Source organism: Roseateles noduli (assembly GCF_050626985.1).
Lineage (GTDB): Bacteria > Pseudomonadota > Gammaproteobacteria > Burkholderiales > Burkholderiaceae_C > Roseateles > Roseateles noduli_A.
In genome coordinates this window covers 5,196,973-5,425,264 of the sequence record NZ_CP192463.1, presented here as the reverse complement: position 1 = coordinate 5,425,264, position 228,292 = coordinate 5,196,973, and the positions used below count along the sequence as shown (strand labels likewise).

The 228,292-nt window shown below is 67.8% G+C and carries 198 protein-coding genes, 4 pseudogenes and 2 riboswitches (2 of these 204 running past the window's edge); of the genes and pseudogenes, 96 read left to right on the top strand and 106 right to left on the bottom strand.

Translation table 11 applies throughout. The features are described 5' to 3' along the window. Nucleotides 1-1,761, bottom strand: the 5' portion of a protein-coding gene (locus ACQ4L4_RS23620) for an ATP-binding cassette domain-containing protein (RefSeq protein WP_431101284.1). The gene continues 117 nt to the left of window position 1, outside the view; the window shows 1,761 of its 1,878 coding nt (coding positions 1-1,761); the start codon lies at nt 1,759-1,761; the stop codon falls past the left edge of the window. 114 nt (nt 1,762-1,875) lie between these two features. Next, entirely contained in the window at nt 1,876-2,808 is a 933-nt protein-coding gene (locus ACQ4L4_RS23615; RefSeq protein WP_431101283.1) for a helix-turn-helix domain-containing protein, read from the bottom strand. Nucleotides 2,809-3,056: 248 nt separating this feature from the next. On the opposite strand from ACQ4L4_RS23615, the gene ACQ4L4_RS23610 reads away from it, so the two are divergent. After that, complete coding sequence (locus ACQ4L4_RS23610; RefSeq protein ID WP_431101282.1) at nt 3,057-4,484, top strand: cytochrome P450; 1,428 nt, start codon at nt 3,057-3,059, stop codon at nt 4,482-4,484. 203 nt (nt 4,485-4,687) lie between these two features. Here the strand turns inward: ACQ4L4_RS23610 and ACQ4L4_RS23605 are convergent, their stop codons facing one another. Both ACQ4L4_RS23605 and ACQ4L4_RS23600 read right to left on the bottom strand, forming a co-directional pair. Further along, nucleotides 4,688-5,269: a helix-turn-helix domain-containing protein gene (locus ACQ4L4_RS23605; protein WP_431101280.1), complete on the bottom strand. Its 582-nt coding sequence runs from the start codon at nt 5,267-5,269 to the stop codon at nt 4,688-4,690. A 20-nt stretch (nt 5,270-5,289) separates the two neighbouring features. Beyond that, the gene (locus ACQ4L4_RS23600) at nt 5,290-5,469 is read right to left on the bottom strand and encodes a hypothetical protein (protein ID WP_431101279.1); all 180 of its coding nucleotides are present in this window, start codon (nt 5,467-5,469) and stop codon (nt 5,290-5,292) included. On the opposite strand from ACQ4L4_RS23600, the gene ACQ4L4_RS23595 reads away from it, so the two are divergent. Continuing rightward, nucleotides 5,422-6,642 carry an MFS transporter gene (locus tag ACQ4L4_RS23595; protein WP_431101278.1) on the top strand — a complete coding sequence of 407 codons (1,221 nt, stop codon included), beginning with the start codon at nt 5,422-5,424 and terminating at the stop codon, nt 6,640-6,642. The genes ACQ4L4_RS23600 and ACQ4L4_RS23595 overlap by 48 nt on opposite strands. Here the strand turns inward: ACQ4L4_RS23595 and ACQ4L4_RS23590 are convergent. Together ACQ4L4_RS23590 and ACQ4L4_RS23585 are read right to left on the bottom strand one after the other, a co-directional pair. Continuing rightward, complete coding sequence (locus tag ACQ4L4_RS23590; protein ID WP_431101277.1) at nt 6,564-7,559, bottom strand: Bug family tripartite tricarboxylate transporter substrate binding protein; 996 nt, start codon at nt 7,557-7,559, stop codon at nt 6,564-6,566. The two genes, ACQ4L4_RS23595 and ACQ4L4_RS23590, sit on opposite strands and share 79 nt — an antisense overlap. A gap of 135 nt (nt 7,560-7,694) precedes the next feature. Continuing rightward, entirely contained in the window at nt 7,695-8,207 is a 513-nt protein-coding gene (locus ACQ4L4_RS23585; protein WP_431101276.1) for a MarR family winged helix-turn-helix transcriptional regulator, read from the bottom strand. Between the two features lie 72 nt (nt 8,208-8,279). On the opposite strand from ACQ4L4_RS23585, the gene ACQ4L4_RS23580 reads away from it, so the two are divergent. Together ACQ4L4_RS23580 and ACQ4L4_RS23575 are read left to right on the top strand one after the other, a co-directional pair. Next, complete coding sequence (locus ACQ4L4_RS23580; RefSeq protein ID WP_431101275.1) at nt 8,280-9,566, top strand: flavin-dependent oxidoreductase; 1,287 nt, start codon at nt 8,280-8,282, stop codon at nt 9,564-9,566. Between the two features lie 147 nt (nt 9,567-9,713). Then, the gene (locus ACQ4L4_RS23575; RefSeq protein WP_431101274.1) at nt 9,714-10,802 is read left to right on the top strand and encodes a Uma2 family endonuclease; all 1,089 of its coding nucleotides are present in this window, start codon (nt 9,714-9,716) and stop codon (nt 10,800-10,802) included. A gap of 18 nt (nt 10,803-10,820) precedes the next feature. On the opposite strand, the gene ACQ4L4_RS23570 is transcribed toward ACQ4L4_RS23575, so the two are convergent. From ACQ4L4_RS23570 to ACQ4L4_RS23545, 6 genes are all read right to left on the bottom strand, one after another. After that, the gene (locus ACQ4L4_RS23570) at nt 10,821-11,558 is read right to left on the bottom strand and encodes a metallophosphoesterase family protein (RefSeq protein WP_431101273.1); all 738 of its coding nucleotides are present in this window, start codon (nt 11,556-11,558) and stop codon (nt 10,821-10,823) included. 43 nt (nt 11,559-11,601) lie between these two features. After that, a complete protein-coding gene (gene fghA, locus ACQ4L4_RS23565; protein WP_431101272.1) occupies nt 11,602-12,462 on the bottom strand; it encodes an S-formylglutathione hydrolase in 861 nt (286 codons plus the stop codon). A 61-nt stretch (nt 12,463-12,523) separates the two neighbouring features. Further along, nucleotides 12,524-13,507, bottom strand: coding sequence for a glutathione synthase (gene gshB, locus ACQ4L4_RS23560; RefSeq protein ID WP_377158368.1), 984 nt, complete (start codon nt 13,505-13,507; stop codon nt 12,524-12,526). A gap of 23 nt (nt 13,508-13,530) precedes the next feature. Further along, nucleotides 13,531-14,697 carry a benzoate/H(+) symporter BenE family transporter gene (locus ACQ4L4_RS23555; protein ID WP_431101271.1) on the bottom strand — a complete coding sequence of 389 codons (1,167 nt, stop codon included), beginning with the start codon at nt 14,695-14,697 and terminating at the stop codon, nt 13,531-13,533. Nucleotides 14,698-14,707: 10 nt separating this feature from the next. Continuing rightward, entirely contained in the window at nt 14,708-16,591 is a 1,884-nt protein-coding gene (locus tag ACQ4L4_RS23550) for a potassium transporter Kup (protein ID WP_431101270.1), read from the bottom strand. Between the two features lie 116 nt (nt 16,592-16,707). After that, complete coding sequence (locus ACQ4L4_RS23545) at nt 16,708-19,719, bottom strand: TonB-dependent receptor domain-containing protein (RefSeq protein ID WP_431101269.1); 3,012 nt, start codon at nt 19,717-19,719, stop codon at nt 16,708-16,710. A 103-nt stretch (nt 19,720-19,822) separates the two neighbouring features. On the opposite strand from ACQ4L4_RS23545, the gene ACQ4L4_RS23540 reads away from it, so the two are divergent. Continuing rightward, a complete protein-coding gene (locus tag ACQ4L4_RS23540) occupies nt 19,823-20,785 on the top strand; it encodes a LysR family transcriptional regulator (RefSeq protein WP_431101268.1) in 963 nt (320 codons plus the stop codon). Nucleotides 20,786-21,170: 385 nt separating this feature from the next. Next, complete coding sequence (locus tag ACQ4L4_RS23535; protein WP_431101267.1) at nt 21,171-21,479, top strand: hypothetical protein; 309 nt, start codon at nt 21,171-21,173, stop codon at nt 21,477-21,479. On the opposite strand, the gene gshA is transcribed toward ACQ4L4_RS23535, so the two are convergent. Next, complete coding sequence (gene gshA, locus ACQ4L4_RS23530; RefSeq protein WP_431101265.1) at nt 21,470-22,765, bottom strand: glutamate--cysteine ligase; 1,296 nt, start codon at nt 22,763-22,765, stop codon at nt 21,470-21,472. The genes ACQ4L4_RS23535 and gshA overlap by 10 nt on opposite strands. A gap of 161 nt (nt 22,766-22,926) precedes the next feature. Here gshA and ACQ4L4_RS23525 point away from each other — a divergent pair, with 161 nt between their 5' ends. After that, nucleotides 22,927-23,886: a hypothetical protein gene (locus ACQ4L4_RS23525; protein WP_431101264.1), complete on the top strand. Its 960-nt coding sequence runs from the start codon at nt 22,927-22,929 to the stop codon at nt 23,884-23,886. Here ACQ4L4_RS23525 and ACQ4L4_RS23520 read toward each other — a convergent pair. The 7 genes from ACQ4L4_RS23520 to ACQ4L4_RS23490 form a co-directional block, all read right to left on the bottom strand. Continuing rightward, nucleotides 23,865-27,518: a hydantoinase B/oxoprolinase family protein gene (locus tag ACQ4L4_RS23520; RefSeq protein ID WP_431101263.1), complete on the bottom strand. Its 3,654-nt coding sequence runs from the start codon at nt 27,516-27,518 to the stop codon at nt 23,865-23,867. The two genes, ACQ4L4_RS23525 and ACQ4L4_RS23520, sit on opposite strands and share 22 nt — an antisense overlap. Before the next feature lie 114 nt (nt 27,519-27,632). Further along, the gene (locus ACQ4L4_RS23515) at nt 27,633-28,871 is read right to left on the bottom strand and encodes an MFS transporter (protein ID WP_431101262.1); all 1,239 of its coding nucleotides are present in this window, start codon (nt 28,869-28,871) and stop codon (nt 27,633-27,635) included. 28 nt (nt 28,872-28,899) lie between these two features. After that, the gene (locus tag ACQ4L4_RS23510) at nt 28,900-29,712 is read right to left on the bottom strand and encodes a putative hydro-lyase (protein WP_431101261.1); all 813 of its coding nucleotides are present in this window, start codon (nt 29,710-29,712) and stop codon (nt 28,900-28,902) included. Between the two features lie 123 nt (nt 29,713-29,835). Beyond that, nucleotides 29,836-30,780, bottom strand: coding sequence for a LysR family transcriptional regulator (locus ACQ4L4_RS23505; RefSeq protein WP_431101260.1), 945 nt, complete (start codon nt 30,778-30,780; stop codon nt 29,836-29,838). A 94-nt stretch (nt 30,781-30,874) separates the two neighbouring features. Continuing rightward, nucleotides 30,875-32,419 carry an ammonium transporter gene (gene amt, locus ACQ4L4_RS23500; RefSeq protein WP_431101258.1) on the bottom strand — a complete coding sequence of 515 codons (1,545 nt, stop codon included), beginning with the start codon at nt 32,417-32,419 and terminating at the stop codon, nt 30,875-30,877. A 123-nt stretch (nt 32,420-32,542) separates the two neighbouring features. Continuing rightward, nucleotides 32,543-32,881 (bottom strand): P-II family nitrogen regulator, encoded by a 339-nt coding sequence (glnK, locus tag ACQ4L4_RS23495; protein ID WP_067279313.1) that lies wholly within the window; start codon nt 32,879-32,881, stop codon nt 32,543-32,545. A 10-nt stretch (nt 32,882-32,891) separates the two neighbouring features. Beyond that, nucleotides 32,892-33,614, bottom strand: a complete 723-nt coding sequence (locus ACQ4L4_RS23490) for a TorF family putative porin (RefSeq protein WP_431101257.1) — start codon at nt 33,612-33,614, stop codon at nt 32,892-32,894. A 236-nt stretch (nt 33,615-33,850) separates the two neighbouring features. On the opposite strand from ACQ4L4_RS23490, the gene ACQ4L4_RS23485 reads away from it, so the two are divergent. The 4 genes from ACQ4L4_RS23485 to ACQ4L4_RS23470 all read left to right on the top strand — a co-directional run bounded on the left by ACQ4L4_RS23485 (nt 33,851) and on the right by ACQ4L4_RS23470 (nt 36,769). Then, a complete protein-coding gene (locus ACQ4L4_RS23485) occupies nt 33,851-34,486 on the top strand; it encodes an ImmA/IrrE family metallo-endopeptidase (RefSeq protein ID WP_431101255.1) in 636 nt (211 codons plus the stop codon). 35 nt (nt 34,487-34,521) lie between these two features. Further along, on the top strand, nt 34,522-35,055 hold the full coding sequence (locus ACQ4L4_RS23480; protein WP_377158386.1) for a hypothetical protein: 534 nt from the start codon (nt 34,522-34,524) through the stop codon (nt 35,053-35,055). Nucleotides 35,056-35,624: 569 nt separating this feature from the next. Beyond that, nucleotides 35,625-36,431 carry a metallophosphoesterase family protein gene (locus tag ACQ4L4_RS23475; protein WP_431101254.1) on the top strand — a complete coding sequence of 269 codons (807 nt, stop codon included), beginning with the start codon at nt 35,625-35,627 and terminating at the stop codon, nt 36,429-36,431. After that, nucleotides 36,428-36,769, top strand: coding sequence for a hypothetical protein (locus ACQ4L4_RS23470; RefSeq protein ID WP_431101252.1), 342 nt, complete (start codon nt 36,428-36,430; stop codon nt 36,767-36,769). The genes ACQ4L4_RS23475 and ACQ4L4_RS23470 overlap by 4 nt, the downstream gene beginning before the upstream one ends. A 64-nt stretch (nt 36,770-36,833) precedes the next feature. Here ACQ4L4_RS23470 and ACQ4L4_RS23465 read toward each other — a convergent pair whose 3' ends face one another. The 4 genes and pseudogenes from ACQ4L4_RS23465 to ACQ4L4_RS23450 all read right to left on the bottom strand — a co-directional run bounded on the left by ACQ4L4_RS23465 (nt 36,834) and on the right by ACQ4L4_RS23450 (nt 38,802). Beyond that, entirely contained in the window at nt 36,834-37,028 is a 195-nt protein-coding gene (locus ACQ4L4_RS23465; RefSeq protein WP_431101251.1) for a hypothetical protein, read from the bottom strand. Between the two features lie 317 nt (nt 37,029-37,345). After that, on the bottom strand, nt 37,346-37,792 hold the full coding sequence (locus ACQ4L4_RS23460) for a hypothetical protein (RefSeq protein WP_431101250.1): 447 nt from the start codon (nt 37,790-37,792) through the stop codon (nt 37,346-37,348). A gap of 132 nt (nt 37,793-37,924) precedes the next feature. Further along, nucleotides 37,925-38,111, bottom strand: a pseudogene (locus ACQ4L4_RS23455) (IS30 family transposase); the annotation flags it as partial. A 127-nt stretch (nt 38,112-38,238) separates the two neighbouring features. Then, on the bottom strand, nt 38,239-38,802 hold the full coding sequence (locus ACQ4L4_RS23450) for a hypothetical protein (protein WP_431101249.1): 564 nt from the start codon (nt 38,800-38,802) through the stop codon (nt 38,239-38,241). Between the two features lie 429 nt (nt 38,803-39,231). Between ACQ4L4_RS23450 and ACQ4L4_RS23445 the strand changes: the two genes are divergently transcribed. From ACQ4L4_RS23445 to ACQ4L4_RS23425, 5 genes are read left to right on the top strand one after another with little or no spacing between them, the layout of a single operon-like run. After that, a complete protein-coding gene (locus ACQ4L4_RS23445) occupies nt 39,232-40,173 on the top strand; it encodes a Ku protein (protein ID WP_431101248.1) in 942 nt (313 codons plus the stop codon). 2 nt (nt 40,174-40,175) lie between these two features. Then, nucleotides 40,176-40,985: a tetratricopeptide repeat protein gene (locus tag ACQ4L4_RS23440; protein ID WP_431101246.1), complete on the top strand. Its 810-nt coding sequence runs from the start codon at nt 40,176-40,178 to the stop codon at nt 40,983-40,985. Between the two features lie 45 nt (nt 40,986-41,030). After that, the gene (locus ACQ4L4_RS23435) at nt 41,031-41,231 is read left to right on the top strand and encodes a DUF3606 domain-containing protein (protein WP_431101244.1); all 201 of its coding nucleotides are present in this window, start codon (nt 41,031-41,033) and stop codon (nt 41,229-41,231) included. Beyond that, the gene (ligD, locus tag ACQ4L4_RS23430) at nt 41,182-44,637 is read left to right on the top strand and encodes a DNA ligase D (RefSeq protein ID WP_431101243.1); all 3,456 of its coding nucleotides are present in this window, start codon (nt 41,182-41,184) and stop codon (nt 44,635-44,637) included. The genes ACQ4L4_RS23435 and ligD overlap by 50 nt, the downstream gene beginning before the upstream one ends. Further along, nucleotides 44,634-44,981 (top strand): hypothetical protein, encoded by a 348-nt coding sequence (locus ACQ4L4_RS23425; protein WP_431101242.1) that lies wholly within the window; start codon nt 44,634-44,636, stop codon nt 44,979-44,981. Before ligD ends, ACQ4L4_RS23425 begins: the two co-directional genes overlap by 4 nt. 245 nt (nt 44,982-45,226) lie before the next feature. On the opposite strand, the gene istB (ACQ4L4_RS23420) is transcribed toward ACQ4L4_RS23425, so the two are convergent. Both istB (ACQ4L4_RS23420) and istA read right to left on the bottom strand, forming a co-directional pair. Continuing rightward, nucleotides 45,227-46,018, bottom strand: coding sequence for an IS21-like element helper ATPase IstB (gene istB / locus ACQ4L4_RS23420; RefSeq protein WP_431100837.1), 792 nt, complete (start codon nt 46,016-46,018; stop codon nt 45,227-45,229). After that, on the bottom strand, nt 46,008-47,549 hold the full coding sequence (gene istA, locus ACQ4L4_RS23415; RefSeq protein WP_431100838.1) for an IS21 family transposase: 1,542 nt from the start codon (nt 47,547-47,549) through the stop codon (nt 46,008-46,010). The genes istB (ACQ4L4_RS23420) and istA overlap by 11 nt, the downstream gene beginning before the upstream one ends. Nucleotides 47,550-47,951: 402 nt before the next feature. Here istA and ACQ4L4_RS23410 point away from each other — a divergent pair, with 402 nt between their 5' ends. Then, nucleotides 47,952-48,332 carry a response regulator gene (locus tag ACQ4L4_RS23410; RefSeq protein ID WP_431101241.1) on the top strand — a complete coding sequence of 127 codons (381 nt, stop codon included), beginning with the start codon at nt 47,952-47,954 and terminating at the stop codon, nt 48,330-48,332. A gap of 213 nt (nt 48,333-48,545) precedes the next feature. On the opposite strand, the gene ACQ4L4_RS23405 is transcribed toward ACQ4L4_RS23410, so the two are convergent. Both ACQ4L4_RS23405 and ACQ4L4_RS23400 read right to left on the bottom strand, forming a co-directional pair. Further along, on the bottom strand, nt 48,546-48,746 hold the full coding sequence (locus ACQ4L4_RS23405) for a hypothetical protein (protein ID WP_431101240.1): 201 nt from the start codon (nt 48,744-48,746) through the stop codon (nt 48,546-48,548). A gap of 285 nt (nt 48,747-49,031) precedes the next feature. Next, on the bottom strand, nt 49,032-50,000 hold the full coding sequence (locus ACQ4L4_RS23400; RefSeq protein ID WP_431105003.1) for an AbfB domain-containing protein: 969 nt from the start codon (nt 49,998-50,000) through the stop codon (nt 49,032-49,034). A 562-nt stretch (nt 50,001-50,562) separates the two neighbouring features. Here ACQ4L4_RS23400 and ACQ4L4_RS23395 point away from each other — a divergent pair. Both ACQ4L4_RS23395 and ACQ4L4_RS23390 read left to right on the top strand, forming a co-directional pair. Further along, a pseudogene (locus ACQ4L4_RS23395) lies at nt 50,563-50,757 on the top strand (IS5/IS1182 family transposase); the annotation flags it as partial. A 392-nt stretch (nt 50,758-51,149) separates the two neighbouring features. Further along, nucleotides 51,150-52,844, top strand: coding sequence for a methyl-accepting chemotaxis protein (locus ACQ4L4_RS23390; protein ID WP_431101239.1), 1,695 nt, complete (start codon nt 51,150-51,152; stop codon nt 52,842-52,844). A gap of 828 nt (nt 52,845-53,672) precedes the next feature. On the opposite strand, the gene ACQ4L4_RS23385 is transcribed toward ACQ4L4_RS23390, so the two are convergent. Beyond that, nucleotides 53,673-54,083 (bottom strand): response regulator, encoded by a 411-nt coding sequence (locus ACQ4L4_RS23385; RefSeq protein ID WP_431101238.1) that lies wholly within the window; start codon nt 54,081-54,083, stop codon nt 53,673-53,675. 938 nt (nt 54,084-55,021) lie between these two features. Here ACQ4L4_RS23385 and ACQ4L4_RS23380 point away from each other — a divergent pair. After that, nucleotides 55,022-55,261 (top strand): hypothetical protein, encoded by a 240-nt coding sequence (locus ACQ4L4_RS23380; protein ID WP_431101237.1) that lies wholly within the window; start codon nt 55,022-55,024, stop codon nt 55,259-55,261. Nucleotides 55,262-55,949: 688 nt separating this feature from the next. On the opposite strand, the gene ACQ4L4_RS23375 is transcribed toward ACQ4L4_RS23380, so the two are convergent. The 4 genes from ACQ4L4_RS23375 to ACQ4L4_RS23360 all read right to left on the bottom strand — a co-directional run bounded on the left by ACQ4L4_RS23375 (nt 55,950) and on the right by ACQ4L4_RS23360 (nt 62,629). Then, nucleotides 55,950-59,057: an efflux RND transporter permease subunit gene (locus tag ACQ4L4_RS23375; RefSeq protein WP_431101236.1), complete on the bottom strand. Its 3,108-nt coding sequence runs from the start codon at nt 59,055-59,057 to the stop codon at nt 55,950-55,952. Beyond that, the gene (locus tag ACQ4L4_RS23370) at nt 59,054-60,184 is read right to left on the bottom strand and encodes an efflux RND transporter periplasmic adaptor subunit (protein ID WP_431101235.1); all 1,131 of its coding nucleotides are present in this window, start codon (nt 60,182-60,184) and stop codon (nt 59,054-59,056) included. The genes ACQ4L4_RS23375 and ACQ4L4_RS23370 overlap by 4 nt, the downstream gene beginning before the upstream one ends. A 28-nt stretch (nt 60,185-60,212) precedes the next feature. Continuing rightward, nucleotides 60,213-60,995: a MipA/OmpV family protein gene (locus tag ACQ4L4_RS23365; RefSeq protein ID WP_431101234.1), complete on the bottom strand. Its 783-nt coding sequence runs from the start codon at nt 60,993-60,995 to the stop codon at nt 60,213-60,215. 170 nt (nt 60,996-61,165) lie between these two features. After that, the gene (locus ACQ4L4_RS23360) at nt 61,166-62,629 is read right to left on the bottom strand and encodes an efflux transporter outer membrane subunit (RefSeq protein ID WP_431101233.1); all 1,464 of its coding nucleotides are present in this window, start codon (nt 62,627-62,629) and stop codon (nt 61,166-61,168) included. Between the two features lie 184 nt (nt 62,630-62,813). Here ACQ4L4_RS23360 and ACQ4L4_RS23355 point away from each other — a divergent pair, with 184 nt between their 5' ends. Next, nucleotides 62,814-63,506, top strand: coding sequence for a response regulator (locus ACQ4L4_RS23355; protein WP_431101232.1), 693 nt, complete (start codon nt 62,814-62,816; stop codon nt 63,504-63,506). 62 nt (nt 63,507-63,568) lie between these two features. Then, nucleotides 63,569-64,699, top strand: coding sequence for a sensor histidine kinase (locus tag ACQ4L4_RS23350; protein ID WP_431101231.1), 1,131 nt, complete (start codon nt 63,569-63,571; stop codon nt 64,697-64,699). A gap of 7 nt (nt 64,700-64,706) precedes the next feature. On the opposite strand, the gene ACQ4L4_RS23345 is transcribed toward ACQ4L4_RS23350, so the two are convergent. Beyond that, nucleotides 64,707-65,393: a glutathione S-transferase family protein gene (locus ACQ4L4_RS23345; protein ID WP_431101230.1), complete on the bottom strand. Its 687-nt coding sequence runs from the start codon at nt 65,391-65,393 to the stop codon at nt 64,707-64,709. A gap of 161 nt (nt 65,394-65,554) precedes the next feature. Here ACQ4L4_RS23345 and ACQ4L4_RS23340 point away from each other — a divergent pair, with 161 nt between their 5' ends. Then, nucleotides 65,555-66,160: a TetR/AcrR family transcriptional regulator gene (locus ACQ4L4_RS23340; protein WP_377154980.1), complete on the top strand. Its 606-nt coding sequence runs from the start codon at nt 65,555-65,557 to the stop codon at nt 66,158-66,160. A gap of 122 nt (nt 66,161-66,282) precedes the next feature. Here ACQ4L4_RS23340 and ACQ4L4_RS23335 read toward each other — a convergent pair whose 3' ends face one another. Together ACQ4L4_RS23335 and ACQ4L4_RS23330 are read right to left on the bottom strand one after the other, a co-directional pair. Then, nucleotides 66,283-67,149, bottom strand: coding sequence for a helix-turn-helix domain-containing protein (locus ACQ4L4_RS23335; protein ID WP_431101229.1), 867 nt, complete (start codon nt 67,147-67,149; stop codon nt 66,283-66,285). A gap of 1,610 nt (nt 67,150-68,759) precedes the next feature. Beyond that, nucleotides 68,760-69,383 (bottom strand): tyrosine-type recombinase/integrase, encoded by a 624-nt coding sequence (locus ACQ4L4_RS23330; RefSeq protein ID WP_431101228.1) that lies wholly within the window; start codon nt 69,381-69,383, stop codon nt 68,760-68,762. Nucleotides 69,384-69,692: 309 nt separating this feature from the next. Here ACQ4L4_RS23330 and ACQ4L4_RS23325 point away from each other — a divergent pair, with 309 nt between their 5' ends. The 3 genes from ACQ4L4_RS23325 to ACQ4L4_RS23315 are packed head-to-tail and all read left to right on the top strand — an operon-like array spanning nt 69,693 to nt 71,172. After that, on the top strand, nt 69,693-70,208 hold the full coding sequence (locus ACQ4L4_RS23325) for a hypothetical protein (protein ID WP_431101227.1): 516 nt from the start codon (nt 69,693-69,695) through the stop codon (nt 70,206-70,208). A gap of 1 nt (nt 70,209) precedes the next feature. Continuing rightward, nucleotides 70,210-70,617, top strand: a complete 408-nt coding sequence (locus tag ACQ4L4_RS23320; protein WP_431101226.1) for a hypothetical protein — start codon at nt 70,210-70,212, stop codon at nt 70,615-70,617. Between the two features lie 30 nt (nt 70,618-70,647). Further along, the gene (locus ACQ4L4_RS23315; RefSeq protein ID WP_431101224.1) at nt 70,648-71,172 is read left to right on the top strand and encodes a hypothetical protein; all 525 of its coding nucleotides are present in this window, start codon (nt 70,648-70,650) and stop codon (nt 71,170-71,172) included. A gap of 528 nt (nt 71,173-71,700) precedes the next feature. Here the strand turns inward: ACQ4L4_RS23315 and ACQ4L4_RS23310 are convergent. The 4 genes from ACQ4L4_RS23310 to ACQ4L4_RS23295 form a co-directional block, all read right to left on the bottom strand. Next, nucleotides 71,701-72,225, bottom strand: coding sequence for an SMI1/KNR4 family protein (locus ACQ4L4_RS23310; RefSeq protein WP_431101223.1), 525 nt, complete (start codon nt 72,223-72,225; stop codon nt 71,701-71,703). 90 nt (nt 72,226-72,315) lie between these two features. Continuing rightward, nucleotides 72,316-73,899, bottom strand: a complete 1,584-nt coding sequence (gene tnpC / locus ACQ4L4_RS23305; protein WP_431101222.1) for an IS66 family transposase — start codon at nt 73,897-73,899, stop codon at nt 72,316-72,318. Nucleotides 73,900-73,954: 55 nt separating this feature from the next. Beyond that, nucleotides 73,955-74,320: an IS66 family insertion sequence element accessory protein TnpB gene (gene tnpB, locus ACQ4L4_RS23300; RefSeq protein WP_431101220.1), complete on the bottom strand. Its 366-nt coding sequence runs from the start codon at nt 74,318-74,320 to the stop codon at nt 73,955-73,957. Next, nucleotides 74,287-74,652, bottom strand: a complete 366-nt coding sequence (locus tag ACQ4L4_RS23295; protein WP_431101219.1) for a transposase — start codon at nt 74,650-74,652, stop codon at nt 74,287-74,289. The genes tnpB (ACQ4L4_RS23300) and ACQ4L4_RS23295 overlap by 34 nt, the downstream gene beginning before the upstream one ends. A 173-nt stretch (nt 74,653-74,825) precedes the next feature. Here ACQ4L4_RS23295 and ACQ4L4_RS23290 point away from each other — a divergent pair, with 173 nt between their 5' ends. Together ACQ4L4_RS23290 and ACQ4L4_RS23285 are read left to right on the top strand one after the other, a co-directional pair. Then, nucleotides 74,826-75,923, top strand: coding sequence for an IS110 family transposase (locus tag ACQ4L4_RS23290; RefSeq protein WP_431101218.1), 1,098 nt, complete (start codon nt 74,826-74,828; stop codon nt 75,921-75,923). A gap of 247 nt (nt 75,924-76,170) precedes the next feature. After that, nucleotides 76,171-76,536 (top strand): hypothetical protein, encoded by a 366-nt coding sequence (locus ACQ4L4_RS23285; protein ID WP_431101217.1) that lies wholly within the window; start codon nt 76,171-76,173, stop codon nt 76,534-76,536. Nucleotides 76,537-76,921: 385 nt separating this feature from the next. On the opposite strand, the gene ACQ4L4_RS23280 is transcribed toward ACQ4L4_RS23285, so the two are convergent. Genes ACQ4L4_RS23280 through ACQ4L4_RS23265 form a run of 4 tightly spaced genes read right to left on the bottom strand, consistent with a single transcriptional unit; the run spans nt 76,922 to nt 78,782 of the window. Beyond that, nucleotides 76,922-77,125, bottom strand: coding sequence for a transposase domain-containing protein (locus ACQ4L4_RS23280; protein WP_431101216.1), 204 nt, complete (start codon nt 77,123-77,125; stop codon nt 76,922-76,924). Next, nucleotides 77,059-77,433, bottom strand: a complete 375-nt coding sequence (gene tnpB / locus ACQ4L4_RS23275; protein ID WP_431101215.1) for an IS66 family insertion sequence element accessory protein TnpB — start codon at nt 77,431-77,433, stop codon at nt 77,059-77,061. Before tnpB (ACQ4L4_RS23275) ends, ACQ4L4_RS23280 begins: the two co-directional genes overlap by 67 nt. 49 nt (nt 77,434-77,482) lie before the next feature. Next, entirely contained in the window at nt 77,483-77,803 is a 321-nt protein-coding gene (locus ACQ4L4_RS23270) for a DUF1330 domain-containing protein (RefSeq protein WP_431101214.1), read from the bottom strand. Nucleotides 77,804-77,837: 34 nt separating this feature from the next. Next, the gene (locus ACQ4L4_RS23265; protein WP_431101213.1) at nt 77,838-78,782 is read right to left on the bottom strand and encodes an NADP-dependent oxidoreductase; all 945 of its coding nucleotides are present in this window, start codon (nt 78,780-78,782) and stop codon (nt 77,838-77,840) included. A gap of 102 nt (nt 78,783-78,884) precedes the next feature. Between ACQ4L4_RS23265 and ACQ4L4_RS23260 the strand changes: the two genes are divergently transcribed. From ACQ4L4_RS23260 to ACQ4L4_RS23245, 4 genes are all read left to right on the top strand, one after another. Next, on the top strand, nt 78,885-79,340 hold the full coding sequence (locus tag ACQ4L4_RS23260; protein ID WP_431101212.1) for a winged helix-turn-helix transcriptional regulator: 456 nt from the start codon (nt 78,885-78,887) through the stop codon (nt 79,338-79,340). Between the two features lie 294 nt (nt 79,341-79,634). Then, entirely contained in the window at nt 79,635-80,306 is a 672-nt protein-coding gene (locus ACQ4L4_RS23255) for a TetR/AcrR family transcriptional regulator (RefSeq protein WP_431101211.1), read from the top strand. 414 nt (nt 80,307-80,720) lie between these two features. Beyond that, nucleotides 80,721-81,632 carry a zinc-dependent alcohol dehydrogenase family protein gene (locus ACQ4L4_RS23250; RefSeq protein ID WP_431105002.1) on the top strand — a complete coding sequence of 304 codons (912 nt, stop codon included), beginning with the start codon at nt 80,721-80,723 and terminating at the stop codon, nt 81,630-81,632. Nucleotides 81,633-81,689: 57 nt separating this feature from the next. Next, nucleotides 81,690-82,460 carry an SDR family NAD(P)-dependent oxidoreductase gene (locus tag ACQ4L4_RS23245; RefSeq protein WP_431105001.1) on the top strand — a complete coding sequence of 257 codons (771 nt, stop codon included), beginning with the start codon at nt 81,690-81,692 and terminating at the stop codon, nt 82,458-82,460. Between the two features lie 597 nt (nt 82,461-83,057). Here the strand turns inward: ACQ4L4_RS23245 and ACQ4L4_RS23240 are convergent. Beyond that, nucleotides 83,058-83,399, bottom strand: a complete 342-nt coding sequence (locus tag ACQ4L4_RS23240; protein WP_431101210.1) for a hypothetical protein — start codon at nt 83,397-83,399, stop codon at nt 83,058-83,060. A gap of 363 nt (nt 83,400-83,762) precedes the next feature. Beyond that, the gene (locus ACQ4L4_RS23235) at nt 83,763-84,425 is read right to left on the bottom strand and encodes a hypothetical protein (protein WP_431101209.1); all 663 of its coding nucleotides are present in this window, start codon (nt 84,423-84,425) and stop codon (nt 83,763-83,765) included. A gap of 77 nt (nt 84,426-84,502) precedes the next feature. Here ACQ4L4_RS23235 and ACQ4L4_RS23230 point away from each other — a divergent pair, with 77 nt between their 5' ends. Together ACQ4L4_RS23230 and ACQ4L4_RS23225 are read left to right on the top strand one after the other, a co-directional pair. Then, nucleotides 84,503-84,772, top strand: a complete 270-nt coding sequence (locus tag ACQ4L4_RS23230) for a helix-turn-helix domain-containing protein (protein WP_431101208.1) — start codon at nt 84,503-84,505, stop codon at nt 84,770-84,772. Nucleotides 84,773-84,843: 71 nt separating this feature from the next. Next, nucleotides 84,844-85,197 (top strand): H-NS family nucleoid-associated regulatory protein, encoded by a 354-nt coding sequence (locus ACQ4L4_RS23225; protein ID WP_431101207.1) that lies wholly within the window; start codon nt 84,844-84,846, stop codon nt 85,195-85,197. Nucleotides 85,198-85,564: 367 nt separating this feature from the next. Here ACQ4L4_RS23225 and ACQ4L4_RS23220 read toward each other — a convergent pair whose 3' ends face one another. The 3 genes from ACQ4L4_RS23220 to imuA form a co-directional block, all read right to left on the bottom strand. Beyond that, nucleotides 85,565-88,654, bottom strand: coding sequence for an error-prone DNA polymerase (locus tag ACQ4L4_RS23220; protein WP_431101206.1), 3,090 nt, complete (start codon nt 88,652-88,654; stop codon nt 85,565-85,567). Nucleotides 88,655-88,799: 145 nt separating this feature from the next. Then, nucleotides 88,800-90,116 carry a Y-family DNA polymerase gene (locus tag ACQ4L4_RS23215; protein WP_431101205.1) on the bottom strand — a complete coding sequence of 439 codons (1,317 nt, stop codon included), beginning with the start codon at nt 90,114-90,116 and terminating at the stop codon, nt 88,800-88,802. Further along, nucleotides 90,046-90,792, bottom strand: a complete 747-nt coding sequence (gene imuA / locus ACQ4L4_RS23210; RefSeq protein WP_431101203.1) for a translesion DNA synthesis-associated protein ImuA — start codon at nt 90,790-90,792, stop codon at nt 90,046-90,048. Before imuA ends, ACQ4L4_RS23215 begins: the two co-directional genes overlap by 71 nt. A gap of 240 nt (nt 90,793-91,032) precedes the next feature. Between imuA and ACQ4L4_RS23205 the strand changes: the two are divergent. Both ACQ4L4_RS23205 and ACQ4L4_RS23200 read left to right on the top strand, forming a co-directional pair. Further along, a pseudogene (locus ACQ4L4_RS23205) lies at nt 91,033-91,668 on the top strand (NAD-dependent dehydratase); the annotation flags it as partial. 75 nt (nt 91,669-91,743) lie between these two features. Beyond that, complete coding sequence (locus ACQ4L4_RS23200; RefSeq protein ID WP_431101202.1) at nt 91,744-92,169, top strand: response regulator; 426 nt, start codon at nt 91,744-91,746, stop codon at nt 92,167-92,169. A 207-nt stretch (nt 92,170-92,376) separates the two neighbouring features. On the opposite strand, the gene ACQ4L4_RS23195 is transcribed toward ACQ4L4_RS23200, so the two are convergent. Genes ACQ4L4_RS23195 through ACQ4L4_RS23185 form a run of 3 tightly spaced genes read right to left on the bottom strand, consistent with a single transcriptional unit; the run spans nt 92,377 to nt 94,700 of the window. Next, on the bottom strand, nt 92,377-92,685 hold the full coding sequence (locus ACQ4L4_RS23195; RefSeq protein WP_431101201.1) for a hypothetical protein: 309 nt from the start codon (nt 92,683-92,685) through the stop codon (nt 92,377-92,379). A gap of 3 nt (nt 92,686-92,688) precedes the next feature. After that, a complete protein-coding gene (locus ACQ4L4_RS23190) occupies nt 92,689-93,495 on the bottom strand; it encodes an SDR family NAD(P)-dependent oxidoreductase (protein ID WP_431101200.1) in 807 nt (268 codons plus the stop codon). A 29-nt stretch (nt 93,496-93,524) separates the two neighbouring features. Then, nucleotides 93,525-94,700 (bottom strand): zinc-dependent alcohol dehydrogenase, encoded by a 1,176-nt coding sequence (locus ACQ4L4_RS23185; RefSeq protein WP_431101199.1) that lies wholly within the window; start codon nt 94,698-94,700, stop codon nt 93,525-93,527. A gap of 132 nt (nt 94,701-94,832) precedes the next feature. Between ACQ4L4_RS23185 and ACQ4L4_RS23180 the strand changes: the two genes are divergently transcribed. Beyond that, nucleotides 94,833-95,294, top strand: coding sequence for a DUF421 domain-containing protein (locus ACQ4L4_RS23180; RefSeq protein WP_431101198.1), 462 nt, complete (start codon nt 94,833-94,835; stop codon nt 95,292-95,294). A 1-nt stretch (nt 95,295) separates the two neighbouring features. Here ACQ4L4_RS23180 and ACQ4L4_RS23175 read toward each other — a convergent pair whose 3' ends face one another. The 8 genes and pseudogenes from ACQ4L4_RS23175 to ACQ4L4_RS23140 form a co-directional block, all read right to left on the bottom strand. Beyond that, entirely contained in the window at nt 95,296-95,754 is a 459-nt protein-coding gene (locus tag ACQ4L4_RS23175; RefSeq protein ID WP_431101197.1) for a cysteine hydrolase family protein, read from the bottom strand. Between the two features lie 36 nt (nt 95,755-95,790). Further along, nucleotides 95,791-96,582, bottom strand: a complete 792-nt coding sequence (istB, locus tag ACQ4L4_RS23170) for an IS21-like element helper ATPase IstB (protein WP_431100837.1) — start codon at nt 96,580-96,582, stop codon at nt 95,791-95,793. Next, nucleotides 96,572-97,450 (bottom strand): annotated as a pseudogene (locus tag ACQ4L4_RS23165) (Mu transposase domain-containing protein); the annotation flags it as partial. The gene istB (ACQ4L4_RS23170) and the pseudogene ACQ4L4_RS23165, both read right to left, overlap by 11 nt. 214 nt (nt 97,451-97,664) lie before the next feature. Beyond that, the gene (locus ACQ4L4_RS23160) at nt 97,665-98,858 is read right to left on the bottom strand and encodes an ATP-binding protein (RefSeq protein WP_431101196.1); all 1,194 of its coding nucleotides are present in this window, start codon (nt 98,856-98,858) and stop codon (nt 97,665-97,667) included. Next, nucleotides 98,855-101,116 (bottom strand): hypothetical protein, encoded by a 2,262-nt coding sequence (locus tag ACQ4L4_RS23155; RefSeq protein WP_431101195.1) that lies wholly within the window; start codon nt 101,114-101,116, stop codon nt 98,855-98,857. Before ACQ4L4_RS23155 ends, ACQ4L4_RS23160 begins: the two co-directional genes overlap by 4 nt. Next, a complete protein-coding gene (locus ACQ4L4_RS23150; RefSeq protein WP_431101194.1) occupies nt 101,116-101,811 on the bottom strand; it encodes a TnsA endonuclease N-terminal domain-containing protein in 696 nt (231 codons plus the stop codon). The genes ACQ4L4_RS23155 and ACQ4L4_RS23150 overlap by 1 nt, the downstream gene beginning before the upstream one ends. A 486-nt stretch (nt 101,812-102,297) precedes the next feature. Beyond that, nucleotides 102,298-102,498, bottom strand: a complete 201-nt coding sequence (locus ACQ4L4_RS23145; RefSeq protein ID WP_431105000.1) for a DNA-binding protein — start codon at nt 102,496-102,498, stop codon at nt 102,298-102,300. Nucleotides 102,499-102,812: 314 nt separating this feature from the next. Beyond that, a complete protein-coding gene (locus ACQ4L4_RS23140) occupies nt 102,813-104,111 on the bottom strand; it encodes a TniQ family protein (protein ID WP_431104999.1) in 1,299 nt (432 codons plus the stop codon). Between the two features lie 161 nt (nt 104,112-104,272). Between ACQ4L4_RS23140 and ACQ4L4_RS23135 the strand changes: the two genes are divergently transcribed. Continuing rightward, complete coding sequence (locus ACQ4L4_RS23135) at nt 104,273-105,733, top strand: YifB family Mg chelatase-like AAA ATPase (protein WP_431104998.1); 1,461 nt, start codon at nt 104,273-104,275, stop codon at nt 105,731-105,733. Between the two features lie 150 nt (nt 105,734-105,883). Here ACQ4L4_RS23135 and ACQ4L4_RS23130 read toward each other — a convergent pair whose 3' ends face one another. Continuing rightward, entirely contained in the window at nt 105,884-106,552 is a 669-nt protein-coding gene (locus ACQ4L4_RS23130) for a glycine zipper 2TM domain-containing protein (RefSeq protein ID WP_431101193.1), read from the bottom strand. Nucleotides 106,553-106,715: 163 nt separating this feature from the next. Continuing rightward, nucleotides 106,716-109,418 carry a methionine synthase gene (gene metH / locus ACQ4L4_RS23125; RefSeq protein ID WP_431104997.1) on the bottom strand — a complete coding sequence of 901 codons (2,703 nt, stop codon included), beginning with the start codon at nt 109,416-109,418 and terminating at the stop codon, nt 106,716-106,718. A 162-nt stretch (nt 109,419-109,580) separates the two neighbouring features. Further along, a riboswitch (S-adenosyl-L-homocysteine riboswitch) is annotated at nt 109,581-109,685 on the bottom strand. A 167-nt stretch (nt 109,686-109,852) separates the two neighbouring features. Between metH and ACQ4L4_RS23120 the strand changes: the two genes are divergently transcribed. Then, complete coding sequence (locus ACQ4L4_RS23120) at nt 109,853-111,058, top strand: hypothetical protein (RefSeq protein ID WP_431101192.1); 1,206 nt, start codon at nt 109,853-109,855, stop codon at nt 111,056-111,058. Between the two features lie 91 nt (nt 111,059-111,149). Here the strand turns inward: ACQ4L4_RS23120 and ACQ4L4_RS23115 are convergent, their stop codons facing one another. Genes ACQ4L4_RS23115 through ACQ4L4_RS23100 form a run of 4 tightly spaced genes read right to left on the bottom strand, consistent with a single transcriptional unit; the run spans nt 111,150 to nt 114,726 of the window. After that, entirely contained in the window at nt 111,150-112,226 is a 1,077-nt protein-coding gene (locus ACQ4L4_RS23115) for a homocysteine S-methyltransferase family protein (RefSeq protein ID WP_431101191.1), read from the bottom strand. A gap of 22 nt (nt 112,227-112,248) precedes the next feature. Continuing rightward, nucleotides 112,249-112,974: a pyridoxamine 5'-phosphate oxidase family protein gene (locus tag ACQ4L4_RS23110; RefSeq protein WP_431101190.1), complete on the bottom strand. Its 726-nt coding sequence runs from the start codon at nt 112,972-112,974 to the stop codon at nt 112,249-112,251. Continuing rightward, nucleotides 112,971-113,648, bottom strand: a complete 678-nt coding sequence (locus tag ACQ4L4_RS23105; protein ID WP_431101189.1) for a DUF4197 domain-containing protein — start codon at nt 113,646-113,648, stop codon at nt 112,971-112,973. Before ACQ4L4_RS23105 ends, ACQ4L4_RS23110 begins: the two co-directional genes overlap by 4 nt. Continuing rightward, nucleotides 113,629-114,726, bottom strand: coding sequence for a fumarylacetoacetate hydrolase family protein (locus tag ACQ4L4_RS23100; RefSeq protein ID WP_431101188.1), 1,098 nt, complete (start codon nt 114,724-114,726; stop codon nt 113,629-113,631). Before ACQ4L4_RS23100 ends, ACQ4L4_RS23105 begins: the two co-directional genes overlap by 20 nt. Nucleotides 114,727-114,760: 34 nt before the next feature. Between ACQ4L4_RS23100 and ACQ4L4_RS23095 the strand changes: the two genes are divergently transcribed. From ACQ4L4_RS23095 to pssA, 18 genes are all read left to right on the top strand, one after another. Continuing rightward, complete coding sequence (locus tag ACQ4L4_RS23095; protein ID WP_431101187.1) at nt 114,761-115,645, top strand: hypothetical protein; 885 nt, start codon at nt 114,761-114,763, stop codon at nt 115,643-115,645. A 218-nt stretch (nt 115,646-115,863) separates the two neighbouring features. Continuing rightward, the gene (locus ACQ4L4_RS23090; protein WP_067279348.1) at nt 115,864-116,169 is read left to right on the top strand and encodes a BTH_I0359 family protein; all 306 of its coding nucleotides are present in this window, start codon (nt 115,864-115,866) and stop codon (nt 116,167-116,169) included. A 319-nt stretch (nt 116,170-116,488) separates the two neighbouring features. Then, a complete protein-coding gene (locus ACQ4L4_RS23085) occupies nt 116,489-118,822 on the top strand; it encodes an ATP-binding protein (RefSeq protein ID WP_431101185.1) in 2,334 nt (777 codons plus the stop codon). A 145-nt stretch (nt 118,823-118,967) separates the two neighbouring features. Next, a complete protein-coding gene (locus tag ACQ4L4_RS23080; RefSeq protein WP_431101184.1) occupies nt 118,968-119,951 on the top strand; it encodes a TraB/GumN family protein in 984 nt (327 codons plus the stop codon). A 112-nt stretch (nt 119,952-120,063) separates the two neighbouring features. After that, the gene (locus ACQ4L4_RS23075; RefSeq protein ID WP_431101183.1) at nt 120,064-120,735 is read left to right on the top strand and encodes a MarC family protein; all 672 of its coding nucleotides are present in this window, start codon (nt 120,064-120,066) and stop codon (nt 120,733-120,735) included. Nucleotides 120,736-120,861: 126 nt separating this feature from the next. Further along, entirely contained in the window at nt 120,862-121,584 is a 723-nt protein-coding gene (locus ACQ4L4_RS23070) for a PhaM family polyhydroxyalkanoate granule multifunctional regulatory protein (protein WP_431101182.1), read from the top strand. Nucleotides 121,585-121,613: 29 nt separating this feature from the next. Next, complete coding sequence (locus tag ACQ4L4_RS23065) at nt 121,614-122,753, top strand: FIST signal transduction protein (RefSeq protein ID WP_431101181.1); 1,140 nt, start codon at nt 121,614-121,616, stop codon at nt 122,751-122,753. Further along, nucleotides 122,753-123,694 (top strand): substrate-binding periplasmic protein, encoded by a 942-nt coding sequence (locus tag ACQ4L4_RS23060; protein ID WP_431101179.1) that lies wholly within the window; start codon nt 122,753-122,755, stop codon nt 123,692-123,694. The genes ACQ4L4_RS23065 and ACQ4L4_RS23060 overlap by 1 nt, the downstream gene beginning before the upstream one ends. A 120-nt stretch (nt 123,695-123,814) precedes the next feature. Continuing rightward, on the top strand, nt 123,815-125,341 hold the full coding sequence (locus ACQ4L4_RS23055) for an FAD-linked oxidase C-terminal domain-containing protein (RefSeq protein ID WP_431101178.1): 1,527 nt from the start codon (nt 123,815-123,817) through the stop codon (nt 125,339-125,341). Between the two features lie 74 nt (nt 125,342-125,415). Continuing rightward, nucleotides 125,416-126,504: a glycolate oxidase subunit GlcE gene (gene glcE, locus ACQ4L4_RS23050; protein ID WP_431104996.1), complete on the top strand. Its 1,089-nt coding sequence runs from the start codon at nt 125,416-125,418 to the stop codon at nt 126,502-126,504. A 95-nt stretch (nt 126,505-126,599) separates the two neighbouring features. Beyond that, nucleotides 126,600-127,856: a glycolate oxidase subunit GlcF gene (gene glcF, locus ACQ4L4_RS23045; RefSeq protein WP_431101176.1), complete on the top strand. Its 1,257-nt coding sequence runs from the start codon at nt 126,600-126,602 to the stop codon at nt 127,854-127,856. 407 nt (nt 127,857-128,263) lie between these two features. Continuing rightward, complete coding sequence (locus ACQ4L4_RS23040) at nt 128,264-129,967, top strand: alkaline phosphatase family protein (RefSeq protein WP_431101174.1); 1,704 nt, start codon at nt 128,264-128,266, stop codon at nt 129,965-129,967. Between the two features lie 123 nt (nt 129,968-130,090). Beyond that, complete coding sequence (locus ACQ4L4_RS23035) at nt 130,091-132,067, top strand: ABC transporter ATP-binding protein (protein WP_431101173.1); 1,977 nt, start codon at nt 130,091-130,093, stop codon at nt 132,065-132,067. Between the two features lie 178 nt (nt 132,068-132,245). Beyond that, nucleotides 132,246-132,920, top strand: a complete 675-nt coding sequence (locus ACQ4L4_RS23030) for a hypothetical protein (protein WP_431101172.1) — start codon at nt 132,246-132,248, stop codon at nt 132,918-132,920. After that, on the top strand, nt 132,920-133,261 hold the full coding sequence (locus tag ACQ4L4_RS23025) for an HPr-rel-A system PqqD family peptide chaperone (RefSeq protein WP_431101170.1): 342 nt from the start codon (nt 132,920-132,922) through the stop codon (nt 133,259-133,261). The genes ACQ4L4_RS23030 and ACQ4L4_RS23025 overlap by 1 nt, the downstream gene beginning before the upstream one ends. After that, the gene (locus ACQ4L4_RS23020) at nt 133,258-134,172 is read left to right on the top strand and encodes an HprK-related kinase A (RefSeq protein ID WP_431101169.1); all 915 of its coding nucleotides are present in this window, start codon (nt 133,258-133,260) and stop codon (nt 134,170-134,172) included. The genes ACQ4L4_RS23025 and ACQ4L4_RS23020 overlap by 4 nt, the downstream gene beginning before the upstream one ends. Then, on the top strand, nt 134,169-135,311 hold the full coding sequence (locus ACQ4L4_RS23015) for a nucleotidyltransferase domain-containing protein (RefSeq protein WP_431101168.1): 1,143 nt from the start codon (nt 134,169-134,171) through the stop codon (nt 135,309-135,311). The genes ACQ4L4_RS23020 and ACQ4L4_RS23015 overlap by 4 nt, the downstream gene beginning before the upstream one ends. A 162-nt stretch (nt 135,312-135,473) precedes the next feature. Next, on the top strand, nt 135,474-136,091 hold the full coding sequence (pssA, locus tag ACQ4L4_RS23010; RefSeq protein WP_431101167.1) for a CDP-diacylglycerol--serine O-phosphatidyltransferase: 618 nt from the start codon (nt 135,474-135,476) through the stop codon (nt 136,089-136,091). 93 nt (nt 136,092-136,184) lie between these two features. On the opposite strand, the gene ACQ4L4_RS23005 is transcribed toward pssA, so the two are convergent. The 3 genes from ACQ4L4_RS23005 to ACQ4L4_RS22995 form a co-directional block, all read right to left on the bottom strand. Then, entirely contained in the window at nt 136,185-138,257 is a 2,073-nt protein-coding gene (locus ACQ4L4_RS23005) for a S41 family peptidase (RefSeq protein ID WP_431101166.1), read from the bottom strand. 171 nt (nt 138,258-138,428) lie between these two features. Continuing rightward, complete coding sequence (locus tag ACQ4L4_RS23000) at nt 138,429-140,105, bottom strand: S41 family peptidase (RefSeq protein WP_431101165.1); 1,677 nt, start codon at nt 140,103-140,105, stop codon at nt 138,429-138,431. Nucleotides 140,106-140,225: 120 nt separating this feature from the next. Continuing rightward, nucleotides 140,226-140,456, bottom strand: a complete 231-nt coding sequence (locus ACQ4L4_RS22995) for a DUF2917 domain-containing protein (RefSeq protein WP_377158460.1) — start codon at nt 140,454-140,456, stop codon at nt 140,226-140,228. A 257-nt stretch (nt 140,457-140,713) separates the two neighbouring features. Between ACQ4L4_RS22995 and ACQ4L4_RS22990 the strand changes: the two genes are divergently transcribed. Beyond that, the gene (locus ACQ4L4_RS22990) at nt 140,714-142,186 is read left to right on the top strand and encodes a PLP-dependent aminotransferase family protein (RefSeq protein ID WP_431101163.1); all 1,473 of its coding nucleotides are present in this window, start codon (nt 140,714-140,716) and stop codon (nt 142,184-142,186) included. 88 nt (nt 142,187-142,274) lie between these two features. Here ACQ4L4_RS22990 and ACQ4L4_RS22985 read toward each other — a convergent pair whose 3' ends face one another. The 5 genes from ACQ4L4_RS22985 to ACQ4L4_RS22965 form a co-directional block, all read right to left on the bottom strand. Next, on the bottom strand, nt 142,275-143,348 hold the full coding sequence (locus ACQ4L4_RS22985; protein ID WP_431101161.1) for an alpha/beta hydrolase family protein: 1,074 nt from the start codon (nt 143,346-143,348) through the stop codon (nt 142,275-142,277). After that, entirely contained in the window at nt 143,345-144,331 is a 987-nt protein-coding gene (locus ACQ4L4_RS22980; protein ID WP_431101159.1) for a DMT family transporter, read from the bottom strand. Before ACQ4L4_RS22980 ends, ACQ4L4_RS22985 begins: the two co-directional genes overlap by 4 nt. Nucleotides 144,332-144,352: 21 nt before the next feature. Further along, the gene (locus ACQ4L4_RS22975; protein WP_431101158.1) at nt 144,353-145,180 is read right to left on the bottom strand and encodes an AraC family ligand binding domain-containing protein; all 828 of its coding nucleotides are present in this window, start codon (nt 145,178-145,180) and stop codon (nt 144,353-144,355) included. Between the two features lie 79 nt (nt 145,181-145,259). Further along, complete coding sequence (locus ACQ4L4_RS22970; RefSeq protein ID WP_431101157.1) at nt 145,260-146,411, bottom strand: AraC family transcriptional regulator ligand-binding domain-containing protein; 1,152 nt, start codon at nt 146,409-146,411, stop codon at nt 145,260-145,262. After that, nucleotides 146,408-147,349 carry a GGDEF domain-containing protein gene (locus ACQ4L4_RS22965; protein ID WP_431101156.1) on the bottom strand — a complete coding sequence of 314 codons (942 nt, stop codon included), beginning with the start codon at nt 147,347-147,349 and terminating at the stop codon, nt 146,408-146,410. The genes ACQ4L4_RS22970 and ACQ4L4_RS22965 overlap by 4 nt, the downstream gene beginning before the upstream one ends. A 132-nt stretch (nt 147,350-147,481) precedes the next feature. Here ACQ4L4_RS22965 and ACQ4L4_RS22960 point away from each other — a divergent pair, with 132 nt between their 5' ends. The 4 genes from ACQ4L4_RS22960 (at nt 147,482) to ACQ4L4_RS22945 (ending at nt 154,389) form a co-directional block, all read left to right on the top strand. Continuing rightward, nucleotides 147,482-149,146 (top strand): hypothetical protein, encoded by a 1,665-nt coding sequence (locus tag ACQ4L4_RS22960; RefSeq protein WP_431101154.1) that lies wholly within the window; start codon nt 147,482-147,484, stop codon nt 149,144-149,146. A gap of 156 nt (nt 149,147-149,302) precedes the next feature. Beyond that, nucleotides 149,303-151,936 carry a TonB-dependent receptor gene (locus ACQ4L4_RS22955; protein ID WP_431101153.1) on the top strand — a complete coding sequence of 878 codons (2,634 nt, stop codon included), beginning with the start codon at nt 149,303-149,305 and terminating at the stop codon, nt 151,934-151,936. A gap of 23 nt (nt 151,937-151,959) precedes the next feature. Further along, nucleotides 151,960-153,822, top strand: coding sequence for a phytase (locus tag ACQ4L4_RS22950; protein ID WP_431101152.1), 1,863 nt, complete (start codon nt 151,960-151,962; stop codon nt 153,820-153,822). Nucleotides 153,823-153,927: 105 nt separating this feature from the next. Next, nucleotides 153,928-154,389, top strand: coding sequence for a GNAT family N-acetyltransferase (locus ACQ4L4_RS22945; protein WP_431101151.1), 462 nt, complete (start codon nt 153,928-153,930; stop codon nt 154,387-154,389). 47 nt (nt 154,390-154,436) lie between these two features. Here the strand turns inward: ACQ4L4_RS22945 and ACQ4L4_RS22940 are convergent, their stop codons facing one another. Beyond that, nucleotides 154,437-155,021: a diguanylate cyclase domain-containing protein gene (locus ACQ4L4_RS22940; protein ID WP_431101150.1), complete on the bottom strand. Its 585-nt coding sequence runs from the start codon at nt 155,019-155,021 to the stop codon at nt 154,437-154,439. 315 nt (nt 155,022-155,336) lie between these two features. On the opposite strand from ACQ4L4_RS22940, the gene ACQ4L4_RS22935 reads away from it, so the two are divergent. Genes ACQ4L4_RS22935 through ACQ4L4_RS22925 form a run of 3 tightly spaced genes read left to right on the top strand, consistent with a single transcriptional unit; the run spans nt 155,337 to nt 159,086 of the window. After that, on the top strand, nt 155,337-155,891 hold the full coding sequence (locus ACQ4L4_RS22935; RefSeq protein ID WP_377158483.1) for an ECF-type sigma factor: 555 nt from the start codon (nt 155,337-155,339) through the stop codon (nt 155,889-155,891). Nucleotides 155,892-155,948: 57 nt separating this feature from the next. After that, nucleotides 155,949-158,675, top strand: coding sequence for a serine/threonine protein kinase (locus tag ACQ4L4_RS22930; protein WP_431101149.1), 2,727 nt, complete (start codon nt 155,949-155,951; stop codon nt 158,673-158,675). A gap of 30 nt (nt 158,676-158,705) precedes the next feature. Continuing rightward, nucleotides 158,706-159,086 (top strand): hypothetical protein, encoded by a 381-nt coding sequence (locus ACQ4L4_RS22925; protein WP_377158485.1) that lies wholly within the window; start codon nt 158,706-158,708, stop codon nt 159,084-159,086. Between the two features lie 139 nt (nt 159,087-159,225). Here the strand turns inward: ACQ4L4_RS22925 and ACQ4L4_RS22920 are convergent, their stop codons facing one another. Next, nucleotides 159,226-159,828, bottom strand: coding sequence for a hypothetical protein (locus tag ACQ4L4_RS22920; protein WP_431101148.1), 603 nt, complete (start codon nt 159,826-159,828; stop codon nt 159,226-159,228). Nucleotides 159,829-159,891: 63 nt separating this feature from the next. Here ACQ4L4_RS22920 and ACQ4L4_RS22915 point away from each other — a divergent pair, with 63 nt between their 5' ends. The 4 genes from ACQ4L4_RS22915 (at nt 159,892) to ACQ4L4_RS22900 (ending at nt 163,348) form a co-directional block, all read left to right on the top strand. Then, nucleotides 159,892-160,416: an outer membrane protein assembly factor BamE gene (locus tag ACQ4L4_RS22915; RefSeq protein WP_377158488.1), complete on the top strand. Its 525-nt coding sequence runs from the start codon at nt 159,892-159,894 to the stop codon at nt 160,414-160,416. A gap of 154 nt (nt 160,417-160,570) precedes the next feature. Beyond that, a complete protein-coding gene (locus ACQ4L4_RS22910) occupies nt 160,571-160,810 on the top strand; it encodes a hypothetical protein (protein ID WP_431101147.1) in 240 nt (79 codons plus the stop codon). Further along, nucleotides 160,803-161,315 carry a putative toxin-antitoxin system toxin component, PIN family gene (locus ACQ4L4_RS22905; RefSeq protein WP_431101145.1) on the top strand — a complete coding sequence of 171 codons (513 nt, stop codon included), beginning with the start codon at nt 160,803-160,805 and terminating at the stop codon, nt 161,313-161,315. Before ACQ4L4_RS22910 ends, ACQ4L4_RS22905 begins: the two co-directional genes overlap by 8 nt. Nucleotides 161,316-161,371: 56 nt before the next feature. Then, entirely contained in the window at nt 161,372-163,348 is a 1,977-nt protein-coding gene (locus ACQ4L4_RS22900; protein WP_431101144.1) for an RDD family protein, read from the top strand. An 88-nt stretch (nt 163,349-163,436) separates the two neighbouring features. On the opposite strand, the gene ACQ4L4_RS22895 is transcribed toward ACQ4L4_RS22900, so the two are convergent. The 8 genes from ACQ4L4_RS22895 to glpD form a co-directional block, all read right to left on the bottom strand. Then, nucleotides 163,437-163,913: a TerB family tellurite resistance protein gene (locus tag ACQ4L4_RS22895; protein ID WP_431101142.1), complete on the bottom strand. Its 477-nt coding sequence runs from the start codon at nt 163,911-163,913 to the stop codon at nt 163,437-163,439. Nucleotides 163,914-164,024: 111 nt separating this feature from the next. Next, a complete protein-coding gene (locus ACQ4L4_RS22890; RefSeq protein ID WP_067279460.1) occupies nt 164,025-165,761 on the bottom strand; it encodes an ABC transporter substrate-binding protein in 1,737 nt (578 codons plus the stop codon). A 99-nt stretch (nt 165,762-165,860) separates the two neighbouring features. Continuing rightward, the gene (locus ACQ4L4_RS22885) at nt 165,861-166,169 is read right to left on the bottom strand and encodes a DUF2160 domain-containing protein (RefSeq protein ID WP_431101141.1); all 309 of its coding nucleotides are present in this window, start codon (nt 166,167-166,169) and stop codon (nt 165,861-165,863) included. A gap of 118 nt (nt 166,170-166,287) precedes the next feature. After that, a complete protein-coding gene (locus tag ACQ4L4_RS22880; protein WP_297526369.1) occupies nt 166,288-167,100 on the bottom strand; it encodes a carbohydrate ABC transporter permease in 813 nt (270 codons plus the stop codon). Then, nucleotides 167,093-167,980: a carbohydrate ABC transporter permease gene (locus ACQ4L4_RS22875; RefSeq protein ID WP_431101140.1), complete on the bottom strand. Its 888-nt coding sequence runs from the start codon at nt 167,978-167,980 to the stop codon at nt 167,093-167,095. Before ACQ4L4_RS22875 ends, ACQ4L4_RS22880 begins: the two co-directional genes overlap by 8 nt. Next, entirely contained in the window at nt 167,977-169,152 is a 1,176-nt protein-coding gene (locus tag ACQ4L4_RS22870) for an ABC transporter ATP-binding protein (RefSeq protein WP_431101139.1), read from the bottom strand. The genes ACQ4L4_RS22875 and ACQ4L4_RS22870 overlap by 4 nt, the downstream gene beginning before the upstream one ends. Continuing rightward, nucleotides 169,152-170,222, bottom strand: a complete 1,071-nt coding sequence (locus ACQ4L4_RS22865) for an ABC transporter ATP-binding protein (RefSeq protein WP_431101138.1) — start codon at nt 170,220-170,222, stop codon at nt 169,152-169,154. The genes ACQ4L4_RS22870 and ACQ4L4_RS22865 overlap by 1 nt, the downstream gene beginning before the upstream one ends. 105 nt (nt 170,223-170,327) lie before the next feature. Then, nucleotides 170,328-171,911 carry a glycerol-3-phosphate dehydrogenase gene (gene glpD / locus ACQ4L4_RS22860; RefSeq protein WP_431104995.1) on the bottom strand — a complete coding sequence of 528 codons (1,584 nt, stop codon included), beginning with the start codon at nt 171,909-171,911 and terminating at the stop codon, nt 170,328-170,330. Between the two features lie 255 nt (nt 171,912-172,166). Here glpD and ACQ4L4_RS22855 point away from each other — a divergent pair, with 255 nt between their 5' ends. The 4 genes from ACQ4L4_RS22855 (at nt 172,167) to ACQ4L4_RS22840 (ending at nt 175,340) form a co-directional block, all read left to right on the top strand. Beyond that, nucleotides 172,167-172,931 carry a DeoR/GlpR family DNA-binding transcription regulator gene (locus tag ACQ4L4_RS22855; protein ID WP_431101137.1) on the top strand — a complete coding sequence of 255 codons (765 nt, stop codon included), beginning with the start codon at nt 172,167-172,169 and terminating at the stop codon, nt 172,929-172,931. 56 nt (nt 172,932-172,987) lie between these two features. After that, the gene (glpK, locus tag ACQ4L4_RS22850; protein ID WP_431101136.1) at nt 172,988-174,481 is read left to right on the top strand and encodes a glycerol kinase GlpK; all 1,494 of its coding nucleotides are present in this window, start codon (nt 172,988-172,990) and stop codon (nt 174,479-174,481) included. A gap of 131 nt (nt 174,482-174,612) precedes the next feature. Continuing rightward, the gene (locus ACQ4L4_RS22845) at nt 174,613-174,873 is read left to right on the top strand and encodes a hypothetical protein (protein ID WP_067279481.1); all 261 of its coding nucleotides are present in this window, start codon (nt 174,613-174,615) and stop codon (nt 174,871-174,873) included. Next, nucleotides 174,870-175,340 carry a PIN domain-containing protein gene (locus ACQ4L4_RS22840; RefSeq protein WP_431101134.1) on the top strand — a complete coding sequence of 157 codons (471 nt, stop codon included), beginning with the start codon at nt 174,870-174,872 and terminating at the stop codon, nt 175,338-175,340. Before ACQ4L4_RS22845 ends, ACQ4L4_RS22840 begins: the two co-directional genes overlap by 4 nt. Here the strand turns inward: ACQ4L4_RS22840 and ACQ4L4_RS22835 are convergent. The 3 genes from ACQ4L4_RS22835 to ACQ4L4_RS22825 form a co-directional block, all read right to left on the bottom strand. Continuing rightward, entirely contained in the window at nt 175,262-175,840 is a 579-nt protein-coding gene (locus ACQ4L4_RS22835; RefSeq protein ID WP_431101133.1) for a TMEM165/GDT1 family protein, read from the bottom strand. The two genes, ACQ4L4_RS22840 and ACQ4L4_RS22835, sit on opposite strands and share 79 nt — an antisense overlap. A gap of 78 nt (nt 175,841-175,918) precedes the next feature. Next, a riboswitch (yybP-ykoY riboswitch) is annotated at nt 175,919-176,052 on the bottom strand. Next, nucleotides 176,032-177,444, bottom strand: coding sequence for a M16 family metallopeptidase (locus ACQ4L4_RS22830; protein ID WP_431101131.1), 1,413 nt, complete (start codon nt 177,442-177,444; stop codon nt 176,032-176,034). (Overlaps the previous riboswitch by 21 nt.) Next, nucleotides 177,441-178,856 carry a M16 family metallopeptidase gene (locus ACQ4L4_RS22825; RefSeq protein ID WP_431101129.1) on the bottom strand — a complete coding sequence of 472 codons (1,416 nt, stop codon included), beginning with the start codon at nt 178,854-178,856 and terminating at the stop codon, nt 177,441-177,443. Before ACQ4L4_RS22825 ends, ACQ4L4_RS22830 begins: the two co-directional genes overlap by 4 nt. A 199-nt stretch (nt 178,857-179,055) precedes the next feature. Between ACQ4L4_RS22825 and ACQ4L4_RS22820 the strand changes: the two genes are divergently transcribed. Further along, the gene (locus tag ACQ4L4_RS22820) at nt 179,056-179,439 is read left to right on the top strand and encodes a VOC family protein (RefSeq protein ID WP_431104994.1); all 384 of its coding nucleotides are present in this window, start codon (nt 179,056-179,058) and stop codon (nt 179,437-179,439) included. A 40-nt stretch (nt 179,440-179,479) separates the two neighbouring features. Here ACQ4L4_RS22820 and ACQ4L4_RS22815 read toward each other — a convergent pair whose 3' ends face one another. Beyond that, nucleotides 179,480-180,787 carry an NAD(P)/FAD-dependent oxidoreductase gene (locus ACQ4L4_RS22815; RefSeq protein ID WP_431101128.1) on the bottom strand — a complete coding sequence of 436 codons (1,308 nt, stop codon included), beginning with the start codon at nt 180,785-180,787 and terminating at the stop codon, nt 179,480-179,482. Nucleotides 180,788-180,849: 62 nt separating this feature from the next. Here ACQ4L4_RS22815 and ACQ4L4_RS22810 point away from each other — a divergent pair, with 62 nt between their 5' ends. Then, the gene (locus tag ACQ4L4_RS22810; RefSeq protein ID WP_431104992.1) at nt 180,850-181,542 is read left to right on the top strand and encodes a helix-turn-helix transcriptional regulator; all 693 of its coding nucleotides are present in this window, start codon (nt 180,850-180,852) and stop codon (nt 181,540-181,542) included. An 85-nt stretch (nt 181,543-181,627) separates the two neighbouring features. Here the strand turns inward: ACQ4L4_RS22810 and ACQ4L4_RS22805 are convergent, their stop codons facing one another. After that, nucleotides 181,628-182,722 carry an acyltransferase family protein gene (locus ACQ4L4_RS22805; RefSeq protein ID WP_431101127.1) on the bottom strand — a complete coding sequence of 365 codons (1,095 nt, stop codon included), beginning with the start codon at nt 182,720-182,722 and terminating at the stop codon, nt 181,628-181,630. A gap of 168 nt (nt 182,723-182,890) precedes the next feature. Then, a complete protein-coding gene (locus ACQ4L4_RS22800) occupies nt 182,891-183,460 on the bottom strand; it encodes a CoxG family protein (protein ID WP_431101126.1) in 570 nt (189 codons plus the stop codon). 67 nt (nt 183,461-183,527) lie between these two features. Between ACQ4L4_RS22800 and ACQ4L4_RS22795 the strand changes: the two genes are divergently transcribed. Next, the gene (locus ACQ4L4_RS22795; RefSeq protein WP_431101125.1) at nt 183,528-184,535 is read left to right on the top strand and encodes an XdhC family protein; all 1,008 of its coding nucleotides are present in this window, start codon (nt 183,528-183,530) and stop codon (nt 184,533-184,535) included. 37 nt (nt 184,536-184,572) lie between these two features. On the opposite strand, the gene ACQ4L4_RS22790 is transcribed toward ACQ4L4_RS22795, so the two are convergent. The 3 genes from ACQ4L4_RS22790 to ACQ4L4_RS22780 all read right to left on the bottom strand — a co-directional run bounded on the left by ACQ4L4_RS22790 (nt 184,573) and on the right by ACQ4L4_RS22780 (nt 187,002). After that, entirely contained in the window at nt 184,573-185,829 is a 1,257-nt protein-coding gene (locus tag ACQ4L4_RS22790; protein ID WP_431101124.1) for an acyl-CoA desaturase, read from the bottom strand. Between the two features lie 14 nt (nt 185,830-185,843). Further along, the gene (locus ACQ4L4_RS22785) at nt 185,844-186,251 is read right to left on the bottom strand and encodes a metalloregulator ArsR/SmtB family transcription factor (protein ID WP_431101123.1); all 408 of its coding nucleotides are present in this window, start codon (nt 186,249-186,251) and stop codon (nt 185,844-185,846) included. A 136-nt stretch (nt 186,252-186,387) separates the two neighbouring features. Beyond that, entirely contained in the window at nt 186,388-187,002 is a 615-nt protein-coding gene (locus ACQ4L4_RS22780; RefSeq protein WP_377158518.1) for a DUF6515 family protein, read from the bottom strand. Nucleotides 187,003-187,302: 300 nt separating this feature from the next. On the opposite strand from ACQ4L4_RS22780, the gene ACQ4L4_RS22775 reads away from it, so the two are divergent. Further along, entirely contained in the window at nt 187,303-187,965 is a 663-nt protein-coding gene (locus ACQ4L4_RS22775; protein ID WP_431101121.1) for a glutathione S-transferase family protein, read from the top strand. Nucleotides 187,966-188,032: 67 nt separating this feature from the next. On the opposite strand, the gene ACQ4L4_RS22770 is transcribed toward ACQ4L4_RS22775, so the two are convergent. The 8 genes from ACQ4L4_RS22770 to ACQ4L4_RS22735 form a co-directional block, all read right to left on the bottom strand. Further along, entirely contained in the window at nt 188,033-188,917 is an 885-nt protein-coding gene (locus tag ACQ4L4_RS22770) for a hypothetical protein (protein WP_431101120.1), read from the bottom strand. After that, nucleotides 188,914-191,352: a penicillin acylase family protein gene (locus ACQ4L4_RS22765; RefSeq protein ID WP_431101119.1), complete on the bottom strand. Its 2,439-nt coding sequence runs from the start codon at nt 191,350-191,352 to the stop codon at nt 188,914-188,916. Before ACQ4L4_RS22765 ends, ACQ4L4_RS22770 begins: the two co-directional genes overlap by 4 nt. Further along, nucleotides 191,349-191,945 carry a response regulator gene (locus ACQ4L4_RS22760; protein WP_431101118.1) on the bottom strand — a complete coding sequence of 199 codons (597 nt, stop codon included), beginning with the start codon at nt 191,943-191,945 and terminating at the stop codon, nt 191,349-191,351. The genes ACQ4L4_RS22765 and ACQ4L4_RS22760 overlap by 4 nt, the downstream gene beginning before the upstream one ends. A gap of 219 nt (nt 191,946-192,164) precedes the next feature. Continuing rightward, nucleotides 192,165-193,688, bottom strand: coding sequence for an ABC transporter substrate-binding protein (locus tag ACQ4L4_RS22755; RefSeq protein ID WP_431101117.1), 1,524 nt, complete (start codon nt 193,686-193,688; stop codon nt 192,165-192,167). A 9-nt stretch (nt 193,689-193,697) separates the two neighbouring features. Further along, the gene (locus ACQ4L4_RS22750; RefSeq protein ID WP_431101116.1) at nt 193,698-194,459 is read right to left on the bottom strand and encodes an ABC transporter ATP-binding protein; all 762 of its coding nucleotides are present in this window, start codon (nt 194,457-194,459) and stop codon (nt 193,698-193,700) included. A gap of 41 nt (nt 194,460-194,500) precedes the next feature. Then, the gene (locus tag ACQ4L4_RS22745; RefSeq protein WP_431101115.1) at nt 194,501-195,523 is read right to left on the bottom strand and encodes an ABC transporter ATP-binding protein; all 1,023 of its coding nucleotides are present in this window, start codon (nt 195,521-195,523) and stop codon (nt 194,501-194,503) included. Further along, entirely contained in the window at nt 195,520-196,329 is an 810-nt protein-coding gene (locus ACQ4L4_RS22740; protein ID WP_431101114.1) for an ABC transporter permease, read from the bottom strand. Before ACQ4L4_RS22740 ends, ACQ4L4_RS22745 begins: the two co-directional genes overlap by 4 nt. Before the next feature lie 10 nt (nt 196,330-196,339). After that, nucleotides 196,340-197,317 (bottom strand): ABC transporter permease, encoded by a 978-nt coding sequence (locus ACQ4L4_RS22735; RefSeq protein ID WP_377158532.1) that lies wholly within the window; start codon nt 197,315-197,317, stop codon nt 196,340-196,342. Nucleotides 197,318-197,541: 224 nt separating this feature from the next. Between ACQ4L4_RS22735 and ACQ4L4_RS22730 the strand changes: the two genes are divergently transcribed. Next, entirely contained in the window at nt 197,542-198,282 is a 741-nt protein-coding gene (locus tag ACQ4L4_RS22730) for a cistern family PEP-CTERM protein (protein WP_431101113.1), read from the top strand. 53 nt (nt 198,283-198,335) lie between these two features. On the opposite strand, the gene ACQ4L4_RS22725 is transcribed toward ACQ4L4_RS22730, so the two are convergent. From ACQ4L4_RS22725 to ACQ4L4_RS22710, 4 genes are all read right to left on the bottom strand, one after another. Continuing rightward, nucleotides 198,336-200,576, bottom strand: coding sequence for a S8 family serine peptidase (locus ACQ4L4_RS22725; RefSeq protein WP_431101112.1), 2,241 nt, complete (start codon nt 200,574-200,576; stop codon nt 198,336-198,338). Between the two features lie 222 nt (nt 200,577-200,798). Continuing rightward, nucleotides 200,799-202,178, bottom strand: coding sequence for an MATE family efflux transporter (locus ACQ4L4_RS22720; protein WP_431101111.1), 1,380 nt, complete (start codon nt 202,176-202,178; stop codon nt 200,799-200,801). A gap of 201 nt (nt 202,179-202,379) precedes the next feature. Next, nucleotides 202,380-202,643, bottom strand: a complete 264-nt coding sequence (locus tag ACQ4L4_RS22715) for a hypothetical protein (RefSeq protein ID WP_431101109.1) — start codon at nt 202,641-202,643, stop codon at nt 202,380-202,382. Between the two features lie 92 nt (nt 202,644-202,735). Then, entirely contained in the window at nt 202,736-203,944 is a 1,209-nt protein-coding gene (locus ACQ4L4_RS22710) for a phospholipase A (RefSeq protein ID WP_431101108.1), read from the bottom strand. Between the two features lie 98 nt (nt 203,945-204,042). Between ACQ4L4_RS22710 and ACQ4L4_RS22705 the strand changes: the two genes are divergently transcribed. From ACQ4L4_RS22705 to ACQ4L4_RS22625, 17 genes are all read left to right on the top strand, one after another. Beyond that, complete coding sequence (locus ACQ4L4_RS22705; RefSeq protein ID WP_431101107.1) at nt 204,043-205,446, top strand: hypothetical protein; 1,404 nt, start codon at nt 204,043-204,045, stop codon at nt 205,444-205,446. A gap of 226 nt (nt 205,447-205,672) precedes the next feature. Then, nucleotides 205,673-206,566 (top strand): N-acetylmuramic acid 6-phosphate etherase, encoded by an 894-nt coding sequence (locus ACQ4L4_RS22700; RefSeq protein ID WP_431101106.1) that lies wholly within the window; start codon nt 205,673-205,675, stop codon nt 206,564-206,566. A 98-nt stretch (nt 206,567-206,664) separates the two neighbouring features. Further along, nucleotides 206,665-207,966, top strand: coding sequence for an MFS transporter (locus ACQ4L4_RS22695; RefSeq protein WP_431101104.1), 1,302 nt, complete (start codon nt 206,665-206,667; stop codon nt 207,964-207,966). Further along, nucleotides 207,963-209,141: an acyltransferase family protein gene (locus ACQ4L4_RS22690; RefSeq protein ID WP_431101103.1), complete on the top strand. Its 1,179-nt coding sequence runs from the start codon at nt 207,963-207,965 to the stop codon at nt 209,139-209,141. The genes ACQ4L4_RS22695 and ACQ4L4_RS22690 overlap by 4 nt, the downstream gene beginning before the upstream one ends. A gap of 53 nt (nt 209,142-209,194) precedes the next feature. After that, complete coding sequence (locus ACQ4L4_RS22685) at nt 209,195-210,709, top strand: glycoside hydrolase family 10 protein (RefSeq protein WP_431101102.1); 1,515 nt, start codon at nt 209,195-209,197, stop codon at nt 210,707-210,709. A gap of 619 nt (nt 210,710-211,328) precedes the next feature. Continuing rightward, entirely contained in the window at nt 211,329-213,725 is a 2,397-nt protein-coding gene (locus ACQ4L4_RS22680) for a TonB-dependent receptor (RefSeq protein ID WP_431101101.1), read from the top strand. Between the two features lie 220 nt (nt 213,726-213,945). Next, nucleotides 213,946-214,953, top strand: coding sequence for an N-acetylglucosamine kinase (locus ACQ4L4_RS22675; protein ID WP_431101100.1), 1,008 nt, complete (start codon nt 213,946-213,948; stop codon nt 214,951-214,953). Beyond that, nucleotides 214,950-215,798 (top strand): N-acetylmuramoyl-L-alanine amidase, encoded by an 849-nt coding sequence (locus ACQ4L4_RS22670; protein ID WP_431101099.1) that lies wholly within the window; start codon nt 214,950-214,952, stop codon nt 215,796-215,798. Before ACQ4L4_RS22675 ends, ACQ4L4_RS22670 begins: the two co-directional genes overlap by 4 nt. Before the next feature lie 45 nt (nt 215,799-215,843). Beyond that, a complete protein-coding gene (locus ACQ4L4_RS22665) occupies nt 215,844-216,848 on the top strand; it encodes an ABC transporter permease subunit (protein WP_431101098.1) in 1,005 nt (334 codons plus the stop codon). Nucleotides 216,849-216,936: 88 nt separating this feature from the next. After that, on the top strand, nt 216,937-217,848 hold the full coding sequence (locus tag ACQ4L4_RS22660; protein ID WP_431101097.1) for an ABC transporter permease subunit: 912 nt from the start codon (nt 216,937-216,939) through the stop codon (nt 217,846-217,848). Further along, complete coding sequence (locus tag ACQ4L4_RS22655; RefSeq protein WP_431101096.1) at nt 217,848-218,792, top strand: ABC transporter ATP-binding protein; 945 nt, start codon at nt 217,848-217,850, stop codon at nt 218,790-218,792. The genes ACQ4L4_RS22660 and ACQ4L4_RS22655 overlap by 1 nt, the downstream gene beginning before the upstream one ends. Further along, a complete protein-coding gene (locus tag ACQ4L4_RS22650) occupies nt 218,789-219,775 on the top strand; it encodes a peptide ABC transporter ATP-binding protein (protein WP_431101095.1) in 987 nt (328 codons plus the stop codon). The genes ACQ4L4_RS22655 and ACQ4L4_RS22650 overlap by 4 nt, the downstream gene beginning before the upstream one ends. Before the next feature lie 118 nt (nt 219,776-219,893). Further along, nucleotides 219,894-221,492 (top strand): ABC transporter substrate-binding protein, encoded by a 1,599-nt coding sequence (locus ACQ4L4_RS22645; RefSeq protein ID WP_431101094.1) that lies wholly within the window; start codon nt 219,894-219,896, stop codon nt 221,490-221,492. Between the two features lie 105 nt (nt 221,493-221,597). Next, entirely contained in the window at nt 221,598-222,497 is a 900-nt protein-coding gene (locus ACQ4L4_RS22640) for a LysR family transcriptional regulator (RefSeq protein WP_431101093.1), read from the top strand. Between the two features lie 42 nt (nt 222,498-222,539). After that, nucleotides 222,540-223,181 carry a M15 family metallopeptidase gene (locus tag ACQ4L4_RS22635; RefSeq protein ID WP_431101092.1) on the top strand — a complete coding sequence of 214 codons (642 nt, stop codon included), beginning with the start codon at nt 222,540-222,542 and terminating at the stop codon, nt 223,179-223,181. A 98-nt stretch (nt 223,182-223,279) separates the two neighbouring features. Beyond that, nucleotides 223,280-224,371, top strand: coding sequence for a S66 peptidase family protein (locus tag ACQ4L4_RS22630; RefSeq protein WP_431101091.1), 1,092 nt, complete (start codon nt 223,280-223,282; stop codon nt 224,369-224,371). Nucleotides 224,372-224,440: 69 nt separating this feature from the next. Continuing rightward, nucleotides 224,441-225,070: a hypothetical protein gene (locus tag ACQ4L4_RS22625; protein ID WP_431101090.1), complete on the top strand. Its 630-nt coding sequence runs from the start codon at nt 224,441-224,443 to the stop codon at nt 225,068-225,070. Between the two features lie 13 nt (nt 225,071-225,083). On the opposite strand, the gene dacB is transcribed toward ACQ4L4_RS22625, so the two are convergent. Next, a complete protein-coding gene (gene dacB, locus ACQ4L4_RS22620) occupies nt 225,084-226,517 on the bottom strand; it encodes a D-alanyl-D-alanine carboxypeptidase/D-alanyl-D-alanine endopeptidase (protein WP_431101089.1) in 1,434 nt (477 codons plus the stop codon). 236 nt (nt 226,518-226,753) lie between these two features. Here dacB and ACQ4L4_RS22615 point away from each other — a divergent pair, with 236 nt between their 5' ends. Next, nucleotides 226,754-228,292 carry the 5' portion of a TonB-dependent receptor domain-containing protein gene (locus ACQ4L4_RS22615; RefSeq protein WP_431101087.1) on the top strand. 1,323 nt of this gene lie beyond the right edge of the window, so 1,539 of the gene's 2,862 nt are visible here — the first part of the coding sequence; its start codon is at nt 226,754-226,756; its stop codon lies off the right edge, out of view.

The window sequence follows — 228,292 nt, the reverse complement described above, 5'->3', positions numbered from 1 at the left end:
GCTGTTGAGCAGCGCCTGCAGGTGCTTCTGCTCGGTCTCGAGCGCACCGATCTGCTTGGGGATCTCGTCCAGCTCGCGCTGTTCCTTGTAGCTGAGCTTGCGCTTCGTCGCGACGACCGGAGCCGGTGCGGGCGCCGGTGCGGGGGCCGGCGTCGGCGCGGCAGCCGGGGCCTGGCGCGCCTTGATCTCGGCGGCGCGCTGCGACTGCTGCAGCCAGTCCTCGATGTCGCCTTCGTACTCGCGCCACTTGCCGCCGCCCTCGCTGACGATGGTCGAGGTCACGACGTTGTCCAGGAAGCGCCGGTCATGGCTGACCAGGAACACGGTGCCGTCGTACTCGGCCAGCAGTTCCTCGAGCAGTTCCAGCGTCTCGATGTCCAGGTCGTTGGTCGGTTCGTCCAGCACCAGCACGTTGGCCGGCCGTGCGAACAGGCGTGCCAGCAGCAGCCGGTTGCGCTCGCCGCCGGACAGGCTGGACACCGGCGATTCCGCCCGCGCCGGCGAGAACAGGAAGTCGCTCAGGTAGCTCTTGACGTGCTTGCGCTGGTTGCCGATCTCGATCCACTCGCTGCCCGGGCTGATCGTGTCGGCCAGCGTCGCGTTGAGGTTGAGCGCATCGCGCATCTGGTCGAAGTAGGCGACCGACATCTTCGTGCCCAGGCGCACCGCGCCGCTGTCGGGCGGCAGCTCGCCGAGGATCATCTTCAGCAGCGTCGTCTTGCCGGCGCCGTTCGGGCCGATCAGGCCGACCTTGTCGCCGCGCAGGATCGTGCCGGTGAAGCCGTCGACGATCACGCGATCGCCGAAGCGCTTGGAGACGTTCTCCAGCTCCGCCACGATCTTGCCGCTCGAGTCGCCGGTGGCCACGTCCAGCCGCACCTTGCCCTGCACGTCGCGGCGGGCCTGGCGTTCATTGCGCATCTCGTGCAGCCGCTGGACGCGGGCCACGCTGCGCGTGCGGCGCGCCTCGACGCCCTTGCGGATCCAGACTTCCTCCTGCGCCAGCATCTTGTCGAAGCGCGCGTTGGCGAGCGCCTCGTTCTCCAGCTCGTAGGCCTTGGCCGCCTGGAACGCGGCGAAGTTGCCGGGATAACCGCGCAGCTGGCCGCGGTCGAGTTCGACGATGCGGTTGGCGACGTTGTCCAGGAAGGCGCGATCGTGGGTGATCAGCAGCAGCGAGCCCTTGAAGCCGTTCAGCAGCTCTTCGAGCCAGCGGATCGCGTCGAGGTCCAGGTGGTTGGTCGGTTCGTCGAGCAGCAGCACGTCGGGCTGCGCGACCAGCGCGCGGGCCAGCGCGACGCGCTTCTTCAGCCCGCCGGAGAGTTCACCGATCTTGCGTCCGCCGTCCAGGTCCAGGCGGTGCAGCGTCTCGTCGACGCGCTGCTCCCAGTTCCAGGCGCCGATCTGCTCGATGCGCTCCTGCACCCAGCCGAGGTCGTCGTTCTCGTCATGCGCCTCATAGCGTTCGCGCAGCGCCTTCGCTTCGGCGACGCCTTCGCTGACGACGTCGAAGATCGTGGCCTCGGGACGCAGCTCGGGCTCCTGCGGCACGTAGACGCTGGTCAGCCCCTTTTCGAGCTGCAGCAGCCCGTCGTCGAGCTTTTCGATGCCCGCGAGGACCTTCAGCATCGAGGACTTGCCGGTCCCGTTGCGACCGATCAGGCCGACGCGATCGCCGGTTTCGAGGGAGAAATTCGCGCCGTCGAGCAGCGGCACGTGGCCGAAAGCGAGGTGGGCGTTGGAGAGGGAAAGGACAGCCATGGGGCGATTGTCCTCGATGGCGCGAAGGGCCTCCGCACTGCCACCGCCGCTGGCCCTCACCCCTGCCCTCTCCGGCAAGCGGGAGAGGGAGAAATGCGGCGGTGGCGGTCTGGTTCAGACCCAGACGCGATAGGCCCAGAACGCTTCGTCCTGCGCGACGCGGCGGCGCAGCTCCTCGGGGCTGAAGCCGCTGAGCCGGCGGGTCTCGCGGCACAGGTGCGCCTGGTCGGCATAGCCGTGGTCCTGCGCCAGCGCGCTCCAGATCACGGCGCCCTCGTCCTCGTCGAGCTTGCGCACCTGCTGGAAGGCGGCCTCGGCGCGGCTGACGAGACGCAGCGCGCGCAGGCTCTGGCCGCTCCACTGCTTGATGCGACGTTCCGCCTGCCGGACGCTGCGACCATGACCCGCCGCGATCGCGCGCAGCGCCAGGTGCTGCATCCAGCCGGCGTAACCGCGCGGGGGTGGATCCTCCGACAGCACCTCGTCGCGCACCGCGCGCCAGCGCGGCAACAGGAACTCCTCCAGCGTGCGCCGGGCCGTCTGTTCGTCGCGGGCGCTCAGCATCGCGGCGTCGAGCGCACGCCACGCCGGATCGTCGATGAACGACAAAGGCAGCATGCGGTCCTTGAGCAGCGCGAGATCGATGCCCGTCATGGCCCGCAGCGCCTCCGGCCGGATCGCGACCATGAACGCCCGGCAGTCGGGCGTCGCCTGGAAGCGCTTGGGGCCGCCACGCGGACCGCCGATGACGCTGGCGGGCAGCCATAGCTCTGCGTCACCTTCGCCTTCGCCTTCGCCATCGCCATCGCCATCGCCGGCATCCTGCATCCCGACGTCGAGTTCGCGTACGCGCCCGCTCAAGGTCCAGCTGAGGCCGCACAGCGGCGTCGCGGGAAACCAGCTTTGGCATTGCGCATCGGTCAAGGTTTCGCCGTTCGCGGCCGCGGTCGACAGGTCCCGCCACAGACAGGCGTAGAGGCAGCCCTCCAGCGCGCGAGGCGGAATGTGCAGGCGGGCGACGGTGCCGGGATGCAGGGGAGCGTCCATGCGTCGCAGTCTAGGCGCTCGACGATCGGCGAGCTGGTGCCCGCGGCTTCCGTACTTCCACGGCCGCTGGCCCTCACCCCTGCCCTCTCCCGCAAGCGGGAGAGGGGGTAAGAAGGGAGCCGGTCGGACTCCCTCTCCCGCTTGCGGGAGAGGGTGGGGGTGAGGGCCAGCGGCGGGGGCAGTACGAGCCCGGACGATGTCGCTTCGATTCAAGACGTCTCGGCAAGACACGGAGACGATGCGACATCATGAGCCACGTCCTTGCGATCCCCGACACCGTGCCAGGTCCGCGTCCGCGCTGGGCCGGCCTGCCCGAAGTCCTGTCCATGCGCCGCGACTACCTCGGCCACATGCGACGGCTGCACGAGCGCTACGGCGACGTCGTCCACCAGCGGCTGCTGGGCCTGGACGACTTCAACTTCTTCCATCCCGACCACGTCCGCGAACTGCTGATCGCCGGCCACGACGGGATGATCCGCTGGGAACGCGCGACGCAGGTCTTCGCCGACGCGCACGGCCAGAGCGTGCTCGTCGCCGAAGGACCGGCATGGCAGCGGCAGCGCAAGCTGCTGCAACCAGGCTTCGCGCCGCAGCGTGTGCAGGGCTTCCTGCCCTTGATGGTGGACGCCGCTCATCGCGCGCTGGACCGCCTGCCCGGCGCGGCCGCGGGCGGCACGGGAACGGCGCGCGGCATCGGTGGCGTCGACCGCGCCGATGTTGTCGACATCGACTTCGAGCAGCTCATGACGCTGCTGACGATGGACGTGATCCTGCGCACGCTGTTCTCGACCGGCGACGGCGAGGCCGTCGTCGCCGAGGCGTCCTGGGCGGTGCACGAGCTCGGCAAGGTCGCGATGGGCGAGATGTACGTGCCGGCCAGCGCGCCGCTGTGGGCACCGTGGAAGCGCGGCAAGCGCCGCGCGTTGCGCGCGCTGGACACGCTGATCGGCGGCCATCTCGCCGCACGCCGCGATTGCGCCTCACGCGGCGAGCCGTTGCCCGACGACCTGCTCGCGATGCTGATGTCGCTGCGCGACGCCGATGGCGCGGCGCTCGACGACACGGCGCTGCGCGACGAATGCATGACGACCTTCCTGGCCGGCCACGAGACCAGCGCGGCCGCACTCACCTGGTGGGGCTGGTGCATGGCCGCGCATCCGGAGGCACAGCAGCGCGCGGCCGACGAGGTCGACGCCGTGCTCGGCGGCCGGCCGCCGACGGCGGCGGACCTGACGCGGCTGCCATGGCTGAGCCTGTGCATCAAGGAGACGCTGCGCCTCTACCCGCCGGCGCCGGCGCTGTTCACGCGCCAGCTGACCAGCGAGCTGGAAATCGCCGGCCTGCGGCTCCCGCGCGGCGCGATGCTGCGGCTGACGCCGGGCGTGATCCAGCGCGATGTCCGCTGGTTCGACGAACCGGATGCCTTCCGCCCTGAGCGCTTCGATCCCGCGTCCGGGCATCGCGAGATCCCGCGCGGCGCCTGGATGCCGTTCGGCGCGGGACCGCGGGTGTGCCTCGGCAGTCACTTCGCGCTGATGGAGATCACGCTGATCGCGGCGATGGTGCTGCAACGCCACCGGCTCGCACCGATGCCCGATGCACCGCCGCCGTTGCCGGTGCTCAACATCACGCTGCGTCCGGCGACGTCATTGCGGCTGCGGCTGCTGCCGCGCTGAATCTTTTATTCGTGGACGACGGGCGAGGCGGTCCGTAGCCTCGCAGCATGACCGCGTCACGTCCCCACGGCAGTCGTCGCCGAGACCACGGGCTCGGCCCAGGCCTCAGCCTCAGCCGAAACAGCAACAGCAACAGCAACAGCAACAGCAACAGCAGCAACAGCAGCAGCAGCAGCAGCAGCAGCAGCCGAAGCCGCCCCCGGTCACGACATCTGGCCTTCCGAGATCGTCTCGGTCAGCCGCACGAAGCTCCCGTCCGACAGCTGGAAGCGCACCCAGCGCATCCGGCTCGGGACGATCGGCATGTCCTGCTCCACCGAGGCGCCGGTGTCGAACTCGACCGCGCCGGGCGCCGGCTCGTACCAGCCGAGCGCGTCGAGCCGCGCTTCCTGCGCGACGATCTCCGGCGTCGCGTAGCACCACAGCGCGCGTCCGATCAATTCGGAGCGTGGCAGACGGCAATGGCGCTCGCGTCCGCGCGACATCGCCAGCAGACGATGGCTGAGATCGCAGATCAGGTGCACCGCGCCGGGTGCGCGCTCGACCAGGCGGCCCAGCTCGAAGTCGGCGGCGCTGTCCAGCCGCGCGGCCATCAGCCGGCGCAGGGTCTGCTGCTCGTCGAGCGAGGGCGCGGCCATCCCCGATTCCCAACGCGATACCGTCGTCTGCGACACACCCAGCTCGCCCGCCACGCTCCCCTGCTTCAGACGGCGCAACGTGCGCCACAGGCGCAGGCTGCGGCCGAGCTGGCGGGCATCGCAGGAGAGCAGCGGCGAGTCGTTCATGGGGCGGCGTCGGGCAGGAGTCAGGACGAGGGCGCGATGTCGAAGTCGATGTCGATGTCGAAGTCGAAGTCGAAGTCGAAGTCGAAGTCGAAGTCGAAGTCGAAGTCGAAGTCGAAGTCGAAGTTCAGGATGAACGGAAACGAGGGATCGAAGTGAGGATTCTGCTGTACTACCTCTGCGGCGTGTTCGCCGCGGCGCAATTGGGCAAGCTGGCGGCCCTGTCGCCGCCGATCGCCCGCGAGCTCCAGCTCGGACTGGCGGCGATGGCCGCGTTGACCTCGCTGCTCGAGGTTTGCGGCGCCACGCTCGGCGGCGTCGCGGGTCGTTGGCTGCCGCGCATCGGACTGAAGCGCGCGCTGGCCGCGGCGGTGCTGGCGCTCGCCGTCGGCGCGGCCGCGGCGGCCTTCGCCCACGGCGTGCTCCTGCTCGCGCTGGCGCGGCTGGTCGAGAGCCTGGGCTATCTCGCCATCGTCGTCGCCGCGCCCGTGCTGATCGCCCGCGCGGCCGAGGGTCGGCGCCAGGCCGCCGCGATGGCGCTGTGGAGCACCTTCCTCCCGGTGGGCATGGCGATCGGCGCGTGGGCCTTTGCGCACGCGGCGGGCTGGGCCGGCTGGCGGCCCGCGCAAGCGTTGAGCGTCGCGGGCGGCATGCTGCTGTGGCTCGGGCTGCGATCGATCCGCGTGGACGACGACCCGCACGCCATCGAATCGCGGCATCCACCGGGGCCGACCGGCGCGCTGCTCTGGGCGCTGGTTGCCGCCTTCGGTACGTACGCGATCGCGGAGGTCGGCCTGCTCGCGCTGCTGCCCAGCCTGCTCACGCAAGGCGGCATGCCCTTGAGCGCGGCCGGTACCTGGACCGCCGCGGCCGCGCTGGCCAATGTGCCCGCCAGCGCCCTCGGTGCGTGGCTGCTGCGACGACACGGTGCGCTGTCGCGCGCGATCGCCGTCGGCATGGCGGTGTCGCTGGGCGCGTCAGGGCTGCTCTATCTCGGCGTGATGCGGGACGGGGGCGATGCCTCGTGGCAAGCGATGCTCGCGATCGGCATCAACGCGGCCTCGGGCGTGTTCCCGAGCCTGGTCTTCGCGCTGCTGCCGCTGGCCGCGCGCACGCCGGAGCGCCTGTCGCTCGCCAGCGGCCGCCTCACGCAGTTCGGCGCCTCGGGCGCGCTGCTCGGGCCGCCGCTGATGGGCACGGTCGTCGAACGCTGGGGCTGGAGCGCGGCGGGCGGCCTGTCGCTCGCGTTGTCGCTGCTGGCGATCCCGCTGGCGCTCTTCGCGTGGCGGCGGCTCGCTCAATCGTCCGACGAGAACCCCGACGCCGCCACGATCGGTCCCCATTGCGTGCGTTCGGCCGCGAGCCGGCGCGCGTAGTCCGCCGGCGGCATCGCCAGCGGTTCGCAGCCGAGCTTGGCCAGGCCCTCGACGACCTGCTTCTCGCGCAGCGCGACGCGGACCAGGTCGAAGACCTTGTCGACGATCGCGGCCGGCGTCTTCGGCGGCAGGAAGAGGCCGTAGGTCTCCACGCCGATGATGCCCTTGAAGCCCTGCTCGCCGAAGGTGGGCACCTCCGGCGCGAAGCGCGAGCGCTCGTGATCGGTGACCCCGAGGATGCGCACCCGCCCGCCCGCGACGTAGGGCAGCAGGTCGCCCAGGAGGAAGCAGCCCGATGCGATCTGCCCGCCCATCAGGTCCTGCAGGCCGGGCGCGGCGCCGCGGTACGGCACGTGCGTGAGCGAGATGCCGGCGGCGCGCTTGAACTGGTCGCCCAGGAAGTGCGGCATCGCGCCGGCCGCGGGCGAGGCGTAGGACGACTGTTCCGGATGCGCCTTGGCCCAGGCGGCGAAATCGCCCATCGTCTTCACCGTCGCCGGCACCATCGGCCCGACGCCGAAGCCGCAGGTCGCGTTGGCCATCGGGGAGACCGCGATCGCGTCGGTCTCCGGCTTGTAGGCCAGCTTGCGGTAGACGTGCGGATAGATCGTGAACATCGACGACGGACTGACCAGCATCGTGCCCCCGTCGGGCGGCGCGTCGCGCAGCGCGGTCACCGCGAGCCGGCCGCCGGCGCCGACGCGCTGCTCGACCAGGACGTTCTCCGCCAGGCGTCCGCGCCACGCTTCGGCGAGGCGCCGCGCGCTGACGTCCACCGAGCCGCCGGCGGGGAAGCCGACGAGGATGCGCGGCATCGCCGCGGTCTGCGCGCGCAGCGGTCCGGCGAGGCCGGCCATCGCAGCGCCGAGCAGCAGGCCGGCGTCACGCCGGGTGAGCTTCCGATCGAGGTCGTTCATCGCTTGTCTCCGTCGTTGTTGTCTGTCGTCGTTCTCTGTCTTCGGCATCCGTCGCCGGAATCTGTCCCCGCCATCTGTCGCCGTCATCTGTCGTCGTCGGCTGTCGCCGTCATCTGTCGCCGTCGGCCGTCAACGCTATCGGCCGTTGTCGTCCGTCGCGGCGATCTCCGCCAGGCGCTCCAGGTCCGCCTTCAGGCGCGCGGCGCGATCGCCGAGCCGGCTCATCAGGCGCTCGTCGTGCCCGCGGACGCGCCGCTCCAGCACCGTGAGCTGACGCTTGCCGGCCGGCGTCAGGAACAGGCCCCAGCGACGCGCGTCCTCGGCGTCGTCACGCCGCTCCACCCAGCCGCGGCCGGTGAGCCAGTCCGTCAGACGCAGCGCGCCGCTGCGGTGCAGGCCCATCGCCTGCGCGAGCAGTCCCTGCCGCATGCCGGGATTGCGTCCGACGAGGACCAGGGCCGCGAAACGCTGCGGGCTGACGTCGAGCTCCGCGGTCGCCCGGTAGAAGTCCAGGTAGAGCGCATTCTGGGCGCGCCGCAGCGCGTAGCCGAGCAGGTCGTCGAGGACGCCGTAGTCCAGGCCGGGAACGGGCAGCAGCGGCGCCTCGGGCGGCTCGGGGACGGCGTTCGGCAGCTTCGTTCGGCTCATGCGGATCAGCTTAGATACTGTTGCATAGCGCAACTATCTCGCTTACCCTGATCTGATCGATTGGAGATTCCCATGGCCCTCGACATCCTGATCGCCGGCGGCGGCATCGGCGGACTGACCACGGCGCTGGCGCTGCAACGCGACGGCCACCGCGTGACCGTCTGCGAGGCCACGGCGGAACTCAAGCCGCTGGGCGTGGGCATCAACCTGCTGCCGCACGCGGTGGCGGTCCTCGACGGGCTGGGGCTGATGCCGACGCTGCAGACGATGGCGGTGCCGACTTCGGCGCTGATCTTCGCCAACCGGCACGGCCAGACGATCTACGAGGATCGCCGAGGACTGGCCGGCGGCTACAGCCATCCGCAATTCAGCGTGCATCGCGGCGAGCTGCAGTTGATGCTGTGGCGCGAGGCGGTGGCGCGGCTCGGCGCGGAACGCGTCGTCAGTGGCTGGCGCACGACCGGCGCGCACAACGACGGGGACGCGGTGATCGTGCAGGGCACGGACGCGAGCGGTGCACCCGTGCAACGTCGCGCGGACCTGCTGATCGCGGCGGACGGGATCCATTCCGCGATCCGTCGCCAGTTCCATCCCGACGAAGGGGCACCGCGCTGGAACGGGATGATGATGTGGCGCGGCACCTCGCTCGCGAAGCCCTTCCTCGACGGACGGACGATGGTGCAGGCGGGACACCGGCGCGCGAAGTTCGTCGTTTATCCGATCGCACCGCCGCGGCCGGACGGGCTGCAGCTGATCAACTGGATCTGCGACCGGCGCCTGCGCGAGGACGGCCTCGGCGGCGGCCTGACCGCGCCGGGTCGCGAGGACTGGAACAAGCCTGGCTCCATCGATGATCTGCTGCCGACCTTCGGCGGCTGGCGCTTCCCATGGCTCGACGTGCCGGGCGTGATCGGCGGCGCGACGCAGCTGCTGGAATGGCCGATGGTCGACCGCGATCCGTTGCCGAGCTGGCGGCACGGCCGCATCACGCTGCTCGGCGACGCGGCGCATCCGATGTACCCGATCGGCTCGAACGGCGCGACGCAGGCGATCCTCGACGCCGAAGCGATCGCACGGGCATTGCGCGAGGAACCACGCGTGGAGACGGCGCTCGATCACTACGAGGCCGAGCGCCGGCCCATGTGCGCGCGGATCGTCGAGCTGAACCGGCAGGAGGGCCTGGACTACATCCTCGACATGGTCGAGGAACGCGCGCCGGACGGTTTCGGCCGGCTGGCGGATGTGATCGATCCGGCGGAGGTGGATGCGTTCGTCAAGCGCTACAAGGCGGCGGCGGGACATCGCCAGACGGCGGTGGCGGACGAGCCGCCAGAGGCATCTCCGGCGCCCGCGCCGTAGCATCCGGAACCGCCCTGCTCATCTCGGTCACCCAGTCTCCTTGGATCGGGGACTGCGCCTGGATTTCATGCCGATTGAGGTGAGAGACGTCAGGCGACAGGCTTCGAAGAATCACCACCTTCCCTCACGAAGTTGCAGGAGTGGTGAATGTCCTCCTTATTCAAAGAGCTGCTGATGACCGCCGACCACTTCTTGCAGTGGCAGACCGATCAAGAGGACCTCCACGAGCTCGCTGGCGGCAAGAAGTTTTCGCTGCCGCTCCGCGACCCGGCCTTCTTCCGGGTGCTGGTGAACATCACGACGGCGGTGAAGCGTCATCTCGACGGCGGGGACCTGGCGTCGTTCATTCGAGGGCAGGCGGTCGTGGTCGACGACTACACCGTCATCCATCCAGATGCGATGGTCGCAGAGCGCTTCGCGGCCCGGCCCGCTCCAGTGCTCGTGTTCGAGTTGGTGGGGAGCGAGCCGCGCGCCGCGGACATCGTGCGCCGCTCGATCGCCGCCAGGCGACTGCCGACGGTACGGGAGCTTGTCAGTGTCGACATGGCGGCGCGTTCCATCGAGGTCCGCGGTCGGGACAGCGACGGTCACTGGAAAACGCAGACCTTCCGCGAAGGCGAGACGGCCGAACTGGTGTCGATTGATCTTCGGCTCGACGTAGCGTCGGCATTCAAGGGACTGGACGCACCGGACCCCAGGCTGTCCGCGCAGGAATTCCTCGACTGGGACACGGACGAAGACTGCAAGCACGAGTTCATCGACGGTCGGATCGTGACGATGACGGGCGCCACGTTCGGCCACGTGACGACCTGCATCAATCTGTCCACCGCGTTGAATCTCCACCTGCTCAATACGCCATGCCGTGTGGTGATGGCCGACTTTCGTTTGCAAGGTGCCGGGCAGAACTACTACTTCCCCGATGTATCCGTCACTTGCGAACCCTTGACGGCGGACCACGTGGCGATGCGGTCGCCGCTCTTGCTCATCGAGGTGCTCTCCAAGTCGACCCGAGCCAAGGATCGCGGCGTGAAACGTCAGGAGTACCTCAGGATTCCATCATTGCGAGAGTATGTGCTGGTGGACTGCCTGAAGCGCCGCATCGACATTCATCGCCGTGGGCCGGATGGCGCATGGAGCCTGCATCAGTTCATCGCTGATGCGCCGCTGCGGCTGGAGTCCGTCGATCTGGAGATTCCCTCGGCCTTCGTATTTGCGAACGTTCCGATAGCAGCATGAATAGCGGTGATTGGCGAATCAGGCCCACCCCGTCCTCAACCACCTCGCCCAATCCTCGCGCCCATTCCTTGAAGCGATGCTCGCCATTGCTTCATGGTCGTACGGCACGCTGATGGACTCGGTCATCCAGCCCTGCGCAGTCCGCGCCACGATCGCGTAGCGCGCATCGGGGGAGCCGTTCTCCGCGACATAGCGGATCGGATGGTCGTCGTCCCACGCTTGCAGTCCGACGCTGCCGGGATTCACCAGCCACTGTCCTCGCGCGCTGCGCAGCACGCGCGGGACGTGCGTGTGCCCACAGCAAACCAACATGGATGCCTGCTCGCCGAGCCGATCGGCGATCTCCGACGCCGTCGCCATCCGCAAGCGCGGACCGTCCTGCGTGTCGAGGAAATACTCGATGTCGCTGCGCGGCGTGCCGTGGCAGAGGAAGACCTCATCGGTCAGCTGCAACGTCTTCGGCAGCGCGCGGAGCCAGTCCAGCTCCGCCTCCCCCAGACGCTCACGCGCGAAGCGGTCCGACGCCCCGCCCGGCTTCTCCGCCGTGATCGCGAGCAGCTGCCGCTCGTGGTTGCCGGCGATCGTTGGCCAGTCTTGCGCCATCAGGTACTGCGCCGTCTCCAACGGCTGCAGCGGCCCGGACAGGATGTCGCCGAGGTTCACGATCTGGTCGACGCCTCGTCGCCGCGCATCGGCCACGACGGCCTCCAGCGCGAGCAGATTTCCGTGGATGTCGGACAGCAAGGCGATGCGCATGGCGGCCTCGTGAGTGGCAGCGCAGCGGCGCCTGATCGAGCGTTCAGCCCGCCAGCTGCCGCGCGTGATGCATCAGATGATCGTCGATCACCGTCGCGATGAAGTAGTAGCCGTGGTCGTAGCCGTCATGGCGGCGCAGCGTCAACGGCTGGCCGATCGACGCGCACGCCGACTCCAGCGCTTCCGGATACAGCTGCTCGACGAGGAACTTGTCCGCCAGGCCCTGGTCGACCAGGATGCCGTGCGGAAAAGGCGCGCGCTCCTGTGCCTGGAACAGCGCGCTCGCGTCATGCGCGGGCCAGGCGTCGCGGTACTCGCCCAGGTAGCCGGTGAACGCCTTCACGCCCCAGGGGCAGCGGCTCGGCGCCGCGATCGGCGCGATCGCCGACACGGACGCGAACGCGCCCGGATGCCGCAGCGCCAGCGTCAGCGCGCCGTGGCCGCCCATCGAGTGCCCCGCGATGCCCGTCTTCGTCGCGTCCAGTCCCAGCGACGTCTGCACCTGCGGGATCAGCTCCCGCATCAGGTAGCTCTCCATCCGCCAGTGCGTCGCCCACGGCGCCTGCGTCGCGTCGAGGTAGAACCCCGCCGCGACACCGAAGTCCCACGACGCCGTCGCGTCCGGCAGCGCGCTCACCGCCTCGCCGCGCGGACTCGTGTCCGGCATCAGCAGCGCGAGTCCCAGCTCCGCCGCCTTGCGCTGCGCGCCGGCCTTCATCGTGAAGGTCTCTTCGCTGCAGGTCAGCCCCGCCAGGAACACCAGCAGCCCCTTCACCGCCCGCGCGCCACCCGGCGGCAGGAACAGCGCGAAGCGCATCGGCAGGCCGATCTCGGCCGAGTCATGGCGATGGAAACGCTGCACGCCGCCGAAGCTGGCGTGCTCGCTGATCAATTCGAAAGTCATGTCGATGTCCCGGTGCGGCTCACGATCACGTCGGTGACCGGAGCGGAGATCCTTGTTGCGATCAGCGCGCCGCGGCGACCGCCGCTTCCAGCGCGTCGATGAACACGGCGCCGACGTCGAAACCCGTCTGCTCCATGATTTCCTGGAAGCAGGTCGGGCTGGTGACGTTGAGCTCCGTCATCCTGTCGCCGATCACGTCCAGGCCCACCAGCAGCAGCCCGCGCGCCGCCAGCACCGGGGCCAGCGCCTCGGCGATGCGGCGGTCGTCGTCGGTCAGCGGCTGCGCGACGCCCTTGCCGCCCGCGGCCAGATTGCCGCGCACCTCGGTCCCCTGCGGGATCCGCGCCAGCGAGTACGGCACCGGCTTGCCGCCGATCAGCAGGATGCGCTTGTCGCCCTTGACGATCTCCGGCACGAAACGCTGCACCATCACTGACTGCGCGCCGTTCTTGTTCAGCGTCTCGATGATGCTGCCCAGGTTCAGCGCATCCGCCTTGACGCGGAAGATGCCCATGCCGCCCATGCCGTCCAGCGGCTTCAGGATGATGTCCTGGTGCTCCGCATGGAACGCCCGGATCGCCGCCGCCGAGCGCGTCACCAGCGTCGGCGCGATGAACTGCGGAAACTCCAGGATCGCGAGCTTCTCCGGATGGTCGCGCAGCGAGGCCGCCTTGTTGAAGACCTTCGCGCCTTCGCGCTCGGCCTGCTCCAGCAGGTGCGTGGCGTAGAAGAACTCCGAATCGAACGGCGGATCCTTGCGCATCAGCACCGCGTCGACGTCGGCCAGGGCCAGGTCTTGCGTCGCGGTGACCGCGTGCCATACCGCCAGCTTCGTGCCGGCCTGGCTGGCGACGGCCTCCGGCGTCAGCGTCAACCGCTGTGCCGCATGCGCGGTCACGCGCCCGCCGCTGACCCACAGCAGGTCCGGCACCTCGCAGACCCAGAGTTCATGGCCGCGCCGGGCCGCTTCGCGCATCATCGCGAAGGTGGAGTCCTTGTAGGTGTTGAAGGTCGACAGCGGATCGGCGACGAACAGCAGTTTCATGGGCAAGGCTTTCAGCAAGGAACTCAACGAGCCTTGAAGTGTTGCACCAAAAGAGAAACCGCACCGGCGACCACGCCCCAGAACGCCGACCCGATGCCCAGCAGGCTCAGTCCCGACAGCGTCACCAGGAAGGTCAGGATGGCGGCGTCGCGGTGGTGCTCGTCCTTCAGCGCGGCGGACAGTCCGCCGGCGATCGTGCCCAGCAGCGCCAGGCCGGCCACGGCGGCGATCAGCTCCCGCGGGAAGGCCGTCAGCAGGCCCACGACCGCGCCGCCCGCCAGGCCGATCGCGAGGTAGAACACCCCCGCCATCGCCGAGGCCATGTAGCGCCGGGCGGGATCCTCGTGCGCTTCGCGCCCCATGCAGATCGCCGCGGTGATCGCCGCCAGGTTGAACGCGTAGCCGCCGAATGGCGCGAAGACGATGGATGCGAAGCCGGTTGCCGCGATGCTCGCCGACACCGGCGTCTGGTAGCCCGACGCCCGTTGCGCCGCGACACCGGGCAGGTTCTGCGAGGCCATCGTCACCAGGAACAGCGGCAACGCCACGCCGACCAGCGCGGTCACGGAAAACGATGGCGTGACCCACACCGGCGTCGCCCAGCTCCAGTCGACGGCCTCGAGATGCAGCCGCCCCTGCGAGGCCGCGACAGCCACGCCCGCCAGCAGCACCAGCGGCGTCGCATAGCGGGGAAGGAACCGGCGCGCCAGCACATAGGTGAGCGCCATCGTCAGGACCATCGCTGGCGCGGTCTTCGTGGCGAGCACGGCGTCCAGTCCGAAGCGCGCCAGCACGCCGGCCAGCAGCGCGGAGGCGATGGCGATCGGGATGCGGTCCATGATCCGTTCGAACCAGCGCGTCGCGCCGGCGATCAGGATCAACACGCCGCAGACGATGAAGGCGCCGACGGCCTCGGACATCGAGATGCCGGAGACACCCGCGATCAGTGCCGCGCCCGGCGTGGACCACGCGGTCAGCACCGGCTGGCGGGTCCACAGCGACAGGCCGAGGCTGGTCAGCCCCATGCCCAGCCCGAGCGCCCAGATCCAGGAGCTGATCTGCGCGGACGTTGCGCCGAGTGCCTGCGCGGCGTGGAACACGATGGCCACCGAGCTGGTGAAGCCCACCAGCACGGCGACGAAGCCCGCGACCACGGCGGACAGGGACAGGTCTTTCAGCCAGCGATTCATGGCGCGGGGGTCAGATCTCGACCTTCGACCCTAGCTCCACGATCCGGTTGGCCGGCAGGTGGAGGAAGTCCGCCGCCGCCGCCGCGTTGCGGTGCATCGAGGCGAAGAGCTTCTCCCGCCACAACGCCATGCCCGAGCCGATCGTCGGGATGACGATGTCCCGCGACAGGAAGTAGCTGGTCTCCATCTCGTCCAGATGCACCCCGCGCTGCTCCAGCAGCTTGAGCGCGTCCGGCACGTCGGGCTCGTTCTTGAAGCCGAAGTGCAGCGTCACCTGCCAGCAGTCGTTGTCCAGGCTCTCGACCTCGACCCGCTTCTCGAAGCCGATCCACGGCACCTCGTGATGCTTGACGCTGACGAACAGGTTCTGCTCGTGCAGCACCTTGTTGTGCTTGAGGTTGTGCAGCAACGCGTTGGGCGTCGTGCCCTGCTCGGCCGACAGGAACACCGCGGTGCCCTGCACCCGCGTCGGCGGGTTGATGAACACCGCCTCGAGGAAGCTCTTCAGATCGATCGCGTCCTCGCGCAGCTTGTCCGACAGCAGCCGGCGGCCCTGCTTCCAGGTCAGCATCAGCGTGAACATGCCGAAGCCGATCAGCAGCGGGAACCAGCCGCCGTGCAGCACCTTCAGCAGGTTGGACGCCAGGAAGGTGGCGTCGATGACGAAGAACGCGCCCGTCGCCAGCACGCACAGCCACAGCGGGTACTTCCAGCCGAAGCGGATCACGAAGAAGGTCATGACCGTGGTGATGGTCATGTCGATGGTCACCGCCACGCCGTAGGCGCCGGCCAGCTTGCTCGACGACTCGAAGAACGCCACCGCCATGACGACGAAGGCGAACAGGCCCCAGTTGACGAACGGGACGTAGATCTGGCCGATGTCGCGCACCGACGTGTGCACGATGCGCATGCGCGGCAGCAGCCCCAGCTGCACCGCCTGCTTGGTGACCGAGAACGCCGCCGTGATCAGCGCCTGCGACGCCACGATCGCCGCCAGCGTCGCCAGCACGAACAGCGGGATCTCCGCCCAGCTCGGCGCGAGCAGGAAGAACGGGTTCTTGATCGCCTCCGGCCGGTCCAGCAGCAGTGCGCCCTGGCCGAAGTAGTTCAGCGTCAGCGCCGGCATCACGAAGCTGTACCAGGCGATGCGGATCGGCTGCTTGCCGAAGTGGCCCAGGTCGGCGTAGAGCGCCTCGCCGCCGGTCACCACCAGCACCACCGCGCCCAGCGCGACGAAGGCGATCCAGCCGTAGTGCGTGCAGAAGTCGATCGCCCACATCGGGTTGATGGCCTGCAGCACATGCGGATTGCCGATGATCTTGGGCACGCCCAGCAGCGCCAGCGACGTGAACCACACCAGCATCACCGGCCCGAAGGCCTTGCCCACCCCGCCGGTGCCGAAACGCTGGACCGCGAACAGCCCCGCCAGCACCACCAGCGAGATCGGCACCACCGCGTCGTGGTACTGCGGCGCGTAGACCTCGATGCCCTCGACGGCCGAGAGCACCGTCATCGCCGGCGTGATCACCGCGTCGCCGAAGAAGATCGCCGTGCCGAACAGCCCCACCAGCATCAGCCCGCGCCGCAGCGTGGGCTTCTCGCGCACGGCCGTCGTGGCCAGCGCGAGCATGGCGATCAGGCCGCCCTCGCCGTTGTTGTCGGCGCGCAGGATCAGCAGCACGTACTTGAACGAGACCACGATGGTCATCGTCCAGAACAGCAGCGACAGCACCCCGAGGATGTTGTCGTGCGTCATGGGGACATGCGCGCCGTGGAAGACTTCCTTGAGCGCGTAGAGGGGACTGGTGCCGATGTCGCCGTAGACGACACCGAGGGCGCCGATGGTCAGGCCGGCCAGGGCGGCCGGCGAACGGGGCGCGTGATGTGAACTCACAAGGATCGCGGCGGCCACCCGGGCCGCCGGAAGTCGAAAACGCGTATTGTCTGCCTTCCGTTGTGCGGTGCGTCAATGGCCCCCGCCCCCGTCACGGGGGCGGGGGTTGACGGCGATCACTGGAACACGTAGCTCGCCCCGACGTTGAAGCGCCGGCCCAGCACGTTGGACGCGCCGCTGTCGTAGTAGCTGAACACGGTCGGGATGCCGTTGGCGCGGTCGTAGTCGTTGGTGACGTTGATGACGCTGGCCGACAGGGTCAGGCCCTTGATGCCGCTGTACGAGGCGCCCAGGTCGATCGTGCGGTCGCGGCCCACGCGGCAGCGGTTGAGGTTGCTCAGGAAGGCCCGCTGCGCCGCGGTCAGCGACGAGCACACCGTGCTCGACAGCGGATCCGCGTGGTTGAAGCGGATCCAGCCCCGCGCCCGGTCCGTGTCCCACTTGAACGTCGCGCTGGCGCGGGTCTTGGAGATGTCCGACGCCGTGGTGCCGACCTGGTGCTGCACCTCGCCGCCCTTGAGGATCAGCTGGTCATAGCGCGCCGTGTAGGTGCCGTTGACGTTCATGCTGAACTTGCCCCACGCCATCGCCGGCAGGCGGATGTTGAGGTCGTAGTCGATGCCCGAGGTCTTGGTCCACTCGTTGTTGCCGTACTGGCGCACCAGCATGATGATCGGGCCGCTGTTGGCCACGCCCGGCAGCCAGGTCTCGGGATTGGGATCACGCACGACCTGCACGTTCCCCGAGTTCGGGTTGGCGTTGTAGTCGTCCATGATGTCCACGCCGCGCTGCGAGCGGATCTCGTTCTTGCGGTGGAAGTACCAGCCGTCGATCGCCAGGTCCGCGTACTTGCTCGGCGTGAAGATCATGCCGGCGGTGAACGAATTGGACTTCTCCGGCTCCAGGTTCGGGTTGGCGCTGATCACCGTCGGGATGCTGCCCGGGTTGGTCGTGCCCGACGGCACCGCGCTGAAGCCCAGCACGTTGCAGTCGCGGTTCACCGACACCGGCGCCTTGCTGACCGGGGCGTTAGGGTTGCTGGTGTCGCAGCGCAGGCTGTCGAAGACGCGGCGCTCCTGGAAGCTGTGGAAGGACAGCGCGAACGAGTTGCCGATCTGCGAGATCGCCGGCGCGCGGAAGCCCGTCGCCGCCGTGCCGCGGAACACCATCAGCGACGGCAGCGCCGTCCACTTGAAGCCGGCCTTGCCGGTGGTGCTGTTGCCGAAGTCGTCGTAGTGCTCGTAGCGCGCGGCGGCCTGCAGCTCCAGCTGCTTCACGACGGGCAGGCTCAGCTCGGTGAAGGCGGCATACGACTTGCGGCTGCCCGAGGCGCCGTTGGCCACCAGGCCGATGTAGTCGCCGGTGCCGTAGACGTCGTCGGGGATGGCGTCGAGCTTCTCCTTGCGCAACTCCGTACCGACGGCGATCGCGGCCGGGCCGCCCGGCAGCTGGAACAGCTCGCGGCTGCCGCGCAGGTCCCAGGACACCAGCTGCGACTTGCCTTCGTTGTAGGCCGTCGACGACACGCTGTTGATCGCCTCCTGCGAATTGGTCTTGCCGAAACGGTAGGTGCCGTTGGCGATCGCCGCGTTCAGCAGCGAGCTGCGCACGCGGCCTTCCTGGAAGCGCTCGTTGTTGTTCTGGCTGACCAGGATGGCGGTGTCGAAGTCCCAGCCGAAGGCGGTGCCTTCAAGGCCCGCCGTCAGGCGCGTGGAGCGCAGGATGTTGATGTCGCCCCGGGGCAGGTCCTCGAAGCGGTAGATCAGCTGCACCTGCTGCTGGTTGGCCGTGCCGTTGGTCGGGTTGTCCGGGTGGCCGACGGGCAGGATGATCGCGTTCTGACGCAGGAAGGTCCCGTCCAGCTTGGGCCAGGTCGTCGCGACCGGATTGCCCGAGGTCACCAGCGACGTCGTCATCGCGTACGGCACGCGCTGCTCGGTCGTCTTGGTCTTCGAGTACATCAGGTCGGCATACGCGGTCAGGTCGTTGTTGATCGCGAAGGTGCCGCGCACCATGCCGCTCTGGCGGTCCTGCTTGGCGACGATCTCGTCCGCGTCGTCGAGGCTGAAGCGGCACAGTCCCGTCGGCAGCGAGCCGGTCGTGGGCAGGAAGCCCGCGGGCCGGTTCGGCACGCCCTGGCCGACGGTCCGGTCCGCCGGGCAGCCCGACAGGGTGCCCAGGTAGTTGGCGCCCGACAGGCTGTTGTTGGCGACGCTGATGCCGCCGATCGTGGTGGAGCCCGTCAGGCTGGTCGGCACGCGGTAGTAGTTGCCATAGAACGATGCCGACGAGTCCGGCGTGAAGCGCGCCAGCGAGCCGTTGGACGTCAGGTACTGGTTCTGCAGCGCGAGGTTGCCGCGGTCCTTCAGCTCGTTGGCCATGACGCTGTCGCGCTTGGAGACTTCCAGGCCGCCGAAGACGTTGAAGCGCTGCGTGGCCAGGTTGCCGAAGCCGAAGGTGATCGCGCCGTTCTTCGTCGCGCCGACGCCCTGGTCGTTGGCGCCGTAGGAGGCGCTGCCCTCGATGCCCTGGTAGTCCTTGCGCAGGATGTAGTTGATGACGCCGGCCATCGCGTCCGAGCCGTACATCGCCGAGGCGCCGTCCTTCAGGATGTCGATGCGTTCGATCGCCTCCTTGGGGATGGTGTTGACGTTGATCATCGTGCCGCGGCCGAAGTTCACGTCCACCGCCGCGACCGGCGCGGTGCGACGACCGTTGATCAGGATCAGCGTGCCCTGCGAGCCGAAGCCGCGCAGCGAGATCGTCGACAGGCCGCCGACGAAGCCCGATGCGGCGCCGTCGCCGATCGAGCCCAGGTCGACGGCGGAGTTCGCACGCAGCAGCTCCTCGACGTTGGCATATCCGGAGTTGCGGATGTCTTCGCGCGTGATACTTTGGACGACCGACGGCGTCTCCTTGTCGGTGCGCTTGATCAGCGTGCCGGTGATCTCGACGCGCTCCAGCTTCTTCGAGTCATCCGCCGAAGGGGACGTGGCCGCGGCCGATGCGGCGGCGGCGGGGGCCTGCTGGGCGTGGGCCTGGCTGGCCAGCGCGAGGGCGACGGCAGCCGCAAGCTGCAAGGGCTGCACCGGAAGCAGGCGCTGCGGACGGGAAATTCGACGGACCATGAAAGAACACTCCTGTGACGGGACTCGGGGGAGACGGGGTCACGGTAAGGAGGGGCGTCTTTCAGGCCATGATGCTTTGTGATGGACTTGTGAAACTTTGGTTATGAATGCGTCATCGACGTCGCCCGAGGCCGCCGAACACTTCGTCATCCGACGCATGTCGCTGCGCCACGCACGGGTGCTGCTGGCCCTCAACGACACCGGCAGCATCAGTGCTGCCGCCGATCAGCTGCATGTGACGCAGCCCGCCGTGAGCAAGACGCTGGCGGAGCTGGAGCAAGGGCTGGGACAAACCCTGTTCCTGCGGCGCGGACGCAACATGCAGCCCACGCCGCTGGGGCGTCGGCTGCTGACGCTGGCGCGCAAGCTCGATGCCGACCTGCAACGCGCCGCGGGCGACGTCGCCACGATGGTGCGCGGCGCGTCCGGCGAGGTGCGCATCGGGGCGACCAACGCATCGCTCGCCCGCCTGCTGCCCGTGGCCATCACGGCGATGAAGCGCGAGAACCCCGGCGTCACGCTGAGCGTGCGCACGCATGCGTTGCGCTCGCTGTTCGCGGAACTGCAGGCGGGGACGCTGGACCTGGTCGTCGCCCGCGCGATGCCGCAGGACGAGCCGCTCGGGCTGGCGCGCGTGTCGCTGCTGCCGCAACCCGAGGTGCTGACGATGAGCGCGCAGCACCCGCTGGCGCGCACGCCCAAGCTGAGCTGGGAAGTGCTGAGCCACCAGCGCTGGATCTGGCAGTTGCCGGGCACGCGCACGCGGATGCTGATGGACCGGCTCTGGCAGGAGATGGGCCTCGCGCCGCCCGCCGACCTGATCGAGAGCGGCGACGCGATGCTCGCGCTGAGCCTGATGCGCGAGATGCCGCTGGTCGCCGTCATGCCGCACGACATGGCCATGACCGCTGCGAAGCAGGAGGTGGTCGTGATCCTGCCGCACGCCGTCGATCTGGGGCTCGGCCCGATGAGCGTCTGGCACCTGCCCGAAACGCAGGTCGAGGCGGTGGAGCGCTTCAGGCAGCTGCTGGTGGAGACGGCGGGCGCCGAGAGCGGCAAGCACTGACCCGCCTGCCAGGCCCGTGGAGGCGCCGGACAAAAATCGGGCGACCGGTGGAACCAGGGATGCCCGCTGACAACTGAGCCTGACAACCATGAGGTGGTCTCATGGATCGAAGGTCTCCATGTTCCCCCCCATTCCCCCCCAGCGCGTCCACCGCAACGTATCGGGCGCTTCGTACGCAGGGCGTCCCGACAACGCGCGACTGCTGGATCCGGCCCAGACCCGATTCACCGAGCGCCTGTTGAATCTTCCGACCGCCCGCACCGCCCACGGGCTGTCCCCCGCCTCGGGCCAGCGGAGCAACAAGGGTCCGGCCCCTCAGCCGCCGCGATGGCAACAGCCATGGACGCCCCCCGCGGTACTGCGCCTGGAATCCGTGAATGCATCAGTGAACGCATCCGTGAACAAGGCGCGGCCCCAGTCAAGCGGTTGGAAGGAAGTGAGCGAGGGAGAGGCCCGATCGCTGCTGCGTCCCGGCCAGGCGCCGGAGACCCCCTCGGCTCGCGCACCGCACCCTCTCGGGGGCGCGCTGCCATTGCATCTGGCGGATCCGCCGCCCACCCGGTACCAGCGCGTCAAGCGGCGCCTGGCGCAAGCCGTCCCGCTGCCGCTGCGTCGGGCCTGGCGCGCTGTCGACGCCGCCGTGCATCGGCTGATCGACCGCCTGCGTCCGCAGGCGGCCTCGGCTCAGGCGTAGTCCTCGGCGTCCGGATCGGTCGTCTCCAGCTCGTAGCTCGCCGCGAGCATGGCGAGGCGGCCGATCACGCCGTACATGTAGAAGCGGTTGGGCGCGCTGGCGCCGGGCTTCTCGCCCGGGGCGGGCAGGTGCGACGAATGCGCGAAGGCCAGCGGCACATAGCTCGAGCCCGGCGCGTTGAGGTTCTCGTCCTCGGCGCGGTCCGCGTGCACGCGGTAGAAGCCGCCGACGACGTAGCGGTCCATCATGTACACGACCGGCTCGGCGACCGCCTCGTGCATGCGCTCATGCGTCACGACGCCTTCCTGCACCAGCACCTGCGACAGCGCGGGCACGCCCTCGAGTCTGGCCAGCTTGTCGCGCGCCTTGATCGCCAGCACGTCCAGGTCCTTCGCGTCGCGGATCGTCATCACGCCCAGGCCGTGCGTGCCGGCGTCCGGCTTGACGACGACGAAGGGCTTCTCCTGGATGCCGTATTCCTTGTACTTGCGGCGCGTGCGCGTCAGCGTCGCGTCGACCTGCGCCTGCAGCGCGTCCAGGCCGGCACCCGTCGCGAAGTCCAGCCCGTCCACCGCCACCGAGTGCGGATAGATCAGCCACGGGTCCATGCCCAGCAGCTTGGCGAACTTCTTCGAGACTTCCTCGTAGGCGCGGAAGTGCTGGCTCTTGCGGCGCTGCGCCCAGCCGGCATGCAGCGGCGGCAGCAGGTACTGCTCGTGCAGGTGCTTCAGCACGTCCGGCGTGCCGGACGACAGGTCGTCGTTCAGCAGGATGGTGCAGGGATCGAAGTCCTTGAGCATCAGCCGCGAGCGCTGGCGGACCAGCGGCTCCAGCGTCAGCGAATTGCCGTCCGGCAGCGCGACCGTGGTCGGCTCCTTGACCGACTCGTCCAGCGAACCCAGGCGCACGTTCAGCCCCGCCATCGAGAAGATGCGGACCAGCGTCGCCAGGTTCGACAGGTAGAAGCTGCCGCGGTTCTTCGCTTCCGGGACCAGCAGCAGGTTCTTGGCCTCGGGGCAGATCTTCTCGATCGCCGCCATGGCCGCCTGCACGGCCAGCGGCAGCATCTCCGGCGTCAGGTTGTTGAAGCCGCCGGGGAACAGGTTGGTGTCCACCGGCGCCAGCTTGAAGCCGGCATTGCGCAGGTCGACCGAGCTGTAGAAGGGGGGCGTGTGCTCCATCCACTCGAGCCGGAACCAGCGTTCGATCGCCGGCATCGACTCGAGCACGCGCTGCTCCAGTTCATTGATGGGCCCGGTCAGGGCGGTGATGAGGTGAGGGACCATGATGGGCAGCGGCCGCCGGGAGGCGGACCTGAGGGGAGTAAGCCGATTCTAGGCATGCGCAACTGGGGGCGACATGCCGCAAGTCAAGAGGCTGCGTTCCGTCCCTCGAACTCAAGAGGTCCGGCGACAACTCATCAGGCGACACCACTTCGCAAATCCCCATGCTGAACTCCCTGCTGCCGAACTTCTTCACCGCTCGATCGGAGCCCACACTGCCGGCCGAGATCCCGTCGGCGGATGACACGGTCGTCGTCTACGCCAACCCCCAGCGCGGGCGTCGCCTGTACCAGGAACTGGAGCGCCGGACCGGCTTCTCCGGGCCGCCAGGTGGCACTGGCGACGTCGGCCGCCTGCCCGGCAAAGCGGCGTTGTCCCTGCATACCCCTCGACCAGGCGGGACCGATGCGCCGCTGCGCGGCCATCTCATCGATAGCCACACGCTGGTGCTGCGGGCGCCTGATGTCGATGACGCCAGCCGGGCCCGCCTGATCGGCGCGCTGATGCATCACAACGTCGGCCTCATCGTCGACCTGAGCACCGGGGAGTCCTGCCGCACGGGCCCCCACGGCCTGTCCTCCACCTGGGACGGCGAGTTGCCCACCGGCGAACGGGCGGACATCTGTCGGGTCGACACGCCGCCGGCGCAGGGCCTGCCCGAGCGCGCAACGACCGTTCAGCTCGATCTGATGCTGGCTCCGCCGGCATGCCATGGCAAGGCCGCGGCACGGACGCAGAAGTGCAGCATCGATCTGGTGGAACTCGGTCAGGCGGACCCAAGCGACGCCCTGACGGTGGCAGAGGCGCTCGCCCTCGTCCGCCATTGCCAACGCCACCGCCAGGACTGCCCTGACGAGCGGATCGCCTTCCTGTCCGTCGACGGACGCGGGCCTGCCGCCGCGCTGGCCGGCATGGAACGCATCTTCGGGGACTGGACCGGGCACCGGCTGCGCCCTGCCGAAGTCGACGCCGTCACGCTGCGTCACGCCCGTGATCTGACAGCGCTATGCGGCGCCTTCTCCCTGATGGAGAAGGATCTGACGACGATGGCCGACTTCACCGAATACCTCGCCGCAAATCCCCTGAGCGGCGCTCCGGACGATCAGCGCCGGTCCGCGCCGTAACCCCCGCCGCCGGGCGTGCGGATGACGAAGACATCGCCGGGCGCCATCGCCACCTGGCCGATGTGGCCCAGCGGCTCGATCCGGCCGTCGGCGCGCTCGACGAGGTTCTCGCCGACCGCCCCCGGCTGGCCGCCGGCCATGCCGAAGGCGCCCGACGTCCGCCCGTTGCTCAGGATCGAGGCCGTCATCGGCGTCAGGAAACGGATGCGGCGTTCCCCGCCCTCCCCGCCGGACCAGCGGCCCGCGCCGGCCGACCCCTGCCGGATGGCATAGCTGTCCAGCCGCACCGGGAAGCGGAACTCCAGCACTTCGGGATCGGTGAGCCGGGAGTTCGTCATGTGCGTCTGCACGACCGAGGTGCCCGCGAAGCCCGGCCCGGCGCCGGAGCCGCCCGAGATCGTCTCGTAGTACTGGTGCGTCGCGTCGCCGAAGGTGAAGTTGTTCATCGTGCACTGGCCGGCCGCCATCACGCCGAGCGCGCCGTACAGCGCGTTGGTCACGCACTGCGAGGTCTCCACGTTGCCCGCCACCACCGCCGCCGGATGACGCGGATTGAGCATGCAGCCCTCGGGCACGATCACGTCGATCGGCTTCAGGCAGCCGGCGTTCAGCGGGATCGCGTCGTCGACCAGCGTGCGGAACACGTAGAGCACCGCCGCCATGGTGATCGACTTCGGCGCGTTGAAGTTGTTGGGCTGCTGCGCGCTGGTGCCGGTGAAATCGACGGTCGCGCGGCGCGCCGCCGTGTCCACGGTCACGGCCACCTGGATGCGGGCGCCGTTGTCCAGCGGCAGCGTGAACGCGCCGTCCTTCAGCACCGAGATCACGCGCCGCACCGAGGCCTCGGCGTTGTCCTGCACGTGCTGCATGTAGGCCTCGACGGTGGTGCGGCCGAACTGGGCCACCATCGCCTGCAGCTCCTGCACGCCCTTCTCGTTGGCGGCCACCTGGGCGCGCAGGTCGGCCAGGTTCTGCGCCGGATTGCGACTGGGATGCGGCCCCGAGCGCAGCAGGGCCTGCAGCTCGGCCTCCCGAAGCCGGCCCTGCTCGACCAGCTGGAAGTTGTCGATCAGCACGCCCTCCTCGGTGATGTCCCGCGAGAACGGCGGCATCGAGCCCGGCGTGATGCCGCCGATGTCGGCGTGGTGGCCGCGGCTGGCGACGAAGAAGCCCGGACTGGCGTCGTCCTCGTCCAGGAACACCGGCGTCACGACGGTGATGTCGGGCAGGTGCGTGCCGCCGTGGTACGGGTCGTTGAGGACGTAGACATCGCCGCGCTGCATCGACGGGTTGCGCTCGATCACCGAGCGGATCGATTCGCTCATCGAGCCCAGGTGCACCGGCATGTGCGGCGCGTTGGCGATCAGTTGGCCCTGCGCGTCGAACAGCGCGCAGCTGAAGTCCAGCCGTTCCTTGATGTTGACCGAATGGGCCGTGTTCTGGAGCCGCAGGCCCATCTGCTCGGCGATGTTCATGAAGAGGTTGTTGAAGACCTCCAGCACCACCGGGTCGGCCTCGGTGCCGAGCGCCCGCGTGCGGGTGCGTTCGCGGACGCGGGTCAGCAGCAGGTCGCCCGAGGACTGCAGCTCGGCGCGCCAGCCGGCGTCGACGACCGTGGTCGCGTTGCGCTCCGCGACGATGGCCGGACCGTCGATGCGCGCGCCCGGGCGCAGCGATTCGCGGTGGTGGAGTTCGGCGTCGCGCCAGCCGGCGGGCGACTCGTCGGCCAGGCAGTACATGCGCACGCGCTCCAGCGGCTCGGGGCGATGCGCGCTCGCGATGGCGGCCTCGACGGGCGCCTCCAGCGACGCGCCGGCGGCCAGCGCTTCCACCGAGACCGCCTCGATCACCAGCGCGCGGTCCGGCATCAGGAAGGCGAAGCGCCGCCGGTAGGCCGATTCGAAGGCTTCGCGGATGGCGGCGATCGCGGCCGGCGCCGACCCGTCGAGCGGCAGCGGACAGGTGAGCGCCGTGTCGGTGCCCTGGTAGCGGACCTGCGCCCGCGCGATGGTGCGCAACGCGCCGGCGGAGACGCCCTGCGACGCCAGCTCGCCGCCGGCCTGCGCGGCCAGCGACGCCGCCGTCTCGCGCGCGGCGGACAGGCCGTCGGCATCGAGCGCACGCTCGATCGAGGCCTCGCGCATGGCGGTCTGGTCGGCCAAGCCCATGCCGTAGGCGCTGAGTACGCCGGCGAACGGATGCGCCAGGATGCGCGTCATGCCCAGCGCGTCCGCCACCAGGCAGGCCGCCTGGCCGCCCGCCCCGCCGAAGCATTGCAGCGTGTAGCCGGTGACGTCGTAGCCGCGCGCGACCGAGATGCGCTTGATCGCGTTCGCCATCGCGCCGACGGCGATCTGCAACGCGCCGGCGGCGGCGTCCTCCGCCGTCATCGGCTTGCCCGCGGCGGACATCTGCGCGGCCAGTTCGGCGAAGCGCGTCTTCACGACCTCGCCGTCCAGCGGCTCGTCGGCGCCCGGACCGAAGACCTTGGGGAAATGCGCCGGCTGGATGCGGCCCAGCATCACGTTGGCGTCCGTCGTGGCGAGCGGGCCGCCGCGGCGGTAGCTCGCGGGACCGGGGTTCGCGCCGGCCGAGGCCGGCCCGACGCGCAGCCGCGCGCCGTCGAAGGCGATCACCGAGCCCCCGCCCGCCGCCACCGTGTGGATGCTCATCATCGGCGCACGCATGCGCACGCCGGCGACCTCGGTGTCGAAGGCGCGCTCGAACTCGCCGGCGAAGTGGCTGACGTCGGTCGACGTGCCGCCCATGTCGAAGCCGATGACCCGGTCGTGGCCGGCCGCCTCCGCCGTTCGCACCATGCCGACGATGCCGCCGGCCGGGCCGCTGAGGATCGCGTCCTTGCCCTGGAAGCGGCGTGCCTCGGTCAGGCCGCCGGAGCTCTGCATGAAGAACAGCCGCACGCCGGGCATCTCGGCCGCCACCTGGTCGACGTAGCGCCGCAGGATCGGACTCAGGTAGGCGTCGACGACGGTCGTGTCGCCGCGCGGGATCAGCTTCATCAGCGGACTGACCTCGTGCGAGACCGAGATCTGCGTGAAGCCGATATCCTGCGCGAGGCGCTTGGCCGCGAGCTCATGCGCCGGCGCGCGCCAGCCGTGCAGGAACACGATCGCGCAGGCGCGCAGGCCGGCGTCGAACGCCGATTGCAACTCGACGCGCAGCGCGGCGTCGTCCAGCGGCGCGATCTCGCAGCCCTGCGCGTCGACACGCTCGTCGGCCTCGACGACGCGCTCGTACAGCAGCTCGGGCAGCTGGATGTGGCGCTCGAAGAGCCGGGGCCGCGCCTGCGTCGCGATGCGCAGCGCGTCGCGGAAGCCGCGCGTCGTCACCAGCAGCGTGCGGTCGCCGCGGCGCTCCAGCAGCGCGTTGGTCGCGACCGTCGTGCCCATCTTGACGCAGTCGACCTGCTCCGCCGTGATGGGCTCGCCGGCCTTCAGGCCGAGCAGACGGCGGATGCCCTCGACCGCCGCGTCGCGGTAGTGCTCGGGGTTCTCCGACAGCAGCTTGAGCGTGTGCAGCGTGCCATCGGGCGCGCGTCCGACCAGATCGGTGAAGGTGCCGCCGCGGTCGATCCAGAACTGCCAGCGATCGGGGGAAGGGGTGGCTTGCATCGTGAGGTCCAGAAGTCGGAGAGTCGTCGAAAGGTCGTCCGGAGGTCGCCCAGAGGTCGTCGAAAGCGCGTCGGGAGCTCGGCGTCGGCAGGTCGTCGAAGCGGCGCGGCGGGATCAGGCCGGGGCGGGAGTCAGCTCACGACCCCGGGTCTCGGGCAAGGCCAGCGCCGCGACGATCACGAGGCCGTAGCAGAGCGCCGCCATCCATCCCAAGGTCTGCCCGAGAGGGTACTGCGTGCTGAAGTGTCCGATCAGCGCGGGACAGGCCGCGCCGAACGCCCGTCCGATGTTGTAGCAAAAGCCCTGACCCGATCCCCGCACGTCGCTGGGGAACAGCTCCGACAGGAAGGCGCCCATGCCGGAAAAAATGCCCGAGAGGAAGAAGCCCAGCGGAAAGCCCAGCACCAGCATCAGGCCGTCGGTGATCGGCATCTGCGTGTAGGCCAGCACCAGGATGCCGCCCATCAGCGCGAACAGCATGAAGCAGCGGCGCCGGCCGATCGCGTCGCAGAGCCACGCGCTCGTCAGGTAACCGGCGAAGGAGCCCGCGATCAGTACGAGCAGATAACCGCTGGTGCCCAGCACCGACAGATGGCGCTCGGTCTTGAGGAAGGTCGGCAGCCAGGTCGTCACCGAGTAGTACGCGCCCTGCATGCCGGTGGCCAGAACGCTGGCGAGCACGGTGTTGCGCAGCAGCTCTGGCGAGAAGATCCGCAGGAAGTTCGCGCGCTCGCCGCGGGCCTTGGCGCGCGCCTGCTCGGCCAGGTAGACGGGCGGCTCGTCGAGGTTGCGGCGGATGTAGAGGATCAGCACCGCCGGCAGGATGCCGATCCAGAACAGCACCTTCCACGCGGTCTCCGGCGGCAGCACCGAGTACAGCCCCCAGAACGCCAGCGCCGACGCCGCCCAGCCGATGGCCCAGCTGCTTTGCACCAGGCCGGCGGCCTTGCCGCGATGTTTCGCCTTGATCGTCTCGGCGATCAGCACCGAGCCGACGGCCCACTCGCCGCCCATGCCGAAGCCCTGCATCGCGCGGGTGAAGAAGAGCTGCTCGAACGAGGTCGTGAACCCGCTGAGGAAAGTGAACAGCGCGAACCACAGCACCGTCCACTGCAGCACGCGGACGCGGCCGAAGCGGTCCGCGAGGACCCCGGCCGCCCAGCCGCCGACCGCCGAGGTCAGCAGCGCGCCGGTGGCGATCGCGCCGGCCTGTCCCTTGCTCATGCCCCAGGCCGCGATCAGCGTGGGGATCAGGAAGGTGTAGATCATGTAGTCGAAGCCGTCGACGGCATAGCCGGCGAAGGTCGCGGTGAGCGTGCGCCGTTCGGTCGGCGTGGTGTCTCTGAGCCACATGGTGTCGTTCCTTGTTGTTGGGCCGCGATCAGGCCGCGATGAGGTCGCGGTTCAGGAGGTCGGTGACGAGCATGTGCCCCGGCGCATGCGTGATGCAGAACGGCGGACGGGCCGTCGCGATCGCCGATTGCGGCGTGACGCCGCAGGCCCAGAACACCGGCAGCTCGCCGTCCCGGATGTCGACGGCGTCGCCGTAGTCGGGCCGGGCGATGTCGTCGATGCCGATGCGCGACGGATCGCCCAGATGCAGCGGCGCGCCGTGCACCTGCGGGAGCTTCGACGTGATCTGCACCGCGCGGATCGCGTCGGCGGCGGTCAGCGGCCGCATCGACACCACGGTCGGTCCGCGGAAGACGCCGGCCGGCGCGGTCTCGATGCTGGTGCGGTACATCGCGACGTTGCGGCGCTGCTCGACGTGACGCAGTGGAATGCCCTCGGCCAGCAGCGCGTGCTCGAACGAGAACGAACAGCCGATGACGAAGGCGACCAGGTCGTCGCGCCACCAGCGCGTCACGTCGGCGGGCTCGTCGACGAGTTCACCGTCCCGCCACACGCGGTAGCGCGGCACGTCGGTGCGCAGGTCCAGGTCGGCGCCGAGCGCGGCGAGCGTCGGATCCCCAGGCTCGGTCACGCCGAGCAGCGGGCAGGCCTGCGGGTTCAGCGCGCAGTAGCGGCGGAAGTCCGCGGCCAGCGCCGCCGGCAGGATGGCGAGATTCGCCTGCACGAAGTCGCTGGCCAGGCCGCTGGTGTGGCCGGTGAAGCCGCCGCGACGGGCGGCGAGTCGGACGTCGAGCGCGCTGGACGACGCGTCGAGATCGAGGGAATCGGTCGGGTGGCTCATGGCGGGATCGCGAAGGCTGTCTGACGATGCGGCGGATTGTGGAAGCCGCCCGGCCTCGCGATCCAACGGAAATTTTCCGCCTCGCCTCATCGATTTTTTCGATGAGCCCAGCAGTGCTTCCGCTTAGCGCGGGGTCGACGTTCCGGCCATGCGGGCTTTCCCGGAAGCCCGCGCCGCGCGCTGCTGCCGCGCGACGAAGTCCAGCGCGGAGTCGAGCACCGTCTCGGTGAGCTGCGAGCTCGGATCCTCGCGGTAGCTCGCGTGGATCGGCAACGCCACCAGGTCGGTGTCGCTGCGCAGCACGCGCAGCGAGAGCCGCTTCGCCAACTGCTCCGCCACCGCCACCGGCAGCGTGGCGATGCCGAAGCCCCCCTCCACCAGCTGCACCATCGCGGAGATCGACGAGATCGCGTGCACGCGCGGCAGCGGCAGGCCGGATTCCTGGAACATCTGCAGCAGCGCTTGGTGCGGCTGCGAACCGCGCTGGAAGGTCAGCAGGTCGTGGCCCGCCAGGTCCGACAGCCCGTAGCGGCGCTTCGTGTGCAGGTCCGACCGGCCGACGAAACCCATCGGCATCGACGCCATCGCCCGCGTGCGCACGCCGCCGGCGTCGGCCGCGGGGATCGCCGCGAAGACCAGGTCCTGCGCGCCCCGCCGCACCTGATCGACCAGCACCGGCGAGGTCTCCACCGTCAGCTCTAGCTCGAAGTCCGGATTCGCCGCGCGCATCTCCTGCAGCCAGCCGGTGAGCCAGCTGTGCACCACCGACTCGATCGCGCCGATGCGCAGCACCACCGGTCGGCCCGCGCCGCCGGCGCCGCCCATCTCCTCCTTCACCTGCCGCTGCACGTCGAGCAGCCGCTGCGCCAGCGTCTGGAAACGCTGGCCGGCCACGGTCAGACGGAACTGCTTGTCGCGACGGTCCAGCAGCACCACGCCGAGTTCCTCCTCCAGCGACGCGATGCGGCTGGACAGCGCGGACTGCGTGATGTGCAGCTTCTCCGCCGCGCGCGTGACGCTGCGCAGCGAGGCGGCCCAGTGGAAGGCTTCGACAAAGCGGAGGTTCATGGCGGCGGATTATGGGGATGCACCGACGAAAAAAAGCCGCCCCGAGGGGCGGCTTTGAGCATTGCAGGAGACTGGAGATCTACTTGTCGAACGCTTACTTGTGATACGCGGTTTCGCCGTGCGACGCGATGTCCAGGCCCTCGCGCTCTTCCTCTTCGGAGACGCGCAGACCGATCACCAGGTCGACCACCTTGAACGCGACCACCGAGACCACGCCCGACCACACGATGGTCAGCAGGACGGCCTTGAGCTGCGTGAAGACCTGCGAGCCGATCGAGTAGGCGTCCGGCGCGATCGTCGCGGCGGTCACCCAGTCGCCGACGGCCGAGGGGCCGCCCAGGCTCGGGGAGTTGAAGACACCGGTCAGCAGCGCGCCGACGATGCCGCCCACGCCGTGGACGCCGAAGACGTCCAGCGAGTCGTCCGCGCCCAGCAGCTTCTTCAGGCCCGACACGCCCCACAGGCAGGCGAAGCCGGCGACCAGGCCGATCACCAGACCGCCGCCGATGCCGACGTTGCCGGCAGCCGGCGTGATCGCGACCAGACCGGCCACGGCGCCCGACGCGGCACCCAGCATCGAGGCCTTGCCCTTGAGCAGCGCTTCACCGACGCACCAGGCCAGCACCGCGGCGGCGGTGGCGAACAGCGTGTTGATGAAGGCCAGCGCGGCGAAGCCGTTGGCTTCCAGCGCGGAACCGGCGTTGAAGCCGAACCAGCCCACCCACAGCAGCGAGGCACCGACCATCGTCAGCGTCAGGCTGTGCGGCGTGAACGCTTCCTTGCCGTAGCCGATGCGCTTGCCGACCATGAAGGCGCCGACGATGCCCGCGACGGCGGCGTTGATGTGCACCACGGTGCCGCCGGCGAAGTCCAGCGCGCCCCATTGCCAGATCAGGCCGGCCTTGCTGTTCATCTCATCGACGACCGCCGCCGAGGCGTAGGCGTCCGGACCCATCCAGAACCAGACCATGTGGGCCATCGGCGCGTAGCTGAAGGTGAACCACAGGACCATGAACAGCAGCACGGCGCTGAACTTGATGCGCTCGGCGAAGGCGCCGACGATCAGGCAGCAGGTGATGCCGGCGAAGGTGGCCTGGAAGGCGGCGAACACGATCTCGGGGATGTAGACGCCCTTGCTGAAGGTCGCCGCCGGCGCGAAGGTGCCGGCCACGTTGTCCCAGATGCCCTTCATGAACAGCCGGTCGAAGCCGCCGATGAACTTGTTGCCTTCGGTGAACGCCAGGCTGTAGCCGTACAGGGCCCACAGCACCAGGATCAGCGAGAAGGTCACCATCACCTGCATCAGCACCGACAGCATGTTCTTGCTGCGGACCAGGCCGCCGTAGAACAGCGCCAGGCCGGGAACGGTCATGAGGATCACCAGCAGGGTGGAGACCATCATCCAGGTGGTATCACCCTTGTTGGGGACAGGCGCGGGAGCGGCGGCGGCCGACGCGGCATCGGCGGGGGCCGAGGCGGCGGGCGCGGCGGCCACGGGCGCCGTCGGCGCGGGGGCCTGGGCGGTCGTCTCGCTGGCGACGGCGGCGGGCGCGGAGGCCGCATCCTGCGCCATGGCCGCGGGGGCCAGGCTGGTGAAGGCTGCCGCGGCCAAGGCCAGGCAGGCGAGTAGTTTCTTCATGATCGGGACTCTCTTCGTTGGATCTTGATCGGCGCACGCGCGGAACTGCTGCGCGCGGGGACGGCGAAGGACTGCTGCGGAGTGCGCGGCCTCCCTCGGGGGCCGCGGCGGATCAGGGGGCGATCAGAGGGCGTCCTGCCCGGTCTCGCCGGTACGGATGCGGATCACCTGGTCCAGCGGGGAGACGAAGATCTTGCCGTCCCCGATCTTGCCGGTGCGGGCGGCGTTCTCGATCGCCTCGATGACCTGCTCGACCACGGTGTCGGAGACCGCGGCCTCGATCTTCACCTTGGGCAGGAAGTCGACGACGTACTCCGCGCCGCGGTACAGCTCGGTATGGCCCTTCTGGCGGCCGAAGCCCTTCACTTCGGTGACGGTCAGGCCCTGGACGCCGATGGCGCTCAGCGCCTCGCGCACTTCATCCAGCTTGAAGGGCTTGATGACGGCAGTGATCAGTTTCATGCGTAGCTCCTCAGAAGACCTTCTTGACGGACACGACCACGCCGTTCTTGCCGAGGTCCTTGCCCTTGCCGCCGATGTAGGCGTCCGTGTTGGTGGCGACGAAGCCGGCGCCGAAGGTGAAGCCGGACCAGTCCTTGTTCACCATGAGCGAGTAGTCCGTGTAGCTGAAGTCGCCGTTGTTCTTGACCTTCTGGTGACCGATGTGCGGGGTCAGGGTGAAGCCGCCGCCGACGTCGAAGGTGGCGCTCAGGTCGAGGTAGCCGCTCTGCTTGGAATCGGCGAAGCCGAACAGGTTGCTGATCGAGTGCGAGTACTTCAGCGTGGCGGGGCCGAAGGACACCGCGCCGTACAGCTCGTTGGTGTTGGCGCTGGTGGGCAGGTCGTTGCCGGGATAGTTGTAGCGCAGGAAACCGACGTCGACGGTGACGCCGCCGCCGACCTCGGTCTTGTAGCCGGCGTAGGTGTCGATCTCGATGTCGGCGTCGCCGCCGCCGTCCTTGATCCACTTGATGGTCGAGGCCCAGGCGCCGATGTAGAAGCCGCTCGAATGGACGTAATCGACACCGCCTTGCAGGGCGGGCTTGAGGCGGGTCTGCGAGATCCCGCGATAGCGGTAGTCGGAGGTGACGCTGACGTTGAAGGACAGCGGGTTGGCCTCCTGCGCCAGCGCCGGGAGGGCGATGGCGGCGATGGCGGCGACGGCTGCGGCGCGGACGACGGCGATGGGATTCATGCGCGGGGGCTCCTGATTGTTTGGGGCGACTCTGGGCGACTGCTTCCGGACGAGGCTTTGCAGCTTTTGTGCCAAGCGGTCCCGGGCGAGTCCCTTCCCCCATGAAGGGGCCCCATTCCGGCTCACATCGCCACGAACGGTTGCCGATCACGCCCCGTCAAGCGTCAAAGCGCACCAAATGCATGCACAAGCGGGGGAGTGGTTAACCCTGGAAACGCCCCAACAGGGTGCTAGGCGTGAAATCGTTCGCTGCGGACACTGCGGAGCTCATGAACCGAAGGGGTGCGGAAGGAATGCAGATGCAAGGCGACGGATCGAACGAGAGGTCGAACGGCGGGTCGAACGGCGAATCGAGCGGCGAATCGAGCAACGTGACGGTGCGGTGGCCGGTGGACCTGTCGCACCTGCGGCCGGAGGACGCGGCGGAGTGGGTGGTGGCGCGGTACGGCGATGGCGCGATGCCGATCCTTCCGGAGAAGATTGCCGAGCAGATGGGGATCCGTGTGTGTGCCCTGGCTGATCACCATCGCCACTCGGTGTACGCGGGTCCGGACGGTGGACTGCGGATCGTGATCGACACGAACGGCAGCAACCATCGCAAGCGTTTCGCGGTGGCTCATGGCCTGGGGCATATCCTGCTGCGTCACGAGCATCCGCCGCTGGAGGCGTGGAACTCGTTCGGAAACCACCCACCCGACCCGCGGGACCATGCGGCCAACATGTTCGCGGCCAGTCTGCTCGTGCCCACCGAGAAGCTGCGGTGGTGCGTCACGAGCGGCTGGATGAGAAACGTCGACCACATCGTCAAGACGCTCTGGGTTCCATTGGAACTCCTCGAATTCCGATACCAACAGCTGCTCCGACGTCGTTGACTCGATGACGCCGCCTGCTGCTCAAGGAGCTGCAAATGTCCCAACTTCCCTCGGAGCACGCACCGGACCGACAAGGGGAGGCGGAGGCCGCGATCACACCCGAGATCCCGCTCCTCCGCGTCTCTGACGACTCGATCGAAGCGCGCGCCCGCATGTGCTTCCGCGCGTTGTCGCTGTGCCTCGCCGCCATGGTGCTCGTCCTCACCACACTCGGCCTCCACGCCGTGATATCCGGCTTTGTCAGCGATGTGCATGCCGGGCAGTACGACGCTCCACATGCGACACCCGCGAGCCTCGACACGGCGACCGACGTGGACGCCACCAATGGTTCACCGGCCCAAGCCTGGCCGCACGCCGTCGTTGCCGTGATCTCGATCCTGTTGATTGGCGAGGTTGTCCTGGCGATCGGACTGGTCCGCGCAACGTTCTCGATGAAGGTCAATACGGATGTGCCTTCAACGCCCGAGAAAGAGACCTCCTCCGCAGGCGGCGGTCTTCCCGGCATCGAGCTGCTCAAAGCCGCGACAGACACCATTGAGATGGTGCTCAAGGGCCTGCCCAAACGCTGACGCTGGGCGACGTCACATGGCGATGTCCCTCTCCATCATCCACAGCCGCGCGCTGGACGGCCTATCCGCCGCGGCCGTCGAAGTCGAGGTCCATCTGGCCAACGGGCTGCTGTCGTCAGCAATTCAGTCCGAACAGATAAGGCTAAGAAATCATGGACTTACGCGCGCACTTAAGCCATGAAACTCGGCAGCAACTCCGAACGTTTCTGTTCGGAGTCGATTGTCGAGCACCATTTCAACAATTGATCCCGCGCCGAGGCTGCGGCCAGGCGTCTTTCGCTGGCGATGCGTCTTCGTAGCGACATCCACGACGTGACCGCGGCCTGACTCTTACGAACCCGCGACCTTTTTTCGCTTGCTCAGTTTCCTTACCAGCTCAATCGCGAGCGCGTGAGAGACATGACGCATCCTGTGACTACGTTGTTCGGCACCGGTTTAGCTGTTAGAACATCGTAGCTATCTCGCCCCTCACCATCGCCTCGAGCGCGGGCATGCAGTCCAGCAAGGGATGCACCTGTTGGCCGGCCTTAATACCAAGCGCGTAGAAAGCGAAGCGCAGCGCCTGTCTCATGACCTTTCGACCCATCCTGCTTTGCGGCGATCCTCACGGGCAGTTCGCACACATTCTCGAGGCGACAAGCAAGATCGATCCCGTCGCCGTCATCCTCCTAGGAGACATGGAGCCGGACGGTCCCCTGGAGACGGTCCTCGCTCCGGTGGCCGACCGCGTGTGGTGGATCCCTGGGAATCACGACGCGGATCGGATCGTCTACATCGAGCGCACCTGGCAAAGCGGGCTCGGTGGCAGGAACTTGCATGGTCGCGTTTTGAAGCTCGATGACGGGCGAAGGATCGCCGGCCTGGGGAACGTGTTCCGCGGGAGTGTCTGGCTGCCCAAGGGACCGGGCGGTGCCGCCGGCGCGCATCCAAGCTTCAGCAGCATGCGCCAACACGCGCGGTCAACGCCTCGGCAGGATCGCTACGGCGACGGTCCCCACTTCAAGCACTGGGGCACTATCTACCCCGAAGACTTCGAGCGGCTCAAGCGGCAGCGGGCAGACATCCTCGTGACCCATGAGGCGAGCGGATATCACCCTTATGGGTTCGCCGTCCTGGACGACTTGGCGCGCGCCCTAGGGGCGAGTTTGCTCGCGCACGGACACCTTCACGATGCGCGGTGGCGGTTCGAGGATCAGTCGCAGGCGTGGCGATCTCAGGGCTTCAAGTCCGTAGGAGTGGGCTTGCGTGGCATCACGGCGATCCGCGGGGACGGCGAACTGGAGGTGGTTGTGCCTGGCGAGCTCGACGAGGCAAGCGCACCTCGCTCCAGTCGGGTAGCCGCGACCGCGCATTTTTTTGAAGGAGCGAAGCCATGACCCTTGCCGTTCCAGACGACTTCCCTCACCCTCCCTTCGGCGGATCGCTGTCTGGTATGCAGCTTAAGTTCAGCCTGACGCGAGGGCCCGATGGCCGATTTCACGAGCCTGGCTCCTTGCCCGAGGATCGCGCTGAGGATTTCCTGCGCTGTTGCGAGGTGTTGGACTGGGCCATGCGTTTCCTTCGGGAGAAGGCGCTCAAGCCCAAGTACGCGGCTTTTACGTCGGAGCAGATGCTGGAAAAACTCAAGGTCAACCTGGCCAGTGACTTCGAGATGCCCGAGACCTACCGTTCGTGGATTTTGGCTCGGCTGGCTGATCGCATGGGTCAACGGTAATGCCCGCTCCGCAAACCGGCGGAATGCTTCGATGGCAGGCTGGCTACGCGATGCTCTTTGCCGCTCAGCGCCTGCCGCGCCGAATTTCGTCGCCTAGCTCGGTCAGCCAGCGCCGACCGTCCTCGCGCGGCGCGGTGGCGAAACCCTTTTTCTCAAGCTGGAGCTGCAGGTCCTCCGGGACGAGCTTCCCGCCGACGGCCGGGGGTAGGAAGTAGAGCGCGGCTCGCTCGTCGTTGCTGATGTCCAGATCCTGCGTCATGCTCAAATTTTAGGCCGGGCAACGGCATAAACGTCACGGCCAGCGCTCACCCGCGTTGCATGCCGGCGCCGTGGCAAGCACGGACGGCTTCAACCCACGGCGCCCCAGCCGCCCTGACCGCTATTTGGCACGACGTTGCCGCCAGAACGTCCACACTAGGGCGCAACCCACGGCAAGCCCGCTGGCCAAGCCGATCCAACCCAGCCTCCACCCCTCGTCAATCGTCACCTCGGGGTTTGACAGCAGGATGATCAGCATGCCTACGAAAGCGCACGCAAGCGGTACCGCGACAGACAAGATGAGGAGAAAGGCTCGCTTCACTTGAAGCGCTCCAGCGTGGGGCAGTTTAGGTAGAGACCTGCGGTGCTGCCGCCGGCCTGAACAACCTCCTCGAGGAAGCTGGCGCAGTTGTTTGGCGCCATGAGCCATAGCCACTTCTTGGACATCAGCTGGTCGAGCTTGAATTGGGCGGCGTCGGGCTTGGTGATCTTCACCGGGCGCTGCGACAGCACCACCTTGCGGTTTTCGCGCAGGTACCGGCGGAAGTCGAGCTCCCGCATGAAGTGGGGGCGCATGTACGGGCCCGCGACGTGGAAATAAAAGGGGGCGCCGTCGCCCACCTTGAGCAGCATGTGGCCACATGGATTCCAGCGGTCGCCGCTGACAACGACTGCCGTCGTGTGGGACCAGTCAAATGCCTGTGGTAGGCACATGCTCAGTTCCTCGCCGTCATAGGGCGGCGAAGGCTTCTTCTTGTCGGCCATGGAATCGCACTCCCTGCGATGAACTTTGTTGCGCAAAGTCTAGAACTGGTCTGCGGCCCTCCTGTGTCCGAAAGTCACTGAGGATCCGCTGCCCTTCTGCGACACCCCCCTTCTAGCCGAGAGCGCCACGAAGGACAGGTCCGTGCCCTTGGGCAGGTGCTGGCGCAGCAGCCCGTTGGTGTTCTCACATGATGAGCTGCGTTGCCACGGGCTGGCTGTGCGGGTCGCAGAAATACACGCGCACGCCGGTGGCCCGCACGAGATCGGCGTGCCGAGCCATCTCCTCGCCCTGGTCGTAGGTCAGTAGCTTTCGCATCGGCGCGGCCACTGAGTTGAGCTTGACCGTGAACGCGACCAGACCGCCTGCAGTTGAACCGGGGGCAACGAAGGCGACGCCCCCCGACAGACGGCGAGCGCGCGGGGCAGCCCTCTGCAAGCGCGGGCGGTCAGGCCCGCAAGCGCCTGCACTGCCACATCGACCATCCGGCCGCGGCGCTTATGCACAAAGAGCGGGCGAGGTGCGCCAATTGCAGTTGCTCGAAGGCTGCGTCGCTGAAGCCATGATCGTGCATGTCGTCTTGCGCACCGGCGGCCCATGGTGTGCAAGCCACGGAGAGCAGCCACAGCGTCGCCACACCCCACAACGCTCGCCGCGAGACGCCCGTCGGCGCGCTCCACAGTGCCAGCGCGGCGGCCAGCGCGCCTGCGCCATAAGGCAGGACGACGACGGGCAGCCGGGTGGTGTAGCCCCGGGCGAATGTCAGGAAGGCGATGTCGCTCAGGGCAGCCATGTCAACGTGGATGCGATAGACATTGAAATACAGCAGCCAACTCACTCCAAAGTTGATCCACGCCAGTCCGAGATGCAGGGTCTGTAAACCGTCGGCTGCGCGCCCCCCAATAAGTGTTGGCAGCGGCCTTCGAGATAGGGTCGATGCGCCCAGCGCGCTCGCATAGAACACCACGGCCGCGCCGAGCATGGCCAGAAACAAGACGAAGTAGACCGGCATTGGAAGGTTCCTTGTTCGGCGGGGCAGCGTTCGATCGCCAACCCGACGGACGGTGCCGTCGAAGGAGGTCTTTGGCGCGCTCGCAACTTGCATCCGGGACATCAACATTCCGTCCCTGGGTAAACACGACCGTGATCGTCAGGTGGCAGGCGCTCGGTCGGCGGCGCTTGCTACTTGATTGAACGAGGTGGCGGAGCCAGAACGGACACCGCCGCCGAAATTGTTTCGGCTGGCAGATCCGGATCTCTGCATCCCTTCGCCGTAAATCGTGGTCCTTGAATGCGCCACGCGGGTCCCCGCGACTCCTTATCCGTAGGCGTCGATCTCTTACTTCCAGCCGATGCGGCGCCGTCCTACATCGCAACGCGTGGTTCGGCGCATGCGATGCGCATGCAGGCGGAGTAACTTCGCTCAAAGCCTGGAGCCACCATGGTCACCTCCGCCCGTTCCATCGCCTCGCTCACGTTGAGCTTTGGGCTGGTCAATGTCCCTGTCCGGTTGTTTTCTGCGACCGAGTCGGGCTCCGAGATCCGCTTCAATCTGCTCGACAAGGACGGCTCGCGCCTCAAGCAGCAGTACGTCAACGAGCGCACCAAGAAGGTCGTCGAGCGCAAAGACATGATGAAGGGCTACGAGGTGGAGAAAGACCACTTCGTACTGTTCACCCCCGATGAGTTGAAGGCCCTCGAAGAGGGCAGCAGCCACGTCATAGAGATCGTCAGCTTTGTCCCACAGGCTTCGATCGACCCGCTGTTCTACGACAAGAGCTACCTGCTCGCCCCGGACAAGCGCGGCGCTAAGCCCTATGCGTTGTTGGCTGAGGCGATGCGCCGCTCCGATCGCTGCGCGCTGGCGAAATGGGCGTTCAAAGCCAAGCAGTACATCGTCCAGGTACGAGCCAACGAAGACGGCCTCATTCTTCAGCAGCTGCGTTACGCCGAGGAAGTCCGGTCGCTCGCGGACCTCAACATCGAGAAGGCTCCGGTGTCCAACTCGGAGCTGCAGCTCGCGCTCAAGCTCGTGGACACGATCGCGGAGGACGACTTCAACCCAGAGGACTTCCAAGACGAGGAGAAGGCGCGCATGCTCACTGCGATCGACGAGAAGGTCGCTGGCAAGGAGATCGTGGCCTCCAGCCATTCCGAGGACGAAGTCGTCGCCGGTGGCCAGGTGATCGATCTGATGGAAGCCTTGCGGTCGAGCCTTGCTAAGAAGCCTGCCGCGAAGGCAACCAAGCCCTCAGCCAGCGTGACCAAGCTCAAGCCGGCAAGCGCAGCCTCGCCCACGCCAACTCGCAAGCCTGCCAAGCGCGCGGTCGTCGAGCCTGAACCCGCCGCGGCGCCAGCTCCGAGAAGTAGGGCTCGCAAGTGACCATGGCGCCTGAGGAGGCCTTCTATAGCTCGCGCCAGGTAGAGAAGCTGGTCGGGCTTACGAAAGCGTTCATACAGAGCTTGACCGACGCGGGCATCGTCGTTCCTCAAGACGGTGGACGGTTCACCCTGCAGGATCTGGTGGTGCTCCGTACGGCAAAGGGTCTTCGGGATGCGCGGGTGCCGCATCGCAAAATCATCCAAGCGATGAAGAATGTCAGAGCGGGGTTGCCGGGACCTGCGCATCTGGCCAGCGTCCGCGTGCGGGCAAATGGCAAGAGCGTAGAAGCTGCCGATCAAGCCGGAAAACGTGATGCGGTATCTGGTCAGCTGCTGTTACCGCTCGATGGCAGCGGGGTTCCCACCGACCCAGTGCCGGCTCCCCCGGTGGCGCGCGATGCGCGGTACTGGTTCCAGCAGGCCGTGCGACTGGAGGCCACCGACACCACCGCTGCGGAGCGCGCCTACCGGCGAGCGATTGCCCTGGATCCTTGCCATGGCGTGGCTTACGTGAACCTCGGCGCCATGCTGTGCGAGGCCAAGCGCTGCCTGGAAGCGGTGGCGCTGTATGACGATGCGATCGCCCACTGCGGCGACACGCCGCTAGTGCACTTCAACCGCGGCGCGGCTCTGGAAGATTCTGGACGTCCGGCGCTCGCCGTCGATGCCTATCGGCGCGCGCTGGAGCTGGACTCGCAACTGGCGGATGCCCATTACAACCTCGGCGTCCTCATGGAGCGACTGGGCGATACCCAGTCTTCTCTTCGTCACTTCAGCGCCTACCGTCGCCTGCATCGGGAAGAAAGTGTCTAGGCGAGGCGCTTGCCAGATCCGTTCACCATCAAAAAGGAGTTCTACATGTCTGACGACAAGAGCAAGTCCGGCGGCCAGGACCGCACCAGGATCAACGTCAACGAGGACTACGAGCTGCGCGACTGGTCCAAGAAGTTCGGTGTGACGCCCGAAGAGCTGAAGCGCGCGGTGAACGCGGTCGGTACCAGCGCTGCAGATGTCGAGGCTCATCTCAAGGGCGGCCAGGCCAAGAACCAGACGCGGTGATGCCGTGCTGGTCGCGACCTGGAACGTCAATAACGTTCTCAAGCGGCTCGACCAGCTCCTGGCTTGGTTGGATCACCGCAAGCCAGACGTCGTCGCCCTTCAGGAACTGAAGGCAACGACGGTCAGCTTCCCCTTCGACGCACTTCGCGCCGCGGGATATGAGGCGCTGGTCGTCGGGCAGCGCACCTGGAACGGCGTGGCGCTGCTGGCTCGCGGACACGAGCCGCTTTCGGTCGCCACATCCCTGCCCGGAGATTCGAAGGACAAGGAAGCCCGCTACCTGGAAGCAGCGATCAACGGCGTGCTCTACGCCTGCCTGTATCTCCCGAACGGCAATCCCCAGCCCGGCCCGAAGTTTGAGTACAAGCTGCGATGGTTCGAGCGATTGCGTCAGCGAGCCCAAGCTTTGTGGGCAACGGGACAGCCGGTGGTGATGCTTGGCGACTGGAACGTCGTCCCTACCGACCAGGACATCTACAAGCCCGACACGTGGCGAGACAACGCCCTCCTGCAGCCGCAAGCGCGCGACGCGTTCGCCGCGATCCTCGACCAGGGTTGGGTCGACGCGTTGAAGACGGTGCGTCCAGACGAAAAGATGTTCACGTTCTGGGACTATCGACGTCAGCGATGGGAGCGCAACGCCGGGCTTCGCATCGACCACATCCTTGTCGGTGGCGCGCTGAAAGTCATCAATGCTGGCGTGGACCGCGAAGAACGCGCGAGCGAGAACCCGAGCGACCACGCGCCGGTCTGGGCCGAGGTCACCCCCGCGAAGTCTAGGAAGCCGACGAAATCGGCGAGCTCGAAGGCCAAGACTGCGGTGAAGGGCGGCAAGCCGGACACTGCGGCCCCGCCAACCTTAGCGGCCCCCCTAGCCCGTTATAACCAGAAGCGGGACTTCAAGAAAACAGCAGAACCGCCTGGCGCGCTGCCGGCCGTCGCCGCCGGTTCGCGCAGTAAAGGTCAAGCGCTGGGCTTCGTCATCCAGAAGCACTGGGCGAGCCGCCTCCATTACGACTTCCGACTGGAACTTGACGGTGTGATGCTGTCGTGGGCAGTGCCCAAGGGGCCATCCTTCGACCCCGCCCGCAAGCAGATGGCGATCCACGTTGAAGACCACCCGGTCAGCTACAACGAGTTCGAGGGCGACATTCCCAAGGGTGAGTACGGCGGCGGGACAGTCATCGTTTGGGACCGAGGCTCCTGGGAGCCAATCGGCGATCCGCGCGAAGGCAGGAAGGTGGGCAAGCTCCTCTTCAAGCTCCATGGGCAGAAGCTCGCGGGTCTGTGGGAACTCGTGCGCATCTCCAAGCCGGGCGAGAAGAAACAGGATCAGTGGATCCTGTTCAAGAAGCGTGGTGACGCCTGGGTCAGACCTGCGGCCGAGTACGACGTCATCACGGCGTTACCGGACAGCGTGGTAACCAAGCCGCTCGGCCTGCGGGAGGAACGCGAGCCGCGGGAAGTCGTGCCACGGCCTGCCCGACGTGTGGCCGATGAAGACATGCGAGCAGCGAAGAAGGCACCGCTGCCGGTAAAGCTGGCGCCGCAGCTGGCTACCTTGGCCTCCTCGGTGCCCGATGGCGATTGGATCGTGGAATCCAAGTTCGATGGCTACCGACTTCTCGCTCGCGTGGAAGATGGCGAGGTGCGGCTGTTCACGCGCAACGGCAACGACTGGACTGCCAAGTTCAAACCGCTCGCAGCGGCCATCGCAGATTTCGGGTTGGAGAGTGCCTGGCTGGATGGCGAGATCGTCGTGATGGGCGATGCAGGGGTACCGGACTTCAACGCGCTGCAGAACGCCATCGACAACGCGCGGAACAAGGACATCGAGATGTTCCTGTTCGACGTGCCGTTCCTCGGCGGGATGGACCTGCGCGATGTTCCGTTGGCCACGCGCAGGAACGTACTCCGGGAGCTTCTCGAAGATCGGTCATCCGACATGATCCGCTTCAGTGAATCCTTCGAAGCGCTGCCGCATCAGATGCTCAACGCGGCGTGCCGTATGGGGCTCGAGGGAGTGATGGTTAAGCGCGCTGACTCGCCGTACGCATCTGGCCGCACCGAGACTTGGTTGAAGCTCAAGTGCCAGCAGCGGCAGGAGTTCGTCGTCATCGGCTTCACCGATCGGGCCGGATCCACGACGGAAGTGGGCAGCCTGCTTCTCGGCTACTACGACGAAGGACAGCTGCGAAGCGCAGGTTCCGTCGGCACGGGATGGAGCGCCACCACCGGTAAGGAGCTCCACGCGATGCTCAAGAAGCTGGCGTCATCCACACCGACGGTGGATCACGCGGAAGTGAAGCCGGGTCGATGGTCGAAGCGCTCGCCGGGAGCCGAGCGCTGGGTCAAACCGAAGACCGTTGTAGAGGTGGCGTTTTCCGAATGGACGCCCGACGGGCAGATTCGTCATGCCTCATTCCGCGGCGTGCGGACCGACAAGCCGGCTAGCGCGATCGTCAGGGAGCGTCCGAAGGAACTCGGTGCGACATCGACTGCCATCGCTTCTGGCGGGAAGAGCAAGATCGCTCCAGCCGTCAAGGTCACGAATCCCGAGCGGGTGATCGATCCCTCCACCGGGTTCAAGAAAGTCGACCTGGTGCGTTATTACGAATCGGTGGCCGAGTGGATCCTGCCCCACCTCAAGGGTCGGCCGATTTCCCTAGTGCGCGCGCCCCAGGGCATCACGGGTCAGCTGTTCTTCCAGAAGCATCCTGAGATCAAGATGCCGGGCCTGACCGAGCTGGATGCTGATCTGTGGCCCGGCCACGCCGCGCTTATGAGCGTGGACACGCCGGAGGCATTGCTCAGCGCCGCGCAGATGAACACGGTCGAGTTCCACACTTGGAACTCCCTGGCCAAGAACATCGACCATCCAGATCGCGTCATCTTTGACCTCGACCCTGGGGAAGGCGTGACCTGGACGATGCTTCAAGAGGCCGCCGTGCTGATGCGCACGCTTCTGGGAGAACTGCAGTTGGAGAGCTGGCTCAAGACCAGCGGTGGCAAGGGCCTGCACGTTGTGGTGCCGATAACTCCCAAGCTCGCCTATGACGAGGTGAAGCGCTTCTCCCAGATCGCCGTGCAGCACATGGCTAAGACAATCCCGTCGAGATTCGTGGCGAAGTCCGGCGGCGGCAACCGCATCGGACGCATCTTCATCGACTACCTGCGAAACGGACACGGTCAGACCACCGCCGCAGCGTTCTCCGCTCGATCTCGTCCTGGCATGGGCGTATCGATGCCTGTGGCTTGGGAGCAGCTCAAGGAACTGAAGAGCGGCGCCCAGTGGACCATCGCCACTGCACGCGAGTACCTGTCGTTCCAGCGAACAGATCCCTGGGCAGCCTACTGGAAAAGACGTCAGACCCTGAGCAAGGCGATGAAGGCGCTCTCGCCGTGAGCGCTCCGAAGATGGTCGGCGCGGGGTACCCAGTGACGCCCGACGGTCGGTACTTCGTGGTGCGAGGAAGGCTGTGGCGGACAGCCAATCCCGCACTCAGCGAGGATCAACGAAGCGCGCTGGTCAGCGCCTTGATGTCCGCACGCAGCAGGCTTCGAACGAGCGCTGCAGGCTCTGCTGCGCGAGCGGCCGCTCGGCAGGCAATCGAGACCGCAAAGGTTCATCTTGGTGAACGCGGTCCGGTGTGGTGGATGGATGGCGCCCCCGACTACAACAGGCGTATGGTGAAAAATTCGCCCTATGCCGGCTGGTATGAAGCGCTTCCGATCGCCGAACAGCTGTGAACGTCGCGCCGGCCGACGCATATGTCTAGCCTAACGAGATCAGTCTGCGGCGGCCTGCTAGAGGGGGAATCGACGTATCCGTCCGGCAACTCACCTTAATCGAAACACATCCGGGGACGGGCTTTGCAGCGATTGCTGCCGGTCAGCCAACATGCCGTCGAAGATGGCGGTCTGTTCAGTTCCGCGTACGTGTGACCCACCATTTCCATCGAATCTTGACCCACCCTTGTTGAGCCACTGACGGCTCAGGCTGTGGGTAACTTTCTGGACTTGGGCTCCTTCTTGGTGGGTTGGGCTGAGCTGTTCTTGAACCGATAGCTATCGTTGCCGGTCTCAAGGATATGGCAGTGGTGCGTGAGCCGGTCCAGCAGCGCCGTGGTCATCTTGGCGTCGCCGAAGACACTGGCCCATTCGCTGAAGCTCAGGTTCGTCGTGATGACGACGCTGGTGCGCTCGTAGAGCTTGCTCAGCAGGTGGAAGAGCAGCGCCCCGCCGGAGGCGCTGAAGGGCAGATAGCCCAGCTCATCAAGGACCACCATGTCGGCGTGGGCGAGGCGATGAGCCATCTGGCCACTCTTGTTGCAGAGCTTCTCCTGCTCGAGCTGGTTGACCAGGTCCACGGTGGAGAAGAACCGAACACGCCGGCGCAGGTGCTCGACTGCCTGCACGCCAAGTGCTGTGGCCAGGTGGGTCTTGCCAGTCCCTGGACCGCCCACCAGCACGACGTTCTGAGCCTGCTCCATGAAGTCACCGCGGTGCAACTGACGGACCAGCGCTTCGTTGACTTCGCTGTGCTCGAACTGGAAGCCAGCCAAGTCTCTGTACGCCGGGAAGCGAGCTTGCTTGAGTTGGTAGGCCACGGCTCGTACCTCCCGCTCAGCGGTCTCGGCCTTGAGTAGCTGCGCCAGCACGGGCTGAGCGGCCTCATAGGCCGGTGCACCTTGCTCGGCCAGCTCGGAGATGGCCTGCGCCATGCCGAACATCTTGAGCTCGCGCAGCATGATGACGAGCGACGCCGCTGCTGGGTCATGACGCATATCCCACCTTCCTCTCTGGGCCGCGCAGCGCGTCGTAGCGCGTCACGTTGGCTTCTGGTTCGTTGATGAGCTGAAGTGCCTGAGGGGCGCTGACGGGTGGAGGCGTGCTGCTCTTGCCGTCGACGAGGCGATGCAGCAGATTGACCACGTGCATCTTGGTTGGCACACCCGTCTCCAGCGCAAGCTCGACGGCCGCGAGCACGGCCTGCTCGTCATGCTGGAGCACCAGGGCAAGCACCTCCACCATCTCCCGGTCGCCTCCGGGCTGCTTGAGCAACGCTCGCTGGAGCTGGCGAAAAGCATCCGGCAGCTCCACGAAGGGTGCGCCGTTGCGCAGCGCGCCTGGCTTGCGCTGAAGCACTGCGAGGTAATGACGCCAGTCGTAGACCGTGGTGACGGGCACGTCGTGTCGACGGTCGATGACGCGCGTGTGCTCGCAGATGATGTTGCCCTCGGCTGCCACCACGATGCGGTCTGCGTAGGCGCGCAGGCTCACCGGTCGGTTGGCATAAGACGCCGGCACGCTGTAGCGAGTCCGCTCGAACGTGACGAGGCAGGTAGGCGAGACGCGCTTGGTGTGCTCGACGAACCCGTCGAAGGGACGCGGTGCTTGCATCAACTGCGGGCGCTCCACGGCCCAGGCCGCCGCGACGGAGCCCTTGAGCTTGCCGTGCGGGATGTCAGCCCACAGCGCCTGGCAGCGGTCTTCCAACCATGCGTTGAGCGCAGCCAGGTCAGGGAACTCGGGCGTGGGCTGCCAGAGGCGGTGACGTGCGTCTCTGACGTTCTTCTCGACCTGGCCCTTCTCCCAGCCAGACGCCGGATTGCAGAACTCAGGCTCGAACAAGAAGTGGCTCACCATGGCGCTGAAGCGCACATTGATGTCACGCTCCTTGCCGCGCCGCACCTTGTCCACGGCGGTCTTCATGTTGTCGTAGATGCCGCGCCGCGGCACACCGCCCAGCACGCGGAATGCGTGGTTGTGGGCGTCGAAGAGCATCTCGTGCGTCTGCAGCAGATAGGCCCGCACGATGAAGGCGCGGCTGTAGCTCAGCTTGGTATGCGCTACCTGCAGCTTGGTGCGCTCGCCGCCGAGCACGGCCCAGTCCTCGCTCCAGTCGAACTGGAACGCCTCACCGGGACCGAACGCCAACGGGACGAAAGTGCCACGGCCAGTGGTCTTCTCAGTCTCCTGGCGCTTGGCCAGCCAGGTCCTGGCGAAGGCGGCCACACGGTTGTAGGAGCCGTCGTAGCCAAGCGCCACCAGGTCGGCGTGCATCTGCTTGATGGTGCGCCGCTGCTTGCGGGATTTGCTGCTCTCGGTCTTGAGCCAGCCCGCGAGCTTCTCTGCGAACGGGTCGAGTCGACTGGGACTGACTCGCGGCTTGTGTTGCGGAACCTCGGCGCCGGCGCGGAGGTACTTGCGGATGGTGTTGCGAGACAGGCCCGTGCGCTTGGCTATCTCGCGGATGGACAGCCGCTCACGCAGTGCCCAACGTCTGATGACACTCAGTGTCGCCACGTCAATCACTCCTGTACCCCTGCTGCAAATAGCAGCAGGCTAGGGTTGATACGTGGGTCAGATTTAGATGGAAATTACCCCTAGGGGTGGGTCACTTCGACGCGGAAAACAACACCGTTCGTGGAAAAACTTCTCCAATAGCGCATGCCAGGGTTGTACGGCAGCGCAATGGGACGCGCCATCCAGGAGACGATGAAAGTCGTGTAGGTCGATATCGGACAGGAGATCGCGAGTCGGGCTGCGGACCGGTCCGCCAGTCGCGCGCCGTCCCCTCGCTCCCTTCGGCGCAGGTCCTGGCTGTAGGCGTTCGACCGACACCATCCCTGCGACCTGACTCACGTGGCTCTACGGCACCGACTTCTGGGCGGCAGAGGTGAGTCAGGCGAGGATGTCAGTCGAACGGAGACAAACATGAAAATCGCCTTGGTAGAAGATTCCGCGATGCTGCGCCGCCTGATGGTTTCGCGCCTGGAACAAGCCTGTGCCTCCATCGACGTAGTTGCGCAGGCCGCCACCGAGAGCGCCGCTCTAGGAGCTATTGCACTTAGTTGTCCTGACACCGTCCTCGTCGACCTCCACCTTCAACATGGATCGGGCGTGGGCGTCATCAGATCGCTCCGAGCTATGAATTTTGCTGGTCGAATATTCGTCTTGAGCTCAGAGGACCGAGCTACGTATGAGCCGATAGTGCTGGGTTTCGGCGCGGACGGCTTTTACGACAAAGCACTCGACTTCGAGACACTGATCAACGACCTCTCGAACCATGCGAGAAGCTCCTTGATGGCAAATTAAGCCGATGGGGCCGCGCAGAGGTGGATCACCACCCCCGGTCTGCCGGCGCCTTTCAACCACCTGCAACTTCTCTTGTGACTCGCGTCGGGCCACACTGCTTTCTGAATCCCTCGCGGACGCCGACCCCGTTCTCCTGCGATGTTCCGCAAAGCGCTGCCGCGCCCAGTCGAAGACCAACCGATCGCAGGTTCAAGCGCGTCGGCGACGCGCAGGCTATAGCGGCTTGGGGAGCACGCCGCCAGCGACCTGTTCGAGGTACCGGTAGTAGCTCTGCCGGGCTGCATGCGACAGCTGCGCCAAGTGCGCCATCTCATCAGCGTCCACGAACACACCATTCTTCACCTTGGCATACATCGCTCGATAGGCCGCGTTACAGGCGGCTTCCGCGCGCTGCCATTCCTGGAGCAGGTCCATGGCCGGCATTGGGCACCTCCCGGTGCACTTGCTGGCTGATGGGCGCGAGCGCGCGGGGACAGGGCACTAAGGAGCCCCCGCTCAGTTGGAACTTGATAGTACGCCCTTCCCTCACAGAACTCCGTAGGGCGTTAGCGAGTGAGTCACTAATCTTATTCTTGGGGGTTCCAAGGCGGGGCATCTGCTTCTCGCCTGAACCGGGCCAAGGTCCAACGGGTCATACCTTCGTCAAAATCTTAGGCGCCGCCGATCTCTGTGACCAGTGGTGCTAGATCGCTGGCTAGTTCAAGGCGTCGGCCTGTCCGGTCCGGCGATGCACTGCGCCATTAAGGCCTGGAACGTGGCTTTAGGGAGGCCGCGGTCGAGAGCTTGGCGGGCCCGCTCGCAGCGGTCGGGGGAGGCCTTGGACGCGATGCAGCGCTGCAAAAGCATAGCGACCGTGTTGTATGGCACGCGGCCGGGCGCTGCAAGAGCCGCTTCGCAGATCGGCTTGGTCGGAGCGGTGGGCTGCCGTTCGCGGCGCGGGAGCGGTCTCCCCGGCGTGTCCAACCGGCTCGATTGCGCCGGGACGAACGCATCTTCCTGCGCGAAGCTTGCCGAGGACTTGAACGCCGGCGTGCCATCGTCGGCGGTGACGCGGAGTTCGTTGCCGATAAACCGCAGGAAGTGGCCCGGGCGTTCGTTGACCGCTTCAAAGCTGAGGAACTGGCTCAAGGGCTGGGCGCCGAGGGGCGCCCTAGCAATGAAGGACGCGCCGCGCCAGAACCGTGGAACGTCTTCGATGCGCCGCACGACGATACGGCCGCGATCGTTGACGAAGTAGTGGTTGGGGACGGCGGTCGACTCGAAGCTGACAGTGTTCTCGCCCTTATCTAACCCGGGGCGTAGGATGAAGGAGGCGTGAGCGGCGGCCTCGGGGTTTCTGACGTTGTCGACGAAACCCATCCAACCACTGTGCATCATGAAGCGGTCGTCCAGCGTGCGAAATCTTGCTTCTACGCCGCGTGCGCCGGCGGTGACCGGCGCGCTGCAGATTGCGTTGACGGGATTCTTCAAACACAGGCGGTAGGCAGCGCTCGACGGCGGCTGGCGGTCCACGTAGTTTCGAATTTCCCCCGAATGCAGCGGCACTCCATTGCGTTCTAACGAAGGGCTGTCCGCATTAATCCGCTGGGCGTCGGTCCAGGGGTTGATCCAGCGTAGTTCCACGACGATCGCACCGTTGGCCGGTCGGCGGAATGCCAAGGCTTTCATGACCGGGCTGTGCAGCGCCTGGTCGCGCGGAGGCAGTGGCGCGGTGGGTGGGGGAGGCGCGACCGGAGGTGGCCGGCTTTCGGGCGGCATGGTGGTAAGTGCGACGTAATCGCCATCATTCGAGCAAACCCGGTTGGAATCGAACACTGCGCAGACGCGATAGGCGTACCGGGTAGCTGGCCGCAATCCAAGGGCGGGAAAATAGCGCACATCCGGTCCGAGCGAAGCCACCGGACCTGTGGCCTGTTCTTCAACGATAAAGCCGAAGACGTTGACGCCGGTGTGGCTCCAGCCGATCGTGATTCCGCCGGGTGCGTTCGAGAATGCGCTGGTGATGATCGGCGGCTCCGACCCCTGCGCCAACGCCGCTGCGGTGAGCGTGGCAAGCGTAGTTAGTGCGATCAAATGTCGTGCCGCTACTTGAGTGCGCAGCTGGGACGGCCTGGAACAAGCTGCACGATCGCTCGGTAGATCCTCACGACTATTAAGGCTCCGCTGATCAATTTTTCGACCGGCATGCAGCATGCATGACCGAGGGCGTCGAAGAGCAGGTGGTGAGTCGATGAAGCGACTCAGCTTTACGAGTGCTGGGCAGGCGGCAAAGAAGCGGAGCACGCGGCGCGAAAAGTCCTGGGTCGAGATGGAAGCGTTGGTGCCGTGGTCTCGGCGGTAGGCGGTGATCGAACCTCCGTATCCCACGAGCGGGCGCGGGGCCCGACAGCCGATCGGCGTGGCGAAGATGCTGCGCATGTACTGCGGCGCGGTAGTCGACGTCAGCTTACCGTTGAGCTGTTCCATGTCATTCCCTCTGCGGCGTCCGCGTCTGTGCGATTGGGCTCAGATGAGTTCTACCCCTTTCGAGGTTGCACTTCTATTGCCAGATTGGGGATGGCGGAGGAACGCTGACGGTGCCCCTTGCAGCGCCCCCCGACGCGCCAGAGCCGCTACCGCTCACACTGGAATAGGCTCGGCGTTACGCCCCGGGAGGATGTCGTTCAACTGCAAGCGCGAGCCAGTTCATGTAGGCAAAGCTCCTTCACCAGAAAGCGGAGACTCCGACTTTCCGAATGTTGTCGTACGGCACACACTTGCACCCATCAGTCCTGCGACCGCGCAGGTTTCCCTCTGCCAACTTGATCGGGTGTGCCAATGTCGCGTTTATCTGTGAAGCAGCTTCTGATGCTGGCGTTCGGTCTGCTGGCGGCGTGTGTGACCGCTGTGTCCCTCCTGGCACTTCACGATCTTGGTGCCACGAGCGGCCGTTTCACCGACTTTGTGAACGGTATTGCCCAACGGGAAGGGCTGGCGGTCGACCTACGAATCGAGGCGAACCGCCGCGCGATCGGGGTGCGGGACATGGCCATCGCTCAGTCCCCCGGCGAGTTGCAGGCAGGCAAAGAGATGGCGCTCAGTGCGCATGCGGAGCTCGGTAAAACGCTTGAGAAGCTGAAGAGCACCGTCCAGCGCTCCTCCACGAGCGATCGGGAGCGCGCAATCCTGGCACGCATCCTGGAAATCGAGGCCAAGTACAGCCCGGTGGCTGCCGGCATCGTTGCGATGGCGGATGCCGGCAAACGTGAGGAGGCCACGCTGGCGATCAGCCGGGACTGCCGCCCGCTGCTCTCGGCCCTTCTTGCAGCGGCGCACGAATACGTCGATGTGACGCGCGCCCAGGGCAATGAGAACGTGCGCTCGGCAGAAGCCGACTACGCGGCCCAGAGCTGGCAGCTCGGGATCGCAAGCGCACTGGCCATTGCAGCCGCGATCGCGCTCGGACTCTTCATCACCCGGCGCATGCTGCGAGCGCTCGGCACGGAGCCCGCCGTGCTGAGCGAGGTCGCGCGGCGCGTGGCACAGGGGGATCTGAGTACCGTCAGCGGTGCCGACTCAGCACCTCAGGGCAGCGTGCTCGCGTCGATGGGCCAAATGCAGCAGCAACTCGTCACCCTGATCGGTCAGGTGCGCCAAGCTGCGCACACCATCGCCGGCGCCAGCCAAGAGATTGCGCACGGCAACAACAATTTGTCGAGCCGCACCGAGGAGCAAGCATCCGCACTTGAGGAAACTGCTTCTTCCATGGAGCAGCTCAGCGCCACCGTTCGGCAAAACGCCGACAACGCCGTGCAAGGCAGCCTGCTAGCTCGGGGCGCCAGTGACGTGGCGGGCCGGGGCGGCGAGGTCGTCAGTCAAGTAATCGGGAAGATGCGAGGCATCCAGGACAGCAGCAAGCGGATCGGCGACATCATCGGAACCATCGATGGGATCGCGTTCCAAACCAACATCCTGGCACTGAACGCGGCCGTGGAGGCTGCGCGCGCAGGTGAACAAGGGCGCGGATTCGCAGTTGTGGCGTCGGAAGTTCGCAGCTTGGCTACGCGCTCGGCACAAGCGGCAAAGGAGATCAAACAGCTCATCGAGGACAGTACCACCCGTGTTGAGGAGGGTACCGCCCTCGTGGATAAAGCTGGCGCCACCATGGATGAGGTAGTTGCCGCGATCCGGCGCGTGACCGACGTCATGTCCGAGATTAGTGCGGCAAGCGCAGAGCAGAGCACCGGCGTATCCCAGATCGAGCAAGCGGTCGCACAGATGGACCAAGCCACCCAGCAAAACGCCGCGCTCGTTGAAGAGTCCGCGGCTGCCGCGGATAGCCTGAGGGAGCAAGCCCATCGGATGGTTGAGTCGGTCGACGCATTCAAGATCGATAGCAGCGAAACGCACGGGGCCGCTGCTGCGCAGGCGGGGGGAAGCATGCGTCATGCGTCATTGACCTCGTCAGGGCATGCGGCACGGAGGGTCTCCTCGGTGCCGTCGACCAGCGATGGCGTGTGGGCCGTCATCTGATCGGCGTAGGGGCGTCTCACCGCGCGATGGGCGAAACCGGCCGCGGCACTTTTCAGCAAGCTGCTCGTGGATGTGCCCACCGCAGCGCGGAGGCTGCTGCGGCGCGCTGTGTGCGGACTTGGCACCTGTAAGCGACACCAGCGTAAGGGTCCCGGCAAGTCATGTTGACCCGCTGAGCCGTGCCTAGGGTGCTCGCATCCATCAACGACTGAAATGCCCCTGGTGGAAATCTCATGTTGGCGGGCGTGCGCGGCTGTTTTTAAAATGCACGTATGCCGACCGGACATCCGACTTCCCGGACGCTGCCGAAGCTGTCGCGGCTTGGCTTGAACTTGAGGGATGGCGAGCGATTTGCGTGCTCACGATTGAGCAGGCACTCATGAGCCTCGCCCAAGAGCATGTAGACGCAGTTGTGATGGAACCGTATCTGCGCTCTGGCAACGCGATGGCGGTCACTGTGGCAGCTCGAACCGGCTTCGGCCCTCCTTTGATGGTGTCGCTGAGTGCAAGCGGCCGAACTGGCGATCAGACTTCGTACGAGCCGACACTTTTTGACGTCGACCTTATCAAGCCCGTCTCCATGGTGCAGCTAGGCGAGATCCTCGCTTTGCGGTGCGGCCACGACCGCCAGCGCGTCCGTCAAAGCTCAGCCTGTCAGCCGGTGCGATAGCAGCAGCCTCATCGGACAAAAATGCGCCAGCATTGCCGACTGTGCCGTGGCGTCAAAAGTTCATCGCGTCTCGTCTAGCCGCACGCTTAGGGAGGAAGTGTGTGGCGCTTGGCTCGGGCGGACGATACCGCGAGTTTCTGCTCGACTCCCGGGAGGCCTCAATCGGGACGCTCCGCCCGTCGTAGCAGATCCCCCAGCTCACGATGGAGCCGGGAAAAGTCAACCGGTTTGATCCAATAGGCCGAAGCACCAGCTTTGATGGCCGCGCGAACATCCTCGGCGGCTGCGTCGCCGGTCAACAGGGCGATCGGAACCTCACGCCGTCCCTCGGCCGCCAGAAGGCGTCTGAGGACCTCCGCGCCGGGGAGATCGGGTAGATGCATGTCCAAGATCACTGCGTCCGGCCTAACCCGCTCAAACACCTCGATACCAGTCTGCCCCGTCTCAGCTATGAGTAGTTCCAGACCAGGCACCTGGTCAGCCCAACATTGCATGAGTCGCAGGTTGGTCGGGTTGTCCTCAATGTAAAGGACTCTCCCAGCAGTCGGAAGGTGGTTGCCGCTGTCCATAGGCCTTACTCCCAGAGCATCGAGTGCGTGCGGCGACTCAGCCTACTTCGCCGGCCGGCGTCCCTCAACCGACGACAGGGCAAAGCCCGCTCCCAACGAAAAGGCGGTGGCGTCGCTCTTGGATTTCCGATACCCGTCGATACGGCACAGACGTCGATCAATTAATCGGAAGCGAGGGCGCCGCACTCTAAATCGCACCACCTCGAACGACGAGCGCGTTCTCGCCAGCTGTGGCGGCGCCACGGGCCTTGAGCGTTCCGCCACACGACGGCTCGATCGTGGCCAGGCCGTCAGCAACTGATTGCACGGTGCCGATCTGCCAAGGTCGTCCGGGATCAAGTCCAGGAACGCGGGGAGCGGGCTACGCATGGGGGCTCCACCTCCTCGAACGGCATCACGGGCTGGCACGAAGCAGACCGCGATCGCCGTCAGAGCCTACACATAGACGTAGCCCGTAGCGAGCACAAGGCAGATCTCTGTCAGTCGCACACGGCGCGGGACTGCAGGCGCTCAAGCGTAGGGGCCAACATTTGGCGCTTATTACATAAAGCACGCAATCAACTCCGGCCTCGACGGGCGAAAAAGATCGCCCATGAGGCTGCCATATTCGTGCTCCAATCATCGCCACTGACCTGCACGTCAGTGCGGCCACATCCCGCGTTCGCGAGCTTCTATGTGCGGCTTCTCAGCCGTCTCGGCGCTCAAAAAAATATGCGGTGCAACGAAGCCATGACATCTCTGTCGGAGGAGATTGGTCATTCCTCGACATTGGTAGGCGCCAGCGCGGCGAGCGCTCGTCATCGACCTGCCGCTCAAACTCGAGCGCTAGACAGTGAAAGGCATCCAGGACCAACTCGATCCCAAGGACTGGAGCGCGCCTTGGCCAACTTGATGGTCGCCGCGGCCAGGCGTTCATCGGCCATTTCGCAGGAGTAACGATGACCACGTTCAAGGGTATCGACTTTCTCTACGGGTGCATCGGTGCCGGTCCAGTGTTCAAGGTCTCGGTGGATCTTGCCCGGCTCGGGGACTCGCTCACGTGGTTCGCCACGATCAACTGCGATCCGGAGTTCCTGGAACTCCGCGGTAACGCCTGTCGCGGCCACAACGAATCGGAGCGCGCGGCGGTGGTCAGATCGGTTTCCACCGCTATCGATATTGCGCTCGACGCCGGCTAGGAAAACGCTTGCCAGAATCGCGTTTACCGGCCTGATCAGCCCTGCCGCACTGGCGATCTAAGCTCTCCGGGCGGCCTCTGCAAGGAGTACCGCGGGCCACATGCCCGGGTGACTGCAGCCGCGCTCTTGACTGCAGGCGACAAGGGTCCCGACCACCACGATTCGTTCTCCCCGCCAGCGTCGACAGATCTGCTCATCGAGGCCGTGCGCTCCGCTGCCGGTGCTCAGCCAGATGGTCGACTCGGCGTGGTCTTGATGCCCAGCTTGTGGATTGTCGGAAATACCGGGCGTGTCACGGTCAAGGAAGAAGATGCCTGTGACGGACAGGCGCATGCCGCTGAGCGTGTCCAAGTGCTCAAGTGCCCGGATGACGGTGAAGAGACTGCCCATGGCGTCGCAGCGTACTCCTATCTGAAGCTTTGCTGTCTTTGCTTCGGTCGCCTTCAAGCATTAGCCTCATCGTGGGCATCATCACGGCTACGTCGTCTGGCCCATGCTTGCTTCGGCATGGTCACGGCAGAACGCAGGAGGTCAGCAGCGAAAGAGGCTCCGGCCGTGGCTCCGCGAACTGCTCATCACCATCGGTGGCAATCGCAGCGAAGACGAATGGCGACCGATGAAGCGCAACTCTTGGCCTGGATCAGGCCCGATTCAAACGCTCCTTGGAGTTTGGCTGGATAGCGAGAAGCTATTTCCCCTCCATCTGGCCACCCGCATGTTGGCGGGCCGAGCGGTCGACCTCCGTGCGCATGACCCGCCAACGAAACAGGAGGTCGTAGAGCGCCGGAATCAGCCCGAGCGTCACCAGCGTGCCCAGCGCCAGTCCGCCGATCATCGTGATCGCCATGCCGGTCCACAGCGGTCCCGCGAACAGCATCAGCGGGATCAGGCCGACGATGCAGGTCAGCTTGGTCATCACGATGGGCCGCAGTCGCTTGACCGCCGCGGCAACGACTGCCTCGCGCCGACCGAGACCGGCGGCGCGTTCCGCCTCGATGCGCTCCAGCAGCAGGACCGCGTTGTTGACAATGATCCCGGCCAGCGCCAGCAGGCCGAAGGTCGCCATGAAGCCGAACGGATAACCGGTCAGCAGCAACGCGAGCGTCGCGCCGATCAGCACGAAGGGCACGCTGGCGACGATGATGAACAGCTTGCGGAACGAGTTGAACTGCCAGATGAAGAGCAGCAGGATCGCGATCAGCGCATGCGGCATGAACTCGAGCAGCGCCTGATTCGCCTCGGCCGAGTCCTCGATCTCGCCGCCCAGTTCGATGCCGTAGCCCGGCGGCAGCGCGATGGCGGCGATCCGCGGCGCGATCGCCTGCACCAGCTCGCTGGTGGTCCGCGTCGGGTTGTGCCCGGTGACGGTGAGCGTGCGCACGAGATTGCGACGCACGAGTGTCGACGGCTCGGTGTCGCTGGTCACCGAGGCGATGGCCGACAGGGCCACCGGCGCGCCGCCCGCGGACGGATACACCAGCGTGTCGGCGGGCGAGCCCTTGGCGGCGCGTTCGGACGCGCCGCCGCGCAGCACGATGGGCGCCGACACGCCGTTGTCGTGAACGACCGACGCCGCGACGCCGCCGTAGCGCATCTGCAAGGCCCGGGCGATGTCGTCGCTGGAGACACCCGCCTGGCGCGCCCGCGCCTGATCGACCTGGATCACGCGCCGCGGCACGCGCGTCATCCAGTCGTCGTAGACATCGACGTTGCCGGGCACCGAGGCCAGCGCGGCCTGGATCTCGCCGCCGATGCGCCGCAGTTCAGCCTCGTCGGGCCCCGACACGCGATAGATCGCGACGCCGGCCTCCGTGCTGCCGAGCGAGAAGCGCTTCGGCTCCGCTCGCAGCTCGGGAAAGTGCAGGCGCATGTGCCGCTTGGCTCGGGCGAGGACGTCGTCGATCCGCGTCCCCGGCTGCACGCTGACGGTGAAGTACGCAATGTTGGCCGCTGGCAGCGGTGGATTCAGCCCGAGGACGATGCGGGGGCCGCCATCGGCCACATAGCCGATGCTGTCCACGACCTCGGGATTGGCGTTGCGGTCGGCCAGCCAGCGGCTCATCGCCTCGACGGTACGCAAGGTCTGGCGGGAGTCGCTGCCCGGCTGCAGCGTCACCGGCATCTGGAACTGCAGCCGGTCCGACTTGGGGAGGAAGTCGTACGGGATGTTCGACAGCACCGCGCCCGCCGCGATCAGCAACGCGACCATGCTGCCGATGAACAGCGCCTTGTGATCGAGCACCCATCCGATCAGCGCGCGATAGCCGCGATAGAAGCGCGATCCGCCCTGATCGTCCGAGGCGCCATGAGTCGCCGGCACGTGAGCGAAGTACAGGCACAGCAGCGGCGTGACGGTGAGGCTCAACACCCAGGAGCCGAGCAGCGTCACCGCCAGCACGACCGCCAGCGAGCGCAGGTACTCGTTGGTGGCCGTCTGGCCGAAGAAGAAGGGGGAGAAGGCCAGCACGATCACCAGCGACGAGCTCAGCAGCGGCACCGCGAGCGTGCGGCCGGCCTCGATGCAGGCGTGGCGGCGTTCCTCGCCGGCGACCAGGCGGCGTTCGATGTCCTCGGCGATGACGATGCCGTTGTCCACCAGCAGGCCCAGCGCCAGGATGATCGCCGCGATCGACACCGTCTGCAGCTCCACGCCGAGCGCGCGCATCGCGATCAGCGCGCCGAGGATGGTCAGCGGCACGATGGCGCCGACGATCAGTCCGGTGCGCCAGCCCAGGAACAGCATCACCACGGCCATGACGATGACCACCGTCTCGCCCATGACGTGATGCATCTTCCCCATCTCGCGCTCGACGACGTCGGCTTGGAAGGTGACCACGTGCTGCTCGAAGCCCACCGGCAGCAGGCGCTGGGTCTCTTCCAGCTTTGCCCGCAGTGCCTTGCCGAAGGCGGCGATGTTGCGCCCCTGGGCCATCGACACCGCCACGACAACCGCCGGCTGCCCTTGATAGACCGCGGCGCTCTCCGGCGGATCGGCCGGCAAGACCTGGATCCGCGCCAGTTGGCCGAGCGGCACCTGACGACTGCCGGCGGCCGCCGGCACCGCGACGAGGAAGTGGCGGAGATCGTCGAGGCCGCGGATCTCGCCCGAGGTCGCGACCGTCATGGCGAGTCCGGACGCCGAGATCAGCCCGCCGGGCGCGATGACGTTCTGCGCCTGCAGTTGCTGCGCGATCGCGGCCGGCGCCACGCCGGCCTCGACCAGGCGGGCGCGGTCGAAGTCGACGTAGACGCGGTCCTCGCGCAGGCCGTAGAGCGACACATGCTCGACGCCCGGGAGCGCATAGAGCTGCTCGCGCAGCCGGCGCAGCGGCTCACGCATCTCGCTCATGCCGAAGCCTGGCGCCGTGACGGCGATCGACGCGACGGCGACGCGGCCGAAGTCGTCCTCGACGAACGGGCCCACCGTGCCGGCGGGCAGCTCGGCGGCGGCCTCACCGGCCTTGGCACGCACGCGCTGCCAGAGCGCGGGCAGATCGCTCACCCGGTCGTAGGCGGTGAGCTGCAGCACGGCGCTGCCGGGCCGCACCGTGGTGACGATCCGCTTGAGGTCGCCGATCTCGCGCAGGCGCTCTTCGGTGGGTTTGGCGAGCAGTTGCTCCACCTGCTCGCTGGGCATGCCGGGGAAGGCGACCGATACCAGCGCGTCGCGCACGGTGACGGAGGGCTCTTCCTGCGAAGGGAAATCCAGGAAGGTCGCCACGCCGGCCAACAGCAGCAGCACGGCGGTCAACAGGGTCAGCCGGCTGGCCCCCAGGGCGGAGTGCGTGAGCTTCACAGGGGGCCTCCGTCGGCGAGGCGCGATGCCACGGGCAGCGGCTGGACCGCCTGCCCATCGCTCAGGAAGGCCGACCCCGCCGTCACGATCTGCTCGCCGGGTTTCAGGCCGGCGCTGATGACGAAGCGCTCACCGGCAATCGGGCCGAGGGTGACCGGGCGACGGGTGACGCGTCCGGCCGCCTGCTGATAAACGAAGACGGCGGCGTTGACGCCGCGGGCGTCGGCGATCACCGCCGACAGCGGCACCGTGAGCGCTCCGGCCGGGGCGCCAGCGGGCGCATCAATCAGGTCGAGCGACAGGCTGTCGCCGCTGCGCAGTGCGTTGGCGGCGCCCTGAAAGTCGAGGATCACCTGGGCGCTGCCGCCGGCGTCCAGGCGCGACGAGACACCGCGCAAGCGCAGCGAGAAGGGCTCGGCGGCACCGGCACGCCGCGCGCGCACCAGCGCGCCCGGCTGCAGCCCGCTGGCGATGTCCCCCGGGAGGACGGCCACTGCCTGTGGCCGCCCGAGGCCCTCCAACTGCAGCAAGACCTGGCCCGCCGCCGCATCGCCCTGCGGCTGTGCCAGCCGCGCGACCACGCTGCCGTCGAAGGGCGCGCGGATCTCGCTCTGATGCACCGTGCGCCGCGCCAGCGCCAGGTCGGCTTCCGCCGTCTGCCGCTGAGCAGCCGCGGCATCGAGGGCGGCCTCCGCCGCCGTCAGCGTCGCGCGCGACGTTGCCCCGTCATCGAACATGGCCTGCTGCCGCCGCCATTGGCTGTCGCGCTCGCGCCATTGCGCGGCCGTGGCACGCAGCTGCGCCTCGGCCTGACGCAGCTTCAACAGCATCGGTGCCGGGTCCAGCCGTGCCAGTACCTGGCCCTGGCGCACGCGGTCGCCGACATCGACGGCAATCGCCGCAATGCGACCGCCCTGTTCGAAGGCGAGGTCGGCACGCTGCTCCTGCCGGACCATGGCGATGAAGCGGGTGTCGCTGCTTGCAGCGCCGATGCCGGCTGTCTCCAGCTTCACGGTGCGCGGCGCAGCGGGTGGCGCCACGTTCGCGCGGCCGCAGCCGGCAAGCACCGTGGCCGCCACGGCCAGCAGGCAGGCACTCGCGACGCGACGGGAAGGGCGTGTGCTCAAGGGCAATTTCATCGTTGCTTGCATCGAATCAGTAGGCGTAGGTGACTGCCAGGGTGGTCGACACGGGATTGCGGCGTTCGACGACCGGGCTGTGCGCCGCGTTGTCGAAATAATGCGTCCCGCGCAGTTCCAGCGATCCCGTCCAGTGCGGGTCGAAGCGGTGCTCCCAGGTGGCCGCCACGCTGCCCGCATACAGGCCTCCACCGGCCTGGAAGGCGGCGAAACGGCTGCTGGCCGCCTGCGCCGCCGTGACGCCGAAGTACGCCTGGTTGTAGCGGCGGTCACCCCACAAGGCGTCGACGTCCAGCGTCACGTGTTCGCGCCCGGCCTTCAGCACGTCGTACTCGACGCCGGTGCGGTATCGGTTCCGGCGCGCGCCATCGCGCAGCGCGAATTCCGCCTCGACGCTGGCCGAGAGGCCATGGCCCAGGTTCTGCACGAGCAGGCTGCGCGTGGTCAGCGAGCCCCGCACGTCGCCCATGCCGGCCAGGCGGCGGTCGCCGGGGCGCCAGTCGCTGTCACGTTGCAGGCGCCCGAAGTCGTAGAACATCGACTGCGATCCATACAGCCCCCAGTCCGTCTGGAACTGCAGGCCGGCGCCGCGCGTCGTGTCGAGGAAAAACACGCCGCGCTGAACGACCAGCACGGGGGCCGGCTGCAGCCGCGTGCGGTCCGCGCCTGCGTAGCGTGGCGCGAGCTGCGCGGCGGCGCCGACGGTGATCTCGGTCTTGTCGCCGAGCAGCGAGGAGGGCGTCGGGCCGTCTGCGGCGATGGCGGCGCCCGAAGCGGTCATCGACGCGACGACTGCCACGCCGGTGCGCGAGAGAAGGAGGGAAACGTGATGAGGCAGATGAGACAGATGAGACAGATGAGACAGATGAGGCATGGGTGCTCCAGGGAGGCGAACAGGGAGGCGAACAGGGAGGCGAAACAGGGAGGCGAAACAGGGTGGCTGATGCGCCGGGCGCATCGGGGGACGGTTCAAAGGGCGGCGGCGGAAGCGGGCAGCGCGACGCCATAGAAGGCTCGGAACAGCAGCACCCGGTTCAGCGCCACATCGCGCTGCGTCTCGAGCCGCGCCAGCGCTGATTGCCCGGCCGCGATGCGCTCGGCCAGCAGGTCGGCGCGATCGACCCAGCCAGCCTCGGCGCGGGCGGTCGCGCGTTGCGCGCGGCGCTGCGTGCGATCGTCCTGATCCGCTTGACGGCGCTCGGCCTCACGCCAGGTGGACTGCGCGTCGAGGGCCTCGAGCACCTCCCGGAACGCGCGTTGGACGGCCTGTTCGTAGCTCACGACGCCCGCCTCGCGCCGCAGCTGGGCCAGATCGAGCGCGGCCTGGCGACGGCCGTGGTCGAACAGCGGCAGCGTCAACTGCGGCATGAAGCTCCAGACGCCGCTGCCGCTCGCGAAAAGACCGCGCAGGCCCTCGCTGGCCGTGCCGATGCCGGTGCTGAGGCGGATCGATGGGAAGAACGCGGCCCGTGCGGCACCGATGTCCGCGTGCGCGGCACGCAATTCGGCCTCGGCCTGCTGCACGTCCGGACGCTGAAGCAGCAGTCGCGAATCCAGGTCGCGCAAGGCGGCCGGCTGGCTTGACGCGTTGGCGAGCGGCGCCAGCGGCCCCACCGGCGCGACATCCGACCCGGTCATCAGCCGCAACGCGCGCAGCAGGCCGAGATGCGACTCGCGCGACTGCGCCTCGGCCACGGCCGCCCGGTCGTCCTGCGCCCGAAGGCGGTCGACGTCGTCGTCGGAGGCAAGGCCCACCGCGCGTTGACGCTGCCCGAGGGCCAGCAGGTCCGCGCTGTGGGCATGGAGCGCTGCCGCCACATCGAGCGCCTGCGCCGCGCTGCGTTCCAGGATGTAGAGCCGGAGCACCTCGGCGACCAGCGCGCCTCGCACCGCCTGTTGCCCGTGGGACGAGGCGAGATAACGCTCGCGTGCCGCATCGGACAGCGACTTCAGCCGGCCGAAGAGGTCCAGTTCGTAGTCGTCGAGACCGAGGGTGGCCGAGACCTGCTTCTGGCCATACCGCGCGTCCTGCTCCGTGCTGTCGAAACGCTGGCGCGACTGGGTCGCCGAGACGCCGACCGTCGGCCACCGATCGGCCTGCTGCAGCCGGTACTGGGCCCGGGACTGGTCGACCTGGAGCACCGCCAGCCGGTAGTCGGTGTTGGCCGCCAGCGCTCGCGAGACCAGCGGCGCGAGGTCACGGTCGGGGGCCAACGCAGCGATGAAATCACGCTCCTGCGGTGTGAGGGCCACGTCCGGGCGGGTCTGCGTGCTCAGCGGGATCCCGTCGTCGGACAGGCGGGCCGGCAAGCGCATCTCGGGACGCTGGGCAGGCGGGGCGAGGGCACATCCCGCCACGGTCAGCGCGATCAGGCCGGCCGCGGCCGTGCGTTGAACGCGATGCCCCGGGCGGAGGGCGAAGTGTGGAATCATGCGCGAGCGCTCGAAGGTGTCCATGCCCCGAAGCGTCGACGAGGAGTTTCAAGGCACGTTCGGCGAATCATCAAGATTTCATCAAGGACCCTTGGGGATGCCACCCCTCATTCCGCCGTCGCCCCGCCACCGTTGCCGTGTTTCCACGGCGTCTTTCCTTTCCTCAATTCGCTGACCCATCGTGATGACCGACAAGAAGGTGCTCGTCGTCGAGGACGACCTGGACAGCGCCAGCATCCTGGAGGCCTACCTGCGCAAGGACGGTTTCGCCGTGACGCTGGCGCATGACGGCCATCGGGCCGTGCAGCTGCATGCCCAATGGCGACCGGACATCGTGCTGCTCGACGTGATGCTGCCGCGGCTCAGCGGCATCGAGGTGCTGTCCAGCATCCGCCGTGCCGGCGACACGCCCGTCATCATGGTCACCGCCGTCGGTGACGAGCCTGACAAGCTCGGCGCGCTGCGTTACGGCGCCGACGATTACGTGGTCAAGCCCTACAGCCCCAAGGAGGTCGTCGCCCGCGTCCATGCGGTGCTGCGTCGCTCCTCGCCGGCGCGAGTCGCCGATGGCCCGTTGCGCCACGGCCGCTTGAGCGTCGACGTCGACGCCGTGGTCGCCGCGGTCGAGGCCCCGGACGGCAGTTCGCGCCAGCTGCTCGACCTGACCCCGACCGAGTTCAACCTGCTGGTGACGCTGCTGAGGACGCCGTTCAAGGCGTTCACGCGGGGCGAGCTGCTGGAGGCTTGCCTGCCCGACAGCGACGCGCTCGAGCGCGTGGTCGACACCCACGTGCACAACCTGCGCCGCAAGCTCGAGCAGCAGGGCATCACCGGGGTGCTGGTCACCGTGCGGGCCGTCGGCTACCGCTTCCAATGATGCGGCGCCTGTTCCCGGGCCGCGCGGGGCCCATGCCCTTGTGGTTGTGGATGGGCTTGCGCATGAGCGCCCTGGCTTTCGGCGCCATCGCGGCCGTGGCCATCGGCATGTGGGGTTACTTCAGCCTCCACGACCAGGCGATCCTGAACCGCCTGCCGCCGACCGCGCGCGAGGAGATCCTTCGACTGCGCGCGCAGCCCCAAGGCAACGAGGAACGCCTGTGGTCGCTGATCCAGCAGCACTATGCGGTCGAGCAGTTCGTGCCGGGCCTGTCCAATCCCGATTGGCTGATGGTCGGCGCGTTGGCCGCCTGCGAGCTGCCATTCCTGGTGCTGTTCGGCGTCCTCGCGTCGCGGACCTTGTCGCGCCAGTTCGGGCAGGTGGCGCGGTCGGCTCGCCGCGTCGCGGGCGGAGACTTCCGCGTGCGCGCGACGGTCCATGGCGCACCGCCTCGCGAGATGGTCGAGTTGACGGGGGACTTCAACGACATGGCGGCCAAGCTGGAGCAATACGAGCGGGAGTTGAGCGAGTCCAGCGCCATGTTGGCGCACGAGTTGCGCACGCCGCTGAACGCCGCGATGGGACGTGTGCAGGGCATGCTGGACGACGTGTTTCCGCGCGACATGGCGCAACTGGCATTGGTCCACCGGCAGCTGGCGCAGATCAATCGACTGGTCGGTGACCTGCATCTGTTGTCGTTGGCCCGGGCCGGGCAGTTGCGGCTGGCGCATGAGCCGTTCAGCCTGGCCGAGCTGGTCCGCGAACGCGTGTCCTGGCTGGAAGTCGCGATGAAGGAAGCGGGCGTCCTCGCGACAGCGACCTTTGAAGGCGACCTGACCCTCCACGGTGACCGGGACCGCGTGGGTCAGGTCTTGCTCGTCCTGATGGAGAACGTGGTGAGGCACGCCGCCGTGGGCGGCGTGCTGGAGATCCGGGCGACAGCCGTCGATCGGAGCGTGGAGCTGGTCGTGGCCGACCGCGGATCGGGCGTTGCCGACGAGGAGTTGCCGCGCCTGCTCGACCGGTTCTGGCGCGCGGACCAGTCCCGATCCAGGGACTCCGGCGGCTCGGGCCTCGGCCTCGCCATCGCGGAGGCGATCTGTCGTGCCCATGCGGGCATGCTGGTGTTGGCGCCGCGCGAAGGCGGCGGGCTGCGGGCTGTCGTCACGCTGCCGAAAAGCTTCAACGGCTGAGGGCGGATCAGAAGCCCATGCGGGTCAGGTCCTCCTGCACGAACTGCTGGCCGCTGCGTTCCCGGACGCTGGGCAGCGCCGCCACGCGCCGACGCCACGCCTGAAGGGCCTGGTGGTCTTCAGGTGCCGGGATCCCCGCCGCGTCGGCAAACATCAAGCCGGCGAAGAGCGTGATGTCCGCCATGGAGAAGTGATCGCCGGCCAGGAACGGGCGGTGCTGGAGCAGGTCGTCGAAGTACCGGTAGCCCTGCACCACCTTTTGGGCCTCCTGCAGGCCCATTTCCTTGCGGGCCGACCAGTCGGGGCTCTTGTAGACCTGCAGGGCCGCGCCGAGGCCAGGCGTCGCGTGGTGGAAGTAGAGGCCGACGGGATCGAGCACGAAGGACTCGGCGCGCCGCTGCATCATGTGGATCAGCGCCTTCTCCCTGGGGGTGCGGCCGGTGAGCGAGGGGCGGCCGTCGAGGTTGTCGAGGTATTCGGTGATGGCCGTCGATTCCGAGATCAGCGTGCCGTCGTCCAGTTCCAGCACGGGCACGATGCCCGCCGGGTTCTTGGCCAGGAAGGCCGGCTGCTTGTGCTCGGCGGCCATCAGGTCCACGGACACGAATTCCACCTGGTCGTCCAGACCCTTTTCGGCCAGCACGATGCGGATGCGGGCGGGGTTGGGGAAGCCGGGGCGGTCATAGATCTTCATGGTTCATCCTTGTCGGTTGACAGTGCTGGTTGACATTGTGGGTCAAGATGCCTATCTATCTATCGATAGATAGATGAGCATGGGAGCGGACTCTAAGGGCTCGCCTGACTTTGTGTCAAACTAATCTATCGATAGATAGATTCAACTGTGAAAGGGCGCCGATGTCCTCGAAGAGCCACACGCAAGCGGCGGACGCAGGTGCCGCCAAGACGGATACCCGGGAGGAACTCCTGGCCGCCGCCCGCTTGGCGGTGCAGGCCCACGGCTACAACGCGCTGAGCTTCCGGGAGCTGGCCAAGGAGGTCGGCATCAAGAGCGCCAGCGTCCATTACTACTTCCCCACCAAGGGCGACCTGGCCGCGGCACTCGCCGGCCGCTACGCGGACGAGGCGGAGGCCTTCCTCGGCGAGCTCGGCGCCAGCGGCATGCCGCATGACGATCTGATGCGCGCTTACGCAGGGGCCTTCCGCGTGGCGCTGGAGAACGACAACCGCATGTGCCTGTGCGGGATCATGACCGCCGAGTACGACGATCTGCCCGCGCAGGCCCGCACGGAGGTGGACCGCTTTGCGCAGATCAATGCGGAGTGGCTCGCCGCCACGCTGAGGCCGCGCCACCGCAAGGCGCCGCCCGCCGAGCTGGAACAGCGCGCGGTGGCCATCTTTGCCGCCATCGAAGGCGCGCAATTGATCGCACGCGGACGCAAGGACGTCGGTGCCTTCGATCGGATCATCGACACCTACCGCAGCGTCGGCCTCTTCAGTTGAAGTCGGTGCGTCCGTTGCGTGCGCCAGCCTGCTCGCCCGCTACTCAGATTGCCGAGAGTGGTCCTCAGCCGATTTCAAAACGAGTTGCAACGGATCGACGGCCTCCTTGGCTCAAGGTGTGACTAGATCTCTGAACGACGACGGAAGCTCGCGCGGAACTCCGTCGGCACGACACGCTTTAGGCGCAGGAACTGCCGGTTGAAGTGGGCCAGGTTCCTGAACCCCGCTTCCTCTGCAACCGCCCTTACGCTGAGTTCGGTGTTGATGAGCAGCTGGCAAGCCGTGCCGATCCTTAGTTGGCTGATGTAGGCCAGCGCGGTCATGCCGGCGTGCCGCTTGAACCAACGATGAAACGCTCCGACCGACATGGCGGCGGAAGCCGCCAGTTCGGGCACGCTGGGGGCGTTGCGTGCGTCGGCATGGATACGCGCCAGCACCAGCGACAGGCGTGTCTGAGCACGGTCATCGCTCGTCACGGATGCGTGGCTCGCCAGAGATGTCATCCCGTCGTCTTCCGCCAGCGTCGCCAGGATCGTGAGCAGCAATGGCAGACGTCGGGCCGCATGGGTCGTAGGGAGCGACAGCATGAGGGGCCGCACCTTCAAGGAAATCTTGCGGGAGAAGCGGATGCCGCGGTTTGACGCCCGGCGAAGCACCTCCAACGACATCATCTCCGGCCATTGCTCCACCAGTCGATCCAGCCAGTGCAAGGAGAACCAGGCGACCACCGCCTGGATTGGAAGGGCTGCCTGCAGACGCCCGTTCGAGGCCCAGCTGTGTGGCTGGTTGGGCCCGATCATCACCAAGTCACCCGACTCGAACGGCTCGACGCTGTCACCGACGTATCGCTGCCCGCACCCGTTCATCACCAGCGTGAGTTCGAACTCGGGGTGGTAATGCCACAGGAAAGGAATCTCCGCGAAGTCCTTGCACTGTAGTGACCAGGATTCCCCCGGATTGATCCTTATGTGCTCAAAGAAGGCTCTCAACCGACTCCCCCGGTGTATTGGTCAGAATCGTACCAATCGCCTTCGACGTAGGATTACCCGGCACGTGAGCCGCCAGAAAAATATGTCGGGTGTGCCCCCCTCCTACCCATGGCCCCATCCTCGTCGCCGCAGCATCCCGGGCAGGCGCCGTCGCACTCGCCAATTCACTGGTGGCGTGGGGGTTCGATGTACTGCTAACCGCGGCATGGTCAGAGGCTGACGTGATGCGGACCAAGGCTTGGTGCTCGGTCGCCGTGTTGGACGCGCAGACGAAATGCGAGTCGGTGCTGCCACTCGTCACCGTCCTTCACTCGGCAAGCCCTGAGCTTCCGATTCTGGTGTTGTCGCATCAGGCCACGGCAGCGTGTCGCGTGGCCGTACTGCAGGCCGGTGGAGACGCCTGTCTCAGCACCACTGGAGACGAGCGGGGACTGGAACTGGAGGCGCGGCTTCAGGGACTGTGCCGCCGGGGGCTTTTGCTGCCCGACACGAAACCACGTCTACTCGCTCGGCATCACTTGGCAGATCACCGACGCGGTCACTCTGGTGGCAAACCTCGTGCATGACAAGCGGACGCATCCGGAAGGCCGGCAGCCGGAAGGTGCCTATTGAAACGCTCGCAGCAGAAATGGGCGCGCGCGTGCGCCCGAGCGATCTTCCTTCTCTTGCTAACCAGACGTGAGTTGTTCGATCAGAGGCTTGTTGGCCAGAGCAAGACCGGCAGCGGAGACCGGGGAAGCTCGGGGAAGCACGAGACCAGGCTGAACTGCGCGGGGCCGGACCCCTATCGCGGCTTGGGAGTGCATTCCCCTCTGGCTCGAAGAACTGATCACAGTGCCCCGCGGAATGTGCAACAACAGCCTTGCTTAGCTCAAGCCGCATTCTTATCGGTACAGCTAAACAAGCTGTTTAAGCTAAGCATACGCGGCGCGTTTGTCAATCAAGAGGCTGGTCCGCACCGTGCGGTCGTCGGAAAGGCCCGACAAACTACCTTGCCGAGAGGCTCGCAGCCACGGAAGTTTTGCCACTAGATGCTGGCGTATGCCGCTGCCGGTGCCTTGATCGCCACCAAGACCATGATTACTAAGGCCTTGGTAGCTTCATGCAGTAATGACGTTCATTCGCACTTTTTGATGTTCATTCGCAGCTATTGTTGGAATTGACACCATGGCAGGTGCACGTCGCGCCAAACGCGCCGCTCTTCGTCAGACTCAAACGTCCGCCTCTTCATGGCCTCAAGGTCTGGGATGAATGGCGTGGGGGGCTTTCGGGTGATCGACTCGCCGTAGGCCTCGAACCAGTGCTGCTTTGCGTGCGCGCCGCAGTTGGGGCATGCGAAGTCGGTCTCAGAGACCGAGGCGAGGGGAATTTCTCGTGCCATCTCTCTAGCTCCCCTGCGCCGCTTGCCGGCCCCTCGTATCTGCGGCGACGACTTCAACTCCGGCAAAGTCTTGATCTGGTCTCATCGTGATAGCCTACTCGAAGCAGAACCTCACCGATGACAACTTCTGGCCGGGACTGCCAGTTCAGTGCGGCACCAGACAGCCGACATCTAGGAAGGCCGCGCCGACAACGCGGACGGTCAAGCGGCGCAGCCGTGGTCGACGACTTCAAATTTCCGTCTGTTCGGAGATCTCCAGGGCGTCATCGACCTCGATGCCGAGGTACCGCACCGTCGACTCAAGCTTGGAATGCCCAAGAAGCAGTTGGACAGCGCGCAAGTTCTTGGTACGCCGGTAGATCAGTGTCGCCTTCGTCCGTCGCATTGAATGCGTCCCGTAGTCGGCGCGGTCAAGTCCCAACTCGTCCACCCAGTGTCCGAGGATCCTGGCGTACTGACGCGTGCCCAAATGAGGTGAGTCGTGCAGTCGGCTTGGGAAAAGGTAGTCCTCGGATTTCAGGCCAGCCCGCTTGATCCACGCTTGCACGGCGTCTCGAGCGGCCGGCGTAATCTCGAATTGAACCGGGCGCTGAGTCTTGTGCTGGACAACGATCGCGCGTGAGGCCACCTGGTCGCCGTGGCAGACGTCGCGGACCTTGAGGCCGACCAGGTCGCACCCACGCAGCTTGCTGTCGATACCAAGGTTGAAGAGTGCCAGTTCGCGAACCCGGCCCTCCATCTGCAGGCGGACGCGCAAGGCCCAGATGTCCTTAAGCTTGAAGGGCGCCTTCTGTCCAACCAGCTTGCCCTTGTTCCACGGCTCGCGAAGAACGATATTGCCTGTGGTGCCCATGATGGTCTCCCATCGAGTTGAGGGCCTTGCAGGATGCGCCTAGCGCAGCATGTCAGCTTTGAAGTGACCGATCGAACTGCCGGACTCGGCCAAGAGCTGACCGTTGCTAATGTCGGGTTCTAGCTAAGCTTGCGGTCCGTTGAGCTTGAACGCCCTAACCCTTCGCTCGAGTGGATGCGCTACGGGAAGGCGATTGGCCCTTGAAGCCGTGGTTCATATCATCGGACTCGCTGACCAAGCGCCGTACCTGCGTGTACCCCTCAGCTCAAACGTTTGGCCTCAAAAGGCGTCCTCAGCTATGCTCGAAACATGAAGAAGAAGATTGCCGATGCAGCGTTTAGCCTAAGTGGGCTTTCCCTTTCAGTCGGCGCGCTCGGCTTCCTCTCAGGTGTCGTGCAACTCTTCATCGACACGTCAATTCAGCTGTCGGTCAAGTGGTCCCTTGCCCTCGGGTGGCTGTCGCTCTCCATCGTTCTCGTGTTGCTGAAGGTGATCTACGATCTCCACAGCGAGAAGAAGCCTGCCCCGCCCTTTGAGACTCCAATCAAGTACTTGCCAGATCAACAGATCCTGGTGATTCGTCGGAACGACAATTTTCTCAACAACATTGTTGTTGGCTGCTATTTCCAGTACGAGGAGATCGACTCTTTGGCCTGTCTCGGTGTCGTCCACATCGTCCAGGAAAAGGTGATCCAGATCCGGATCGTAGGTGGTTTCATTGGGCAAGCCACTGCTCCAACCTCGACTGACTCCCTATCAAGGCTGGTCGTCCGGCCGGTCGTCCCGATAGACGCGCTGAACCAGCTTCCAAGTGCAGGCACATGAAATGAATGAACGATACTTTGCCAAAGTCGTGAAGGTAATTGATAAGCACACCATCGTTGTCAACGCAGGTGCGGACAAGGATCTCAAGGTCGGCAAGCAATTCCTGATCGTTGGCCTTGGCGAAGCCATTGTCGATCCAGACACGAAGGAATCACTTGGTCAACTTGAGGTGGTCCGCGGCAAGGCGCGTGTCACGCATGTGCAGGAGCGAATCGCTACCTTAAAGTCCGCTGAGTACGAAAAGCAACCGGACTTCAAGGAGATCAAGAAGGTGAGCACGGCGGGGAAAGGTGGCCTCGCGAACATTTTCGGTCCTCAGGAAACCGTTACCGAGTCAATCAAGCCAGCCGAGCCGGTTCCGAAGCCGTTTGTAGAGGTCATGGTCGGCGACCTTGCGATTGAAGCCTGACTCGCGGTGGACGTCGCAACCCACCCGTATATGCATCCCGACCTTCTTGCATCGATTGAGCGTTTCCGAGCAGAAATGGAGACCGTCGATGAGGTGGCTCATGTCCTGCTCAAGGGGCACCTCCTCATTGAGGAGTCTCTGTCGGCGGTGATGGATCAGTATGTCTATCACCGAGAGCACCTCGAAGAAGCTCGGCTCACGTTTGCTCAGAAGACGCAGCTCGCTCGTGCCCTATGCCTTCGCAAGAACATGCTGGGGGAGTGGGATCTCATTTCGGCGATTAATTCGCTTCGCAATGACCTGGCGCACAGATTAAATTCTTCTGAACGCGGCAAGAAGCTAGCAAAAGTGAAAGACCTCTACTTCCGTGAGACGGCCGGCTTTGCAAGGATCGAAGAAGTCAAAAAGGAGTCCGACGTAGTAGTGCTTTCTAACGCATGTGCACATTCGGCCGGTTTCTTGTCAACGTTTCTCGCAGACTCACGAGGGTTTCGCCAGATGGTGCATACGCTGGATAGGCAACTCAATCCCGACTTGCCGCCCTTTGAGTTGTGAGCATGACGATGCCTAAAACCCTTTGTATGTCAACTTTCCGGTGAGATGATCAAGGTGGCCGAAGGTCCGCAAAGGGTCGAGAGCTGCGTCTCGCTGCTCGCTACGGCAGCCATTCGACTAGCCAGCAACGGACGGCGGTCCGGATCGCTCGGGCGTGACTGAGCCAACCCAAAGTGCTGCGCGGGTGAAGGTCTCCTTTCGGTCCGAGCTGTCGTCCGGCCGCCGTCCCTTACCGACCGCAACCAGCCTGAAGCCGATGTCGGCTTGCCGTAGTAGGCAAACGACCGCACCCGCCGCAAAGCGGAGACGGCATCCTGATCGCGGCTATGGAAGAGCTCTGGGCGTGCAAGCGTTGCGCCAGTTCAGGCAAGCGGCGTGGACGTGGCCTGCGCTTGGAGGGAGTCGGAAGGTACCGCACTAGATCCCACGCTGGACTCGATGACGTTGGTGAACGCGCTCGCGCACTGGTCTGACCAAGGTAAGCGTGCTGGGATGTCAGGTTGACGTCGGGCCCTGCGACGCTGCAGTTCACACGATGCTGGAAGGTTTGGCCGCGTAGTTCGCCATGAACTCTTTGAACGACGCTGACATCTGTTCGCCAGGAGTGTCGCTGGCCGTGACCCGGTAGACAGGCGCGGGTTGCTTTGGGTCGGCTGTTAGCTTGACGGCGTACAGCCACGAATTGACGAGGTAGTCTGCGAAGACAAAACAGTCTGGGTAGGCGTATCGGTCCGGGTAAATGACGCCACCCCGCTCGTCCAGTTCCTCGTGAACCGGGACCAATTCGCCGAGCGGCCAGAAGCGGAATAGGTCATCGTCCATGTGGCCATCGCTACTCCCGTCGACGGTCATAAGGTACGCCAGCACGTCAGCTGGAAGTGCGACTCCGTATTTGAGTTGAAATGCCTCGACTTCCGCCGCGGAAATTCCAGGCCGAATGGCGATGCCTGATCGCCGCCAATACTCAACGATAGTTCTCCACGGGCCATCACTGGACTTCGTCCCATCTTCGGATTCCAGAGCTGGCTTGGTACGTCGAAGCAATCCAAACATACGTGTCCTCCACGAGAGCCGCCGGATGGGCAAGGTGGACCTGCGATCCGCTCTCGGCCTTCCGAGCACCCGCTCAGTCACAGTATGCGGTCATTGTGCGCTTGAGGGCGCCCAACGGTGAGGCAGCAGGTCCGAGAGGTCGCGTGCCCTCTGCGTCGGAAGACGCGTCAGCACGTCGCGCATGTATGCATACGGGTCGTGGCCGTTGAGCTTCGCTGTCTGGATGAGGCTCATGATGGCCGCGGCGCGCTGCCCGGCGAGCAGTGTCCCAGCGAAGAGCCAATTCTTCCGTCCCGTGGCCCACGGCCTGATCTGCTGTTCGTCGAAGTTGTTGTCGATGGGCAAGGCAGGGTCGCCAAGGTAGCGCGTGAGTGCCGCCCAGCGGTGCAGGCTGTAGTCCATGGCCTTGGCGGTGGCCGAGCCATCGGGCACCTTCGGCCGGAACTCCAGCAACCACTTGTGCAGGGCCTGGGCGACCGGCGCCGCGCGCGTTCGTCGTTCTCGCAAGCGATCCTCTGCTGCCAGGTCCTTCACTTCCCGCTCGATGCCGTAGAGCTGCCCGATAAGCTCGATGGCGGTGACCGCCAAGGTGCTCTTGTTAGCCAGGTGCAGTTCCATGAACTTGCGGCGCGCGTGGGCCATGCAGCCCACCTCGGTGATGCCGCCATCGAGGAACAGCGCCTTGTAGCCCGAGTAGTCGTCGCACACGAGGCTCCCCTTCCAGGCGCTCTCGGCGCCGTGTCCCAGGAAGGTCCGTGGATGCTGGCCGGAGCGGCTCTCGGTGAAGTCGTAGACCACCGCGCGCATATCCTCGAAGGCGCCGCTGGCGTAGGCCCAGAGGTAGGCGCGATGGGTCTTGCCGGAGCCGGGTGCCAGCATGGCCACCGGCGTCTCGTCGGCGTGCAGCACCGGCAGGCGCAGCAGGTCGGACTTCATGGCATCGACCAACGGCTGCAGGCGCACGCCGCACACGCCCACCCAGGCCGCCAGAGTTGAGCGCGGGATGGCCAGGCCGGCGCGCTCGAAGATCGCTTCTTGGCGGTAAAGCGGCAGGTGGTCCGAGTGCTTGGCAACCAGCACATGGGCGAGCAGGCCCGAGGTGGGCAAACCCTTGTCGATGATCTCGGCCGGCACAGGTGCCTGAGTCAGCGTGCGGCACTTCGCGCAGGCCCACTTGCCACGCACATGGCGCTCCACCGTGAAGCTGCCGGGGGTGTAGTCCAGCTTCTCGCTGACGTCCTCGCCGATGCGCTTCATCTGGCAGCCGCAGGCGCAGGTCGTGTCGCTGGGTTCGTGGTGCCGCTCCACGCGCGGCAGATGGGCCGGGAGCGCGGCGCGCTTGGGCCGCTCGGGCGCAGGCTCGGTGTCCTTGCGCTTGGCTGCCATCAGCTCGGCCAGCTGCGCTTCCAGCGCGGCGAGGTCAGCATCGACCGCCTCGTCGAACAGTGCCTTCTGCTCGGCGTCGAGCTGCTCGCTCTTCTTGCCGAACTTTACGCGGCGCAGCTGCGCCATCTCGAAGGTCAGCTTCTCGATCTTGGCGTCGCGCCACTCAATCTCGTGACGGTCGTGCGCTTGGCGGTCCAAGAGCGCTCGCACCTTGGCGCCGATGTGCCCGAGCCCCGCAGCTTCCAGCGAGGCGATGTCTTCTGCACTGAGGGGCGCGGCGACTGCCATAACGGCAGTGTGGTGCGTACGCGGGCTACGCGCATCGGCGCGAGCACCGATTGCGTCACAGTAGCCGGATCGCCCCGTCGTCTTCCACGCGCTGCCACGGGAGACCCAGCACCAGGGCCTGCAACTGCGGCTGCGTCAGCGGCATCTGCTCCAGCGTGACGTCGCGAGGCCACACGAAGCGGCCCTGGTGCAGGCGCCGCGCGGCCAGCCACACGCCAATACCGTCATGCAAGAGCACCTTCATGCGAGTGGCCCGCCGGTTGGCAAAGAGGTAGGCGTGATGAGGCTTGGCGCCCCCGAAGACCTGAACGACACGGGCCAGGGCGGTCTCGGTGCCGGCGCGCATGTCCAGTGGCGTCGTCGCGAGCCACACGGCGTCGATGCGGATCAACGCAGCAGCTCGCGCATCCAGGCTGCGCACGCATCGGCTGCGCTGGCCGGCCACGTCACTGCGACGGTAGTCGACCCGCGGCGAACCTCAATCCGGATGGGCTCAGCGCTCGGCGAAGGCGGCGCTGGTGGCGCCGGCATCGGGAGCGCGATAAAGCCCATAGGCTGATCGCTGGCAGGCACTGCGTCGACAGGCGGTAGAGCTCTCTCCAGGACCCAGCGACGCAGCAGGTTGGCGTTGATGCCCTGAGCCATCGCCACAGCGGCCATCGAGACGCCCGGCTGCTGCGCGGCTTGCACCGCCTGAGCCTTGAACTCCGCGCTGTGAACTCGCCGCCGGCGGCCTGGCCCTGCTTGATCCATAGTGCGTACGTACCCATCAAGTCGCTGATGGATACGAGCATCCTAGGCATGGCTCAGCGGATCAAGATGACTTGCCAGGACGCTTACTGACCAAGTCCCTATCCTGGGTTTCAGCATAAGGGCGGTCGACCGCAACAGAATCTGATCCTTCCTCAGTTTCGGTGGAGGCTGCCATGGATTTATCGGAAGTTCGCTTCGTGGGGCTTGACCTCGCTAAGCGCGTGTTCGCAGTCCAACTCCAGGCTGCTGACGGTCGAGACCTCGGTTGTCGCACTCTCGCTCGCGACGAGCTGGAGCCGTTCTTCTCGTCCTTGCCGCCCTCGGTGGTTGCGATGGAGGCCTGTGCGGGTGCGGGGTACTGGTGCGCTGTCCTCAGCGCTCAGGGACACACGCCGCTGCCGCTGCATGCACGAGCTGTTGCGCGCCTTCGAATGGGCCCCAAGAACGACAAGAAGGACGCGGCGCTCATCTTGCTTGCTGCGCACCTGCCTGATGCCCGCGCGGTGCTCGTGAAGTCGAGGGATCAGATCGCTGCGCTGTCCCTGCATCGGATGCGCGAGCTGATCTTGCGCCAGGAGACTGCCTGCGCGAACCAACTGCTCGGATTCCTTCTGGAAATGGGTAGCGTGCGTTGGAAGACTGCTCTCGGGCTAAGGCAAGCCGCTGACGATGAGGTCGGCGCCGAGGTCGAAAACATGCCGGCTGAGATGCAGTTCACGATCCGCTCTAGCCTGACGCGGTTGCGCGCGGCCCACGAGGAAAACCTCGCCATAAAAAAGGCGCTCCTACGCTGGCACGTCAACCACGCGCGAAGCATCACCTTGGCGTCGATTCCCGGTATCGGCTTTGGCGCAGCGACCGCGCTCACCGCATCGATTCCAGAGCCGCCGCCGTGGACCTCGGGGCGAGCGTTCTCGGCGTACCTCGGCCTCGTTCCCATCCAGCATTCGTCCGGAGACAAGACTCGACTTGGTCACATCGGACGCGGCGGGGATCAGTACCTGAGACGGGCGCTCTTTCTCGCGAGCCGCAGTGCGGCGATGCTCTGCTACCGAAAGGCGGAAGGTCCAAGCAGCTTGGTGTCCCTGTTGAATCGAAAGCCCTTCAACGTCGCAGTGAGCGCCCATGCCGCACGGTTGGCGAGGACGAGCTGCCAAATGCTGATCGACGGCACGCAGTTCGAGGAGACCGCGGCTTGGCGGCTCACTCCCTTCAGCGGGAAAGCCCATACTACCGCCGGGAGGCGCGGCGAAGCGCCGCATGACAGTTGATCCCGAGCCGCACATGGAACTTCGAGTTCGATCCATCGCTGGGGATTGTTGTGCGGAACACCGAATGGACAACGGGACCTTGAGTCCGCGGGATGGCAGGCGCCGCGCCTTTCTCTTGCCTCGGGTCCAAAGCGACGGCTTCGCAGCGGGTGCGGACACCCCTCAAGATGACAGCCGCCTCTCTGAAAGCTGACTCACACCCGTGCCCGCTGGCTAGACTTCGCGACTTCACGAGAGGAGTCGGATTTTGGATGCGCCAGACCCACGGGCCGCATGCAGGGAGGTCATCCTGTATTGGCGCCCGCTCTCCCAACTGGCGGAGTTCGCTGAGTTGCGGCATGGTTACGGGAACAGCAACGGGGGATTCGGCGTCACCTATCCGGGAGACCTGGATGAGTACGATGTCCAAGTCGAAGGAATCCACCTCCCGGCTGGTTCCCTGCTTGTCTACGGCTTTGCCATCGCGCTCCCGCCGGGCTGGGAGGTCGTCGTCGATGAGGGCGTCTACCTGCACGTCCTACTTTCAGTTCTGCTGGAACACGGACTGGCGGCCGAGGCCGGCCGTGTTGAACGCCTGCTCAATGCGCGAGACCCGCTTCCAGCTTGGCGCTGATGTCGGCAACGCAGCGATCTCGGTCAGCGGGCGCCGTGCGACGCGCGACCGGTCCTGAGCGCCTTTCGGTCATCCACGCGTCGGTCGGGTCAAGCTCCGGCCGTCCGCTCTGATTGTTAGATCGATCGTTTAATGTTGCCGCCCGAGTTCACGATCTTCGAGTGGCCGCAGCGAGGTCCCTCGGCCGTCTCAGATCGACCCGTTGCGGAAGTTGGCTCAGGCCGAGCAAGGCGCCGGAAAGCGGCCATTCAACGTTTGAGGCGGACCCCTTGAAAAGCCACTTCCACTGATCGCGTCCCTGGTTTAAGAGTCGCGCCAGCATTGGGGAGATGGCCGCGGGCATGCACCCACAGCCTGCTACGGCCAGAACTTTTGAGCTTTTGGCTCATCTTGGTGTGACCTGCGCCTTGAGTGCCGCCAGGTCTGCGTCCTCGGCCTCGTCGAAGAGCGCCTTATGCTCGGCATTCAACTGCTCGCTCTTCCTGCCGAACTTGACGCGGCGCAACTGCGCCATCTCGAAGCTCAGCTTCTCGATCCGCGCGTCGCTCCACTCGATCTCGTGGCGATCCCGGGCCAGTTGCGCCAGCACCGTGGCCCCGATTTGGCCCAGCCCCACTGCTTCGAGCGAGGCGAGGTCTTCTGCGCTGAGGGAGGCAGGCCGAGCACGACAGCCTGCAACAGCGCCTGCGTCAGCGGCATCTGTTCGCCAAGGCCTTCTCGAGGCCAGACGAACCGTCCTCGATGCAGCCTGCGCGCTGCCAGCCACACGCCGATGGCGTGCACGAGCACCTTCATGCGCGTGGCGCTGCGGTTGGCGAAGAGGTAGGTCCGGTGCGGCCTGGCGCCGCCGAAGACCTGCACCATGCGAGCCGGCACGGTCTCCGTGCCGGCTCGCATGTCCAGTCGCGTCGTACCAGACACACCGCATCGACGCGGATGAGCAGGGTCAGCAGAGGATGTCCGTTGCGCGATAGGTCAACGGAACGCCGTCTATGAAAATGACATCGGCAGACATGTTCCGGGTGCGCAGGCCGACGATCTCGCGGTATGCATCCGAGCTGTACCAGCCGCGAGCGCGATCGCGATCCGGAAATTCCAGAATGACCAGATCGCCCTTCCAATCTCCCTCGATGCGCTCGACTGGTCCGCCATGCACGACGAAGCGCCCTTCGTACGGCGCCAACGTGGCATCGATTCGTTGTAGATACTCGATCGTCTCGGGGTTGACGACGATGGCTTGTACCTTGGCAATGGCGAGAGTAGACATTTCTTCCTTTTTGCGTTGATAGAGGGATGACGGTTCAGGCGCGACCTTGAAGATCCAGCACGACCTTGCCCTGGGTATCGCCTTTGGCTACCAGTGCGTGGGCAAGCGCTGCGTCCTTCAGCGAGAACGTTGCGCTGACGTGCGGGTTGAGTTGCCCAGAGTTCACCCAGCCGACAAGGCGCTCCAGACCGGCGCCATCCGCCTCGACGGCGACGCTCGAGAACCGGCGGCCAACGGATGCGGCAAGCGCCGGCATATTCCCGGTCGAAAGTCCCTCCGTAGTCACGACGATGCCGCCTGGCTTCAGGACCTGCAGCGAACGCTGGGCGTTGTCTCCGCCCACGATGTCAAAGACGACATCGGCATCGGACACAACGCTGGCGAAGTCAGTCGTCTTGTAGTCGATCAAATGGTCGGCGCCGAGGCTCTTGACGAAGTCGTGCTTTGCTGCGCTCGCGGTAGCAAAGACTTCTGCGCCCAGCGCCTTTGCGATCTGCACGGCTATGTGGCCGACACCGCCCCCAGCGCCGAGAATGAGAACCCGCTGCCCAGCCTGCAGCTTCGCAATGTCATCGAGCGCTTGCAATGCAGTCAGGCCTGCCATTGGCAATGCCGCTGCCTGCACGTGGGTGAGACTTGCTGGCTTCAACCAAAGTTGGCGCGAGGGAGCCGCCGTGTACTCAGAGTACGCATTCGCGGCTCGCGGAAACAGCGGCATACCGAATACCTCGTCGCCAACCTTGAACCTCGTCGAGCCCAACTCGACTTCTTCGACGACACCTGACAGGTCCCATCCCAGGATGAACGGCGGTTTGCCGAGCAGCGGGAATACGCCGCTGCGCACCAACAGATCGACCCGGTTGATGCTTGCCGCGTGGACCTTCAGGAGAACCTCCGTGAAAAGTCGGGTCGGTCGCGGAGCTTCCGCGACCTGCAGGACATCGGGGGCACCGAAGCGATCTTGTATGACGCCTTTCATGTGACAACTCTTTCAGATTAGCCTGTAGCAGGCGGAATCTGTATCATCAGTCCACCTCACAACTTTTGTAAATATGGCACCTAAAGGTGCTGTAGGTTCCAAATGGATACCACCTTCGATCACATTTCACGGAACAAGCTGCCTCAACTTCCTCCAGGCGATGTATTCGACGCGAATTGCCCCTCGCGCACAGTTGTCGAAATGCTTGCCAACAAGTGGACGGTTCTGGTGGTGCAGTCGTTGGCCTCTGGACCGAGGCGCTTTGGAGAAATCCGTCGGCAGGTAGAGGGCGTCACGCAGAAGATGCTGACGCAGAGCCTGCGTTCGCTGGAGCGCGATGGGCTAGCCACCCGCACCGTCTATGCCACCACACCGCCGAGCGTCGAATACGCTCTGACGCCATTGGGCAAGGGTCTGATACGCATCACGGACCGGATGTGCCGCTGGGCGGAAGCCAACATGGTCGAGGTGGTGTTGGCTCGTCGCAGCTATGACAAAGGTGCCGACGTGCCCGCCAATACGACCAAGGTGCTAGCTCGACGCAACCAAACGGCTTGAGGCGGGATGCCGTAGCGGCAAGCGCAGAGTTTGAGTTCGCATGCGGGCTGCCGGGCCAAACTGGCTGTGAAGCTGCCCACTTTGAAGGCTGAATCGGTCGCCGACCTTCGAAAATTTTCACTACGCGCATCGGACTTTCACGCCGATAGACCCTGGTCGTCGCCCGTGATGCTTGAATGGCGCTTTTTTTAGGCCGCTACGCGGCCTGGAGGTCATTCGCTATAATTGAAGCGTATACTTCAATAAGGTGATGGCGTGTGCCGGCATGCCTCAAGTCGAAGGAGCTTTGCAGCGATGACATTGAAAGATGCAACCGCCGGAACGGCTCGTGCGCGGGGACGTCCGAAAGCATTTGATCGAGACGTCGCCGTCCAGGCGGCAATGCAGGTCTTCTGGGACGGTGGCTACGAGGGCTCTTCCTTTGATGATCTGGCCACAGCCATGCGCATCAATCCTTCGAGCTTTCGAAACACCTTCAAGACCAAGGAGGCTCTCTACAGAGAGGCGACAGAGATGTACGTGGCGCAGGGCGCCGCGTGGCTCGCTGGTGTGCTGTCCGGTGAGAAAGACGTTCGTGCCGCGTTCTCGCGCCTCTTCACCGAGGCGGCCGCACGATACACGTCCGCCGACCATCCGCTCGGATGCATGATCTCAGTGGCGGGGACCCACTTTCCGCAGGGCCTTTCTGCGCTCAGCGAGATGCTGACGACCTACAGATTTGGCGCCGAGAAGGCGATGGTCGAGCGACTCAAGCAAGGGCAGCACGACAAGCAGCTTCCCCCAGACGCGAATATCCATGCGATTGCAGCCTTCTTCCATGCGCTGTTCCGCGGCATGGCAGTGCAAGCCCGAGATGGGGTCAGTCGTGATCGACTGTTAGAGATTGTGGCCGTCGCAATGAGCGCCTTCCCCTCAGCACCAATGGCTTCCGAAAGCACCGGCCCGCGAGGAACTCGGCGACGCTGAACCGGGGTGCGGGCCCCTTTTCCCGGTATCCCGCGGCGCTAGCAATGACATACCCGGTCTCGTCAAGACTGGGTAAACGACCTTGCGCACAGCGACCCAAACGCATCTACGGATGTCCTGAACGCTCGTCTGGACCTCGCCCTCTCGCCAGCCGATCCGCATGTTGTTGCTGATGCGCGCAGCAACATCCGGCGCTCGGCACCTCAGCCGTGAATTTCTGATGTAATCGCTTCAAAAATGCTTGACGTGAGCCGCGCCCCTCGGTCACACTCCAATTATTGAAGTTATCGCTTCAATATAACCGTGTCACTCCCGCCCTGCATGGGTTGGGCGCGACCAAGCAAGGAAATCATGATGCGAGCAGTAGAACTTCAAAGATACGGCGAGCCCACAACGAGCGTCGCCGTGGTCGACATGCCGGAGCCCGCAAACCCGCAGGATGGCGAGGTCCTGGTGGGCATGGGGTTCGCTCCAGTGAACCTCAACGACCTGCTCGTGCTGCAGGGTTTGTTTCCTGTTCATCCAAAGCTCCCGAGCCCGGTGGGAAACGAGGGTGTTGGACGCGTCCTGGCCGTGGGGCGAGGCGTTTCTGGATTGGCTGTCGGTGATGTGGTGGTGCTGCCGCTATACAGCCTGACGTGGCGAGAGCGCTTGAACGTCCCAGCTTCACAAGTGGTTCGGGTGCCAGCACACGCGGATCTCGAACAACTCTCGATGTTGCGTATCAATGCCATCACGGCAGCACTTCTGTTGAGTGAGTATGTTCGTCTCAAGCCCGGCGACTGGGTACTTCAGAACGCGGGGAACTCTTCGGTTGCAACGACGGTGACTGCCATTGCAAAAGCTCGAGGCCTCAGAACGATCAACCTCGTACGTCGACCGGAATTGGTCGACAGCGTCAGGGCTGCTGGAGCAGATGCGTCATTCGTGGACAACGAAGACTCGCTCCAGCAAATCAATTCGCTCGTCGGTGAACGCGGGATCGGCCTTGCCCTCGATGGCGTCGGTGGCTCTGCGGTGGGTCGCTTGGCGACGGCGCTCAGCGCCGGTGGAACTATCGTGAGCTATGGCTCGTTGGGTGGAGAGATGACGTCGAGCGCGAACATCCTCCACTTCATCTTCAAGAATTTAACCTACCGCGGCTTCTACCTGGACAAGCCCGAATACGAGCCAGCGGTCCCCGGAATCATTGCGGAGGCGGCGGAACTCGTGGCAACCGGAAAGCTTCGAGTACCGGTGGCCGCTGTTTACGGCATCGATGATGTTGGGCTCGCCATTGCGCACGTGACGCGGGGCGGAAAAGCTCTGCTCAAGCTGGGCGCCTAGCCCCACACACGGTTCCTAGCTGCCGCGGCTAGGGATGGTCTGCAAAACTTGGAGAGAATCATGAATTTTGATGGGAAAGTTGTCGTCGTCACCGGCGGCGGCTCAGGTATCGGCAGGGAAGCCGCAGCACGTTTCGCCGCACGAGGTGCGCTGGTTGTCTTGAGCGGGCGTAACGCGCTGAAGCTCGGAGAGGTGGCAAAGGAAATCGACTCGAGCGGCAAGCGCGTGGCGATCTTCGCGGGTGATCTTACGGAGCCCGCCACCAGTGGCACACTGATTAATTTCGCACTCGAGAAGTTCGGTCAGGTGGATGTTCTGGTGAGCAACGCGGGGGTGTTTGCCCCGAAGCCCTTCCTGGAAATGACGGCAGACGACTACGACTGGGCCGTCGACAACAACCTCAAGAGCAGCTTCTTTGCAATTCAGGCGGCGGCGAGAGCAATGAAGGATCGAGGCGGAGTGGTCGTGCAGACTGGCTCGATGTGGGCGTTGCAGGCGATCGGCGCGACTCCATCGTCCGCATACTCGGCGGCCAAGGCTGGTGTACACGCCCTGATGAAGAACCTCGCCATCGAGCTTGCTCCTTTACGGATCCGAATCAACGCTGTCGCGCCGGCTGTGGTGGAGACGCCTGTCTTCAACACATTCTTGACGCCGGAGCAGGTCGCGAATGTGCTTCCGACCTACAACGGCCTGCATCCTCTCGGTCGAAACGGCCAGCCTGGCGATGTGGCGGACGCGATTCTCTTCCTCGCATCAGAGCACGCCTCTTGGATCACTGGCGCTGTCCTCCCCGTCGACGGCGGAGTAACGGCTGGCCGCCAATGAAGCACTCCCCTGCCGCTGCCTAAGCGGCAGAGGTCAGGTGACTCTTCGCAAACTTTCTTGAATCTCGCTCGGCTGGCACGGCCGAATGCTGCGACTTCGCCCCAGGCTGCACTGCACGCAGCATCACGTGTCGTCGGTGTTGTCTGGCAGGGTACTTCGAGAGCATCAAGATGAGCAGGGCTGTCAAAAGAACTCTTCCAGACCATGACGCTGACGCGATCGCCCTCAGGCATCGCATCATCATGCCTCCGATGAGCAGGCCGCGGGCTGTAGACGAGCGTGAGTGGGCGCCGCGTCTTCCGACCGAGATTGCGGCTACCTCCCCAAGCCTTCAGCGTCCGCATTGACTCAGCAAGCGGACGGTCGACCCATCGCAGCGAACGACTGCACCCGCTGCAGAGCCGACCCAGGTCTAGGCAGTAGCGCTGCCACGAGCTCTGCGCCTGCATTGGCTCGCTCTAACTTGCCCAGGCAGCCAACAGAGTTGTCCACAGACGATGGGATGGCCTCCGTTGCGAACGGCCTCAATGACCGATTTCCGCGCTCACGTTTATTCGCAGCGACCCCTCATCCGACTTAGCAAGCTGCAGCAGTCAGCTATCGGCGCAGGCCTAGCTTTTTCGCCAGTTCCAACGCGCGGGCCCTCGACGCAGCCCTCAGTTCTGGCGTGGACTTTTCTGTTTGCTGGATGTCGTCATCCACTATTGCTTCGGCCCGGAGCTGCGCCAGATCTCCAGGATCAGCCGCTTCGGAGCACTCCTTCATCCATGCGTTGAACTCATCGGCCTTCACTTCAAGCTGTTCGCGTTCGGAGGTGTTGCGGATCTCACCTTTGTAGTCGCCCGCGGCGAGCAGACGCTCAATAAACGGCCGTGCGAAGCCTGTAAGTTTCGCGGCTTCCGACGTCGTAATCCAGCGCGAGGGGTCGAGGCACGTCATCTCTGTCCTTCATAGCCGACTTCGCATTGCGCGGCCTCAGGTCGTCGCCGCCTTTAAATCAGACCAGCAGAGCGCTTTTCTCAGCCAAGCTTGGGCCTGCGTCTGTGCCGTAGCTTAGATCCCAGCATCGGTCCAGTAGCTGCCATGGGCTCCAACGCAGCGAGTGCATCGGCCTGGGCCTTGGTCAACATGCGTATCCGCGCCGCTTTCTCAGCCAATTCGGAGCTGATCATGATGACCTTTCCGGATGCGACTTTGATTCTTTTCACGGAGATTCCCGCGTTGGGATGACTTTACCTCGCTCGGTCGAAGCCATTCTTTCAAGGAGGCACCAGCAACTAGACAAGGTGCCGCTTTCCCTACTCACGTCACTTGACCGCCAGCTTCGGCGAGCGCAGTTTTTCCAAGTTGGTTGATCTGTGAGGCGAGCTTGTTCATCCGCGAGCCGGGGCCGAGGTTGAACCCGACAAGCATCCATAGGATCGGGCCCGCGATCACACAAGCGATGGCGCTGAGGACGGCGTAGCCGAGGCGTTGATCGAATTTTCCGCCGGCGCCGATGAGTACGAGCAGACCGATGACAAGCGCCGGTAAGAGCGTCCACATCAGAAAGCTGCTCACCGTACCAATCTGGAAGCGCCAAGCACGCAATGCAGTTCCCAGGACCATGACATCGCAAACCGCATCGCCGCTGGTGTGGTTCATGGCGCCGAAGATGCTGGCATCGAAGCTATCCGCAGGAGCACCGAAGACGATCGAGACACTGTGGCCTTCTCGCGCTGGAAGTTCGAATCCGCCGAGCTTGTAGAAGCGCTCTTGACCGCGATCGTCCTGAAGCCAAAGACCCTGTCTGGTTCTCACGGTGGTGGTGATCGAGCCCGGCAGCGCGACATCTTTCGAGAGCACCAGCGGATCTCCCTGCGTCACCGTCACGCTCCGACTCGTCTTCGCCGACACGACCGTTCCGGTTACCGTGGCCAGGCGGATTCGCTGGCCGTTATCGAGAGCAAATTCTTTGAAGTCCATGTTCGCGCACCTAGTTCGCGAAGATTGTGACTTAAAAGCGGGTGACGCATAGGCGACATATGTGAAGACTTCCACAGGTGTCTTCGCCTCGTATCCAGCCCAAAGAGATTGCCGTCAGCGCGCGTGAGCAGCTGGCGCTAAATCTCATTCGGCTTCGCGGACAGCGGGGGTGGACGCAAGAGGCGCTCGCGCTTGAGAGTGGGCTTCACCGTACCTTTGTCGCGCACATCGAGCGTCTTCATAGAAATGCATCACTCGACAACATCGAACGCTTAGCTCTGGCGCTCGACGTGCCAGTGCGAGAACTCTTCGCGCCGATATTCAAAGAGAGAAGCATCGAGCGCTGACGGAGCGCGCGCGTGCTCATCGGGCCGACAAGGCGGCTACGATGCTCCAGCCTCAACCTCCCAGGAAGCGAATGTCCCAAATCGATGTATCCCGTCTCTCGTATGCCGAACTTGTTGCCTTGCGCAGTGAACTAGAGCAGCAGATTGATGAGAAGCGTGGGGAAGAGCTCAAAGTTCTCGTGGACGGTTTCGCAAAGAAGCTAGAGGCGGCCGGCTTCTCGGTTGTCGAAGGCGTAGAGGCGCTCGCGCCCTACGTGGGTGTGGCCGGAAAGCGCGGACGCGAGAGCCGCACCGAGGCGCCGGTGTTGTATCGAGACCCCGTCAACCCGTCCAACACTTGGAGTGGCAGGGGTAGAGCGGCGAAGTGGCTTGCCGACTACGAAGCTCAAGGTCGCAGCCGGCAAGAGTTCAAGGTTGGGGCGTGAGGGAAGCGCCACCACCTATCTAGGATCGGTGGCGCCGCCAAAACGTCCGCACCACTGCGCCCCCGACGGCTAGCCCGTTGACTAGGCCGACCTAGCCGAGCTTCCGATCTGGGTCAATTGGACAAAGCGGCTCTCCATCTCTCGGGCTACATCTTGGACGGGTACGTACCGCTGTAGCCCGCTATATGAGCGTCGCGACGGACCCGCACCGTAAAGCCAGTTGGTGGTCCGCGAGCTCCTCATGTGAAACGGACTATCCGTGAGCGCCTGAGCAAGACGTGGACGGCTCGACTGCTGCATTAAACGTTGCCGCTGATGGACGAGGTTCGGCCCCAAGCTGTGTTCAAGAATGGGAGGACCTGTCCCATCAGCGGAAGTCTCGGCTGCTGGTCTCCAGTTCACCGAGAAGACCGGTCAGGTCCTCCAGACGCCCAGCGATCAGGCTGCATGCGTCCCCTTGCCGCTGCCACGTTCCATGGACCGCCATCAGTCGTGCCCGTAGCAGCTCCCTGCGCTGCTTTTCTTTGACGCTCGGCCATACGATCACCTGCACGTTGCCCGTCTCGTCCTCCAGGCTGAGGAAGACCACGCCCTTGGCGGTTCCGGGCTGCTGGCGAAGGGTCACGATGCCGCAGTAATGGGCCGTACGTCCATTTGGCATCGCCGCGAGGTCCTTCGCCGTGCACAGCTTTCGCTTGGCAAGCAGCGGCCGCAGCAACGCAAGCGGATGACTGCGGAGCGTCAGACCTAGCGTGCGGTAGTCCCAGATCACCTCTTCACCTTCGGCTGCGGGTACGAGGTCCAGCACCGGCTCGTCCACGGGCGCATGGCTCAGCAACTGCGGCGCACGCCTGAGCGCTGCGGCGTCCCAGACTTGCTGGCGGCGATGACCGCTGAGTGATCTCAGCGCGTCGGCCGCGGCCAACTGGCGCATCTCGTGCTGTTCAAGCCCTGCCACGCGGGCGAGTTCCTCTGCGCTCTCGAAGTACACGGTCTGTCTGGCCGTGGAGATGCGCTGCGCCGATTCGGCCCTGAGGCCCTGGACAAGTCTCAGGCCGAGCCGCACGACGGGGTGATGCTCCATGTTCTCCAGCGTGCAGTCCCAATCGCTGTGAAGGACGTCGGCCGCTCGCACCTCCACGCCGGCCCGGCGCGCATCCTGCACCAGCTGGCTGGGACTGTAAAAACCCAGCGGCTGGCTGTTGAGCATCGCGGCCAGGAACTCGGCCGGGTGGTGCTTCTTGACCCAGCACGAGGCGTAGACCAACAGTGCGAAGCTGGCCGCATGGCTCTCCGGGAAGCCGTAACTGCTGAAGCCCTTCATCTGCTCGAAGACGTTCTTGGCAAACGCCTCCGTGTAGCCGCGCTCAAGCATGCCGCTGATGATGCGGGGCTCGTATTTATCCAGGCTGCCCGTGCGGCGCCAGGCCGCCATCGCGCGGCGCAGCCCGTCGGCCTCGCCGGCGGTGAAGCCCGCGCACAGAATGGCCAGTTGCATGCATTGCTCCTGGAAGAGCGGCACGCCCAGCGTGCGCCCGAGCGCCTGTTCGATCTCGGGGCTGGGGTAGACCACCGGCACCTTGCCGCTGCGCCGGTCCAGGTACGGATGCACTGACCCGCCCTGGATGGGCCCCGGCCGCACGATGGCCACCTGCACGACCAAGTCGTAGAAGCATCGCGGAAGGTGGCGTGGAAGCATGCTCATCTGCGCCCGACTCTCCACCTGGAACACGCCCACGGTGTCGGCTTTGCAGATCATGTCGTAGGTGGCAGCGTCCTCGGCAGGGATGTCCTGCATCTCGAAGACGTGACCCTTGCGTTGACCGATGAAGTCGAGCGCTTTGTGCAGCGCTGTGAGCATGCCCAGCGCCAGCACGTCCACCTTCAGAAGCCCCATGAGGTCCAGGTCGTCCTTGTCCCACTGGATGACCGTGCGGTCCTCCATCGCGGCGTTCTCGATGGGCACTATCCGCGACAGAGGGCCGTCGGTCAGCACGAAGCCACCCGGGTGCTGGCTCAGGTGGCGCGGAAATCCCATCAGCTGCTCGCTCAATAGCAACAGCTGCCGCACGACGAGTTTTTCCTTGTTGAGCCCGACCTCGGCCAGCAGCTCCTCGCTGATGTCCAGGTCCCAATGGCTCAAGCCCTTGCTCAATTGGTCCAGCGTCGTCTCGTCGAACCCGAGCGCCTTTCCCACGTCGCGCAGCGCGCTGCGCGGGCGATAGGTCGTCGCGATCGCGGTCAGCGCCGCGCGCTCGCGCCCGTACTTGCGGTACAGGTACTGGATGACTTCCTCGCGTCGTTCGTGCTCGAAGTCGACATCGATGTCGGGCGGCTCGCCGCGCTCCTTGCTGATGAACCGCTCGAACAGCATGCTGCTGCGCAGCGGGTCGATCTCGGTGACGAAGGTGCAGTAGCAGACGACCGAGTTGGCGGCGGAGCCTCGCCCCTGGCACAGGATGCCCTGCGAGCGGGCGAAGGCGACGATGTCGTAAACCGTCAAGAAGTAGTGCTCGTACTTCATCTCGCTGATCAGCGCCAGCTCATGCTCGATCTGCTCCTGGGCTTTGGCGGGGATGCCGCGCGGCCAGCGACGTCCCGCGCCCGTGTACGTGATGCGGCGCAGGTAGCTCTGGGGCGTTTCACCGGGCGGCACGACCTCTTCGGGGTACTGGTACTTCAGTTCGTCGAGCGAGAAGTCGCAGCGCGCGGCCACGCGCAGCGTCTCCTCCATGAGCTCAGCGGGGCACCGCTCGGCGATGCGCCTGCGCGTGCGCAGATGCTGCTCGGCGTTCTGCCTGAGTTGTAGACCGCAGTCGGTGAGCGGCAGGCCCAGCCGGGTGGCAGTGAGCACATCCTGGAGCGCCTTACGCGAGCGCACGTGCATGTGCACGTCGCCCACCGCCACGACCGGCACCGCGGTGAGATCGCTGCACTCGCGCAGCTTGAAGAGCTGCACCTCGTCGTCCATGCGGCGGAGTTGCTCCCAGCCGAGCCAGCAGCAGCCGACCCAGTTCCCCAGCAGCCAGCGGGCGATGCCTTCCATCTGCTGCAGGCTGCATTCACGGTCAGGGACGGCCACGACGACGCAGTCGGACAAGGTCTTGCTGTCGACCTCGTTGAGGTCAAGGGTGTAGGTGCCCTTGGGCGAGCGCCGGCGCAAGCGCGTGATGAACTCGCACAGGTTGCCGTAGCCGTTGCGATTCGTGGCCAGCACCACGAGGGTGAAAGGTGCCTCGCCGGCCACCTTGAACTGGCTGCCCACCAGCAGCTTGATGCCAGCTTCCTTGGCCGCAACATGCGCGCGCACGATACCGGCCATGCTGCATTCGTCGGTCATTGCAATGGCGCCGTAGCCCAGCGCCTTGGCGCGCTGCACCAGCTCTTCAGGCTTGCTCGCACCCTTGAGGAAAGTGAAGTTCGAGGCGCAGCGCAACTCCGCGTAGTCCGGGATCATGGCGAGACTTCCGCCAGGGGACGAGCGGAGAACACGCGGGGAAATCCGAGCGTGATGCAACGCTGTTTAGTACGGCGATGCTCGGGACGATCCCGAAGGATCGCGGCAGTGCCCGTGGAAGCTGGGTCGATACTCATGCGTGCCCTCAGCCGAACACGCCGTGAAGGAACCACGCAGTGCCGTCGTCCAACTTCGCCTGGAAGATCCAGAGTAGCCCGGCGTGCTTGGACTCGGCCAGCCAGTAGTCACGCACGACGAGTCGACCTTGGTCGGTCGTCTCGTCGCGATCCCACCAGCCGGCCTCGACGCACTGCGGCCCAGCGAGGAGCTGCAACTCGCCCTGATACACCGGGCGGTTCTTGCGTACGGCCAACTTCAGCGGCTCAGGCAGCACCCAGGTGGGCTGAGGCAGTGGCGTGCTCGCTTTGAGCTTACGCGGGTGCGGCGCTACCGCGGGTTGCCAGTGACCCATCCATTCCTGGCGATGGTCCTCGCGTGTGACGCAGCGTCTCACCTTGTCCGGTCCGAGCCTGGCTGCCATTCGTTCGAGCACAAGGTGGAGCGACTCTCCGTCCTGCACCGTGTCGGGCAGCAGCGAACCGCTGCTGCCGGCTAGGTCGTGGACCTGGTCGGCGATGAGCGCCAAGTCGCCCGCCGGCGCCAGCAGTTCGACCTTGGTCAGGTTTTCTGCCAGAAGCCTGCACAGGTGTTCGACATCACGGTTCGGATCGGCAGTGCCTACGCTCAGTGAACCGCCTTCGCCCGCGTCCTTCGACCGCATGGCGTCGTGCCACCAGCGCAGGGTGAAACCGGTAACGCCGGCGTGGCGCGCTGCGAGCCATCCGCACATCTGTACAAGCAGCCGTCGCGCGCCTTGCAAGAGCGCCGGCGCATGCTCTACGCGGAAAGGCAACTCGAGCTTGGCATTAAAGGTGTCGGGCAGCACCTCCCACACGTGCACTTCCGGCGCACGGCCGTAGGCTCGGTCGAGCGCCTGGAGAAGCTCCTTGTCGAACCGCCGACTCAAGCCGCCGCGTGGCAGCGCACGAACGTCGCCGAGGGTCCGGCAGCCCGTCTGCGCGAGGGTCGTCGAATGCGGCCGAACTGCGGTGAGGCACTCCATGCGCAGCGCGTCGAGCATTTCTTCAAGCGGCCTTTTGAAGCCGTTCTCGATGCGTGAGCGAGCCAAGGCGTGCGCTCCCAAGCTGGTGGCCGCCCAAGCGACCTGTAGAACTCCAAGCTCCTCAGCTTCAGCCACGACACGGTCGCGCAAAGCGCGCTTGCCGCCGAACAGGCGCGTGCTGGCCTCGACCTCCATCAAGACGGCATCTTCGGAGACGGCGACGCGGGGCGTGAACTGCAACGCCCAGACGGCCACTGCTCGAAGTGCGTCAGGACTGGGAAGGCTCGAGGATGGGTTCTGGCTGGCGCACGGCGGCAGCAACAGGGCTGTCCACAGCATGGCTTGGCTCGACGGAAACGAGGCGACTCGGGTAGCGCAGCCTCGGGGTCATGATCTTGTTCAAGCCGCCGGGCATGGACGGCAACTGGAGTTGCCCTTCCACCGGAGAGCCCCTGCGCTTGAGCACTTGAACGCCAATCTGCCAGTCGGTCTCCACCCGCACCACGACGCGCAGCGGCGCAGCAGAAGAGTCCCGTTCCGCCGACTCTGGCCGGCAGAGGAAGACTGGGCCTGTGCAGCGCGCAGCGAGCACCTGCAGCCGTCGTACCTGCTCTGCACGCACTAGCGGCAGCCAAGCGACGACGGCTCCGCAGCTGCCGGCCTTCACCAGTTGCTCGGTCGACCACAAGCGATCCTTCGGGGCGTCGACGTCCACCCAGACCAGATGGCGATCGTCCACCCCATGGTGGCGAAGGCCGGGAACATGCGGCCATAGCGTAGGGCCGACCAGGGCCACAGTACGCCCTCGCTGGGTGATGCCGGCCATCATCGACGCGAGCAGACGGAGCTCCACAACGGAAAATTGGCTGACCAACACCTCGGTCAGCGCCGCGCAAGGCCAGCCCCCACCGGGCAAGACGGCATCCAGCTGCGCAAAACCCGTGGGCTCTACGTCAGCGACCAAACCTCCGAGCTGATTCCCTCGCCACAGCGCCGCTTCCACTGCGGCCGGCAAGGGTTCATGAACCTTTGCCTCAGCATCAGTGATTGCGTTCTGACTGGGTGACGTCAGGCTGACAAGAGGCGATGCTCCCGCCAACCCGGGCGCGGCGGGTGACATCGTTCGGCAGCAAAAAGACTGTATGGGCATACAGTATATGCACGCCCAGCCGATGTCCAGTTTCGGTTGCAATACGGCTGATCGAGTCTGCCAATGTTTCCGGTCGATCACGAAAGCTCACCGCTGATTGGCGGCCACCACGAGGGCACCTACATGTATGCGCAGGACGACAAGGTGTTGCGCGAGGACGCGTCGTTTAAGCCCGTGGGCCGCAAGGGCCGAGTGCGCGCGGCAATGGCGTCCCTGGTGTTCCAGGAAATGGCCCGCGGGGAGATTCCGGTGGTCATCGGCCGCGCGCCCAAGTTCTATGGCCCGGGCAGGACGCAGAGCATCACCAACTCGCTGGTCATCGACAGGCTCAAGTCTGGCAAGACACCGCGCGTACCTGTGCGCGACGACAGGTGCAGAACGCTGATCTGGACACCGGGTGCGAGTCGAGCCCTAGCGGCGCTGAGCAATGCACACGATGCGTTTGGTCAGACGTGGCACCTACCATGCGACGACAACCGCCTGACCTATAGGCAGTTAGTCGAACTGGCGGCTGACGTGTTCGGTGGGCCGCCCTCATACAAGGTGCTGCCCAAGTGGATGCTGATGGCCGCCAGTCTGGTTTCCGATCAGGTGCGTGAGTTGCGCGAACTGCTTCCCCGATATGAGCGGGACCACCTGTTCGACTCGACCAAGTTCAAGCAGCGGTTTCCGGAGTTTCAGATAACGACCTACCGGAAGGGTCTGGAGTTGATCCGCGACGAACGAGCACCACGTCGTTGACGGAGAGCCTGGCATGACGCGGACACTGTAAGAACTTCCAGCAGCGTCGACGTTCCCGATGCGTACCATTGCGACGTGCCAAATGCCCATCCGACGGTTCTCGTGCTTGATGATTTCCCCGACGCGTCCGAGGCGGTCGCCGCGTGGCTGGAAATTGAGGGTTGGCATCCCATCGTGACGTCCACGCCGGATGAAGCGCTCGATGCACTCGCGCGTGCACCCGTCGCTGCGGTAATCATGGAGCCGTACCTGCGCCTTGGAAGCGCAATGCATGTGGCGGAAGCTGCCCGAGATAGCCAATTCGGACGCCCGCTCATCGTGTCAGTCTCGGGACGTGGGCGGGAAGGGGACCACACTGCCTACGAACCCACGCTATTCGACTTCAATCTGGTCAAGCCAGTTCTCATGGAGCAGCTCTCGACCGTACTCACGACAGCGAAGCATCGTCGATGTCCTGCGGTTGAGCACCCTGTGCCCGCTGACTACCCAGCTAAAGACTGAAGAAAGAAAGCCCCGGCACGTGGCCGAGGCTTCAAAGCCTTGTACTGCCATCGCAGAAGGCTCCTGCTCAGGGAGGAGAAGCAGGGGACCGTAGCAGAGCCGCAGCCCACGCCGAGCCTACGCTTGAGTGACCAGGGCGCCCACGGCTCACGACCGAGGCGGGCGGCCAGGGATTCTGAACGACGCTCCGCTGTTCGTTGAAGTGGACTATTTCAATCGTTTGAAATGCACTAGGTCAACAAATCGCTCGCCGGACTCGCTCTCGGAGTGCTGCGAGATAACCTCCACCAACCCCTGCTCAGCGAGTTCATCCAATCGTTCCAGTTCGCGGGAGAAACGCTCCAGCGTCTCGACCACATCCCGGTGAGCCTCAAACGAGAACGTCTCTTGGGCCCCGATTTCGGCCATCTTGTAGATGTGATCTATGAGCATGCCAGCGCCCCTGAAGGTGGGAGTTAGGGAAAAGACTTGGCAAACATCGACGGTGCGCGCTGCTCTCGGCGCTTCCGCTGCCATCGTCTACTCGGAAGCACCCTTGTTGCCGCCGCCAGGCTCTGCGGTCTTTCGATGTTGCGCTGCCAACACTTCGGCCGGGGTGACATAGGCGAGCAAGGCTTGGACCTTATTCTTCCAGCCTGCCACCACTGAACTCTCGCCTTCCTCCATGGCCTCGTAGCCGGTCTTGGCAACCTCCGCCGGAGGTTGCTTATCGCCGGAACCCACCTTGGTGTCCGTCATATCGGCTCGCCGGAAGAACTCAGTGTCAGTCGGGCCCGGCATCAAGACAGTCACGGAAACTTCGGTGTCCTTGAGCTCGTTGCGCAGGGCGTAGGCGAATGAGTCGATGAAGGCCTTTGTGCCGTTGTAAACAGCTTGAAAACTGCCGGGCATCAGACCAGCGATGGAGCCGGTGATGAGGATTTTCCCCGCGTTGCGGGTGCGCATGGTTCGACCGATGCGCTGGATCAAGTCCAGCGTGCCGGTGATGTTGGTGTCGATCACGTGCCGCACTGCCTGGAAGTCCTGGTCAAGGAAGGCATGACCCAACCCGTGCCCCGCATTCGCAAGCAGCGCGTCGACCGGCCGCCCGCGCAGTTCGGCCATCAAGGCGTCCACGCCGATCATCAGCGACAGGTCCGCCTGAAGCACTTGAACTTGCGCTCCCTCGGCGCGACAAGCTTCAGCTGTGTCATCCTGGGCGCGATCCGCTGCGATGAGCAGGTCGTAGCCATGTCGCGCGCATTCCAGGGCGAGCTCGCGGCCTATGCCGCTGGATGCACCGGTGACGACGGCGAACGGACGTGCGGAAGAATTGCTGGTGTTCATGAGGACTCCTCGAACCAGTGGACGGGGGATCAGTTGTCGAAGGGGGTGAGCACGACCTTGCGGCAGTCCTCTTCCTTCTTGTTGAAGATGTCGTAGCCGCGCGCTGCCTCGGTGAGCGGAAGGCGATGGCTGACGATGACGTCGGGCTTCAGTTCGCCGCTTTCGATGTGCCGGAGGAGCTCGGGCATGAAGCGCTGGGCGTGGGTCTGACCGCTGGCGAAGCTCAGCCCCTTCTCGAATGCGTCCCCGAACAGGAACCCGTGAATGAAGCCCGCATACACGCCGGGCACGCTCACGATGCCGCCGCGGCGGGTTGCTGCGATTGCCCACCGCAAGGAGGTGCCGCTGGAGCCCTCCAACTTCAACGTCGACAGCACGGTCTCTACCGTGCTCCCCTTGGACTCGAAGCCCACTGCGTCGATTGATGCATCGACGCCGCGATGGTCGGTCTGCTCGATGATGAGTTGCGCCGGGTCGTCGACCTGGTTGAAGTCGATGGGCAGCACACCGTACGTCTCCTTGGCGAAGGCCAACCTATATGGGTGGTGATCGACCATGAAGATTTTCTCGGCGCCTAGCAGCCGCGCACTGGCGGCGGCCATCATGCCGACGGGGCCTGCGCCGAAAATGGCCACACTCGAGCCGGCGGTGACCTGCGCATTCAACGCAGCTTGGTAGCCGGTTGGCAGGATGTCCGAGAGGAAAAGCACCTGCTCGTCGCGCAGGCTGGTGTCGGGGATCACCAGCGGTCCGACATTGGCTTTGGGCACGCGCACGTACTGCGCTTGACCGCCGGCGTATCCGCCGTAGAGGTGGCTGTAGCCGAACAGGCCCGCTCCGGGGCGAATGTCCTTCTTGTTCAGGATGGCGCCGCGGCCAGGGTTCGTTGTCTCACAAGCTGCAAACAGCTTGCGACCGCAGAAGAAACAGTCGCCGCAGGAGATGGTGAACGGCACGACCACGCGGTCGCCCCGCTTCAGATTCGTCACGCCGCGCCCTACATCCTCGACGACCCCCATGAACTCATGGCCCAGGATGTCCCCGGATTTCATGTCTGGGATTTTTCCCCGGTAGATGTGCAGGTCAGACCCGCAGATGGCGGTCGCGGTCACACGCAGCAGGATGTCGTCGTCAGCTGCGAGCACCGGGTCGGGAACCGTCTCAACGCGAACATCCTTGGCACCGTGGTAGGTCAGGGCGAGCATGGAAGGCCTCTAGGTTGGCGCGCTCCAAAGCGCTGAACGCAGGTGTGGCAAACCCGACGCCTGAGTCCGATGACGCAGGTATCGGCGTTGCCAGTTCGGTGAGAGGACCGTCGCCACCATCGGAGTCGTTCAGTGTTCGACCTGCAAGTTAGCCCATGGGAATTGCTCGCTCGCGCAGCGCTCATCTACCTCGCGCTGCTCGTCATGGTCCGCGTGTCTGGGAAGAGGACTGTTGGTCAGTTCACGCCGTTCGACCTGCTGGTCGTGATGCTGCTGAGCGAAGCGGTCAGCAACGGCCTCAGCGGTGGCGAGGACTCGATCCTAGGCGCGTGGATCCTGGCCGCTACCCTCATCGGCTTGAACGCAGGGATTGCCTTCCTGGGCTCGCGCAATCGACGCCTGGAGCGGCTGCTCGAGGGAGCCCCAGTGCTCATCGGTCGCGATGGCAAGTGGTTCGAGGCGGTGCTTCGTCGCCACAGGCTCAGCGACCTCGACGTCGAGAAGGCACTGCGCGAATCCGACTGCAAGCTGTCCGAGCTGAAGATCGCGGTGCTGGAGAGCGACGGGACCATCAGCGTCGTCAAGCGCGATTGACCTAAGAGCCCGTCCGCCGGCCGCCGGTTGCCGCAATCCGCGCCTTCAACGCTTCCTTCATCCATGCCAGGGCGGCACGCTTTCGTTCGTCAGATTCAGCAGCCGTGCAGTCGGAAGGGACTGCCACGCGATATCCCCGGACGTAAGCATCCATGGCGGTGCACTTCACGCAGTAGTCAGTCGCGAGCCCGGTCACGACTACCTCCTTGGTGCCGAGCTGCTCCAGCAGCAGGTCAAGCGGTGTCGCGTAAAAGCCCGAATGCCTCGGCTTGAGGACCATCAAGTCGGCCTTCGTTGGAGGCAGCAAGCGCGCAAGCTGGGCGGCAGCGCCGCCTGACCTCCGGCATGCCCTCAGCAGCGTCGGCACGTCCGACCGCCATTGCCCGAAGTTGTCGTTCGCATAGATGACGCACGCCCCTGCGGTGTTCAGTTCCGCGTACGTGTGACCCACCATTTCCATCGAATCTTGACCCACCCTTGTTGAGCCACTGACGGCTCAGGCTGTGGGTAACTTTCTGGACTTGGGCTCCTTCTTCGTGGGTTGGGCTGAGCTGTTCTTGAACCGGTAGCTATCGTTGCCGGTCTCAAGGATATGGCAGTGATGGGTCAAGCGGTCCAGCAGCGCCGTGGTCATCTTGGCGTCGCCGAAGACACTGGCCCATTCGCTGAAGCTCAGGTTCGTCGTGATGACGACGCTGGTGCGCTCGTAGAGCTTGCTCAGCAGGTGGAAGAGCAGCGCCCCGCCGGAGGCGCTGAAGGGCAGATAGCCCAGCTCATCGAGGACCACCATGTCGGCGTGGGCGAGGCGATGAGCCATCTGGCCGCTCTTGTTGCAGAGCTTCTCCTGCTCGAGCTGGTTGACCAGGTCCACGGTGGAGAAGAACCGAACACGCCGGCGCAGGTGCTCGACTGCCTGCACGCCAAGTGCTGTGGCCAAGTGGGTCTTGCCAGTCCCTGGACCGCCCACCAGCACGACGTTCTGAGCCTGCTCCATGAAGTCACCGCGGTGCAACTGACGGACCAGCGCTTCGTTGACTTCGCTGTGCTCGAACTGGAAGCCAGCCAAGTCTCTGTACGCCGGGAAGCGAGCTTGCTTGAGTTGGTAGGCCACGGCTCGTACCTCCCGCTCAGCGGTCTCGGCCTTGAGTAGCTGCGCCAGCACGGGCTGAGCGGCCTCATAGGCCGGTGCACCTTGCTCGGCCAGCTCGGAGATGGCCTGCGCCATGCCGAACATCTTGAGCTCGCGCAGCATGATGACGAGCGACGCCGCTGCTGGGTCATGACGCATATCCCACCTTCCTCTCTGGGCCGCGCAGCGCGTCGTAGCGCGTCACGTTGGCTTCTGGTTCGTTGATGAGCTGAAGTGCCTGAGGGGCGCTGACGGGTGGAGGCGTGCTGCTCTTGCCGTCGACGAGGCGATGCAGCAAATTGACCACGTGCATCTTGGTTGGCACACCCGTCTCCAGCGCAAGCTCGACGGCCGCGAGCACGGCCTGCTCGTCATGCTGGAGCACCAGGGCAAGCACCTCCACCATCTCCCGGTCGCCTCCGGGCTGCTTGAGCAACGCTCGCTGGAGTTGGCGAAAGGCATCCGGCAGCTCCACGAAGGGTGCGCCGTTGCGCAGCGCGCCTGGCTTGCGCTGAAGCACTGCGAGGTAATGACGCCAGTCGTAGACCGTGGTGACGGGCACGTCGTGTCGACGGTCGATGACGCGCGTGTGCTCGCAGATGATGTTGCCCTCGGCTGCCACCACGATGCGGTCTGCGTAGGCGCGCAAGCTCACCGGTCGGTTGGCATAAGACGCCGGCACGCTGTAGCGAGTCCGCTCGAACGTGACGAGGCAGGTAGGCGAGACGCGCTTGGTGTGCTCGACGAACCCGTCGAAGGGGCGCGGTGCTTGCATCAACTGCGGGCGCTCCACGGCCCAGGCCGCCGCGACGGAGCCCTTGAGCTTGCCGTGCGGGATGTCAGCCCACAGCGCCTGGCAGCGGTCTTCCAACCATGCGTTGAGCGTAGCCAGGTCAGGAAACTCAGGGGTGGGCTGCCAGAGGCGGTGACGTGCGTCTCTGACGTTCTTCTCGACCTGGCCCTTCTCCCAGCCAGACGCCGGATTGCAGAATTCAGGCTCGAACAAGAAGTGGCTCACCATGGCGCTGAGGCAAGGGCACGGCGAGCGGTGCGATGAACGCGGTCGAAGTGAGACATCTGGATGAACTCGCGAAGGAATTTTCGCGTTGACGGTGAGCACGCAAGCCAATGTACTCGCCCGAGCAGCCCGACAACCCACTCATCGTCGATAGGCCGCGCGAAGCACCATTGCTTTGGCCAGGCAGCGGCTGGCGTAAAAAAGTCCAAGCTCATTGCAATGCTCAATAGGATGCGGCGCGAGCGAAGGCGTCCGCCTCGGAAAGTTTCGGGTTGAGTTGTTGAAGTTGTCTGGCAAGCACTTTCAACGACGCACTCGCGGCCTGATAGTGGGAGCGCATCAACCGCACCGAACCAAACTTCGCTTTCGGCGCTTTCATCGCGATTTTCTGTGCGTCGCGGTGCAGCTTCTTCAGCACTGAGGTCACACCCATCGACAATTTGTAGAGCAGCTCCTCCAGTTCAGGCGTCACCTCTAGCGGATGATCAACCAACTGGAAGCTGAGTAAGTGCCCCACGAGAGCTTTAAAGAACGGATCATTGGCACTCTTTGCTCGCGATATCTCGAAAGCCCCCAGCGAGCACGCGCGTCTAGCGATCTCGAATCCCCCACCAAAAAACTTTGTGGCTTCGGGCGTTCCAGTTAGTAGCAATGGCACTTTGACCACCTCAGTCAGACGGACGAGAAAACCTCGGACCTCATCTTCACCGCGTGTGTTCGCGCAGAACTGTTGAACATCGTCGATGTGAATCAAGCCAAGAAAGAGCGACCTAGCAGCACGATTGAGTCGATCCATTAGGTCGCCTCTCATCTGGGAGGGTCGAAATCGTCCCTGAACTCCGTGAGCGGCCAACGCCTGGTCGATTGCTCCTAGCAAGTCCCATAACAGCTGAACAGTTGCTCCGCCTCGGGGCGTTTGAACTCTGATCCATACCAACTGCGTCTGATGAAATGGCACGCCGTTATACGCTTGATGGAAGATGACCTGGGGGTAGCGAGCAAGAATACGGTTGACGCCGGTCGTCTTGCCGAGGCCGCTTTCCGCCTCCACATATATGCACCCGAGGGATGCGACGCTTGAGATGGGAGAGTAGGATGCGTCAAGCTCCTGATACCGATAGTGCTCTCCGTTCCGTGTCATGGGATTGCGAGGAACGTAGGCAGCTCTCAGCGCTTCATCTGTAGCGTTAGCGATCCCCAGAGACACCGGAGCCGGCAGATAAATGGTGTCTAGAGCGTGGACGTTATGCACACGCAAGTGAAGCGGATCGGCCCTGCAAGCGTCCATCGACATACTGGGGCCTTGGTTGAGCGCCTTGGATAGCAGCGCCCGATCTGCCGTAATGGGCGGAAGGGCTTCGATTAAAGGATTTCCCCGATGCAATGCGGGTTGCAGGTCAGAGTGATAGATGGTCATTCGATTGCTCCAAGGATCTCTTGCATAGCGTCAGCCTCTGATTGGCTGACGGAAGCATCATGGGCAGGCGTAGGGGTTGCGGCGCCCGTGGGATTCGCATGCTCGATGAGGGGTATCGCTCCTAGCTGATGTGCCATCTCGGCGGCTCGGTTGCCGCGCAGATCGCCGAGCTTCTGTGAAGCGGGCCGGAAGTCGGCTTCCTGTGCCAACTCGGACTTACGCGTCGCCTCCTCAACCTCCTGCTTCCTGATGTGCGTCAGCTCCTTCTTTTTCGCAGCAAGGCCTTTCTGCACGTCATCCGCGTCATACATGGCGTGCGCCACCGAATCGGTGTGATCGTCGATAAAAACATCTGCCGCAAGGTCGCCTTTCAAATCCATGATCGTTGCCTCCAGCCGCTCCGAGCGCTTCCCAAAGACGAAGCAGCTGGTCTGTCGGTCTGGATCCCGATAGATGGTGATCTGTTCCTCTTGCATGCGGTCGAAGTACCACTCGTCGTCATTCATCCAATTGGCAACGTACCGCGTCTTGTCGTGTGTGATGCCGTCACGCCGCGCATGTCCCTTAAGTGGAGCGAGGAAAGTACGAACGGCTTCATCTCGGTCCATGTAAGCCGCGGAGCCGTGCAGCCACCGGAGTCCAGCGCCATACAGGCCAAGCGGGGTGGTCAGAAACTCTTCGCCACAGTTACTGAGACTTCGTGGAACATGCCTTGAACAATCATGGGTCAGGTTCCATTCAGCGGCCAACGCCAGGAGAAGACGTTTCAAGTCTGCGAGCGTCATCTTCGCGTCGAGTCTGCAATCCCGATCGCCGCGTTCGCGCTGCCGCCCCTTCGTAGCGCCGGGCAAGAAATGAATTTCCGCGTCGTTCTGAATCTTGAAATAGCGTTCGACAAGAGCCTTCCAATCCGCGCGGTATGCGGCGGCCACTGACTGGATGATGCCGGCCTCGCCACTCGCCACGCGTACTTTCATCGACAGTACGTCGCTGCCTCGATCTGAGAAAACTGTCTGCGGGATGACACCTGCAGCAAGACCTTCACGGACCTGCGGCCGCAGTGACAGTGCTTCTGCCATTCGATCCTTCGGAGTCATCGCCTGGTACATGGCGATCTTGGCTTGATCGGCGCTGGGAGCCTCCAAGCAAACGTGCACGGCCAAGATCAGATAGGAGAAAGCATCGAGCACCACGTAGATCACTGGACGGCCAATCAGTCGCCTCCTGTTGAGAGCCGATAGCAAGTACACGTCACCTACCGTCGAATCAATGATGTAGGTCGACCCCGGAAAGAGATCTTCAACCCGCGCGTGTGACGTGATCGCACGCTTGTCTTTTGTCCAGCGCAACTCCCCTGCACGGCGCATCGCTGCCGCCAGAGCGCTTTCCGATTTCCTCCAGTAGTAGAGGAATTGCCTCTCGTTCAGCGCGTAAGTGGGATTCGTCCGAACGGTCATCCTGCCGTCGGGTCCGATCTCTTCAGGCAAATCGACAAATTTCAGGGTGTAGTCGCGCCAATGCTTGGAGACCGGAGTGGTCCGGCTTGTCCCCGCGACCTCACGGTTGGTTTTTTCAGCGCATATTCGAAGATAGGTCGCGACCGCAAGCTTTGCGTCCTCTGTCGCGTTGGAGCCCTCGTCCTCCGGCATCTCTCTGGCCTTGAACTTCTTCCTCTTGGCGCCAAGTTTTTTACTCGCCTTCTTCAGTTGCGTTCTCGGCAACTTGGAAGTGGGCATGCAGGCGGCTTCGAGGCTCGCGCCCGACATGAAGTAGCGAACCAGCTTCTTCTTCAGACTCGATTCGCTGATTCGGTGCGTGCGAGCAACGCTCCTGATGGTCTCGGAGAAGAAACCTAGGACAAGCATCCGCTCCAACTGGTGGTTCTCGGTGATCGTCGGCAGCACCCGCCTCCACTTTTCGATATGGCGCTCCTCGGCCCTGGTCAGCTCGGTCGCAGGCGAGGTCTGCCACTCGTACCTCAGGATTGAGACGAGACCAATGGAGCCACCCCCAAAATGGCGCTCCATCTGAAGGAGGGGCACTCGCAGGGGTTTGCCGGCGGGCTCACCCCTGCGAGAGCGCCCATCGCGCCCGACATGTGCCTTGGGATCGCCCAAAGGCAACAGAAAGGCGCCGTCGCTCTGCCGATGCACATAGGCGACCATGAAGACGCCTGCACCCAGTCCGACCTCCTGCGCCACTCGCTCAGGAACGTGAATGGCCGTGTTGGCGTTCAGCTGCTGGGCTTGGCCCGTCATCACGCGCCACCGAGCAACTGTATGACCGGAACCGGGCCCTTAAGCATCTGCCACGGCGAGGTCAGGCTGAGATCTGTCATGCCGTGGTCGACCGGGATGAGACCGAACATGACTGCCTTCTTCAGCCAGACCACCTGCTGCTCAACGGTCACCTCATGCGCCGAGGCCAAGTGCTCGAGAACCCTCCGCATCGAAAAGCGGTTCAGCGCGTTCAGATCGAACACAGCCCTAATCCAGCCGGGCGGGATGTCGTTGTTGGCCCTGTAGCCGGCGTCGGAAGACATGGCGGAGAGGGCCCACTTGAGGTTATTGACGAGACGTCGCGGTAGCGAGGCTTCTGTCACGACCACAAGCCGGACGCCCCGCATGCGCCAGTACTCCTCCTCTAGATTGCGAAGTTGGATGTTCCGAGGCTTGGCCAAGTCGGCCGCCCACTTGCAATGCACAGCAACGATCGATCCGTCGCCAAGCGTGACGACGAAATCTGTCGTCATTTGCTTATTTGAGCCCGCTCGCGGCGGATGTCGAATCTTTTGATCTTGGGCGACAGCAAGCGTGCCCGGACCAATGGACAACTCCGACCGGTCTGGTGGCAGAAGCGAGACGTCCACACCCGACTCCAGCATCAACGGGTACTGCTCCCGGACGTCGACCGGTCTGAACGTGAGCAGAGCTAAAAAGACGTTGCGTTCCAAGTCGCTCAGCACGTGATGCTGACGACCAGCGTGAAGGGGGCTGGGAATCACGTGAGAGCGTCCCCGGGAACTGAAGTCGCCTCGTATGACCTGTATGTATGCGGAGTACGCGGCTCCATGGCCAGTACCACGCTCTTGTTTTCGGCGCTTCAAACCCATGGCACACCTCGAGCTGTGCGGCCACTAGGGCGGGCTTGGGGGCGTAGGCTTTCAAGAATTTGGGTGGAGCAATCCGGGCGCCCCACTTCGGGCACAAGAATTTGATGCATCGGCATAGATCCCCGCATCGCGCAGGCGTGACTGAACGTCGCCTAACGCGATCTAACATACTTAGACTCAGTGGGGATTGACCGCGCACGAACGCGCGCTACCATGACGACTCAGTCTCCGCCATAGCTCCCCGCTGGGTGTAGATAGACTGCTTGAGAGGAATCAGCTCTCGGGCAGTCGCCTTAATTCGGTCTTGGGTTACATTGGTATTGAGGTTTATTCCTCCTCAGACTTGAGACCAAGGGCCACGGCAATCCTGTGGGATTCACCGCGAAGACACTTGCGCTTGCCGCCGAGGATGACGTAGACCAAGTCTGCGTCGAACCCTCGACTTTTCGCCCAATCAGCAATTGAGACTCCCCGCCTGTGGAAGTCACGCTTGATTTCTTGAGGCGTTGAAGTCTTTTTCACGTGCATCTGAGACATCGTTGCTTTTCAGTTCTAACTCTACGCGCGAGTCCGCGGGAGAGACGAGTCCCAGTTGAACTCGAGGATTCTTTGGGCCCGTCGGGCGTTCTGTCAATATTTATCGGACCGGGTCCGCGTCGTCCAAAAATCCAAAAAATATGAATAGTGATATCTCATACACCATTTACAACGCTGCGTTTTTAGAAGACAAGCGGCCTGCAAGGTAGTTTTGATATTCGATACACCATTCGTCAGTCAAAAATATTGACTGCTCTATCATTCGTCTGGGTGGAAAAATAACCAAATCGTGTCGTGCACCGACATCAAAGACCTAACGTGCGCTGATGCGCAAGGTGCTGAACAGCATCCGGCAGCACACCTTCTACCCAGGCCAGGTCGTGGAGGAGAAGCCATCTGACATGCCGGCCGCAGCGTTGAACCAGTTCGCTTCGCAATGCCGTCGGATGCTCTTTTACGTAGGTCAAAACAGCGGCCCGAGAGAGTTCACGCCGTTTTACGACCTTGGCTGCGTTCCACGACGTTTGAAGCTCGCCGTCTCGGCGCAACCAAGCTCGCGCCTCGTTCAGCGACATCGCGCAGGCCGAGCAAGCGTCGGCTAGCAGTTCGTGCATCTGAAGCGCCTCATACAAGCGGTCAGGGGCTCGCGTGCGACGGGCTCTGGTGGTGCCCGGTAATGCCATGGGTGCAACACGCAACTGCGCTTCACGCAGATCTCGATCGAGAACACCGCGTTCGCAATCTCCGCTGGTCGCTAAAAGCACCCCCCACTTGGCCGGATGAAGTGCCCTACGATCGGCAAGCACCTCGCGAATCCAACGAGGATCCGTTGGAAGATTCTTCAGTTCCGGGCTGCCAGCCTCCGTGAGCGGCATGACTCGATGTTCGTTGAACCTGGTCAGGTCCGTGTCCGTGATGGTGATGTCGGTTTTTGAGAATCCCGCTGCGGCGAGGCGCCCACGAACCATGACGGATAGGTCGACACTCGAGAGTGCGTCCTTCCCACTGATCCAGGTCATGGCCTTGGCCAAACCTGCCAGCTCCGGCGAATATTCGATAGCGAGTTCAGTCGCCACTGACCCCTTCATTCCTGGAAGCGCCCAACAGTTGCGACCCTCCAGGACTTTGAGGGCAGACAGAGGAGTACCGTGCTTCAAGCAAATCCAGACGCCGGGAAGCTGATGCTCGTTACGCCAGATCGGAGCGCCCTTTTCTTCCAGGTCGTTCAACAAGCAGTGGGGGCAGTGGCGTAAAAAGACGGCTTTCGGAAGAACATTCCATTGAAAACCGCCAGGCTGCCTCGTGCCTCTGATGGGTGGGGAGGCCGCTTGCTCGAGCAGGCTTTGTCTCTTCCTGCGATCGAGGAACGGCCAAAGGGCAGCCAGGCCGCTTCGTCTCCGCAACAAGTCTGCGTCCAGCATCACGAGTCCAAGAGAGACCTGGCTGAGATGGCCAAGCCCAGCCGGCATCTCATGCAGACATGACGCACGCCGATGGCCGAGCAAAGCACGGCTGAGCGGCTGACTGTCGGGGTTGCCCGTGAGATGCGCATAGCGCGAGCACAAGGAAAACAAGGTCTCGGTTGGTGCCAAGAAACGAGGCATGAATGGCAACGCGCGCGCTTCGCATCGTCGGCTAGACATCGCAGGTCCTACCGACGCGTGTGCTCCTAAGACGAAGAGCGTCAAAGTTGTTCGGACTGGCGCATAGGCACCTTACGTAAGTGACTGATTTCATTGATGCGCTTGTTCGGACTCAATTGTTGGTGTTCGGACTGAGTTGTCAGGCACAGCTGCCGAGCTTCACCCTGGTCGGTCTCGCAGACCTGGAGGTCAAGGAGTCCCGCGAGCGCGTGCGCGCCGCGTTGCAGAGCAGCGGGCTGGAGTTCCCCGCGAACAAGCGCATCACGGTCAATCTGTCGCCGGCCGACCTGCCGAAGGAAGGCGCGCGCTTCGACCTGCCGATCGCGCTCGGCCTGCTTGCGGCGAGCGGGCAGATCGACGCGGACATGCTCGCGAACATCGAATGCGCCGGCGAGCTCGGACTTTCAGGCGAGCTGCGGCCGGTCAAGGGCGCGCTGGCGATGGCGCTCGCGCTGCGCGCCGCCAAGCTCGATCGGGAACTGGTCCTGCCGCGCGGCTGTGCCGACGAGGCGGCGCTGGTGCAAGGCCTGGTGGTGCGGGAAGCGGCGCACCTGCTCGACCTCGTGAATGCGCTGCAAGCCCGCAGCGAAGCGCCCTTGCCCCGCGTGCAACGCGATCCGCCACCGCGCGGCGAGACGCCGCTCGACCTGCGCGACATCAAGGGCCAGACCGGGCCGAAGCGCGCCCTGGAGATCGCCGCGGCAGGCGCATTGAGCATCCTCCTGGTCGGCCCGCCGGGTACCGGCAAATCGATGCTCGCGCAGCGGCTGCCGACGCTGCTGCCGCCCTTGTCGGAGTCCGAGGCGCTGGAGTCCGCTGCGCTGCTCAGCGCCAACGGCCAGTTCCGCCCGTCGATGTGGGCGCAGCGCGCCTTCCGCGCGCCGCATCACAGCGCCTCGTCCGCCGCGATGATCGGCGGCGGCTCGCCGCCGCGGCCGGGCGAGATCACCCTCGCCCAGCACGGCGTGCTTTTTCTCGACGAGCTGCCGGAGTTCCAGCGCATGTCGCTCGAAGCCCTGCGCGAACCGCTCGAGACCGGCCGCGTCCACATCTCGCGCTCGGCGCATCAAGCGGAGTTCCCGGCGCGCTTCCAACTGGTCGCGGCGATGAACCCCTGCCCGTGCGGACACCTCGGCAATCCGACCAAGGCCTGCCGATGCTCCCCGGATCAGGTCACGCGTTATCAGAACCGCCTGTCAGGTCCGCTGCTGGATCGCATCGATCTGACGGTGGAGGTGCCGGTGCTGCCGCCCGCGATCCTGTCGGCAGCCGCGGACGGCGAGACCAGCGCCGCCGTTGCCGCCCGCGTGGCCGCGGCCCGTGACCGCGCCATCCGCCGGCAGGGATGCACCAACGGACTGCTCGGCGCGGGACAACTGGACCGGCATCTCGCCATGGCGCCGGAAGCCGAAGCGATGCTGCATCGCGCCGCGGCGCGGCTGGCCTGGTCCGCGCGCAGCTTCCATCGAGTGATGCGCATCGCGCGCACTGTCGCCGACCTGGCGGACAGCGACGCCATCACGGCATCGCATGTCTCCGAAGCGATCCAGTGGCGCCGCGCGCTGCCGGGGCGCGATGCGTGAGCGATCGCGGAGCGGCCGCGTGAGTCCTCGTCCGGATCGAACTGATGGAGCCGGCAGCAGCCGGCCTGGGTCGGCGCTTCGAAAACGACAACGCCGACCCGAAGGTCGGCGTTGGTCGCAACACCGGGCAGCCCGCCCGGAGCGCAGCGTTTACTGGCGGATCAGCTGACCGTCGTTCACGCGCACGATGTCGCCGTTCTGCACGCCCGGGTCGTGGCTGAACGTCATCGTGCGGTTGCTCTGGTCGGCGTTGCGCATCTTGACCACCCACACGGTGGTGCTGCGCTGGCGCTTCTCGATCTCGTTGCCCGCGTAGCCGCCCGCGACCGCGCCGCCGACCGTGGCGATCTTCTTGCCCGTGCCGCCGCCAACCGCGCTGCCCAGCAGGCCGCCGACCACCGCGCCGCCGACGACGCCGATGCCGGTGCCCTGGCCTTCACGCGCCTCGGTACGGACCGACAGCACCGTCGCGCAGGATGCGCACAGGCGGGACTCGGTCTGGCCCGCGCCGGACGTGCCGGCGTTGTCCGCATAACCGGTCGAACCGCCGTCGCGCGGCGCCTGCTGCTGCGAGACGCGGCGCGAGTCGTTGGCCGGACGCTGCTGGACGGCGTCATCCCCGGAGCGGCGGGCCGCCCGGGCCTCGTCCGCGGCGTTGGCGCCATTGCGGTCGACGATGTTGCCTTGCTGCTCGGTCGCCGCCACCGGCGAGTCCGGCAAGGTCGGCGCGGCCTGCCGGCCCGCGAAGAAGGCCGCCACGACCAGCACGGTCGCCCCGACGGCCCCAGCCGCGATCTTCTGATTGGTATTCAACGCCATGATTCACCTCTTATGGTTTTCCCCTATCTCGGGGGATGGGCGAAGAATGCCACGCTGTTACAAGTCGCGGGGGCCTAAAACTGTCCCGTTTGTAAAGGGGTGAAACGCCGCCTGTAGGACAAGGCCGCGTCCTGCGGCTTTCGTTGCGCGGACGCGTCGCCGGTCAGCCGAGCAGCGGCGCCAGCGCCCGTTGCGCGGCCTGATGGTCGAGCGCCATCCGGGCCGCCCAGTCGGCGACCTGGTCATCCCCGATGCGGCCGACGTTGAAGTACGTCGCCTCCGGATGCGCCAGGTAGAAGCCGCTCACGCTGGCCGCCGGCGTCATCGCCATGCCCTCGGTGAGCGCCATGCCGATGTCCTCGGCCTGGAGCACGCGGAACATGTCCCGCTTGACCAGGTGATCCGGGCAGGCCGGATAACCCGGCGCCGGACGGATGCCGCGGTACGACTCCGCAATGAGTTCCTCGTTGCTGAGGGTCTCGTCCGCCGCATACCCCCACAGATCCAGCCGCACGCGCTGGTGCAGCCGTTCGGCGAAGGCTTCGGCCAGGCGGTCCGCCAGCGCCTTCAGCATGATCGCGGAGTAGTCGTCCAGGTCGTCGACGAACTGCTGCTCCTTCTTGTCCACGCCGAGCCCGGCGGTGACCGCGAACAGCCCGATGTAGTCCGGCACCGTGCCCTTGGCGGCGATGAAGTCGGCCAGCGCGCGGTTGGGCCGGCGCACGCCGTCGACCACCGGCCGCTCGGTCTGCATGCGCAGGCCGCGCCAGGTCATCAGCACCTCGGTGCGCGACTCGTCGCTGTAGATCTCGATGTCGTCGTCGTTGACCTGCGCGGCGGGGTACAGGCCCATCACGCCGCTGGCGGTCAGCCAGCGGCCCTCGATCAGCCGCTGCAGCATGCGCTTGCCGTCGCTGAAGACACGCTGCGCCTCGGCGCCGACGATCTCGTCCTTCAGGATGGCCGGGAACGGCCCTGCCAGGTCCCAGGTCTGGAAGAACGGGCCCCAGTCGATGCACTGCGCAAGCTCGGCCAGGTCGTAGTTGCGGAACTGGCGCTTGCCGATGAAGCGCGGCACCGCCGGCGTGTAGTTCGTGAAGTCGGCGCGGTGCTTGTTCGCGCGCGCCTGCGCCAAGGTCACCAGCGGCGTCTGCCTTTTGTTGGCGTGCAGCTCGCGGACCTTCTCGTAATCGGACTTCAGCTCGTCGATGAAGCGCGTCGCGCGTTCATCGGACAGCAGCTCCGAGCACACGCCCACCGAGCGAGACGCGTCCGGCACATAGACCACCGGGCCTTCGTAGTGCGGCGAGATCTTGACGGCCGTGTGCACGCGGCTGGTCGTCGCGCCGCCGATCAGCAGCGGGATCTTCTTCATGCGGAAGTAGTCGTCGCGCTGCATCTCGGCGGCGACGTACTGCATCTCCTCGAGGCTGGGCGTGATCAGGCCCGACAGCCCGATGATGTCCGCGCCCTCGACCTTAGCCTTCGCGAGGATGTCCTGGCACGGGACCATCACGCCCATGTTGACGACTTCGAAGTTGTTGCACTGCAGGACCACCGTGACGATGTTCTTGCCGATGTCGTGCACGTCGCCCTTCACCGTCGCGATGACGATCTTGCCCTTGGAGCGCACGTCCTCGCCGGCGGCGGCCATCAGGCGCTTCTCTTCCTCGATGTAGGGCACCAGGTGCGCCACGGCGGACTTCATCACGCGCGCGCTCTTCACCACCTGCGGCAGGAACATCTTGCCGGCGCCGAACAGGTCGCCGACGACGTTCATGCCGGCCATCAGCGGCCCTTCGATCACGTGCAGCGGCCGGCCGCCCTGGGCGAGGATGCCCTGCCAGGCCTCCTCGGTGTCCTCGACGATGAAGTCGGTGATGCCGTGGATCAGCGCATGCGACAACCGCGCGGCGACGTCGCCGGCGCGCCAGGCCAGCTTGGCGCTGTCGTCCTTGGCGGCGCCCTTGACCGTCTCGGCGACCTCGAGCAGCCGCTCGGTCGAATCCTCGCGGCGGTTCAGCACCACGTCCTCGACGCGCTCGCGCAGGTCGGCGGGGATCTCGTCGTAGACGCCGACCATGCCGGCGTTGACGATGCCCATGTCCATGCCGGCCTGGATCGCGTGGTACAGGAAGACCGTGTGGATGGCCTCGCGCACCGGCTCGTTGCCGCGGAAGCTGAAGGACACGTTCGAAACGCCGCCGCTGACCTTCGCGCCGGGCAGGTTCTTCTTGATCCAGCGCGTCGCCTCGATGAAGTCGACGGCGTAGTTGTTGTGCTCCTCGATGCCGGTGGCGATCGCGAAGATGTTGGGGTCGAAGATGATGTCCTCGGGCGGGAAGCCGATCTCGTCGACCAGCATGCGATAGGCCCGGGTGCAGATCTCGATCTTGCGCTGGTAGGTGTCGGCCTGGCCGGTCTCGTCGAAGGCCATCACCACCGTGGCCGCGCCGTAGCGGCGGATCAGCTTGGCCTGGCGGCGGAACTCCGTCTCGCCTTCCTTCAGCGAGATCGAGTTGACGATGCCCTTGCCCTGGATGCACTTCAGGCCGGCCTCGATCACCTCCCACTTGGACGAGTCGATCATGATCGGCACGCGCGCGATCTCGGGCTCCGAGGCGATCAGGTTGAGGAAGCGCACCATCGCGGCCTTGCTGTCGAGCATGGCCTCGTCCATGTTGATGTCGATGACCTGCGCGCCGTTCTCGACCTGCTGGCGGGCGACGCTCAGCGCGGCCTCGAACTCGCCGTTCAGGATCAGCCGCGCGAAGGCCTTCGAGCCGGTGACGTTGGTGCGCTCGCCGATGTTCACGAACAGCGTGCCGGCGCCGATGTTCACCGGCTCCAGGCCGGAGAGCTTCATCGGCGGCACGGCCACGGGGGTGGCCGACGCGGCGGAACGATCGGAAGCGGCGGAAGCGGAGGCGGAATTCGGGGCGGACATGGCGGCGGCGCTTTTCGAAGCTGGACGTGAGCTGAAACGAAAGACGGGGCCGCGCAACTCACCGCAACCCCGCGGAACGCGGGTCGGTGAGCGCCGTTGTGAGGCGGGGTCCAGGGGTCCGACACCGCCGTTCCGAGCCTGGCGGGAACCCGGGTGACGGGACCTGTCGCAACGCTCCTCGGAAACCACCGCCGCCGCAGGCGGCGCGATGCGGCCTTGCTGGTAGCGGGAACAGCGTGCATTCTACCGGTCCGGCCCTGGTTTGTTCGTGCCGTATTGCCTTCCCGGCCCGGGTGCGCCCGTATCCTGCGCGGCACAACGACAAGACGACGACACGTCGATGGGAAGCCACCGTGGATCTGGTCCAACTTCCTCCCAACAGCCTGCGCGTGGGACAGGTGCTGACGTTCTCGCTGCGCGACGCGGCGGGACATCTGCTGTTCGCCTCCGGGCATCCGCTGCCCGACACGCCGCAGGTCCGCGACCTGCTGGTGCGCGGGCCCTGGGTACAGGCGCACGAGACGCGCGAGTACCAGCGCGCCCTGGCCCACAAGCTCGACACGATGATGCTGCAGGGCGCGTCGATGTCGGCGCTGGCCAACGCAACCGCCGAATACAAGCCCACGCGTCCGATGCCCATGCCGCAGGCGACGTCGCCGGCGCACACCGCCATCTGGGCCGACCTGCAATGGCACGCGCAGCAGGTGCTGCGTGATCCGCGACGGCCGGAATTCCTGCCGCGCCTGAGCGAACTGCTCGACAAGGTGCTGGCCCGGCTGACGCAGCAGCCGGACGCCTCGCTGGCGATGCTGGTGCACGACGCCGGCCAGGAGCCGCTGCAGTACAGCGCGCGGCATGCGCTGCTGTCGCTGGCGCTGGTCGAGATGACGACGCGCCAGCTCGGCTGGGGTGAAGGCCGCCGCCGCACGCTCGGGCTGGCGGCGCTGACGATGAACCTGGACAGCGGCGCGCAGCAGGACCAGCACGCGATGCGTCCGCAAGCGCTGGGCGACGCGCAGCGCGAGCAGTTGGCCGGGCACGGCGACCGCGCGGCGGCGACGCTGCAGGCGATCGGCGTGGACGACGAGGACTGGCTGACCGCCGTGCGGCTGCATCACGACGCCGGTCCGGGCCCCCTGGCGGGCCGCTCGGACGGCGAGCTGATGGCGCGGCTGCTCCGGCGCATCGACGTGTACGGCGCCCGCCTCAGCCCGCGACGCAGCCGCCGGCCGCTGTCCGCGGCGCAGGCGGCGCGGGCGGTCTACCTCGACGAACTCCAGCAACCCGACGAGGCCGGCGCCGCGCTGATCAAGGCGATCGGTCTCTACCCGCCGGGCTCGCTCGTCAGACTCGCCAACGGCGAGGAAGGCATGGTGCTCAAGCGCGGCCATAGCGCCAACGCGCCGCTGGTGGCCTCGCTGGTCGGCCGCAGCGGCACGCCGCTGACCGTGCCGGTGCTGCGCGACACGCGGCTGCAGGCGCAGGCCATCACGGCCAGCCTGGCGCCGCATGAGATCCGCCTGCGGATCAACATGGATGCGATGCTGAAGCTGTACTGAACGGCAACGGCGCTCCGGCGCCGCGTCGCCGCGTCGCCGCGGGCCAGGATCGGCACTTCGTTTCTGCCGCTGCTTTCGCTGCTTTCGCTGCTTACGCCTCTTCGGCGACCAGCCCGCTGAAGAGCTTGCTGCCCCAGCGACGCGGCTGGTAGGCGGAGACCTTCTGCGCGATCGCCCGGATGTGATCCGGCGTCGTACCGCAGCAGCCGCCCGCGATGTTCAGGAAGCCCGCGGCGGCGAACTCGCCGACCAGGCGACCGGTGACGTCCGGCGTCTCGTCGAAGCCGGTGTCGCTCATCGGGTTGGGCAGGCCGGCGTTCGGATAGCAGGAGATCGGCGTGTCGCCGGCCGCCTTCGAGAGTTCCTCGATGTAAGGCCGCATCAGGGCCGCGCCGAGCGCGCAGTTCAAGCCGATCGCGATCGGCTGGGCGTGCCGCACCGAGTGCCAGAACGCCGTCACCGTCTGCCCGGACAGGATGCGGCCCGAGGCGTCGGTCACCGTGCCGGAGATGATCACCGGCAGACGCTCGCCGGTGTCGTCCATCAGCTCGTCGACCGCGAAGATCGCGGCCTTGGCGTTCAGCGTGTCGAAGATGGTCTCGATCAGGAACAGGTCGACGCCGCCTTCCAGCATCGCCTTGGCCTGGTCGTAGTAGGCCGCGCGCAGCGTGTCGAAGTCGACGTTGCGGGCGCCGGGGTCGTTGACGTCCGGGCTGATCGAGGCCGTGCGCGGCGTCGGGCCGAGCGCGCCGGCCGCGAAGCGCGGCTTCTCCGGCGTGCTGAACGCATCGCAGGCCTCGCGCGCCAGGCGCGCGGCGGCGACGTTCATCTCGTACGCATAGGCCTCGAGGCCGTAGTCCTCCTGCGCGACGGTGGTCGTGCCGAAGGTGTTGGTCTCGATGATGTCGGCGCCGGCGTCGAGGTACTGGCGGTGGATCTCGCTGATGACCTCGGGCTTCGTCAGCACCAGCAGGTCGTTGTTGCCCTTGAGGTCCTTGGGATGATCGGCGAAGCGCTCACCGCGGAAGTCGGCCTCCGTCAGCTTGTAGCGCTGGATCATCGTGCCCATCGCGCCGTCGAGGACGGCGATGCGTTGCGCCAGGATGGCGGGCAAGGCGGCGCCGCGGGTGTAGGCGACGGCGGGACGGGCGGTGGTCGGGGCGTTCATGACCCCGATTGTAGGAAACGCGTCAATACATCGTGCGGCGCTGGCGTTCCTCCAGTTCGGCGTCATAGGCGGCGCCGTCGATCGACGCACTCAAGCCGGCGAGGATCGACCCGGTCGACGGCAGCGTCGTGCGCTCGACATGGCGAGCCGGATGCCACAGTTCGGAGCGCTTGATCGCCCGCGCGCACTGGAAGAAGACCGAGTGCACCTCGATCACCAGCACCGACTTCGGCCACTGGCCCTCGACCGCGAAACGTTCGCGCAGCGCCGGCGAGGCGCTGATGCGGCCGACACCGTTCACGCGCAGGCATTCGCCGATGCCGGGGATCAGGAACAGCAGGGCCAGTGACGGGTCATGGACGAGGTTGCGCAGGCTGTCGATGCGGTGGTTGCCGCGACGGTCCGGCAGCAGCAGCGTCTTGGGATCGGCCACCTCGATGAAGCCCGGCGCATCGCCACGCGGCGACGTGTCCAGTCCGTGCGGCCCCCGCGTCGCGAGGATCGCGAACGGCGAGGCCTCGATGAACGGCCGGTACAGCGGGTGGACATGGTCGCACGCCTTGTCCAGCGTGGCCGCCGCCGTGGGGGCCGCATAGACGGTCCGCAACGCGTCGACGGTCGACAGGTCCTGCGACCGGTCGAGCCAGGGCGCGTCCTTCCATCCATCGTTCGCGCCGTCGTTCGCGACGTCCTTCGACCCTTCGTTCGCGCCGTCCTGCCGGGAGCGATCGGGCAGCGGCGCGCTCATCCGCCGAAGACCTTCTTCAGGATCGCGCTGCCGGTGCCGACCGGATCCTGGCGGATCTTCTTCTCCTCCTGGCCGATCATGAAGTACAGGCCGTCCAGCGCCTTGTCGGTGACGTAGCTTTGCAGGTTGGCGTCTTCCTTGCGGATGAGGCCGAACCCGGAGGCCTTGCCGGCGACCGCGTTGTACTTCTCGCTGAGCGACTGGCGCTCGGTGGCCTTCGTCACGATGGGCAGGAACTTCGTCGTCAGCGGCGAACGGGTCTTGTCCTCGAAGAACTGCGTCACCGCGTTGTCGCCGCCGCGCACGATCCTCACCGCGTCCTCGACGCTGATGTTGCGCACCGTGCTGACCAGGAGCTGGCGCGCCTCGGGCATCGCCTGCTCGGCGACGCGGTTCATCGAGGTGATCAGGTCGTCGATGCGCCTGCCCTGACCGGTCGTGCGCAGCAGCCGCGCGGCGTCCTTCAAGGCGCCGGGGAGCTCGATCTTCACCTGAGGATTGCCGAGGAAACCATCGGTCCGGCCCAGGTTGGCGAGCGCCGCCTGGGCACCGCGCTCGAGGGCCGCGCGCACGCCGGAGGCGGCGTCGCCCTCGCTCAGGCTCAGCGCCATCGCCCACGGCGAGGCGCAGCCCGCGCCCAGCAGCGCGATCAGGTCACGGCGAAGCAGGTTCATCGGTGTCTCCTTCTTGAGCGTCAGTGGGGGTCGCTTTCTCGGCGTCGATCGCCGCCTCGGCAGCGCCTGCCGAGTGGGCGGTGGCGGCGGCGGCGTTCGAGGACCTGTCGTCGGCGTTCTCGGCCTTCTCGGTGTGCTGGGTGTGCTCGTCGAGGCCGGCGGCGTCGGACGTTGCATCTTCCGACTCCGCGAGGTCCATGTCGATGGCGCCGAACGGGCCGGGACCGTCGCCGAGCTTGAACTCGATGCGCAGGCTGTCCCCGGCCTCCAGCGCCAGCGGCTTGCCGAGCACCGGCGTGCCCGCGCCGACCAGCGTGCCGGCGCGCAGCGGCCGGTTGAGGGCCGCCTCGGCGAGCAGGTCGCCGAAGGACCAGCGCATGCCGGTCTTCGCGTCGACGACCGCCTGCTTGCGTCCGTTGCGCATCACCTGCAGCTGCAGCGCCGCGCGTCCGAGGTACCAGGCACCGGGCAGTTCATCGGGCGTGACGGCGACCGGCGCGAACTGCAGCGCGGGGCGGCTGTGCAGCGCCGGCCAGCCGTTGGCGAGTTCCTCCTGCTGCACCGGCCGCAGCACCCAGTCGCTGACCAGCATCAGCAGCCGGATCGACTCCAGCGCCTGCGACGGCACCGCGCCCTGCGCCAGGTCGCCGGTGAGCACGGCGAGCTGCGGCTCGGGTTCCAGCCCCGGCGTGCGCAGGTCCAGCAGTTCGGTGGGACCGAGCAGCGCCTCGGCGCCGCCGGCACGCAGCAGCGGGGCGCTGAGGCGCTCCGGCCACGCGAGGCCGCGCTCGCGCAAGGCCTGACCCTGGTCCGGGTAGGCCTCGCCGGCGATCCAGCCGGCCAGGCGCGGCAGCGGTGCCAGGCATTGCTTCGGGTCGAACGCGAACGCATGCCGCGCGCGGCCGTGGTTCTGCGACTGCGACAGCGTCTCCAGCTGAGGCGCCATGAAATTCCAGTCGTCGAGCACCTGTTGCAGGCGCGTCGCGATGCCGTTGGCATAGCATGCCTGACTCAGGTCTCGCGACACGACCACCAGTTGGCCGTCGCGGGATCCGTCGCGGTAGGTTGCGAGTTTCATTGTGGTGGGCGGACAGTCATTCGTCGGGCGATCGTTGGCGGCATTTTCACCTCAGGATCGGGTCGCGCTCGCGACGGCCGTCGCGGGGGCGCTGGTGCTGCACGCCGCGGCGATCGGTGCGCTGTCGCGACGTCCGCTGCCGCAGGCGATCGATGCGCCGGTGGTGACGACCCGCGTCATCGAGGCCCCGCCCCCGGCCAGGCCAGAAGCAGTCACGCCAGTCGTCGCTCCGCCCGCCACGCCACGCACGCCTTCGCGTCCCGCGCCCACGCCCGCTGCGGCTCCCGAAACCCGGCCCGTGCCAGCGCTGCTCGCGCTGCCGCTGCGCGGCGACGGCGCCCTCGCCTACGCCTTCGTCATCGACGGCCAACCCGGCGAGGCCGCCTTGAACTTCCACATCGGGAACGGGCGCTACGACATCACGCTCGAACGCCACTCGGGCGATCGCGAGCTGCCGGTCTGGCACAGCGAAGGCCGCGTCGGTCCGCAAGGTTTGCAGCCGGAACGGCACCGCGTGTCGCGCCAGGGTCGCGAACGGGAGCTGCAGATCTTCGACCGAGACGCCGCGCGTCCGGTTCTGCTTGTAGGCGCGCGCGCCTTTCCGCTGTCGGCTGGCACGCAGGACCGCCTGTCCTGGTGGCTGCAAGTGGCCGCGATGATGGCCGCGGAACCCGCGCCCTACATCGGGCAACGCCTGCGCGTGCCGGTGGCCGGCCCGACGGGCGTCAGCGACTGGGATTTCGAGGTGATCGCGCGCGACGGCGGCCGGTGGCTGCTGCGGCGCGACCTGGCCCGCGGCGCGGGCCGCCCGGCGCTGCAATGGTCGGTCTGGCTCGACGGTCAGCGCGGTTTCCTGGCCGTCGAGCTGCGCTTCAGCCTGGACGACGACGAGCAGTGGGCGCTCCGATTGCTGGAGTGACCCTGTCCGCCGCGTGCATGTCCGCTTGATCTCGATCCCGTGTGTGCGCGTTACGGTTCGTGAATCCGTGAAACCCTGTGCGGTTGGCACCACAAATGCTTGGGACACGGTGCAGCGTGTTCCGCGAGATCTGCCACCATGGGTCATGGCCTGGTTGGGAGCGACGGGTCTTGAATCTGTCGCAACAGGCCATAACTCCTCCAACCAAGGAGTCCTTCATGCACATGCTTTACGACTCACCGAGCTACATCGTCGTCCAGTTCGATGTACCGGTCGCTCCGTCCGCTGGCGATGCCGCGCACGCCGCCCAGGTGGACCACACGAACCTGCCATCGCTGCAGCGTGACGGTTTCGAGATCGTCGACAAGTTCACCCGCAAGGAGATCTTCATCGAAGGCGCCCTGGCGCAGACCTTCCAGGAGGGTGTCGAAGCCCTGATCGAGCAAGGTCCCGACGTCGACGACCTCGACGCCTTCATCGCGCAGTACGCGAACCTGGGCCAGCAGCCCGTGATCATGCATTGATCCCCCACACCACCCGCCCCTGACAGGCAGTCGACCACTGCCCCGCAAACGGGCAGTCAGCGATTGCTGGTGGGGCCGGAGTGGCGCTTGGGGTTCCCGGAGGGAGGCCCCATGCACCGCGGAGAGCCCGCGCCTGGCCTCCCGCACGCTGACCGCCGCTGATTCCGTCAGCCGGGGCTTGTCCCCAAACCATCCCTGCGCCAAGATCGTGCAGCCGCGCCCCTTCGAGGGGTGACGCGGCAAGCGGCGCCCGGGTCCGGGGCCATGTCCGCGTCCTCGACGCCGTCCTCGTTCCGGAGATCCCCCTCCCGCACGAACCATGGGCAAGCGCGCGCAACTTCCACTGGACTCCCCGGGCCTGTCCGACAGCCCGGTGCTGGACCGCATGTGCTCGCACTTCGTGCTGACGCTGACGGTCCGTCACGCCAACCGCTTCAATCCGCGCCGCGACCTCAGCGGCCTGCTGGCGCTGACGGCGCGTCACCTCGTCTGGCCGCCGCAGGTGCTCACGCGTGTGCGGGGCTATCTGGCGCGGCGTTGCCAGGGCCACTCGCTGTGGGCCGGCCATGAACGGCTGGGCGACGCCGCCTTCCTTGCCCGCCACGGCGTGTGGCGCGGCCCGTTCGCCGAGGGCACCGTGTTCTTCTACCTCGACGAGTACATCAAGGATGCGCCGAAGGACCTCCTCGCGCTGCTGTCCTGCACCTGCGACGCCCTCGACGGCCAACTGCGCAGCCGGTCCACGCTGGTCGAGCAGAACATCGACGTGCTGGGCCGCCTGCTGCAGCTGAACGCGGCCGAGCGCGCGCTGCTGCTTTACGGCACGCTGGCGCGATATCAGCGCGAATTGCGCGGCGCGCTGGTCGAGTTCAAGGTCAACACCGCGCAGGAAGCCTTCGCCGCGATCGCGGACCTGGCCGGCGTCGACCCGCACGAGGTGGCCGACGCGCTGCGCGCCGGCTCGCGACTGGAGCGGGTCGGCATGATCGAGAACCTGATCGCCGAACACAACATCACCGATCTCTCCGACCTGATGAAGGTCAGCGAACAGTTGCCGCCGGTGCTGATGCGGGCCTATGACGGTCCGCAGGACCTGATGGCCGTGTTCACGCGCCCGGTGACGCCGAGCCCGCTGCAGCGCGCGGACTTCGACTTCATCGCCGAGGACGTGACGCTGCTCGCGACCCTGCTGCGCCAGGCGGTGGCGCAGGGACAGGCCGGCGTGAACGTGCTGCTCTACGGACCGCCCGGCACCGGCAAGACGGAGCTCGCCAAGGTCGCCGCGCGCGAGGCCGGCCTGGCGCTGTACGAGGTCGAGTACGCCGACCGCGACGGCAATGCGCTGAGCGGCCGCGACCGCTACCGTTCGCTGCAGATCAGCCAGGTGTTCCTGAAGGCGAGCCGCGACGTCGCGCTACTGTTCGACGAGGTCGAGGACGTCTTCCCGCACCTGAGCGGCGACACCGCGCATCTGATGGCCCGGCTCGACGCGGCGCTCGAGCTGCCGGCGACGATGGCCGTCAACGGCAAGGCCTGGGTCAACCAGATCCTCGAGAGCAACCCGGTCCCGGTGCTGTGGATCACCAACCGCATCGAGCACATCGACCCCGCGTTCCGACGCCGTTTCCAGTACCACCTGGAACTGACCTCGCCGCCGCCCGGCGCGCGGCTGGGGCTGGTGCGCAAGGCGCTGGAGGAACTGCCGGTGCCCGAGGGCTTCGCCGAGCGGCTGTCCGAGCGCCGCGGCCTGACGCCGGCGCAGGTCCGCACCGCGGTGCGTTTCGCCCGGCTGGCGGGGGCCGGACGGGGAGGCGACGACAGCGCCGCCGATCCTTCCGAGGTCGCCGCCGCCAACGAGCGCCTCGTCAGCCGGCAGTTGCTGCACGCCGACAAGGCGCTCGGCCTGGTCGATGCCTCGCCCCAGTCGCGGCCGTCGGCGACGCGTTACTCGCTCGACCTGATCCACTGCGAATGCCGCTTCGCGCTGCCGCGCCTGATCGAGGCGCTGCGCCGCCGCGGCATGGGCAGCCTGTGCTTCCATGGTCCGCCGGGCAGCGGCAAGACCGCGCTGGCGGAGCACATCGCTTCCGAACTGCAACGGCCGCTGATGGTGCGGCTGGCCAGCGATCTGATGTCCAAGTACGTCGGCGAGACGGAGCAGAACATGGCCCGCATGTTCGAGACCGCCGCCGCCGAGGGCGCGCTGCTGCTGCTGGACGAGGCCGACAGCTTCCTGCGCAGCCGCCGCGCCGCCGAGCGGCACTACGAGGTCAGCGAGGTCAACGAGATGCTGGCCGGCATGGAGCGCCACGCCGGGCTCTTCATCTGCACGACCAACGCCTTCGACGATCTGGACGAGGCCGCGCTGCGCCGTTTCAGTTTCAAGATCCGCTTCAAGGCGCTGCGGCCGGACCAGCGGCTGACGATGTTCGAGCGCGAAGTCGGCGTGGCGCCCGGCGACGCGCACGCGGACCGGCTGAGCGCGCTGGACGCGTTGACGCTGGGCGACTTCGCCGCGGTGCGGCAGCAGGCCGAGATCCTCGGCGAGGCGTTGTCGCCCGACGAATTCCTGACGCTGCTCGAGGCCGAGCATCGCGTGAAGCCGGAAGTCCGCCAGCGCCGCCCGATGGGATTCCGCGCCGGCGAGGCCTGACCCCGTCCCGTTCATCCGCCCCAGCCGATCTCCCGAGTCGATCCCCCGCGTCGATCTCCCCGGTCGACCGCCCCGGTCGACCGCGCTCTCGGGCGGGTGCACCGCCTGCCTCGAACCGCGCCGGTTCTATGGCATCGTGCCGCCCATGCTGAATCCGTTCCTCTCGACGCTGCTGATGCGGGCCTCTCGCGGTCTCGCCACCGGCTCGCTCGCCTTGTTGGCGCTGCTGGCCGGCGCCGGCGCGCTGGCCGCGCCGGCCAAGCCCTCCTGCCCCCCGGAGCCCGCCCCGCTGCCCGCCGACCGCCTCGCCGCCCAGGCCAGGGATCGCGGGCTGATGTGGACGCTCAAGCGCGACGGTCGGACCTCCTACCTGTACGCCAGTCTGCACGTCGGCAAGCCGGGCTGGGCCGCGCCCGGTCCGCGCCTGCGCCAGGCGCTGGACGAGGTCGACGCCGTCGCGCTGGAACTCGACCCGCTCGACCGCGACGCGTGGAAGATGCCGCCGATGCCCGAGCTGCCGCTGGACGCCGCGATGCGTCAGCGTCTGGACGCGCAGGCCGTGGCGGTCTGCCTGGAGCCGCACGCCCTCGCCGCGATGCACCCGCTGCTGCAGACCAGCACCTACATGCTGCTGCGCGCCCGGTCGCTGGGGCTGGACGTGCGTTACGGCCAGGAGATGCTGCTGAGCCAGTGGGCGCGCGACCGCGGCCTGCCGGTGCTGGCGCTGGAGACGCTGCAGGGCCAGCTCGAAGCTTTGCTGCCCGCCGACGCGGACGCGGCGCGGCATGAGCTGCGCTCGAACCTGCAGCAGCTCGAACGCCCGAAGTCGCTGCTGCGCACGCTGGACACGATGGTGGGCGTCTACGACCGCGGCGACCTGGCCCGCCTGAACCGATACGCCGAGTGGTGCGACTGCGTGACCGACGCCGCCGACCGCGCGGCGCTGCAGCGCATCAACGACGGGCGCAATCCGGCCCTCGCCCAGCGCATCTCCGAGCTGCACCAGCGCGGCCAGTCGCTGCTGGTGGCCGTCGGCGCGATGCACATGACGGGTCCGCGCGCGCTCACGGCGCTGCTCAGGGAGCAAGGCTTCGAGGTAACCCTGATGCCGCGATCCGGATCGCGGTGACCGAGTTGCGGCACACTGGGCCGCGCCGGCCTGGCCGGGCCTTCCCGCCGGCCTTCCCCACCCCCCTTTCCACCGACCTTCCCACCGACGTTTTCCTCTGGAGTCGCGCATCTTGGACAACCTGCCGTCCTTCCTCCAATCCCTGTTCCTGGTGCCGCTGACGCTGCTGCCGATCATCAATCCGGTGGGCGTGGCCCCGATCGTCATCGGCGCGGCCGGCGGCGACGACCGGGTCCTCAAGCGGCTCGCGCGCCAGGTCGCGATCAACGGCTGGGTCGTGATCATGGTCTCGCTGCTGGTGGGGACCTATGTGCTGGACTTGTTCGGCATCTCGCTGCCGGTCGTGCGCGTCGGCGGCGGCCTGCTGGTGGCCTACAGCGCCTGGGTCATGCTGACCCGCAACGAGACCGACGACGTCCAGACCGCCGTCGTGCACGCCTCGCCCGGCGACATCAGCGAGACCGAGATCGTCCGCCGCAGCTTCTTCCCGATCACCTTCCCGCTGACCACCGGTCCGGGCAGCATCGCCGCGGCGATCGCGCTGGGCGCGCAGATCCCGCGCTCGCCGGTGCCGTACGTGATGGGCGCGGGCATCGCCGCCATCGGCGCGGCCTTCACCGCCGCGGTGGTCTATCTGGTCTACCGCAACGGCGGCCGGCTGCTGATGAAGATGGGCGAGGTCGGCACGCTGGTCATGATGCGGCTGATGGCCTTCGTGCTGCTGTGCATCGGCATCCAGATCCTGTGGGCCGGCTGGGCCGACCTGAACCACATTCCGACCTGACGCGGCCACCGCCCGCCCCGACATCGGGCGGCCGCCGCCAGGACGTAGGATCGAGCCCATGGCCGCCCCCGGGGCGCCCCTGCGCACGCCGGGGACCCTGGCGAGGACGGCTCCCGAGGAGACACCATGGCGGACACCGACTTCAGCAAATTCGTTCCGGGCTTCGACTTCCTGCAAGGGCTGATGAAGAACGCCGGCGCCGCGATCCCCGGCTTCAACCAGTGGGTCGCGCCGACGCTGGACCCGCAGGAGCTGGACAAACGCATCGACGAGCTGCGCACCGTGCAGTTCTGGCTCGAGAACAACGCCCGCATGCTCAACGCGACCATCCAGGCGCTCGAGGTGCAGCGGATGACGCTGTCGACGCTGCACGCGATGAACGTGCCCATGGCCGACCTGAAGGACGTGCTGAAGACGCAGGTGCCGCCGCGCCCGTCGCCCGCGCCGAGACCCCAGGAGCCTGCCGCCGCGACGCCGGCTCCCCAGGACGCGCCGGCCGACGCGAAGGGCGAGGCGGGGGGCGAGGCAAAGGGTGAGGCGAAGGCCGGCGACCCGGCCGGGCCCAAGCCTGCCGGCGCCGACCCGATGCAATGGTGGAACGCACTGACGCAGCAGTTCACGCAGGTCGCGGCCAACGCGATGAAGACGGCCCAGACCGCGGCGACGGCTGCCACGTCCGCCGCGACGTCCTCGGCTTCCGCGGCCTCGGCCCCGACGTCTGCCGCGAAGCCGGCGACGAGAACCTCGCCAGGCGCGGCGAAGAAGACATCCGCCACCTCCGCGGCCAGGCCCGCCGCGAAGAAGGCGGCGCCCGCGCGCAAGACCGCCCCCAAACGCAAGGCTCCCTGAGCCATCCCCAGTTTCCCCGAGGGCCGTTCATGCCTCGTTTCCTCCAGGCGCACGCCACCCATCCCGATCCCCACATGGCGCTGGCGCTGGCCGGCGCGCAGCTGGAGGGACAGCGCGCCGGCATGATGCCGACGCTGGGCTTCCTCTACCTTACGCATCCCTACGTGCCGCACGCGCAGGCGCTGCTGGACGAGGTCCGCGAGCGCTGGCCGGGTTGCGGCTGGGTCGGGGCCTCGGCGCTGGCGGTCAGCGCCAGCGGCGTCGAGTACTTCGACGAGCCGGCGCTGGTCGTCATGCTGTGCGACCTGCCCGCCGACCAATGGCGGATCTTCTCGGGACTGCGGCCGCTGACGCCGGACTGCGAATCCCGCAGCCTGCTGCTGCACGCCGACGGCGGCACGCCCGACCTGCAGGAGCTGATCGCCGAGCTCGCCCAGCGCTGCAGCAGCGGCTACCTCTTCGGCGGGTTGGTCAGCGGCGGCGACGACGCGGTCCAGATCGCCGACGGCATCTTCGAAGGCGGCCTGTCAGGCCTGGCGCTGGGCCCGGACGTGCGCTGGATCTCGCGCGTCAGCCAGGGCTGCCAGCCGCTCGGTCGCGAGCGCCGCGTCACCGCCTGCGATGGTCCGCTGGTGACGGAGCTCGACGGCCAACCCGCGCTCGACGCGCTGCTCGAAGACCTGAAGCTGCCCGCCTACACCGGCGAATCCGGTTCCCTGCGCCAGGCGATGCCGCTGTTCCGCCGCACGCTGGTCGGCCTCAGCGACGAACCCGGCGCCCGGCGCGAGTACGGCGCCGAGGTCCGTGTGCGGCACCTGGTCGGCCTCGACCCGGGCCGGCGCGGCATCGCCGTCGCCGAGCAGATGCGCGAGGGCGAACTGCTGAGCTTCTGCGAACGCCATCCCGACGCCGCCCGGCGCGACCTGGTGCGCATCTGCACCGAGATCCGCGCCGAGGCCGAGGAGCGCGGCGCACGCATGGCCGGCGCGCTGTACTTCAGCTGCACCGGCCGCGGCGGTCCGCACTTCGGCGCGCCGTCGGCGGAGCTGCAGTGGGTGCAGCACGCGCTGGGCGAGGTGCCGCTGGCCGGATTCTTCGCCAACGGGGAGATCGCCCACGCGCGGCTGCATGGCTATACCGGCGTGCTGACGGTCTTCCTGGACGCCTGATGCCGGGACGCCGCGACCTGCTGCAGGCCGCCGCGGCCTCGGCCCTCTCCGCCACGCTGCCTGCGCTGTCCCTCCTGCCGGACCGCGCGACGGCCGCCCGTGTTGCACCCGCGGCCCCGCTCGCCACGGCTTCGCCGGAGCCGACCACCGTCATCTATCCGCGCCACCTGCCGCAGCAGGACCGGCAGGTCGACTACTTCATCAGCCTGCTGCACGCCGCGTTGCAGCGCAGCGGCGTGCGCTATGCGCTGGTCCAGACGCAGTCGGAGATGGTGCAGAGCCGCGCGCTGCTGGAGATGGCGAGCAACGACCCCAGCATCGACGTGTTCTGGACGATGACCGACCCGCAGCGCGAGAAGAGCCTGCTGCCTATCCGCGTGCCGCTGGACCGCGGACTGATCGGATGGCGCCTGTGCCTGACGCGCGCCGCCGACCGCGACCGCCTGCGCCAGGTGCGGGACCTGAAGGACCTGGCGCGGCTCAGCGCCGGGCAGATGCACGACTGGCCGGACACCGCCGTGCTGCGCGCCAACGGGCTGCCGGTGCAGGTCAGCACGCATTACCAGGGCCTGTTCCAGATGCTGTCGGCGGGCCGCTTCGACTACTTCCCGCGGTCGATCTTCGAGATCGACGCCGAGCTCGGCAGCTTCGCCGACCAGAACCTCGTCATCGACCCTTACCTGCTGTTGCACTATCCGGCGGCGCTCTACATGTTCGTCCGCCCCGGGCGTCCGCGCCTGGCGGCGGACCTCACGCGGGGCATGAACGCCCTGGTGGCCGACGGCACCTTCGAACGCCTGTCGCGGCAGATCTTTGGCGATCTGCTGCAGCGTCACCGGATCGACCAGCGCCGCGTGCTGCAGCTGCGCAACCCGCTGCTGCCGGCGCAGACGCCGCTCGACCGCAAGGTGTTGTGGTGGCCGCTGCCGGGCGCGCGCTGAGGTCGTTCGCCGCCGTCCCCCTTCACTTCTCCATCACTCCCTCATGTCGCGACGCACGTCCCCCATCGCCACACGGCCCGTTCAGGCCGGGGTCAGCGCACGGGGCTACAGTTCGACGCCATGACCGCCGTCCTTCCTTCGACCCACGAGCCGCCCGGCGACCAGGCCGCCGCGCTGGCCGGTTTCCGCGCCGGGCGCCGCGCGCAGCTGGTCCAGGCCCTGCGGGCCGAGCTGCCCGCGCACGCGCTGCTGTGGCAGGACGAGCAGACCCGCCCCTACGAGTGCGACGGCCTGACCGCCTACCGCGAGCGTCCGCTGGCCGTGGCGCTGCCCGAGACCGAGGCCCAGGTCGCCGGCGTGCTGAAGGCCTGCCATGCGCTGGGCGTGCCGGTGGTGGCGCGCGGCGCCGGCACCGGCCTGTCCGGCGGCGCGACGCCGCACGCCGAGGGCCTGACGCTGGCGCTCGCGAAGTTCAACCGCATCGTCGCGATCGATCCCCTGGCGCGGACCGCCCGCGTCCAATGCGGCGTGCGCAACCTGGCGATCTCCGAAGCGGCCGCCGCGCACGGCCTGTACTACGCGCCGGACCCGAGCAGCCAGATCGCCTGCACGATCGGCGGCAACGTCGCGGAGAACTCCGGCGGCGTGCATTGCCTGAAGTACGGCCTGACGCTGCACAACGTGCTCAAGGTGCGCGGATTCACCGTGGAGGGCGAGCCGGTCGAGTTCGGCTCCGAGGCGCTGGACGCCGCCGGCCTGGACCTGCTGAGCGTCGTCGTCGGCAGCGAAGGCATGCTGGCGGTGGTGACCGAGGTGGTGGTCAAGCTGACGCCCAAGCCGCAACTGGCGCGCTGCATCATGGCCAGCTTCGACGACCTGCGCCGTGCCGGCGACGCGGTGGCGGCGATCATCGCGGCCGGCATCATCCCCGCCGGCCTGGAGATGATGGACAAGCCGATGACCGCGGCGGTCGAGGACTTCGTCCACGCCGGGTACGACCTGGACGCCGAGGCGATCCTGCTGTGCGAGAGCGACGGCACGCCCGAGGAGGTCGAGGAAGAGATCGGCCGCATGAGCGCGGTGCTGAACGCCAACGGCGCCACCCGGCTGGAGGTCAGCGAGAACGAGGCGCAGCGCCTGCGCTTCTGGAGCGGCCGCAAGAACGCCTTCCCGGCGTCGGGGCGCATCAGCCCGGACTACATGTGCATGGACTCGACGATCCCGCGCAAGCGGCTGGCCGACATCCTGCTGGCGATCCAGGCGATGGAGCGCAAGTACGACCTGCGCTGCGCCAACGTCTTCCATGCCGGCGACGGCAACCTGCATCCGCTGATCCTGTTCGACGCGAACGATCCGGACCAGTTGCACCGCTGCGAGCGGTTCGGCGCGGACATCCTCGAGACCAGCGTCGCGATGGGCGGCACCATCACCGGGGAACACGGCGTGGGCGTCGAGAAGCTCAACAGCATGTGCGTCCAGTTCTCGCCGCAGGAGCGCGAACGGATGCTGGCCCTGAAGCGGGCCTTCGACCCGCAGGGCCTGCTGAATCCCGGCAAGGTGATCCCGACGCTGCAGCGCTGCGCCGAATACGGCCGCATGCACGTGAAGCGCGGCGCACTCTCATTTCCAGAACTGGAGCGATTCTGATGGCAGTGCAAGCAGCAGGTGTCGCGGCGGCGGACACGGACCCGTCCCCCGGCTTCGTCCCCGCGACGCAACTGATGGCGACGCTGGAGGCGATGGCGGCCCGCTTCGCCGAAGGCCGGCCGGTGCGTTTCACCGGCCATGGCAGCAAGGACTTCTACGGCGGGCCGCTGGGCGACGCAGAGCCGATGTCGACGCTGTCGCTCAACGGCGTGATGGCGTATGAGCCGAGCGAGCTCTACGTGACCGCGGCCGCCGGCACGCCGGTGGCGGACGTGGAGGCGCTGCTCGCGCAGCATGGGCAACACCTGGCCTTCGAGCCGCCGCGTTTCGTCGGCGCGGCCTCGGGCGGCACGGGCACGATCGGCGGCATGGTCGCGAGCGGGCTGTCGGGCCCGGCGCGCGCGACGGCCGGCGCGGTGCGCGATCACGTGCTGGGGCTGACGATGCTGGACGCCAAGGGTGAGCTGCTGCACTTCGGCGGCACGGTGATGAAGAACGTCGCCGGTTACGACGTGTCGCGGCTGATGGCCGGATCGCTGGGCGTGCTCGGGCTGATCGCGCAGGTGACGCTGAAGGTGCTGCCGCAGCCGGTCGCGACGGCGACGCTGCGCTTCGAGGCCAAGCAGGACAAGGCCCTGCTGCAGATGAACCGCTGGGGCGGGCAGCCGCTGCCGGTGTCGGCGAGCGCCTGGTGGGACGGCGCGCTGGTGGTGCGGCTCTCGGGCGCCGAGGCGGCGGTCCGCGCGGCGATCCACAGGCTCGGCGGCTCCGCGATTCCGGAGACCATGGCCGCGCCGTTCTGGCAGGGCCTGCGCGACCAGTGCGACGAGTTCTTCCTCGGCGCGCGCCGGGCGGTGCAGGGCGGCGCGACCTTGTGGCGCATCGCCGTGCCGTCGACGACGCCGCCGATGCCGCTGCACGGCGAGCAGCTCGTGGAATGGGGCGGCGCGCAGCGCTGGGTCGTCACGCCGATGGCGCCCGCGCAGGTGCGCGAGGTGGTGGCCGCGGCCGGCGGCCACGCGACGATGTTCTACGCCAACGACAAGTCGGCCGGCACCTTCTCGCCGCTCGGCCCGCAGCTCACACGCATCCACAAGGAGTTGAAGCGGCAGTTCGATCCGGCGGGCATCTTCAATCCGGGACGGCTCTATCCGGATCTTTGAGCCGGACCTCTGGCCCGGGCCGTTGAACCGGGTCTCCGAAGCGAGACGTCTCCTCCAGCCTCACGACGCGCAGCAAGCCCACAGCAAGCCGACCGATGCAAACCCACCTGGCCCCCGAATTCCAAGGCACTCCGGAAGGCGAGACCGCCGAGGCCATCCTGCGTCGCTGCGTGCACTGCGGCTTCTGCACCGCGACCTGTCCGACCTATCAGCTGCTGGGGGATGAGCTCGACGGGCCGCGCGGCCGCATCTACCTGATCAAGCAGGTGCTCGAGGGCGAGCCGCCGACCGCGGCGACGCAACTGCATCTGGACCGCTGCCTGACCTGCCGCAATTGCGAGACCACCTGCCCTTCGGGCGTCCAGTACGGCCAGCTCGTCGAGATCGGCCGGCAGATCGTCGACGCGAAGGTCGAGCGCCCGCGCGAAGAGCGCCTCAAGCGCTGGCTGCTGAAGGAGGGGCTGACCTCGCCGCTGTTCAAGCCGGCGTTGCGGATCGGGCAGGCCCTGCGTCCGCTGGTCCCGGGCGCGCTCAAGGACAAGGTGCCGCCCAAGCCCGACGCGCGCGCCCACCAGTGGCCGCAACGCACGCATCCGCGCAAGGTGCTGATGCTGCTCGGCTGCGTGCAGCCGGCAATGATGCCCAACATCAACGCGGCCACCGCCCGCGTGCTCGACGCGGCCGGCGTGCAGACGCTGGTCGCCGACGAGGCCGGCTGCTGCGGCGCCATCCGCACGCACATGAACGACCACCACGGCGGCCTCGACGACGCGCGGCGCAACATCGACGCCTGGTGGCCGATGGTCGACGGGCACGGCGAGCAGGTCGAGGCCATCGTGATGAACGCGTCCGGCTGCGGCGTGCAGGTCAAGGACTATGGCCGGCTGCTCGCGCACGACCCGGACTACGCGGAGAAGGCCCAGCGCGTGTCCGCCCTGACCCGCGACCTCAGCGAGTTCCTGCCCGAACTGGTCCAGCCGCTGCGCTCGCGCATGGGCAAGGACGCGTCGACGGCGCCGCGCCCGAAGCTCGCCTATCACCCGCCCTGCACGCTGCAGCACGGTCAGCAGCTGCGCGGCGGCGTCGAGGGCCTGATGCGCGAGCTCGGCTTCGAGATCTCGGTCGCCCCCAGCGAAAGCCACCTCTGCTGCGGCTCCGCCGGCACGTATTCGGTGCTGCAACCGCTGCTGTCCAAGCAGTTGCGGGAACGCAAGCTCGCCGCGCTCGCGCCGCTGGCGGCCGAGGCCATCGTCTCGGCCAACATCGGCTGCATCCAGCATCTGCAAAGTGGCACGGACGTCCCGGTCCGACATTGGGTCGAGGTGCTGGACGATGCACTTCTACATCGATGAGTCATTGACTCGCGTCGCGAATCTCTTGAAGAAGCGTCGCTTCGGCGCATCACTTCGCGCCTGAACCCTCCCCACTTGAGGAGGAGTTCTCACGTCAATCGCCCCACCTCGGGCAAACCCGGGCATGCCCTTTGCCTGCGGCCCGCAGAATCGCCTCCAATAACAGGAGGGGAGCGCGTCAAGCGATCCAACCAGAAAGTGAAATGGGCCGGTCACCGCGTGGTGCCCGGCCTTTTTTCCGTCCAGGCCCCTTCGGCTGCCTGGCAGGTTCCAGGCCGCCCGGTCAGGGTTTCCCCGCCGCGCAGAGCGAGCAGATGCGCCGGCAGCCGCCCCGACACCGCGAGCGGGAGGCGGATACTCCGCTGTCATATCTGTTTCAGCGGCTTCGTCCGGAGCCCCGATCCGCCATGACCCTGACCCGTCGCACCTGGCTGCTGGTGCCCGTCCTGGCGGCGCTGGCCGCCTGCGCCAACGCCCCGTCCTCCCCGACCTCGGCCGCCGGCGCCGCCCCGGCAACCCCTGGCCCCGCAGCTGCCTTCGCGGCAAAGAAACCGCCCAGGCTGGTGGTCTTCATGGTGGTCGACGGGCTGCCGATCCGGCAGGTGCTCGGCTATCGCGACCAGTTGCAGCCGGACGGCTTCAAGCGCTTCCTGGACCGCGGCGCCTGGTTCGCCAACGCGTACTACGGTCACGGCTACACGGTCACGGCCGCCGGCCACTCGATCATGCTGAGCGGCGCCTACCCGCAGCGCAGCGGCATCATCGGCAACGAGTGGCGCGATCCGATGACCGCCGCCCCGCAGTACAACACCGCCGATGCGCGCTACCAGTACATCGGCAACAAGACCGAGCCGCTGGCAGGCACGAGCCCGAACAACTACAAGGTCGAGACCGTCGGCGACGTGCTGCGCACGCTGCAGCCGGGGTCGAAGGTCATCGGCATCTCCGGCAAGGACCGCGGCGCCATCCTGCCGGCCGGCCACAAGGGCACGGCCTACATGTACATGGGCGGCAGCGGCGAATTCGCGTCGTCCACCTACTACATGGACAAGCACCCCGCCTGGGTCGACGCCTTCAACGCGGCCAGGCCGGCCGACAAGTTCTTCGGCAAGACCTGGTCCCCGATGCTGCCGGAAGCGGCCTACGCGCGCAGCGTGCCGGACGGCCAGCCCTGGCAGGCCAACAGCGGGAACGGCAACAAGCTGCCGGCCGTGCTGGGCGCCGGCATGGAGGGCCCGGGGCCGCGCTTCTACGGCAACATCCTGCCCTCCCCCTTCGGTGACGAACTGACACTGGCCTTCGCCAAGGCTGCTGTCGAGGGCGAGCGGCTGGGCACCGACGACCAGACGGACATCCTGTCCGTCAGCCTCTCCAGCCATGACTACATCAACCACGCCTTCGGTCCGGAATCGCGGCTGTCGCACGACCACTTCCTGCACCTCGACGCCTACCTGCAGGACTGGTTCAAGTACCTCGACGCCAAGATCGGGCGCGACAACTACGTCGCCGTGCTGACCGCCGACCACGGCTTCACCGACACACCCGAATGGGCGAAGTCGCAGGGCCGGGACGCCGGACGCATCAACCCGGCGCAGGTCGTGGGCGTCATCAACGCGGGCCTGTCGAAACGCTTCGGCGAGTACCGCTGGGCACTCAACATGTCCGGATCGGGCGTGATCTTCGACGAGGTGGCGATCAAGGCCGGCGGCCTGAACCCCGACGACGTCTATGCCGTCGCCAAGGCGTCGGTCGAGCAGATCGATGGCATCCAGGTGGCCTTCACCCGCGCGCAGCTGGCCGGAACGGACACCACGACGCCCTACCTCGAGCAGTTCCGCCGCTCCTGGTACCCCGGCATCGCCGCGCCGCTGCAGGTGGTGCCGAAGGCGGGCTGGATGTTCGGTTCCCGCGCGACCGGCACCACCCACGGCAGCCCGTATGAGAACGACACCCACGTTCCGCTGCTGACCTGGGGACCGACGTGGGTCGGCCAGGGCCGCATCGAGCAGCGCGTCGAGATCGTCGACCTCGCGCCGACGCTGTCGGCCCTCCTGCACATCCCCGCGCCCAAGCAGGCGCAGGGCCAGCTGCTACCCCTGCCGGCGAAGTAACCCAACCGAGCGCGGATTCCCCCCGTTCACCCCACCCACCCGCCACCGAAGCGGGGGTGGGGTGCGCCCGCCACACGGCTCCTGTAGGCTCAGCGGTCTCGCAGAAGTGACAGGGAGACCGCCGTGTTTGGCTGGTTCGAAAAACTCGTCGATCCGTTTCCGCAGACCCCGGCGCCTCAGCCGCCCAAGGGGTTCTTCGCCTTCGTCTGGGCCGGCTCGCACGGCATGCGCGGCCTGGTGGGGGTGCTCATCGTCCTGACCGCCGCCATCGGCGCCTTCGAGGCGCTGCTGTTCTCGATGCTGGGCTCCGTCGTCGACTGGCTCAGCCAGGTCCCGCCCGCGCAGTGGTGGGCGACGCAGCAGGACAAGCTGCTGATGCTCGGCGGCATCCTGCTGGCCAGCCCGCTGCTGATCGCGCTGCAGTCGCTGAGCAAGTACCAGGGCCTGTCCAGCAACTTCCCGATGCGGCTGCGCTGGAACTTCCACCGCCACCTGCTCGCGCAGAGCATGAGCTTCTACCAGGACGAGTTCGCCGGCCGCGTCTCCGCCAAGCTGATGCAGACGGCGCTGGCGGTGCGCGAATGCTGGCTGATCGTCACCGACATCCTGGTCTTCATCACGATCTACTTCGTGACGATGCTGGGCGTCGTCGGCAGCTTCGACGCGACGCTGCTGCTGCCCTTCCTGGGCTGGCTGGCCTGCTACGTCGTGGCGCTGAGCTACTTCGTGCCGCGCCTGGGCAAGGCCGCCACCGCGCAGGCCGACGCCCGCAGCCTGATGACCGGCCGCATCACCGACGCGTACACCAACATCAGCACGGTCAAGCTGTTCTCGCACTCCAATCGCGAAGCCGGTTTCGCCCGCGGCGCGATGCAGGACTTCCTGAACACCGCCTACCGCCAGATGCGGCTGATCAGCGGTTTCGAGATCGTCAACCATGCGCTGTCGATGGGCCTGATCGCCTCGACCGCCGGCATGACGGTCTGGCTGTGGACGCAAGGCCAGGTCGGCATCGGCGCGGTCGCCGCCGCCACCGCGATGGCACTGCGCCTGAACGGGATCTCGCACTGGATCATGTGGGAGATGGCCAGCCTGTTCGAGAACATCGGCACCGTGCAGGACGGCATCACGACGTTGTCGCGCCCCATCGCGATCCAGGATGCGGACGACGCCAGGCCGCTGGACGTGACCCGGGGCGAGGTCCGCTTCGAGCATGTCGACTTCAGCTACGGCGGTCGCAAGACCGTGCTGCACGACCTGACCCTGACGATCCGCCCCGGCGAGAAGATCGGCGTGGTGGGCCGCTCGGGCGCGGGCAAGTCGACGCTGGTCAACCTGCTGCTGCGCTTCTACGACGTGGACAAGGGCCGCGTGCTGATCGACGGCCAGGACATCGCCACCGCCACCCAGGACAGCCTGAGACGCCAGGTCGGCATGGTCACCCAGGACACCAGCCTGCTGCACCGCTCGGTGCGCGACAACCTGATGTACGGCCGACCCGACGCGACGGAGGAGGAGATGCGCGCCGCCGCCGAGCGGGCCGAGGCCGTGGACTTCATCGACGGCCTGACGGACCCGAAGGGCCGGCAGGGCTACGACGCCCACGTCGGCGAACGCGGCGTGAAGCTGTCCGGCGGCCAGCGCCAGCGGATCGCGATCGCCCGGGTGATGCTCAAGGACGCGCCGATCCTGCTGCTCGACGAAGCGACCAGCGCGCTGGACTCCGAGGTCGAGGCCGCGATCCAGCGCAGCCTGTACCGGCTGATGGAAGGCAAGACCGTGGTCGCGATCGCGCACCGGCTGTCGACGATCGCGGCCATGGACCGGCTGATCGTGATGGACCAGGGCCGCATCGTCGAACAGGGCGACCATGCGGCGCTGCTGGCCCAGGGCGGCCTCTACGCGAAGCTGTGGGCGCACCAGAGCGGCGGCTTCCTGGTGGAGGACGACATGGACGTGGAGGAGGACACCCAGGCGCAAGGGCAGGCGCGGGCGTTGTCGCCTGAAGCCGTCACTGGCATGGGCCATCCGCCTCATGCCGCCGGATCCGTCGCCGGACACATGGATCCCGCGTCAACGACAGCAAGGGACTCCGCGTAAGCAGGCGCTGACTTATCTGGCGCCGGACGGACACCGCACGCCACCCGTTCAAGGGGTTGGGCGGGGTATCCGGTGGCAGGCTTGTATGGAACACTGCGATCGCAGGTCGGACGGGAGCGCCGATCCGCTTGAGCGTCCGCAGGAATCAGGACGGCGTAGCACCACGAAAGCTGAGCATATGGACAACAGCAGCGACACCACCACGCAGTCTTCGGCCACCCCGACCCCGGTCAAGGGTTCCGTCGTCTCGCAACGCCGCCGCCGTTTCATCCAGGCAGGCGTGGTGCCGGTCGGCCTGACGCTGGCCAGCCGTCCCGCGATGGCGTGGCACTGCAACACGACCTCGGCCTGGGGCTCGGCGATCCTGCGCAACGGCGGCGCCAGCGTGCAGGCGCGTGCCGACGCGGCGGTGATCAACAACACCGAGTGCTGGTACATCTCCAACTGGAAGGACAACTCGGGCCGGTCCCAGGTGCGCGGCGGCAACGCCCCCTGGAACTACGTCATCGCCCAGTACTATTCCGGCAAGACGCTGACCTATGCGCGTAACAACCTGACCGTCTCCAAGCTGTTCCCGGGCGGCCTCAAGAACGTCAGCGGCACGGCCAACGTCTACAACCTGCTGAAGAACGACACGTCGGGCTACGGCACGATGATGATCGTCGCGCGGCTGAACACCCTGTTCGCCGGCAACAGCGTCGGCCAATGCGTGCTGTCGGCGACCGGCCAGGACATGCTGCTGCAGATGGCCTCGCAAGGCCCCGGCCTCTTCAAGCCGACCAACTCGACCGGCGCGGCCTGGACCCAGGCGGACTTCAAGAACTACCTGTACAGCAACTGGCTCGTGGCTTGATGGCCGGAGCCGCCTGGCGCTGCAGGCAACCGCTCGATGACGTGCTGCTCGCCTGGGAGGGCGAACAGCACGCGGTCTATTTCGACCCCGACAGCGGGGACACCCACCTGATCGCCGCGCTCGGCGCGCAACTGGCCGAATGGCTGGCCGCCGAGCCGCTGGACCGCGACCAACTCCTGGCGCGCCTGGCCAGGGACGTCGACTGGGACGAGCCCCCCACCCCCGAGGCCCTGTCCGAACTGCTGGACCTGCATCTGCGCCGCCTGGCCGACATCCACCTGCTGACGCCCACGGACCCGGCGCAGGCGGTGGCGGAGGCAGCGGAGGAGCCGGTCGCTTGAGACTGCAGGACGTCGGCACCGCCGGGCTGCGGGCCCGGATGCGCGACGGCGGCGTGACGCTGCGGCTGTCGCCCTTCACCGTGCGCGTGCGCTCGGACATCCCCCATCTCGCGGCCGACGTCGCGGCCATGTACCAGGACTTCGAGCTGGCCGGCGAGGAGGAGTTCGTCGACTTCCACGTCGCCGTCCTGCGCAGCCCCCATTGGCTGAGCCGCCTGCAGGGCCGCGCCGAATTCTGGTTCGACGGGCAGCGCTCCTTCACGCCGCTGCCGGCCGCGCAGGCGCTGGCGATGCTCGAATGGGGCATCAACTGGTGCATCGCCGCCCACGCCCATCAATACCTGCTGATCCACGCGGCGGTGCTCGAGCGCGACGGCCGCGCGCTGCTGATGCCGGCGCCGCCGGGCTCCGGCAAGAGCACGCTGTGCGCGGCGCTGGCGCATCGCGGCTGGCGCCTGCTGTCGGACGAACTCGGCCTGCTGGACATGGCCACCGGCCTCGTGCACGGCATGGCGCGGCCGATCAACCTGAAGAACGCGTCGATCCCGCTGATCCGGTCCTTCGTGCCGGAGGCGCACTTCAGCGCGTCCATGCCCAACACGTCCAAAGGCACGGTCGCGCTGGTGCGCGCGCCGCAGGACGCGATCGAGAGCCGGCTCGCGCCCGCCCGGCCCGCCTGGGTCGTGCTGCCCGCCTGGCGCGCCGAGGCGGCCGCGCAGCTGCTGCCCATCGAGCGCGCCCGCGCCTTCATGGATCTCGCCGAGCAGTCCTTCAACTACGACGTCCACGGCCAGGCCGGTTTCCAGACGCTGGGACGGCTGGTCGACGCCTGCGCGTGCTACCGCTTCGAGTACAGCCGGCTCGACGAAGCCGTGGCGCTCTTCGAGACACTCGCGGAGGCGGCGCCATGAGCGCGCATCACGGCGAACGACGCCGTCCGCTGCTGGTCCGCGTGCTGCTGCAGCCCGCGATCGCGGCCGGGCTGAGCCTGACCGACTGGGACCTGCTGCTGCGTCAGGCGCGGCGGTCCAACCTCGCCGGCAAGCTGGCCGCGCAGATGGAGGCCGGCGGCTGGCTGGCCACGCTGCCCGAGCCGGTGCAGCCGCATCTGCGTTCGGCGCTGCTGCTGTCGCGGCGGCAGGCGCAGATGCTGCGGCGCGAGGTCGACCTGCTGCGCCAGACGCTGGCCGAGCTGCCCGGGCCGCTGATCCTGCTCAAGGGCGCCGCGTATGCGCTCGGTGGACACGCCCCGGCGCCGGGGCGGATGTTCAGCGACATCGACCTGCTGATCCCGCCCGAACAGCTGCCGCGCTGCGAGACGACGCTGCTGGTGCACGGCTGGGACTTCGACGACGGCCTGGACGCCTACGACCAGCGCTACTACCGCGCGTGGATGCACGAGCTGCCGCCGCTGCATCACAAGCGCCGGGGCACCTCGCTGGACGTGCACCACACGCTGCTGCCGCCGACGGCGCGCACGCCTCTGGACAGCCGCGCGCTGTTCGACGCGCCGCGGCCCCTGGACGGTCTGCCTGGCGTCTTCACGTTGCCGCCCGAGGACATGCTGCTGCACAGCGCCGCCCACCTGTTCCACGAGGGCGAGTTGCCCAACGGCCTGCGCGACCTGTTCGACCTCGACGCGCTGTTGCGCGAGTTCGGCGCGATCGAGGGCTTCTGGCCGCGGCTGGCGGAGCGCGCGCGGCGGATCGGCCTCTCCCGCCCGCTGTGGCTGGCGCTGCGCTACACGCGGATGCTGCTGGACACGCCCTATCCGGACACGTTGCCGTCGGCGCTCGGCCCGCCGCCGGGCCCGCTGGCGCTGCGACTGCTGGACGCCTGCTATCGCCGTGCGCTGCGGCCGGCCCACGACAGTTGCCGCCTCCCCGGCCACGCACTGGCCGAGGTCGCGCTGTACGTGCGTTCGCACTGGCTGCGGATGCCGGTCGGGTTGCTCGCGCTGCACCTGGCGCGCAAGGCCTGGGGCCGGATGACGGCGGCCCCCGAGACGCCTCAGGTCGACGCACCCGGCACGACCCGGGGCGACGGCTGAGAGTCCTCCCCGGCCCTCTCCTTCCCCCCGCTCCGTCCCTCCTCTCCTTCCCCTCTCCCTCCCACTCGCCCTCTCACCTTGGGGCAGTGGGCCGGGCTGAGACTCGTAGCCGGGCGCGGCCTTTGCCACGTGAGCCAAGGCCTTCGCTTATGCTCGCTGCCCATGAACCGACCCAAGCCTTTCTCCATGATCCGCGAGTTCCACCTGGCGGACTGGTTCACCCTGGGCAACGCCTTCTGCGGCGTCGGCGCGCTGTTCTCGGTGATGACCTTCCTGCAGACCGGCGCGGTGCAGCACCTGTACTACGCGTGCGCGCTGATCCCGGCGGCGCTGGTCTTCGACGTGCTCGACGGCCGCATCGCGCGCTGGCGCCAGAAGAGCTCCGCGATGGGGCGTGAGCTCGACTCGCTCGCCGACGTGATCTCCTTCGGCGTCGCGCCGGCGGTAATAGCCTACGGCTGCGGCATGCAGGGGCTGTGGGACCGCATCGTGCTGGGCTTCTTCGTCGCCTGCGGCGTGTCGCGTCTGGCCCGCTACAACATCACCGCCGAGACGCTGTCCGGCGGCAACGACAAGGTCGCCTACTTCGAAGGCACGCCGATCCCGACCTCGCTGCTGATCGTGTTCGTGCTGTGGGTCGCCGCCTGGCAAGGCGCGATCGGCGAGGCGCTGTGGTTCGGCGGCATCAAGCTCGGCGGCTTCACGCTGCACCCGCTGGTGCTGCTGTTCGCGATCTCGGGCTCGCTGATGATCAGCCGGATCAGGATTCCGAAGCTCTGATCCGGCGCGACGGTCAGGTCGGCATCATGCCGACTGACCGCCGACTGACCGCCGACTGACCGCCGACTGACCGCCGCCAGACCGCCGCCGCCCTCAGTGCGGCGGCGTCGTGACGATCGCGCCACCGCGCAGCAGATCGCGCCAGGGCGCCATCGGCGCCGCGTCTGCCGACCGGTCTTCCAATGGCCTCGTCACCCGGCACTGGCCGGTGGCGGCATGGATCAAAGCCACTTTCAGCAGCGCCTCATTGGGATCGCTGAGCTCATGGGCGAGATCGTCCACCACGAAGCAGCCCTGAACCCCATTGGCACCCGATCCGCCCGGCACGAAGCCCTCGCCGTAGCCTGAGAATCCCTGGGCGTTGCTCACGACATGGTCCAGCGGCAGGTAGGTGTGGCCGCAGTTGGCCCTCGGGCTGGCGGCATAGGGCCGACCACAGGTGGTGCTGCCGATCAGCACGACCTCCACGCCGACGCCTCGCAGGCTGTTGATCAAGGCCTCGCTCGCCGCGCATGTGCCGGCCTGGGTCAGGACGTACACGCGCCGAAGATGGCCGGCATCGAGCGTGGGCAGGTCGGGTGCCAGACAGCGCCTGCTCAGGTCGGCGCAGCCATGGAACGGCAGTTCCGTGCCGCTCAGTTGCCCGCCCTGGAGGCGCGAGAAGGCTTGTCCCATGCTGCGCTTGCCAGCGACCATGTAGGCCAGTTGACTGGCGACGGACAAGTCGCCTCCCTGGTTGAAGCGCAGGTCGATGACGAGGTGGTCGATCCGCGCCTCGCTGAAGTCATTGATCGCGTTGACCAGCTCGGCGGTCGCGTGCGCGCCATGTTCCTGGAACAGCAGATATCCGACATCCTCGTCTCCCACGTTGAAGACTTTCACCAACGGCACGGGCTGCCTGGCGAGGCCGCTGGTAAGGATCACGGTCCTCGTCGAAGCGTCGCCCTCCGACCTCAAGATGAAGCGGTGCTCCGTTTCCATGTCGCGCGGAAACATCGACGCCGCGAGGAGGGCCGCGCGTTCCTCGTCGTCGTCGTCGGCCTCGATGCCGGCCGTGGCGACCAGCGTATCTCCCCGCTTGACGCCTTGCCGCTCCGCCTCGCTGCCGGGCTGAACGAAAGCGACCCGGATGTTCCTGGGCGGCGTGTGCGATCCCACCGACCATTCGACGCCGAACCCCGGCACGTCCCCGCCGCTCATGAAGGCGTTGAACGCGGACGTGGGCACGACCTGGGTGTATTCATCCCGGCGCTTTCCGTCGGGCTTGAACGCGGGCGAGCGCAACGCGTCCAGATAGGCCGACAGGGCTCGCGACACGTCGTCATCGTCGAGTCCGTCGACATCGACATACGGCACGTCCTGGCGCCAGAGGTAGACCTCGTCCATGAGCGAGCGCACCCAGTTCCGCTCGATCGCCAGGCTGCCGATGGGGGCGCCGTCGCGGGCGCTCCTCGCTTCGACGTTGTCCGGGGCGCACTGCCCGGCGTAGGCCGAGCTGTGCTGAAAGGCGCGATTCAGCACCCGACCGGCGTCCGCGCCGTCCTTGCCGTCCGCGCCACGCGGGCCCGGAAGACCGGGGCGGCCCGGGAGACCTTCCGGACCAGGAAAACCCGGCTCACCCCGTTCGCCCGGATTGCCGGGCGAGCCGTCCTTGCCAGCACGCCCCTCCTTGCCCGCCGGTCCGGGCAGGCCCGCTTCGCCGGGCAGACCGCGAGGTCCGGGCAAGCCGTCCTCGCCATCCCGTCCATCCCTGCCTGCCGGTCCGGGCAGGCCGCGAAGCCCGGGCAGGCCCTCCTCGCCATCCTTGCCCGCCGGGCCGGGCAGGCCCGCTTCGCCCGGTAGACCGCGAGGTCCGGGCAAACCGTCCTCGCCATCCAGCCCATCCTTGCCATCCCTGCCCGACGGTCCGGGCAGCCCGGCCTCGCCAGGCAGACCGCGAGGCCCGGGGGAGCCGTCCAGCCCATTCATCCCGTTCGTCCCGTTCGTCCCGTCCCGGCCATCCTTTCCAGCCGGCCCCGGCGGGCCGTCCTTGCCATCGGCCCCGTCCACGGCCATCACGTCTTCGCCGCCGTCATGGCAGCCTTGCAACACCGCGACGCAAGCGGCGCACATCACGATGATCGACGCACGCTTCGCCGCGCGCTCGATCCAGGTTCTCTTGGTCATCTCTGCTGTCCGCCGAACGAATCGGCCGCCTCTGTGGGAGAAGGCGACTTTGTCGAAGCGCTGCGGGCAGGGTTCCGTTGCCCAGTGCAACAAATCGGCGCGCGCGACAACAAAAAAGCCGCTCCGGGGAGCGGCTTTTTCAGTGCGCCATGAACGGCGCGGATCGAGGGCTCAGGGCCGTCCGCCGACGATCCGGTTGCTGCGCGCCGCAAGCTTCTTGAGACTCAGCGCGATCGCATCGCCGTCGGCCGCCCGCACGCCCGTCGCGCGGGCCCGGCCCGCTTCCGACGACTGCGCCGCCGCCGGGCAGGTGCCGTTGGCCCGGTACTGCAGCGCCGCGGCCAGCATCGCCTCGCTGGTGTCGCCCAGCGCGTGGTCGAAATCGTCCGCGACCTGGCAACCCTTGACCCCGGTCGCGCCCGTCCCCGCCGGCACGAAGCCGTCCGCGTACTCGCCGAAGCCCTTGTTGTTGGTGCCGACGAACTCGATCGGGAAGTAGCTGTAGCCGCAGTTGTCCTTCGCGGAGAAACCGTAGGGCTTGCCGCAGGTGGTCCCGCCGACCAGCACGACCTCGATGTCGACGCCGCGCAGGCCGTTGATCAGCGCCTCGCTGGCCGAGCAGGTGCCCGACTGCGCCAGCACGAACACGCGCTTGAGGTTCAACGCCGGCAGCGGCTGCTGGGACGTGCAGTTGTTGCCCGACAGCAGGCAGGACTCGCTGTAGAACGGCGTCTTCGAATCCGGGCTGTTGGTTTCCGCGCTGCGCTTGCTGTTGTAGCGCAGCTGCTCGAAGGTCTTGCCCGACGTCGCCGTGCCGCCCGCGATCATGTAGGCCAGCTCGCTGGCGATGAACAGGTAGCCGCCGCCGTTGTAGCGCAGGTCGACGACCAGATCGCTCGCGCCGCTGGCGCCGAAGCTGCGCATCGCGCTGATCAGCTGCGCCTCCGCCGTCAGGATGTGGTCGTTGAAGACCATGTAGCCCACCTTCGCGCCGTCGGCGGCGGTGAGCACCTGGCTGGTCGGCACCGGCGTCTTGGTGACGTTGCCGGCGACCAGCGAGACGTCGCGCGACAGCCCCGCGTTGGACGTCAGCACCAGGCGGTGGCTGCCGCCCGCGGTGTCGGGGAAGAGCGCCGCGTTGAGCGTGTTCACGCCGGCCGCATCGGCGGCATCCGCGGACGCGCCGTCCGCGGTCACCAGCGTGTCGCCGCGGCGCACGCCGGCCCGGTCGGCGACGCTGCCGGGTTCCACGAAGGCGACGCGCAGACCGCGCGGCGGCGTCGGCGACTTCATCGACCATTCGATGCCGTAACCGACCTCCACGCCGCTCTGCGACAGCGCGTTCCACTCGCGCGTGCTCATCATGAAGCTGAACTGGTCCTTGCGCTTGCCGCTCGCCGTGAACGCCGGCGACAGCAGGTCCTCGAAGTAGGCGTTCAGCGCGGTCTCCACGTCGCTGTCGCTGTAGGCCGCCGCCGCGGCGTTGATCGACGGCACGTCCTCGCGCCACAGGTAGGCCTCGTCGAGGTAGGAACGGACCCAGCTCTTCTCCGTGGACAGCGAGGCGGTGCGCAGATTGGCCGCCGCTTCCGTGTTGCCCGGCGCGCATTGCTGGGCGTAACTGGCGCTGGGCTGGATCGTGGTATCGCCCCCGGTGTTCCCGCCGGTGTTGCCCCCGCCGCCGACGGAGCCGCCGCCGCCGTTGTTGCTGCCGCCGTTGCTGCCGCTATTGCTGCCGTTGAGCGGCGTGCCGCTCTCACCGCCGCCGCCGCAGGCGCTCAGCATCATCACGCCAACAGCGCCGGCCACGGCCAGACGCGCCACCCGGCCCATCACGGATCGATTCATCGCAACTCCCTCGTGGGACTTCGGTCCCATGTCTTTGTAGGTTGGCTGACATCGTCGTGATGTCATCGGGAAACCTTCGAGGGCCGATTTATAGCGAAAAACCGGTGACAGGCCTTGGACTTAATCGAGGGTCTCCGCCCTCAGGGTGACGAGTGATGCGCCCTCGCCACTGGCGAAGATCCGCCAACCGAACCAACCCGGGGGCGCCGGCAGGTCCAGCGTCTGGCCGGGTTCCAGCCAGTGATCGTCCGGCCAGCCGACCCGGGTGATCCAGGCCCGGCCGCCGAAGACCCGCAGCCGCACGGGGCGCCGCAGGCGCAGCGCGACCGGGCGGCCGTCGGTCGGCAGCACGAGGGCGTCGGGACCCGGACCGGGAGGGACAAAAGCCGGCGCGGGCCAGACCTGGGGCTGGAGACGGGGCCGGAACGGCGAGGGGAGCAGGCGGAGCGGTTGCATGCCGTCACCTTAAAAAATCCGGCTGTCGCGCTCCATCCACAGCCGCCGACCGACACGAGGCATACAGCCCCCGCACGAACGGGGCCTGTGCTGGCCGGCTTGCCGCTCATCTGTATCGGTCATCGCCGGGTGGGAACACACAGAATCGATGCATGGACGCGCCGCTGCTACCGCTGTACATGCAACTCGCCGACCGGATGGCCCGGTCGATCCGCTCGGGCACCTTGAAGCGCGGCGAGCGGCTGCCGTCGGTGCGGGAGCTGGCGGGACAGCACGGCGTCTCGCTGTCGACGGCGGTCCAGGCCTACCGGTGGCTGGAAGACGCCCGGCTGATCGAGGCCCGGCCGCGTTCGGGCTACTTCGTCGCGGCACGACCGCCGCGGCTGCCGGAACCGCGCGTCTCGCGCCCCGACACGGCATCCCGGATGGTGCAGCTGGACCAGCTCGGCGTGCAGGTGATGGCGCTGTCGCAGGACCCCGCCTTCGTCTCCTTCGGCGCGGCCTGTCCGGGCCCGGAGCTGTTCGACCAGGACCGCGTCCGCCGCGCGATGGCGCGTGCGGTGATGCGCCATCGCGACCTGCTGTGCACCTACCCGCTCGGCCCCGGCATGGAGGAGGCGCGGCGCGCGGTCGCGCGGCATGCGCTCGGCCTGGGCTGCGTGCTCGACCCGGACGAGGTCGTCCTCACCAACAGCTGCATGGAGGCGATCAGCCTGTGCCTGCGCACGGTGTGCAAGCCCGGCGACGTGGTGGCGCTGGAATCGCCGACCTATTACGGTTTCCTGGAGATCCTGCAGAGCCTGCACCTGCGCGCGCTGGAGATCCCCACGCATCCGCGGCACGGCATGTCGCTGGACGCGCTGCAGCTGGCCTTCGAGACCCAGCAGGTCAAGGCGGTGCTGACGGTGCCGACGCTGTCGAATCCGCTGGGCGCGTCCATGCCGGTGCCGGAACGCCGCCGGCTGGCGGCGATGCTGGCGCAGCACGACGTGGCGCTGATCGAGGACGTGCTCTACAACGACCTGTCCGAGCAGGAGGACAAGCGCCGCGCGGTGAAGTCCTTCGACACGACGGGGCACGTGATGATCTGCGGCTCGTTCTCGAAGACGATCGCGCCCGGGCTGCGGCTGGGGTGGGTGGAGGCGGGCCGCTGGGGCCAGGTGTTGCGGCGGACGAAGGCGGTGCAGTCCGGCGGCCAGACCGGCGTGCTGGAGCTGGCGCTGGCGGACCTGCTGACGCAAGCCGGCGGCGGCGCCGCCTTGCGGCAGCTGCGGGCAACCATCGCGGCGCGCGTGGACCACGCCCGCCAGATGATCGCCGAGAGCTTCCCGAAGGGCACGCGCGTGTCCGACCCGGCCGGCGGCTTCATCCTGTGGGTGGAACTGCCCGACGGGCTGGACACCGCGCTGCTGTACCAGGCCTGCCTCGCGGAGCGCATCGTGATCGCGCCGGGGATGATGTTCTCGGCGAGCCCGCGCTTCCGGAACTGCGTGCGACTGGGCGTCGGCGGTCAGTGGGGCGAAGAACACCCTCGCGCGCTGCGGCGCATCGGGGCGTTGGCAAAGGCCTTGTTGATGACGCCTTCCAATGCCCCGGAGGCCTCCGAGGACGAGCTCGCGGCGTGAAGCGCGCCCACTCGTCGTTGCGGATGCGCGCCGTGGCGCTGCGATGGCTGTGCTCCGCGCCTGGATTCGGCGCGTTCAGGCGGCGGGACTAGCCTTGAAGCCACTCGTCGCCGGTGCTCAGGCCTTTCGGTGACTTGAGACGGGTCAGCGCATCTTCGTCTTCGAGCAGCCGCCACCGCCACCAGTCCGTGCTGATGGACTTGATGAGCGCCGCGTGGTGCGCGGCGAGCTTCTCCGGAGCTGCTTCGCGCCCCCGCCCGAGCAAGCGCTGCCCGAAGCCCGCGCCGCGCTCGCCGCCACCGCCGAAACTCATGTGGTCGGCGCCCTCGAGCCACAGCTGCGCCTTGGCGCCGGCCGGCAGCGTGTCGTAGACGACGCGGCGATAACGACCGTCGCGCTCCTGGCCGATCGGGTTGCCGTCGAGGCTGCCGGTCAGGCACAGCATCGGGCGCGTGATGCCCTTGATGCCGCCCGGGAAGTGCCCGGCCGACGGACTGAACGCGGCGAAGGCCTTGAAGTGCGAGTCCGTCAGGTCCGGCGCGTTGCGCACCTGGAAGTCGCGCCCCGCGACCGCCAGCGTCGTCTGGGCGCCGAACGAGTGGCCCGACATGCCGAGCGCCTTGGGCGACACGCGCGCCCACGGACCGCTGCCGTCCTTCTGCAGCTTCAGCATCTGCCCGACGGCGAACTGCACGTCGTGGCCGCGTTCGATCAGCTGCTCGACGCTCGCGGCGGCCTTCACCGCCTGCAACCCGCCGCGCCAGATCGCGCGATCGCTCCCCGCATGCTGCAGATGCAGCGTCGCGATGCCGGCCTCGGCCCAGGCCTGTCCCCACTCGGTGCCGCCGTCCAGGCTGCCGCCCAGGCCGTGCGAGAACACCACCAGCGCCATCGGCCGGTCGCCGTCGGGCAGGCGCAGCCGCCAGGGGATGTCGCGCAGGCGGGACTGGTCGCGCCAGACGCCTTGCTGGACGCCCTGCGGGCCGTCCCTCTGGCTGTCTTTCTGAGCGTCCTTCTGGACGCCGACATCCGGCACGCTCTGCGCACGCGCGGGAAGCCACGCGGCGGCGCCGAAGGGGAGGCCCGCGGCCGTCATGGCGGAGAAGGCGGAAGCGCGCTTCAGGAGCGCGCGGCGAGCGGAGTCGTGAGGCAGAAAATTCATGGCGACGAGGCGGGCAGATGCCGTTCCCGCCCTGGTGGCGGCACCGGCTTGAGGCGCAGGGCCCAGGAGACGCCGCCGACCAGCAACAGCACGCCGGCCACGCCCATCAGCGGCGGCCACTCGGCGCGGTGCCACTGCGCATAGGCGAGCGCGGCCAGCGTCTCGAAGACGATCAACTGGCCCACCAGCGCGGTGGGCAGGCGCTGGCTGGCCTCATTCCAGCACAGCGTGCCGAGCCAGGACGCGAACAGCCCGACGGCGGCCATCAGTCCGACATAGGGCCACAGCCGGGGACCGGTGGGGAAGTCGAAGCCGGCGGGCAGCAGCGGCAGCCCGGCGCCGTCGGCGATCGCGAGCACCACGAAGGCCAGCACCGCCATCGGCAGCGTCACCAGTCCCTGCGCGGTGGCCCAGGCCCGGGGGTTGCGATCGGCGTGCGCGCGCAGCCAGTCGGCGTTGCGGATCGGGTACCAGGTCCAGCAGGCCAGCGCGATCAACGCCAGTCCCGCGCCCTGCAGGTAGCGGCCCAGTTGCTGGGGCGCGACCGCGGCCTGCTCGACCTGGTTGACGCAGCCGATGCCCAGGGCGATCAGCAGCAGCGCCGGTGCCAGGTCGCGCCAGCGGTAGTGACCGTCGCGCGCGGCGTTGCGATGGTTGGAGCAGACCGCGATGACCACGGGCAAGGTGCCGATGATCATCGTCGGCAACGGTCCGCCGGCGCGTTGGATGGCGGCGGCCAGCGTCAGGTAGTAGAGGAAGTTGCCAATGGCGCTGAGCTTCACCGCGTCGACCCAGTCCGCGCGGGTGAGACGCTTCAGCTCGCGCCAGTCGATCGACGCCAGCGGCACGGCCAGCAGGCCGAACGCGAGGTAGCGGCCCGCCATCAGCATGGCGGCGGGGTAGTCGGGCAGCAACAGCGGGGTGACGAACACCAGGCCCCACATCAGGCCGGCGGCGAGCGCGAACAGGAATCCGGACAACATGCGGCGCAGTGTCGCCGAGCGTCAGGGGCGGCGTCTTGTACCGAGTTGCTGCTGGTAGCGCGCCGGCGTCACGCCGTAGCGACGCGCGAAGCCGCGCGTCAGGTGCGCCTGGTCGGTGAGTCCGACGGCGGCCGCGACCTGCGCGGGCGCGTGGCCGGCGGCGAGTTGCCGCTTGGCCTCGTTGAGCCGCAATGCCATCAACGCCTGCTGCGGCGTCGCATGGTGCTGCGCCTTGAAGCTGCGCAGGAAGTGGAACGGGCTCAGGCCGGCCACGGCGGCCAGGCGCCCGGTGTCCATCGACTCGTCGAGGTGGGCCCGCATGTGCTCGATCACCGGCGCGAAGCGCGGCGCGGCGCCATCGGGGCGGACGGGCGCGCGATGCGCGTGGCGGCTCAGTCCCTGGACCAGTTCGAGCAAGGCGCTGTCGAAGGCCAGCGGCTCGCGCGCGCGCCACAGCGCGGCGATCAGCGCGGCGGCTTGCGTGGCGGCCGCCGCATCGTGCGCCACCGCGACGTCGAAGCGCCACGCCGGGCCGCCGTACAGCTCGGCCAGCAGCGCCTCGTCGAGGTAGACCATCCGGTACCCCCAGGCGTCGGCCGTGGCCGCCTCGCCGGTGTGGATGTCCTCGGGGTTCATGAGCATCAGCGTCGCCCGGGGTGCGAGGTGCTCGCCGCCCCGCCAGCGGAAGCGCCCGACCCCGTCCGTGATCGCGCCCAGGCCGTAGGCCTCGTGCGTGTGCGGCTCGAAGCTGTGGCGCAGGATGTGGGCGTGGTACAGCTCGACGCCCGCGCGATGCGCGGGGCGACGGTACTGGGCCTGGTCCTCGGGATGTTCGAACGCCGTGGGCATGGGGCCGAGTCTATGCGGGGCCTCGCGCCACGCGTCGGCGCCAGCCTTCGCGGCTTCGGAAGTCCGTGGACCGCGCCGCTCAGAGCAATCCCGGCGTCATCCCGGTCCAGCGCTTGAACGAACGCCGGAAGTTGCTCTTGTCGGTGAAGCCCAGCGAGCGCGCCACGGCCTCGCCGCGCTGGCCGCGCATCAGCATGAGGTAGAGCGCCGCATGCGCGCGGACCTGGTCCAGCTGCGCCTGGTGGTGCGTGCCGAGCTGGGCCAGCTGGCGCTTCAGCGTCGCCGGGCTGACGCCGAAACGCCGCGCGCTGCGTTCCAGCGACGGATCGCCGCCGACCTCGGCCAGCAGGTGGTCGTAGAGCGCCGCGAGCTGACCGCGCGAGGCGGCTTCCGGGTCCGCGCCCTGCGCCAGCGCGCTGGCCGCCATGGCCGGGCGGCCGGAGATCGCCGCGGGCCAGGGCGCGGTCGCCGCCGCCAGCGGCAGGCGCATCGCATCCACCTGGCAACCGAAGCGCAGATCGCTGCCGAGGTAGGCCGCGTGTTGCGACAGCTCCCGCGGGCGCGTGCGATTGAAGCTAAAGGACCAGGGCAGCGCCTGCCCGCCGCCCAGCCATTGCGCCATCGCGACGACGGCGCTCATCTGCATGTCCACGAGCAAGGGCTGCAGGCTGGCCGGCGCGCCGCAGGATTCGGTCCAGACGAGCAGCAGTTCGTCCGAGGTCTCGACCAGCCGAGGCGTGAGCAACGGCGACAGACGTGCCGGCCAGTCGCACAGCACGCGCAGCGCCTGGCGCAGGTCGCCGGCCTGCTGCATCGCCTGGCTGGCGAGGCCGTAATGCCCCGGCAGGCTCAGCTGGCCGACGACGAAACCGACGTCGCGCGCCAGCGGCTGCAGCGCGGCCAGCATCGACAGCAGTTGCCGAGGCGACAACATCTGCCCCGGCACCACCCCGCAACGGCCCAGCCATTCCTGCGGTTCGAACCCGCGGCTCCGGGCGAACTCGGCCAGCAGCGCGCCGTGGTAGGCCCACGGGATGAAGGCGCGGTCCGCGCCGTGATGCGGCACGGCGCGCGCCGGCAAGGCCTGGCGCAGCGCGGCCAGCGCATCGTCGGAAGCCGCAGTCGCGCAGGCTGCCGCGGTTGCCGCGGTTGCCGCGGTTGCGGCGGTCGCCGCGGTTACGCCCACCGCGGCGCTGGCGGCGGCGTTGGCATCGTCCGCGACGAGCCTCACCGCAGCCGCTCCAGCAGGCGCAGCAGCTGCGTCTCCGCGTCTTCCTGCGGATCCAGCGCGGCGCTGGCCATGCGGGCGCTCAGCCGCGCCCGCGTGCGTCCGTCGGCGCACGGATGCACATGGGAGGACAAGGCCGCCAGCAGATCGCCCGGCAGTGCCGAATCGGCGTCCGGCAACACGGCCACGAAGCGGTCGGCCGCATAGCGGCACAGCAGGTCGCCGCCGCGCAACTGCAGCAGCAACAGCGGGCCGGTGGCCTGCAGCAGCCGGTCGGCTTCGGCCAGCCCGTGCTGGCGCGCGAGCGTGGGCAGATCCAACCAGCCCAGCATGACCAGCGTGGTGCCCACCGTCGTCGTGCCTCCCGCCATGCCCGCCGACATCGCGTTCGACGCTCGTGCCAGGTCTTGCTGGCGGCGGATCTGATCCAGCAGATAGGCGCCGTCGCCGAGTTGCGTCAGGCCGTCGATCTGCGTGTGTTCGCGATAGCCCCGCTCACGGCCGGCGCGCAGCGCGTTCAGCGCGAGCTGCTCCTGCCGCCACAGGTGCAGGCCGAAGGTCAGGCCCGTCATGCCGATGACGTGGAAGGTCGATTCCATGCCCATCAGCAGCGTGAACTCGCGCGGGAACTTCCAGAACTCGTCCATCAGGTCGGCCCAGCCGCCCAGCAGCATCCCGGACAGGCCCAGGCACAGCCAGGTCGTCACGCGGCCCGCGGGCCGGCTCGCGCGCAGCTGGACGAGCCACAGCGCCAGCATCGCGACGATCGAGGTCTCGCTGACAAGGTCGATCCAGCGCCAGATCGCCATCGGCTTGGCCACGGCCCAATAGCCGAAGGCCCAGGTGATGCCCGCCATGGCCAGCAGCAGCGCATGGCCGAAATGACGCGAGCCCGCGACCGGAGCGAGCACCAGCGGCGGGCGAGGCAGCACGACTTTCATGGCGCGCGATGCTAGGCGGCGTGTGTGACAGCCGTTGTCACACGGCGGGGACGGGGTCGTTTCGGCTCACGAACGCCCGTGCAGCGCCACTCACCGGCCTCCGTGGCCCCGCCACGTCAACCGGAGAGCCCCTTGCCGAACCGCGTCCCGTCCCTCACCCTGATCACCGCCGCGCTGCTGGCGCCATTGACCGCTTCCGCCCTGTCGACCGCCTTGCCTCCCCGATCCGTCACGGTCGTCACGACGCTCCCACCGCCGGTGGTGATGTGCGGCAACGAGCCGATGCCCACCCTCGCGGCGCCCTACAAGATGGTGTGCGCGACTGATCAGGAAGTGATCGCCGATTCCGGGGTCGACCAGGGCGACAACATCCGTCGCGCGCTGGAACGTCTGGTCGACAGCCAGACCGGCCTGTTCTTCCCGCGGGGACGCTACATCGTCTCAGGCGACCTGCCCTTGCGCAGCGGGAACGTGCTGGTGGGGAGCCCGTCGGGGGTCACGCACTTCGTCAATCCGTCCGAGAAGACGTCCTCGATCGGGCAGACCCTTCACAGCGCCACGAACATCCTCGTGGAAGGCCTGGTCCTCGACAACATCGCCATCAACTTCTTTCACGCCGGTACCAGCGTGGTCCGCTACAACGGGTTGCGCGGCACGACGTCCGAACTTGCGCAGATCTGGACCCACGGCGGGGACGAGATCGTCGGCAATGTCCTGTGGCGCGAGCCCGCGCATCCGGGCCTGGGCATCGCGGCCTACGGCGGTCGCGGCGCGCGCATCTCGGGCAATCTGCTGGGGAACGGCGACGCCGGCCCGAACGCGGCGATGAAGCGCACGACCGGACCGGACGCCCGCACGCGGCGGCTCGCCGAGCAGATGGCAACGCTGGCCGCGGGCAACGGCACGGTGCCGGCCGCGGGGCTGCCGCGAGGCCACTTCACCACCGCCCTCCATGTCCACGGCACCACCAAGACGTGGATCAACCGCAACGACATCACGGTGGCAGGCACGCACGTCAACGACACCCGTCCAGCGCACCCGATGGCCATGCTGACGAACGTCCAGCGCCTCATCCTGATGAACAACCGTTTCGTGGTCGAGGGGGATGCGGCGACGGCGCTCGTCCCGCTGGTGGTCCAGGCGCCGCAGAGCATGCACATCACCGGGAACACACTGGTGCGAGTGCCGCTGCAGCTGGCGTCCGATCCCGCAGGGATGCGTCCCACCAAGCGCACGGAGGTCAACGAGAACCGCCTGGTCGGCGCCACGATCAGCATCACCCAGCCCGTCACCGGCGACGATGAATCCCGCACCACGATCGACGACCTGCGCTTCCTCCGCAACGCCTTCCAGAACGTGGATCGCTCGTCGTGCATGATCAGCGCCCCGGAGCCCAGCCAGCCGGGACGCACCTTCGGGGAGCGGGACAACCGGGTGTTCCTCGGCGGCCAGCCGGCGAAGACCTGCAACCTGCGCGACTTGCCTCCCCAACTGTCGGCGGTGACGCCAGTGACGCCGATGAAGCCGATGAAGCCGGTGACGCCGCTGATGCCGCTAAAGCCGGCGATCGTCGCATCGGAAAACGGTCTTCCCCCCACGACGATCACCCCCGCGCCCGGTGACGGCAATGCCACGGCATCGATGCCCGAGGTCGTGAAGCCGTCGATCCCCACGACCGCCTCCCGCGAGCCCGAAGCGCCCAGGAAGCGCCGCTGGTACAAGCAGGCCTCCAAGTTCATCGAAGAGAGATCCGAGGAGATCATCGACAGGCTCAGGGCCATGATCCAGCGGCTCTGACGTCGCCTGCGCGCCACCAGGGGGTCGGATCGGCTCACCGCGCCCCCGCGACGGAGCCGTCCGGGCCGGCACGACACGAGAATCGCGCGCTGTCACGGACCCGCCATCCGCGGTTCCTAACGTGCGTCGCCATCCGTGACTCACCGACCCCCGACCATGCGCACGCCTCCCCGCCCCACCCTGCTCGCCCTCTGCCTGTCCAGCCTCTTCGCCGCCGCGCCGGCCCTGGCCCAGCAGACGCAGGATCCGAAGAACGACGCCAGGACCGCATCGAAGGCCGAGGCGACGTCCGACGCGAAGGCTGACGCAAAGGCCGATGTGAGGGCCGATGCGAGGGCCGATGCGAAGAAGAACGCCAAGGATTCGACGCCCGAGGCGAAGCAGCTCGAGACCGTCGTCACCGTCGGGCAGGCCGCGTCGCTGCGCTCCGCGCTCGACAAGCAGACCGCCGCCTCGGGCATCGTCAACGTCGTGCACGCCGACGGCATCGGCCAGCTGCCCGACAACAACGCCGCCGAGGCGCTGGCCCGCATGCCGGGCGTCTCGGTCGAGCGCGACCAGGGCGAGGGCCGCTTCATCCGCGTCCGCGGCCTCGGCCCGGACTACAACGCCGTCAACATCAACGGCGCGCTGACGCCGGCCTCGGAGTCCGACCGCCGCGCGCCCGGCCTGGACCTGGTGCCGGCCGGCCTGATCCGGTCGCTCGAGGTGCAGAAGACGCTGACGCCGGACCAGGACGCCAACTCCCTCGGCGGCACGGTGACCGTGCGCACGCTGAGCGCCTTCGACCAGCCGGGCCGGCTCTTCACGATGGAGCTCGGCGGCAACTACGACGCCAATGCCTCCAAGACCAAGCCGCGCGGCTCGGTGGCCTTCGCCGACCGTTTCGCCGGCGGCACGCTGGGCGTGGCGATGGCGCTGTCCGGCGACCAGCGCCGCTTCGCCAGCGACAACGTCGAGACCGGCGGCGACTGGGACGGCGAGAAGCTCAACAGCTTCGAGCTGCGCCGCTACACCATCACCCGCGAGCGCGTCGGCGCCGCGCTGAACCTCGACTTCAAGCCGGACGACGCGTCGCTCTTCTACCTGCGCAGCTTCACCAGCAAGTTCACCGACCAGGAAAGCCGGCAGTCGGTCGCCGTCGAATTCGAAGAGCCGCAGGCCCCTGGCGAGACTGGCGACGGCACCGTCAGCCGCGGCCTGAAGGCGCGCAAGGAGATCAACAAGTCCAGCGCCGTGGTGCTCGGCACCGAGCTGTCGCGCGGCGATTGGAAGTTCTGGGCCGAGGCCGGCGCCGGTCGCGCCAGCGAGAACAAGCCCGACACGCTGGCCTCCTCCTCGTTCACGGCGGACTTCTCCGGCCTGGGCTACACGGACACGGTCAAGCCGATGCCGACGGCCGTCACGGGCCTGAATGACCCGTCGCTGTATGCGTTCAACAAGGCCAAGATCGAGAAGAGCAACGCCACCGACCGCGTGCGCCATCTGAAGGCGGACGTGCAGCGCGAGTTCGACCTCGGCGACTGGGACCTCGACCTCAAGACCGGCCTGAAGGCGACCCGCCGCGACAAGGACAATGAGCAGGAGACCTACGCGCCCAGCGCCAAGCTGCTGAAGAAGGCGCCGTACAACGTGCCCTCGTCGCAGCTGGGCCTGGGTGGCTATGTCGGCGGCGGCTCGGTCGACTACCCGTGGACCTCGTTCGGCCCCGGCATCGATGCCGGCAAGCTGCACGGCCTGTACGGCGGCTATGACCTGAACGCGTTCCGCGACGAGGTCGATTCCAGCGTCAACGACTACGGCATGAAGGAACGCACCGACGCCGGCTACCTGCAGGCGACGCTGGAGAGCGGCGGCACGCAATGGCTGGTCGGCGTGCGCCACGAGCGCGTGCGCTTCACCGCCGACGGCACCGCGTGGAAGGACGGCGTGCTCAGCCCGGTGCACGAGGAGACGCGCTCGCGCCATTGGCTGCCGGCGGTGCTGCTGCGCCAGAAGCTGAACGAGGGCCTGGTGCTGCGCGCGGCGCTGACGCACTCGGTGGTGCGGCCGGCCTTCGGCCAGTTGAGCCCCGGCGTGACCGTCGACGGCGACGAGGCCACCATCGGCAACCCGCTGCTCAAGCCGCTGCGGGCACGCAACCTGGACCTGGGCCTGGAGCAGCGCTTGGGCCGCGACGGCGCGATGTCGGCCTACGTCTTCCACAAGAAGATCCGCGACTTCGCGTTCCAGACCGACCTGGCGGGCACGCCGGGCTGGGAGGACTTCAGCCATGTCGAGGCCTTCGCCAACGGCGGCGACGCGACGGTGCGCGGCGTGGAGCTCTCCTGGAGCCAGGCGCTGAGCACCCTGCCCGCGCCGTGGAACGGCCTGGTGATCGGCGCGAACGGCAGCTTCGTGAAGTCGCGCGCGACCATCGGCGGGTACGACGCCGGCCAGTTCGTCAGCCGCCGCATCGCGCTGCCGAGCCAGTCCGACCGCAGCGTCAACCTGAGCCTGGGCTGGGAGTCGCCGGCCTTCGGCGCGCGGATCGCGCTGAACCACAAGTCGCCCTACCTGCTCGAAGTCGGCGACGTGCTGGACGCGCGGCAGGATCGCAAGGTCGACACGCAGAACCAGATCGACGCGTCGATGCGCGTGCAGCTGACCAAACAGCTGCAGCTCCAGTTCGAGGCGCTGAACCTGAGCAACGAGCGCTACTACGTGTACCAGGGCAGCAAGGCCTTCAATACCCAGTACGAGCAGTACGGCCGCGCCTACAAGCTCAGCCTGAAACTGGCGATGTTCTGAGGCCGCGGCACGGGATGACGACGATGACAAAGAAGACGAAGAAGACGAAGACGACGAAGAAGGCGATCGGCGCGCTGGCGCTGGCCGCTGCGATGTCGGTGGGCGGCGTTGCCGCTCAGGCAGCCTCCGCCGGTGTGGCAGGTGCTGCTGGCACTGCCGCTGCTGCAGGAGCAGGAACTGGTGCGGCTCCGGCCGCAGCCCCGTCCACGGCGATGCCGAAGGCGGTGCTCGAGCTCGGCAAGGGCGGATTGCGCCTGCTCGACGACAAGGGCCAGTTGCTGGATGAATTCGGCGTCCGGGCCAAGCGCTGGGACCGCCGCCAACTGGCGGACGGCACGACCGTCGCGCTGCTGCAGGATGCCGACTCCGGCGCGCTGCGCCTCATCGAGGTCCGCGACCGCCGGCTACGTGAACGCGCGCACTGGACCGGTCCGGCCTTGGACGTGGAAGCGGTCTGCCTGTACCTGGAGCCGCGGCAGCAAACGCTGCAGGCGTTCCTGCTGGGCAGCGACGGGCTGGCCGAGCAATGGCTGCTGGCGGCGCCGGGCCTGGGCAACAGCAACAGCAACAGCAACAGCAAAGGCACAGGCACAGGCACAGGCAAAGGCAAAGGCACAGGCACAGGCACAGGCACAGGCACAGGCACGGGGACGGGCACGGGCACGGGCACGGGCAAGGAGCTCGGCAAGGGCCAGGTGTTGCGTCAGCTCGCGACGGTGCCCGATGCCAAGGGCTGCACCGTGCGGGACGACGAGGCGACGCTGTACGTCGCCGAGGCCGGCGTCGGCCTGTGGGCCTTCGTCGCGGATGCGGAGCGCGTGGGCCGCGACCTGGTCGCGCCCGGTCTGGCGCCGCAGGACATGGCGCTCTGGCTCGACGCCCGCACGGCGCAGCCGCGTCCCGTGATCCCGGTCGCGACGCCCTCGGCCCAGACCGAGCCGGTGCGCGGCGGCGGCGACGCGGCGGACGACCCGGCGATCTGGGTCCATCCGACACAGCCCGCCCGGAGCCGCATCCTCGGCACCGACAAGAAGCGCGGCCTCGCGGTCTATGACCTGCAAGGCCGCGAGACGCAGTTCCTGCCGGTCGGCCGGGTCAACAACGTCGACCTGCGCCAGCGCGTGCGCGACGGCGATCGCACCTGGGACCTCGCGGTCGCGACGCAGCGTGACCAGCGCAGCGTGCTGCTCTTCGGCATCGACGGCGCGGGCAAGGTCTCGACGCTCGCCGAGTTGCCGACGGGGCTGGACGAGGTCTACGGCGTCTGCAGCGCCCGCCATCCGGCAGGCGGGCTGGACGTGTTCGTCAACGACAAGGATGGCCGACTCCTGCAGATGCGCGTGACGCGCAAGGCCGGCGTGTGGACGTCGGAGATGGTGGCGTCGATGAAGCTGGCGACGCAGCCGGAAGGCTGCGTCGCGGACGAGCCCGGCCGGCAGCTGTTCGTCGGCGAGGAGAAGCGCGGCCTGTGGCGCGTGGCGCTGGACGCGGACGGCCGGCTCGGCGACGCGACGCTCATCTTGCCGGTGGGCGAGGTGCTGCATGCGGACGTCGAGGGCATGGCGGTGCATCGCAGTCCGGCGGGCGCATGGCTGGTGGTGTCCTCGCAGGGCAACGACAGCTACGTGGTGCTCGACGCCGACGCGCCGCACGCGGTCAAGGGACGTTTCCGCGTCGGACTGAACCCGGCGCGCGGCATCGACGCGGCGTCGGAGACGGACGGCCTGGACGTGACCTCGGCATCGCTCGGCGGCGAATACGGCGAGGGATTGCTCGTCGTCCAGGACGGCCACAAGCGCTGGCCGATGGGCCGGCAGAACTTCAAGCTGGTGCCGTGGCGCGAGGTGATGAAGGCGATCGAGGCGCCGACCACGCCGGTGCGCTGAGACGTCCGCTCACCCCGCGCGCCGGCGACGGCTTGATCGTGCGGACACCAGGGCTGATGATCCGTGCCTTTTCAACCCCGGGCTCGGCCCTCAGCTTCACCGCGCATGTCCTCAGATCTCGTCGTCCGTCCGATCGCTCCGTCCGACCTCGCCGCCTGGCGTCCGCTCTGGGACGGCTACAACGCCTTCTATGGACGCGTGGGCGAGACCGCCCTGCCCGAGGCCGTCACCGCGTCCACGTGGTCGCGCTTCTTCGACGAGCGCGAGCCGGTGCACGCCTTCGTCGCGGAACTGGACGGCCGGCTGGTCGGCCTGACGCACTACCTCTTCCATCGCAGCACGTCGCGGATCGAGGACACCTGCTACCTGCAGGACCTGTTCACCGCCGATGACGTCCGCGGCCGCGGCGTCGGACGTGCGCTGATCGCGGCCGTCACGGCCGCCGTCCAGGCGCGAGGCGGCCATCGCCTCTACTGGCAGACGCACACGACCAATGCCGCCGGTCGCGCGCTGTACGACCGCGTTGCGCAACACAAGGGGTTCATCGTCTACGGCCAGGATTTCTGACCGGGGCGGACATCGCGACGGCAGAGGCGCCGGATCCTGATCCGGCCTCAGCGCATCCGCCGGCGCAGGTCCTGGCGCGCGCTTTCCGCGAGATCGGTGCCACGCGCGCCGCCTTCCGGGAAGGACGCCATGCCCATCTGCAGGCGCACCTGCATCGTCACGGCACCCACGCCGTAGGGCCCGTTGAGCGCGGTCTCCAGACGGTGCTGCACCAGGTGAGCCTCGGCGACGCCGGCATCCAGCAGCAGCACCGCGAAGCTGGTCTCTCCCACCTGCAGGACCATGTCGGTCCCACGCACCCGGCTGCGCACGCGACGGCCCACCGCCGTCATCAGCCCGTCCCGGACCTCGGCCGCGGCAGCGCGTTCCCGGGCGCCCTCGCCCTCATCGACATCGTCGGCCGCGGCCTGCGCCGCGGGCGCCGCCGCCTCGGCCTCCAGCCACAGCACCGACAGGTGCCCGCCGTAGCGGCGGCACTGCGTGAGCTGGCGCGAGATCATGAGGCCGAACTCGGCCAGCGAATCCACCCGCGGCACCCACAGCGCCGGCGTCTGGCGCGCCGGCTTGAGGAGCCCGACCGGGGCCTGCTCCAAGGCGTCGGCGGGCGCTGCGGCGGCGGTGGATGGACTCATGCGCAACTGCTCCAGGCGGAAGACGGGTCACGCCCGCGCGCCGTTGCCTTTGATCGGCCGCCCGCGGGGTGCGAATGAATGGGGGTGAGGACACGACCCGCTGAAGCAGCCCGATCCATGCCGGCCTCCCTTGCCACATTGACCAAGCCGTGTCCTCATCTATCTAAAACGGATCCCCGGCGGCCATCCCGACATCCGCTAACAAAAATCTTCTCAGTGGAAACCCTTGAATTGACGCCGCCATGGCGCTGATCGCGTCATCCGTCGCCCGCGCCTGTGTAACAGGGTCATACGGGGCCGCTAGAGTTCTGCTCCATGAAGGACATCACCGAACTGCTGCACGACGCCGGTCAAGGGGACCGGTCCGCCGCTGACCAGGTGGTGGCGCAGCTGTACGGCGACCTTCAGCGCCTGGCGCGGCAGCGCATCCGGCAGGCAGGAGACCTGACCCTGCTGGACACCACCGCGCTGGTGCACGAGGCCTGGCTGCGGCTGGCCGGTTCTCAGGGCCAGACCTTCCCGGACCGGCGCCACTTCCTGGCCTACGCGGCCCGCACCATGCGCCACGTGGTCATCGACCTGGTGCGCGCGCGCCAGGCCGAGCGTCGCGGCGGCAACCAGCCGGACCTGACGCTGAACACCGCCGTCGTGGAAGGCACGCCGCAATCCGACGACAGCATCCTGCGCGTGCACGAGGCGCTGGAGGAACTGGCGACCATCGATCCGCGCCTGGCGCAGGTGGTCGAGATGCGCTACTTCGGCGGGCTGCTCGAGCAGGAAATCGCGGAAGCCCTCGGCGTCACCGAAAGGACCGTCCAGCGGGACTGGCAGAAGGCGAGAATCCTGCTTTCGATGAGCCTCAAGGACTGACCCCGGCCGGGTCGGGTCCGAGACCCGTCGTCCTCTCCGACACAAGACGCCCGACCGATGGACGCACTCGATAAACAGCGCTGGATCGCGCTGAGTCCGCTGCTCGACGAACTCCTGGACCTGGAGGGGCCGGACCGCGTCCGCCGGCTCGAGGAGATCCGGGCCGGCGACGTCGCCATGGCCGAGCACCTCGAGGCGCTGCTCGCGCGCGACGAGGCCCTGAACGACGACGGCTTCCTGGAGCAGCCCGCCGCGGAGGCGCTGCAGGGACCGGTGCCGTCGGCGGTGCCGCCGCTGGACTTCCGCGGCGAGTCGCTCGGCCCCTACGAGCTGGAGCGCGAGCTCGGCCAGGGCGGCATGGGCGCGGTGTGGCTCGCGAGCCGGGCCGACGGCCGCTTCGAGGGCCAGGTCGCCGTCAAGTTCCTGAAGTCCGGCCTCTTCGGCAAGGGCGACAGCGGGCGCTTCGAACGCGAGGGACAGATCCTCGCGCGGCTCTCGCATCCCAACATCGCGCGGCTGCTCGACGCGGGCGTGCACAACGGGCACCAGCCCTACCTGGTGCTGGAGTACGTCGACGGCCTGCCCATCGACCGCTACTGCCAGATCAACGCGCTGGACATCGAATCGCGCATCCAGCTCTTCCTCGACGTGCTGGCGGCGGTGGCGCACGCGCATTCGCGGCTGATCCTGCATCGCGACCTCAAGCCCAGCAACATCCTGGTCACGCACGACGGGCAGGTGAAGCTGCTGGACTTCGGCATCGCCAAGCTGCTCGACGACGCCACGCATTCCGGCGCGGCGACCGAACTCACGCAGCGCGCCGGCAGCGCGTTCACGCCGCAGTACGCGGCGCCGGAGCAGGTCCAGCAGGCCGACGTCACGACCGCGACGGACGTCTACGCGCTGGGCGTGCTGCTCTACCAGATGCTGGGCGGCCGCCATCCGACGGCGGACGACACGCAGACCCACCTCGACCGGCTGCGCGCCGTCGTCGAGCTCGTGCCCAAGCGGCTGTCGGAGGTGGCCAGCGACCAGCTCGACCCGGTCATCGCGCGCCAGGCCAAGCTGCTGCGCGGCGACCTGGACACGATCGTCGGGAAGGCGCTGAAGAAGAAGCCGTCCGAGCGCTATGCCAACGCGGAGTCGATGGCCGTCGACCTGCGGCACTGGCTGGCGCACGAGCCCATCACGGCAAGACCTGACACGCGGCTCTATGTGTTGGGGCGGTTCGTCCGGCGCCACCGGTGGAGCGTGGCGGCCAGCAGCGTGGCCGTGCTGGCGATGGTGTCGCTGACCGGGCTCAGCGTGCTGCAGGCCCGGCGTGCCGAGCGGGCCGAACATCAGGCGCAGGAGCGGCGGCAACAGGCGGACGATCTGCTGAGCTACATGCTCGGGGAACTGGCAGACAAGTTGCGCCCTGTCGGCAGACTCGAACTGCTGGATAGCGTGGGCAGCAAAGCGCTCACCTATCTTGCACAGGATTCAAATGCCACTCCCGTCGAGCGTCTGCAGAGGGCCAAGGCGCTGATGGTGCTCGGCGAAGTGCGGATCACCCGACGCGACCTGAAGGGCGCGCTCGAGCCTTTGGAACTCGCTCGACGATTGCTTGAAGGCGCGCCACCGGAGCCATCGCTTGCCGCAGAGTGGCGCAGGGCACAGGGTGCTGCGGCATTCTGGGTCGGCAATGTCCATTACTACGCGCGCGACACCGACAAGGCAACCTCCGCATGGCTGGCCTATCGCGACGCCGCCCAGGCTTGGCTCAATGTCCAGCCTGACGACAAAGAAGCCCTGATGGAGCTCTCCTATGCCTACAACAGCCTGGGATCGGCGCGAATGCTCAATGTGGACCTGCCTGGCGCCTCAACCTACTTTGTGCGTTCGATTGAACTGAAGCGGCGCAGTCTCGGAGATGGCAGCAAGTCAGACGCAGCCGCGCAGATAGATCTGTCCGACAGTCTCAGCTGGTTGGGCAGCGTCTATCTTCAACAGGGACTGGATGCTGCTGCAGCGCGCATGTATGCGGACGGCGCCGAGATCATTGCCGCTGTGCGCGCCAAGGCTCCGGGCGACGACAAGTGGGGTTACCACGAGTCCATCGTGCGCCGCTGGCACGCGGTCGCGCTCTCTCGCCTGGGTAGCCAGGACGCCGCCGCCCAAGAGTCAAAACTTGGCCTGGGAATTCTTCGCACGCTTCAGCAGCAGGATCCGACCAACCTTCAGTGGCGGATCAATCTGCTGATTTCCGAAGGATTCGATCTCGAGATCCGCGCTGCGAGGCTCGTGCCCGCTGAGTCGGCCGAACAAGCCCGCGCGCTGTTGACCCGCGTCAACGAGGCGATGGGGGCTGCGAATGCAAATACGAAGAACAAGCTGCTGGAGTTGACTGGCAGTCTGTCCAATGTGTTGGCTCAATCACTGCTCCGCCTTGGCGACGCGAGAGGTGCGTTCGAGGCGCTTGATGAAGCGGCGCGTGTGCAGGATACGACGCTCCCGTCCCGATCAACGGACCTGGGCTTCTTGACCAGTTATGTCGAAACGCGTCGTATGCGGATGATGGTCGAATCGTTGACCCGGCGACCAGCACCGAGCGAAGCGACCAAGGCCGCATGTCAGCAGATTCTTGACGCTACCGTGAAGATAGATGCGGCGATCCGGGTTCATCAGAGGATTACCCAGGCATGGGTTGAGGCCCAATCCTGCCTGGGTCAGGGAGAGCGGGATGACGTGAAGCGAGCCGCTGCTTGGTTGCTACGCGACAGATCGGCCATGCCGCACCCTTGATCCTGGCAATCAACCCCAAGGAGGAAAAAAATGTCCTACAACGTGTACGTCGAGGCGAACATCAGTACGGACGGCAACTTCGCCGACTGCAAGTACTTCAAGGATCGGGAGGCTACCCAGCCCATTGAAGGTTCCGAGATTCACATTCCTACAACGTCCGGCGCGTGCACCTTTGGCCAAGCCGACACGACCGGGTTGCTGCTGATCGGCGCGACCTTCAAGACCATTGGCTCCACGCCAGGAATGAACGCCAGCAATTTCTGCCCGGCCAATGATGAAAACGAGGTGGCGGTGACGATGCCGACGGATGCAGTCATCACCAAAGGCGTCGTACTGCTGTTCTCCACGCCTGGCAGCGTGCAGAGCCTCTATCCGAGCAGCGACCCGCAGGTGATGAACGACTCGCACTGAGATCCGATCGGGATACTTCCAGAAGGCCGCTGAACCGCACCTGCGTTACGTGCCGGCATGCCGCTGCAGGCGGACCTGGTGCTTGAGGAACGCCGGGTCGAGGAGTACCTGTTCTCCCCGTCCTGGGGCTGTCCAGAAATCATTGAGACCGGAGCGCGCCGAGCGCCTCCTCCGCCATGACCCGTCCCAGCCGGGACGGGTTCACCCGATCCATCACGCGCGCGTCGAGCGCGAATTCCTTCTGCTGCGTGTAGGCCACCGCGCCGATCCTCGGCACGCTGCCGGCCGCCTGCGGCCCGAGCATCCCCAGCACCGGATAGACGCGCAGCCGCGCGATCAGCAGCCCCTGCGCCGCATCGGCAAACATCGCCGTCTCCAGCACCCGCGTGCAGCCGCGCCGCTGCACCTCCGCCACCAGTCCCTGCAGATTGCGCGGCACATCCGTCGCGGACACCGGCAGCACCACGTTCACCACCGGCAGGCCCGCGGCCACGAGCGGCTCGCGCGCGGCGAGGTTGAAGGCGCCGTTGGCCTCGTCCCAGCGGCGGTTGGCGGCGGGCTGGTCGGGATCGAAGTTGCGGCCCTGGCCGAACAGCAGCACGCACGGCGCGCCGCTTGCCACGGTGGCTGGCGCGGGCGTCGGAGCGGACGCTGGCGTTTGCGCCTGCGACGGCCCTGCGGCCACGGCGAAGGCGACGAGGGCGGCGTTCTCAAGCGCCTTCCGGATGTGCGATCTCGACATGGCGCGGATTGTGCGCTGCCCCGATCGCCGCACAATGGCCGCTCCGCCTTGCAGGAGACAACGATGCGCGAATGGACGAGCCTGGGCACCCTGTGCGCCACGACGATGGCCGTGGTGGCGACCGTCGCTCTCAGCGGCTGCGCGACGCCGGTGAAGGATGAGCGGATGAGGGCCGGCGTGACGACCAGCGCCGACGTGCAGCAGTACTACGGCGCCCCGACGCGTGTCTGGCCCGAGGCCGACGGCGGCCGCACGCTGGAATACGCGACCCAGCCGTTCGGCCAGACCTGCTACATGGTCCGCCTGGACGCGCAGGACCGCCTCGTCGGCACGACGGACGGCCTGTCCGCGGCGAACCGCGCCCGCATCGTGCCGGGCCTGACGACCGATCAGGTCACGCGGATGCTCGGCCGGGAGCGCAAGCGCGTGTTCTTCAGGCTCAGCGGCGAGGACGTCTGGGACTGGAACATCCCGCCGGAGATGAACGGCTACCTGCTGCGCTTCAACGTCCACTTCAAGAACGGCGTGGTGGTCCGCACCTCGCAGAGCGTGGTCTACCCGGACCGGCGCTTCTTGTGGGATGACTGAAGGGCGCGCAGTCGCGGTGGCGCACCATCCGGACGACGACCTCGCAACTTCAGGCTGCTTGTGTAGCAAGACGAGTCATTGAATCGGGACGTCGTCTTGGGGACGATGGTCCATCGCGATGCCCATTCCACGGCAGCGAGAAAGGACCTCTCCCGTGACCTCCATTGAAATCCAACTGCCGCCCCTTCTTGCGCGCGAGGCGGCGCGCGCCGGGCTGTTCGCTCCTGATCGCCTGGAGACGATGTTCCGCAGACAGCTCCACGTCGCAGATCTCCAAGCCTTCTTGAAGGAAGAAGAAGACCTCGAAGAACTGGTCATGCAAGAGATTCAGGTGGAAGTCGATGCGGTCCGAGCAGGCAAGCGAGCAGCACAGCACAGTACGACTCGTGCTTGACACGAATGTCGTCGCTTCCGGCCTCATGTGGGAGGGAGCCACGGCGCGGCTCATCGAGCTAGCCGCCAGCGGCCCCCTTCATGTCCAGCTCGTGTGCAGCACACCGCTGTTGGCGGAGTTGAGAGACATCATCGGGCGCCGCAAGTTCTCGAAGCGCCTGTTGTTGAAGTCCCGCAGTCCCGACGAATTCGTCGCGGACTATGCCTGTCGCACCACGCTGGTGGCACCGTCGGCGATTCCACCCACGGTGCATGAGGATCCCGATGACGACGTTGTCCTGGCGACTGCCCATGCGGGTCAGGCTCATCTGCTCGTCACCGGCGATGCTCACCTGCTGAGGCTGGGCCGCTTCAGGTTCGTTCCCATCGTGCGTCCCGCCGCCGCGATCGCGATGCTTGGCGGTCCGCCGTTGCGCCGAAGGCCGCCCGCTCTCCTCCCAAAGGGGGAGGCCCACCCTCATGCCTGTGACGGAATGAATACAGCTCCCGCGCTGTCGTCGCGCTGACGCACGAAGCCGTTCACACCCTCTTTACACTTCCCGCCCTAGAGGGAGAGAAGAGGATGTCGAACCAATCCGTCGGCCTGGCGCCCCGCGCACTGGCCATGGTCATCGACGGCGTCTTGATGATCGCCGCGAGTACCTTGTTGATGTGGGCCGTGTACGGCGACCCGGTGTCGAAGTGGAACGATCTGCGGCCCGGCACCATCGCCATCAACTGGCTGTTGCCGCTGATCGTCTGCGTCGCGTTCTGGACCTGGCAGGGCGCCACGCCCGGCAAGCTCGTCGCCGGCATCAAGGTCGTGGACGCCCGCAGCGGCGGTCGCCCGACCCCCGTGCAGGCCGTGATCCGCTGGGTCGGTTATCTGATCTCCGCGATCCCGCTCTTCGCCGGCTTTCTGTGGGCGCGCGTCGACGCCGAGGGACGCACCTGGCATGACCGTCTGTCCCGCACCGCCGTCGAGCGCAGCCGGCCCGCCCCGGCCGACGGGGAAGGCCTGCTCATCGGCTACATCGCCAGCCACTGGCGCGGCGAGCAGAGTCTGGCCCAGAGCTTCTGGATCAACCACGTCCTCCTGACTTGGCCCCTCGCCGCCGGCGTGCAGGGCCTGGTCGCCTGGCTCGCCACCAAGAGCGACGGCCTGCAGGGCGTCGCGATCGCGCTGCTGATCGTCTGGCCGCTGCTGATCCTCGTCGAGATCTGGAGCGCCGTCGGCACCTGGCGCTCGGTGCGCGGTTATGTCGACGCCGGCGGCTCCTTCCTGATCTCCGGTTTCGCCCGCCTGTGCCTGCTGTTGTCGTTCCTGCAGATCGCGTTCTCGCTGGCGCTGGGCGTGTTCGGGGAACTCCCCGAGCTGTGGAAGCTCGCGCGCGGCATCGATCCGATCGGCAACGCGCGCCTGGTCGTGAGCACCGACGGCCGCACGATGCAGCTCAACGGCCCCATCGGCGCCGGGGACGCCGGCCGACTGGGCACGCTGCTCGCAGCCTCGCCGGCCGTGCGGCTGCTGGAGGTCGCCTCGCCCGGCGGCCGCGTCACCGAAGCAGAACGCATGGTCCAGCTGATCCGCCAGCGCGGCGTCGGCACGCGCGCGATCGGCAATTGCGAGAGCGCCTGCACGCTGGTCTTCCTCGCCGGCAACAAGCGCCAGCTGATGCCGGGCGCGCAGCTCGGCTTCCACCGCGCCAGCAGCGGCACCTTCAATCCGGCCTTCGACGAGATCGCCAACCAGGAACTCGCGCGCACCTATCGCCGCATGGAGCTGCCCGAGGAATTCATCCAGAAGACGCTGAGCACGCCGTCGCGCACCATGTGGTATCCGCCGCCCGTCGACCTGGTGCGTCATTCGCTGATCCAACCGCCGCCGAAAACGCTGGACGTCGCCCTGCCTGAGGGCGACAAGCCCGGCCAGTACGCGCCGCTGAGCGACTACGTCAACGCGCTGCGCGCCAGCGATGCCTGGTTCCGGCTCGACCAGCGTTTCCCCGGCCTGATCGACGAGGCCGCCGGCCGCATGCGCGCGGCGCAACTCGCGCTGGGCGACTCGGAGCACGCCGTCGCCGGGGCCCAGATCGCCGCCCAGAGCGTGCTGGCTCCCAATGTGCGTGAGATGCTCCTGAACGGATCGCGCGACCTGCGCCGCCGCTACCTGCAGGTGCTGCGCGCGCAGCTGACCGCCGCGCAGACACTCGGCGCCGAGACCTGCCAGTCCTGGTTGTCCGGCTCCCCCGTGCCGCGCCGGCTGCTGCCGGAGGACGCCCTGGCACTCGAAGCCCTCTGGCTGACCGACGCCGCGGGGGAAGCCCTCCCCACGCGCGCCCGCGCGCCGCAGCCGACGCCGCTGGAACTCGAGGTCGTGACCCGCACGGTCGGCGCCACGGCCCCCGGCGCGTTCTCCAAGCTGTGGACCGACGGCAATGCCGGCCCCGCGCCCATCACATGCGAGCGTGCCGGTCAGGTGCTGGACCACATCCAGCGCCGGACCGTGGGCGCGCCGCGCGAGCTGGCGGAGCGGGTGGTGTTCCAGAACGCGCGCTGACCCCGCGGCCGCGCGGAGTCCCCACGAGGAAGGCCCTCCTCAGGAGGGCCTTTCCGTTTCGGGTGGTCGATTCAGCTGGCGCGGCGGGTCAGTCGTCCTCGCCGAGGCCGGCCGCCGCCTTCGCGCGGATCCGTGCGTGGTGGTAGGCGCCTTGCGGGATGTGCAGCAGGTCGGCGATGCGCCACATCGTGTGGCGCTCGATGTCGCCGAGCCTGCCGTCGGCGTAGGCCACGCCCCACATCAGTTCGACCAGGCGCAGCTTCGCGGGCATGTCCCAGCGCTCGTCGACCGGCGAGGTGAAGGCGAACAGGTCGGACGCCGTGCGGGCGGTGCGCTCGGCCTGCGCGGTGAGCGCGTCGGCCTCGTCCTCGGACAGCGCGAACAGCGCGGTGAGCGCCTTGCCCACCGCCGAGCGCTCGACGCCGGAGAAATCCGCGTCGGAGCGCATCACCTCGACGAGCAGCACCGCGGCCGCCAGCGGCAACGACGGCGCGCCGCCCCGCGAGCCACCGAACGCGTCGTCCGGCGCCAGCGTGTCGAAGAGGTCCATGAGGGACTTGAACATGACCCGATGGTGGCACGGCGCCCGGAGCGGGCCTTATGCCCGTCTTAAACGCGCAATGAAAAGGGCCGTGCCACCGGCACGGCCCCATCGAGTCTCAGCCCGGGTGCGCGCTCACCGCACCTTGCCGTCCTTCCACGCATTCAGCAGCTTCTCATAGGCGATGGTCTCGCCCTTGGGCTTCTCGTTGGCCAGCTTGGCCCACGGCGCGCCCTTGTCGGACAGCCACTTCTTCGGGTCTTCCTTCTTGTTGAGCTTGGGCGCGCACTTGGCCATGCCGGCGCGCTCCAGCCGCGCCATCACCGCGTCCATCTCGTCGGCCAGCGTGTCCATCGCGGCCTGCGGCGTCTTCTCGCCGGTCACCGCCTGCGCCACGTTCTTCCACCACAGCTGCGCCAGCTTCGGATAGTCCGGCACGTTCGTGCCCGTGGGCGTCCACGCCACGCGCGCCGGCGAGCGGTAGAACTCGATCAGGCCGCCGTACTTGTTGGCGTTCTTGGTGAAGTAGTCGCTGCGGATGTCGCTGTCGCGGATGAAGGTCAGGCCCTGGATGCTCTTCTTCAGGCTCACCGACTTGGCCGTCACGAACTGCGCATACAGCCAGGCCGCCGCGGTCCGGTTGGCGTCATGGCCGCTGAAGAAGGTCCAGCTGCCCACGTCCTGGTAGCCGTTCTGCATGCCGTCCTTCCAGTACGGCCCGTTCGGCCCCGGCGCCATGCGCCACTTCGGCGTGCCGTCCGCGTTCACCACCGGCAGGCCCGGCTTGACCATGTCCGCCGTGAAGGCCGTGTACCAGAAGATCTGCTGCGCGATCTGGCCCTGCGCCGGCACCGGGCCCGATTCCCCGAAGGTCATCCCGGTCGCCTCCTTGGGCGCGTACTTCTTCATCCAGTCGACGTACTTGGTCAGCGCATAGACCGCCGCCGGCGAGTTGGTCGCGCCGCCGCGCGCCACCGAGGCGCCCACCGGCGTGCACTTGTCGTCGGCCACGCGGATGCCCCACTCGTCGACCGGCATGCCGTTGGGGATGCCCTTGTCCGCCGCGCCGGCCATCGACAGCCACGCGTCGGTGAAGCGCCAGCCCAGCGACGGGTCCTTCTTGCCGTAATCCATGTGGCCGTAGATCGGCTTGCCGTCGAGCGTCTTCACGTCGTTGGAGAAGAAGGCCGCGATGTCCTCGTAGGCGCTCCAGTTCAGCGGCACGCCCAGGTCGTAGCCGTACTTGGCCTTGAACTTGTCCTGCAGGTCCTTGCGCGCGAAGAGGTCGGCGCGGAACCAGTACAGGTTGGCGAACTGCTGGTCGGGCAGCTGGTAGAGCTTGCCGTCCGGCGCCGTCGTGAAGCTGGTGCCGATGAAGTCCTTCAGGTCCAGGCCCGGGTTCGTCCACTCCTTGCCCGCGCCGGTCATGTAGTCGGAGAGATTCATGATCTTCCCGTACCGGTAGTGCGTGCCGATCAGGTCGGAGTCGGAGATCCAGCCGTCGTAGATGCTCTTGCCCGACTGCATCGAGGTCTGCAGCTTCTCGACGACGTCGCCTTCCTGGATCAGGTCGTGCTTGACTGTGATGCCGGTGATCTCGGCGAAGGCCTTGGCCAGCACCTTGCTCTCGTACTCGTGCGTGGTCAGGGTCTCGGACACCACCGAGATCTCCTTCACGCCCTTGGCCTGGAGCTTCTTGGCCGCCTCGATGAACCACTTCATCTCGGCCGTCTGCTTGTCCTTGGACAGGGTCGACGGCTGGAATTCGCTGTCGATCCACTTCTTCGCCTCGGCCTCGCCGGCCCACGCGGCGTTTGCTCCCAACGCCAGCAATGCGGCCACGGCCAGCGCGGAATACTTGCTCTTGTTCACGCTTGTCTCCTGTGTCTGTCGAATCTCCCCCTGCATGAGGACGAATCGCGGCTCCGGGGGAACGGGGAAGCCGAATTCCTTGAAGCTTGAACTACTCGATCATCCTTTGCGCAGGATCAGCCCCAGCACCAGCATCGACGCGATGAGGCTGATCCAGACGCTGGGTTCGGCCTCGAGCTGGAACCACTCGGCCATCTTCGCGCCCAGGCCGACGAAGGCCAGATTGATGTAGGCCGCCGTCAGCAGGCCGATGAACAGCCGGTCGCCGCGCGTCGTGCGCATCGGCAGCCAGCCCTTGCGCAGCGTCGTCGGCGACTTGATCTCCCACACCGTCATGCCGACCAGCATCAGCACCACGCAGGTGAAGAAGACGGCGACCGGGGTCGTCCACACCATCCAATCGAACATCAGAACTCCTTTTGGCCGGCGTCAGCCCGGCCGTCGTCAAGCGGCACCCATGGACCGGGCTCCGCCGGGCCATCGGGTGCGCCCCCTTGAGGGGGCCGCCGTAGGCGGTAGGGGGTGGTCATACTCTGCCCATCGCGAAGCCTTTTGCGATGTAGTGCCGGACAAACCAGATCACGATCGCACCCGGCACGATCGTCAGCGTGCCGGCCGCGGCCAGCGTCGCCCAGTCCATGCCGGAGGCGCTGACGGTACGCGTCATCGTCGCGACGATGGGCTTGGCGTTGACGCTGGTCAGCGTGCGCGCCAGCAGCAGTTCCACCCACGAGAACATGAAGCAGAAGAACGCCGCCACGCCCACGCCCGCCTTGATCAGCGGCAGGAACACCGTGAGGAAGAAGCGCGGGAAGCTGTAGCCGTCGATGTAGGCGGTCTCGTCGATCTCGCGCGGGATGCCGCTCATGAAGCCTTCCAGGATCCACACCGCCAGCGGCACGTTGAACAGCAGATGCGCCAGCGCGACCGCGATGTGCGTGTCCATCAGCCCCAGCGTCGTGTACAGCTGGAAGAACGGCAGCAGGAACACCGCCGGCGGCGTCATGCGGTTGGTCAGCAGCCAGAAGAAGACGTGCTTGTCGCCGAGGAACGAGTAGCGGCTGAACGCATAGGCGGCCGGCAGCGCCACGCTCACCGAGATCACCATGTTGATCCCGACGTAGATCAGGCTGTTGATGTAGCCGCTGTACCAGGACGGGTCGGTGAAGATGGTCTTGTAGCTGGCCAGCGAGAAGTGCTGCGGCCAGAGGCTGAAGCTGGAGAGGATCTCCTCGTTGGTCTTGAAGCTCATGTTGACCATCCAGTAGATGGGCAGCAGCGCGAAGAGCAGGTACGCGATCAGGAAGATCGTGCGCTTGCGGAAACGGCGTTCATCCATGGCCAGCCTCCATCGTCTTGTCTTGGGTTCCGAGCGACTGCATCCAGTTGTAGAGGATGAAGCACAGCAGCAGGATGATCAGGAAGTAGATCAGCGAGAACGCCGCCGCCGGCCCGAGGTCGAACTGGCCGACCGCCTTCTGCGTCAGGTACTGGCTGAGGAAGGTGGTCGCGTTGCCGGGACCGCCGCCGGTGAGGACGAAGGGCTCGGTGTAGATCATGAAGCTGTCCATGAAGCGCAGCAGCACCGCGATCATCAGCACGCCCCGCATCTTGGGCAGCTGGATGTAGCGGAACACGGCGAACTTGCTGGCGCCGTCGATGCGCGCGGCCTGGTAGTAGGCATCGGGGATGGAGCGCAGTCCGGCGAAGCACAGCAACGCCACCAGCGGCGTCCAGTGCCAGACATCCATGACCAGCACCGTGATCCACGCGTCGGTCGCGTCGCCGGTGTAGTTGTAGTCGATGCCCAGCGCCTGCAGCGACGCGCCGAGCAGCCCGATGTCCGCGCGGCCGTAGATCTGCCAGATGGTGCCGACGACGTTCCACGGGATCAGCAGCGACAGCGCGACGATCACCAGCACCAGCGACGAACGCCAGCCCTGCGCCGGCATCGACAAGGCCAGGCAGATGCCCAGCGGGATCTCGACCAGCAGCACCGCCAGCGAGAAGCCGAGCTGGCGCAGCAGCGCGCCGTGGAGTTCCTCGTCTCGCATCACCGCGGCGAACCACTCGGTGCCGACGAAGACGCGCCGCTCGGGCGAGATGATGTCCTGCACCGAATAGTTCACCACCGTCATCAGCGGCAGGATGGCCGAGAAGGCCACGCAGATGAGCACGGGCAGGACGAGGAACCAGGCCTTCTGGTTGATGGGTTTCATGCGAGGCCCTCCGGAGCACCCGAGGTGATCGCCGCGAACGTCGCGGCCATGGGTACCGCGCCGGCGATCAGCCGCTCGTCGGCACCGTAGAAGCAGGTGTGGGGATTGAGCACGCGCAAGGCCACCGTGGCGCCGCCCGCGGGCGGCTGCGCATGGGCGGACAGACGCGCCTTCAGCGTGTGCGGTCCCACCTTGGCGGTGAGCAGCCAGTAGGTGCCGATGTCCTGGACCTGGCTGACCACGCCGGTCACCGTGCCCGGCAGCGCGGGAACGCCGTCACCGACATCGTCGACTTCGACGTATTCGGGCCGGATGCCGACCATGAACGGCTCCGCACGCGACAGCGCCGCGCCGGTGCCGGGATCGACCGAACCGGCGACCGGCTGCCCGGCCACACTCAGTCCGCCACCATCCTCCAGCGCCGCCGGCAGGAAGTTCATGCCCGGCGAACCGATGAAGTGGCCGACGAAGCGATGGCTCGGGCGTTCGAACAGCTCGCCCGCCGAGCCGACCTGCACCGCGCGGCCCCGTGTCATGACGACGATCTGGTCCGCGAAGGTCAGCGCCTCGACCTGGTCGTGGGTGACGTAGATCAGCGTGAGCTTGAGCTCGTTGTGGATCTGCTTGAGCTTGCGGCGCAGCTGCCACTTCAGATGGGGATCGATGACGGTCAGCGGCTCGTCGAAGAGCACGGCCGAGACGTCCTCGCGCACCAGCCCGCGGCCCAGCGAGATCTTCTGCTTGGCGTCCGCGGACAGCCCGGAGGCGCGCTGGTTCAGCTGACCGTTGAGCTCGAGCATCTCCGCGATCTTCCCGACGCGGGCCTTGATCTTGTCCGCCGCCACGCCGCGGTTGCGCAGCGGGAAGGCGAGGTTCTCGGCCACCGTCATCGTGTCGTAGATGACGGGGAACTGGAACACCTGCGCGATGTTGCGCTGCTGCGGCGTCAGCCCGGTGACGTCGCGGCCGTCGAAGCGCACGGTGCCCTGCGAGGGCCGCAGCAGCCCGGAGACGATGTTCAGCAGCGTCGTCTTGCCGCAGCCCGAGGGGCCGAGCAGCGCATAGGCGCCGCCGTCCTCGAAGCTCATCTTCAGCGGGAGCAGCGCGTAATCGCTGTCTTCCTTCGGATCGGGCCGGTACGCGTGGGCGAGGTCCAGGTCGATGCGGGCCATCAGCGGGCTCCCTGGCGCTCGGGGGCGCGCGTCAGCAGCCCGGCCGCGTCGAAGACGTGGACATGGGCGGCATTGAGGTACAGCGTCAGCGGGGCGCCGAGCTCGAAGTCGTGCACGCCGGTCAGCTGCGCGACGAGTTCGCCGACCTCGGTGTGGGCGTGGACGAAGGTGTCGGAGCCGGAGATCTCGGCCAGTTCCACCTCGCCCTTGATCGCGATGTCGCCGGGCCGCTGCGTGACATGCAGCGCGCTGGCACGCACGCCCACCGTCACGCCGCCCTGCCCCGGCAGCGCCAGGTCGAGCCCCGGCCGCAGTTGCAGCCGGTCGCCAAGTCCCTGGGCGATGACGAGGTTCATCGGCGGATCGCTGAAGGCCCGCGCGACGCGCAGCGACGCGGGTCGGTGGAAGACCTCGGCGGTGGGACCGTATTGCAGCAGCTCGCCGGCGTCCATCACCGCGGTGTAGCCGCCGAGCTGGAGCGCCTCCGCCGGTTCGGTCGTCGCGTAGACGACCGTCGACTCCCCGGCTGCGAACAGCTGGCCGAGTTCCTCGCGCAGTTCCTCCCGCAGCTTGTAGTCGAGGTTCACCAGCGGCTCGTCCAGCAGCATCAGCGGCGCCTGCTTGGCCAGCGCGCGCGCCAGCGCGACGCGCTGCTGCTGACCGCCGGACAGCTGCGCGGGCAGCTTGTCGAGGTGCATCTCGATGTGGAGCTTGTCGGCCAGTTCGTCGACGCGCTTGCGGATGGCGTCGCGATCGAGCTTGCCGCGCAGCTTCAGCGGCGACGCGATGTTGTCGCGCACGCTCATCGACGGGTAGTTGATGAACTGCTGGTAGACCATCGCCACGTCGCGCTTGCGCACCGGCCAGCCGGTGACGTCCGTGCCGTCGACCGTCACGCTGCCGTCGCTGGGCTTGTCCAGGCCCGCCATCAGGCGCATCAGCGTCGTCTTGCCGGCCTGCGTCGCGCCCAGCAGCACGGTGACCGCGTTCGGCACCAGCCGCAGGTCCATCGGGTACAGGTGGTGCTGCGCGCCGACCTTGTGGCTCACGCCGCGCAAGGTCAGCTCCATGATGTCGGCTCCATCGGGGTGTCTCTTCGCATGTCGTTCTTGTGGATCGGTCTCTGGATCGGTTGCCCGATCGGAGTCGGGATCGGCGCCCGCGCCGGGGTCAGGTCATGCCGCCGCGGCCGGCGGCTTGGCCCAGAGGTGCTCGCGCTCGGCGAACCACTGGACCACCGCCATCCGCTGCGCCTCGGTGTAATGCAGTCCCAGCTTGGAGCGGCGCCACAGCACATCGTCCGCGGCGCGCGCCCACTCCTCGCGGACCAGGTATTCGAGTTCCGCCTGGTGCAGCCCCGGGGCAATCTCCGGGCCAAGGTCGTCGATCCGCTCCGCGCCGCCGAGCACGCGCCCGAGACGCGCGCCGTAGGCCCGCGCGAGACGCCGCGCCATCGACGGCGGCAGCCACGGATGGCGCTGGCCAACGGCCGACAGCAGGCGCTGGAAATCGGTGTCGGGCCGCTGCGGCGCGCCGATCCAGTCGCGCAGGTCGCCGCCGGGAAGATGGGCGTGCTCGGTCCAGGCCCGGCGACGGTCGCCGAGCAGGTCGCCCAGCAGATCGGCCGCGTCCTCGGCCAGCTTGCGGAAGGTCGTGATCTTGCCGCCCCACACGCTCAGCAGCGGCGCGCCGCCGTCGGCGTGGGTCTCGAGCAGATAGTCGCGCGTCACCGCCGATGGATCGCCGGACGCGTCGTCCAGCAGCGGGCGCACGCCGGCGTAGGTCCAGACCACGTCCGACGCGACCACCGGCTCGCGGAAGTAGCGGCTGGCCTGCTCGCAGAGGTAGGCGATCTCGCGCTCGTCGATGCGCGCCTTGCCGAAACCCGCCAGCGCGTCCGGCGCCAGCTCCACGTCGGTCGTGCCGATCAGCGTGAAATCGTCTTCGTAGGGGATGGCGAAGATGATCCGCTTGTCCGGGTTCTGGAAGATGTAGGCGTGGTCGTGCTGGAAACGCTTGTGCACGATGATGTGGCTGCCCTTGACCAGGCGCAGGCTCTTCGTGGCGAGCGCCTCGCCACGCGCGGGCGCGGCGACCTCGCGCAGGAAGCCTTCGGCCCACGGACCCGCCGCGTTGACCAGCGCGCGCGCCTTCAGCGTGCGATCGCCGTCGGCGCAGCGCAGCGTCGCGGTCCAGTGATCCGCGTGTCGCTGCGCGGCGGTGACCGTCGTGCGGGTGTGCAGCACGGCGCCGTGCTCACGCGCGTCGAGCGCGTTCAGCAGCACCAGCCGCGCGTCGTCGACCCAGCCGTCGGAATAGACGAAGCCCTTCGTGTACTCGGCCTTCAGCGGCTCGCCGTAAGGCGAGCGCCGCAGGTCCACGCCCTCGGAACCCGGCAGCACCTCGCGCCGCGCCAGGTGGTCGTAGAGGAACAGGCCGATGCGGATCATCCAGGCCGGGCGCATCGCCGCGTCGTGCGGCATCACGAAGCGCAGCGGCCACATGATGTGCGGGGCGCTGCGCAGCAGGACCTCGCGCTCCTGCAGCGCCTTGCGCACGAGCGAGAACTCGTAGTACTCGAGGTAGCGCAGCCCGCCGTGGATCAGCTTGGTCGACGACGAGGACGTGTGCGCCGCGAAGTCCGAGGCTTCCGCCAGCACGACCTTCCAGCCGCGGCCGGCCAGGTCGCGCGCGATGCCGGCGCCGTTGATGCCACCGCCGACGACGAGCACGTCGCAGTCACCGATCGCGCCGCCCACGCCGGCGGCGTCGCGCGCACCGGCGACGCCTGCATCGAGGGAGGCGCGGTCAACGGAGATCGGTTCGGGGATCGAGGCGGCGGTCAAGGTGTCTCCTTGGAGCGAATTGGCCGGACAGTCAAACGGCCACCCTGCGATGGCCGTTGGAAAGTTCGCAATTCTGTTCTTCTTTTTTCTTTTTAGCGCGAATATGCGCGTTTCGATTGAGGGTTAACCCGATCAATTGTTCGTTTCGGTTCCTTTAGCCTGCGCGCCATGAATCCGAACCCTCGTCAGAACAATCTGCTGCAGGAGGTGCGCGCCCATGGATCGGTGAGCGTCGAGGCGCTGGCCGAGAAGTTCGGCGTGACGCTGCAGACGGTGCGCCGGGACGTGCAGCGCCTGTCCGAGGCCGGCCTGGTGCAGCGCTTCCACGGCGGCGTGCGCGTGCCGTCGTCGACCACGGAGAACATCGCCTACCGCCAACGCCAGGCCATGCAGGCCGACGGCAAGGCGCGCATCGCGCGCGCCATCGCGGCGCGCATCCCCGCCGGCTGCTCGCTGATCCTGAACCTCGGCACGACGACGGAGGCGGTGGCGCACGCGCTGCTGCGCCACAAGGGCCTGCGCGTGATCACGAACAACCTGAACGTCGCGATGATCCTGAGCGACAACCCGGACTGCGAGCTGGTGATGGTCGGCGGCTCGGTGCGGCATCGCGACCGCGGCATCGTCGGCGAGGCCGCGGTCGACTTCATCCGCCAGTTCAAGGTGGACATCGGGCTGATCGGCATCTCGGGCATCGAGTCCGACGGCAGCCTGCGCGACTTCGACTACCGCGAGGTGATGGTCGCGCGGACCATCGTCGAGCATTCGCGCGAGGTGTGGGTCGCGGCGGACGCGACCAAGTTCAACCGGCCGGCGATGGCCGAGGTGGCCCGCCTGCCGCAGATCGACGCGCTGTTCACCGACGAGCCGCCGCCGGAGCCCTTCCCCGCGCTGATGGGGGATGCGGGCGTGGAGCTCGTGGTCGCGCCGTAGCATCGCGACGGGTTCTTTCCAGAAGCAGTTCAAGAACACAACGAGCGAGACAAGCCATGACCTATCTGTTGGCCCTGGACCAGGGCACCTCGAGTTCGCGCGCGATCGTCTTCGACGCGCAGGGGCGCATCGTCGCGATGGCGCAGCGCGAGTTCCGCCAGATCTACCCGCAGCCCGGCTGGGTCGAGCACGATGCCGATGAAATCTGGGAGACGCAGCTTGCCGTCGCCCGCGAGGTGCTGACCAAGGCGTCGCTGAAAGCCTCCGAGGTGAAGGCGATCGGCATCACCAACCAGCGCGAGACGACGCTGGTGTGGAACCGCAGGACCGGCCGACCGATCCATCACGCGATCGTCTGGCAGGACCGGCGTGCGGAGCCGCAATGCGCCGCGCTGCGCGAGCAGGGCCACGGCGCGCGCATCCAGGAGAAGACGGGGCTGGTGGTCGACGCGTACTTCTCGGGGACGAAGCTGCAGTGGATCCTCGACCACGTCGCTGGCGCGCGTGACGCGGCGGAGCGCGGCGAGCTCGCCTTCGGCACGATCGACAGCTGGCTGATCTGGAAGCTCACGAATGGCGAGGTGCACGTCACTGACGTGAGCAACGCGTCGCGCACGATGCTGTTCAACGTGCGCGACAACCAATGGGATGAAGAGCTGCTCGCGCTGCTGCGCATTCCGAAGTCGCTGCTGCCCGAGGTGAAGCCGTCGGCTTCGGACTTCGGCCGTGTCGCGCCGGAGCATCTCGGCACGGCGCTGATGATCGGCGGCATCGGCGGCGACCAGCAGAGCGCGCTGTTCGGCCAGGCCTGCTTCGAGGCCGGCATGGCCAAGAACACCTACGGCACCGGCTGCTTCATGCTGATGCACACGGGGCCGCGCTTCCAGACCAGCGCGAACGGGCTGATCACGACGAGCGCGGCGCAGATCGACGCGACGCCGCAGTACGCGCTCGAAGGCAGTGTCTTCATCGGCGGCGCGGTGGTGCAGTGGCTGCGCGACGGGCTGAACGCGATCAAGGGCAGCGGCGAGGTGCAGGGGCTCGCGGAGAGCGTTCCCGACGCCGGCGGCGTGATGTTCGTGCCGGCCTTCACTGGCCTGGGCGCGCCCTACTGGGACGCGGAGGCGCGCGGCGCCATCGTGGGCCTCACGCGCGGATCGACAGTGGCGCACATCGCGCGCGCGGCGCTGGAGAGCATCGCGTTCCAGAGCGCGGCGCTGCTGCAGGCGATGAGCCGCGATGCCGTCGCAGCCGGCGGTGCGCCGGTGAGCGAACTGCGCGTCGACGGCGGCGCGTGCGTGAACGACCTGCTGATGCAGTTCCAGGCGGACCTGCTCGGCATCCCGGTCGTGCGTCCGAAGGTGATCGAGACGACGGCGCTCGGCGCGGCCTACCTCGCCGGCCTCACGGCGGGCGTCTACGGCAACCTCGGCGACATCGGCCGCAACTGGCAGACGGAGCGCACCTTCCGCCCGACCATGTCGCGCGACCGCGCCGAGACGCTGATGGCGCAGTGGGAACGCGCGGTGAGGCAGGCCTCGGCGCGCTGACCGGACCCCTCTTGGGAAGGCCCCATTCAGGGGGTCAGGTCTTCACCCCTCAATGACAAGTTTGAGGAAGTGCCAGACGGAATCGGCGTGCCTAGAGTTGTCGGCTTCTGTTCCATTGAAGGAGAAGCTTCATGTCTGCACTCGATACCCTGGTCAAGGTCGGTACCTACGAAGAAGGTCAGGTGCTCAACATTCCCGACGCCGTTCGGGACGAACTCCGCTTGAATCCGGGAGACCGGGTGGAGTTCCTCAGGCTCGCGCCGCACGAGTACCTGATCTATTCGAAGGAGCACCCCCTCAGCCTGGAGGGAATGATCGGCAAGCCCAAACGCAAGGTGACGATCAAGGACATGAACCGGGCGATTCGTGCCCGGGGAGGTCATGTCGGATGAAGGGCATCGATACGAACATCCTCGTTCGCCACTTCGCGAACGCGGATGACCCGCAGACTGCGGTAGCCCGGCGCTTCTTGAGTTCCCTCACGCCGGAAGATCCCGGCTATGTCTCCACCGTCGCGCTGATGGAGCTGTGGTGGGTCCTCAGCAAGACCTACGAAATGGAAAGGGCCGGCCTCATCCGCACCATTGGACGGATGCTTGCTGATCCTCGCCTGCGCGTCGAACATGAGTTCGAGGTTGCCGACGCGGTGGACCGATTTGTGATGGGAAAGGCTGACTTCCAGGACTACCTGATAGAGCGCCGCTGTTCGGGCGCTGGCTGCGTCCGAACGATGACTTTCGATCACGGCGCAGCCAAGTCAGCCGGAATGACGCTGGTCGATCAGAACCCCAACGACTCCCCCGCCCCCAGAAGCGTGAGCACCCCCAGCACCGCGAAGATGATCGCCGCGATGCCGTGAACCAGCCGCACCGGCAGCTTGTGCGCGAGCTTGTCGCCCACCAGCACCGCCGGCACGTTGGCGATCATCATCCCGAGGGTCGTGCCCGCGACCACCATCCACAGGTCGTTGAAGCGCGCCGCCAGCGCGACCGTGGCGATCTGCGTCTTGTCGCCCATCTCGGCCAGGAAGAAGGCCACGATCGTCGTGCCCAGCACGCCCAGGCGGAACTTGCCGCCGGTCTCCTCTTCATCGATCTTGTCGGGGATCAGCGTCCACGCCGCCATCGCGATGAAGCCCACGCCCAGCACCCAGCGCAGCGTCTGCGGCGACACCTGCGTCGTGATCCAGCTGCCGACAGCACCCGCACAAGCGTGATTGACCAGCGTCGCGATCAGGATGCCCAGCACGATCGGTCCCGGCTTGCGGAAGCGCGCGGCCAGGATGAAGGCCAGCAACTGGGTCTTGTCGCCGATTTCGGCGAGGGCCACGAGGCCGGTGGAGATGAGGAAGGCTTCCATGAAAGACTCAGCGGCCGAGACGAACCAATGACCATGTCGCCGCCGGCCGCAAAGTCCGGGGACATGGTCAAAGGTCTCGCCAGGCTGGGAACCCGTGGGTTCCTGGCTACCTCGCGCCATGAGCCAAGGCTCAAGTCTGTTGACGCGGGTCTGCTGAATCGGCCCGTCGGGCGACGGGCGGGGTGCAGCGGCTACTCCCCAATGACAGCCCGCATTGTAGTCAAGGCCAGCCCCGGCCACGCGCGCTGCGCCGGCTCCGGCGACCCCGCGTCGCCCAGCAGCAGCAGATGTGTGCGGCCATCGCGCCAGCTGGACGCCATCAGCAGCTGCAGCACCGGCGCGCTCACCGCGTGCACGCGCTGCGGCCAGTGGACGCAGTCCTCGAGTTCCCCCACCGCCAGCGCCTGCGTCAGGAGCGCATCCGGCGCCTCGGTGAGCTCGAACTCCCAGTCCCCTTGTGCCAGCGCCTGCGCGAGCGCCAGGTCCTCCGGCGTCACCGCCTCGGCCGCGAGCAACGGCAGCTGCTCGCGCAACAGCGTGAGCTGCTCCGGCACCGCCGACGCCGGCAAGGTCACGCTCAGCCGCCAGCACAACGCGCCGCCGAGGGACTCCATCTCGCTCTCCCACGGCCACGGCAGCCGCGCCGCGAGCCGTTGATGCATCAGCGTGCGCGCCAGCTCGCGCAAGGCCGGCGGCGTGCCGCGCGGCACCGGCGTCTGCACGATCAACCGGCAGCCCTGCCCCTGCGGCAACGGCAGGAACTGCGCGATCGCCGGCGTGGGCGCCGCGGCGGGCAGCGCCACCGCCGGCGTCGGACCGGTCGCCGGTACCTTCGGCACGCGCCAGCCGCCCATGAAGTCCTCGGCAAGCCCGCGCGCCGTCTGCAAGCTCAGGTCGCCGGTGAACAGCAGCACCGCGCGCTCCGGCCGCCAGTACTGGCGGTGGAAGGCCAGCACGTCCTCGCGGCGCAGCCGCTTCAGGCTGGCCGTGGTCTGCACCGGCTGCGCGCGGCCCCGGAACTGCCGCCGCGCCGCCCATGGCGCGAGCAGCAGCGCATCGGCACGACGCAGCACCAGCGCATCGATGGCGCGGCTGCGGATGTGCTCGAGCGATTCGAAGGCGAGCAGCGGCCGCTGCGTCAGGTCCGCCAGCAGGTTGACTGCGTCGTCGCACTGATCGGGCAAGGCCTCCAGCACGATCTCCGCCGTCGACGGCGTCAACTCCAGCCGCAGCGGCAGACCCAGCAGGTCGCCCGCATAGGCGATGTCGGCGGATTCCATCTCCTCGCCGTCGCGCTTCGCGCCTTGCGCCAACATCGACAACGCCACCTCCGCCAGACCGTCCTTGCCTGCCGGGTCGCGCAGCCAGCCGCCTTCGCCGATCAGTCGGACCGCCGTGCGCGGCGCACCGGGACGCGGCAGCACGATGACGCGCAATCCGTTCGAAAGCTTCGTCTGCTCGATCGGCAACGGCTGCGGCGCCGGGGCCGAAGGCGCCTCGGGCGGACGGTCGAAGCCGTCCTGCGCCAGCGCCGGCCAGGCCGCCGATCCCGACACGATGGCCGTGCCGAGCATCAGCCCGCGGCGGTTCAGATCGACCGTCATGCGGCGACCCCCGCGGCGGCGCCGATGTCCGCCAGCAGCGTCAGCACCGGCGCCTGCACGACCTGTTTGCGCCAGAACTGCTGCACCTCGGCACCGCTCAGCTTGACCCACGTCGCCATGTCCTTGGCCGGTGCGCCGGCGTCGCCCCGCACCGCCCAGGCCGTGCCGAGCGAACGCGCCAGGCGGTCCGCGGTCCAGTCGTCCGACAAGGTCTGGCGCCGCAGCAGCGCCTTCGCCTTGTTGAGTTCCTCGTCGGTCACCGGCTCGTCGGCCAGGCGCAGCACTTCCTGCTGCAGGGCCAGCGCCACCGGCGCGGACGTCTGCCCGTGGGCCGCCAGCGCCTGCGCGACCAGCAGTCCCGCGTCCCGATGCGTGTGCAGACGCAGGCTGAGCTGATGCGCCAGCGCCTTCTCGTCGACCAGCGTGTCGATCAGCCGGCCGGAACGACCCAGTCCGAGCAGCGCGTGGGCGAGCTGCCAGATCGGCAGGGTCGGATCGTCGGCGCGCGGCACCTGCCAGACCAGCGCGGCGGCCGGCAGCGGCGCCTGCGCGAGCGACAGCTTCAGCGTCTGGCTCTGCGGACGGCGCGCCTCGCGCAGCTCGCGCGCTTCGGCGAGCGATGACGGCGACGAAGAAGACGGCGGCGCTGCCGGCGCGGTGGAAGCGGCAGAGGACGATGACGATGACGATGACGATGACAGTGCCGGTGCCGGCGACGGCGAGACCGTCGCGGAGGTCGAGGTCGAGACCGAAGACGCCCGCGCCGGCATCGGCGGCCGGATCGAGCCGAAGTAATGCATGACCCAGCGCGCGACGGCCGCTTCATCGAACGCGCCCGTGACGACGAGCAATGCGCGGTCGCAGCCGAAGCGGTTGGCGTGGAAGGCCCGCACGGTGTCGATGTCCAGGTCCTTGAGCTGCTCCGGGTCGCCGAGCGCGCCGCGCTGGTACGGATGCGTCAGGTAGCCGTGGCGCTGGACGGCGAGGTCCAGCCGCGCATACGGATGAAGCTGCGGCGCCTGAACCGCCTGGCGCAGCTGTTGCCGCGCGGTGGCGAGCGCATCCGGCTCCAGCCGCGGATTGCTCATGCGTTCGGCCTCGGCCCACAGCACGCGTTCGAGCTGATGCGCGGGCACGACGGTCTGCAGCGCGGCGAAGTCCTCGTCGATCTCGATGCCGCTGCGGCCGCCGGCCGAGGCGATCAGCCGGTTGAACTGGCCGGGCTCCAGGTAACGGCTGGCGCCGGCGACGAGTCGCAGCACCAGATGCGTCATGCCGCTGCGGCCGGTGGGATCGTCGCGTCCGCCGCAACGGTAGACCACGCGCACCGCCGCCTGCGTGCTCGCGACCGGACGCGCCAGCCAGAGCAGGCCGTTGGGAAGCCGTTGCGGCGCGAGGGACGGGGCACTCATGGGCGGCAATCCTAGCTGCCAATCCGCTGTCAGCAGCCGGTCCGCATCATGGACGCGACGTCGTCCTACACGATGGCCCACCCGAATCGGGGGGCTTCGGCCAGGACGACGGGGGAGCCGGCCCGCGCCGACGCCCCGCGCGCAGGGGACATGTGCCCCGCTGTCATCGTCCTTCCACGGAGAGCCCGCCATGAGCGCCTTGAACTTCGCCTACACGATCGTCTACGTCGAGGACGTGGGTGCGTCGCTGGACTTCTTCGAGCGCGCCTTCGGCCTGCGGCGACGTTTCCTGCACGAGTCCGGCGCCTATGGCGAGCTGGAGACCGGCGCCACGACCTTGTCATTCGCGCGGCATGACATCGCCCGCGGCAACCTCGGGCAGGACTACCGGAAAGCCGAGGACGGATCGCCCCTGGGCATGGAGATCGGTCTCTCCACGCAGGATGTGCCCGCCGCGTATGCGCTGGCGCTGGCCGCCGGCGCGCAAGGCCTGACCCCGCCGATGACCAAGCCCTGGGGCCAGGTGGTGGCCTACGTCCGATGTCCCGACGGGACGCTGGTCGAGATCTGCACGCCCATCTGAACACCCATCCGAACGCCCATCCGAACGCTGCCGACGCGTCCTACGCGTCGTCGCCAACGCCCGGGCGTGGCTCGACCACGATCCGCGCGTGGCGCTGGAAGGTGAAGTAGGCCCAGGCCCAGTCCGCGAAGACGCGGACGCGGTTGCGGAAACCGATCAGGAAGTACACGTGCACGAACAGCCAGAACAGCCACGCGGAGAAGCCGCTGAACTGGATCGTCCCCAGGTCGGCGACGGCCGCCTTGCGGCCGATCGTCGCGAGGTTGCCGTAATCGCGGTAATGGAACGGCGGCTCCGAACGCCCTTGCATCCGCGCCAGGATCTGCCGCGCGGCATGCCGGCCGGCCTGCTTCGCGCCGGGGCTGACGCCGGGCACCGGCTTGCGGCTGCCGTCCTTCTCGAGGCTGGTCGCCGCGGCCATGTCGCCGACGACGTAGATCTCCGGATGGCCGGGGATGTTCATGTGCTCGTCGACGACCACGCGCCCGGCGCGATCGAGCGGCACCTCCAGCGTACGGGCCAGCGGCGACGCCGCCACGCCGGCCGCCCAGACCTTGGTCCGCGAGGCGATGCGTTCCGTGCCGCCATCGGCGGTCTGGAGGTCGACGCCCGCCTCGTCGATGCCGACGACGCGGCAGCCGGTCCGCACCACCACGCCGATGCGCTCCAGCTGCGCCTGGGCCTGCGCCGACTGCGCCGGCTTGAACGCCGCCAGGATCCGGTCCGAGCCCTCGACCAGCAGCACCTGCGCGCGGCTGGGATCGATGCGGCGGAATTCGTCGCGCAGCGTGTGGCGGGCGATCTCGGCCAGCGTGCCGGCCATCTCGACCCCGGTCGGCCCGCCGCCGATGACGACGAAGTTCAGCCACGGCGCGCGGCTCGCGGCATCGGGCAGCGTCTCGGCACGCTCGAAGGCGCTCAGCAGCCGGGCCCGCAACTGGAAGGCGTCAGCCAGCGTCTTCAGTCCGGGCGCGTGCGCCTGCCACTGGTCGTTGCCGAAGTAGCTGTGCGTGGCACCGGCGGCCACGATCAATTGGTCATACCCCACGCGCTGGCCATCCGAGAGCACGATCTCCCGCGCGTCCTTGTGGATGGCCTCGACATCGGCCATCAGCACCGTGAGATTGCGCTGGTGGCGCCGCATGTGGCGGATCGGCGAGGCGATCGACGGCGCGGAGAGCCCCGCCGTCGCGACCTGGTACAGCAGCGGCTGGAACAGGTGGTGGTTGCTGCGGTCGATCAGCGTGACGCGGACCGGCGCGCCGTCGAGGACCTTGGTGGCCTCCAGGCCGCCAAAACCGCAACCGACGATCACGACATGGGGAAGCACGACATGTGGGTCAGCCATGCGACACATCGTAGCGGGGATGACGACCTGGACAGGTCATGCCCATGGCCGACAATCGTCGGATGCGCCGCGCCGACCGCCTGTTCCAGATCGTCCAACTCATCCGTGGACGCCGTCTCACGACGGCCGAGTTCCTCTCCCAGCGGCTGGAGGTGTCGATCCGCACCGTCTACCGCGACGTCGCCGCGCTGCAGCAGCAGGGCGTGCCGATCGACGGCGAGGCGGGCGTCGGTTACCGCATGCGGGTGGGCTTCGAATTGCCGCCGCTGATGTTCAGCGCCGAGGAAGCCCAGTCGCTGGTCGCCGCGGTGCGGCTGGCGCAGCCGCAGCTCGACGCGGTGCTCGGCCAGCGCGCGGAGGAGGCGCTCGGCAAGATCTTCGCGGTGCTGCCCGGCACGGCGCGCGCGGCGGCCGAGAGCCTCACCGTCTACGCGCCCCAGCGCGGCCTCGACGACGCCACCCGCGAGCGCCTCACCCACCTGCGCCAGGCCACCGAATCCCGCACCAAGCTGCGCCTGCACTACCTCGACCTCAGCTACCAGACCAGCACGCGCCTCGTGCGGCCGCTGGCCTGCTTCTTCTGGGGACCGGTGTGGACCTTCTCCGCCTGGTGCGAGTTGAGAGAGGATTTCCGCAGCTTCCGCGTCGACCGCGTGCAGCAGCTCGAGATGACGGAAGAGCGCTTCCGCGACGAGCCCGGCAAGACGCTCGCCGATCTGCAGCGGCGCGAGAACGCGCGCGAGAACTGGGCCTAGTCCGAACGGACCGGCATCGGCGACCCGGGATCAGCGGCCGGGATCAGCGGACAGGCATCGGCGGCTCCAACACCGTCGAGCGGTATCAGCGTACCGCCACGCCCTGCGGCAGCACCGCGGCGCGCGGACGCCAGCGCAGCAGCGGCGCCTCGATCCAGCGATGGAAGGGCAACGCGGCCAGGTTGCTCAGGAACCAGGCGGCCACCAGCGCCAGCGGCGCGAGTGCATCCAGCATGGGGGCGGGACTCTCGGCGCGGTGCTCGTAGATCGCGTTCACGAGCAGGCAGACCGGGAAGTGCACCAGGAAGAGCGCATAGGCATGACGCGCCATGGTCTGGACCGGCGCCTGTCCGCGCCGTTCGAACCATGCCGGCAGCGTGCCGCGACGCCACAGCACGATGACCACGGCCGTCAGCGCGGCGACGACCAGACGCTCCCGGAACTGCAGCGCCAGCGCGACCACCATCAGGCCGCCCAGCGCCAGCAGTCCGGCGCGGCGCGCGGCCGGCGCCCAGCCCTGGCACCAGTAGAGCAGCACGCCCAGGCCATAGGCGCCGAAGAAGTAGATCGCGTAGGCGTCCATGTCGGCCATGCGGTTGAACTTCAGCAGCGACGCGGCGCACAGGGCGCCCACGACGGCCGGCGCCAGCCATTGCCGCGACGCGCGCGTCAGCGGCAGGCAACGCAGTGCCCACATCACCAGCAGCAGCAGGGCGAAGAGCTGGAAGTCGATCGCCACGTACCAGGCGCCGACGGTGAGCGCCTCGACCGACATCAGGTCGTGCAGCAGCAGCGCATGGGCCAGGATCTGCGTCAGGTGGACCTGGGTCGGGACCAGTTCGGGCAGCAGGGGCTGGACCAGCCAGGACGACAGCAGCGTCAGCCCGACCGCCGCCATGAAGGGCGGCACCAGGCGCCAGTAGCGCTGCGCCAGCAGGGCCGGCGCGGAGCGGCGCAGTTGCGGCTCCTGCGCCGACAGCGCCCGTGCGCTGAGATAGCCGCCCAGGACGAGGAACACCTGCACGGCCATGCGGCCGTAGTCGTGGAGCCATCCCGACAGCAGCGGGAACAGGCCGTGCATTGCCTCGGCGATCGGTCCGTAGACCGACAGGTGATGCAGCACGATCAATTGCGCGGCGGCCGCGCGCAGCGCGTCCAGCGGGAACAGGCGAGAAGCCATCGGGGGTCGGCGGATTCGGTCGCCGACGATCCTGGGGAGCGCATTCGGCGGAAAACGAAGCGGCCACCGCGAGGTGGCCGTTGGATTGCGCCGGATTCTATAAGCGAATCAACAAGTTACATCGAGGCACAGATGCGGTGGCGGTCGCATGACGCCCGGGTGTCGCGCTCAGCGCTTGTCGCGCGGGCTGGGCGGACGCGGTTTCGGCGCGGGAAACAGCGTCCCGTTGAAGATCGCCGCGAACCAGCCGAGGTACCAGTCGACCAGCCGCTGCGGCCACGGCTTGGGGGGTGGTTTCACCGGCAGCGGGCGGTCGGAGGGATGGCGGCGCTCGACCGCGGCGGCGAAGGCGACGAGCCTCGCCCGGAGCGCCTGCAGCCCGGCGACCTTCGACGGCGTGGCGCCCTCGGCCTGGATCACGAGCGCCACATGCAGCAGCGTGCGGTCCTCGCCGAGCGACTCCAACCGGAGTTGCGCCTGGCCCGTCACGGCGCCGGTGCGCGGGCCGCGCCCCTCGAAGCTGAGGCGCAGGCGGCTCGGCGCGTCGAGATCGAGCTGCAGGACACGTCCGTCGAATCCCGCGAGCGCCAGCGCGAACGCGCCCGGCGCATCGCCGGCCTGGAGGCGGGCGCCCTCGGGCAGGCTGTCCGCGAGCAGGGTCAGGTCGTGCAACGTCTTCCAGGCCAGGGCCTGCGGGACGGGCAGCACGAGATCGTCATTGAGGGCGAGCGTGGGCATGTCGTCGATTGTGAGCCTGCATGCCCGGTGCGACGCAGACGGGGGCGAAATTCGCTATGGTGCGCGGATGGACAACATGGACCTGCAGGTGCTGCGCCAGGTGCAGCAATGGATCGACGCCGACCAGCGCGTCGTGCTCGGCACCATCACGCGGACCTGGGGCTCGGCGCCGCGGCCGGTCGGATCGATCGTCGCGGTGCGGGCGGACGGACTGATCACCGGATCGGTCTCCGGCGGCTGCATCGAGGACGACCTGGTCGCGAAGATCCGCGAGGGCGCGCTGTCCCTGAAGACGCCGGAGCTCATCCGCTACGGCGTCGGGGCCGAGGCGGCGCAGCGCTTCGGCCTGCCCTGCGGCGGCACCTTGGAGCTGATGCTGGAGCCGGTCGGCGCGCACTCGGCGATCGCGCCGCTGCTGGAGCGGCTGTCGCGCGGCGAGCGCGTGCTGCGCACGCTTGACCTGGCGACCGGCGCCGTCTCGCTCGCGGAGCCCGGCGCGCATTCGCGCGACGGCGCGGACCGGCTGGTGCTGAGCGACACCCAGCTGGTGACGCACCACGGGCCGCAATGGCGGCTGCTGATCATCGGCGCGGGGCAGATGAGCCAGTACCTGGCGCAGATGGCGCTGGCGCTCGACTACCAGGTGCAGGTCTGCGATCCGCGCGACGACTACCCGTGGACGCTGATCGCCGCGCCGCTGACGCGCGAGATGCCGGACGACGTCGTCCAGCGCCTGAAGCCCGACGGCCACACCGCGATCGTGGCGCTGACGCACGACCCCAAGCTCGACGACCTGGCGCTGATGGAGGCGCTGCGCGGGCCGGCGTTCTACGTCGGCGCGATCGGCTCGCGCGTGAACCAGGCCAAGCGCCGCGCGCGGCTGAAGGAGCACTTCGACCTGACCGACGCGCAGCTCGATCGCCTGCACGGCCCGGTGGGCCTGCACATCGGCGCCCGCACGCCGCCCGAGATTGCGCTGGCGATCCTGGCGCACATGACCGCGGAGCGGTATGGGGTGCAGGTCAGCAGCAGCGCGGCGCCGTCGGATGGGAGCGAGGCGGGGTGCTTGCTGTGAACCAGGCGCGGCGTGGATCTGACGGTGACCCACCCGCTCAGGCAGGTTGCGATGCCGATCGACCGGACTCCCAGGCTGCGGCCATCGGCAGCAACGCCGCCGCAGCGCAGCTCGCCAAGGTACCTCGCGCAGCGAGGCTGACGCACAGCGCGGGCAGGCCGCGCACCACCTGGCCGGTGCTCGGGACGAGCACCTCCAGACGCGCCATCTCGCGTCGACGCTCGAAGGCCGCGCCCGACCAGGCGGCCAGCCACGCCGCCGGCATCAGCGCCGCGGGTCCTTGCAATCGGGCGCCGTCACGCGCCGCGGTTCTCAGCACGCCGCGCAATGCCGGCAGGTCGCGCCAGGCACCGAGGCTCGCCGCCGTCGCGACCGGCACCGCGTCGATCGCGCGAAGCTCGGCCCGCGCGGGCATCGCTGCCGGCAGCCGGAAGTCCCAGACAAGGCCGAGCCGCTTCAGCAGCATCAGCATCCACCAGCCCGGATCGAACTCTCCCGGATAGAGCCCCAGTCGCGCAGAGCCGGGAAAGGCATGGTGGTTGTTGTGCCAGCTCTCGCCCATCGTCAGCAGCGAGGTCCACCGGATGTTGCGCCCCTGGACGGCAGCGCCCTCCACCTCATGATGCATGCCGCCCGCGTTGTGGGCGAAATGCCCGATCAGCCAGTGCCCGACGACACCGGCGCAGATCCGCGCGCACACCCCCCAGCAGACGAATGCCCAGCCGCCCACGGCGTAGAAGAGCATTGCCGGCAGCAACTGCTGCAGCATCCAGGTGCGTTCCAGCAGGCGCAGGTAACGGTCATCGGCGATGCGCGGTTCCAGCTCGATGCGCGGCTCGCGCGCAAGGCGCAGCTCGCAATGCAGCTGCCACCAGCCGTCGCGCCAGAACGAAACACCGTGACGCAGGTACGGATGGCAGTCAGGCAGGCGTTGCGCGAAGTCCCGCAGTTCATGCTGGCGCAGCAATCCCAGCGGCCCTGCGAGGCCGACCTGGACGCCGAACCAGATCAGCAGCCGCTCGAGCCAGCGCGGCGCCTGATAGCTGTCGTGGATCAGCTTGCGATGGCTGCCGAGCGAGTGACCCAGCAGGAGCACCGTGACCGTGGCCAGCACGAACACCAGCACGGCGGACCAGGACAGGAAGAACCAGACGCCGACGAGCGCGCCCGCCAGATGCGCGAGCAACCAGAGCGACTTCAGCGGCGAGTAACGGACCTCGCCGATGAGGACATCTTCCGGCGCATCGACATGCACGCGATGGCCGTCGAGGGATTCAGGGGCGGCGAATGGCATGGTGGTCTCCAGGATCAGCCTTTGGCGGGCTTGGCTCGTTTGGCGGCTGCAACGGTCTTGATGGCCTTCGTGACCTTCGCCGTCTTGGCGGGAGCCGATGGCGCCGCGGCCTTGGCCGCACTGGCGCGCGCCTTTGCCTCCTGCTTGAGCGGCCGGCCGACCGGGCAGACCTCCAGCGCGTAGCCGGTCAGGCTGTTGACGAGGTTGTCCGAGTTCAAGCGATACAGGACGAACTGCCCCTGGCGCTCGCTGCTGACGAGACCGGCCAACTCGAGGATGGACAGATGACGGGAAATCGCCGGCGCGCTCATGTTGAAGCGCTCGGCGAGCGCGCTCGTGCTCAGTTCGCCGCCGGACAGATACGCCAGGATCTGGCGACGCGGCCCGGAGGCCAACGCTTCGAAGACGCGATCGAGTTGCATGCGAATCAGCTATTAAGCAATTTGTTAATAGCTTATCTCCAAGACACGTCACCTGACAAGTGGGAGATCGAAATGACGAAGGGCCAGCACGCGGCTGGCCCTTGCTCGACGTCAAAGCCCTCGCAGAGGGCGACGTTCACCGCATGCTGTATCCCCGCCCATCCATGCATGCCTCCACCGCGCGGTTGAACACGCCGGCGTCGTTCATCGACGAGGGCTGCGTCGTCGCCCAGCGGTTGCATTCCTGGCGGTCGGCCTCGGTCTGGCCGGCGGACTGTCCGTTGCGCGGATAGATGATCGGATCGGGCCGCGGCGGCGCGACAGGCGCGGGTGTCGCGGCATCGGCCCCCGGCGGCGGCGCGACGACCACGTAGCCCGGCCCCGGCGAGGCCACCGTGTAGTACGCGCCATTGGCGTAGTAGTACGGGTAGCCGCCGATGCGCAGCGTCACGTAGGCGCTCGGCAGGATCGGCACCACGAAGCCCAGCGGCGGCGCGATCACGCGGAAGCTCGGACCCCACGGCTGGTACCAGACGCCGCCGTGGTACCAGTAGCGGTTGCCCACGAACACCGCGCCGCCCGGCAGGCCGCGTGCGACGTAACCCGGCGCGGGGTAGTAGTGGTCATGGTGGTAGCGGCTGTCCAGGCGCAGGCCGATGTCGACGCGCGCCCCCCCGCCGTGATGTTGCGCCGACGCCAGCCCCGCGGACAAGGCCAGTGCGACGGGAATCAACCAACGAAGCTTGTTCATGCTGCTCATGATCGCTCGCGCCGTCCGACGGCGCCCAGGAAGTCCAGATGGCTTATTCAACGCCGCAGCGCTCGGCCACGTCTACGGGAGGGCGTTTCGCCGGGGTAAAGAACCATTGCTTCCGAAGCCCCCGCGCACACCGTCATGCACACCGTCATGCACGCCGTCAGGCTGGGGCGCGGCCGGACCCAGCCGCCGGATCGGCGATGATGCCCGCCGCCTGGCGCCTCCCCGTCATGGCACACCTCCACAAGAGATTCACGAGACATTCACGCCGCCGCCACGCACCACCCCGACGCCATGATCGAGCTCTACTACTTCCCCAGCAACGCCAGCTTCGCACCTCACGTCGTCCTGCACGAACTGGGCGTTCCCTTCCAGCTCCGGCTGGTCGATCGCGACAAGGACGAACACAAGTCGCCCGCGTTTCTCGCGATCAATCCGAACGGCCTGCTGCCCGCGATGCGCGACACGCGCGAAGGCGCGGACGACCTGGTGCTGTTCGAGACCGCCGCGATCCTGCTGCACCTCGCCGACACGCATCCCGACGCGGGCCTCATGCCGCCGCTCGGCAGCGCCCAGCGCGCGCATGCGTACAAATGGCTGATGTGGCTGACCAACACGCTGCAGCCCACCGTCATCGCCTACTACTACCCCGATCGTTTCGTCGCGCCGGGCAACACCGCCGGCAGCGCCGAGGTGAAGGCGCAGGCGCAGGTCCGGGCCGGCGCGCAGCTGGATCTGCTCGCCGCCGAGTTCGAGCGCCATGGCGGCCCGTTCATGCTCGGCGAGCGCTACTCGGTGCTGGACGCCTTCGCGTTCATGCTCTGCCGCTGGACGCGCAACTTCGCCGATCCGGCGCGCAACCGCCCGGCGCTGGGCGCCTTCCTCGAACGCATGGCGCAACGCCCCGCGCTGCAGCGCGCGATCGAGACCGAGAAGTTGCCGAAGCCCTGGTTCTGAGCGGGCCGACGCGCATCCCGCGCGTCCTGCTCGTCGTCGGCATGTCGCCGGCGCGTCGCCGTGTCCGTCAGCGCGGGGGCAGCGCCTGCAGGTAGTCGTAAAGCCGCTGCGCGATGGCGGCACGTTCGTCCGCCGACCTCTCGACGACCAGCGGCGGCATCGTCGTGCCGGGGCGCACCGCGGCGGGCTCCAGCAGCCAGCGCTTCCACGCCGCGGCGTCGTAGCCCTTGACGACCACGTCGAGGTCCAGCGGCATCTTGTCGCCGCCGTAGCCGCGGATGCGGTGGCAGCTCAGGCAGTACGTGCGGGCCAGGTCCGCCGCGTCGGCGTACTTCGCCGCCAGGCCGTCCGGCAACAACGCGCGCGTGGAGGACGGCCCCACGCTCACCGACGCGACCTGGTACGGCCACAGGGCGCCGCCCTCGGCCTGCAAGGCCTTCGACGAGCGGTTGTCCCAGACCAGATAGAACGGGCCGAGCGGCACCTGCTTTTCGCCCTGCAGGTGGTTGTCGACCTGGAACGGCTGCCCGTCGGCGCGCGCGTAGACCAGCCACGCGCGATGCTGCGCGAAGCGTTCCACCGGGATGCGCGAGACGAAACCGTCCAGCGCGCGGAACTCGAGCTCCAGCCCGGACGCGCGCCATCCCTTGCCGAGCACCGCCGTCAGCACAGCCTCCGCGGGGAAGCCGACATAGCGCACCTCGGGCATGCGACCGTCGTGAATCAGATGAGGCTCGAGAACGGCGACCGTGACCGCCGCGTCGTTGCGCGGCGTCTTCCTGCCCCGGCCCTTGTCGACCTCCGGGCCGACGTCCTTGCCGGCCTGCGCGGCCAGTTGCCGGCCGAGGTCGGCCGGCTTCGGCAGTTCGACGGCGAGGACCGGCATCGCGGCCCACGCACCCGATATCGCGATCGCCGCGGCGATCAACCTGGCGATTCGCATCGCGTTCATGGCTTCAGGATCAGCATCCCGCGAGAGTGGGCCTGAACGTCCGTCTCGTTCAACCACTCGCGACGGTATTGACCCTTGGCCAGCAGCTCGGCCTGATCGCTGTAATGCGCATCGGGCCAGACGCCGCTCTGGCCCACCGGATTGACGCCGAGCGCCTCCTGCGGCCGAGCGAAGTCGATCAAGCGTCGGGTCGACGGCCCGTAGACCACGCCCCACGGCGCGCTGCCGTTGCGCTGCGCGAGGTTGTTGGGCACCTCGTGCCCGCCGGGCACCGGGAACGGGCCGACGTTGAACACCCGGTCGAGCGGCTTCTGCTTGCCCAGCGGGTGTTCGTGCGTCAGCGTGTGGACGCTGTCCCAACGCCACTTCGTGCTGTCGGCCCCGAGCGTCATGGTCAGGTGCGCGACCGCCGCCTTCCAGGCGCGACGCACGATGTCGGTCTGCGTCTCGCGCTGCGGTGTCGATCGGTCGTCCCACCACGGCGAGTCGGTGTCCGCGGTCAGCTTCGGCAGCGCCTGATCGAGCGCGCGCGTGCGGCGCAGGTTGTCGAACTGCGCGTCGCCGAGCTCATCCTTCATCGCCGCGCGCAGCAGCTCCGCCGCGAATTGCTGGAACAGCGCCGGCGCCACGGCGTCGGCCTTGTAGGCGCCGTTCCAGCGCACCAGCGCCTCGACCAGCGACTGCTCCTCGGCCGAGGCCGAGCCGCGCAGCAAGGGGATGATCGGCCGCAGCACGCGCGGGCCGTAGTCGGTCTGCACGTCGAGCTGCAGCGCCTGGCTGTTGTGGATGTCCCAGCGCTTGCCCTGGTTCAGCAGCGCGTCGAGCCGGATGCCCCGCTCGGCCAGGTTGTAGTAGCCCGGCACCGGCGTGTCGCCCGCCGGCTGGAAGTTGGCCGACACGATGTAGCCGCGCGCCGGGTTCTCCTCGTGCGGATTCGCGGAGAACGGCAGGAAACCGGGCTTGTCGGCCTCGTCCGTCGCGCCGTCGAGCACGAAGGTCGGATTCACGCCCTCGGGCCGCATCGGCAGCTTCGCCGCGGCCCACCAGGCGATGTCGCCGGCCGCGTTGGCCCAGACGACGTTCAGGCCCGGGGCGTGGATCAGGCTGACGGCCTCGCGCGCCCGGTCCAGCGTGTCCGCGCGGCCCAGCTTGTAGAAGCCGTCGAGCACCGGGTTCTCGGTCTCCAGGAAGGCCCACCACATCGCGACCGGGCGCTCGCCGCGGTCGCCCGGGATCGCGTCGTTGACGATCGGTCCGTGCGGCGAGCGGCGCAGCGTCAGCACCTGGTCCGGCTGCCCCTTGACCTTGAGCACCTCCTGACGCGAGGTCATCGGCACCCAGCGGTCCTTGATCCAGACCTCGTTCGGATTCTCCGGGTTGACCTTCTCGGCGATCAGGTCGACGTCGTCGTTCTGGAACATCGTCAGGCTCCAGCCGAAGCGCTGGTTGTGCCCCAGCAGCGCCATCGGGTTGAGCGCGAGGTGATGCCCGTAGAGCTCGAACTGCGGCGTGCGCAGGTGCGCCTCCCACCACACGGCCGGCGTCGAATACGCGATGTGCGGATCGCCCGCCAGCAACGGCTTGCCGCTGGCCGTGCGGCTGCCGGAGACGACCCAGGCGTTGCTGCCTTCGAACTGCGGCAGGCCGGCGAGTTCCGCCGCGCGTCCGCTGACCTCCGCCAGGCGCGCCAGCATCGGCGCCACGTCGGCGAAACGGCGGCCCGCGCCGTCCGGCCCGCGGGGAGTGCCCGGCGCGTTCAGCGCCTGCGGTTCCAGCGCGCCTTTGGGACGCCACGCGAGATCGAAGATGCGCAGGTAGTCGGGCCCGAGCTGATCCCGCACCGCCGTCAGTGCCGGTTCGGTGCGGAAGGCCGCCGCGAAGCTGTACGCCAGGTATCCCGCGATGCTGTAGGTGTCCGCCGCGGTGAACGGGCGCTTGGGAATGCCGAGGATCTCGAACTCCAGCGGCGCCGGCCGGGTGTCCTGGTATTGGTTGACGCCGTCCAGGTAGGCGTACAGCGCCCGGACCGCGCCCGGTTGCGCGGTGATCGCCGACGAGGCCGCGGCCAGTTCATCGGCGCGCTGCCGGATGCCGAGCGTGCGGAACAGCCGGTCGGTCTCGACCAGCTTGGGGCCCAGCACTTCCGCCAGTTCGCCGCGCGACAGCCGGCGCAGCATCTCCATCTGGAACAGCCGGTCCTGCGCATGCAGATAACCGAGGGCGCGGTAAAGGTCGTCCTCGTTGCGCGCGTCGACGTGGGGCACGCCCCATTCGTCGTAGCGGACGGTGACCGGCGCGCTCAGGCCCGAGAGCTGCAGCGCGCCGTCACGCACCGGCAGCTTCTTGTAGACATGCCAGGCCGCGCCTGCCGCGCCGATGGCCACGAGCACGGCGAGCGTGACCGCGCCGCGCCTGAGCCAGCGACCGACGCTCATGGACGGACCGGTGCGCGCAGGTGGGACAGCGCCTCGACGCGCTTGATCAGCTCGCGGTCGTTCCAGGGCTTGTGGAACATGCCGTACAGCCCCTGGATCTGATGCAGTCGCGCATGCAGCTCCTCGTGGCCGGTGATGGCGATCATGGGCAGGTCCTCGGTGGCCAGCGCCCCCTGCACCGCCTTGATCAGCTCGAAGCCGTCCATGTTGGGCATCTCGAGGTCGGTGATCAGCACGCCGAAGCGGGTCTGGCCGAGCAGCTCCATCGCCTCGACGCCGTCCCGCGCGGCGACCACCTCATGGCCGGCCTCGCTGAACAGCTTCAGCAGCTTGGCGCGCACCACGGCCGAATCGTCGACCACCAGCAGCGGCAGGCGTTCCGGCACTGCGTCCGGAGCGACCGGCGCCGGCGGAGGAACGGCGGCGGCCGTCGGCGCCGGCGGCAGCGGGCGCGACACGGGCGGCGGCGGCGCGCCGAAGTCACGGTAGTCGCCGCGGCGCACCGTGATGATGATGATCAGGATGGCCAACGGGACCACGATCAGCAGCGGCAGCAGGAACGGCTGCAGGGTCTCAGGCAAATCAAACGGCATTCGTCTCTCCGACTCCTCCCCAAACCGGGCACGCTACACGGTCGAGGGGCGTCACTGTAGAGGAAAAGCCCTCTCGGTGGATGGCCGGTGGATGACGACCGACGAGCCGCCACCGCGCTTCCGGGGCCGATGCGCTTGCACCACAGCCCTTTGTGGTGCCGTCCCTGCATCAGGGGGCTTGTGTGACCTCCGGCCAGGCCAAGGTCGCGCCGGGGCGGATCAGGCCCAGCTCAGCGCCGACAAGTCGTTCGCGAACAGCGGGGTGCGTGTCCACAGGCCCTTCAGGCCGGCACGCGCGACGGTGATCCACTGCGGCTGGTACAGGAAGGCGGCGACAGCGTCCTCCGCCACCTGGCGCTGCGCCTCGCCGAAGCGCTTCAACCGCTGCGTCGGATCGGCCGCGTTCTGCATGAGTTCGTAAAGCGCATTGAACTGTTCGCTGCGGTAGCCCCAGTAGTAATCGGACCGCGCAAAGTTGCCGAAGTCATGCGGCTCGACATGCGAGATCACCGTCAGGTCATAGGCCTTGCTGCCGTAGACGCTGGACAACCACTGCGCCCATTCGATCTGCTCGATCCTCGCCGTGATGCCGACGGCCGCCAGCTGCGCCGCGATCAACTCGCCGCCCTGGCGCGCGTAGGGCACCGGCGGCAGCTTGAGCGAGAGCGACAGCCCGGTGGCCTTGGCCTCGGTCAGCAGCGCCTTCGCGGCGGCGGGGTTGTAGGCGTTGATCGCGGTGCAGTCGACGTAGCCCGGCGTGTCCGGCGTGACGAAGCCGCCGATGGGCACGCCGAAGCCGTCGGCGCTTGCCTGGATGACGGCCTTGCGGTCGATGGCCATCGCGATCGCGCGACGCACGCGGACGTCGCCCAGCGGCGCGCGCTGGTGATTGATCGCCAGGATGGTCTTCGCACGCGAGGACGCGGTGATCACCTGGAAGCGCTTGGGCTGCGCCTTGAACTGCGTCATCGCGCGTGCCGCGGCGACGCGCGGAAAGACGTCGACATCGCCCGCCAGCAGTGCCGCGACCTGCGCGGCCGGCTCGCCGATGAAGCGGAACTGCACGCGCGGGATCCGGATCGCCGCCGCGTCGCGGAAGCCCGGCCAGGCGACGACGGTCAGGCTCGCGCCGCGCTGCCATTGGGCGACGCGATAGGGTCCGGTGCCGACCGGGTTCTGCGCGTTGCCCGCGGCGCTTTTCGGCTCGACGATCACCGCCGGCGACTGGGCCAGCAATGCGGGAAGTTCAGGCTCCGGATGCTTGAGCGTCAGCACCACGGTGAGCGGATCGGGCGTGCCGATCGCGGCGATGTTCTCGAAGACGCGCCGGTCCTTGTTCAGGCTGTTGGGCGCGCCCGCGCGCTCGAAGCTGAACTTCACCGCCTTCGCGTCGAACGGCTCGCCGTTGTGGAAGCGCACGTTCGGGCGCAGCGTGAAGGTCCAGCGCTTCTGATCGGACGACACGTTCCAGCGCAGTGCCAGCAGCGGCAGCGCCGAGCCGTCCTCCGCGACCTTGGTCAGCGGCTCCATCACGTTGTAGAGCACGATCTCGCCGATGGCGGCGGCGGCACCCGTGGTCGGATCCAGGCCCGGCGGTTCGAGCGTCATGCCGAGCACGAGCGGACGCGCGGCGCTGCCCTGCGCGAGCGCCGGCAGCGAAGCGCCGAGGGTCGCGCCGGCGGCGCCGAGCGACAGCAGATGAAAGCGGCGGCGGTCCAGGGCGGTCTTCAGGAAGTGGTCCATGGCGGCGGATCATGCCAAAGCGGCGAGCAGGTCCTGCGTGTACGGGTGTTGCGGCTCGCCCAGCACGCGGGCGGCGGGACCGTGCTCGACGGCCTCGCCGCCGCGCAGCACCAGCGCGCGATCGCACAGGACCTCGATCGCCGGCAGGTCGTGGCTGACGATGACGAGGCTGATGCCGTCGCGTCGCTGCAGCTCGCGCAGCAGCGCCAGGATCTGCGCCTGCACCGAGACATCGAGCGCCGACAGCGGCTCGTCCGCGACGATCAGGCGAGGCCGCGTCGACAGCGCCCGCGCGATCGCCAGCCGCTGGCGCTGGCCGCCGGAGAACTGATGCGGGAAACGCAGCGCGGCGTCGGCCTCGAGCCCGACGGCGGCCAGCACCTCGGCCACGCGCTCGACGCGCTGGGCGTCGTTCATGGGCAAGGCCTGGAGCGGCTCCATCACGCTGCGTCCGACGCGCCAGCGCGGATCGAGCGAACCGTACGGATCCTGGAACACCATCTGCACCCGCGGCCGCAGCGCGCGCCGGTCGCGCGCCGACATCGCGTTCACGTCCTGGCCGTCCCACCACACGCGACCCTGATGCGGGCGCTCCAGCGCCATGACGAGCCGCGCCAGCGTGCTCTTCCCCGCGCCCGATTCGCCAATGACACCGAGCGACTCGCCAGGCATCAGCGTGAAGTCGATGCCGCGCAGGACCGACCGACCGCCGTAGCGCTGGCCGAGACCCTCGACCTGCAGCAACGGGGTCGCCGAGGATGGCGACGTCACCGGGGACGCCGGGGACGGCACAGTCATCGAGGACGGCGCGGTCACGATGTCACCTCCCAGCAGGCCAGGCGGCCGTCGAAGCGCGGAGGCTCCGCGGCGCAGCGTGCCGTCGCCAAGGGACAGCGCGGCGTGAACGGGCAGCCCTCGCCGAGCTGCGTCAGCGCCGGCACGTTCCCCTTGAGCGGATGCAGCGCCTGGTCGCGTCCGGCCCCGAGCCGCGGCCGCGCCGCCCACAGGGCCTGCGTGTACGGATGGCGCGGATGGTCGAGCAGCTCCGGCCCGGCGCCCTGCTCCATCACGCGCCCGCCGTACAGGATCGCCAGGCGGTCGACGCGGCGCGCCGTCAGTGCCAGGTCGTGCGAGATCAGCAGCAGCCCCATGCCGCGTTCGGTCACCAGGTCGCGCAGCAGGTCCAGCACCTGCACGCGCAGGCGCGCATCGAGCGCCGTGGTGGGCTCGTCGGCGATCAGCAGGTCGGGCTCCGCGGCGAGCGCCATCGCGATCAGCGCGCGCTGCCGCTGACCGCCGGACAGTTGATGCGGGTAGGCGCGCGCCTGGCGCTCGTCGAGACCCACGCGCGTCAGCAGCGCCATCGCGCGCTCGCGGGCGGAGGCGCGGTCCGGCAGCAGCCGATGAAGGAGGATCGGCTCCGTCACCTGCGCCAGCACGCGCTGGAGCGGATTCAACGCCGTCAGCGGCTCCTGGAACACCATCGCGAGGCGACGGCCCCGCAGGCCGCACCAGCCGTCCTCATCGAGCGTGAGAAGCTCGCGCCCGTCGAGCGCGATCCGCCCGGTGACCTCGGCGCCTTCGGGCAGCAGGCCCATCGCGGCGAGTGCCGTCAGCGTCTTGCCGCTGCCGGATTCGCCGATCAGCGCGAGGCTCTCGCCGCGCGCCAGCGACAGGTCGATGCCGCGCAGCGCGTGCAGGCGCTCGCCGCGGCGCCCGGGCAGATGCACGTGGAGATCGCGGATCTCGAGCAGCGGTGCGTGCGCCGTCGCCGCGTTGCCCGTGCTCGCGCCAAGTGCGTCGATCGCGTCGGTCGCGTTCGCGTCGGTCGTCATCGCGGCTGCTCCTTCGGATCGAGCCGGTCGCGCAGGCCGTCGCCGAGCAGGTTCAGGCCGAGCACCGCCAGCGTGATCGCGACGCCAGGCGCCAGAGCGAGTTGCGGCGCCTCGAACATCAGCGTCTGCGCCTCGGCGAGCAGCCGACCCCAGCTGGCCTGCGGCGGCTGGGTGCCCAGGCCGAGGTAGGACAGGCCGGCCTCGGCCAGGATCGCGAGCGCGAAGCTGGTCGTGCCCTGCACGATCAGCAGCGGCAGCAACTGGGGCAAGACATGACGCCATGTGATGGACCACGGCCCCTGGCCGGCGACGCGGGCGGCGAGCACGAAATCGCGCGCCCACCAGCTCTTGGCGCTGCCGTTCACCAGCCGCGCGAACGAGGGCACCGCGTGCAGCCCGATCGCCGCCATCGCGACCGTCATGCCGGGGCCGAGCGCGGCGGCCAGCAGGATCGCGAGCAGCAGCGCGGGGAAGGCGTAGCCGAGGTCGGCGCCGCGCAGGATGAGCGCCTCCACCGGACCGCGCCGCGCGGCCGCGAGCAGGCCCAGCGCCGTGCCCGCGATCAGCCCGATGCCGACGGCGACGATGCCGACCAGCCAGGCGCTGCGTGCGCCGGCCATCAGGCGGCTGAACACATCGCGGCCGAGCTGGTCGCAGCCCAGCCAGTGCGCGAGGCTCGGCGACGCGAGCCGGCGGGTCATGTCGATCTGCTCGGGCGGCCACGGGGTCCAGGCCAGCGACAGCAGCGCGGTCAGGAGCAACAGCGCGGTGAGCACGACGCCCGCGAAGAATCCGGCGCGTTTCATGTCCCGGTCCTCATGCCTCGGTCCTCGTGCGCAGCCGCGGGTCGATCCAGCCGTGCAGCAGGTCGATCGCGAAGTTGAGGAGCAGCACCAGCGCCGCGAGCCCCATGACGCCGTTGCGCACGACGATCAGGTCGCGGTTGGCGATGGCCTGCGCCATCAGCCGGCCGAGTCCGGGCAGGGTGAAGACATTCTCGATGACGATGGTGCCGGCGAGCAGGTTGGCGAACTGCAGCCCGCCGAGGGTCAGCAGCGGGATCGCCGCATGGCGCAGGCCGTGGCGCCACAGCGCCGCGCGGCGCGACAGGCCCTTGGCGCGGGCGCTGCGCATGAAGTCCTCGCGGACGATGTCGAGCAGCGCCGAACGCGCGATGCGCGCCAGGATCGCGGCCTGCACCAGCGCCAGCGCGGCGGCGGGCAGCAGCAGCGCGCGCAGGCCGGGCCACAGGCCGCCGCCGAGGTCCTCGCGCCAGCCGGGAAAACCGCCGGCATCGAACCACTGCAGCTTCACCGCGAAGAGCAGCACCAGCAGCATGCCGAGCCAGAAGCTGGGCACCGCCAGACCGAGCTGGGTCAGACCCATCACGAGGTGATCGCCGGCACGCCCCTGCTGGCTCGCGGCCCACCAGCCGGCGGCCAGCGCCAGCACGACGGTCAGCGCCATCGCCATCAGCGCGAGCGGCAGCGTCAGCGCGAGCCGCTCCAGGAGGAGATCCATGACCGGCGCGCCGTAGGCATAGGACAGGCCGAGATCACCGCGCACGAGCCCGGTGAGCCAGTCGACGTAGCGATGCCAGGCGGGCTGGTCCAGGCCCAGCTGACGCGCGAGCGCGGCGACGGCCTCGGGCGGCGCCTCGGGGCCCATGATCAATTGGGCGGCATTGCCGGGCAGCCATTCGAGCGCGCCGAAGATCAGCGCCGAGGCGGCCAGCAGCGTCAGCAGCAGCACGGCGAGGCGCTTGAGCAGGTAGTTCATCGCGGGCGGGATCATAGGGGTCGCCAGCGTGCCGACCGCCGCCCTGACGGGCCAGCGGACCCGCGCAATCGGCGTGCCGTACGGTGTCGCAAATTTTTACAGTTTCACTGGCATCTTTATCACATCGGCAAGAATCGGCTGCTGGATCAAGCACTTGGCGCATTGGCCCGGCTTATGCGTATCCCGGGGACAGGGAGACAAACAAGAAGCCACGTGCACTGCCCGGAAAGGGGTCGGTCATGAAACCAACAAGGATCCGTTGGGTCGTCGCCGCGGCGGCGCTGAGCCTCTGCAGCCAGGCGCAGGCCGCGGCTGTCCTGTTCAACAGCCTCAACAGCACGGCGACGCTGCTGTTCACAGGCGCCCAGGACGGGGCGACGCTGAACGCCACGGTCAAGTTCACGCTGACCGCCTGGTCGGCGCAGACGGCGACCTTCTCGACCATCGTCACCAACAACTCAAGCGGCCCGGGCCAGAACGTGCTGATGGCCTTCGGCATCACCGCGATCTCGCCGACGCTGACCGGAGCCAGCACCAATTCGGCGGCCTGGGGCGCGGACATCGACGTCAACTTCCCCTCGTTCCAGAACATCGATCTCTGCCTGCTGTCCGGCAACCAGTGCGCGGGCGGGTCGATCAACGACGGCCTCGGCATGGGCGGATCGTCCTCCTTCAACCTCACGCTGACGACCGACGCGTCCAACAACTTCATGACGCAGGGCATCGGCTTCATCAGCCCCTACGCCATCAAGTTCCAGGGCGTGGGGACCCTGGGCAGATCGATCGAGTTCGAGGGCTGCGTCCAGGGCACCGGGGCCTGCGGCGGCGGCGGTGGTGGCGCGGGCGGCAACAACGGCAACGTGCCGGAACCGAACGCGCTGGCGCTGCTGGCGGCCGCCGCGCTGGCAGCCGGGTTGGCAGCCGGGTTGGCGCGCCGCCGGACGCCGCGGTTGCCGTGGCTGCCCAGCTTCTCACGCTGAGCACATCGCACTGAAGGAAGGCCCGCCTCGGCGGGCCTTTTCCGTGGTGCGTCCTACTTCGAGACCGTCGTCGTGGCCACGGTCGTGTTGCCGGCCGCGTCGCGGGCGACCGCCTGGATCGTGTGCGCGCCCGTCGACGCCTTCTTGACGTTCCAGGTGTAGCTGAGGCTCGCTCCGGTGCCGCTGGCGACCAGTTCGCCGTCGATGTAGATCGTCTGGCGGATGCCGGCCGCGCCACCGTTGTCGGCGGCGCTCGTCGAGATGGTGACGGTATTGCCGGCGACCTTGCTGTTGCTGGCCGGCCTGGTGATCGCGATCGTCGGCGGCTCCGTGTCGGCCAGGGCCGCATTGGCGACGGTCAAGGTCACCGGCGCACTGGTGGCGCTGTTGCCGGCCGCGTCGACCGCGGTGGCGGTGATCGTGACGGGGCCGTTCGCCACCGCCGCCGAGTTCCAGCTGAACCCATAGGGCGCCGAGGTGTCGGAGGCGACGACCGCGCCGTTGACGCGCAGGTCGACGCGCACGACGGACTGGTTGTCGGCGGCGGCGGCATCCACCGCGACCAGCCCGCTGACGAGCGCGCCGGGCAGCGGCGCGCCGACCGAGACGACGGGCGGCTGCGCGTCGGGTGCCGGCGCGGCCAGAACGGCCTGCATCGCGGCACCGGCGTTGACGCGGCCCCAGCCGTAGAACGGATCGCGGCCGGCGGCGCCTATATCCGTGGCGGTGCTGAACAGCGCGTTCTGGATCGCGCCACCGCTCATCGTCGGGCGGGCCGACATCAGCAGCGCCACGGTGCCCGCGACGACCGGACTCGCGAACGAGGTGCCCCACCACGCGCCGTAGCCGCCGCCGCGGTTGGTGGTCCAGATGTTCTGTCCCGGCGCGGCGATCGCGACAAAGGCGCCGTAGCTCGACCAGCTCGTGCGGTTGTCGGTCTCGTCAGTGGCCGAGACGGGAATCATGCTCGCCGTGGGGGCGAGGCCCTCGTCGATCCCGTTGTTGCCGGCGGACACGATCACCAGCCCGCCCTTGCTGCGCATGTCGTCGGCGGCGCCCTGCACGGTGGCGCTGCCGGCGACGCCGCCGTAGCTGATGTTGGCCACGCGGGCGCCCTGGTCCGCGGCCCAGTTCAGGCCCTGGGCCACGGTGCTCCAGTACGCATAGGCGTTGGCGTCGGCGATGCGCACCGGCATCAGCGACGCCTGCCCGGCCACGGCGGCGACACCGATGCCGTTGTTCATCGCGGCAGCCGCGGCACCGGCCACCGCGGTGCCGTGGCCATGCACATCGCTGGTGTCGGCGTTGCCGTTATAGAAGTTCCAGCCGGGGACCAGACGGCCGGCCAGGTCGGGGTGGGTTGCGTCGACGCCGGTGTCCAGGATCGCGATCCTGATGCCGGCCCCCTGCGCGCTGTCCCAGGCCAGCGGCGCGTTGATCCGCGCAAGGTGCCACTCGCTGCCCAGGTAGGGATCGTTGGGTGTCATCGCCGGGGAGATGCGCATGTCGAGTTCGGCCGACTTCAACTGCGGATGGCGCGCCAGCAGCATCGCGACGGCCGTCTCCGACGCATTGGGAGGCAGATCGACGATCGCCAGCGAAGAGCGGCCGATGCGGCGCGCCTTGCCGCCGTGCGGCGAGAGGATCTTGTCGAGGTCCTTGTCGCCCAGGCCGGCACGCATCTGCACCAGCACGCGCTGGCGCGCCCAGCCGTTGGCGGTGCCGGCGGCGGGCGGCGGCATCTCGAGCGCCGACTGCGGTCCCCCGGGTCGCACACGCAGCGCCTGCGCAAGTGCGTCGAAGGCATCGGGCTTGCGACGCGTCAGGCGCGCGAGCATGCGGCCGTCGACGGTCATCGCCACGCAGTGGTCGCCTTCGCAGAACACCAATGCGCTGGCCTCGTCGGAGGCCTTCCACGCGGACAGATCGAGCCGGTCGCAGAGTTGGCCGCCGATCAGCGCGTGGCGGATCTCGTCGTCATAGCGGTACTGCCCGCTGACGCCGGCGCGGCCGAGCATGACGAGGTCGTCGACGCGGAGGTCCGCGATGCGCTGGGCGAGCTGCCTCCGGACGTCGGGACTGAGATCGGTGTAGCGGTCCAGACCGCTCGCGGCGGACGCGTCGTCGCGCAGCAACCCGGGTCGGGCGGGTGCGCACGGCGGCGCGGAAGACGGCATCGCCGTCGAAGCCGCGGCTGCGGCGAGGACGAAGGAGGCAAGCATGGGCATGACGATCCCCTCGACTCCGCCGGGTCCGCCGACCTTGCCGGCGAACGCCGCGGGGCGTGTTGTCACCCCCCTGCTCCTCGCCGACGCGTCTGCGCGCGACAGGCATGCAAGACGCAGCAAGCCCCGGGCCAGAGCGGCAAGTGGCGATGGGCATTGAGAATTTTCAGTGCCGCGATCGGCACGCGCGCGGGAGTGTCAATTTCGCCGACAGTGAGACCGGATCCACGCCGCGCTGCGCTGACGACACCGGGCTCAGTGGCTGCGATATTCCGGCACCACGGTCGCGACTCAGTGGCCCCGTGCCGCCAGACGCAGTCGCCGATGCACCGCCCTCGCCTGCGGCACCCAGCCCAGCCGCGCCCAGCGGCGCCACATCAGCAGGCCGCGGATCCACTCGTCGGCGGCGTAGGCGATCCACAGGCCCACCAGGCCGAGTCCCAGCACCTCGCCCAGCAGCCAGCTGCCGCCGGCCAGCACGAGCAGCATCGACCCCGCGCCCACCATCACCGGGTACTTCGCGTCGCCCGCCGCGCGCAGCGCGTTGATGACGACGAGGTTGAAGGTCCGCCCCGGCTCCAGGATCACCGTGATCCACATCAGCACCACCGCGCTGGCGAGAATCTTCTGGTCGTGCGTGAACATCTGCAGCAGCCACGGCGAGGCCGCCGCCGCCCCGGCCGCCACCACGACGCTGATCAGCAGCCCGCGGGCGAGCGCGCGTCGCACCAGGCGGTGCGCCTCGTGCAACTGCCCCGCGCCGATCAGGTGGCCGACGACGATCTCCGCCGCGAAGCCCGTCGCCAGGCCCGGCAGCAGCACGAAGTACATCAGCTGCGAGGTGTAGCTGTGCGCCGCCAGCGCCGACGCGCCGAGGTGCCCCGCGATCGCCACGCTCACCATGTAGGCCAGCCGGTAGGCGATGTTCTCCGCCGCACCCGGCAGGCCGATGTGCAGCACGCCGGCGAGCTCCGCGCGCGGCAGGCGCCACCAGTCCGACGCCTTCGGCCGCAGGTCCAGCCGCGCGCGCCACAGCCACACGTGCAGGCCGAGGCCGAACGCCCGGCTCACCGCCAGCGCCACCGCGAAGCCCGGCAGGCCGAGATGCGGCATCAACGTGATCGACAGCAGCAGCTGCGCCACCTGCATCGCCACCAGCACCATCAGGGTGTCGCGGCTGCGCAGATGGGCGCGCATCACGCTCGCCATCGAGGCATTCCAGGCGTCGAGCATCATGGCCGGCGCCAGCGCCATCAGGAAGGGCTGCGACAACGGCAGCACCTCCACCGGCGCATTCATCAATCGCAGCAGCGGCCCCGCGAAGAGCAGCGCCATCAGCGCCGTGACGCCGCCCAGCCAGGTGCTCGCGCCGAGCGCCGCCCGCGCCGTCGCATCGGCCACCGCGCGACGGCCTCCGCCCAGCGCCTGCGTGATCACCACGCTGATGCCGGCGCCGATGATGCGGAACAGGATGAACAGCGTCGCCGCCAACTGGTTGGCCAGTGCGAATGCAGCGCCGGCGGGATCGGAGATCCGCGCCGCCAGCATCGTCCCGATCACCCCGATGGCGATGCCCAGGCAGAGCTCGAGGAACAGCGGCCAGGCCAGTGCGAACAGGCGGGGCGACGGCGTGGGAGGCGACTGGGACGACTGGGACGAGGGAGACGACATGGACGGCGGCGGCAGGCAGGTCCGCGCCGCCGCTGACAGCGGTGGACACGACGCGCGGAATTCTCGCGTGATGCCTTCGGGCCGGGGGCCGTAACCGCGATGAAACCGACATGAAACCGTGACGGCGCCGGAAGGACGCCCGGGTCTGTGGTTTCGCCGCCACCGCGGCGGGCGATCATCGATCGCCCGAGGGCCGCCGGTTCAGCCCGACGCCGGTCCCGGCGGGGTAGCGACCGGGCACATCGGCAGCCCGCCGGCCATCAGCGTGGCGCGTTCGGCGTCTTCGGCCTGCCGCAGCGAGACCAGTTCCGAACGCGCGCCGTAGAGCTCGTCGAGCTCCTCCAGCAGCAGCGCGCGCACCTGCGCCTCCGTCGTGGGCGGTAGCGCACGGACCCATTGGCGGTCGCGCCCGTCCAGGCGGTAGACCACGACCCAGATCACGCAGGTGTCGATGAATGCGGACATCCGCGCAGCCTAGTCCAGCCGCCTCCGGCTGGCGATGGGGACTGCCCCGAGCCGTGCGCCATATTCATCGAATCGCGGCCCGGGAAGGGGGATCAGCGCCACTCGACGACCGACACCCCCAGCCCGATCCGGGACTCGCGGAAGTTGTAGTCGATGAGGCTTTCCCCGTAGCCGCTGAACAGCTGCAGGTAGCCGTGCAGCCCGCCGCCGATCGGGAAGGCCCACTCCAGCTGCGCCGATCCGCGCGAGCGGTCGCCCCCCTTCAGGCTGTGCCGCGCCGTGAGGGCCAGGACGTGCCGGCCCAGCTTCTGCGTCACCAGCATCTCGCCGCGGCCGACATAGTCCTGGATGCCCGGGTTGTCGTCGCTGCCGGTGTTGAGGATCCGCCACCAGGGGCGCAGGCTCACCGTGGTCTCGCCGTGCTCCAGGCTGAGCTCGCCGATCACCCGGTTCCAGCTGCGCGACAGCGGCACCGCCCGCCCGTTGGACTGGTGGTTCAGGCTCAGCCCCACCATGCTGGCCTTCCAGCCGAACGGCAGCTCGACGTCGGTGCCGTGGGTCAGGATCAGCTCGGGCTCGTAATTGGTCTCGCGGAACGGTCGCGACTCGCGCCCGTTGTAGATCTGCCAGCGTGAGTTCTGCGTGTAAGCGCCCCACACCGACAAGGTGCCGTGATCGTCGAGCGCCCAGATCTTGGACTTCAGGCTGATCTGGAACTTGGCCTCGTTCTTGTCCAGGTCCAGCGCCTGGACCACGCCGTTGTCCGGGCTTTCCGACGAGGACGGCGCCGGGGTCCGGTTGGATCGCGAGGTCCACGACACCGGCAGCAGGTAGACCGGCCGGTGGGGGCGCGGCAGGAAGCGCGGCATCTGGTCGCGGCAGGACAGTTCCCAGCGCTCCGACAGCGTCGAGCCGAGGTAGTTGCGGGCGCTGCCGGATGCCTCCGGCAGGCGCGTGCAGGGATCGTCCACACGCGGCGAGCTCGCCGCGGCGGCCACCGGCAAGGCGGCCGGCACCGGCTGGAGCCGGACCTGGGCGGCCGCGGAGGGCGGCGGCGCGTCCGGGGCCCGTCCGTTCAGACGGTCATAACAAGCCAGACGCGCATCGTTGTCGCGGATCAGGGCGCAATCGGCCGGCGTCTTCGCCGACGAGGCCGCCGACATCGCCGGGTTCTCGACCGGCAATGCCGCCATCTGCGCGGACGCGTCCTGCGGCATGGCCGCGATGAGCGCCGCCAGCGCGGCGGCCGCCCATGTCATCGCCATTGCCAGACGGCGGCGGAACTCCCTGATCGACATCATTGTGCTTGGCCCTTGTTCAGTCGGGCCGTCGAGTGCAAACAGCGTTCCCGGGTCCACATGGCAGAACTTTCCGCCCCGCGTCCCTAGAATCGGCCGCCATGCAGATGTATCCCTTGGTCGACCATGCGCCGGGCAAGTCCTGGCCCCGTTGGGCCGCGCTGGTCGCGCCGCTGCTTCTGGCGGCCTGCTCGCAGTTGCCCCGGACGCCGGCGCCGTCCACCGAGCCGGCACCGGGCGGCGCCTTCAGCCCGGGGGCACTGCAAGCATTGCGACCGGAGCAGTTCCGCTCGACGGTCGGCTCCGCCGTCCAGGCCCAGGACCGCTGGAGCACTGACCGCGCCCGGATCCGGACAGCCTCCGCGCAGGCCTTGGCCGCGCCGCAGGACGGCGCCGCGCTGCGCGAGTTCGCCCAGGCGCTTCGTCTCGTCGCCCATTACCGGACCGATATCGACACCGCCCGACCGGCGCTGCTCGCGGCGCTGCCGGCGCTGGACCGCCAACCGGCGGACATCCAGCGTCCGCTGCTGACCGCGGCGTACACGCTCTACGCGGTCGACGCCGCGCCGCTGCTTCGCCCGCTGCTGCCGCGATTGGCCACGCCGCGCGAATTCGCGATCGCCGCCTACGCGCTGATGCAGACGCGCCAGCCCGCGGACCTGGCACTGATCCAGTCCCAGCTCGCGCAGCGTGACCGCGACGAGCCACGCCTGCAGGCGCTCGCACAGGCGGTGTCCACCGCGCAGGGCGTGCCGCAACCGGCGCGTCCGCCGCTGGCCGACCTGCTGGCGATCCGTCCGGGCCATCCCGTCGTGTTCAGCTTCCAGCGGCCTGGTCGCCAGCAGATGGGTCTGGCGCTGGTGAGACAAGCCGACGGCCGCTTCGTGCGGCGTCCCGACGGCGGCCTGTTCAACATCGAGCAACTGGCGCTGTCCAGCAGCGGCCTGCCGGGCACGATCACGCTGGGCAACACGCCGCAGGGACTCTTCACGATCCAGGGCGCGGGACGCGCGGCGTCCAACATCTGGATCGGCCCGACGCCCTACCTGCACACGAAGGTGCCCGGCGAAGCGAGCGTGGCCGAATACGAGCAGCGCGCCCCGGGCCCGAACGAGCCGGCCTGGTCGCTGGACCGCTACCGGGCCTTGCTGCCGGCCTCTTGGCGCGACTACGCGCCGCTGCAGGAAGCCTGGCTCGCCGGCCGCGCCGGACGCGACGAGATGCTGATGCACGGCAGCACGATCGATCCGCGCTACTACGCCGGCAGCCGCTACTACCCTGGCACGCCGTCGGACGGCTGTCTGGTGGCGATGGAGTACTGGTCCCCGGACGGCGTGATGGTGCACAGCGACCAGATCGCCCTGCTGCAGGCCTTCACCGCGCAGGGCCGCGACCGCGGCTACATGGTGCTGATCGAGCTGGACGCCGCCCCCACGCCGGTGGCCCTCGCCGAGGTGATCCAGTCCGTGCTGGACGCCGAGGCCCGCACGAACGGACGCCGGTGAGGCTCGAGCAGGGCATGAGGTTCGCGGACGCGAGGCCTCATGCCCGGATCGGGCCTGCGCGCCGAAGGTGGCAGTCCTTGCCAGAGCCTTCGCAATGGGCCTCGCGATGACTCTCGCGATTACCGTGGGTTATGACGCTCCCGCCGCGTTTCATTGGCAGCGGAGGCCGTCTCCCCACTAGAGTAGGCCGCACCTTGCGGGCCTCCCCTTCCGCTCCGGCCGAGCCATGTCCCACCCTCTGAAGACCGAAACCCCCAGCGCCCACCATCAAGACCTGGACCTGTACGACAGTGCCCGCCTGATGGAGGTCTTCATCGACGACCAGCGGTCGGCGGTGGAAGCGGTGCGGGCGGCGGCGCCCGCGCTGGCCGCGGCGGTGGACGCGGCGTTGCCGCGCATCGCGGCGGGCGGCCGGCTGCTGTATGCCGGCGCCGGGACCTCCGGCCGGCTGGGCGTGCTGGACAGTGTCGAGCTGGTGCCGACGTTTTCCTGGCCGCGTGACCGCGCGGTGGCGGTGCTGGCCGGTGGCGAAGGCGCGATGTTCGTCGCCGTCGAAGGCGCGGAGGACGACGAGCCCCAGGGCCGTCGCGACATCGAGGCGCTCGCGCCCACGCCGCAGGACGTGCTGATCGGCATCGCCGCCTCGGGCCACACGCCCTACGTGCTGGGCGCGCTGGCCGCGGGCCGCGCCGCCGGTTGCCTGACGATCGCGATGGCCAACAACCCGGGCGCCGCGGTGCTGGCCGCCGGCGAGCATCCGGTCCTGCTGGACACCGGCGCCGAGGTGATCTCCGGCAGCACGCGCCTGAAGGCAGGGACCGCGCAGAAGATCGCGCTGAACACCTTCTCCAGCGCGCTGATGGTCAGGCTGCACAAGGTCTACGGCAACCTGATGGTGGACATGAAGGCCACCAACGCGAAGCTGGTCCGGCGCGCCGTCGCGCTGACGATGCGCGCCGCCGGCGCCGACGAGTCCGCCGCGCGCGCGGCGCTCGACCAATGCGGCTTCCACGTGAAGACGGCCGTCGTGATGCTGCTGCGCCAGCTCGACGCGGCCGGCGCGCAGGCGCTGCTCGCGCAACACGCCGGCGACGTGCGGGGCGCGCTCGCCGATCGCTGATCGCCGAGCTCACATCCGCCGGCCCTGCACGGTCCTCGCACACAAGCGCTGCAATCCCCGATGCGGCCCCCGCCCGGTTTGCGCCGACACTGAGCGTCATGCACGCTTCTTCCCTTCCGTCGGGTGCCGCCCCGGGCGCCCGCAGCCCCTGGCACTGGGTGCCCACGCTGTACTTCGCGCAGGGCATGCCGTATGTGGTCGTGATGACGCTGTCGGTCATCATGTACAAAAACCTGGAGATCTCGAACACCGACATCGCGCTCTACACCAGCTGGCTCTATCTGCCCTGGGTGATCAAGCCGCTGTGGTCGCCGCTGGTCGAGATGCTGGGCACGAAGCGGCTGTGGGTCGTGACCCTGCAGTTCGCCGTCGGCGCGGCGCTTGCGATGGTGGCGCTGACGCTGCCGATGGAGCGCGCGTTCCAGATGTCGCTCGCCGTGCTCTGGCTGATGGCCTTCGCCTCGGCCTCGCACGACATCGCCGCCGACGGCTTCTACCTGCTCGCGCTGGAGAAGCATGAGCAGGCCGCCTTCGTCGGCGTGCGTTCGACCTTCTACCGGGTGGCCAACATCGGCGGCCAGGGCGGCCTCGTCTGGCTGGCCGGCGAGCTGCACGACCGCGGCGACAGCTGGGTGCTCGCCTGGCAGGGCGTGATGGCGGTGCTCGCAGGCGCCTTCCTGCTCCTCGCGGCGTATCACCTGTGGCGCTTGCCGCGCCCGGCCGTCGATGCCCCGCTCCCCCGCGACCAGCGCGATCCGGGCACCTTCTTCCGGATCTTCGCGGCGTTCTTCCGCAAGCCCGGACTCGCGGTGACGCTGGGCTTCCTGCTGCTCTACCGATTCCCGGAAGCGCAGCTCCTGAAGCTCGCCACGCCCTTCCTGCTCGACCCGCTGGACAAGGGCGGTCTCGCGCTGACCAACAAGCAGGTCGGCCTGGCCTACGGCACGGTCGGCCTGATCGCGCTCACGCTGGGCGGTCTGCTCGGCGGCTGGATCATCTCCCGCGTCGGCCTGAAGAAGGCGCTCTGGCCGCTGGTGCTCGCGATGCACCTGCCCAACGTCGTGTTCCTGGTCATGGCCTACGCGCATCCGGGAAGCCTCGCCGTCATCAGCGCGGCGCTGGCGATCGAGCAGTTCGGCTACGGGCTCGGCTTCACGGCCTACCTGATGTACATGGTCCTGGTCGCCGAGGGCGCCCACAAGACCGCCCACTATGCGATCTGCACCGGCTTCATGGCGCTGGGCATGATGCTGCCGGGCATGTGGAGCGGCTGGCTGCAGGATCACCTCGGCTATCCGCACTTCTTCGCGTGGGTGCTGATCGCGACGATCCCGTCGCTGGTCATGACCGCCCTCATCAGGATCCCCGAGAACTTCGGCCGCAAGGAGTCCACCGCGTGAGTGCCGCTTCGACCGGCGTCCGTCGTGGCGTCGGCCACGGCGGCGACGACCGCCTGCTGTCGCTCGACGCCTTCCGCGGCTTCGCCATCGCGGCCATGCTGCTGGTCAACAACCCGGGCGACTGGTCCCAGCTCTACGCGCCGCTCGAGCACGCCGCCTGGCACGGCTGGACCTTCACCGACTGGATCTTCCCGTTCTTCGTCTTCATCAGCGGGATCTCGATGAGCTTCAGCCTGGCGCGCCGCGGCCAGGCCGCCGATCGCGTCGCCCTGCTGCGCCACATGTGGCGACGCGGCGCCACGATCATCCTCATCGGGCTGGCGCTGAACCTCTTCCCGTTCTTCCACGTCGAGACGCTGCGCATCCCCGGCGTGCTGCAGCGGCTGGGCCTGATCACGATCCTGGTCGCGCCGATCGCGCTGTGGTGCGGCTGGCGCGCCCAGCTGGCGTGGTTCTTCGGCCTGCTCCTCGGCTACGGCCTGGTGCAGACCTTCGTCGCCGTGCCGGACGCGCAAGGCGTCTGGCATCGCGGCTCGCTGCAGCCGGGCGAGGACGTCGGCGCCTGGCTCGACCGGACGCTGCTCGGCGGCCACCTCTGGGCGAAGAGCAAGACCTGGGACCCCGAAGGCCTGCTGAGCACGCTGCCCGCCGTCGCGAGCCAGATCGCCGGCCTGCTCGCCGGACGCTGGCTGGCGCTGCGCGGTCGCGATCCCGGCGAGAAGGCGACCTGGTTCATGGTGTCGGGTCTTGCCTGCCTGTGGATCGCGCAGGTGCTCGACGCCTGGACCCTGCCCATCAACAAGAATCTCTGGACGCCCGCCTTCGTTTTCCTCACGACGGGCTGGGGGTGCCTGGTCTTCGGCGTGTTCTACTGGCTGCTCGATGCCGCGCCCCTGCCGCGCATGCGCGACGCGATGGCGGGACGCCTGCGCCCGCTGGTGGTGTTCGGCATGAACGCGCTGTTCCTCTTCGCGCTGTCGGGCCTGGTGGCCCGGCTGCTCGGATTGATCCACGTCGCCGAGGGCGTCACGCTCAAGGCCTGGCTTGTCGCGCCGCTGCGCGCGCTGCCGGTGGATCCGCGCTTCGCGTCGCTGCTGTTCGCCGTCGGTTTCGTGGCGGTGTTCTACGGCATCGCGTGGGCGATGTGGCGGCGCGGCTGGATCGTGAAAGTGTGAGCGGCCCCTGCGGCGCCGCCCGGTGAGAGCCTTCAATGCGACGACGACAGTGGATGACCGCGGCCCTGGCCGCGCCGGTGCTGGGTTCCCTGGGCACGCTCCCGGGCTGCGGCACCGCCCGGCCCCAGGCGCTGCCCGCGTTGCCGGGTCCCGCGCCCGACGATGCGCCGCCGCCGGCGCCGCGCGAGTTCCGCGCCGCGTGGGTCGCGACCGTCGCCAACATCGACTGGCCGAGTCGTCGCGGCCTGAGCGACGCCGCGCAGATCGCCGAGATCCACGCCATCCTCGACAGCGCCCGCGCGCTGCGCCTGAACGCGATCGTGCTGCAGGTGCGCACCAGCGCGGATGCCCTCTACCGGTCGACGCTGGAACCCTGGAGCGAGTACCTCTCCGGCGTCCAGGGCCAGGGACCGGGCTACGACCCGCTGACGCTGTGGATCGAGCAGGCGCATGCGCGCGGCCTCGAGCTGCACGCCTGGCTGAACCCCTACCGCGCGAAGCAGAGCGGCGGGAAGTCCGCGCCCGCCGCCACCCACCTGAGCCGCACCCGGCCCGAGTGGGTCAAGAAGTACGGCGACCAGCTCTGGATCGATCCGGGCGAGCCGGCCGCTGCCGATCACACGCTGGCCATCTGCCGCGACCTCCTGACGCGCTACGCCGTCGACGGCCTGCACATCGACGACTACTTCTATCCCTACCCGGTCCAGGACGCGGCCAAGCAGGACATCGACTTCCCCGACGACGCGAGCTGGCTGCGCTATCTGCACGGCGGCGGCACGCTCGCGCGCGCGGACTGGCGGCGGGACAACGTCGACCAGCTGGTGCGGCGGATGTACGAGCTGGTCCGCGAGTTGCGCCCCGCCGCGCGCGTCGGCATCAGCCCCTTCGGTCTGCCGCGCCCGGACCTGCGGCCGGCGGGCATCACCGGGTTCTCGCAGTACGACAAGCTCTATGCCCACGTCGAGCACTGGATGGCGATGGGCTGGCTGGACTACGTGGCACCGCAGCTCTACTGGCCCCGCGCGCAGAAGCCGCAGGCCTTCGAGCCGCTGATGCGCGCCTGGCAGGGCGTCAATCCGCTGGGGCGGCATGTCTGGCCGGGCCTGTTCACGAGCCGGGCCGCCAACGAGGCCGAAGGCTGGCCGAGCGATGAGATCCCGGCGCAGATCGAGATCATGCGCACTGCGCCGTCCACCGGCGGACATCTGCACTTCAGCATGGTCGCATTGCTGAAGAACCGCCGGAACATCGCGGATACCTTGCGAGCAGGCGCTTACCTTCATCCCGCCCTGCCGCCTGAAACGCCGTGGCTGACCGCCCCCGCCTGCGGCGCCGTCACCCTGGAGCGTCTGGCCGATGGCCGCCTCCGGCTGTCCGCCCCGGAGGGCGCCCCGCCCCGCGCCTTTGCACTGTGGAAGCGCGAGGCGCGGCGCGTCGACTCGCCGTGGCGCTTCGACCTCATCGGCCCGGATGGCGACCTGGGCGCCATCGGCGGCGGCTGGCTGCTGAGCGCCAGCGCGGTCAACGCCGTCAATCGCGAAGGGCCTCGAGCAACGTTCTCAAATTGAACGTTACTGGCTCAAAACTGTCGATTCCACGCAACGACGAGTCAGCGCGGGGGCGCGACCAGACTCCGTGGAAACCCTGTATCGCCCTGGTGCGCAAATAGTCCGGAAGAGCCCGTTTCGGGGCGCGTTCCGCCCGTTCCGTCGCGTTCGACAAACAGGTGTGAACGCCCTGGCGCCCCTGTCATTCCTTGTCACAAACCCACAACATCCCGCAAAGAGACTCACGCCCGTGCATCGCCAAGGCGGTTGCCGGAGCCTCCGGAATCCGCCCAGCAACAGGGCCCGCAAGCGCGGAAAGCCCCCCGCACGGCGGATTTCGCCGCATTGCTGGGGGCTGTCTCGACTGGTAGGCTTTTTGCTTGAGATGAAGGAGGAGCCGCGGCAAGACGGCTCCCGACACACGCGGGCTGGTACGAGCAGAGCTTGGCCGAGGATGTTTTCCTGGGCCGGAAAAACCAACGTAAAACGTTTGCGAGCTTGAGAAGTTCAGGACTTCGATAGACGAAAACGGTTGCGCGAAGAATCTGCCGACGGAGGGGCGGGAAGCCCTCCCCAGCTGCACCAGGGTTTCAGTTGTTAGTTCAAGTTCAGTTTGGTCTCGTCGCACAGGAGCGCAGGAATGAGTCAGAAGAATTGGTCGGGTTTCCGCAAAACCGCCTTGGCAGCCGCCGCGGCATTGGTCGCCGTCATGCCGGCCATGGCCCAGGAAGCCAAGAAGGACGCCGACACGTCCGCCGATGACGGCGCGCCGCGCGCCAAGGAAGACAAGGTCCGTCTGGGCACGATCACGATCGTGGGCAGCGGCGGCAAGCTGGCCGCCGGCCAGATGCTGAACGAGGACACGGCCAAGAGCCGTTCCACCGTCACCCGTGATTCCATCGACAAGAACCTGGCCTCGGGCAACCCGTTCCAGGCGCTGGCCCTGCTGCCAGGCGTGAACACCTTCAACTACGACGCCACTGGCCTGTTCGGCGGCGGCCTGACGGTCCGCGGCTTCGGCGCCGACCAGATGGGCATGATCATCAACGGCGTGCCGGTCAACGACTCGGGCGGCTACGCCGTGTACCCGCAGGAATACGCCGACCAGGAAAACCTGTGCACGCAATCGCTGGCGCAGGGCACCCCGGACGTGGACTCGCCCAACGCCGGCGCCACGGGCGGCAACGTCACCGTCACCAGCTGCGACCCGGAAGACAAGCAACGCATCCGTGTCAGCCAGGGCCTCGGTCAGCTGAGCTACACCCGCACCTTCCTGCGCTACGACACCGGCCGCTTCTTCAACAACAGCGCCAAGGTGTTCGTCAGCTTCTCGCACACCGAGGCTGACAAATGGAAGGGCGAGGGCTCGGCCAAGAAGGACCACATCGACGCGGCCTTCCGCTGGGACATCAACCAGGACAACGTGATCCTGGGCTCGGTGCTCTACAACCGCGCGATCAACAACAACATCAACAGCATCAGCCTGGCCCAGATCCGCGCCAACGGCTACAACTTCGACTTCTCGACGAAGTTCCCCGGCCACCTGACCCCGGTGAACGGCACCGTCCAGAACGAAGCCGCTTCGGGTTACCTGCCTTCGCCGGCGTACTACAAGCTGGCCAACAACCCGTTCGAGAACGCGATCGTGTCGGTCTCGGGTTCGTTCAAGGTGGCCGAGAACACCTACCTGAAGGTCCAGCCCTACCTGTGGTACGGCTTCGGCAACGGTGGCGTGCAGCAGACCACGCTGGCGGAAACCAACACCTTCCTGAACCCGGCGACCGGCACCAAGGTCAGCATGGACCTGAACGGTGACGGCGACACGCGCGACACCATCATCGTCGGTCGCGCTTCGGTGACCCGCACCGTGCGTCCCGGCGTCACCACCGAAATCAACACGCAGCTGGGCGACCACGCGCTGAAGGCCGGTGTCTGGATCGAGCGCGCCAACCACAAGCAGACCCAGCCGGGCGTGCGCGTGAGCGACGCCGGCGAGCTGTCCAGCGTCTGGCTGAACACCGACTACATCCTGCGTCCGGACGGCAGCCGCTATCAGGGCCGCGACTGGCAGACCATCAGCACTTCCGGACAGTTCTACGCCAACGACAACTGGTCGTTCGCCGAGGACAAGGGTCTGCTGATGCTGGGCTTCCGCACCCCCTACGTGAAGCGTGACGTCAAGAACTTCGCCAACGAAGGCGTGACGGCGGACTACAACTTCCAGAAGAGCTACAACGAGTTCCTTCCTCAGGTCGGCGTCCGCTACCAGATCACGCCGAGCCAGCAGATCTTCATGAACGTCGCGAAGAACTTCCGCGCGCCGCCGAACTTCGCGTTCACCGGCTCGAACGTGAATGTCGCGAACAACGTCGCCACCCTGCGCCTTGCGCCCAAGGCCGAGACCTCGATCAACACCGACATCGGCTACCGCTACCAGTCCAAGGACATCTCGCTGTCGGCGACGGTGTTCAACGTGGACTTCAAGGACCGCCAAGGCAACGCCTACGATCCGAACACCCTGAACAGCGTGTACACGAACATCGGTCGCGTGCGCACCCGTGGTCTGGAAATGGAAGTCGGGTCGGGCACGTTCAAGGGCTTCTCCGCGTACGGCTCGCTGACGCTGCAGGACAGCGAGGTGCAGAACGACCTCCGCCAGTCGGCCACCGTCACCCTGCCCACCAAGGGCAAGAAGATGACGCTGACGCCGGACGCCATCTTCGGCATGTCGGTGCAGTACACCTATGGCAGCTTCTACGGCCGCGTGAAGGTCAAGCGCACCGGCACGCAGATGGGCACGCTGGTGAACGACGAGGTCGTGCCGGCATACTGGGTTGGCGACTTCGACGCCGGCTACAACTTCGGCAACGTCAACGACTGGGTCAAGAACGTCCAGCTGCGCCTGAACGTCAGCAACATCGGCAATACCGCCTACCGCAACCCGAGCTCCGGCACGGTACTGCAGGCCTCCAACACGGTGTTCTACTACCTGGGCGCCCCGCGCTTTGCGTCGGTCAGCCTGAGCGCCGACTTCTAAGTCGTCGCACCGAGGCGGCCCTGGCCGCTCCGCACGAAAACCGCGCCCTTACGGCGCGGTTTTTTTTCGTCCCTTCGCGGTGGGTCTCGACGAAGCGCCGACGACGCCTGGGGGCGGCACTCGGCGATCTCCGCCCCATGAGCCTGACTCATACCTGCCACGCGCATTGACAATGGCGAACGCACGGAGCCCCTCGTAAGCTCCGCGCGCCAACGCCGCCATGAGTCCGACGCCCTCCGCCACCGCCGAATCCCTCGCGCCTGACCGCCCAGCGCCGGTACGCGCGGGCATGTCATCCGGGCCGCTGGGACTGGGCCTGGACGCCGGCGGCACCCAGACACGCTGGGCCCTGGCCCGCCCCGACGGCACCCTCGTCGCACGCGGCGAGGTCGGCGGATTCACCGCGCTGCTGCTGGACACCAGCGCCGGCCGCGTCGTGCTGGCGCAGACGCTGCAATCGCTCGCCGCCGCGGTGCTGTCGCATGCGGCGCCCGGCGCGCTGCACGGGCTGCAGGCCGGCATCACCGGACTCGGCGAACCGGACGGCCCCGCCGGCCGGCAGCTGCGGGCGCTGCTCGCGCAACAGCTGGGCCTGGCGCCGGCGCAGATCCAGTGCGACAGCGACATCGCCCAGGCCTGGCACGCGCTGTTCCGACCCGGCGAGGGTTACCTCGTCTACGCCGGCACCGGCGCGATCGCGGCCTTCATCGACGAGGTCGGCACGCTGCACCGCGCCGGCGGCCGCGGCCCCTTGCTGGGCGACGAAGGCGGCGGTCAGTGGATCGCGCGCGAGGCGCTCGCGCTGGTCTGGCGCCGCGAGGACGAATCACCCGGCGCCTGGAACGATTCCCGGCTCGCGCAGCATCTCTTCGATGAGCTCGGCGGCGCCGACTGGCCGACCACGCGCGCCTTCATGTACGGCGGCGACAGCGCGGCACGCCGCGGCTCGATCGGCCGTTTGGCGCTGGCCGTCGCGCGCGCCGCGGCGGACGACGACGCCGACGCGCTGGCCCTGCTGCATCGCGCCGGCCGCGAACTCGCCCGGCTGCCGCTGGCGCTCGTGCGCCGTCTGGGCGTGCGTCCCGTCAGCGCCGCCGGACGTGTGCTGCAATTGCATCCCGCGATCGAATCGGGCCTGCGCGACGCCCTGCCGCAAGACCTGTCCCTCACCGTTCATCAACCCGACACCGCCCTGGCCGCCGCGAGGCGGGCCGCGCTCGCCTCATGAAAACCAAGCTCCTGACCCTCGCCGCCGCCGCGCTGCTGGCGGCCTGCGCCACGCCCACGAGCACGTTGCAGATCGATCGCACCCACGTCTCCGAGAACCAGGACAGCCGCGCGCAGTTCCTGATCCTCCACTACACGGTGCTCGACTTCGACAGGTCGATGAAGGTGCTGACCACCGGCGGCAAGGTCTCGGCCCATTACCTGGTGCAGGAGAAGCCCTCCAAGGTCTATCAGCTGGTGGACGAGAACCGCCGCGCCTGGCACGGCGGCGTCAGCTACTGGGGCGGCGCGACCAACCTGAACTCGGCCTCGATCGGCATCGAGATCGTGAACCCCGGCTTCACCGAGACGCCGATGGGCCGCGTCTACGCGCCGTATCCGCAGGAACAGATCGACGACGTGATCAAGCTGGTCAAGGAGATCGTCGCGCGCCACGGCATCCGGTCGGACCGCATCCTCGGCCACAACGACATCGCGCCGGGCCGCAAGCAGGACCCGGGTCCGGAGTTCCCGTGGAAGCAGCTCGCCGACGCCGGCCTGATCGCCTGGCCCGACGCCACGCAGGTCCAGATCAAGCAGGCGATCTACCAGGTCGGGCCGGTGCCGGACGCCGTCTGGTTCCAGAAGCGGCTGGCGCAAGTGGGCTATCAGACGCCGCAGACCGGGATGCTGGACACCGCCACGCGCGAGGTGATCAGCACCTTCCAGATGAAGTACCGTCCCGCCGACTTCTCCGGGAACATGGACGCCGAAACGGCCGCGCTGCTGGAGGTCGTCACCACGCCCGGCGGCCTGCTGATGAAGAAGCCGCTGCCTGCGGACAGCCGGCCGCGTTCAGAGTATTGATGGTTCCCCGCTGACCCCGTCCCTGCACGCCCGCCGCCGCCCGCCTTGCTGAACTTCCTCCTCCGCCGCCTGGCCTCGTTGCTGCCGACCCTGATCGGCGTGACGCTGGTCGCCTTCGGCCTCATCCGGCTGGTGCCGGGCGATCCGATCGCGATCATGATGGGCGAACGCGCGCTCGACGACGCCACCCACGCGCGGCTGATGCACGAGCTCGGCCTGGATCAGCCGCTGTGGCGCCAGTACGCGGACTACGTCGGCGGGTTGCTGCATGGCGACCTGGGACGCTCGCTGGTCTCGCACGAGCCGGTGTCGCACGAATTCCTCGCGCTCTTCCCGGCCACGGCGGAACTGGCGCTCTTCGCGCTGCTGCTGGCGATCGTGCTCGGCATGGCGCTGGGCACCGGCGCGGCGCTGCGACGCGGCTCGCTGCTGGACCAGGGCGTGATGGGCGTGGCGACGGTCGGCTACTCGATGCCGGTGTTCTGGTGGGGGCTGATCCTCATCATGTTCTTCTCGGTGGGCCTGGGCTGGACGCCGGTCTCGGGCCGCATCGCGGTCGAGTACGACGTCCAGCGCGTCACCGGCTTCATGCTGATCGACGCGGCCTTGCACGACGAGGCAGGCGCGTGGCGTTCGGCGCTCCGGCACCTGCTGCTGCCGGCGCTGGTGCTGGGCACCAGCACGATGGCGGTGATCGCGCGGATGACGCGCTCCAGCCTGCTGGAAGTGCTGCGCGAGGACTACATGCGCAGCGCCCGCGCGCGCGGGCTGTCGCCGGCGCGAGTGGTGCTGGTGCACGGCCTGCGCAACGCGCTGATCCCGGTGATCACGGTGATCGGATTGAAGGTCGGCAGCCTGCTGGCCGGCGCGGTGCTGACCGAGACCATCTTCAGCTGGCCCGGCATCGGCAAGTGGCTGATCGACGCGATCGCGCGGCGCGACTATCCGGTGGTGCAGGCGGGGATCCTGATCTCGGCCTGCACCTTCATCGCGGTCAACCTGCTGGTGGACCTGCTGTACGGCGTGGTGAACCCGCGCATCAGAAAATGAGCCCCCCAGTCGCTCCGCTCCTGCCCCCGAGGGGCGCAGTCCGCCTTGGGCGCGGCCCGGCGGCGAACATGGCAGGGATGAGACGACCATGAGCGTCCTCCCCACCACGTCATCCGCCACGGCGGCCATCTCGCCCCCCGGCCCCTTCGCCGAGTTCTGGCGCGGCTTCAGCGCCAACCGCGGCGCGCTCGTCGCGCTGGTCGTCTTCACGCTGCTCGCGCTGGCGGCGCTGCTCGCGCCCTGGATCGCACCGCACGATCCCGTCCGGCAGTACCGCGAGCACATGCTGACGCCGCCGATCTGGATGGACGGCGGACAGGCCCGTTTCCTGCTCGGCACCGACGAGCTCGGCCGCGACCTGCTCTCGCGGCTGCTGCACGGCGCGCGCGTGTCGCTGGGCATCGGCCTGGCGTCGGTCGTGCTGTCGCTGATCCCCGGCGTGCTGCTGGGATTGCTGGCGGCGTTCCATCAACGCCTGCTCGCCCCGGTCGTCATGCGCGTGATGGACGTGATGCTGGCGCTGCCGGGGCTGCTGCTGGCGATCTGCGTGATCACCGTGCTCGGCCCGGGCCTGACGAACACGGTGATCGCGATCGCCGTCGGCAGCCTGCCGGAGTACGTCCGGCTCACCCGCGCCGCGGCGCTGGCCGAGCTCGGCAAGGACTACGTGACCGCCAGCCGCGTGGCCGGTGCGTCGACCTGGCGGCTGATGTTCTCGGCGGTGCTGCCGAACTGCCTGGCGCCGCTGATCGTCAACGCGTCGCTGAGCTTCTCGGCGGCGATCCTCGAGGCGGCCGGCCTCGGCTTCCTCGGCCTGGGCGTGCAGGCGCCGATGGCGGAGTGGGGCACGATGCTCTCGTCCGCGCGCGACTACATCGTCCGCGCCCCGTGGGTGGTCACGCTGCCGGGACTGGCGATCCTGCTCTCGGTGCTGAGCGTCAACCTGATGGGCGACGGGCTGCGCGACGCGCTCGACCCCCGCCTGAAGAGGGTCTCGTGATGCTGGAGATCCGCGACCTGCGCGTGCGCTTCGGCGCGTTCCCGGCGGTGGACGGCGTCGACCTCGACGTCGCGCCGGGCGAGGTGCTGGGCATCGTCGGCGAGTCCGGCTCCGGCAAGTCCGTCAGCATGATGGCGCTGATGGGATTGATCGATCCGCCCGGACAGGTGAGCGCGACCGCGCTGCGCTTCCAGGGTCAGGACTTGCTGGGCATGAGCGCCTCGCAGCGCCGCCGGCTGATCGGCAAGGACATCGCGATGGTGTTCCAGGACGCGTTGGCGAGCCTCAACCCGAGCTACACCGTCGGCAACCAGCTCGAGGAAGTGTTGCGCGCCCACCTGGGCCTGCGCGGCGCCGCGGCGCGCCAGCGCGCGACGGAGCTGCTGGAGCAGGTCGAGATCCCCGACGCCGCGAGCCGGCTGAAGGCCTATCCGCACGAACTTTCCGGCGGCATGAACCAGCGCGTGATGATCGCGCTGGCGATCGCGTGCTCGCCGAAGCTGCTGATCGCCGACGAGCCGACGACGGCGCTCGACGTCACGATCCAGGCGCAGATCATGGACCTGCTGCTGCGCCTGCAGCGCGAGCAGGGCATGGCGCTGGTGATGATCACGCACGACCTGGCGGTGGTGGCGGAGATGGCGCAGCGCGTCGCCGTCATGTACGCGGGCCAGGTGGTGGAGACGGGCGCGTTGCCCGATGTCTTCGAGTCCCCGAAGCATCCGTACACGGCCGCGCTGATGGCGGCGATCCCGGAACACAACCGCGGCGCGCGCCGGCTGCAGGCGCTGCCGGGCATCGTGCCGGGCGCGCTGGACCGGCCGGCGGGGTGCCTGTTCTCGCCGCGCTGCCCGCGCGTGCAGCCGCGCTGCCGCGCGGAGCGCCCGGAAGTCGTCGATGGCGTGCGCTGCTTCTATCCGTTGATCGAGGAGGCCGCCGCATGAGCGACGTGCCAGACAAGCCGGTCGCTGCCGATGCGGCACCGCTGCTGGTGGCGCGCGATCTCGCCCGGCACTACCGCGTGAGCCGTGGCTGGCTCGCGCCGAAGGCGACGGTGCGGGCGCTCGACGGCGTGAGCTTCTCGCTGTCGCCGGGCAAGACGCTGGCCGTGGTCGGCGAATCGGGCTGCGGCAAGTCCACGCTGGCGCGGGCGCTGACGCTGATCGAGACGCCGACCTCCGGCGACCTGCGGATCCACGGTCGCGACGCCGCCGACGCCTCCACGCGCAAGGCCTTGCGGCGCGACGTGCAGATGGTGTTCCAGAACCCGTACGCCGCGCTGAATCCGCGCAAGACGATCGCCTCCACGCTGGCCGAGCCGCTGGTGATCAACACATCGCTGGGCCGCGCCGAACGCCAGGAGCGCATCGAAGCACTGGCCGCGAAGGTGGGCCTGCGCCAGGAGCATCTGCAGCGTTACCCGCACATGTTCTCGGGCGGCCAACGCCAGCGCATCGCGATCGCGCGGGCGATGGTGATGCAACCAGGCATCGTCGTCGCGGACGAGCCGACCTCCGCGCTGGATCTGTCGATCCAGGCGCAGATCCTGAATCTCTTCATGGACCTGCAGGAGGAGTTCGGGACGGGCTACGTGTTCATCTCCCACAACCTGGCGGTGGTGGAGCACGTGGCGGACGAGGTGATGGTGATGTACCTCGGCCGCGTGGTCGAGCACGGCGACAAGCGCCGTGTCTTCGCCAAGCCGCTGCACCCGTACACGCAGGCGCTGATCAGCGCCACCCCGGCGCTGCGCCCGGCCGACCGCCGCCAGCGCATCCGCATCCACGGCGAGCTGCCCAGCCCGCTGAAGCCGCCGACGGGATGCGCGTTCCATCAGCGCTGCCCGATGGCCATCGCGCGCTGCGCGGAGGTGCGCCCCGAATTGCGTGAGGTCGATGGGCGGCTCGTGGCCTGCGATGTGATTTGAGGACAAGGCGATAGGCGCGAACGGCTCCACATAACCCAGTGTTATGGTCCAACCCGCCCATTTCAGTTGTGACCTGGGGAGCGGCGTTTCCACAATGCGCCGGCTTGCCCTCCTCCCGATGCGCTCAGTCCTCCCCCTCTCGCTGGCTCTGCTCCTGTCCGTCGCGCTTCCCGCCGTTCACGCGGCCAGCGCCGCCGCGGTCAAGCCGCTCGTGTACTGCACCGACGCCAGCCCCGAGGGCTTCGACCCGGGGTTATGGGATTCGGCCAGCACGAACAACGTCAACAACCAGATGTTCCAGGGGCTGGTCCGCTTCGAGCGCGGCGGCACCGCGCTGCAGCCGGCTCTCGCCACCCGCTGGACCATCAGCCCCGACGCCCGCGAATTCACCTTCACGCTGCGGGAGAACGTCCGCTTCCACACCCGCCCCTGGTTCACGCCGACGCGCACGTTCAACGCCGACGACGTGCTCTTCACCTTCGGCCGTTTCCTCGACCGCGAGCACCCGTTCAACAAGGCCTTCCCCGCCAACTTCATCTATCCGCAGAACCTCGGCCTGGCCAAGGCGATCGCGAAGATGGAGAAGCTCGACGACCGCACCGTCCGCTTCACGCTGGCGCAGCCCAACGTCACCTTCGTCACCTGGTTCGCGATGGCCTTCGCCGGCATCCAGTCGGCGGAGTACGGCCAGCAGCTGCTGCGCGACGGCAAGGCCGCGCAGATCAACCGCCTGCCCATCGGCACCGGTCCCTACCGCTTCCGCAGCTATGCGAAGGACGACGTCGTCCGCATGGAAGGCAACCCCGACTACTGGGGCGAGCCGCAGAAGACGCAGAAGCTGATCTTCAGCATCAGCCGCGAGGCGCCGGTCCGCGTGCAGAAGCTGCTCGCGGGCGAGTGCCAGATCACCTCGCCGCTGCGCGACATCGACGTGGCCGCGATCGACCGCCATCCGGAACGCATCAAGCTCGAGAAGATCCAGGCGCTCAACATCTCCTACCTGTCCTTCAACCTGCGCAAGGCGCCGACCGACAACCGGCTCGTGCGCGAGGCGCTGGACATCGCCGTCGACCGCGACGCGATCTTCCGCGCGCTGTTCCCGCGCGGCGATGCGATGCAGGCGGTGAATCCGTTCCCGCCCGCGATCCCGGGCTACAACCGATCGCTGAAGAACGAATACAACCCCGATCGCGCCAAGGCGCTGCTCAAGCAGGCCGGTTTCCCGAACGGGCTGGACCTCGACCTCTGGGCGCTGCCGGTCACGCGGCCCACCAATCCGAACGGCCAGCTGATGGCGCAGCTGATCCAGCAGGACTGGGCCCGCATCGGCGTGCGCGCGCAGATCCGCACCTACGAATGGGGCGAGTACCTCAAGCGCGCCAACGCCGGCGAACACACCGTCTACATGAGCGGCTGGGCCGGCGAGAGCGGCGACGCGGACGACTTCCTGACGCCCAACCTCAGCTGCGCGACCAACAAGTCCGGCGTGAAGTTCTGCAACCCCGAATTCGAACGCCTCATCGACGCCGCCCGTGCGACCGCCGATCAAGGCAAGCGGATCGCGCTCTACGAGAAGGCCCAGGAGATCTTCAAGCGGGAACGCCCGTGGATCACGATGGCACACTCGACGGTGTACATCCCCACCAGCAAGGACTTGCGCGGCTTCAAGATGCAGCCGAACGGCGGGGTGGTCTTCGAGAACGTCTACCGTGAATAAGCCTCCCCTCCTTCCTGGCGCGCCGGCCCGAGCGCCCGGCCGCCCCACGCCGGGCCAGGCCCCCTCGGGGGGCCGGACGACGTACCCGTCGGACGGGGGGCCGGCATGAGGCTCCGTCACATTGAGGTCTTCCACGCGATCATGCAGGCCGGCACGATCAGCGGCGCCGCGCAGTTGCTGCACATCTCCCAGCCCGCGGTGACCAAGGTGCTGCAGCACTGCGAGCTGCAGCTCGGCATGCCGCTGTTCGACCGCGTCCGCGGCAAGCTCTACCCGACGCCGGAAGCGCAGCGGCTCTTCGTCGAGATCGACAAGCTCAACCGCGACCTCGTCGCGATCCGGCGCCTCGCGGCCAACCTGCGCAGCGGCGAATCCGAATCGCTGCGCCTGATGGCCACGCCGACGCTGGGCGCCTCGGTGATCCCCGCGGCGATGACGCACTGGGCGCAGGCCTTCCCGCGCAGCCGTTGCCAGCTCAGCACCAACCACACGCGCGAGATCGTCTCCGCGCTGCTGCTCGGCGAGGCCGATCTCGCGCTCAGCCTGCAGGACCCGCGTCACCCCGGCATCAAGGCCGAGGTGCTGGCCAGCGGCACGATGATGGCGCTGTGCCCCATGCACAGCCCCGAGGCGCAAGGCACCGGCCCGCTGCCGCTGGAGGAGATCCAGTCCGAGCTGATCGCGATGGCCGAGGACGACCCGCTCGGCCACATGCTGCACAACGCCAGCGAGGCCGAGGGCCGCCACCTCGACAGCCGCATCACCGTCCAGACCTACCAGCTCGCCCGCGCGCTGGTGGAAGCCGGCGTCGGCATGACCGCTGTCGATCCCTTCACCGCCGCCTCGGCCGACCGCACGCGCGTGAAGGTCCGCCCGCTGGCGCCGTCGATGAGCATCCAGCTGTACCTGCTGACCTCCGCCAGCGCGCCGCTGGCGCAAGCGGCGCGCCGGCTCGTCACCTACCTGCGGGATGCCGCCCGCGCCAACCTCGAGAGCCTGGAGTGACGCGCCGCGGCGCCTGATCTTCCGGCTCCACGTCGCCTCACCATGACACCGGACGCCTCCGTCGCCAACGCCCCTCCCCCGCCCATCCCCTGCGAGGAGATCGCCGCGCACGCGGAGTTCCGCTCGCTGCTGACGATCCCCGGCATCGCGGTGGACCTGCGCTACGCGACGCCCGACAACTTCGTCGGTCGCAACGTCTACGGCGGACTGGACTGCGCCTACCTGCGCCGCGAATCGGCGGACGCCGTCGCCGAGGCCGCCGCGTTCCTCGGCCGCCGCTGCCCCGGCGTGACGCTGGTCGTGCTGGACGCGCTGCGGCCGCAGCGCGTGCAGGAGGCGCTGTGGGCCGAGCTCGAAGGCACGCCGCTGACCAAGTACCTCGCGCATCCGGCGCGGCGCTCGATCCATTCGTTCGGCATGGCGGTCGACGTCACGCTGCTCGACGCCGAGGGCCGCGAACTCGACATGGGCACCGGCTTCGATGAGATGACGCCGGCCTCGCACCCCGAGTTCGAGGCCGAGCAGCTCGCCGCCGGCGGCCTCACCGCCGACCAGCTCCGCCACCGCGGCTGGCTGCGCGCGGCGATGCGCCACGCCGGCTTCCAGACCATCAGCACCGAGTGGTGGCACTTCGACTTCGGCGACCGCGAACGCGTCCGCCGCGAGCTGCCGCTGGTGATCTGAACGCCCCGCCCCGCCCCGCCCCGCCCCGCCCCAATAGCATCACCGCACGAGCCGCCTGACGCCTGGCCACCTCGACGCGCCCGCCTCCCGGAGATCCCATGACCGCATCCCGTCGCCAGATCCTCACCGGCGCCGCCACCGCGGCGGCCACCGCGCTCGGCGCCCTGCCGGCGGCGCGCGTCCAGGCGGCCGCACCTGCTCGCGATGCCCGCGACGCCCGCGCGAATGCGGCCCCCGAGCTGCTGCGCGCACGGCGGCTGAAGGTCGGTGACACGATCGGCCTCGTCAGCCCCGCCAACGCCACCTACGAACGCGAGCCGCTGGAGATCGCCGTCGAATCGCTCGAGGCGCTCGGCTTCAAGGTCAAGCTCGGCGCAAACGTGCGCGGGCGCTACGGTCAGTTCGGCGGCACCGACGTCCAGCGCGCGGCCGACATCAACGACTTCTTCGCCGACGACGACGTGGCCGGCCTCCTGGCGCTGACCGGCGGCTCGGGCTGCAACCGCATCGTCGACAAGCTGAACTACGCGCTGATCCGCCGCAAGCCGAAGTTCTTCGGCGGCTTCTCGGACCTGACCAGCCTGGTCAACGCGATCCACCGGCAGACGGGGCTGATCACCTTCCACTGCCCGGTCGCGGGCTCGGAGTGGAACGAGTTCTCCCTGCAGCACTTCCGCGCCGTCGCGATGGACGCGCAGGAGGACCTGCTGCAGAACCCGCAGGGCGAGCGCGGCGCCAACCTGGTCCAGCGCGAGGACCGCATCAGCACGCTGCGTCCGGGCCTCGCCCGCGGGCCGCTGGTCGGCGGCAACCTGGCGGTGCTGAGCTCGCTGGCGGGCTCGCCCTTCTTCCCCGACACGCGCGGCGCGATCCTCTTCCTGGAAGAGGTCAACGAGTACATCTATCGCGTCGACCGCATGCTCTCGACGCTGCGCCTGTGCGGCGCGCTGGACCAGCTCGCCGGCGTCGTGCTGGGCAAGTTCACGCAGTGCGGGCCGGGCGACGGCAACTTCGGCACGCTGACGCTGGACGAGGTCTTCGACGACTACTTCCTGCCGCTGAACGTGCCCGTCTACCGCGGCGCGATGATCGGCCACATCAAGCGCAAGTTCACCGTGCCGGTGGGCCAGCCCGCCGAGATGGACGCACGGGCCGGCACGCTGCGCCTGCTGTCGCCGGCGGTGCTCTGAAGGGTCGCGGATGACGCGGTGGGCCCAGCCCACTGACCGGGCGTCTCCACTCTTCCGAAAGGCGCTGTCATGGACCCGGCGGCTCCCGAATTCATTCCCGCGACACCGCCGGCCGGCCTGTGGGCGGACGGCATCGCGACCCCCGCCACGGCTGGCGTCTCAAGGACTCCCGATGAACTGGCGCAGGCCGCGCTCCACTGGGAAAGCACCTGGCGCATCGGGCTGCGGTGGGCCGCCGCGACGCTGACGACCGCCTATACGCCGCAGGTGCGAGAGGCGCTCCGGGGATGGGGACTGCACCTCGAGGCCATGGCGAAAGGGGTGAAGGCGCGGGCGCAGGCCGGCAATGTGACGGGCATTGAAGAACGCCTCGCCCAGTTCGATCGGATCTGGTCCGCCAACCAGCGCATCCTCCTGAGCATCGGCAACAAGGATGGCCGGCCGATCGAACAGGTCGCCCAGGATCCCGCCCAGCAGGCGATGGTCCTGTTCCTGCACCACCGGAATGCGTTCTTCAACGCGTACGAGCAGGGCCGGTTCGACCATGTGAGACAGCTGCCGCTGCCGGATCGCGACCAGTTCAACGCGCTCATGGACCGGTTGGAAAGCTGCAGCGATCCCGCCGTCGGCGGCGATGTCCTGCGCGTGCTCGATCGCTATCTGCCGCAGGCCAGTCGCGCCCCGTGGCGTCGTTTCTGACCCGCCACGCGGATCAGCGCCGCGCCACCCAGTCCACCAGCGCGTCGATCGCCGGACGCGCCTTGGCCGCCTGATCGTCGTTGACGATCGCGACGACGATCCAGGTCTTGCCGGTCGAGTCCGGCACGAAGCCGGCCAGCGCCACGACATCGCGCAGCGTGCCGGTCTTCATCCGCGCGCGGCCCTCGGCCGCGGTGCCCTTCATGCGACGGACCAGCGTGCCGTCGACGCCCGCCACCGGCAAGGTGGCCAGCAGCTCGGGGCCGTGCGCGCCGCGGGCGGAAGCCTGCAGCATCGCCGCCAGCTGCGCCGCCGAGGCGCGCTCGCTGCGCGACAGGCCGGAGCCGTTCTCCAGCGTCAGGCCGGTGGTGTCGATCTTCTGCGCGGCGAACCACTCGCGGACGACGCGCGCGGCGGCCTCGCGGGTGTCCTCGCCGGGTTGCGCCGCCGAGGCGCCGAGCCGCAGGAACAGCATCCGCGCCAGCGCGTTGTCCGAGGACTTCAGCACCGGCCGCAGCAGCTCGGCCAGCGGGCGGTCGCGGTGCTGCGCCAGCACGCGGGCGCCTTCGGGCGTCGTGCCCTCGCGGATCTCGCCCGACAGCGTGCCGCCCAGCGAGCCCCACAGCTGCCGCAGCGCCTGAGCCGTCTCCCACTGGCGGTCCAGCACGTTCAGCGATTGCGAGACCTGGCATCCGCGCGGGAACTCGCCGGCCAGCACCAGTCGTCCGCCGCCGTCGGGCAGCGCCTCGAAGCGCGACGGCTTCCAGCCGTCGTCCCAGTCCTTGCACGGCTTGTCGTTCAACCGGACCGCGCTGGCGTCGATCGCGAGCCCGCCGAACTGCGGATACGGCCGCACCGTCAGGCCGCGGTCGTCGGACCAGAAGTCGTACTGCAGCAGGCTGCCGTTGAGGTGCAGCGCGTCCGGAATGACGTTGTACGGGAACTCGGCCTGCTCGTCGAAACGCGGCGCGCCGATGTCGAGGCGCGCCGGGTTGAACAGGCCGCGATCGACGACGATGCCGCCGGCCAGGTCGCGCACGCCGTGGCGCTCGCGCACCTCGCGCAGCATCGCCCACAGCGCGGGCCAGTCGAGGTCCGCGTCGCCGCCGCCCTTGAGCACCAGCGGTCCGTCGAGGCGGCCGTCGCGCACCTCGCCCGCGGCCAGCAGCTGCGTCTGTCCCCGACTGTTGGGACCGAGCCGGTCCAGCGCCACCACCGCGGTGATCGTCTTCATCGTCGAGGCCGGCGCCATCGGCCGGTCCGCGTTCAGGCGCAGCCCGGTGCCCGGCGCGTCCAGCGGATAGGCCACCACCGCCAGCGACGAGGCCGGCACGCCGGCCTGTCGCAGCGCGGTCTCGACCGGCGCGGGCGGGGTGTCGACGAAGGTGGCGCAGCCGCTCGTCGCGAGCGCGGTGACCAGGAGCACGAAGGCAGGGATCGATCGCATGAGCAGCGACTGTATATTCCCGGCCCCGCTGCATTCCCGCAGGTTATACGCGCGAGACAAGCATTCATCGGGACGGAAACAACAAATGGGTGACGTTCCTATGACGGTGAAAACCGCTCGTGCTTGAAGATCATTCACAGCTCGCAACACAGCACCCCAAGGGTCGGCCGCGCATCGGACGACCCCAGTCGTTGGAGGCGTTCCAGGACGCCGGTCCGGTTAACAAGGAGAAGGTCGTGAAACTGAATCAACTCGCCCGTTGCCTCGTCGTGGTGGGCTTGGGCGCCCATGCGGCGGCCTGGTCGCAGGAAGTCCAGAAGATCGAGCGGGTGGAGATCACCGGCTCGAGCATCAAGCGCATCCAGGACGAGGGCGCGCTGCCGGTGCAGACCATCTCGCGCCGCGACCTGGACCGCCAGGGCATCGTGTCGGCCGAGCAGCTGATCGCCACGCTCTCGTCCAACGGCAACGGCCTGGACAACCTGGCCTCCAACGCGGACGTGGTCTCGGGCCAGTCCCGCGGCAACAACGGCGCGACCTCCGCCAACCTGCGCCTGCAGGGTGCCAACGCGACGCTGATCCTGCTGAACGGCCGCCGCATCGCGGCGCACGGCCTCAACGGCGGCGTCGTCGACCTGAACCAGATCCCGATGGCCGCGATCGAGCGCGTCGAGGTGCTGAAGGACGGCGCCTCGTCGACCTACGGCACCGACGCCGTCGGCGGCGTCATCAACTTCATCCTGCGCAAGGACTACACCGGCCTGACCGTCAGCGGCTTCACCGACGTGACGCAGCACGGCGGCGGCAACATCTACCGCGGCTCGGTGACCGGCGGCGTGGGCAACATCGACAAGGACGGCTTCAACGTCATGGCCGTGCTGTCCATGACGGACAACAAGCGCCTGGACGGCTCGCAGCGCGACTTCGTCAACAGCTTCCAGCCCGAGCGCGGCCTGTCCCCGGACACGCGCGGCACGCCGTTCGCGACGGTCTTCTTCTCGCCCACGATCACGCCGCCGGTCTACAACGGCGCCACCCTCACCAGCGCCAACATCCTGGACCTGCCGGGCGGCGCGGGTTGCGCCTCGCAACCCGGCATGGCGCCTTACGCCGAGAAGCTGTGGAACTCCGCCGCCGCGTCGCCGGCCAACCAGTTCGGTTGCGCCTGGGACTCGGGCAAGGCGGCGGTGATCCAGCAGCCGGTGAAGAACACCAACCTGGTCACGCGCGGCATGCTCAAGCTGGGCGAGCACACGCTGACCGGCGAGGTGCTGCTGGGCAAGTCGGAGTCGCAGAAGATCTTCTCGGCCAACCAGATCAGCAGCGGCAGCGCCACGGCGACGATCGGCCTGCCCAACGGCACGGCGGTGCCGAGCCCGTTCCGCAGCCTGGCCTATCCGTCGTCCGGCGCCAGCTACCAGACCGTGTGGAACGCGCTGGTCGGCGCCTTCCCGTCGCTGGCCCCGCAAGCCGGCAAGCCGCTGGCCTTCCGCTGGCGCTGCATGGAGTGCGGCTCGCGTGAATTCGAGACCACCACCGACACCGGCCGCTACCTGCTGAGCATGGACGGTCCGCTGCCCTTCCTCAAGGACTGGGACTACAAGGTCGGCGCGTCGCAGGCGTTCAGCAAGAGCAACTCCGTGCTGGGCTCCGGCTACCAGAACTGGGTCGGCCTGGCCAACCTGATCAACACCGGCGTGCTCAACCCCTTCCTGCTGGCCGGCCAGTCGCAGACGCCGGCCGCGCTGGCGGCGCTGGACGCGATCTCGGCGGAA

Coding starts and splice junctions, on each gene's coding strand:
- ACQ4L4_RS22815 (WP_431101128.1), bottom strand. CDS start 180,787: ATGGCTGACCCACATGTCGTGCTTCCCCATGTCGTGATCGTCGGTTGC.
- ACQ4L4_RS23090 (WP_067279348.1), top strand. CDS start 115,864: ATGCACATGCTTTACGACTCACCGAGCTACATCGTCGTCCAGTTCGAT.
- ACQ4L4_RS22760 (WP_431101118.1), bottom strand. CDS start 191,945: ATGCCGTTTGATTTGCCTGAGACCCTGCAGCCGTTCCTGCTGCCGCTG.
- glcE (WP_431104996.1), top strand. CDS start 125,416: ATGGCGACGCTGGAGGCGATGGCGGCCCGCTTCGCCGAAGGCCGGCCG.
- ACQ4L4_RS23015 (WP_431101168.1), top strand. CDS start 134,169: ATGAGCGCGCATCACGGCGAACGACGCCGTCCGCTGCTGGTCCGCGTG.
- ACQ4L4_RS23030 (WP_431101172.1), top strand. CDS start 132,246: ATGGACAACAGCAGCGACACCACCACGCAGTCTTCGGCCACCCCGACC.
- ACQ4L4_RS22695 (WP_431101104.1), top strand. CDS start 206,665: ATGCACGCTTCTTCCCTTCCGTCGGGTGCCGCCCCGGGCGCCCGCAGC.
- ACQ4L4_RS22715 (WP_431101109.1), bottom strand. CDS start 202,643: ATGTCCGCATTCATCGACACCTGCGTGATCTGGGTCGTGGTCTACCGC.
- ACQ4L4_RS23355 (WP_431101232.1), top strand. CDS start 62,814: ATGACCGACAAGAAGGTGCTCGTCGTCGAGGACGACCTGGACAGCGCC.
- ACQ4L4_RS23110 (WP_431101190.1), bottom strand. CDS start 112,974: ATGAGCGCGCCGCTGCCCGATCGCTCCCGGCAGGACGGCGCGAACGAA.
- ACQ4L4_RS22915 (WP_377158488.1), top strand. CDS start 159,892: ATGCGCGAATGGACGAGCCTGGGCACCCTGTGCGCCACGACGATGGCC.
- ACQ4L4_RS23065 (WP_431101181.1), top strand. CDS start 121,614: ATGCCTCGTTTCCTCCAGGCGCACGCCACCCATCCCGATCCCCACATG.
- ACQ4L4_RS23380 (WP_431101237.1), top strand. CDS start 55,022: ATGACCACGTTCAAGGGTATCGACTTTCTCTACGGGTGCATCGGTGCC.
- ACQ4L4_RS23610 (WP_431101282.1), top strand. CDS start 3,057: ATGAGCCACGTCCTTGCGATCCCCGACACCGTGCCAGGTCCGCGTCCG.
- ACQ4L4_RS23350 (WP_431101231.1), top strand. CDS start 63,569: ATGAGCGCCCTGGCTTTCGGCGCCATCGCGGCCGTGGCCATCGGCATG.
- ACQ4L4_RS23510 (WP_431101261.1), bottom strand. CDS start 29,712: ATGAGCCACCCGACCGATTCCCTCGATCTCGACGCGTCGTCCAGCGCG.
- ACQ4L4_RS22805 (WP_431101127.1), bottom strand. CDS start 182,722: ATGGCTTCTCGCCTGTTCCCGCTGGACGCGCTGCGCGCGGCCGCCGCG.
- ACQ4L4_RS23270 (WP_431101214.1), bottom strand. CDS start 77,803: ATGTCTACTCTCGCCATTGCCAAGGTACAAGCCATCGTCGTCAACCCC.
- tnpB (WP_431101215.1), bottom strand. CDS start 77,433: ATGCGAGCCGGCACGGAGACCGTGCCGGCTCGCATGGTGCAGGTCTTC.
- ACQ4L4_RS22635 (WP_431101092.1), top strand. CDS start 222,540: ATGACACCGGACGCCTCCGTCGCCAACGCCCCTCCCCCGCCCATCCCC.
- ACQ4L4_RS23525 (WP_431101264.1), top strand. CDS start 22,927: ATGCTGAACTCCCTGCTGCCGAACTTCTTCACCGCTCGATCGGAGCCC.
- ACQ4L4_RS23405 (WP_431101240.1), bottom strand. CDS start 48,746: ATGGACCTGCTCCAGGAATGGCAGCGCGCGGAAGCCGCCTGTAACGCG.
- ACQ4L4_RS23130 (WP_431101193.1), bottom strand. CDS start 106,552: ATGGCGTTGAATACCAATCAGAAGATCGCGGCTGGGGCCGTCGGGGCG.
- ACQ4L4_RS23585 (WP_431101276.1), bottom strand. CDS start 8,207: ATGAGCCGAACGAAGCTGCCGAACGCCGTCCCCGAGCCGCCCGAGGCG.
- ACQ4L4_RS22930 (WP_431101149.1), top strand. CDS start 155,949: ATGGACGCACTCGATAAACAGCGCTGGATCGCGCTGAGTCCGCTGCTC.
- ACQ4L4_RS22900 (WP_431101144.1), top strand. CDS start 161,372: ATGTCGAACCAATCCGTCGGCCTGGCGCCCCGCGCACTGGCCATGGTC.
- gshB (WP_377158368.1), bottom strand. CDS start 13,507: ATGAAACTGCTGTTCGTCGCCGATCCGCTGTCGACCTTCAACACCTAC.
- ACQ4L4_RS23060 (WP_431101179.1), top strand. CDS start 122,753: ATGCCGGGACGCCGCGACCTGCTGCAGGCCGCCGCGGCCTCGGCCCTC.
- ACQ4L4_RS23325 (WP_431101227.1), top strand. CDS start 69,693: ATGAAGAAGAAGATTGCCGATGCAGCGTTTAGCCTAAGTGGGCTTTCC.
- ACQ4L4_RS22990 (WP_431101163.1), top strand. CDS start 140,714: ATGGACGCGCCGCTGCTACCGCTGTACATGCAACTCGCCGACCGGATG.
- ACQ4L4_RS22700 (WP_431101106.1), top strand. CDS start 205,673: ATGTCCCACCCTCTGAAGACCGAAACCCCCAGCGCCCACCATCAAGAC.
- ACQ4L4_RS22705 (WP_431101107.1), top strand. CDS start 204,043: ATGCAGATGTATCCCTTGGTCGACCATGCGCCGGGCAAGTCCTGGCCC.
- istB (WP_431100837.1), bottom strand. CDS start 96,582: ATGCGTCATGACCCAGCAGCGGCGTCGCTCGTCATCATGCTGCGCGAG.
- glnK (WP_067279313.1), bottom strand. CDS start 32,881: ATGAAACTGATCACTGCCGTCATCAAGCCCTTCAAGCTGGATGAAGTG.
- ACQ4L4_RS22920 (WP_431101148.1), bottom strand. CDS start 159,828: ATGTCGAGATCGCACATCCGGAAGGCGCTTGAGAACGCCGCCCTCGTC.
- ACQ4L4_RS23575 (WP_431101274.1), top strand. CDS start 9,714: ATGTCCTCCTTATTCAAAGAGCTGCTGATGACCGCCGACCACTTCTTG.
- ACQ4L4_RS22675 (WP_431101100.1), top strand. CDS start 213,946: ATGAGTCCGACGCCCTCCGCCACCGCCGAATCCCTCGCGCCTGACCGC.
- glpK (WP_431101136.1), top strand. CDS start 172,988: ATGACCTATCTGTTGGCCCTGGACCAGGGCACCTCGAGTTCGCGCGCG.
- ACQ4L4_RS23520 (WP_431101263.1), bottom strand. CDS start 27,518: ATGCAAGCCACCCCTTCCCCCGATCGCTGGCAGTTCTGGATCGACCGC.
- ACQ4L4_RS22660 (WP_431101097.1), top strand. CDS start 216,937: ATGAGCGTCCTCCCCACCACGTCATCCGCCACGGCGGCCATCTCGCCC.
- ACQ4L4_RS23240 (WP_431101210.1), bottom strand. CDS start 83,399: ATGACGTGCCTCGACCCCTCGCGCTGGATTACGACGTCGGAAGCCGCG.
- ACQ4L4_RS23545 (WP_431101269.1), bottom strand. CDS start 19,719: ATGGTCCGTCGAATTTCCCGTCCGCAGCGCCTGCTTCCGGTGCAGCCC.
- ACQ4L4_RS22765 (WP_431101119.1), bottom strand. CDS start 191,352: ATGAGCGTCGGTCGCTGGCTCAGGCGCGGCGCGGTCACGCTCGCCGTG.
- ACQ4L4_RS23540 (WP_431101268.1), top strand. CDS start 19,823: ATGAATGCGTCATCGACGTCGCCCGAGGCCGCCGAACACTTCGTCATC.
- ACQ4L4_RS22950 (WP_431101152.1), top strand. CDS start 151,960: ATGACAAAGAAGACGAAGAAGACGAAGACGACGAAGAAGGCGATCGGC.
- ACQ4L4_RS22745 (WP_431101115.1), bottom strand. CDS start 195,523: ATGACGACCGACGCGAACGCGACCGACGCGATCGACGCACTTGGCGCG.
- ACQ4L4_RS22885 (WP_431101141.1), bottom strand. CDS start 166,169: ATGTTCGATTGGATGGTGTGGACGACCCCGGTCGCCGTCTTCTTCACC.
- ACQ4L4_RS23340 (WP_377154980.1), top strand. CDS start 65,555: ATGTCCTCGAAGAGCCACACGCAAGCGGCGGACGCAGGTGCCGCCAAG.
- ACQ4L4_RS23290 (WP_431101218.1), top strand. CDS start 74,826: ATGGATTTATCGGAAGTTCGCTTCGTGGGGCTTGACCTCGCTAAGCGC.
- ACQ4L4_RS22875 (WP_431101140.1), bottom strand. CDS start 167,980: ATGAAACCCATCAACCAGAAGGCCTGGTTCCTCGTCCTGCCCGTGCTC.
- ACQ4L4_RS23255 (WP_431101211.1), top strand. CDS start 79,635: ATGACATTGAAAGATGCAACCGCCGGAACGGCTCGTGCGCGGGGACGT.
- ACQ4L4_RS23345 (WP_431101230.1), bottom strand. CDS start 65,393: ATGAAGATCTATGACCGCCCCGGCTTCCCCAACCCCGCCCGCATCCGC.
- ACQ4L4_RS22720 (WP_431101111.1), bottom strand. CDS start 202,178: ATGTCGTCTCCCTCGTCCCAGTCGTCCCAGTCGCCTCCCACGCCGTCG.
- amt (WP_431101258.1), bottom strand. CDS start 32,419: ATGAAGAAACTACTCGCCTGCCTGGCCTTGGCCGCGGCAGCCTTCACC.
- ACQ4L4_RS23435 (WP_431101244.1), top strand. CDS start 41,031: ATGTCTGACGACAAGAGCAAGTCCGGCGGCCAGGACCGCACCAGGATC.
- ACQ4L4_RS22625 (WP_431101090.1), top strand. CDS start 224,441: ATGGACCCGGCGGCTCCCGAATTCATTCCCGCGACACCGCCGGCCGGC.
- istB (WP_431100837.1), bottom strand. CDS start 46,018: ATGCGTCATGACCCAGCAGCGGCGTCGCTCGTCATCATGCTGCGCGAG.
- ACQ4L4_RS22630 (WP_431101091.1), top strand. CDS start 223,280: ATGACCGCATCCCGTCGCCAGATCCTCACCGGCGCCGCCACCGCGGCG.
- metH (WP_431104997.1), bottom strand. CDS start 109,418: ATGAAGCTCTCCGGCCTGGAGCCGGTGAACATCGGCGCCGGCACGCTG.
- ACQ4L4_RS22650 (WP_431101095.1), top strand. CDS start 218,789: ATGAGCGACGTGCCAGACAAGCCGGTCGCTGCCGATGCGGCACCGCTG.
- ACQ4L4_RS23590 (WP_431101277.1), bottom strand. CDS start 7,559: ATGAACGACCTCGATCGGAAGCTCACCCGGCGTGACGCCGGCCTGCTG.
- tnpC (WP_431101222.1), bottom strand. CDS start 73,899: ATGGCAGTCGCCGCGCCCCTCAGTGCAGAAGACATCGCCTCGCTGGAA.
- ACQ4L4_RS22740 (WP_431101114.1), bottom strand. CDS start 196,329: ATGAAACGCGCCGGATTCTTCGCGGGCGTCGTGCTCACCGCGCTGTTG.
- fghA (WP_431101272.1), bottom strand. CDS start 12,462: ATGACTTTCGAATTGATCAGCGAGCACGCCAGCTTCGGCGGCGTGCAG.
- ACQ4L4_RS22780 (WP_377158518.1), bottom strand. CDS start 187,002: ATGAACAAGCTTCGTTGGTTGATTCCCGTCGCACTGGCCTTGTCCGCG.
- ACQ4L4_RS23055 (WP_431101178.1), top strand. CDS start 123,815: ATGACCGCCGTCCTTCCTTCGACCCACGAGCCGCCCGGCGACCAGGCC.
- gshA (WP_431101265.1), bottom strand. CDS start 22,765: ATGGTCCCTCACCTCATCACCGCCCTGACCGGGCCCATCAATGAACTG.
- ACQ4L4_RS22800 (WP_431101126.1), bottom strand. CDS start 183,460: ATGCCCACGCTCGCCCTCAATGACGATCTCGTGCTGCCCGTCCCGCAG.
- ACQ4L4_RS23225 (WP_431101207.1), top strand. CDS start 84,844: ATGTCCCAAATCGATGTATCCCGTCTCTCGTATGCCGAACTTGTTGCC.
- ACQ4L4_RS23175 (WP_431101197.1), bottom strand. CDS start 95,754: ATGGAAATGGTGGGTCACACGTACGCGGAACTGAACACCGCAGGGGCG.
- ACQ4L4_RS22975 (WP_431101158.1), bottom strand. CDS start 145,180: ATGCCCACGGCGTTCGAACATCCCGAGGACCAGGCCCAGTACCGTCGC.
- ACQ4L4_RS23615 (WP_431101283.1), bottom strand. CDS start 2,808: ATGGACGCTCCCCTGCATCCCGGCACCGTCGCCCGCCTGCACATTCCG.
- ACQ4L4_RS23360 (WP_431101233.1), bottom strand. CDS start 62,629: ATGATTCCACACTTCGCCCTCCGCCCGGGGCATCGCGTTCAACGCACG.
- ACQ4L4_RS22770 (WP_431101120.1), bottom strand. CDS start 188,917: ATGAACGCGATGCGAATCGCCAGGTTGATCGCCGCGGCGATCGCGATA.
- ACQ4L4_RS23385 (WP_431101238.1), bottom strand. CDS start 54,083: ATGGACAGCGGCAACCACCTTCCGACTGCTGGGAGAGTCCTTTACATT.
- ACQ4L4_RS22870 (WP_431101139.1), bottom strand. CDS start 169,152: ATGGCCCGCATCGACCTGGACCTCGCCCACGCGTACCGGCCCGATCCG.
- ACQ4L4_RS23330 (WP_431101228.1), bottom strand. CDS start 69,383: ATGGGCACCACAGGCAATATCGTTCTTCGCGAGCCGTGGAACAAGGGC.
- ACQ4L4_RS23190 (WP_431101200.1), bottom strand. CDS start 93,495: ATGAACACCAGCAATTCTTCCGCACGTCCGTTCGCCGTCGTCACCGGT.
- ACQ4L4_RS22670 (WP_431101099.1), top strand. CDS start 214,950: ATGAAAACCAAGCTCCTGACCCTCGCCGCCGCCGCGCTGCTGGCGGCC.
- ACQ4L4_RS23400 (WP_431105003.1), bottom strand. CDS start 50,000: ATGAAAGCCTTGGCATTCCGCCGACCGGCCAACGGTGCGATCGTCGTG.
- ACQ4L4_RS22640 (WP_431101093.1), top strand. CDS start 221,598: ATGAGGCTCCGTCACATTGAGGTCTTCCACGCGATCATGCAGGCCGGC.
- ACQ4L4_RS23155 (WP_431101195.1), bottom strand. CDS start 101,116: ATGACGGGCCAAGCCCAGCAGCTGAACGCCAACACGGCCATTCACGTT.
- ACQ4L4_RS22795 (WP_431101125.1), top strand. CDS start 183,528: ATGGACAACATGGACCTGCAGGTGCTGCGCCAGGTGCAGCAATGGATC.
- ACQ4L4_RS22775 (WP_431101121.1), top strand. CDS start 187,303: ATGATCGAGCTCTACTACTTCCCCAGCAACGCCAGCTTCGCACCTCAC.
- ACQ4L4_RS22965 (WP_431101156.1), bottom strand. CDS start 147,349: ATGAAAGTCGTGCTGCCTCGCCCGCCGCTGGTGCTCGCTCCGGTCGCG.
- ACQ4L4_RS22840 (WP_431101134.1), top strand. CDS start 174,870: ATGAAGGGCATCGATACGAACATCCTCGTTCGCCACTTCGCGAACGCG.
- ACQ4L4_RS23085 (WP_431101185.1), top strand. CDS start 116,489: ATGGGCAAGCGCGCGCAACTTCCACTGGACTCCCCGGGCCTGTCCGAC.
- ACQ4L4_RS23295 (WP_431101219.1), bottom strand. CDS start 74,652: ATGGATCAAGCAGGGCCAGGCCGCCGGCGGCGAGTTCACAGCGCGGAG.
- ACQ4L4_RS22940 (WP_431101150.1), bottom strand. CDS start 155,021: ATGAGTCCATCCACCGCCGCCGCAGCGCCCGCCGACGCCTTGGAGCAG.
- ACQ4L4_RS22955 (WP_431101153.1), top strand. CDS start 149,303: ATGCGCACGCCTCCCCGCCCCACCCTGCTCGCCCTCTGCCTGTCCAGC.
- ACQ4L4_RS22935 (WP_377158483.1), top strand. CDS start 155,337: ATGAAGGACATCACCGAACTGCTGCACGACGCCGGTCAAGGGGACCGG.
- ACQ4L4_RS22755 (WP_431101117.1), bottom strand. CDS start 193,688: ATGGACCACTTCCTGAAGACCGCCCTGGACCGCCGCCGCTTTCATCTG.
- ACQ4L4_RS22830 (WP_431101131.1), bottom strand. CDS start 177,444: ATGACGGTCGATCTGAACCGCCGCGGGCTGATGCTCGGCACGGCCATC.
- glcF (WP_431101176.1), top strand. CDS start 126,600: ATGCAAACCCACCTGGCCCCCGAATTCCAAGGCACTCCGGAAGGCGAG.
- ACQ4L4_RS22785 (WP_431101123.1), bottom strand. CDS start 186,251: ATGCAACTCGATCGCGTCTTCGAAGCGTTGGCCTCCGGGCCGCGTCGC.
- ACQ4L4_RS23215 (WP_431101205.1), bottom strand. CDS start 90,116: ATGCTGTGGACAGCCCTGTTGCTGCCGCCGTGCGCCAGCCAGAACCCA.
- ligD (WP_431101243.1), top strand. CDS start 41,182: ATGTCGAGGCTCATCTCAAGGGCGGCCAGGCCAAGAACCAGACGCGGT.
- ACQ4L4_RS23140 (WP_431104999.1), bottom strand. CDS start 104,111: ATGCCTCGTTTCTTGGCACCAACCGAGACCTTGTTTTCCTTGTGCTCG.
- ACQ4L4_RS23115 (WP_431101191.1), bottom strand. CDS start 112,226: ATGAACGCCCCGACCACCGCCCGTCCCGCCGTCGCCTACACCCGCGGC.
- ACQ4L4_RS23580 (WP_431101275.1), top strand. CDS start 8,280: ATGGCCCTCGACATCCTGATCGCCGGCGGCGGCATCGGCGGACTGACC.
- ACQ4L4_RS22880 (WP_297526369.1), bottom strand. CDS start 167,100: ATGGATGAACGCCGTTTCCGCAAGCGCACGATCTTCCTGATCGCGTAC.
- ACQ4L4_RS23235 (WP_431101209.1), bottom strand. CDS start 84,425: ATGGACTTCAAAGAATTTGCTCTCGATAACGGCCAGCGAATCCGCCTG.
- ACQ4L4_RS23220 (WP_431101206.1), bottom strand. CDS start 88,654: ATGATCCCGGACTACGCGGAGTTGCGCTGCGCCTCGAACTTCACTTTC.
- ACQ4L4_RS23310 (WP_431101223.1), bottom strand. CDS start 72,225: ATGTTTGGATTGCTTCGACGTACCAAGCCAGCTCTGGAATCCGAAGAT.
- ACQ4L4_RS23480 (WP_377158386.1), top strand. CDS start 34,522: ATGTCCCAACTTCCCTCGGAGCACGCACCGGACCGACAAGGGGAGGCG.
- ACQ4L4_RS23105 (WP_431101189.1), bottom strand. CDS start 113,648: ATGAACCTGCTTCGCCGTGACCTGATCGCGCTGCTGGGCGCGGGCTGC.
- ACQ4L4_RS22810 (WP_431104992.1), top strand. CDS start 180,850: ATGCGCCGCGCCGACCGCCTGTTCCAGATCGTCCAACTCATCCGTGGA.
- ACQ4L4_RS23040 (WP_431101174.1), top strand. CDS start 128,264: ATGACCCTGACCCGTCGCACCTGGCTGCTGGTGCCCGTCCTGGCGGCG.
- ACQ4L4_RS22655 (WP_431101096.1), top strand. CDS start 217,848: ATGCTGGAGATCCGCGACCTGCGCGTGCGCTTCGGCGCGTTCCCGGCG.
- ACQ4L4_RS23475 (WP_431101254.1), top strand. CDS start 35,625: ATGACCTTTCGACCCATCCTGCTTTGCGGCGATCCTCACGGGCAGTTC.
- pssA (WP_431101167.1), top strand. CDS start 135,474: ATGAACCGACCCAAGCCTTTCTCCATGATCCGCGAGTTCCACCTGGCG.
- ACQ4L4_RS22985 (WP_431101161.1), bottom strand. CDS start 143,348: ATGAATTTTCTGCCTCACGACTCCGCTCGCCGCGCGCTCCTGAAGCGC.
- ACQ4L4_RS23320 (WP_431101226.1), top strand. CDS start 70,210: ATGAATGAACGATACTTTGCCAAAGTCGTGAAGGTAATTGATAAGCAC.
- ACQ4L4_RS22980 (WP_431101159.1), bottom strand. CDS start 144,331: ATGTTGTCCGGATTCCTGTTCGCGCTCGCCGCCGGCCTGATGTGGGGC.
- ACQ4L4_RS23460 (WP_431101250.1), bottom strand. CDS start 37,792: ATGGCCGACAAGAAGAAGCCTTCGCCGCCCTATGACGGCGAGGAACTG.
- ACQ4L4_RS23505 (WP_431101260.1), bottom strand. CDS start 30,780: ATGAACCTCCGCTTTGTCGAAGCCTTCCACTGGGCCGCCTCGCTGCGC.
- ACQ4L4_RS23185 (WP_431101199.1), bottom strand. CDS start 94,700: ATGCTCGCCCTGACCTACCACGGTGCCAAGGATGTTCGCGTTGAGACG.
- ACQ4L4_RS23470 (WP_431101252.1), top strand. CDS start 36,428: ATGACCCTTGCCGTTCCAGACGACTTCCCTCACCCTCCCTTCGGCGGA.
- ACQ4L4_RS22825 (WP_431101129.1), bottom strand. CDS start 178,856: ATGAGTGCCCCGTCCCTCGCGCCGCAACGGCTTCCCAACGGCCTGCTC.
- ACQ4L4_RS22685 (WP_431101102.1), top strand. CDS start 209,195: ATGACCGCGGCCCTGGCCGCGCCGGTGCTGGGTTCCCTGGGCACGCTC.
- ACQ4L4_RS22790 (WP_431101124.1), bottom strand. CDS start 185,829: ATGCCATTCGCCGCCCCTGAATCCCTCGACGGCCATCGCGTGCATGTC.
- ACQ4L4_RS23605 (WP_431101280.1), bottom strand. CDS start 5,269: ATGAACGACTCGCCGCTGCTCTCCTGCGATGCCCGCCAGCTCGGCCGC.
- ACQ4L4_RS23160 (WP_431101196.1), bottom strand. CDS start 98,858: ATGACCATCTATCACTCTGACCTGCAACCCGCATTGCATCGGGGAAAT.
- ACQ4L4_RS22730 (WP_431101113.1), top strand. CDS start 197,542: ATGAAACCAACAAGGATCCGTTGGGTCGTCGCCGCGGCGGCGCTGAGC.
- ACQ4L4_RS22925 (WP_377158485.1), top strand. CDS start 158,706: ATGTCCTACAACGTGTACGTCGAGGCGAACATCAGTACGGACGGCAAC.
- ACQ4L4_RS23315 (WP_431101224.1), top strand. CDS start 70,648: ATGCATCCCGACCTTCTTGCATCGATTGAGCGTTTCCGAGCAGAAATG.
- ACQ4L4_RS22945 (WP_431101151.1), top strand. CDS start 153,928: ATGTCCTCAGATCTCGTCGTCCGTCCGATCGCTCCGTCCGACCTCGCC.
- ACQ4L4_RS22855 (WP_431101137.1), top strand. CDS start 172,167: ATGAATCCGAACCCTCGTCAGAACAATCTGCTGCAGGAGGTGCGCGCC.
- ACQ4L4_RS23490 (WP_431101257.1), bottom strand. CDS start 33,614: ATGAATCCCATCGCCGTCGTCCGCGCCGCAGCCGTCGCCGCCATCGCC.
- ACQ4L4_RS22680 (WP_431101101.1), top strand. CDS start 211,329: ATGAGTCAGAAGAATTGGTCGGGTTTCCGCAAAACCGCCTTGGCAGCC.
- ACQ4L4_RS23450 (WP_431101249.1), bottom strand. CDS start 38,802: ATGCCGGTCTACTTCGTCTTGTTTCTGGCCATGCTCGGCGCGGCCGTG.
- ACQ4L4_RS22710 (WP_431101108.1), bottom strand. CDS start 203,944: ATGATGTCGATCAGGGAGTTCCGCCGCCGTCTGGCAATGGCGATGACA.
- dacB (WP_431101089.1), bottom strand. CDS start 226,517: ATGCGATCGATCCCTGCCTTCGTGCTCCTGGTCACCGCGCTCGCGACG.
- ACQ4L4_RS23410 (WP_431101241.1), top strand. CDS start 47,952: ATGAAAATCGCCTTGGTAGAAGATTCCGCGATGCTGCGCCGCCTGATG.
- ACQ4L4_RS22895 (WP_431101142.1), bottom strand. CDS start 163,913: ATGTTCAAGTCCCTCATGGACCTCTTCGACACGCTGGCGCCGGACGAC.
- ACQ4L4_RS23080 (WP_431101184.1), top strand. CDS start 118,968: ATGCTGAATCCGTTCCTCTCGACGCTGCTGATGCGGGCCTCTCGCGGT.
- ACQ4L4_RS22735 (WP_377158532.1), bottom strand. CDS start 197,317: ATGATCCCGCCCGCGATGAACTACCTGCTCAAGCGCCTCGCCGTGCTG.
- ACQ4L4_RS23005 (WP_431101166.1), bottom strand. CDS start 138,257: ATGACCAAGAGAACCTGGATCGAGCGCGCGGCGAAGCGTGCGTCGATC.
- ACQ4L4_RS23440 (WP_431101246.1), top strand. CDS start 40,176: ATGGCGCCTGAGGAGGCCTTCTATAGCTCGCGCCAGGTAGAGAAGCTG.
- ACQ4L4_RS23025 (WP_431101170.1), top strand. CDS start 132,920: ATGGCCGGAGCCGCCTGGCGCTGCAGGCAACCGCTCGATGACGTGCTG.
- ACQ4L4_RS22645 (WP_431101094.1), top strand. CDS start 219,894: ATGCGCTCAGTCCTCCCCCTCTCGCTGGCTCTGCTCCTGTCCGTCGCG.
- ACQ4L4_RS23070 (WP_431101182.1), top strand. CDS start 120,862: ATGGCGGACACCGACTTCAGCAAATTCGTTCCGGGCTTCGACTTCCTG.
- ACQ4L4_RS23250 (WP_431105002.1), top strand. CDS start 80,721: ATGCCGGAGCCCGCAAACCCGCAGGATGGCGAGGTCCTGGTGGGCATG.
- ACQ4L4_RS23390 (WP_431101239.1), top strand. CDS start 51,150: ATGTCGCGTTTATCTGTGAAGCAGCTTCTGATGCTGGCGTTCGGTCTG.
- ACQ4L4_RS23145 (WP_431105000.1), bottom strand. CDS start 102,498: ATGCACGTGAAAAAGACTTCAACGCCTCAAGAAATCAAGCGTGACTTC.
- ACQ4L4_RS23000 (WP_431101165.1), bottom strand. CDS start 140,105: ATGAATCGATCCGTGATGGGCCGGGTGGCGCGTCTGGCCGTGGCCGGC.
- ACQ4L4_RS23555 (WP_431101271.1), bottom strand. CDS start 14,697: ATGAATCGCTGGCTGAAAGACCTGTCCCTGTCCGCCGTGGTCGCGGGC.
- ACQ4L4_RS22835 (WP_431101133.1), bottom strand. CDS start 175,840: ATGGAAGCCTTCCTCATCTCCACCGGCCTCGTGGCCCTCGCCGAAATC.
- ACQ4L4_RS23445 (WP_431101248.1), top strand. CDS start 39,232: ATGGTCACCTCCGCCCGTTCCATCGCCTCGCTCACGTTGAGCTTTGGG.
- ACQ4L4_RS23195 (WP_431101201.1), bottom strand. CDS start 92,685: ATGGCAGCGGAAGCGCCGAGAGCAGCGCGCACCGTCGATGTTTGCCAA.
- ACQ4L4_RS23260 (WP_431101212.1), top strand. CDS start 78,885: ATGGATACCACCTTCGATCACATTTCACGGAACAAGCTGCCTCAACTT.
- ACQ4L4_RS23570 (WP_431101273.1), bottom strand. CDS start 11,558: ATGCGCATCGCCTTGCTGTCCGACATCCACGGAAATCTGCTCGCGCTG.
- ACQ4L4_RS22845 (WP_067279481.1), top strand. CDS start 174,613: ATGTCTGCACTCGATACCCTGGTCAAGGTCGGTACCTACGAAGAAGGT.
- ACQ4L4_RS23465 (WP_431101251.1), bottom strand. CDS start 37,028: ATGACGCAGGATCTGGACATCAGCAACGACGAGCGAGCCGCGCTCTAC.
- ACQ4L4_RS23515 (WP_431101262.1), bottom strand. CDS start 28,871: ATGTGGCTCAGAGACACCACGCCGACCGAACGGCGCACGCTCACCGCG.
- ACQ4L4_RS23265 (WP_431101213.1), bottom strand. CDS start 78,782: ATGAAAGGCGTCATACAAGATCGCTTCGGTGCCCCCGATGTCCTGCAG.
- ACQ4L4_RS23100 (WP_431101188.1), bottom strand. CDS start 114,726: ATGAAACTCGCAACCTACCGCGACGGATCCCGCGACGGCCAACTGGTG.
- ACQ4L4_RS22865 (WP_431101138.1), bottom strand. CDS start 170,222: ATGGAGCTGACCTTGCGCGGCGTGAGCCACAAGGTCGGCGCGCAGCAC.